Annotated in this window: 214 protein-coding genes (2 of these 214 only partly in view); 120 read left to right on the top strand and 94 right to left on the bottom strand. The window is 50.9% G+C overall.

The genetic code is table 11. The features are described from left to right. Window positions 1-798 carry the 5' portion of a hypothetical protein gene (locus tag ACO0LL_RS03815; protein WP_422949556.1) on the bottom strand. Its footprint begins 309 nt before the window's first position, so 798 of the gene's 1,107 nt are visible here — the first part of the coding sequence; the start codon lies at window positions 796-798; the stop codon falls past the left edge of the window. Window positions 799-1,260: 462 nt separating this feature from the next. On the opposite strand from ACO0LL_RS03815, the gene alr reads away from it, so the two are divergent. From alr to ACO0LL_RS03795, 4 genes are all read left to right on the top strand, one after another. Beyond that, window positions 1,261-2,364: an alanine racemase gene (alr, locus tag ACO0LL_RS03810; RefSeq protein WP_422949555.1), complete on the top strand. Its 1,104-nt coding sequence runs from the start codon at window positions 1,261-1,263 to the stop codon at window positions 2,362-2,364. Between the two features lie 72 nt (window positions 2,365-2,436). Further along, a complete protein-coding gene (locus ACO0LL_RS03805) occupies window positions 2,437-3,729 on the top strand; it encodes a D-amino acid dehydrogenase (RefSeq protein ID WP_422949554.1) in 1,293 nt (430 codons plus the stop codon). Further along, window positions 3,726-4,289, top strand: a complete 564-nt coding sequence (locus ACO0LL_RS03800; RefSeq protein WP_422949553.1) for a hypothetical protein — start codon at window positions 3,726-3,728, stop codon at window positions 4,287-4,289. Before ACO0LL_RS03805 ends, ACO0LL_RS03800 begins: the two co-directional genes overlap by 4 nt. A 29-nt stretch (window positions 4,290-4,318) precedes the next feature. Further along, window positions 4,319-5,875, top strand: a complete 1,557-nt coding sequence (locus tag ACO0LL_RS03795; RefSeq protein WP_422949552.1) for a sigma-54-dependent transcriptional regulator — start codon at window positions 4,319-4,321, stop codon at window positions 5,873-5,875. A 63-nt stretch (window positions 5,876-5,938) separates the two neighbouring features. Here ACO0LL_RS03795 and ACO0LL_RS03790 read toward each other — a convergent pair whose 3' ends face one another. The 7 genes from ACO0LL_RS03790 to ispB form a co-directional block, all read right to left on the bottom strand. Continuing rightward, a complete protein-coding gene (locus ACO0LL_RS03790) occupies window positions 5,939-6,118 on the bottom strand; it encodes a DNA gyrase inhibitor YacG (RefSeq protein WP_162039882.1) in 180 nt (59 codons plus the stop codon). Between the two features lie 2 nt (window positions 6,119-6,120). Continuing rightward, the gene (gene zapD / locus ACO0LL_RS03785) at window positions 6,121-6,876 is read right to left on the bottom strand and encodes a cell division protein ZapD (RefSeq protein WP_422949551.1); all 756 of its coding nucleotides are present in this window, start codon (window positions 6,874-6,876) and stop codon (window positions 6,121-6,123) included. Window positions 6,877-7,050: 174 nt separating this feature from the next. After that, window positions 7,051-7,677, bottom strand: a complete 627-nt coding sequence (gene coaE / locus ACO0LL_RS03780) for a dephospho-CoA kinase (RefSeq protein ID WP_422949550.1) — start codon at window positions 7,675-7,677, stop codon at window positions 7,051-7,053. Window positions 7,678-7,694: 17 nt separating this feature from the next. After that, window positions 7,695-8,519 carry a prepilin peptidase gene (locus ACO0LL_RS03775; protein ID WP_422949549.1) on the bottom strand — a complete coding sequence of 275 codons (825 nt, stop codon included), beginning with the start codon at window positions 8,517-8,519 and terminating at the stop codon, window positions 7,695-7,697. 35 nt (window positions 8,520-8,554) lie between these two features. Further along, window positions 8,555-9,790, bottom strand: a complete 1,236-nt coding sequence (locus tag ACO0LL_RS03770; protein WP_422949548.1) for a type II secretion system F family protein — start codon at window positions 9,788-9,790, stop codon at window positions 8,555-8,557. Between the two features lie 15 nt (window positions 9,791-9,805). Further along, window positions 9,806-11,536 carry a type IV-A pilus assembly ATPase PilB gene (gene pilB / locus ACO0LL_RS03765; RefSeq protein ID WP_422949547.1) on the bottom strand — a complete coding sequence of 577 codons (1,731 nt, stop codon included), beginning with the start codon at window positions 11,534-11,536 and terminating at the stop codon, window positions 9,806-9,808. A gap of 324 nt (window positions 11,537-11,860) precedes the next feature. Next, the gene (gene ispB / locus ACO0LL_RS03760; protein WP_422949685.1) at window positions 11,861-12,790 is read right to left on the bottom strand and encodes an octaprenyl diphosphate synthase; all 930 of its coding nucleotides are present in this window, start codon (window positions 12,788-12,790) and stop codon (window positions 11,861-11,863) included. A gap of 314 nt (window positions 12,791-13,104) precedes the next feature. On the opposite strand from ispB, the gene rplU reads away from it, so the two are divergent. From rplU to proB, 4 genes are all read left to right on the top strand, one after another. Then, the gene (rplU, locus tag ACO0LL_RS03755; protein WP_110255243.1) at window positions 13,105-13,416 is read left to right on the top strand and encodes a 50S ribosomal protein L21; all 312 of its coding nucleotides are present in this window, start codon (window positions 13,105-13,107) and stop codon (window positions 13,414-13,416) included. Window positions 13,417-13,458: 42 nt separating this feature from the next. Next, window positions 13,459-13,725, top strand: a complete 267-nt coding sequence (gene rpmA, locus ACO0LL_RS03750; protein WP_422949546.1) for a 50S ribosomal protein L27 — start codon at window positions 13,459-13,461, stop codon at window positions 13,723-13,725. A gap of 407 nt (window positions 13,726-14,132) precedes the next feature. Next, on the top strand, window positions 14,133-15,245 hold the full coding sequence (obgE, locus tag ACO0LL_RS03745) for a GTPase ObgE (RefSeq protein ID WP_110255241.1): 1,113 nt from the start codon (window positions 14,133-14,135) through the stop codon (window positions 15,243-15,245). A 297-nt stretch (window positions 15,246-15,542) separates the two neighbouring features. Beyond that, entirely contained in the window at window positions 15,543-16,661 is a 1,119-nt protein-coding gene (gene proB / locus ACO0LL_RS03740) for a glutamate 5-kinase (RefSeq protein ID WP_422949545.1), read from the top strand. A gap of 91 nt (window positions 16,662-16,752) precedes the next feature. Here proB and ACO0LL_RS03735 read toward each other — a convergent pair whose 3' ends face one another. Together ACO0LL_RS03735 and ACO0LL_RS03730 are read right to left on the bottom strand one after the other, a co-directional pair. Continuing rightward, the gene (locus ACO0LL_RS03735; protein ID WP_422949544.1) at window positions 16,753-17,268 is read right to left on the bottom strand and encodes a CNP1-like family protein; all 516 of its coding nucleotides are present in this window, start codon (window positions 17,266-17,268) and stop codon (window positions 16,753-16,755) included. A gap of 3 nt (window positions 17,269-17,271) precedes the next feature. Further along, complete coding sequence (locus tag ACO0LL_RS03730; protein WP_422949543.1) at window positions 17,272-17,862, bottom strand: RNA pyrophosphohydrolase; 591 nt, start codon at window positions 17,860-17,862, stop codon at window positions 17,272-17,274. Between the two features lie 224 nt (window positions 17,863-18,086). On the opposite strand from ACO0LL_RS03730, the gene ACO0LL_RS03725 reads away from it, so the two are divergent. From ACO0LL_RS03725 to ACO0LL_RS03710, 4 genes are all read left to right on the top strand, one after another. Beyond that, entirely contained in the window at window positions 18,087-19,835 is a 1,749-nt protein-coding gene (locus ACO0LL_RS03725; protein WP_422949542.1) for a proline--tRNA ligase, read from the top strand. Window positions 19,836-19,843: 8 nt separating this feature from the next. Continuing rightward, entirely contained in the window at window positions 19,844-20,569 is a 726-nt protein-coding gene (locus tag ACO0LL_RS03720; protein WP_422949541.1) for a lytic transglycosylase domain-containing protein, read from the top strand. 152 nt (window positions 20,570-20,721) lie between these two features. Then, a complete protein-coding gene (locus tag ACO0LL_RS03715; protein WP_422949540.1) occupies window positions 20,722-21,426 on the top strand; it encodes a hypothetical protein in 705 nt (234 codons plus the stop codon). 144 nt (window positions 21,427-21,570) lie between these two features. Beyond that, the gene (locus ACO0LL_RS03710) at window positions 21,571-22,110 is read left to right on the top strand and encodes a hypothetical protein (RefSeq protein ID WP_422949539.1); all 540 of its coding nucleotides are present in this window, start codon (window positions 21,571-21,573) and stop codon (window positions 22,108-22,110) included. Between the two features lie 114 nt (window positions 22,111-22,224). On the opposite strand, the gene ACO0LL_RS03705 is transcribed toward ACO0LL_RS03710, so the two are convergent. The 3 genes from ACO0LL_RS03705 to ffh form a co-directional block, all read right to left on the bottom strand. Next, window positions 22,225-23,016, bottom strand: a complete 792-nt coding sequence (locus ACO0LL_RS03705; protein WP_422949538.1) for a PDZ domain-containing protein — start codon at window positions 23,014-23,016, stop codon at window positions 22,225-22,227. A 391-nt stretch (window positions 23,017-23,407) separates the two neighbouring features. Continuing rightward, complete coding sequence (locus tag ACO0LL_RS03700) at window positions 23,408-23,827, bottom strand: SWIB/MDM2 domain-containing protein (RefSeq protein ID WP_422949537.1); 420 nt, start codon at window positions 23,825-23,827, stop codon at window positions 23,408-23,410. Between the two features lie 258 nt (window positions 23,828-24,085). Continuing rightward, entirely contained in the window at window positions 24,086-25,453 is a 1,368-nt protein-coding gene (ffh, locus tag ACO0LL_RS03695) for a signal recognition particle protein (protein ID WP_162057706.1), read from the bottom strand. A 423-nt stretch (window positions 25,454-25,876) separates the two neighbouring features. On the opposite strand from ffh, the gene ACO0LL_RS03690 reads away from it, so the two are divergent. The 11 genes from ACO0LL_RS03690 (at window position 25,877) to ACO0LL_RS03640 (ending at window position 38,027) form a co-directional block, all read left to right on the top strand. After that, a complete protein-coding gene (locus ACO0LL_RS03690) occupies window positions 25,877-27,025 on the top strand; it encodes an ABC transporter substrate-binding protein (protein ID WP_422949536.1) in 1,149 nt (382 codons plus the stop codon). A 183-nt stretch (window positions 27,026-27,208) separates the two neighbouring features. Further along, window positions 27,209-28,180 carry an ABC transporter substrate-binding protein gene (locus tag ACO0LL_RS03685; RefSeq protein WP_422949535.1) on the top strand — a complete coding sequence of 324 codons (972 nt, stop codon included), beginning with the start codon at window positions 27,209-27,211 and terminating at the stop codon, window positions 28,178-28,180. A gap of 91 nt (window positions 28,181-28,271) precedes the next feature. After that, window positions 28,272-29,090 carry an ABC transporter permease gene (locus ACO0LL_RS03680; RefSeq protein WP_422949534.1) on the top strand — a complete coding sequence of 273 codons (819 nt, stop codon included), beginning with the start codon at window positions 28,272-28,274 and terminating at the stop codon, window positions 29,088-29,090. A gap of 1 nt (window position 29,091) precedes the next feature. Beyond that, on the top strand, window positions 29,092-29,889 hold the full coding sequence (locus ACO0LL_RS03675; protein WP_422949533.1) for an ABC transporter ATP-binding protein: 798 nt from the start codon (window positions 29,092-29,094) through the stop codon (window positions 29,887-29,889). Window positions 29,890-29,963: 74 nt separating this feature from the next. Beyond that, window positions 29,964-30,422: a cache domain-containing protein gene (locus tag ACO0LL_RS03670; RefSeq protein WP_162039903.1), complete on the top strand. Its 459-nt coding sequence runs from the start codon at window positions 29,964-29,966 to the stop codon at window positions 30,420-30,422. A 6-nt stretch (window positions 30,423-30,428) separates the two neighbouring features. Further along, window positions 30,429-32,258, top strand: coding sequence for a sensor histidine kinase (locus ACO0LL_RS03665; protein ID WP_422949532.1), 1,830 nt, complete (start codon window positions 30,429-30,431; stop codon window positions 32,256-32,258). A gap of 45 nt (window positions 32,259-32,303) precedes the next feature. Continuing rightward, complete coding sequence (locus tag ACO0LL_RS03660) at window positions 32,304-33,662, top strand: sigma-54-dependent transcriptional regulator (RefSeq protein WP_422949531.1); 1,359 nt, start codon at window positions 32,304-32,306, stop codon at window positions 33,660-33,662. 69 nt (window positions 33,663-33,731) lie between these two features. Then, a complete protein-coding gene (locus ACO0LL_RS03655) occupies window positions 33,732-34,541 on the top strand; it encodes a cytochrome C assembly family protein (protein WP_422949530.1) in 810 nt (269 codons plus the stop codon). Continuing rightward, window positions 34,538-34,789 (top strand): PP0621 family protein, encoded by a 252-nt coding sequence (locus ACO0LL_RS03650; RefSeq protein ID WP_422949529.1) that lies wholly within the window; start codon window positions 34,538-34,540, stop codon window positions 34,787-34,789. Before ACO0LL_RS03655 ends, ACO0LL_RS03650 begins: the two co-directional genes overlap by 4 nt. After that, window positions 34,786-36,576 carry a sensor histidine kinase gene (locus tag ACO0LL_RS03645; RefSeq protein WP_422949528.1) on the top strand — a complete coding sequence of 597 codons (1,791 nt, stop codon included), beginning with the start codon at window positions 34,786-34,788 and terminating at the stop codon, window positions 36,574-36,576. Before ACO0LL_RS03650 ends, ACO0LL_RS03645 begins: the two co-directional genes overlap by 4 nt. Continuing rightward, window positions 36,573-38,027, top strand: a complete 1,455-nt coding sequence (locus ACO0LL_RS03640; protein ID WP_422949527.1) for a sigma-54-dependent transcriptional regulator — start codon at window positions 36,573-36,575, stop codon at window positions 38,025-38,027. Before ACO0LL_RS03645 ends, ACO0LL_RS03640 begins: the two co-directional genes overlap by 4 nt. A 302-nt stretch (window positions 38,028-38,329) precedes the next feature. On the opposite strand, the gene ACO0LL_RS03635 is transcribed toward ACO0LL_RS03640, so the two are convergent. Continuing rightward, window positions 38,330-38,542, bottom strand: coding sequence for a hypothetical protein (locus tag ACO0LL_RS03635; protein WP_422949526.1), 213 nt, complete (start codon window positions 38,540-38,542; stop codon window positions 38,330-38,332). 166 nt (window positions 38,543-38,708) lie between these two features. Here ACO0LL_RS03635 and ACO0LL_RS03630 point away from each other — a divergent pair, with 166 nt between their 5' ends. After that, window positions 38,709-41,564: a ribonucleoside-diphosphate reductase subunit alpha gene (locus ACO0LL_RS03630; RefSeq protein WP_422949684.1), complete on the top strand. Its 2,856-nt coding sequence runs from the start codon at window positions 38,709-38,711 to the stop codon at window positions 41,562-41,564. 91 nt (window positions 41,565-41,655) lie between these two features. Beyond that, complete coding sequence (locus ACO0LL_RS03625) at window positions 41,656-42,825, top strand: ribonucleotide-diphosphate reductase subunit beta (protein ID WP_422949525.1); 1,170 nt, start codon at window positions 41,656-41,658, stop codon at window positions 42,823-42,825. A gap of 533 nt (window positions 42,826-43,358) precedes the next feature. Here the strand turns inward: ACO0LL_RS03625 and ACO0LL_RS03620 are convergent. Continuing rightward, complete coding sequence (locus ACO0LL_RS03620) at window positions 43,359-44,159, bottom strand: hypothetical protein (protein WP_422949524.1); 801 nt, start codon at window positions 44,157-44,159, stop codon at window positions 43,359-43,361. A 273-nt stretch (window positions 44,160-44,432) separates the two neighbouring features. Between ACO0LL_RS03620 and ACO0LL_RS03615 the strand changes: the two genes are divergently transcribed. After that, the gene (locus tag ACO0LL_RS03615; protein WP_422949523.1) at window positions 44,433-44,957 is read left to right on the top strand and encodes a YggT family protein; all 525 of its coding nucleotides are present in this window, start codon (window positions 44,433-44,435) and stop codon (window positions 44,955-44,957) included. 158 nt (window positions 44,958-45,115) lie between these two features. Here the strand turns inward: ACO0LL_RS03615 and ACO0LL_RS03610 are convergent, their stop codons facing one another. Continuing rightward, on the bottom strand, window positions 45,116-46,126 hold the full coding sequence (locus ACO0LL_RS03610; protein WP_422949522.1) for a LacI family DNA-binding transcriptional regulator: 1,011 nt from the start codon (window positions 46,124-46,126) through the stop codon (window positions 45,116-45,118). Window positions 46,127-46,250: 124 nt separating this feature from the next. Between ACO0LL_RS03610 and ACO0LL_RS03605 the strand changes: the two genes are divergently transcribed. Next, the gene (locus ACO0LL_RS03605; protein WP_422949521.1) at window positions 46,251-47,528 is read left to right on the top strand and encodes an amidohydrolase family protein; all 1,278 of its coding nucleotides are present in this window, start codon (window positions 46,251-46,253) and stop codon (window positions 47,526-47,528) included. Window positions 47,529-47,739: 211 nt separating this feature from the next. Here the strand turns inward: ACO0LL_RS03605 and hemL are convergent, their stop codons facing one another. Continuing rightward, a complete protein-coding gene (hemL, locus tag ACO0LL_RS03600) occupies window positions 47,740-49,020 on the bottom strand; it encodes a glutamate-1-semialdehyde 2,1-aminomutase (protein ID WP_422949520.1) in 1,281 nt (426 codons plus the stop codon). Window positions 49,021-49,142: 122 nt separating this feature from the next. After that, a complete protein-coding gene (gene thiD / locus ACO0LL_RS03595; RefSeq protein ID WP_422949519.1) occupies window positions 49,143-49,982 on the bottom strand; it encodes a bifunctional hydroxymethylpyrimidine kinase/phosphomethylpyrimidine kinase in 840 nt (279 codons plus the stop codon). Window positions 49,983-50,150: 168 nt separating this feature from the next. Here thiD and ACO0LL_RS03590 point away from each other — a divergent pair, with 168 nt between their 5' ends. The 6 genes from ACO0LL_RS03590 (at window position 50,151) to ACO0LL_RS03565 (ending at window position 61,456) form a co-directional block, all read left to right on the top strand. Further along, window positions 50,151-50,303: a rubredoxin gene (locus tag ACO0LL_RS03590; RefSeq protein ID WP_110255217.1), complete on the top strand. Its 153-nt coding sequence runs from the start codon at window positions 50,151-50,153 to the stop codon at window positions 50,301-50,303. A gap of 116 nt (window positions 50,304-50,419) precedes the next feature. Continuing rightward, window positions 50,420-50,812, top strand: coding sequence for a response regulator (locus ACO0LL_RS03585; protein ID WP_110255216.1), 393 nt, complete (start codon window positions 50,420-50,422; stop codon window positions 50,810-50,812). A 39-nt stretch (window positions 50,813-50,851) separates the two neighbouring features. Beyond that, complete coding sequence (locus tag ACO0LL_RS03580) at window positions 50,852-51,217, top strand: response regulator transcription factor (RefSeq protein ID WP_162039914.1); 366 nt, start codon at window positions 50,852-50,854, stop codon at window positions 51,215-51,217. A gap of 65 nt (window positions 51,218-51,282) precedes the next feature. Continuing rightward, window positions 51,283-51,867, top strand: a complete 585-nt coding sequence (locus ACO0LL_RS03575) for a chemotaxis protein CheW (RefSeq protein ID WP_422949518.1) — start codon at window positions 51,283-51,285, stop codon at window positions 51,865-51,867. Between the two features lie 58 nt (window positions 51,868-51,925). Next, the gene (locus ACO0LL_RS03570; RefSeq protein WP_422949517.1) at window positions 51,926-54,262 is read left to right on the top strand and encodes a methyl-accepting chemotaxis protein; all 2,337 of its coding nucleotides are present in this window, start codon (window positions 51,926-51,928) and stop codon (window positions 54,260-54,262) included. A 261-nt stretch (window positions 54,263-54,523) separates the two neighbouring features. After that, window positions 54,524-61,456, top strand: a complete 6,933-nt coding sequence (locus ACO0LL_RS03565) for an Hpt domain-containing protein (RefSeq protein ID WP_422949516.1) — start codon at window positions 54,524-54,526, stop codon at window positions 61,454-61,456. A gap of 582 nt (window positions 61,457-62,038) precedes the next feature. Here ACO0LL_RS03565 and ACO0LL_RS03560 read toward each other — a convergent pair. Then, a complete protein-coding gene (locus ACO0LL_RS03560) occupies window positions 62,039-63,538 on the bottom strand; it encodes a cryptochrome/photolyase family protein (RefSeq protein ID WP_422949515.1) in 1,500 nt (499 codons plus the stop codon). Window positions 63,539-63,685: 147 nt separating this feature from the next. Between ACO0LL_RS03560 and ACO0LL_RS03555 the strand changes: the two genes are divergently transcribed. From ACO0LL_RS03555 to ACO0LL_RS03525, 7 genes are all read left to right on the top strand, one after another. Continuing rightward, the gene (locus ACO0LL_RS03555) at window positions 63,686-64,303 is read left to right on the top strand and encodes a YqgE/AlgH family protein (protein WP_422949683.1); all 618 of its coding nucleotides are present in this window, start codon (window positions 63,686-63,688) and stop codon (window positions 64,301-64,303) included. Beyond that, window positions 64,303-64,698: a Holliday junction resolvase RuvX gene (gene ruvX / locus ACO0LL_RS03550; protein ID WP_422949514.1), complete on the top strand. Its 396-nt coding sequence runs from the start codon at window positions 64,303-64,305 to the stop codon at window positions 64,696-64,698. The genes ACO0LL_RS03555 and ruvX overlap by 1 nt, the downstream gene beginning before the upstream one ends. Window positions 64,699-64,703: 5 nt before the next feature. Next, on the top strand, window positions 64,704-65,216 hold the full coding sequence (gene pyrR / locus ACO0LL_RS03545) for a bifunctional pyr operon transcriptional regulator/uracil phosphoribosyltransferase PyrR (protein WP_186953069.1): 513 nt from the start codon (window positions 64,704-64,706) through the stop codon (window positions 65,214-65,216). After that, the gene (locus ACO0LL_RS03540; RefSeq protein WP_422949513.1) at window positions 65,209-66,180 is read left to right on the top strand and encodes an aspartate carbamoyltransferase catalytic subunit; all 972 of its coding nucleotides are present in this window, start codon (window positions 65,209-65,211) and stop codon (window positions 66,178-66,180) included. The genes pyrR and ACO0LL_RS03540 overlap by 8 nt, the downstream gene beginning before the upstream one ends. A 7-nt stretch (window positions 66,181-66,187) precedes the next feature. Next, window positions 66,188-67,474, top strand: coding sequence for a dihydroorotase (locus ACO0LL_RS03535; protein WP_422949512.1), 1,287 nt, complete (start codon window positions 66,188-66,190; stop codon window positions 67,472-67,474). An 8-nt stretch (window positions 67,475-67,482) separates the two neighbouring features. Beyond that, complete coding sequence (locus tag ACO0LL_RS03530; RefSeq protein WP_422949511.1) at window positions 67,483-67,803, top strand: 1-deoxy-D-xylulose-5-phosphate synthase; 321 nt, start codon at window positions 67,483-67,485, stop codon at window positions 67,801-67,803. A 166-nt stretch (window positions 67,804-67,969) separates the two neighbouring features. Continuing rightward, window positions 67,970-68,701 (top strand): lysophospholipid acyltransferase family protein, encoded by a 732-nt coding sequence (locus tag ACO0LL_RS03525; protein WP_422949510.1) that lies wholly within the window; start codon window positions 67,970-67,972, stop codon window positions 68,699-68,701. 88 nt (window positions 68,702-68,789) lie between these two features. Here ACO0LL_RS03525 and ACO0LL_RS03520 read toward each other — a convergent pair whose 3' ends face one another. From ACO0LL_RS03520 to ACO0LL_RS03500, 5 genes are all read right to left on the bottom strand, one after another. Next, the gene (locus ACO0LL_RS03520; protein ID WP_422949509.1) at window positions 68,790-69,008 is read right to left on the bottom strand and encodes a hypothetical protein; all 219 of its coding nucleotides are present in this window, start codon (window positions 69,006-69,008) and stop codon (window positions 68,790-68,792) included. Between the two features lie 296 nt (window positions 69,009-69,304). Then, window positions 69,305-70,129: a symmetrical bis(5'-nucleosyl)-tetraphosphatase gene (locus ACO0LL_RS03515; protein ID WP_422949508.1), complete on the bottom strand. Its 825-nt coding sequence runs from the start codon at window positions 70,127-70,129 to the stop codon at window positions 69,305-69,307. A 7-nt stretch (window positions 70,130-70,136) separates the two neighbouring features. Next, window positions 70,137-71,243 carry a ferrochelatase gene (gene hemH, locus ACO0LL_RS03510; RefSeq protein WP_422949507.1) on the bottom strand — a complete coding sequence of 369 codons (1,107 nt, stop codon included), beginning with the start codon at window positions 71,241-71,243 and terminating at the stop codon, window positions 70,137-70,139. 15 nt (window positions 71,244-71,258) lie between these two features. Continuing rightward, on the bottom strand, window positions 71,259-72,905 hold the full coding sequence (gene recN, locus ACO0LL_RS03505; RefSeq protein WP_422949506.1) for a DNA repair protein RecN: 1,647 nt from the start codon (window positions 72,903-72,905) through the stop codon (window positions 71,259-71,261). A 121-nt stretch (window positions 72,906-73,026) separates the two neighbouring features. Further along, a complete protein-coding gene (locus ACO0LL_RS03500) occupies window positions 73,027-73,920 on the bottom strand; it encodes an NAD kinase (RefSeq protein WP_162039925.1) in 894 nt (297 codons plus the stop codon). A 75-nt stretch (window positions 73,921-73,995) separates the two neighbouring features. Between ACO0LL_RS03500 and ACO0LL_RS03495 the strand changes: the two genes are divergently transcribed. From ACO0LL_RS03495 to ACO0LL_RS03485, 3 genes are all read left to right on the top strand, one after another. Beyond that, the gene (locus tag ACO0LL_RS03495) at window positions 73,996-74,682 is read left to right on the top strand and encodes an HAD family hydrolase (protein ID WP_422949505.1); all 687 of its coding nucleotides are present in this window, start codon (window positions 73,996-73,998) and stop codon (window positions 74,680-74,682) included. A 44-nt stretch (window positions 74,683-74,726) separates the two neighbouring features. Then, window positions 74,727-75,758, top strand: coding sequence for a heat-inducible transcriptional repressor HrcA (hrcA, locus tag ACO0LL_RS03490; protein WP_422949504.1), 1,032 nt, complete (start codon window positions 74,727-74,729; stop codon window positions 75,756-75,758). A 79-nt stretch (window positions 75,759-75,837) separates the two neighbouring features. Then, entirely contained in the window at window positions 75,838-76,221 is a 384-nt protein-coding gene (locus ACO0LL_RS03485) for a response regulator (RefSeq protein ID WP_422949503.1), read from the top strand. A gap of 104 nt (window positions 76,222-76,325) precedes the next feature. On the opposite strand, the gene fur is transcribed toward ACO0LL_RS03485, so the two are convergent. After that, window positions 76,326-76,754, bottom strand: coding sequence for a ferric iron uptake transcriptional regulator (gene fur, locus ACO0LL_RS03480; protein WP_422949502.1), 429 nt, complete (start codon window positions 76,752-76,754; stop codon window positions 76,326-76,328). Window positions 76,755-76,865: 111 nt separating this feature from the next. Here fur and ACO0LL_RS03475 point away from each other — a divergent pair, with 111 nt between their 5' ends. From ACO0LL_RS03475 to ACO0LL_RS03400, 16 genes are all read left to right on the top strand, one after another. Then, window positions 76,866-77,396 (top strand): outer membrane protein assembly factor BamE, encoded by a 531-nt coding sequence (locus ACO0LL_RS03475; RefSeq protein ID WP_422949501.1) that lies wholly within the window; start codon window positions 76,866-76,868, stop codon window positions 77,394-77,396. 22 nt (window positions 77,397-77,418) lie between these two features. Beyond that, complete coding sequence (gene dapB, locus ACO0LL_RS03470) at window positions 77,419-78,225, top strand: 4-hydroxy-tetrahydrodipicolinate reductase (RefSeq protein ID WP_422949500.1); 807 nt, start codon at window positions 77,419-77,421, stop codon at window positions 78,223-78,225. A 177-nt stretch (window positions 78,226-78,402) separates the two neighbouring features. After that, window positions 78,403-79,059 (top strand): MotA/TolQ/ExbB proton channel family protein, encoded by a 657-nt coding sequence (locus tag ACO0LL_RS03465; RefSeq protein ID WP_422949499.1) that lies wholly within the window; start codon window positions 78,403-78,405, stop codon window positions 79,057-79,059. A 36-nt stretch (window positions 79,060-79,095) separates the two neighbouring features. After that, a complete protein-coding gene (locus tag ACO0LL_RS03460; RefSeq protein WP_422949498.1) occupies window positions 79,096-79,539 on the top strand; it encodes an ExbD/TolR family protein in 444 nt (147 codons plus the stop codon). A 148-nt stretch (window positions 79,540-79,687) separates the two neighbouring features. Then, on the top strand, window positions 79,688-82,315 hold the full coding sequence (gene leuS / locus ACO0LL_RS03455) for a leucine--tRNA ligase (protein ID WP_422949497.1): 2,628 nt from the start codon (window positions 79,688-79,690) through the stop codon (window positions 82,313-82,315). A 36-nt stretch (window positions 82,316-82,351) separates the two neighbouring features. Next, complete coding sequence (gene lptE / locus ACO0LL_RS03450; RefSeq protein WP_162039934.1) at window positions 82,352-82,861, top strand: LPS assembly lipoprotein LptE; 510 nt, start codon at window positions 82,352-82,354, stop codon at window positions 82,859-82,861. Between the two features lies 1 nt (window position 82,862). Continuing rightward, window positions 82,863-83,882 (top strand): DNA polymerase III subunit delta, encoded by a 1,020-nt coding sequence (holA, locus tag ACO0LL_RS03445; RefSeq protein ID WP_422949496.1) that lies wholly within the window; start codon window positions 82,863-82,865, stop codon window positions 83,880-83,882. A gap of 116 nt (window positions 83,883-83,998) precedes the next feature. Next, a complete protein-coding gene (locus ACO0LL_RS03440; protein ID WP_422949495.1) occupies window positions 83,999-85,264 on the top strand; it encodes a glutamate-5-semialdehyde dehydrogenase in 1,266 nt (421 codons plus the stop codon). A gap of 40 nt (window positions 85,265-85,304) precedes the next feature. Beyond that, on the top strand, window positions 85,305-85,727 hold the full coding sequence (locus ACO0LL_RS03435; RefSeq protein ID WP_422949494.1) for a CopD family protein: 423 nt from the start codon (window positions 85,305-85,307) through the stop codon (window positions 85,725-85,727). Between the two features lie 106 nt (window positions 85,728-85,833). Then, complete coding sequence (locus ACO0LL_RS03430; protein WP_422949493.1) at window positions 85,834-87,048, top strand: THUMP domain-containing class I SAM-dependent RNA methyltransferase; 1,215 nt, start codon at window positions 85,834-85,836, stop codon at window positions 87,046-87,048. Window positions 87,049-87,159: 111 nt separating this feature from the next. Next, window positions 87,160-88,641, top strand: coding sequence for an NAD-dependent succinate-semialdehyde dehydrogenase (locus tag ACO0LL_RS03425; RefSeq protein WP_422949492.1), 1,482 nt, complete (start codon window positions 87,160-87,162; stop codon window positions 88,639-88,641). A 133-nt stretch (window positions 88,642-88,774) separates the two neighbouring features. Continuing rightward, window positions 88,775-90,010 (top strand): multidrug effflux MFS transporter, encoded by a 1,236-nt coding sequence (locus tag ACO0LL_RS03420; protein ID WP_422949491.1) that lies wholly within the window; start codon window positions 88,775-88,777, stop codon window positions 90,008-90,010. Window positions 90,011-90,432: 422 nt separating this feature from the next. Further along, on the top strand, window positions 90,433-91,509 hold the full coding sequence (locus ACO0LL_RS03415; RefSeq protein WP_422949490.1) for a porin: 1,077 nt from the start codon (window positions 90,433-90,435) through the stop codon (window positions 91,507-91,509). A 219-nt stretch (window positions 91,510-91,728) separates the two neighbouring features. Then, window positions 91,729-92,172, top strand: a complete 444-nt coding sequence (locus ACO0LL_RS03410; RefSeq protein WP_422949489.1) for a hypothetical protein — start codon at window positions 91,729-91,731, stop codon at window positions 92,170-92,172. A 110-nt stretch (window positions 92,173-92,282) separates the two neighbouring features. Continuing rightward, complete coding sequence (locus ACO0LL_RS03405) at window positions 92,283-93,248, top strand: homoserine kinase (RefSeq protein WP_422949488.1); 966 nt, start codon at window positions 92,283-92,285, stop codon at window positions 93,246-93,248. Beyond that, window positions 93,245-94,024 carry a BPSS1780 family membrane protein gene (locus tag ACO0LL_RS03400; protein ID WP_422949487.1) on the top strand — a complete coding sequence of 260 codons (780 nt, stop codon included), beginning with the start codon at window positions 93,245-93,247 and terminating at the stop codon, window positions 94,022-94,024. Before ACO0LL_RS03405 ends, ACO0LL_RS03400 begins: the two co-directional genes overlap by 4 nt. On the opposite strand, the gene ACO0LL_RS03395 is transcribed toward ACO0LL_RS03400, so the two are convergent. Beyond that, window positions 94,009-94,464 (bottom strand): OsmC family protein, encoded by a 456-nt coding sequence (locus ACO0LL_RS03395; protein ID WP_422949486.1) that lies wholly within the window; start codon window positions 94,462-94,464, stop codon window positions 94,009-94,011. The genes ACO0LL_RS03400 and ACO0LL_RS03395 overlap by 16 nt on opposite strands. Window positions 94,465-94,904: 440 nt before the next feature. On the opposite strand from ACO0LL_RS03395, the gene rplM reads away from it, so the two are divergent. The 11 genes from rplM (at window position 94,905) to ACO0LL_RS03340 (ending at window position 103,838) form a co-directional block, all read left to right on the top strand. Continuing rightward, window positions 94,905-95,333, top strand: coding sequence for a 50S ribosomal protein L13 (gene rplM, locus ACO0LL_RS03390; RefSeq protein ID WP_110255178.1), 429 nt, complete (start codon window positions 94,905-94,907; stop codon window positions 95,331-95,333). 9 nt (window positions 95,334-95,342) lie between these two features. Further along, window positions 95,343-95,735, top strand: coding sequence for a 30S ribosomal protein S9 (rpsI, locus tag ACO0LL_RS03385; RefSeq protein ID WP_110255177.1), 393 nt, complete (start codon window positions 95,343-95,345; stop codon window positions 95,733-95,735). 168 nt (window positions 95,736-95,903) lie between these two features. Further along, on the top strand, window positions 95,904-96,941 hold the full coding sequence (gene argC / locus ACO0LL_RS03380) for an N-acetyl-gamma-glutamyl-phosphate reductase (protein WP_422949485.1): 1,038 nt from the start codon (window positions 95,904-95,906) through the stop codon (window positions 96,939-96,941). Between the two features lie 10 nt (window positions 96,942-96,951). After that, window positions 96,952-97,677, top strand: a complete 726-nt coding sequence (locus tag ACO0LL_RS03375) for a DUF6776 family protein (RefSeq protein WP_422949484.1) — start codon at window positions 96,952-96,954, stop codon at window positions 97,675-97,677. 112 nt (window positions 97,678-97,789) lie between these two features. Further along, complete coding sequence (locus tag ACO0LL_RS03370) at window positions 97,790-98,179, top strand: bactofilin family protein (RefSeq protein WP_422949483.1); 390 nt, start codon at window positions 97,790-97,792, stop codon at window positions 98,177-98,179. A 48-nt stretch (window positions 98,180-98,227) separates the two neighbouring features. Continuing rightward, window positions 98,228-98,578, top strand: coding sequence for an iron-sulfur cluster insertion protein ErpA (gene erpA / locus ACO0LL_RS03365; RefSeq protein WP_110255173.1), 351 nt, complete (start codon window positions 98,228-98,230; stop codon window positions 98,576-98,578). Window positions 98,579-98,757: 179 nt separating this feature from the next. Beyond that, a complete protein-coding gene (locus ACO0LL_RS03360; protein WP_422949482.1) occupies window positions 98,758-99,246 on the top strand; it encodes an ankyrin repeat domain-containing protein in 489 nt (162 codons plus the stop codon). 175 nt (window positions 99,247-99,421) lie between these two features. After that, window positions 99,422-100,900 carry an FAD-linked oxidase C-terminal domain-containing protein gene (locus tag ACO0LL_RS03355; protein WP_422949481.1) on the top strand — a complete coding sequence of 493 codons (1,479 nt, stop codon included), beginning with the start codon at window positions 99,422-99,424 and terminating at the stop codon, window positions 100,898-100,900. 31 nt (window positions 100,901-100,931) lie between these two features. Further along, complete coding sequence (gene glcE / locus ACO0LL_RS03350; RefSeq protein WP_422949480.1) at window positions 100,932-101,996, top strand: glycolate oxidase subunit GlcE; 1,065 nt, start codon at window positions 100,932-100,934, stop codon at window positions 101,994-101,996. A 3-nt stretch (window positions 101,997-101,999) separates the two neighbouring features. Continuing rightward, window positions 102,000-103,298, top strand: coding sequence for a glycolate oxidase subunit GlcF (gene glcF / locus ACO0LL_RS03345; RefSeq protein WP_422949479.1), 1,299 nt, complete (start codon window positions 102,000-102,002; stop codon window positions 103,296-103,298). A 3-nt stretch (window positions 103,299-103,301) separates the two neighbouring features. After that, window positions 103,302-103,838: a DUF2867 domain-containing protein gene (locus tag ACO0LL_RS03340; protein ID WP_422949478.1), complete on the top strand. Its 537-nt coding sequence runs from the start codon at window positions 103,302-103,304 to the stop codon at window positions 103,836-103,838. A 163-nt stretch (window positions 103,839-104,001) separates the two neighbouring features. Here ACO0LL_RS03340 and ACO0LL_RS03335 read toward each other — a convergent pair whose 3' ends face one another. The 4 genes from ACO0LL_RS03335 to ACO0LL_RS03320 form a co-directional block, all read right to left on the bottom strand. Continuing rightward, complete coding sequence (locus ACO0LL_RS03335; RefSeq protein ID WP_422949477.1) at window positions 104,002-104,280, bottom strand: hypothetical protein; 279 nt, start codon at window positions 104,278-104,280, stop codon at window positions 104,002-104,004. Between the two features lie 125 nt (window positions 104,281-104,405). Next, the gene (locus ACO0LL_RS03330) at window positions 104,406-104,888 is read right to left on the bottom strand and encodes a glutathione peroxidase (RefSeq protein WP_162039951.1); all 483 of its coding nucleotides are present in this window, start codon (window positions 104,886-104,888) and stop codon (window positions 104,406-104,408) included. Further along, window positions 104,885-106,021, bottom strand: coding sequence for a PilT/PilU family type 4a pilus ATPase (locus ACO0LL_RS03325; protein ID WP_422949476.1), 1,137 nt, complete (start codon window positions 106,019-106,021; stop codon window positions 104,885-104,887). Before ACO0LL_RS03325 ends, ACO0LL_RS03330 begins: the two co-directional genes overlap by 4 nt. A 19-nt stretch (window positions 106,022-106,040) precedes the next feature. Next, window positions 106,041-107,084, bottom strand: coding sequence for a type IV pilus twitching motility protein PilT (locus ACO0LL_RS03320; protein WP_422949475.1), 1,044 nt, complete (start codon window positions 107,082-107,084; stop codon window positions 106,041-106,043). A gap of 133 nt (window positions 107,085-107,217) precedes the next feature. Between ACO0LL_RS03320 and ACO0LL_RS03315 the strand changes: the two genes are divergently transcribed. Together ACO0LL_RS03315 and proC are read left to right on the top strand one after the other, a co-directional pair. Next, entirely contained in the window at window positions 107,218-107,922 is a 705-nt protein-coding gene (locus tag ACO0LL_RS03315) for a YggS family pyridoxal phosphate-dependent enzyme (RefSeq protein WP_422949474.1), read from the top strand. Then, window positions 107,912-108,736 (top strand): pyrroline-5-carboxylate reductase, encoded by an 825-nt coding sequence (gene proC / locus ACO0LL_RS03310; RefSeq protein WP_422949473.1) that lies wholly within the window; start codon window positions 107,912-107,914, stop codon window positions 108,734-108,736. The genes ACO0LL_RS03315 and proC overlap by 11 nt, the downstream gene beginning before the upstream one ends. Window positions 108,737-108,761: 25 nt before the next feature. On the opposite strand, the gene ACO0LL_RS03305 is transcribed toward proC, so the two are convergent. The 4 genes from ACO0LL_RS03305 to ubiA form a co-directional block, all read right to left on the bottom strand. Continuing rightward, the gene (locus ACO0LL_RS03305; RefSeq protein WP_422949472.1) at window positions 108,762-109,094 is read right to left on the bottom strand and encodes a hypothetical protein; all 333 of its coding nucleotides are present in this window, start codon (window positions 109,092-109,094) and stop codon (window positions 108,762-108,764) included. Window positions 109,095-109,097: 3 nt separating this feature from the next. Then, a complete protein-coding gene (locus ACO0LL_RS03300; protein ID WP_422949471.1) occupies window positions 109,098-109,487 on the bottom strand; it encodes a phage holin family protein in 390 nt (129 codons plus the stop codon). A gap of 16 nt (window positions 109,488-109,503) precedes the next feature. Further along, a complete protein-coding gene (locus ACO0LL_RS03295; RefSeq protein ID WP_422949470.1) occupies window positions 109,504-109,815 on the bottom strand; it encodes a DUF883 family protein in 312 nt (103 codons plus the stop codon). A 129-nt stretch (window positions 109,816-109,944) separates the two neighbouring features. Beyond that, window positions 109,945-110,811 (bottom strand): 4-hydroxybenzoate octaprenyltransferase, encoded by an 867-nt coding sequence (gene ubiA / locus ACO0LL_RS03290; protein ID WP_422949469.1) that lies wholly within the window; start codon window positions 110,809-110,811, stop codon window positions 109,945-109,947. Window positions 110,812-111,006: 195 nt separating this feature from the next. Between ubiA and ugpB the strand changes: the two genes are divergently transcribed. The 4 genes from ugpB (at window position 111,007) to ACO0LL_RS03270 (ending at window position 115,306) form a co-directional block, all read left to right on the top strand. Next, window positions 111,007-112,320 carry a sn-glycerol-3-phosphate ABC transporter substrate-binding protein UgpB gene (ugpB, locus tag ACO0LL_RS03285; RefSeq protein WP_422949468.1) on the top strand — a complete coding sequence of 438 codons (1,314 nt, stop codon included), beginning with the start codon at window positions 111,007-111,009 and terminating at the stop codon, window positions 112,318-112,320. Window positions 112,321-112,492: 172 nt separating this feature from the next. Next, window positions 112,493-113,374 carry a sn-glycerol-3-phosphate ABC transporter permease UgpA gene (gene ugpA / locus ACO0LL_RS03280; protein WP_422949467.1) on the top strand — a complete coding sequence of 294 codons (882 nt, stop codon included), beginning with the start codon at window positions 112,493-112,495 and terminating at the stop codon, window positions 113,372-113,374. A gap of 2 nt (window positions 113,375-113,376) precedes the next feature. After that, the gene (gene ugpE, locus ACO0LL_RS03275) at window positions 113,377-114,228 is read left to right on the top strand and encodes a sn-glycerol-3-phosphate ABC transporter permease UgpE (RefSeq protein ID WP_422949466.1); all 852 of its coding nucleotides are present in this window, start codon (window positions 113,377-113,379) and stop codon (window positions 114,226-114,228) included. A 1-nt stretch (window position 114,229) separates the two neighbouring features. Continuing rightward, on the top strand, window positions 114,230-115,306 hold the full coding sequence (locus tag ACO0LL_RS03270; RefSeq protein ID WP_422949465.1) for a sn-glycerol-3-phosphate import ATP-binding protein UgpC: 1,077 nt from the start codon (window positions 114,230-114,232) through the stop codon (window positions 115,304-115,306). A gap of 114 nt (window positions 115,307-115,420) precedes the next feature. Here ACO0LL_RS03270 and ACO0LL_RS03265 read toward each other — a convergent pair whose 3' ends face one another. Further along, window positions 115,421-115,645: a hypothetical protein gene (locus ACO0LL_RS03265; RefSeq protein ID WP_422949464.1), complete on the bottom strand. Its 225-nt coding sequence runs from the start codon at window positions 115,643-115,645 to the stop codon at window positions 115,421-115,423. Between the two features lie 241 nt (window positions 115,646-115,886). On the opposite strand from ACO0LL_RS03265, the gene ACO0LL_RS03260 reads away from it, so the two are divergent. After that, complete coding sequence (locus tag ACO0LL_RS03260; RefSeq protein WP_422949463.1) at window positions 115,887-116,684, top strand: helix-turn-helix domain-containing protein; 798 nt, start codon at window positions 115,887-115,889, stop codon at window positions 116,682-116,684. Here ACO0LL_RS03260 and ACO0LL_RS03255 read toward each other — a convergent pair. From ACO0LL_RS03255 to recG, 6 genes are all read right to left on the bottom strand, one after another. Next, window positions 116,657-118,912 carry a patatin-like phospholipase family protein gene (locus ACO0LL_RS03255; RefSeq protein ID WP_422949462.1) on the bottom strand — a complete coding sequence of 752 codons (2,256 nt, stop codon included), beginning with the start codon at window positions 118,910-118,912 and terminating at the stop codon, window positions 116,657-116,659. The two genes, ACO0LL_RS03260 and ACO0LL_RS03255, sit on opposite strands and share 28 nt — an antisense overlap. Before the next feature lie 179 nt (window positions 118,913-119,091). After that, window positions 119,092-119,637 (bottom strand): ribosomal protein S5-alanine N-acetyltransferase, encoded by a 546-nt coding sequence (gene rimJ / locus ACO0LL_RS03250; protein WP_422949461.1) that lies wholly within the window; start codon window positions 119,635-119,637, stop codon window positions 119,092-119,094. 18 nt (window positions 119,638-119,655) lie between these two features. Continuing rightward, complete coding sequence (locus ACO0LL_RS03245) at window positions 119,656-120,600, bottom strand: hydrogen peroxide-inducible genes activator (RefSeq protein ID WP_422949460.1); 945 nt, start codon at window positions 120,598-120,600, stop codon at window positions 119,656-119,658. Between the two features lie 413 nt (window positions 120,601-121,013). Continuing rightward, complete coding sequence (locus tag ACO0LL_RS03240; protein ID WP_422949459.1) at window positions 121,014-121,925, bottom strand: SDR family NAD(P)-dependent oxidoreductase; 912 nt, start codon at window positions 121,923-121,925, stop codon at window positions 121,014-121,016. 114 nt (window positions 121,926-122,039) lie between these two features. Next, a complete protein-coding gene (locus ACO0LL_RS03235; protein WP_422949457.1) occupies window positions 122,040-122,534 on the bottom strand; it encodes a GNAT family N-acetyltransferase in 495 nt (164 codons plus the stop codon). 6 nt (window positions 122,535-122,540) lie between these two features. Next, on the bottom strand, window positions 122,541-124,697 hold the full coding sequence (recG, locus tag ACO0LL_RS03230; protein WP_422949456.1) for an ATP-dependent DNA helicase RecG: 2,157 nt from the start codon (window positions 124,695-124,697) through the stop codon (window positions 122,541-122,543). Between the two features lie 196 nt (window positions 124,698-124,893). On the opposite strand from recG, the gene queA reads away from it, so the two are divergent. The 9 genes from queA to ACO0LL_RS03185 all read left to right on the top strand — a co-directional run bounded on the left by queA (window position 124,894) and on the right by ACO0LL_RS03185 (window position 138,835). After that, window positions 124,894-125,943: a tRNA preQ1(34) S-adenosylmethionine ribosyltransferase-isomerase QueA gene (gene queA, locus ACO0LL_RS03225; RefSeq protein WP_422949455.1), complete on the top strand. Its 1,050-nt coding sequence runs from the start codon at window positions 124,894-124,896 to the stop codon at window positions 125,941-125,943. After that, window positions 125,936-127,069, top strand: a complete 1,134-nt coding sequence (tgt, locus tag ACO0LL_RS03220) for a tRNA guanosine(34) transglycosylase Tgt (RefSeq protein WP_162039972.1) — start codon at window positions 125,936-125,938, stop codon at window positions 127,067-127,069. The genes queA and tgt overlap by 8 nt, the downstream gene beginning before the upstream one ends. Before the next feature lie 142 nt (window positions 127,070-127,211). Next, the gene (locus ACO0LL_RS03215) at window positions 127,212-128,735 is read left to right on the top strand and encodes a flavin monoamine oxidase family protein (protein ID WP_422949454.1); all 1,524 of its coding nucleotides are present in this window, start codon (window positions 127,212-127,214) and stop codon (window positions 128,733-128,735) included. Window positions 128,736-128,970: 235 nt separating this feature from the next. Continuing rightward, the gene (locus ACO0LL_RS03210; RefSeq protein WP_422949453.1) at window positions 128,971-130,494 is read left to right on the top strand and encodes a YdgA family protein; all 1,524 of its coding nucleotides are present in this window, start codon (window positions 128,971-128,973) and stop codon (window positions 130,492-130,494) included. A 292-nt stretch (window positions 130,495-130,786) separates the two neighbouring features. Further along, complete coding sequence (gene yajC, locus ACO0LL_RS03205; protein WP_422949452.1) at window positions 130,787-131,113, top strand: preprotein translocase subunit YajC; 327 nt, start codon at window positions 130,787-130,789, stop codon at window positions 131,111-131,113. Between the two features lie 79 nt (window positions 131,114-131,192). After that, window positions 131,193-133,082 (top strand): protein translocase subunit SecD, encoded by a 1,890-nt coding sequence (gene secD / locus ACO0LL_RS03200; RefSeq protein WP_422949451.1) that lies wholly within the window; start codon window positions 131,193-131,195, stop codon window positions 133,080-133,082. Between the two features lie 33 nt (window positions 133,083-133,115). Further along, window positions 133,116-134,138, top strand: a complete 1,023-nt coding sequence (gene secF, locus ACO0LL_RS03195) for a protein translocase subunit SecF (protein WP_422949450.1) — start codon at window positions 133,116-133,118, stop codon at window positions 134,136-134,138. 252 nt (window positions 134,139-134,390) lie between these two features. Then, window positions 134,391-135,743: an efflux RND transporter periplasmic adaptor subunit gene (locus tag ACO0LL_RS03190; protein ID WP_422949449.1), complete on the top strand. Its 1,353-nt coding sequence runs from the start codon at window positions 134,391-134,393 to the stop codon at window positions 135,741-135,743. Beyond that, window positions 135,740-138,835, top strand: coding sequence for an efflux RND transporter permease subunit (locus ACO0LL_RS03185; RefSeq protein ID WP_422949448.1), 3,096 nt, complete (start codon window positions 135,740-135,742; stop codon window positions 138,833-138,835). The genes ACO0LL_RS03190 and ACO0LL_RS03185 overlap by 4 nt, the downstream gene beginning before the upstream one ends. A gap of 73 nt (window positions 138,836-138,908) precedes the next feature. Here the strand turns inward: ACO0LL_RS03185 and ACO0LL_RS03180 are convergent, their stop codons facing one another. From ACO0LL_RS03180 to ACO0LL_RS03165, 4 genes are all read right to left on the bottom strand, one after another. Next, window positions 138,909-139,301, bottom strand: coding sequence for a MarR family winged helix-turn-helix transcriptional regulator (locus tag ACO0LL_RS03180; protein WP_422949447.1), 393 nt, complete (start codon window positions 139,299-139,301; stop codon window positions 138,909-138,911). A gap of 120 nt (window positions 139,302-139,421) precedes the next feature. Further along, window positions 139,422-139,988 (bottom strand): YceI family protein, encoded by a 567-nt coding sequence (locus ACO0LL_RS03175; protein ID WP_422949446.1) that lies wholly within the window; start codon window positions 139,986-139,988, stop codon window positions 139,422-139,424. Window positions 139,989-140,045: 57 nt separating this feature from the next. Then, on the bottom strand, window positions 140,046-140,612 hold the full coding sequence (locus tag ACO0LL_RS03170) for a YceI family protein (protein ID WP_422949445.1): 567 nt from the start codon (window positions 140,610-140,612) through the stop codon (window positions 140,046-140,048). Window positions 140,613-140,695: 83 nt separating this feature from the next. Further along, complete coding sequence (locus ACO0LL_RS03165) at window positions 140,696-141,232, bottom strand: cytochrome b (protein ID WP_422949444.1); 537 nt, start codon at window positions 141,230-141,232, stop codon at window positions 140,696-140,698. A gap of 253 nt (window positions 141,233-141,485) precedes the next feature. Between ACO0LL_RS03165 and ACO0LL_RS03160 the strand changes: the two genes are divergently transcribed. Continuing rightward, entirely contained in the window at window positions 141,486-142,691 is a 1,206-nt protein-coding gene (locus ACO0LL_RS03160) for a sterol desaturase family protein (RefSeq protein ID WP_422949443.1), read from the top strand. Window positions 142,692-142,777: 86 nt separating this feature from the next. On the opposite strand, the gene purB is transcribed toward ACO0LL_RS03160, so the two are convergent. Beyond that, window positions 142,778-144,145 carry an adenylosuccinate lyase gene (gene purB, locus ACO0LL_RS03155; protein WP_422949442.1) on the bottom strand — a complete coding sequence of 456 codons (1,368 nt, stop codon included), beginning with the start codon at window positions 144,143-144,145 and terminating at the stop codon, window positions 142,778-142,780. Between the two features lie 264 nt (window positions 144,146-144,409). Between purB and ACO0LL_RS03150 the strand changes: the two genes are divergently transcribed. After that, entirely contained in the window at window positions 144,410-145,018 is a 609-nt protein-coding gene (locus ACO0LL_RS03150; protein WP_422949441.1) for a glutathione S-transferase, read from the top strand. A gap of 89 nt (window positions 145,019-145,107) precedes the next feature. Here ACO0LL_RS03150 and bfr read toward each other — a convergent pair whose 3' ends face one another. Next, window positions 145,108-145,584, bottom strand: a complete 477-nt coding sequence (bfr, locus tag ACO0LL_RS03145) for a bacterioferritin (RefSeq protein ID WP_422949440.1) — start codon at window positions 145,582-145,584, stop codon at window positions 145,108-145,110. 479 nt (window positions 145,585-146,063) lie between these two features. Here bfr and ACO0LL_RS03140 point away from each other — a divergent pair, with 479 nt between their 5' ends. The 5 genes from ACO0LL_RS03140 to ACO0LL_RS03120 all read left to right on the top strand — a co-directional run bounded on the left by ACO0LL_RS03140 (window position 146,064) and on the right by ACO0LL_RS03120 (window position 149,773). Continuing rightward, the gene (locus ACO0LL_RS03140) at window positions 146,064-146,387 is read left to right on the top strand and encodes a hypothetical protein (RefSeq protein WP_422949439.1); all 324 of its coding nucleotides are present in this window, start codon (window positions 146,064-146,066) and stop codon (window positions 146,385-146,387) included. 193 nt (window positions 146,388-146,580) lie between these two features. Next, entirely contained in the window at window positions 146,581-147,306 is a 726-nt protein-coding gene (locus ACO0LL_RS03135; protein ID WP_422949438.1) for a hypothetical protein, read from the top strand. Between the two features lie 13 nt (window positions 147,307-147,319). Continuing rightward, the gene (locus tag ACO0LL_RS03130; RefSeq protein ID WP_422949437.1) at window positions 147,320-148,567 is read left to right on the top strand and encodes a hypothetical protein; all 1,248 of its coding nucleotides are present in this window, start codon (window positions 147,320-147,322) and stop codon (window positions 148,565-148,567) included. Between the two features lie 105 nt (window positions 148,568-148,672). Then, the gene (locus ACO0LL_RS03125) at window positions 148,673-149,398 is read left to right on the top strand and encodes a hypothetical protein (RefSeq protein ID WP_422949436.1); all 726 of its coding nucleotides are present in this window, start codon (window positions 148,673-148,675) and stop codon (window positions 149,396-149,398) included. Between the two features lie 132 nt (window positions 149,399-149,530). Further along, a complete protein-coding gene (locus tag ACO0LL_RS03120) occupies window positions 149,531-149,773 on the top strand; it encodes a hypothetical protein (RefSeq protein WP_422949435.1) in 243 nt (80 codons plus the stop codon). A 10-nt stretch (window positions 149,774-149,783) separates the two neighbouring features. Here the strand turns inward: ACO0LL_RS03120 and ACO0LL_RS03115 are convergent, their stop codons facing one another. From ACO0LL_RS03115 to asd, 7 genes are all read right to left on the bottom strand, one after another. Continuing rightward, a complete protein-coding gene (locus tag ACO0LL_RS03115; protein ID WP_422949434.1) occupies window positions 149,784-150,494 on the bottom strand; it encodes an alpha/beta fold hydrolase in 711 nt (236 codons plus the stop codon). Between the two features lie 205 nt (window positions 150,495-150,699). Further along, window positions 150,700-151,221, bottom strand: a complete 522-nt coding sequence (locus ACO0LL_RS03110) for a hypothetical protein (RefSeq protein ID WP_422949433.1) — start codon at window positions 151,219-151,221, stop codon at window positions 150,700-150,702. A 419-nt stretch (window positions 151,222-151,640) separates the two neighbouring features. Continuing rightward, window positions 151,641-152,318, bottom strand: coding sequence for an energy transducer TonB (locus ACO0LL_RS03105; protein ID WP_422949432.1), 678 nt, complete (start codon window positions 152,316-152,318; stop codon window positions 151,641-151,643). Between the two features lie 8 nt (window positions 152,319-152,326). Beyond that, entirely contained in the window at window positions 152,327-152,566 is a 240-nt protein-coding gene (locus ACO0LL_RS03100; RefSeq protein ID WP_422949431.1) for a (2Fe-2S)-binding protein, read from the bottom strand. 4 nt (window positions 152,567-152,570) lie between these two features. Then, on the bottom strand, window positions 152,571-152,930 hold the full coding sequence (locus ACO0LL_RS03095) for a hypothetical protein (RefSeq protein ID WP_422949430.1): 360 nt from the start codon (window positions 152,928-152,930) through the stop codon (window positions 152,571-152,573). A gap of 27 nt (window positions 152,931-152,957) precedes the next feature. Next, window positions 152,958-153,173 (bottom strand): hemin uptake protein HemP, encoded by a 216-nt coding sequence (gene hemP, locus ACO0LL_RS03090; protein ID WP_422949429.1) that lies wholly within the window; start codon window positions 153,171-153,173, stop codon window positions 152,958-152,960. A gap of 332 nt (window positions 153,174-153,505) precedes the next feature. Continuing rightward, the gene (gene asd, locus ACO0LL_RS03085; protein WP_422949428.1) at window positions 153,506-154,372 is read right to left on the bottom strand and encodes an archaetidylserine decarboxylase; all 867 of its coding nucleotides are present in this window, start codon (window positions 154,370-154,372) and stop codon (window positions 153,506-153,508) included. Between the two features lie 126 nt (window positions 154,373-154,498). On the opposite strand from asd, the gene ACO0LL_RS03080 reads away from it, so the two are divergent. The 4 genes from ACO0LL_RS03080 (at window position 154,499) to ACO0LL_RS03065 (ending at window position 159,130) form a co-directional block, all read left to right on the top strand. After that, window positions 154,499-155,854: an HD-GYP domain-containing protein gene (locus ACO0LL_RS03080; RefSeq protein ID WP_422949427.1), complete on the top strand. Its 1,356-nt coding sequence runs from the start codon at window positions 154,499-154,501 to the stop codon at window positions 155,852-155,854. A gap of 5 nt (window positions 155,855-155,859) precedes the next feature. Continuing rightward, entirely contained in the window at window positions 155,860-157,782 is a 1,923-nt protein-coding gene (locus ACO0LL_RS03075; RefSeq protein ID WP_422949426.1) for a PAS domain-containing sensor histidine kinase, read from the top strand. Window positions 157,783-157,978: 196 nt separating this feature from the next. After that, entirely contained in the window at window positions 157,979-158,527 is a 549-nt protein-coding gene (locus ACO0LL_RS03070; protein WP_422949425.1) for a peroxiredoxin, read from the top strand. Window positions 158,528-158,605: 78 nt separating this feature from the next. After that, a complete protein-coding gene (locus ACO0LL_RS03065; RefSeq protein ID WP_186950911.1) occupies window positions 158,606-159,130 on the top strand; it encodes a carboxymuconolactone decarboxylase family protein in 525 nt (174 codons plus the stop codon). 729 nt (window positions 159,131-159,859) lie between these two features. Here ACO0LL_RS03065 and ACO0LL_RS03060 read toward each other — a convergent pair. From ACO0LL_RS03060 to ACO0LL_RS03035, 6 genes are all read right to left on the bottom strand, one after another. Beyond that, window positions 159,860-160,204 carry a hypothetical protein gene (locus ACO0LL_RS03060; RefSeq protein ID WP_422949424.1) on the bottom strand — a complete coding sequence of 115 codons (345 nt, stop codon included), beginning with the start codon at window positions 160,202-160,204 and terminating at the stop codon, window positions 159,860-159,862. 76 nt (window positions 160,205-160,280) lie between these two features. Beyond that, window positions 160,281-161,072, bottom strand: a complete 792-nt coding sequence (locus ACO0LL_RS03055; protein ID WP_422949423.1) for a prohibitin family protein — start codon at window positions 161,070-161,072, stop codon at window positions 160,281-160,283. Between the two features lie 116 nt (window positions 161,073-161,188). Beyond that, the gene (locus ACO0LL_RS03050; RefSeq protein WP_422949682.1) at window positions 161,189-162,175 is read right to left on the bottom strand and encodes an isoaspartyl peptidase/L-asparaginase family protein; all 987 of its coding nucleotides are present in this window, start codon (window positions 162,173-162,175) and stop codon (window positions 161,189-161,191) included. 1 nt (window position 162,176) lies between these two features. Next, complete coding sequence (locus ACO0LL_RS03045; protein ID WP_162057801.1) at window positions 162,177-163,124, bottom strand: MurR/RpiR family transcriptional regulator; 948 nt, start codon at window positions 163,122-163,124, stop codon at window positions 162,177-162,179. A gap of 347 nt (window positions 163,125-163,471) precedes the next feature. After that, window positions 163,472-164,569, bottom strand: a complete 1,098-nt coding sequence (gene mnmA, locus ACO0LL_RS03040; RefSeq protein WP_422949422.1) for a tRNA 2-thiouridine(34) synthase MnmA — start codon at window positions 164,567-164,569, stop codon at window positions 163,472-163,474. Continuing rightward, a complete protein-coding gene (locus ACO0LL_RS03035; RefSeq protein ID WP_422949421.1) occupies window positions 164,566-165,057 on the bottom strand; it encodes an NUDIX hydrolase in 492 nt (163 codons plus the stop codon). Before ACO0LL_RS03035 ends, mnmA begins: the two co-directional genes overlap by 4 nt. A 453-nt stretch (window positions 165,058-165,510) precedes the next feature. Here ACO0LL_RS03035 and ACO0LL_RS03030 point away from each other — a divergent pair, with 453 nt between their 5' ends. The 4 genes from ACO0LL_RS03030 (at window position 165,511) to ACO0LL_RS03015 (ending at window position 168,891) form a co-directional block, all read left to right on the top strand. After that, window positions 165,511-166,626 carry a Re/Si-specific NAD(P)(+) transhydrogenase subunit alpha gene (locus tag ACO0LL_RS03030; RefSeq protein WP_422949420.1) on the top strand — a complete coding sequence of 372 codons (1,116 nt, stop codon included), beginning with the start codon at window positions 165,511-165,513 and terminating at the stop codon, window positions 166,624-166,626. 59 nt (window positions 166,627-166,685) lie between these two features. Further along, window positions 166,686-167,051, top strand: coding sequence for an aspartate 1-decarboxylase (panD, locus tag ACO0LL_RS03025; protein WP_110255112.1), 366 nt, complete (start codon window positions 166,686-166,688; stop codon window positions 167,049-167,051). An 83-nt stretch (window positions 167,052-167,134) separates the two neighbouring features. Further along, window positions 167,135-167,458: an NAD(P) transhydrogenase subunit alpha gene (locus ACO0LL_RS03020; RefSeq protein ID WP_162040008.1), complete on the top strand. Its 324-nt coding sequence runs from the start codon at window positions 167,135-167,137 to the stop codon at window positions 167,456-167,458. Continuing rightward, window positions 167,458-168,891 carry an NAD(P)(+) transhydrogenase (Re/Si-specific) subunit beta gene (locus ACO0LL_RS03015; RefSeq protein ID WP_422949419.1) on the top strand — a complete coding sequence of 478 codons (1,434 nt, stop codon included), beginning with the start codon at window positions 167,458-167,460 and terminating at the stop codon, window positions 168,889-168,891. Before ACO0LL_RS03020 ends, ACO0LL_RS03015 begins: the two co-directional genes overlap by 1 nt. 77 nt (window positions 168,892-168,968) lie before the next feature. On the opposite strand, the gene ACO0LL_RS03010 is transcribed toward ACO0LL_RS03015, so the two are convergent. The 5 genes from ACO0LL_RS03010 to ACO0LL_RS02990 all read right to left on the bottom strand — a co-directional run bounded on the left by ACO0LL_RS03010 (window position 168,969) and on the right by ACO0LL_RS02990 (window position 177,761). After that, entirely contained in the window at window positions 168,969-172,106 is a 3,138-nt protein-coding gene (locus tag ACO0LL_RS03010; protein WP_422949418.1) for an efflux RND transporter permease subunit, read from the bottom strand. A 20-nt stretch (window positions 172,107-172,126) separates the two neighbouring features. Continuing rightward, window positions 172,127-173,656 carry an efflux RND transporter periplasmic adaptor subunit gene (locus ACO0LL_RS03005; protein ID WP_422949417.1) on the bottom strand — a complete coding sequence of 510 codons (1,530 nt, stop codon included), beginning with the start codon at window positions 173,654-173,656 and terminating at the stop codon, window positions 172,127-172,129. Between the two features lie 8 nt (window positions 173,657-173,664). Continuing rightward, window positions 173,665-174,945 (bottom strand): TolC family protein, encoded by a 1,281-nt coding sequence (locus ACO0LL_RS03000; protein ID WP_422949416.1) that lies wholly within the window; start codon window positions 174,943-174,945, stop codon window positions 173,665-173,667. Between the two features lie 146 nt (window positions 174,946-175,091). Then, a complete protein-coding gene (locus ACO0LL_RS02995) occupies window positions 175,092-175,460 on the bottom strand; it encodes a hypothetical protein (protein ID WP_422949415.1) in 369 nt (122 codons plus the stop codon). Between the two features lie 33 nt (window positions 175,461-175,493). Continuing rightward, the gene (locus ACO0LL_RS02990; RefSeq protein ID WP_422949414.1) at window positions 175,494-177,761 is read right to left on the bottom strand and encodes a heavy metal translocating P-type ATPase; all 2,268 of its coding nucleotides are present in this window, start codon (window positions 177,759-177,761) and stop codon (window positions 175,494-175,496) included. A gap of 90 nt (window positions 177,762-177,851) precedes the next feature. Between ACO0LL_RS02990 and cadR the strand changes: the two genes are divergently transcribed. After that, window positions 177,852-178,298, top strand: coding sequence for a Cd(II)/Pb(II)-responsive transcriptional regulator (gene cadR / locus ACO0LL_RS02985; RefSeq protein WP_422949413.1), 447 nt, complete (start codon window positions 177,852-177,854; stop codon window positions 178,296-178,298). A 36-nt stretch (window positions 178,299-178,334) separates the two neighbouring features. After that, window positions 178,335-179,402, top strand: a complete 1,068-nt coding sequence (locus ACO0LL_RS02980; protein WP_422949412.1) for a DMT family transporter — start codon at window positions 178,335-178,337, stop codon at window positions 179,400-179,402. Window positions 179,403-179,423: 21 nt separating this feature from the next. Here ACO0LL_RS02980 and rocF read toward each other — a convergent pair whose 3' ends face one another. Both rocF and ACO0LL_RS02970 read right to left on the bottom strand, forming a co-directional pair. Further along, window positions 179,424-180,335: an arginase gene (gene rocF, locus ACO0LL_RS02975; RefSeq protein ID WP_422949411.1), complete on the bottom strand. Its 912-nt coding sequence runs from the start codon at window positions 180,333-180,335 to the stop codon at window positions 179,424-179,426. A 34-nt stretch (window positions 180,336-180,369) separates the two neighbouring features. Next, complete coding sequence (locus tag ACO0LL_RS02970; protein WP_422949410.1) at window positions 180,370-181,449, bottom strand: ornithine cyclodeaminase; 1,080 nt, start codon at window positions 181,447-181,449, stop codon at window positions 180,370-180,372. Between the two features lie 369 nt (window positions 181,450-181,818). Here ACO0LL_RS02970 and ACO0LL_RS02965 point away from each other — a divergent pair, with 369 nt between their 5' ends. After that, on the top strand, window positions 181,819-182,274 hold the full coding sequence (locus ACO0LL_RS02965) for an Lrp/AsnC family transcriptional regulator (RefSeq protein WP_422949681.1): 456 nt from the start codon (window positions 181,819-181,821) through the stop codon (window positions 182,272-182,274). A gap of 15 nt (window positions 182,275-182,289) precedes the next feature. Here ACO0LL_RS02965 and ACO0LL_RS02960 read toward each other — a convergent pair whose 3' ends face one another. From ACO0LL_RS02960 to cyoA, 11 genes are all read right to left on the bottom strand, one after another. Next, window positions 182,290-182,991, bottom strand: a complete 702-nt coding sequence (locus ACO0LL_RS02960; protein ID WP_422949409.1) for a response regulator — start codon at window positions 182,989-182,991, stop codon at window positions 182,290-182,292. A 193-nt stretch (window positions 182,992-183,184) separates the two neighbouring features. Next, the gene (locus ACO0LL_RS02955; protein WP_422949408.1) at window positions 183,185-184,324 is read right to left on the bottom strand and encodes an HD-GYP domain-containing protein; all 1,140 of its coding nucleotides are present in this window, start codon (window positions 184,322-184,324) and stop codon (window positions 183,185-183,187) included. 215 nt (window positions 184,325-184,539) lie between these two features. Beyond that, the gene (locus tag ACO0LL_RS02950; RefSeq protein ID WP_422949407.1) at window positions 184,540-185,157 is read right to left on the bottom strand and encodes a LysE family translocator; all 618 of its coding nucleotides are present in this window, start codon (window positions 185,155-185,157) and stop codon (window positions 184,540-184,542) included. 181 nt (window positions 185,158-185,338) lie between these two features. After that, on the bottom strand, window positions 185,339-185,551 hold the full coding sequence (locus ACO0LL_RS02945) for a hypothetical protein (RefSeq protein ID WP_422949406.1): 213 nt from the start codon (window positions 185,549-185,551) through the stop codon (window positions 185,339-185,341). A 91-nt stretch (window positions 185,552-185,642) separates the two neighbouring features. Further along, a complete protein-coding gene (locus tag ACO0LL_RS02940) occupies window positions 185,643-186,179 on the bottom strand; it encodes a response regulator transcription factor (RefSeq protein WP_422949405.1) in 537 nt (178 codons plus the stop codon). 138 nt (window positions 186,180-186,317) lie between these two features. After that, complete coding sequence (locus ACO0LL_RS02935; RefSeq protein ID WP_422949680.1) at window positions 186,318-187,670, bottom strand: ATP-binding protein; 1,353 nt, start codon at window positions 187,668-187,670, stop codon at window positions 186,318-186,320. 83 nt (window positions 187,671-187,753) lie between these two features. Further along, entirely contained in the window at window positions 187,754-188,515 is a 762-nt protein-coding gene (locus ACO0LL_RS02930; protein WP_422949404.1) for an SURF1 family protein, read from the bottom strand. 116 nt (window positions 188,516-188,631) lie between these two features. Next, window positions 188,632-189,138: a cytochrome o ubiquinol oxidase subunit IV gene (cyoD, locus tag ACO0LL_RS02925; protein ID WP_422949403.1), complete on the bottom strand. Its 507-nt coding sequence runs from the start codon at window positions 189,136-189,138 to the stop codon at window positions 188,632-188,634. Continuing rightward, window positions 189,135-189,800: a cytochrome o ubiquinol oxidase subunit III gene (gene cyoC, locus ACO0LL_RS02920; RefSeq protein ID WP_232063239.1), complete on the bottom strand. Its 666-nt coding sequence runs from the start codon at window positions 189,798-189,800 to the stop codon at window positions 189,135-189,137. Before cyoC ends, cyoD begins: the two co-directional genes overlap by 4 nt. After that, window positions 189,793-191,799 (bottom strand): cytochrome o ubiquinol oxidase subunit I, encoded by a 2,007-nt coding sequence (gene cyoB / locus ACO0LL_RS02915; protein WP_422949402.1) that lies wholly within the window; start codon window positions 191,797-191,799, stop codon window positions 189,793-189,795. The genes cyoC and cyoB overlap by 8 nt, the downstream gene beginning before the upstream one ends. Then, window positions 191,799-192,887: a ubiquinol oxidase subunit II gene (gene cyoA, locus ACO0LL_RS02910; protein WP_422949401.1), complete on the bottom strand. Its 1,089-nt coding sequence runs from the start codon at window positions 192,885-192,887 to the stop codon at window positions 191,799-191,801. Before cyoA ends, cyoB begins: the two co-directional genes overlap by 1 nt. Window positions 192,888-193,089: 202 nt before the next feature. Between cyoA and ACO0LL_RS02905 the strand changes: the two genes are divergently transcribed. Beyond that, window positions 193,090-194,403 (top strand): MFS transporter, encoded by a 1,314-nt coding sequence (locus ACO0LL_RS02905; RefSeq protein WP_422949679.1) that lies wholly within the window; start codon window positions 193,090-193,092, stop codon window positions 194,401-194,403. Window positions 194,404-194,746: 343 nt separating this feature from the next. Further along, a complete protein-coding gene (locus tag ACO0LL_RS02900) occupies window positions 194,747-195,331 on the top strand; it encodes an outer membrane beta-barrel protein (RefSeq protein WP_422949400.1) in 585 nt (194 codons plus the stop codon). A 126-nt stretch (window positions 195,332-195,457) separates the two neighbouring features. On the opposite strand, the gene ACO0LL_RS02895 is transcribed toward ACO0LL_RS02900, so the two are convergent. The 3 genes from ACO0LL_RS02895 to ACO0LL_RS02885 are packed head-to-tail and all read right to left on the bottom strand — an operon-like array spanning window position 195,458 to window position 198,130. Continuing rightward, window positions 195,458-196,213: a MipA/OmpV family protein gene (locus tag ACO0LL_RS02895; RefSeq protein WP_422949399.1), complete on the bottom strand. Its 756-nt coding sequence runs from the start codon at window positions 196,211-196,213 to the stop codon at window positions 195,458-195,460. A 4-nt stretch (window positions 196,214-196,217) separates the two neighbouring features. Then, complete coding sequence (locus tag ACO0LL_RS02890; RefSeq protein ID WP_422949398.1) at window positions 196,218-196,856, bottom strand: response regulator; 639 nt, start codon at window positions 196,854-196,856, stop codon at window positions 196,218-196,220. Further along, window positions 196,853-198,130 carry a sensor histidine kinase gene (locus ACO0LL_RS02885; RefSeq protein ID WP_422949397.1) on the bottom strand — a complete coding sequence of 426 codons (1,278 nt, stop codon included), beginning with the start codon at window positions 198,128-198,130 and terminating at the stop codon, window positions 196,853-196,855. The genes ACO0LL_RS02890 and ACO0LL_RS02885 overlap by 4 nt, the downstream gene beginning before the upstream one ends. Before the next feature lie 290 nt (window positions 198,131-198,420). Here ACO0LL_RS02885 and ACO0LL_RS02880 point away from each other — a divergent pair, with 290 nt between their 5' ends. Next, a complete protein-coding gene (locus tag ACO0LL_RS02880) occupies window positions 198,421-199,092 on the top strand; it encodes a hypothetical protein (protein ID WP_422949396.1) in 672 nt (223 codons plus the stop codon). Window positions 199,093-199,102: 10 nt separating this feature from the next. Here the strand turns inward: ACO0LL_RS02880 and ACO0LL_RS02875 are convergent, their stop codons facing one another. Genes ACO0LL_RS02875 through ACO0LL_RS02860 form a run of 4 tightly spaced genes read right to left on the bottom strand, consistent with a single transcriptional unit; the run spans window position 199,103 to window position 203,337 of the window. Continuing rightward, window positions 199,103-200,284 carry an FAD-dependent monooxygenase gene (locus ACO0LL_RS02875; RefSeq protein ID WP_422949395.1) on the bottom strand — a complete coding sequence of 394 codons (1,182 nt, stop codon included), beginning with the start codon at window positions 200,282-200,284 and terminating at the stop codon, window positions 199,103-199,105. Between the two features lie 9 nt (window positions 200,285-200,293). After that, entirely contained in the window at window positions 200,294-201,652 is a 1,359-nt protein-coding gene (gene pepP / locus ACO0LL_RS02870) for a Xaa-Pro aminopeptidase (protein WP_422949394.1), read from the bottom strand. Window positions 201,653-201,654: 2 nt separating this feature from the next. Next, entirely contained in the window at window positions 201,655-202,368 is a 714-nt protein-coding gene (murU, locus tag ACO0LL_RS02865) for an N-acetylmuramate alpha-1-phosphate uridylyltransferase MurU (protein ID WP_422949393.1), read from the bottom strand. Window positions 202,369-202,386: 18 nt separating this feature from the next. Then, window positions 202,387-203,337 (bottom strand): aminoglycoside phosphotransferase family protein, encoded by a 951-nt coding sequence (locus tag ACO0LL_RS02860; protein ID WP_422949678.1) that lies wholly within the window; start codon window positions 203,335-203,337, stop codon window positions 202,387-202,389. A 261-nt stretch (window positions 203,338-203,598) separates the two neighbouring features. On the opposite strand from ACO0LL_RS02860, the gene ACO0LL_RS02855 reads away from it, so the two are divergent. From ACO0LL_RS02855 to rsmA, 4 genes are all read left to right on the top strand, one after another. Continuing rightward, the gene (locus tag ACO0LL_RS02855; protein ID WP_422949392.1) at window positions 203,599-205,929 is read left to right on the top strand and encodes an LPS-assembly protein LptD; all 2,331 of its coding nucleotides are present in this window, start codon (window positions 203,599-203,601) and stop codon (window positions 205,927-205,929) included. A gap of 173 nt (window positions 205,930-206,102) precedes the next feature. After that, a complete protein-coding gene (locus tag ACO0LL_RS02850) occupies window positions 206,103-207,461 on the top strand; it encodes a peptidylprolyl isomerase (RefSeq protein WP_422949391.1) in 1,359 nt (452 codons plus the stop codon). After that, window positions 207,461-208,501 (top strand): 4-hydroxythreonine-4-phosphate dehydrogenase PdxA, encoded by a 1,041-nt coding sequence (gene pdxA, locus ACO0LL_RS02845; RefSeq protein WP_422949390.1) that lies wholly within the window; start codon window positions 207,461-207,463, stop codon window positions 208,499-208,501. The genes ACO0LL_RS02850 and pdxA overlap by 1 nt, the downstream gene beginning before the upstream one ends. Before the next feature lie 35 nt (window positions 208,502-208,536). Then, a complete protein-coding gene (rsmA, locus tag ACO0LL_RS02840) occupies window positions 208,537-209,319 on the top strand; it encodes a 16S rRNA (adenine(1518)-N(6)/adenine(1519)-N(6))-dimethyltransferase RsmA (protein WP_422949389.1) in 783 nt (260 codons plus the stop codon). Between the two features lie 35 nt (window positions 209,320-209,354). Here the strand turns inward: rsmA and ACO0LL_RS02835 are convergent, their stop codons facing one another. Continuing rightward, on the bottom strand, window positions 209,355-209,795 hold the full coding sequence (locus tag ACO0LL_RS02835; protein WP_422949388.1) for a response regulator: 441 nt from the start codon (window positions 209,793-209,795) through the stop codon (window positions 209,355-209,357). Between the two features lie 177 nt (window positions 209,796-209,972). Here ACO0LL_RS02835 and pgi point away from each other — a divergent pair, with 177 nt between their 5' ends. After that, complete coding sequence (gene pgi, locus ACO0LL_RS02830) at window positions 209,973-211,619, top strand: glucose-6-phosphate isomerase (RefSeq protein ID WP_422949387.1); 1,647 nt, start codon at window positions 209,973-209,975, stop codon at window positions 211,617-211,619. Window positions 211,620-211,889: 270 nt separating this feature from the next. Here pgi and ACO0LL_RS02825 read toward each other — a convergent pair whose 3' ends face one another. Both ACO0LL_RS02825 and ACO0LL_RS02820 read right to left on the bottom strand, forming a co-directional pair. Next, window positions 211,890-212,309, bottom strand: coding sequence for a VOC family protein (locus tag ACO0LL_RS02825; protein ID WP_422949386.1), 420 nt, complete (start codon window positions 212,307-212,309; stop codon window positions 211,890-211,892). An 86-nt stretch (window positions 212,310-212,395) separates the two neighbouring features. After that, window positions 212,396-214,768, bottom strand: coding sequence for a GspE/PulE family protein (locus tag ACO0LL_RS02820; protein WP_422949385.1), 2,373 nt, complete (start codon window positions 214,766-214,768; stop codon window positions 212,396-212,398). Between the two features lie 351 nt (window positions 214,769-215,119). On the opposite strand from ACO0LL_RS02820, the gene ACO0LL_RS02815 reads away from it, so the two are divergent. The 3 genes from ACO0LL_RS02815 (at window position 215,120) to ACO0LL_RS02805 (ending at window position 220,016) form a co-directional block, all read left to right on the top strand. Then, complete coding sequence (locus tag ACO0LL_RS02815; RefSeq protein WP_422949384.1) at window positions 215,120-215,884, top strand: 3',5'-cyclic-nucleotide phosphodiesterase; 765 nt, start codon at window positions 215,120-215,122, stop codon at window positions 215,882-215,884. 121 nt (window positions 215,885-216,005) lie between these two features. Then, entirely contained in the window at window positions 216,006-217,646 is a 1,641-nt protein-coding gene (locus ACO0LL_RS02810; RefSeq protein WP_422949383.1) for a GAF and HD-GYP domain-containing protein, read from the top strand. Between the two features lie 102 nt (window positions 217,647-217,748). Beyond that, window positions 217,749-220,016, top strand: coding sequence for a CHASE2 domain-containing protein (locus ACO0LL_RS02805; RefSeq protein WP_422949382.1), 2,268 nt, complete (start codon window positions 217,749-217,751; stop codon window positions 220,014-220,016). Between the two features lie 12 nt (window positions 220,017-220,028). Here ACO0LL_RS02805 and ACO0LL_RS02800 read toward each other — a convergent pair whose 3' ends face one another. Then, window positions 220,029-221,282, bottom strand: a complete 1,254-nt coding sequence (locus tag ACO0LL_RS02800; RefSeq protein ID WP_422949381.1) for a benzoate/H(+) symporter BenE family transporter — start codon at window positions 221,280-221,282, stop codon at window positions 220,029-220,031. A gap of 88 nt (window positions 221,283-221,370) precedes the next feature. Between ACO0LL_RS02800 and ACO0LL_RS02795 the strand changes: the two genes are divergently transcribed. Then, window positions 221,371-222,807 carry a PLP-dependent aminotransferase family protein gene (locus ACO0LL_RS02795; protein ID WP_422949380.1) on the top strand — a complete coding sequence of 479 codons (1,437 nt, stop codon included), beginning with the start codon at window positions 221,371-221,373 and terminating at the stop codon, window positions 222,805-222,807. A 12-nt stretch (window positions 222,808-222,819) separates the two neighbouring features. Here the strand turns inward: ACO0LL_RS02795 and ACO0LL_RS02790 are convergent, their stop codons facing one another. Together ACO0LL_RS02790 and ACO0LL_RS02785 are read right to left on the bottom strand one after the other, a co-directional pair. Beyond that, the gene (locus ACO0LL_RS02790) at window positions 222,820-223,479 is read right to left on the bottom strand and encodes a hypothetical protein (protein WP_422949379.1); all 660 of its coding nucleotides are present in this window, start codon (window positions 223,477-223,479) and stop codon (window positions 222,820-222,822) included. Between the two features lie 9 nt (window positions 223,480-223,488). Further along, window positions 223,489-224,418: a LysR family transcriptional regulator gene (locus ACO0LL_RS02785; RefSeq protein WP_422949378.1), complete on the bottom strand. Its 930-nt coding sequence runs from the start codon at window positions 224,416-224,418 to the stop codon at window positions 223,489-223,491. Window positions 224,419-224,572: 154 nt separating this feature from the next. Between ACO0LL_RS02785 and ACO0LL_RS02780 the strand changes: the two genes are divergently transcribed. The 4 genes from ACO0LL_RS02780 (at window position 224,573) to ACO0LL_RS02765 (ending at window position 228,623) form a co-directional block, all read left to right on the top strand. Continuing rightward, the gene (locus tag ACO0LL_RS02780; protein ID WP_422949377.1) at window positions 224,573-225,412 is read left to right on the top strand and encodes a phytanoyl-CoA dioxygenase family protein; all 840 of its coding nucleotides are present in this window, start codon (window positions 224,573-224,575) and stop codon (window positions 225,410-225,412) included. Between the two features lie 7 nt (window positions 225,413-225,419). Beyond that, a complete protein-coding gene (locus ACO0LL_RS02775) occupies window positions 225,420-226,247 on the top strand; it encodes a sugar phosphate isomerase/epimerase family protein (RefSeq protein WP_422949376.1) in 828 nt (275 codons plus the stop codon). A gap of 83 nt (window positions 226,248-226,330) precedes the next feature. Next, the gene (locus tag ACO0LL_RS02770; protein WP_422949375.1) at window positions 226,331-227,413 is read left to right on the top strand and encodes a hypothetical protein; all 1,083 of its coding nucleotides are present in this window, start codon (window positions 226,331-226,333) and stop codon (window positions 227,411-227,413) included. Window positions 227,414-227,546: 133 nt separating this feature from the next. Beyond that, window positions 227,547-228,623 (top strand): hypothetical protein, encoded by a 1,077-nt coding sequence (locus tag ACO0LL_RS02765; RefSeq protein ID WP_422949374.1) that lies wholly within the window; start codon window positions 227,547-227,549, stop codon window positions 228,621-228,623. 43 nt (window positions 228,624-228,666) lie between these two features. On the opposite strand, the gene ACO0LL_RS02760 is transcribed toward ACO0LL_RS02765, so the two are convergent. From ACO0LL_RS02760 to ACO0LL_RS02750, 3 genes are all read right to left on the bottom strand, one after another. Beyond that, window positions 228,667-229,899: a hypothetical protein gene (locus ACO0LL_RS02760; RefSeq protein WP_422949373.1), complete on the bottom strand. Its 1,233-nt coding sequence runs from the start codon at window positions 229,897-229,899 to the stop codon at window positions 228,667-228,669. Window positions 229,900-229,975: 76 nt separating this feature from the next. After that, complete coding sequence (locus tag ACO0LL_RS02755; RefSeq protein WP_422949372.1) at window positions 229,976-230,548, bottom strand: 2OG-Fe(II) oxygenase; 573 nt, start codon at window positions 230,546-230,548, stop codon at window positions 229,976-229,978. Then, window positions 230,548-230,686, bottom strand: the 3' end of a protein-coding gene (locus tag ACO0LL_RS02750) for a 2OG-Fe(II) oxygenase (RefSeq protein WP_422949371.1). The gene runs 431 nt beyond the window's last position; only the last 139 of its 570 coding nucleotides appear in the window; its start codon lies off the right edge, out of view; the stop codon is at window positions 230,548-230,550. The genes ACO0LL_RS02755 and ACO0LL_RS02750 overlap by 1 nt, the downstream gene beginning before the upstream one ends.

Below are 230,686 nucleotides of genomic sequence, written 5' to 3'. Positions count from 1 at the left end.
GTATTCAAGGAACTGGCTTTCATAAATCATCACCAGTGGCGCCTTTCCCATACCCATGGTGGTGTAATCCTCAAAAGGCCCGGCGCTGCTGGCTTCCTGCAAGCCCTGGCGCAGGAACAGTGAGGATACGAAGGGCAGGACTTTATTGAGCTGTTCATTGTCATCAACGACGTTATTGTCATTGCTGACATAGCTCGCGAGTGACAGGTACATGGCGGCGGAATTGGATTTCCTGACGTCGGTGGAACTGATCAAAATACTTTTGCCGGTGGCATACGCGGTATTGTCCTTGAGTTCGCGCCAGCGTGTGCCTTTCTCGCTGAGACTCAGCAGCTTTTTCATATCGACGATGTAGTAGGCATCATTGATCTTCCTGACTATGCCTTCTGTCTCTAGCGTCGGTATCAACTGTACCCAGGAGGCGATTGCCATCGGTGTGAAGAAGGTGGGGTAAACCTGTTTTGCCTTGGCTTTGTTTTGCAGTGCCAGGGCGGCGGGTGCGCCGGCGGGGAAGGCAAAATCATAGGTAGTGAAGTCACGGGAGATGATTTCGCGCGAACCGGTCTTTTCGACTTTGACGCGCAAGCCTTTGCTGGCGAGAACAGCAATGACCCGGGGGTCAGAAAAATACGATTCCTTTTCTGAACCTATCATGCCCTTGACTTCAACCACCGCTGCGGAAACCTGTCTGGCAGCTTCGAGTGCATGATTTTTCTGGTAAGACGTATATGTTGCAGCACCTATTCCTATTAACAAAACCACCGCAAGGGCGGGACCAAGTATTCGTTTGATTTCCATTAGGCAATATTCCCGGCATGTTAATTCATGACACGAATGATTATGCGCATGCATTTATGACAGTTTCGTGACAGTCGTGTGACGATGATGTGACGTTTATGTGACAGCAGGGAAAAAAGCAATAAGCTTATTTTTGAATTTCAACTGTTTTCTTTTGCGTAGTTTCCACAATTGCCTGCTGATCTGGAGGCGGGAATCATGCGTTTCTATTTCTTAAATGATTTAGTGTATTTAATTCCTTACACTGTATTCAAATCAATACAATGTGTCGTTTTATGTACATTACCGAGGCTGACCTCTACACTGAGTGATAACAGAAATTCATTGCGTATTGAATTCAATACAGTTTTGAATATATTTACCGATTGCCGTTTGTAAGCTATTGAATTTATTCAATAAATTTTTTTGGCACAAGGATTGCTTCTACAAATCACGTTAGCTTACGTGATGGAGTGGTGAAATATGATGCAAGTAGCTGGAAAAGCAGGCGCAGTACTTCGTATTGATCTGAGGGCAGTACGGGATAACTATCGCCTTTTGCAAGGCATGCTGGGCTCTGAGCAATGTGGAGCAGCGGTGAAGGCCGATGCCTATGGTCTGGGTGTGGTACCCGTTGCCAGGGCCTTGCTGCAAGAATCTTGCAGGCATTTCTTTGTGGCACATCTGGAAGAGGCAATTTTCTTGCGGCCCCACCTGCCGGCAGAGGCAGAAATCTATGTCATGCATGGTTCGCCGGTAGGCTATGAAGCAGAATTTCTCGAAAATAATTGCATACCAGTATTAAACAGTATCAGTCAGATAATATCCTGGCAGCAACTTGCGGCGAAAATACAACGTACTCTGCCAGCCATCGTGCAATTTGATACAGGCATGGCACGCATGGGGCTGTCTGAGGCTGAAGCAAATCAATTGTTCGCGCAGCCTGAGTTGCTTGACGGCATACAGGTGCAATATCTGATGAGTCACCTGGCCAGCGCCGAAGACCGGTCGAATTCCGCCAATCAGCAGCAACTGGCTGCTTTCAATGCGCTGCGGGCGCGCATGCCAGGTTGCAAGGCCAGCCTGGCCAATTCTTCAGGCATTTTTTTAGGAAAGGACTTTCATTTTGACCTGGCCCGCCCGGGTGCTGCCTTGTATGGCGTGGCACCTGTTGCCGGTCAGGCTAATCCCCTTAAGCCGGTCGCTTATTTGCAGGGCCGGATTATTCAGACACGTGAAATACCTGCCGGTACTGGTGTTGGTTATGGTGCCACCTGGCGCAGCAAGGAAACCAGCCGTATCGCCACCGTGGCGGTCGGTTATGCCGATGGCTGGTTGCGTAGCCTCAGTAACCGCGGTATTGCCCATATCGCCGGATACGCTGTCCCCATGGTTGGTAATGTGTCCATGGACACCATTACTCTGGATGTGAGTGCTGTACCTGCAGAGCATTTGCAGCCCGGTGCTCTGGTAGATCTTATTTCTGCTCAGAACACAGTAGATCAGGTCGCTGCCAGGGCGGGTTCCATAGGCTATGAGGTGCTGACCAGTCTGGGTGCGCGCTATGAGCGCAGTTACAGCGACTGAAGCAAACCTGAAGCGCAGCGGCACGGACCAACGGAATAAATCGACAATTAAAATATAAGCGGGAGAAACAAAATGAAAGTAGTGATCTTGGGTGCGGGTGTTATCGGTACAGCGTCAGCCTATTATCTGGCCAAAGCAGGCCATGAGGTGACTGTCATAGAGCGCCAGCCAGCAGCAGGTCTGGAAACCAGTTATGCCAATGCAGGCGAAGTTTCTCCAGGTTATTCAGCACCATGGGCAGGCCCTGGCGTGCCGCTGAAAGCGATCAAATGGCTGATGATGCAGCATAGCCCGCTGGCGATACGCCCCAGCTTTGATCCGACCATGTGGCGCTGGGTCACGCAGATGCTGATGAACTGCACCAGCAAACGCTATGAAATCAATAAAGGCCGCATGTTGCGCATGGCTGAATACAGCCGCGATGTCTTGCAACAATTGCGCAGCGATACCGGCATCAGCTACGACGAGCGTACCCAGGGTACACTGCAACTGTTCCGCAACCAGCAACAACTGGACGGTGCAGAGGCCGATATCGCCATCCTCAAACGTTACGATGTGCCCTATGAAAAACTGGACAAGGCCGGTTGCCTGAAAGTGGAACCCGCACTGGTCAATGTGCAGGATAAATTTGTCGGTGCCTTGCGCCTGCCAGGTGATGAAACCGGCGACTGCTTCAAGTTCACCCAGAGCCTGTCCAAATTCGCGCAAGAACTGGGTGTCCAGTTCAAATACGGCGTCAGCATACAAAGACTGGTCAAGAGCGGCGATACGATCACTTCTGTCATCACCTCGGAAGGTGAGATCAAGGCAGACTGTTTCGTATTGGCACTTGGCAGTTATTCCCCGATTCTCTTGAAAGAATTGGGCATTAAGATTCCTGTTTACCCTATCAAGGGCTATTCAATTACCGTCCCGATTACCGACGCACAAAAAGCGCCGGAATCGACGGTCATGGATGAGACCTATAAAGTCGCAATCACCCGCCTGGGCGACCGCATACGTGTCGGTGGTACTGCCGAAATCACCGGCTATAACCTCGACCTGCGTGCAGACCGCCGTGCCACCCTGGAGCATTCAGTGACTGATTTGTTCCCAGGTGGTGGCGACGTCAGCAAAGCTGAATTCTGGACTGGCCTGCGTCCCATGACGCCGGACGGCACCCCTGTCATTGGCCCTACGCCTTACCGCAACCTGTACCTGAACACCGGTCATGGCACGCTGGGCTGGACCATGGCTTGCGGTTCTGGCCAGTTCATTGCTGACGTGGTTTCTGGCAAGCGCCCGGCTATTTCTACTGAAGGTTTATTCATGGACCGTTACGGCAGCGTAAACAGTCCAATTTTTATACACAAGGAGTTGGCATGAATGCAATTGAAGAATTACTGTCATCAACCCAGGTCTTTTCTGATGCCAATCTGAATGCGCGGTTTTTTACCGCCATAGAGTTACTGGCACAAATCATGATGGTCATGCCGCGTACCGCGAATATCACCGCGCTGGCACAGGCAACAGGCAAAACCCCGCGCCTGATACGTTCGATACTCGCCGTGCTGAGCAAGGATGCTCTGGTCAGCCGCGACAGCAAGGAGAAAGATGCCTGGCATTGTCGTGACTGCAATGGCATCATCACCCTGGCAGATGTCTACCGTAGCTTCGTCAATGCAGAAGAACGCGCTGCTGCCAAGGCAATCGAAAAAGCGGTGCAGGAAGAAGAGACAGAAGTACCACAGGAAAGACGCACTACCCGTACTTCCAGCCAGCAAAGTGTCGATCTGCTGATGATGCAAGTTAAAATGACGCTCAATCGTGCAGTCTTGCAGCAACTGGAGCAATTTGACCTGGGCCGTTTGCGTGGCCTGGCATCGAATAGTGCCTTCCGCCGCCAGCATGCCCGCCCACGTGGTTATATCCCTGAGCCATATTAATCATCATCGTTTCATTATATTAGTAACGCATGCGCATCAATATCCAGTTCAAGGACAGAGTAGGTATTGCCCACGAAATACTGGCGGTATTGGCGCGTCGCGGGCTCAATGTGGTGGCGGTTGAAGTCGATCCACCAAACATCTATATCGACAGCCCTGAGCTGTTGGAATTCATGCTGCCCTCATTGCAGGCTGATTGCGAGTCTGTACGTGGGGTAGGTGAAATCAAGGTGCTGGATGTCTTGCCTGGCATACGACGACGCCTCAATCTCGACACCATGATGGCCGTCATGGAAGACCCGGTGCTGGCGATTGATGCCAGCGGCCATATCGTGATTGCCAATGTTGCCGCTGCCACTGCTACCCGCTTGAGTGAGTCCAGCCTGTGCCAGCGCAGCCTGAACCAGGTGCTTGACGATGCCGGCATACAGGAAGAGCTGGTCAATTGCGGTTTCCGCCTGCCCAGCCGTGAAGTCAGCCTGAATGGCGAGCCTTATTTCATGGATGTGACACCGGTATCCGAGCCCCAGGGCCTTGATATTACCCATGGTCGCTCGGTAGGTGCCGTACTCACCTTTCACGCACCTACCCGCATAGGTGGCCGCCTGCATGCCCTGCAGCACTCGGAAGGCAGCGGTTTTCATTTCATCATCGGTGAATCTGAACAGATAAGCAGCCTGAAAACCAAGGCAGCACGGGTAGCCGTGGTTGATGCCCCTTTGCTGATTACGGGCGAGACCGGTACCGGTAAAGAATTGCTGGCCCAGGCTTGCCATGGTGTCAGTGGCCGCAACAATGCGGCTTTTCTGGAATTGAACTGCGCAGCCTTGCCAGAAAGCCTGGCCGAGAGCGAATTATTTGGCTATATGTCTGGTGCCTTCACCGGTGCCCAGCGTGGCGGCAAGCCTGGCTTGTTTGAAATGGCGGACGGTGGTACTGTCTTTCTCGATGAGATAGGCGAGATGTCGTTGTACCTGCAGGCCAAGCTCCTGCGTTTCCTGAATGATGGCAAGTTCCGCCGCATAGGCAGTGATAAAGAGGTCAAGGTGAATGTGCGCATCATCAGCGCGACCCACAGGAACTTGCGCAAGATGGTGCAGGAAGGCAGTTTCCGTGAAGACCTGTTTTACCGCCTGAATGTCTTGCACCTGGAAATGCCAGCCCTGCGCGAGCGCCCTGACGATATTCTGCCGCTGGCCAGGCATTTCATAGAGCGCGCCTGCACCCAGGCGCAAAAACCAGTATGCCGTTTGAATTCATCGGCCTGTGCCGCCTTGGTGTCGAATCACTGGCCAGGCAATGTCAGGCAATTGCAGAATGTAGTGTTCCGCGCGATTACCATGTCAGACCAGCGGGTATTGGAGGCTGCTGACCTCGATTGGGCAGAAGGCAGTATTACGGCTGAAGTGGTGAAGAGCGATGCGACCGAGAGCTGGGAGTTGTCGGTGAATGCTTTTGAGCGCAGCTTGCTGGAAAACCTGTATCCACAATATCCCTCCAGCCGCAAGCTGGCGACACGCCTGGAGACTTCACATTCGATGATCGCCACCAAGCTGCGTAAATATGGCATTCCACAAAAACGCTAGTTTTGGATAACAGGCTTAATAAACGATTGAATAAGCGGCTTAATATGCAGCTCAATAAGCAACTTATTCAGCCAGTTCTTCCGGATCTTCAGGTAAATTGACTGCAGGTATCGTGTATTTCTCTTCAGCCCAGGCACCCAGGTCTATTTGCTTGCAGCGTTCAGAGCAAAAAGGACGCCAGCGGTTCGCTTCTTTCCATTCCACCTTGGTTTTGCAGGTGGGACAATCAACAAAAGTAGCCATGTTCAGAAATTACAGAGAGTCAGGTCAAACGGGATATCGTTTTCGTAGGCCTTGGGCTTCATGTCGCCATCCTGGGACATAAAACGTATCCACAACATATATTTATTCGCAGAGATTTCAGGTATCGCACCCAGTTCCTGCAGGACATTGACGCGCAATAACTGATAAACCTTGCCTTGCAGCATCTGCTGGTAACTGCCAGCCTGGGCAATGACTTTGGAAGTCGAGCCAGATTCGCGCAACAGGCGCAAGACTACATTGATGGCATCAAACAGCGGGGCGATAGGGGCAAACCAGGCGCTGATGTCGGCAAAACGTTTTTCTGCCGAATTTTTTTGCCAGGCATGGTAGCTGGGCAAGTCAAATTCACAGGCACCGCCAGGGATGATGGTGCGGCCGCGTATGCTCATCAGCCATTCATTATCGCGTATGTTCTGGCCGGTCTTGCCTGTGCTGGCAACCAGGGCACTGCTGGCGCGATCGACGTCATCCAATACTTTATCCAGCATTTCTGCCTGCACATTGGGGTTGGATTTGAAACTGATGAGTGTGTGTCTTTGTCTTTCGAGTTCTTGCAAGAGATCAGATTTGAGGTCGGCGCGACCAGCGACTTCCAACATTTCAAAAATGGTGGCAAGGGCAACGTGATGCTGCATGGGATCAGACTGATGCAAGAAAAACGTGAATTTTTCGTGTAAGTCTTCCAGCCGCAATAACGTGCGAATACGCTCGTTAAAAGGGTATTCGTAAACAATCAAAATAGTTTCCCTGTCAAAATTTGGTGCTCATCAAAGCTGCACATGATTCTGAACCATACTGTGTGAAATTACAAACACCGCGTGCAGATTTCCATTATTTTTTTTGTAGGAAAATGTTGCATGTGCTTTCAATATCCTCTCGCTGATACTGGCGTTTGCGTACAGGCTTAGTCTCTAATGCTTGTTTTTTGCCAGTCTTAGATACAGCTCATGCAAGCGCAAAACTTCTTCGCTTATATTTTTAAGGTCGCCATTGTTGACGATGACATCATCAGCGGCAGCCAGCCTGGCTTGCCTGCTGGCCTGGTTGCGCATGATGGCCTCTACCTGTTCACGACTTAACTGGTTGCGTGACATGACGCGTTTGATTTGCGTCTCTTCATCACAATCAACGACCAGGATGCGATCGACGCGCTGTTTCCAGTTACCTGACTCTACCAGCAGCGGTACCACGAAAATACGGTAGTCACCTGTGGCTTCGTTTGCTGCACGTTCTGTTTCTGTACGTATAAGCGGATGCAATATGGCTTCGAGCTTCAGTTTTTGCGCCGTATCAGCAAACACCAGTTGCCGTATGCCTGCCCTGTCCATCGCACCATCTGCGGTAATAAATGCATCACCAAATTGCGCGCGTATGGCAGGGATAGCCAGGCCGCCAGGCGTCGTCAGCTGATGGGCGATCAGGTCGGTATCAATCAGTGCTGCGCCCAACTCGCCCAGCATATTGGCGATAGTGGTTTTTCCGCTGCCTATACCGCCTGTCAGGCCTAGTGAAAAAACAGGCGTGGAATTGTCAGCCATGCCAGCCATCCCAGCCATCACAAAGTGCTCAGATAAAAATCGACAATTTGCCGGCCCCAGATCAGTGCTATCAAACCTGCACCGGTCAGGTAGGGGCCAAACGGTATTTCTGTTTCCCAGCCAAATTTCTTGGAGATAATTTGTCCTATGCCTATGACCGAGCCTACCAGGGTCGATAATAAAACAATAACTGGCAACATGCTCCAGCCCATCCAGGCACCAAAGGCTGCCAGCAGCTTGAGATCGCCATAGCCAAAGCCGGGTCTGCCACGCAGTTTTTCATAAATCCAGTTGATTAACCATAGCGACATATAACCTATGGCGGCTCCCAGTACTGCGTCTTTCAAGGTAGCAAAACCACCGTAGGCATTCAGCAGCAGGCCCAGCCACATCAGGCTCAGGGTCAGGTCATCCAGCAGCAATTTATGGTCTATGTCGATGAAGGTCATGGCGATCAGAAACCAGACAAAGACCACCGCACTCATGCCCACTACGCCGCTGCCAAAATGCCAGATCATGCCTGCAGTGAGCAGGCCCGTCAGGGCTTCTATCAGGGGATAACGTATGGAAATTTTGGTTTTGCAGCCCGTGCATTTGCCACCAATGACGAGGTAGCTGATGATGGGTATATTTTCCAGTTCCGTGATCTTGTGCCCGCAATGCGGGCAGGCGGAGCGAGGCAGCATCAGGTCAAACCTGTCCTGGTGCGGCAATGGCTCCTGCCTTTGCTCTGCGACAAAATTATCCACTTCACGCAGATACATTTTAGGCAGGCGATAAATCACCACGTTCAGGAAACTTCCTATCAGTAGTCCCAATAGCCCGAAGGCTATTGTGGACAATCCATGCTGTGGGCCTGCAAATAAAAACGTCTCAATCATCCTGCGACCGAACCCATTTTGAAGATAGGCAAGTACATGGCAACCACCAGGCCACCAATGACCACACCCAGAATCACCATGATGATAGGTTCCATCAGGCTCGACAGGGCAGCAACGGCCTCATCGACTTCATCTTCATAAAAGTCGGCAACCTTGCCCAGCATTTGATCAAGGGCACCGGACTCCTCACCAATCGCCACCATTTGCGTGACCATGGGAGGGAAGACATTGGCATTCTGCATGGCGACAGTCAGGCTGGTACCAGTACTGACTTCAGTCTGGATCTTGATGGTTGCATCCAGATACACGGCATTACCGGCAGCTCCACCAACGGAATCCAGGGACTCAACCAAAGGCACACCAGCGGCAAACATGGTGGCCAGCGTGCGTGTCCAGCGGGCGATGGTTGCTTTTTTGATCACGTCACCAAAAATCGGTGCCTGCAACAACGCTCTGTCCATGAATTGTTGCATCTTCAATGAGCGACGCCATGTCTGCATGAAGAAGTAAATGCCGCCAAACAAGCCACCAAAGATGATGTACCAGTATTTGACGAAATTGTCCGAGATGTTCATGACGATCAGGGTAGGCGCTGGCAACTCTGCACCAAAGCTGCTGAAGGCCTGCTTAAACGCCGGAACCACCCAGATCATGATAACTGCGGTCACGATAAAAGCGATACCCAGAATGGCGATAGGGTAAGTCAGAGCTGATTTGATCTTGCCCTTGATGGCCATGGTCTTTTCTTTGTACAGCGCCAGGCGTGTCAGCAAGTCTTCCAGAATACCGGCTTGCTCACCTGCACCCACCAGATTGCAAAACAAGGGATCAAAATACAGGGGAAATTTGCGGAAGGCAGCGTTCAGACTGGTCCCGGTTTCTACGTCACCACGGATATCCTGCAATAATTTGGAGACGGAGGGGTTGCTATGGCCTTTGGACACAATATCAAAAGACTGCAACAGCGGTACGCCTGCCTTCATCATCGTTGCCAGCTGGCGGGTAAACAGGGTGATGTCTTTATCAGTAATCGCCTTGCCGGAGGTATAGCTCTTCTTTTTTAACTTGGTAACAAGAATGCCTTGCCTGCGCAGAGTGGCATTCACAATGGCTTCACCGCCAGCGCGCGTTTCACCCCTGACGACCTTGCCAAATTTGTCCTTGCCTTCCCAGGCGTACAACTGCTCCTTGGGTTGCCCTGCTTTTGCTGATTTTGCCAGATTGGTTGCCATATTAATTTTCTCTTATTATTCGTTGGTACATCCGAGGACTTCCTCGAGGCTGGTCAGTCCCTGTCTGACTTTCATCAATCCAGATTGCCGTAAATTTCTGATGCCTTCACGCTGCGCCTGCTCTTCAATATCCAGAGCACCAGCGCTGGCCAGAATCAAGCGTTCTATGGGTTCGGAAATAGGCATCAACTGGTAGATACCGACCCGGCCTTTATAGCCGCCGCCATTACAGCGTTCGCAGCCCACCGGACCATAAGGTTTCCAGGTGCCATCAAGATCATCATCCTTAAAGCCAGCTGCCAGCAAGACTTCGTCGAGAATCTCAACCGGTTTCTTGCAAGTGCAAAGACGACGTGCCAGCCTTTGTGCCGTGATTAGAATGACAGAAGAGGCAATATTGAACGGTGCTACACCCATGTTCATCAGTCGGGTCAGGGTAGCGGGCGCATCATTGGTATGCAGGGTAGAGAACACCATGTGACCCGTTTGCGCAGCCTTGATGGCGATATCAGCGGTTTCCAGGTCACGGATCTCACCCACCATGATGACGTCAGGATCCTGACGCAGGAAAGACTTCAGAGCCACTGCAAAAGTCAGGCCAGCTTTGTCGTTGACATTGACCTGATTTACACCAGGCAAGTTAATCTCGGCCGGATCTTCGGCAGTCGAGATATTGATGCCAGGTTTGTTAATGACGTTAAGGCAGGTATACAGAGAAACGGTTTTACCAGAACCGGTAGGCCCGGTCACCAACACCATGCCATACGGGCGTTGTATCGCCTCCATCAAAATGGCCTTGTGGTCTGGGTCATAACCCAGCGCATCAATACCCATCTGCGCTTGTGAACCGTCCAGGATACGCATTACGATCTTTTCGCCAAACAGGGTGGGCAAGGTGCTCACACGGAAGTCGATCGCCTTGTTGGCATTCAATTGCAATTTCATACGACCATCTTGCGGAACACGCTTTTCCGAGATGTCGAGTTTGGAGATAACCTTGATACGGGAAGACAACTTGTCTTTGATGGCCAGCGGTGGCTGGGCAATTTCCCTGAGCTCACCATCCACCCGGAAGCGTATGCGGTAGAATTTTTCGAAGGGTTCAAAATGCAAATCGGATGCGCCCAGATTAATCGCATCAATCAGCATTTTTTGCAGAAATTTAACGACAGGCGCATCATCAATTTCAGTAGCCTGTGCTTCAGCTGCTGCACCTGCGCCAAGATCATCTTCCTTGAATTCCAGCTCAAATTCATCGCCACCGATTTCATTGAGGCTTTGCTCTGACGACTTGCCCAGCTTATCCAGCAATTTGACCAGGGCATCGTGCTGCACGATGATAATGTCTATACCCAGGCCAGTCTGGAATTTGACTTGGTCCAAGGCAGAGTTATTGGTCGGGTCGGAGATCGCCAGCGATACTTTATTGCCTTTTTTGGCAATTGCAATCAGGCGCTGAGATTGCATGAGTTTTTGATCAACCAGCTTTTCCGGGATCTGTGACTCATTGATCAGTGATAAATCCAGCAAGGGATAGCCAAAGGCATCTGAACAGAAGGTTGCAAGGTCGCGTGCGCTAACCGTGCCGCTCTGCGTCAGAGCATCAATAAAGCCGGTTTTGTCTGTCTGTGCTTTTTTACTGACAGTGTCAACCTGGGCGGCAGTCAATAAATTGGCCTGCGTCAACGCTCTCGCCAAGCCAGAGCTTGGCATCTGGGATGCTGAATTTGGTAAGACTGCGGACATAGGATCTTTTGAGTAAAATTTGCCAATACAATCAGTTGCCTTAGGATAATGCAACTAAGCCTGTTATTTGTAAAGTCGTTCCCCAGCGTACAGGCCGGGGAATGGGCAAAAAATGCAGCACTGTTACAACTGCATCGAGTTTTAAATCTATTTGCTAATGACGGCAAAGATCTACAGCTTCTTTACTCTGTATAGAATGTTTTCCGGTAAATTGCCACGCTGAATTTACCAGTCTTTTGTTTCCGCAGTGCCGCATGGATTTTAAGCAGGGATGCAATCCTGCTTAATTTTGTAACAATCTGTTAAATCCACAAATTTGTCGATTTAATGATTCCTTCCGACGGCGAAGGCGCAAAGCTTGATCATGGCCTGTTTATACTGATTGTCTGGCCAGTTCGAAATGGCTGTTGCGGCGCGCTCAGCAGCTTTCACAGCTTCATTTTGCGTATATGCGAGAGCACCTGATTGCGTAATGGCAGCCAGTATCGCATCAAATTTGGATTCGTCACCATTTTCTATGCAGGCACGTACCAGTTCGCGCTCTTCTGATGTACCGTTTTTCATCAGATAGATCAGGGGCAGGGTAGGTTTGCCTTCGCGCAAGTCATCACCGACATTTTTGCCTATATCCTCAGCATTGCCAGAATAATCAAGAACGTCATCAATCAGTTGGAAGGCGGTTCCCAAAGACCGGCCATATTCGCCTGCGGCTTCGATTTCCGTTTGATTGGCACCCGCAATGAGGGCACCGATTTCTGCTGCTGCCTCAAACAGTTTGGCAGTTTTTGAGCGTATCACCTGCAGGTAGCGTTCTTCAGTCACGTCAGGGTCATGCATATTCAGCAACTGCAGAACTTCGCCCTCGGCGATGACATTCGTCGCGTCTGCCAGGATTTGCATGATTTGCATGCTATTAATGGACACCATCATCTGGAAGGCACGTGAATACAAAAAGTCACCTACCAATACCGAGGCAGCATTGCCAAACAGGGCATTGGCGGTCTTGCGGCCACGGCGCATGGAAGACTCATCCACCACGTCATCATGCAACAGCGTGGCTGTGTGTATGAATTCAACAATAGCGGCAAGTTCATGATGATGCTTGCCTTTATATTGAAAGGCATTCGCTACCAGCAAGACCAGTACTGGGCGTATGCGTTTGCCACCGGCGCTGATGATGTATTCGGCGATCTGGTTGACCAGGGCAACTTCAGAATGCAATTTGTTGCGAATTACCTGATTCACTTCGTCCATATCGACGGCGATCAGTTCAGTGATGGGGTTTTGGTTATTTGTGGCAGACAAGGGAGAACCTGCATAAGAATCCGGGATGACCGCGATTATACGATGCAGTGCTGGTATTTGCTTGAATTGCACCAGTTCTCTTGCGCTTCATCCAGAGATCACCAGTCAATTGCCTGTTTACTATTGGTGTGCTGAAAAAATATGCAAATAGTCTTTGACGCGTTGAGCAGGATTATGTACAATTTGGGGTTTTCCCGACTTCCCGGATGCGTTTTTGTCTGGCGGGGGAGAAAATTCTTAATTTTTATTTGATGAGGTTTCACATGTACGCGGTCATAAAAACCGGTGGCAAACAATATAAAGTTGTCGCTGGTGAAAAACTTAAAGTAGAACAGATACCTGCAGACATTGGCTCCGAAATCACCATTGATCAAGTGCTCGCATTGGGCGCTGGCGAGACCATTAAATTTGGTGCTCCATTGGTCGCAGGTGCTACGGTGCTGGCTAAGGTTATAGATCACGGTCGTCACGACAAAGTGCGCATTTTCAAAATGCGTCGTCGTAAGCACTATCAGAAACGTCAAGGCCATCGCCAAAACTACACTGAATTGCAAATCGTTTCTATCAACGGCTAATCTGTAGATCAGCAATCAATCTGTATAAGGAGCTAATTAAAAATGGCACACAAAAAAGGCGGCGGCACCACGCGCAACGGTCGTGACTCAGAATCAAAACGCCTTGGCGTTAAAGTTTACGGCGGCCAAACCATCAATGCTGGCGGCATCATCATTCGTCAACGCGGCACACGCGTACACGCTGGTGAAAACGTTGGTATGGGCAAAGATCACACTTTGTTCGCTCTGGTTAACGGCAAAGTACAATTCGCAATCAAAGGTGCAGCACGTCACCAGTTCGCAATTGTTGTTGCAGACGCAGCAGCGTAATGCTTTGAAGTAATTCAAAGCAGGGCGCAAGCCAGTATGATAAAAAGGCTCTGCCATCGGTAGGGCCTTTTTAGTTGGATCAGTCTCCGGTCCAGCTCATTGCGGCAATCCTTTACCGCAAGCTCACCTCTCCGTAAGAACCTGTTTGCGATCTGTAGCGAGCGAGCATCAGCGGGAGTCAGAGTAACATAAAGCGCAGCGCAAAAAGCGGAGTGTACTTAAGTACATGAGCATTTTGAGCAGCACATGAGCCCCGATCACGCTCGCGCAGTAAGATCGAAAACAGGTTCTAAGTACACCCTGCACAGGCAGTTTGATGTTAGCCCTTTTAATTTGAAGAAATCCTGTATAAATTTATTGTTCCATCAGGTTACAAAAATTTATACAAGCTTTTTTAGGTGGTAAAAATGAAATTTATTGATGAAGCCCGTATCGAAGTAATCGCCGGCGATGGTGGCAATGGTGTGGCATCCTTTTGCCGTGAAAAATTCCGTCCATTTGGCGGCCCTGACGGCGGTGATGGTGGTCGTGGCGGCAGTATCTGGGCTGTAGCTGACCGTAATATCAACACTCTGGTTGATTATCGCTATTCTAAATTGCACAAAGCCAAAGATGGTGAAAATGGCCGTGGTGCAGACTGTTATGGCAAAGGCGCTGACGATATCCGTCTGCGCATGCCGGTTGGCACGCAAATTTGCGACAGAAATACCGATGAAGTCATCGCTGATCTGACTGAACATGGTCAGGAAGTTGAACTCGTTAAAGGCGGCGAGGGCGGCTGGGGTAATATCCACTTTAAAACTTCCACCAACCGTGCACCGCGTCAGCGCTCTGATGGTAAAGAAGGCGAACGCCGCGAATTGCGCCTGGAATTGAAAGTACTGGCTGACGTAGGTCTGTTGGGTTTGCCAAATGCCGGTAAATCGACTTTCATTACTGCGGTATCGAATGCGCGCCCGAAAATTGCTGATTATCCTTTCACGACCCTGCATCCTAATCTGGGTATGGTTCGTGTCAGCCATGAAAAAAGCTTTGTTATCGCTGATATTCCTGGCCTGATTGAAGGCGCTGCTGATGGTGCAGGTCTGGGCATACAGTTCCTCAAGCATTTGCAACGCACAGGCTTGCTCTTGCACATTGTTGATCTGGCACCGTTTGATGAAGCCGTCGATCCTGTCAAAGAAGCCAAGGCCCTGATCAAGGAATTGCGTAAATACGACGAAAGCCTGTATGAGAAGCCACGCTGGCTGGTACTCAATAAGCTCGACGTGCTGACTGAAGATGAGCGCAAGAAAAAGGTCAAAGACTTTATCAAGCGCTTTGCCTGGAAAGGCCCGGTCTTTGAAATCTCCGCCCTGAATCGCGAAGGTTGTGAAGAGCTGGTGACCGAGATCTATAAATATCTGGAAGAAAAGCGTACGCATGAACAGCGTTCGCAAGAAACCACGATGAAAGAAGAAGCGCAGGGTATCTTGTCCATTGATCCGGATGATCCGCGTTTTAAAGTAATAGAAGACTAAAAGAAAACCTGGTGAAAGCCAGGTTTTTTTACATCTGCCATCAATTACTCATTAATTGATCCTCAATTGCTACTCAACTGCTAATCAAGCGCTACATCCCTTGGTGGATGGAATATGAATAATTATTTGATATTAAAATAATTTCTTTTTAATAATGAAAATCTCATAAAAAGTAGAATATAGCTTTTAAATATGAATTAAATTTAGATTGCAACGACAGTATCCATATAAAGTATAATTTTGATTTGTTTGCCACTTTCATGCGGCAACCTCGCCAAATCATATCCGTACTCATTTATGCAATCTGTCATTCAACAAGCAAAGCGCCTGATCATTAAAGTAGGTTCCTCTCTGGTCACCAATGATGGCAAGGGGCTGGACAAGCAAGCCATCGCCAGGTGGGCTGCCCAGATCGCTGGCCTGCGTGCCATGGGCAAGGAAGTGGTGCTGGTCAGTTCCGGCGCCATTGCCGAAGGGCGGCAACGCCTGGGTTTTGAAAAGCGGCCAACCGCCATCCATGAATTGCAGGCTTGTGCTGCGGTAGGCCAGATGGGTCTGGCACAGATTTACGAAAGCAGTTTTCGTGAACACCAGCTAGGCACCGCACAAATCTTATTGACGCATGCTGACCTGGCCGACCGTGAACGCTACCTGAATGCGCGTTCCACCCTGTTCACCTTGCTGCGTCTGGGTATCGTCCCCATCATCAATGAAAATGACACGGTGGTCACGGATGAAATCAAGTTTGGTGACAATGACACCCTGGGTGCGCTGGTTGCCAATTTGATTGAAGCTGATGCCCTGATCATCCTGACTGACCAGAAAGGCCTATATACCGCTGACCCGCGCAAAGACCCGGATGCCACCTTCGTCCATGAAGCCAGGGCAGGTGACCTGGCGCTGGAAGCCATGGCGGGCGGGGCAGGTTCCAGTCTCGGTAGTGGTGGCATGCTGACCAAGATACTGGCAGCAAAGCGCGGCGCACGTTCTGGTGCACATACCGTCATCGCATGGGGGCGCGAAGACAATGTCTTGCTGCGCCTGGCACAAGGTGAAGCCATAGGTACACAACTGATTTCGCAAATGGCACCAGTGGCAGCGCGCAAACAATGGATGATGGATCATTTGCAGACTCTGGGTCAGGTCGTACTGGATGCCGGTGCAGTGCAAAAACTGACGCGTGAAGGCAAGTCCCTGCTGCCCATAGGGGTGCTGGATGTGCGCGGTGAATTCAGTCGTGGTGCAGTAGTTACTCTTTGCGATGAAGCGGGTACGTCAGTGGCCAGGGGCTTGATTAATTATTCAAGCGCAGATGCACGACGCATTAAACGCCATGCCTCTTCTGAAATTGCATCCATACTTGGTTTTGTCGAGGAGTCCGAGCTGATACACCGTGACAACCTGGTTTTGTTGTAAATCGAATATAAAAGCGTGCAAAAAAAATGGGCGCTGAATCTGAATTGATCCAGCGCCCATGTCATTTGTACACCTTGCTTATCTCTTGCTATTAGTAATACGAGGTTCTCTTGCCACGCAGCTTGTCCAGCAAGACACTGGCTTTACCTGCGATAGTTTTACCTTCGCAAAAATATTCTGAGAACAAAGTGGCGTGCTGTTTGTTGGCACCAGTGTTCGTGATGGTGTCCCATTGATTGCGGCGGGAACGTGACCATGTGCCATCAGGGCGGCCAAACGCATACAGCTTGACTTCATACGTCTGGCAACGCAGGCCTTCATAACTGATGTTTTTTGCGCCGCCAGAACTGGTGGCAACCAGGCTGTAGCGTATGGTGCCATCTGCTGCGACGGTCAGGGATTTGGTATCAATCGCGAAAGACTGGCTCGGGCTCTTGTAAAAATTCAAGAGGTTTTCAGCTTTCGGTGCCTCTGGCAATTGCAGGGCGACTTCGCGCCATTCCTTGTCTTCTTCCTCTTCATCTGCAGCAAAAGCCTGGCTGACAGGCAGCAAAGCCAGACCGATGATGGCAAGATGGGAGAGGTAGCGTAGTTTTTTATTCAACATAAATTATTTGGACTCTTCCGGCTCGGTTTTCTTGCAATCCTGATTTTTTTGCGCTTGCTGCATTGGTTGTGACTGTTGCTGATTGCGCAAATAACGGTTGCGGTTGGAATTGGGGTGGTCGGTACGGTGCACATAGCGTGACAATTCCTGCAGGGCCAGTTGATACACGCCGCGCTTGAATTCAATCACCACATCCAGTGGTACCCAATAGTCATGCCAGCGCCATGCATCAAATTCAGGATGGGTGCTGGCCCGCAGATTGACATCGCAATCGCGGCCTATCATGCGCAACAAAAACCAGATCTGTTTTTGCCCGCGATAATGCCCGCGGATTTCACGCTTGATAAAATGATCCGGCACTTCATAGCGCAGCCAGTCACGGGTACGCCCTATGACTTTGACGTGCTCAGGCAGCAAGCCGGTTTCTTCTTCGAGTTCCCGGTACATCGCCTGCTCCGGGGACTCGCCATATTTAATACCACCCTGGGGGAATTGCCAGGAATGCTCGCGCACCCGTTTTCCCCACCAGACTTCATTGTTGGCGTTTAGCAAAATTATGCCAACGTTAGGGCGAAAGCCTTCACGATCCAGCATGTTCAACCTCAAAACTTTCTGTGGCTAAACGGCTTGCTCCTGCAATAGATAGCGTAGAGAGCGTTTGTTTCGTCGCAAAATACCGTGTTTTTCGACGGACAGCCCCCTGGGAGGCGAACAAATCGCAGTTTCCTTCATCAAATGTGCAAAGAGTGGGCGCATTAGCCAGCTAATCCTTTAAAATTGAGTTGATTATAACCCTCCATTTAAAAAGAATCACTGTCATGCGTGCTACACGATTTTTTATTTCCACACTGAAAGAAGCTCCTGCCGATGCCGAGATCGTCAGCCATAAACTGATGATGCGTGCGGGCATGATTAAACGCCTCGGTTCCGGCATCTATAACTACATGCCCATGGGCTTGCGCATCATTCGCAAAGTAGAGAATATTGTTCGTGAAGAAATGAATCGCGCCGGTGCGATCGAGATGCTGATGCCGGTCGTGCAACCTGCAGAACTTTGGCAAGAAACTGGCCGTTGGGACAAGATGGGGCCGGAACTCATGCGCGTCAAAGACCGCCATGGCCGCGATTACATCATCCAGCCGACTTCTGAAGAAGCGATCACGGACGTCATACGCACAGAAATCCGCTCTTACCGTCAATTGCCTGTGAACTTTTATCACATCCAGACCAAGTTCCGTGATGAACGCCGTCCACGTTTTGGCCTCATGCGTGGCCGTGAATTCACCATGAAAGATGCCTATTCCTTTGACCGCGATGTCGAAGGCATGCAAAAGTCTTATGAAATCATGTACGACGCCTACACCCGTATTTTTCAGCGTTTTGGTCTGGAGTTCCGTGCGGTAGCTGCTGACAATGGTGCAATTGGTGGCTCTGGCTCCCATGAATTCCACGTCATTGCCGACACTGGTGAAGACGCGCTGGTGTATTGCCCTACCTCTGACTACGCCGCCAATATGGAAGCGGCAGAAGCCCTGCCTACACAAACCAGCCGCCCAGCCGCCGCTAATGCGCTGACCAAGACGGCCACGCCTGGTAAAGCCAAGTGTGAAGATGTCGCGCAATTGCTCAATATTCCGCTGGAAGCTACGGTCAAGTCCATCGTGCTTGCAGTTGATGCTGAAGTTGATGCTGAAAAAGACAGTGGTAAGCCAGCACAAATCTGGCTGTTGCTGTTGCGCGGTGACCATGAACTCAATGAAGTCAAGGCTGGCAAGATCGCCGGCATGGCCAACTACCGCTTTGCGACTGAGGCTGAAATTGTCGAATATTTCGGCACCAAGCCAGGTTACCTCGGTCCTATCGGTACCAAAAAACCAGTCAATATTGTCGCTGACAGAACCGTCGCTAATATGGCTGACTTTGTCTGTGGCGCGAATGAAGCTGACTTCCATTTCACCGGTGCCAACTGGGGCCGTGATTTGCCTGAGCCAGCAGTTGCTGATTTGCGCAATGTCGTCGCTGGTGATCCTTCACCAGATGGCAAAGGTATACTCGCCATACAGCGCGGTATCGAAGTAGGCCACGTATTCCAGCTTGGCACCCGCTATTCCGACGATATGAAAGCCACTTTTCTTGATGTGAATGGCAAGCCACAGTTGCTGCAAATGGGTTGTTACGGCATAGGCGTTACCCGCATCCTGGGTGCGGCCATAGAACAGAATTTTGATGACAAGGGCATCATCTGGCCAACGGCGATTGCACCGTTTGAAGTCGTCATCTGCCCTATGGGCATGGACCGCAGTGAAGCCGTCAGGACTGAGGCTGAATCGCTGTATGAGGCTTTGCTGGCAGCGGGCATCGACGTGATACTGGATGACCGTGGCGAGCGCCCTGGTGCCATGTTTGCAGACTGGGAACTGATAGGTGTGCCGCACCGTGTTGTCATTGGTGACCGTGGTCTCAAAGAAGGCAAGCTTGAATATCTGGGTCGTCGCGATACTGAAGCCAGCAATGTGCCTGTGGCCGAGATGCTGGCCTTCATCCAGGCCAAAATGGCAGATAAATAAGCCGCAGGATGAAGTATTTTTTCTTGCGCTTTTGCGTCTGGTGCAAAGGAAGAGTGAGCGGTAGCAGCAAGTTTGATCTGCAAGCCATGCAAGCCACACGGCTTATCACACGGGTTATTTGCGAAGGATGGAAAAAATCCATCCTTCAGACGGCAATATGCCTGTTGGCTTTTTCTGTGTTACCGGCGCAAGCCGGTAATCAAAAAGAAGAAGCCATGGCAGATTCCGTGCGTCTTGCTCTGGCCAAAGCTGTGTCTGATTCCACGCCACCTAAACCCACGTTTGCCAATATCGAAGAACGTATCAAATACCTCAACTGGCAGGGGGAGATGGCCACTCGCCTGAAACGCCGCATCCCCGATTTGCAGACCCGCAAGGAATTGCTGGATGCCATCTGGTATGAATCCAAGCGTGCAGGCCTCGATGTCGCCATGGTCATGGGTTTGATACAGGTAGAATCCGCTTTTCGCAAGTACGCGACTTCGGTCGTTGGTGCGCGTGGCTATATGCAGGTCATGCCTTTCTGGTCGCGCGTGATTGGTGACGGCGATGCAAAAAAACTGTTCCAGATGCAAACCAATCTGCGTTATGGCTGCTCGATTTTGCGCCTGTACATCGATATGGAAAAAGGTGATCTTTATCTGGCATTAGGTCGCTATAACGGCAGCCGTGGCCGTCCTGAATATCCCAAGGCAGTGCTGTCCAACTGGAAAAACTGGGAATTCACCAGCTGATTCATTTGCTGAATAAATTCAGCTTCGCTATTCAGGTAGCAATTAGCGCTACCTCTGGTGTTGTAAAATAGTCCGTTGCATAAATGACGGGTCAAGTATGACCGGGCATTCCAGAATGCCCGATCATATTCAGGATTACACCAAGGCCCGACATGCAGGCACTCTTTTATCATGATTATCATGAAGAATTTGGCAGTACAGACTGGCGCAAGGTATTGCGTTCTCGCTGGCAATTGCTGCTTGCTGTATTGTCGGTTCATCTCTTGTTAATCCTGTTGTGGCCCAGCATCGTCAGGCATAAAAATGAAGTCAGCACGCCACTGGCTTTTGTAGTGCGCATGCTGGAAGCACCCGTACAGCGCAAGCCAGAACAGACTGTGCCTGTGATCAAACCAGCGATATCACCCAGCCAATTGCCGGCTCCAAATAAACCCCGCACTCCGGTGGTGCCAACTATCCCCGTTACGCCGGTTAACAATGATGCAGGCACAGGCATCACTGTCGCACCTGTCCCTGCAGCGAGTACAGAAACCAGCACACCGATAATAACCGGCGATAGCCCCGTCGTGATCCAGCGCGACATCAGCAAAGTCATCAAACAGGTAGAGCGTGAAATGCCAAACCGCATCCTGACCGATATCAAGCCAGAAAAGTCATCGATGGTGCAATTTGGTATTAATGTCGCCGCCGCTGCGCGTCCGCGCGGTACCAGCTATCAGAACATCATCATGTCAGATGGCACCGCCATGACCAAGGTGACGACACCAGGCGGTACGTATTGTGTGATCGGTGCAAAACCGGGAGCAGACTTCACCAGGGCACCTGGCATACGGACTGTCAGTTGCGGTAGTTACTGAGAAGAGGCCAGGTTCATGCTGACAGTCCCTTATCATTCGTCTGTTCAACGCAATGAGTGGCAGATACTGCTTGGCATAATTGTGCTGCACGCATGCTTGTATCTGTTGTGGCCGCAGTTGAACGCACTGTATAAAGATGAGCTAATGCCGGCAAATAGCGGCAGCCTGATTTTTTTGAAGCAGCCTGAGCAAGTGAAACTGCCAGATACTTCACCAGCCAGGCAGGATGGAACAGAGTCATCCCGCCCCAGCAGGGCTATGCCAGCTCCACGGCAAAGTTCTACTATCGATGATCAGGCAAAACCTGTCAGCGACCAGCCGCTGTCGATGCCGCCAGTCGAAAAAGAGTCTGCAAATTCTGAAGCTGACAGGTCTGTTGTTGGCAAGTCGCTTAACCTTGATACGCGGGAGATTATCAATGGTCTCAAAAAAGATTTTCAATACCGTGACCAGGTCAGTGCCAAATCAGCACCTGCGGCGATGGAAAAATTTGGTGCCGCAGTTCAGTCATCTTCCACAGTCATGCGTGAAAGCTATAAGCACGAGGTGCATATACTTGGTGATGGGCGGCCAGTCTCAAAAGTGATCACGCCATTTGGCACCTATTGCATCTTGCACCGCAAACCCGGTGAGATTATTGGCAATGAGCTGGCTACTATACCTGTGACCTGTGGTAATTTGTAAACCAAGGGTTTAGTAGTGGGGAATAGTTTCCTATTCCTCGTGAGATGACATTACCTCAGATGTCTGTGCACATCTGAGGTATGCAGTCAATTTGTGACGTGTGTCCGCAAGAGCCTAGGCTGGAACCAAATTGATGTCAATCAGGCGCTCAGTTCCATTGCGTATGATTTTCAGCGTGAACTTGCCCTGAGGTGGGGACGCTGCCTGCAAAAGTTCATAGGCATGTTTGCTGTTGATGACCGTGGCACCATTGATTTCGATGATGACATCACCAGGTAAAACATTCGCTATAAAAGCCGGCGATTCTTCCCGCACGATGTCAATGATAGCCCCGGTGTTGCGTTCCAGGTTTTTCCTGAGCTCAGGTGTCAAGTCCAGTGCGACCACACCCACACGCGGTTTTCTGGTCGATTTGACGAAATAAACGGCCGCCTGGTTATAGCGTTGCTGTTCTGTCGTCAAAGGGACGACAGTCGTGCCATAGGTAGTGCTGGTACCCGAGTAATTGGCGCTGCCCCCGGTGCCAGTGACAGTTCCCGATGAATAGGTGGTTTTGTTATTGGGCAAGAAAAGCGGTGTCGTAATTGTTCTTGTGCCGGCAAACTTGGACGAGAACAGCACCATGACAGCGCCGTTTTCTTGCGCTTGTTGAATCATGCCGCGCTCAGATTCCTTTTCTCCGTTGAAAGAGGACTCACCAACCACGATATAGCCTTTGGAGCGGGCTATTCTTACGTCTCTTGCCAAATCGTCTGATGCAAAAATTTTTGGTTTATCATTTGGTGCCAGGGTTTGTACATCCGGCAGTGTTTTCGCGTCTGCATAAGGTTTATAGAATTTTTGGTGACCGCTGACACAGCCGGACAGCATAACAGCAAGGGTGAGAATGAGGATGCGACATTGCATAAGGAGCTCCATTATTATTGAGGTCATCTGTCGCTACAACATGCGAGCCGGGTAATGAGCACAGCAGCCTGCAAGACCAGCTCAGGAGCTTGTCTGGTGTTTCAGACCGGGAGCGTTTATCTTTTTTTGTTCGCAAGAAGCACCGCAGAGTAAAAGATTTTATCAATTAATCTTTACGCTGACCATACGGCATCAACGGATATATAGAGGTGAGACTTCAAGGATCAGTCAAGGATCAGATGTAGATGCCACGGATTTTTCAGCCTTTGGCATGCATCAGGAATCTGCAAAAACAAAAATGCCCGCGCTATGCGGGCATTTTTGTTTGGGATGGGACTAACTGCTTCCCTTTAAGTTTCCCAAAGCAACTGCGGAAACCTGTTCCTGAAAATCAGGACAGATGGCCGGAAATGAGTTTAGTCATTTCAAACATGGACACTTGTTTTTTGCCATCGAAAACGGCCTTCAACTTGTCATCCGCGTTGATGTTGCGTTTGTTTGCTTCATCTTGCAGTTTGTGTTTCTTGATGTATTCCCATACTTTTTTAGTGACTTCAGTACGAGGAATTGCTGCTGCACCGATGACTGCTGCCAGAACTGGGGAGATCGTCATAGGTTTCATGAACGCTGCATTTGGCTTGCGTGCTGCTGCTGGCTTGGCGGCTGCGGCTTTTTTAGGAGCTGCTGCTTTTGCTGCAGGTTTCGCTGCTGCTGCCTTTGGAGCTGCTGCCTTTGCTGCCGGTTTGGCTGCTGGTTTAGCCGCTGGTTTGGCTGCCGGTTTTGCTGCTGGTTTTTTTGGTGCTGTTGCCATAAATAGCCTCCTTCACAAATTTCGTGGACGGAGCTTTGATCGTTTTGAAAAGCTCCTGCATTGCGTCACTTCACGCATCGCTAATAGTGGTGCGGTTTTTACAGGGATGCAAGTGTTTTTTGCGGGTTTTTAGTGAAAAAGTGCAGGAATTTGCCTGTCGTTGGATTTACGCATAAAAAAATGCCAGATTAGCGCCATTTTGGCTGCTATCCGGCATTTTTTCATAGAGGGAAATATGAACAGAAATACTGAGAAAATTCAGCGTTTTCCGGGCATCATTCCCTTCATGCCGCGCAACATCTTCATCATGCCGCCACCACGTAATTTCTTCATCATGGACTGCATTTGTTCAAACTGGGCCAGCATGCGGTTGACTTCCTGTATCTGTACACCGGCACCTGCGGCGATACGACGCTTGCGCGAAGCCTTGATCAATTCCGGCTTGGATCTTTCTTGCGGTGTCATGGAATTGATCATGCCTTCCATGCGGCGTACCTGCTTTTCCGCCTGATCCATATTCGCGCCGCTGGCTGCCTGTTGCATTTGCGCTGGCAACTTGTCCATCAGGTTGGCCAGGCCGCCCATGTTCTTCATCTGCGAAATCTGCATCTTGAAGTCGTTCATGTCGAACTTGCCGCCATCCTTGATCTTGTGCGCCAGATCCTGTGCGGCTGCCACGTCCATACCTTTTTGGGCAGATTCCACCAGCGCCAGGATGTCACCCATGCCCAGGATACGATTGGCCATGCGGGTGGCATCGAAAGATTCCAGGCCATCGAGTTTTTCAGCAACACCAACAAACTTGATCGGTTTACCTGTGATATGACGTACTGACAGCGCAGCACCGCCACGTGCGTCACCGTCAAGCTTGGTCAGTACCACACCTGTCAAAGGCAGGGCGTCATTAAAGGCCTTGGCAGTATTAACGGCATCCTGACCCAACATGGCATCGACCACGAACAGGGTCTCTATCGGTTTGACAGCAGCATGGACGGCAGCAATCTCTTGCATCATCGCTTCATCTATACCCAGACGACCGGCAGTATCGATGATCAGCACATCGTGATAATGCTTCTTGGCGTAATCCAGCGCAGCCAGGGCGATATCCACTGGCTTGTCCGTCGGCAGGGATGGAAAAAAGTCTGCGCCAACCTGCGCTGTCACCGTCTGCAACTGGCCTATCGCGGCAGGACGGTACACGTCGGCAGAAACGGTTAATACCTTTTTCTTTTTTTGCTCTTTCAGATATTTGGCCAGCTTACCGACCGTCGTGGTTTTACCCGCACCCTGCAAACCTGCCATCAGGATGATTGCCGGTGGCTGGCAGTTAAAACTCAGTTGAGATGCTTCTTCACCCAGGTCGGCACCCATCAGGGCGGCCAGTTCTTTTTGTACCACGCCAACCAGAGCCTGACCCGGTGTCAGGGAAGAAATGACTTCTTCACCCATGGCTTTTTCTTTGACGCGGGCGATCAGTTCACGTACTGCTGGCAGGGCAACGTCTGCCTCCAGCAAGGCCATGCGCACTTCACGCAACATGTCGGCGGTATTGGATTCGGTCAGACGAGCTTCGCCACGCATGGTCTTGACGACTTTGGCTAGGCGCTGGGTAAGGTTATCGAGCATGTTGGCTTAGGGGGATATTAAGAAAATTTCAATAGGGCGGTGCTCACTGCTGCCTGCAACAAGCTGTAGCAGCAGTTCAGTGGCAACAACAGCAGGCATTTTACCTGAAGCCGTGACAGAGTCTGGCATTTCGCCTGTTTCAAGTTGATGTACAGAGTAGATGTGGTCAAAATTCTGAAAATCCAGAATTATTTCAAATGTATGTGCGGATTTTCAGACGCATGAGGGATACTACTGATATATTTTACTCAAAAAATCAGTTAAAACCGGGGTGCGGGCCTTCATTCGTGCTTGGTATGAAGTCTGCTAATAAGAGTGCTATCCCAGAGCTTGCTACAAAATCAAGATGGCTGCACATTCTGCAATGTCAGCCAGGTTCTGTCGCCAGTTCAAAAATAGACGCTCAATAATCTGGAGACAATCATGAGACGACTTCATCGTGCCTGGCGCCTGCCACGCATACTTACCCTGTGCACCCTGATTGCTACGTCTGGCTACAGCCTGGCAGAGGAAGGTGTCACTGACAATAGCATATTAATAGGACAAACCGTAGGCCTGACCGGGCAGATTGCCGGGCCGGTCAAAGAAATGAACGCCGGTGCTGCCGCTTACTTCAACCAGATCAACAAGAATGGCGGCGTGCATGGCCGCAAGATAGAACTGCACATCGTCGATGACAAGTTTGATCCCGTGATTGCCGCTGCCAATGCCGAGACACTGATCAAAAAAGACCATGTCTTTGCCTTGTTCCAGTCGCGCGGCACGCCGCATACCCAGGCTATCCTGCCAGTACTGGCGTCCAGCAAGGTGCCGCTGGTGGCACCGAGTACTGGTGCGGCAGTGTTTCATAACCCGGTTAACCGCTATGTATTCAATGTCAGGGCCAGGTATCAGGATGAGGTGAAAAAGGCCGTCGAGCAGTTTTCTACGATAGGCCTCAAAGATATCGCCATTCTGCATGTCGATGATACTTTTGGTGGCGATGGGTTGATCGGTTTTACCACGGCGATGGACAGCTTTAAACTCAAGCCTTCTCTGGTCAGCAAGTATGACAGGGCAAAACCTGACGTGCCCAAGGCGGTAGACGAGGTCGTCAAGTCTTCCGCCAAGGCGCTCATCATCGTTGGTTCTGCCACCACCGTGGCAGAACTGATCCGTGGTTTGCGCGCCAAGGGCAGCACCGTACAAATCATGACCTTGTCGAATAATGCTTCACAGTCCTTCATTGATTCCCTCGGGCCAGTGGCAACTGGCGTGATGGTGTCACAGATTATGCCTGCACCGCATCTGGTATCTTCTACTCTGGGGCAAGAATTCAAGACCATCGCCAAGGACAATGGCGTGCCACCATCTTATGCGGCAATGGAAGGCTTCGTTTCTGCCAAATTGCTGGTGGAGGGTTTGAAGCGGGCAGGCAAGGGCCTGACGCGGGAGGGTCTGATACGCGCGCTGGAATCCATGCACAAGGTTGATCTGGGTGGTGTCACCGTGACTTATAGTGATCACGACCACAGCGGCAGTGAGTTTGTTGATCTGACGATGATAGGGCGGGATGGCAAGTTCTTGCGCTAATGTATACCTCAGTGCGAAAACACGGAATGCGTAGTAGTGATAATCCGGGTTTTCGCATCGCGTTTGCAAAAACTCATATGAAAACTTGAATGAAATCAGTTGTTTACTAAAATTCTCGTGCTGGCACAATATCTGCTAATCAGTACGCGTAGGAAAAATCAAATCAAAACCCAGGAGACAAAGATGTTCAAAAAGATTTTGCTTGCCAGCCTTATTACTTCCGGATTGTTTGCCAGTGCTGCCCAGGCTCAGGAGGTTGTCAGGCTGGGTAACCTCAAATTCGCTCATTACGGTGCGGTATCTTATATCAAGGAAATCGCCCCCAAGTGCGGCATTAAGGTAGAAGAGCGCGTATTCGCCAAAGGCCTGGATGCCATGCAGGCCGTCATCGCAGGTGAGCTGGATGTAGGAGCAGTATCTTCGGAAGCCGTGATTTCTGCTCGTGCCAGTGGTACACCTATCTATCTGGTGGCAGGTTTCGCCAAGGGTGGTGCGCGTCTGGTTGGACGTGCAGACCTGGGCATGAAGACTGTCAAGGATTTAAAAGGTAAAAAAGTTGGCGTCACCCGTGGCGGTATCCAGGATATCTTGCTGGCAGCCGAACTGGCACAAAATGGCCTGACGTATTCTGATCAGCCAGGTAAGGATGTACAAATCATTTACCTCGGTTTCCCTGATCTGAACCAGGCTCTGCTGGGTAAAAATATCGACGCTATCATGCAGTCTGAGCCTTATTCTTCCCAGGCTATCAACAAGGGCTTTGGCAATGAAATCATCAAGCCTTACGATACCCCGATAGGCGAACCGGTCCGTACCATGGTCATGACAGAGAAGTTTTATAAAGAACGTCGCCCGGTTGCAGAAAAATTCATGCGCTGCTTTGTTGAAGCGACCAAGACCTTTATCGACAATAAAGAGCTGGCTGAAAAATATGTGCGTGAAAACATGTTCAAGGGCCAGGTGAGCCATGAAGATTTTGTCAATGCCATAGAGAACTCACCTTACTCTTATGATGTGACGGCAGAGCACATACAGATCACCACTGATCTGATGCAAAAATATGGTGTGGGCAAAATGGCCAAACCGCCAGTCGCCAAGGATTGGGTAAAAACCGATCTTCTGGAACAAGCCAAGAAGAGCCTGAACATAAAATAGGCATCAAGTATGTCTTTAGTTTGAGCAAAGGGTGAGCACGTTCTCTTGAGCAGCCAGCTCACCCTGCTCCACAATCCTTGAAGGAAAAATCATGAAATTCAAATGGCGTGAAATTGGCGCGGGGCTGATTGTGCCCGTTATTCTGATTGCGATCTGGCATGTAGTGACCAGCATGGGCTGGGTCAATGCCCAGGTCTTGCCTACGCCGATGGCGGTAGTAAAAAAATGGATAGAGTATGCATCCCCTTATGAAGCCAGAGATGCGGCAACAACGAGCTGGCTGGCCTGGGCTTTTTCGGGTGAGTTGATACGCGACACCATGGGCAGTATGTACCGTGTATTGGTAGGCTTTGTGGTTGGTGCAGGTCTGGCACTGCCGCTAGGCCTGGCGATGGGTTCCAGCCAAAGGATGTATGCATGGATGAATCCCCTGATTCAGGTTTTGCGCCCAATACCACCGATTGCCTATATCCCGTTATCGATACTGTGGTTTGGTCTGGGTAATCCACCAGCCATCTTCCTGATCGCGATCGGCGCATTTTTCCCGGTATTGATGAACACCATCGCTGGTGTGCGTCATGTAGATGGCATCTATATCAGGGCAGCCCGCAATCTGGGTGCCAGCCAGACCACCATGTTTGTGCGCGTCATGTTGCCAGCGGCTGTACCTTATATCTTGTCTGGTGTACGTATCGGTATAGGTACTGCTTTTATCGTGGTCATCGTTTCGGAAATGATTGCCGTGAACAATGGTCTGGGTTTCCGCATACTTGAGGCGCGTGAGTATTTTTGGTCTGACAAGATTATTGCAGGCATGATCAGCATAGGTTTGCTGGGTCTGGCAATTGATCTGGCGATGAATAAATTGAATAACTATTTGCTGCGCTGGCACCGTGGATTGGAGAACTGAGATGAACCTGACTCATATCAAAATTGAAGGCGTAAATAAAATCTTCAAAACGGCTGACAAAGAAGTCGTGGCATTGCGTGATATTAATCTGGAGATATCTGAAGGAGAGTTCGTCTGTCTGCTCGGTCCTTCTGGTTGCGGTAAATCAACTTTGCTTAATGCCGTTGCCGGGTTTGCACTGCCAACTTCAGGCACGATTACCGCCAATAATACCGTTGTCAAAGCGCCTGGTCCTGACCGTGGCATGGTGTTCCAGGAATATGCATTGTTCCCATGGATGACAGTAGAGCAGAACATCGCCTTTGGTCTGGAAATCAAGGGTATGGCCAAGGCAGAAATCCAGCAACGCGTCGCCAGCTTGCTGGCTATGCTGGGCCTGAGTGATTTTAAAGCGCGCTTCCCCAAGGATTTGTCTGGCGGTATGCGTCAGCGCGTTGCAATTGCCCGTGTATTGGCGCTGGATTCGCCTATCATGTTAATGGATGAACCCTTCGGTGCGTTGGATGCGCTGACACGCCGTAACTTGCAGGACGAATTGCTGCGCATCTGGTCAGAACTGAAGAAAACCATCATCTTCGTGACCCATAGTATAGAAGAGGCAATTTACCTGGCTGACCGTATCATCGTCATGACTTACCGGCCAGGTACGGTGAAAAAAGACCTGATCGTCGAACTGCCACGTTCGCGTGATCCTTCTGATCCTGGCTTCAATGCCTTGAAGCGTGAACTCGGTCAGCTGGTCATGGAAGAGCAGCAAAGACATCACAATGATGAATTGAAGATGGCGGCAGTAGATTAAGCAGCAAGCAGTAGGTAGTGGGCAGTAAGAAGTAGAAACGCGGACGCGCCGATAAAAACATAAGGAGAGACATCATGCTGAAATTCGTACGAATGGTAGTAGCGGGATTGGTTTTCTTGTTGGGCGCGTCCAGTCATGCGCAAAATGCCCATGGCACGGCACCTGAGGCAGTCGCCATGGTGCAAAAAGTGATTGCCAGTATCAAGGCGAATGGCAGGGACAAGACTTTTGCTGATGTTAATAATCTGCAGGGGCCTTTCCGTGACCGCGACCTGTATGTCACCATTAATGATATGAATGGCAAGAACCTGGCCCATGGTGCAAATGCCAAAATGCAGGGCAAGGACTTGATGGATTTAAAAGATGCCGATGGCAAGCTGTTTGTGCGTGAACGTATGGAGCTCGCCAAAACCAAGGGTAAGGGTTGGCAGGACTATAAGTTTGTCAATCCTGTCTCTAAACAGATAGAGCAAAAATCCATGTACTTTGAAAAGTATGAAGACATTGTTATCAACTGCGGTATTTATAAGTAAGAGCTTGTGACGGCGCCGCGTACTGACAGTGCCCATAGGCGGCGCCTGATCTTTATTTGTGTGGCGGCGGTAAGTATTGCGCTGGTGGTCGCCAGTTATTTTGTGGCGGCCAGCATTGCCAGGGACAATAGCCGTCAGGCCGGTGACAGGCAGTTGCAGATCATTGCGCTGGATATTGAGTCTGTACTTGAGCGCTACGAAACCCTGCCTTTTGCGATTTCTTATCTGCCGATGACGGCAGAGGCTTTGTTGCACAAGGAAGATGGCAAGCTGACGCAGGCATTGAACCTGAGTTTGCAGGAGCTGGCTGAGCAGGCCAAAGTCGCTGCCATCTACCTCATGGATGTGCAGGGTAATACCATCGCCGCCAGTAACTGGAATACTGAGCAAACCTATCTGGGCCAGAACTTCGCCTTCAGACCCTATTTTTCTGAAGCCTTAAAGCAGGTCAAGCCCGGCCATTTTTATGCGATAGGCAATACCACCAATATCCCTGGCTATTTTATTTCCCAACCCGTTTATCCACCCGGCAGCAAGCGTGGCAGCCAGGCACCGATAGGCGTGATCGCCGTCAAGATTATCCTCAACGAGTTTGAGCAGGCCTGGGGTAGTAGTGAAGAACCCATCGCACTCAGCGACAGGCATGGCGTCGTGTTTTTAAGTAATCGCGCTTCCTGGAAATACCACAGCTTGCAAAACCTGTCGCCTGCTGTGCAGCAGGATTTGAAAGCCACTTTGCAATACGGTGGCAAGCATATAGAAGCCATTGCCCAATTGCCGTTGAAGGACAAGAAAGGTTATGACGAGTATCTGCAAAGACCGATAGGTCGCCTGAACTGGCAGTTAATGTTATTCCCGGAGCAAGGCAAAGTCACGCGCGCGGGTTTGCAATCTGCGCTGGTAGTGGCTTTGATACTGGGCATCGCGCTGGCTTTTGCTGCCGTGTTTGACCAGCGCCGCCGCAGGCTGGAAGAAGGCAGGCTGGCGCAGCGGGCCCTGAAGAAAGCAGCAGATGAACTGGAGTTGCATATCGCTGAGCGCACCCGGCAATTGACACAGGCGAATGCAGAACTTGAAAGCCGCTACCTGACACTCAAGCAGACTGAAAACCTGCTGCGCTCTACCCAGAATGAAATGGTGCAGGCTGGCAAACTGGCCATGCTGGGCCAGATGGCTACCGGCATCACCCATGAATTGAACCAGCCACTGACCGCAATACGCGCCTTTGCCGATAACGCCATCACCTTCATGAACCGTGGCAAGGCTGAGCAGGCTTTGGCCAATCTGGAACATATCAGCCACGCCAGCGAACGCATGGGCAGCATCATTGCCCAGCTCAAGGGTTTTGCCAGGAAGAGCCCGAACGCCATTGCCGAAGTCGATGTGCAGACAGCCATCCAGTCCGCGGTCAGCTTGTTGCGCAGCGAAACTGACAGGCGTGGCGTCAAATTAAGTGTGCATTTAGATGAGCACGCCAAAGTGCTGGGAGACACCGTCAGGATAGAACAAGTCTTGATCAACCTGATACGCAATGCACTGGATGCGGTAGAAAACAGCCCGGTCCGGGAAGTCGATGTCAGACTAAGTAAATGGCAGGGCATGGCAAGAATCACGATCGCCGACACCGGTACTGGCATACCCGAACATGTGGCCGGCCATTTGTTTGAGCCATTTTTTACGACAAAGGAAATTGGCCAGGGACTGGGGCTGGGGCTGGCGATTTCTTCTTCCATCGTGCAGGCCATGAATGGCAGCCTGGTGGCAGATAACCGCCCGGAAGGTGGCGCTGAATTTACAGTCTGCATCCCGCTGGCTGATCAGGCGAGTACAAGTTAGTACAGATTGATCGCGCATGACTGTATATATAGTTAAGGAAACAGTATGACTCAAATGCTCGCTATATTAATAGAGGATGAGCAGGCAGTGCGCCTGGCAACGACCCAGACGCTGGAGCTTGGTGGTTTTGAAGTGCAGGCCTGTGCCAGTGCAGAACTGGCAGATGCTTATATTAAGGACGGCTATGCCGGCATTATCGTCACCGATGTGCGCTTGCCCGGCAAGTCTGGCCTCGACGTGCTGGAAAAAGTGCGTGGCATTGATGCTGAGCTGCCTGTCATTATCATTACTGGTCATGGCGACGTCAGCATGGCGGTAGAATCCATGCGCCATGGTGCTTATGATTTTCTGGAAAAGCCTTTTGCAGCTGAACGCCTGCTCGATGCCTGCCTGCGCGCCCAGGAAAAGCGGCGACTGGTCATGGAAAACCGCAAGCTCAAATTATCCTGGCTCAATCATGCGGACACACCAGACCTGATAGGCCAAAGCCCGCAAATAGAAAAAGTCAGGAAATTCATACAAAGCATAGGCCCGACACAGGTTGATGTATTGATCAACGGTGCCACCGGTTCCGGCAAGGAAGTGGTGGCGCGGCAATTGCATCTGGCCAGTGGCTGTAAAGGCGAGTTTGTTGCCATCAATTGTGGTGCCTTGCCAGAGTCAGTTTTCGAGAGCGAGATCTTTGGACATGAAGCCGGTGCCTTCACCAGTGCCCAAAAACGACGTATAGGCAAGCTGGAGTACGCGCAAGGTGGTACGGTATTTCTTGATGAAATTGAAAGTATGCCGCTGAACCTGCAAATCAAATTGCTCAGGGTTTTGCAAGAGCGCAGTCTCGAAAGACTGGGCGGCAATCAATTGATCGCATTGGATTGCCGCATCATAGCCGCCACCAAAATGGATTTGCTCAAGCTCAGCGCACAAGGACAATTCCGCGAAGACTTGTACTACCGCCTCAGCGTCGTCACCATGCATTTGCCCAGGCTGCATGAAAGGCGCGAAGATATTCCTTTGCTGTTATCGTACTTTGTACAGCGGGCAGCGTTGCGTTATCAAAAACAAGCGCCGCTGTTATCTTCGATTCACATGCAGCAATGGATGCAGGCTGACTGGCAGGGCAATGTACGCGAGTTGCGCAATTTCGCTGATCAACTGGTACTTGGAGTGGCTGAATTTGCGGATCTACCCGCTCAGCAAACCGGACAAGTCCAGACGACGGCTGCTTACAGCCTGCCTGAAAAGCTGGATGTGTATGAAGCCAGCCTGATACAGGCTGCACTGGAAAAGAGCGCCAATAATGTGGCAGCCGCTGCCGAAGCGCTGGGCATACCCAAGAAAACCCTGTACGACAAGATGAAAAAATATCAAAAAACCTTGTCATCAATCAATCCGTTGGCAGGTTAGGGCGCACTTGTGGAAACTGCTGAACATGCATAATCCGACTTTTCATGCGACATGGTGTAAACTTGTCCCATGCAAATCTATCTATCATTCGTTGCTGCTGCCTTATATATATTGAGCATAGTCTTGCCTGGACGCTGGCTGACGCTGTCAAATGCCGTCAGTGCCCTGGCCTGGCTGACACATGGCATGGCTTTGTGGCTGACAATTTTCCCTGATCATGCACTCAGGGCGGGCTTTGCTGTGATGTTATCTGCAGCTCTGTGGGTATCTGTGTTTGTCTGCTGGCTGGAAAACCGCAACTCTTCCCTCGATGGCCTGCGTCTGTTACTGATGCCTAATGCCGCCATGATGGCAGTCTTGCCCAGTTTTTTCCCAGGCAGTCTGATTGCCCTGGCTGGCAAGACTGCCATGTTCCCCTGGCATGTGGTGGTTGCCATGCTGGCCTATAGCACGCTGACGATCGCGGCTTTTCATGCTGTCGTCATGACAGTGCAAGACAAGCATCTGCATCAATTGCGCAGGGTAAAAAAGGTGGAGTGGCTCAATACCCTGATAGACAGGCTGCCTGCCTTGCTGACCATGGAAAAAATTCTGTTCCGTTTTGTCCTGTTTGGTTTTGTTTTATTGACACTGACAGTCTTGTCGGGCGTGATATTTTCAGAGCAGGTGCTGGGTGTTGCTTTTAAATGGGATCACAAAACCTTGCTGTCACTGCTGTCCTGGTTACTGTTCGCGATTTTGCTGACCGGGCGTTACTGGCGTGGCTGGCGCGGTAAAACAGTATTGAGTTTCACTCTTTCCGGATTCGTTACCTTGTTGCTGGCTTATGTAGGCAGCCGTTTTGTGCTGGAAGTCTTGCTGCACAGGAGCCTGTCATGAGGTTACTGTTCTGGCTGGGCTTGGTGATACTGGTTATCCTGGCTTTGAAGAAGAAAGCGCAGCCTCCGGCTACCAGGTCTGGCAATCCAGAGCGCCCGCTGGCCCCGGAAAATGCCGGTTCACAGAATGCCGCATCTGCTGAAAACATGGTCTGCTGCGCACATTGCCAGATTTATTTGCCCGCATCAGAGGCAGTGCAGCGCGCCGGTCAGGTTTACTGCAGTCAAGAACATGCTGACCTTGCATGAGCCTGCCAGCCGACAGGACACCCATGTCTGAAACCTACCAGGAAGTGTCTGAACCGTCACACTCATTCTGGCGCTCACTGCAAACGCTGAATGCCTCGCGTATCGTGGTGGCGGCGAGCTTGCTGATCTTGCTGAGCTTGCGCAGTGGTAAAGACATCTGGACCAGTGAGCATTTGTTTGGACGTGATATTGGCCTGGCTTATTTGTCGGTAGCTATTGGCTTTGTGGTGCTCAAGCAACTTTACCCTCGCCGTTTCATGTGGCAACTGACGACGCAGATACTGCTGGACATCATCATCATCTCCACCATGTATCTGGCGAGTGGTGGTAGCAAGAGCGGCCTGGGTATTTTATTTTTGTTCCCGCTGGCAGGTGCAGCGATACTGAGCCCGCTGCTCTGGTCTTTCTTTTTTACGTCCATCGTCGTCCTGTTTTTATTGGGAGAGAGTGTTTATCATTATCTGCAACAGATAGATGGGGCTCCTTTTTCACAATCAGGTTTGTATGGCGCGGCCTATTTTGCGGTGGTGTCTGTCGTCAACCGGCTGGCACATAATCTGATTAATCAGGAACAGTTGGCAGTACAGCGTGGTAACGCACTCGCCATACAACAGGCCATCAATCAACTGGTGATTGCTGACATGGGCGATGGCATCCTGGTGCTGGACCAGAATGGTTGCATGTTTGAAATCAATCCCGCAGCGGCGCGCATGCTGGGAGGCAATCTCAGCAAAGAAATGATAGGCACAGAATTGGGGAGCATAGCTGCTTTGCGCCCGATTGTTGAAGTATTGAGCAATATGCAGGCGCGTCCCAGTTTGCCTGACCGCCGCAAGGAAGAAGAAATTTCCTTCGTGTCGATACGCTGTTATCTCGACGATCCCAAGCCTGAATTGGGTGAAATGGCAGCCGACACTGCCACCAGAGAACGTAATGAACGTGAACGCCCGCATTTCATCACGCACTTGAAATTGCGTTTTGTTTCTATCAAGGGTGTCAATGCGGGTGGCTTGAAAGAACGCAATGGCAGCTACACCATCGTCTTCATGCAAGATGTGTCGGATATAGAAAACCAGGCGCAGCAACTCAAACTGGCATCCATGGGCCGCCTGACGGCCAGCATTGCCCACGAAGTGCGTAATCCGCTGTCGTCAATTTCTTATGCTGCCTCCTTATTGAATGAGGACATGAGTCAACCTGGCCATGAAAATAAACAGGCACAACGCTTGTTGAAGATTGTTGATGACAATGTGGCACGCCTGAACCAGCTCATAGAAGATATCCTGAAGCTCTCACGTAAGGCACAATCGGATGTGGAACCGTATCTGGTGATGGACCAGATAGAAGAAATGGTCAGGGATTTTATAGAAACACGTAACTTGCCCACTGATTTTATTGCAGTATTGAAAAATGAAAACTTCCTCGTCAACTTTGATCCCAGTCATTTGCGCGAAGTGGTGTTGAATCTTTTGTCGAATGCCATACGCTATGCCAGTGGGCAAAAAGCCAGTATCAAACTATTTGCCTATATTAATAGTAGTGGGCGGCAAGAGTTGCATATACAAGATGATGGACCAGCGATTCCGTATGAAGTCAGGTCGCATTTGTTTGAGCCGTTTTACACTACTTCACGTATGGGCACTGGCCTGGGCTTGTATATGGCAAGGGAGTTGTGTTTGAATAACCATGCCTTGCTTGATTATGAATACAGGGTTGAAGAAACCGAAGAAGGCAAGACCGAGCCCAGCGGGCGTTTTGTAATTAATTTCTCTGGATATAGTGCATGAGTATGATAGAAGCTGCGGCCTGTCCCCGCATCCTGGTAGTGGATGATGAGGCGCATCTGCGCGAACTGCTGGAGATTACCCTCATCAAAATGGGGCTGGATGTCGATAGCGCAGAAACCCTGGCACTGGCCCGCGCCCATCTGAGCAAGCGTAGCTATGCACTGGTACTCACTGATATGCGTCTGCCTGACGGCTCGGGTATGGAGCTGGTGCAGGAAGTCAGTGCACTTTATAAAAATACGCCTATCGCCGTGATCACCGCTTTTGGTAGTGCCGACAATGCTGTGGTTGCCTTGAAGGCTGGTGCCTTCGACTATGTCTCCAAGCCGGTGGCGCTTGACCAGTTGCGCAAACTGGTCAGGTCGGCCCTGCAAACCAATGAAGTTCAAAAAGTACAACTGGCGACTCCGGAAAAACTGAACGTCCCCGCCAGTTCTTTCATGATAGGCCAGTCGCAAGGCATGCAAGAGGTCAGGGCGCAGATCAGCCGTCTGGCACGCAGCATGGCACCGGTTATTATTACCGGCGAATCTGGTAGCGGCAAGGAGTTGGCAGCGCGCGAAATACATACTAGCAGTGCCAGGGCCGACAAGCCTTTTATCGCCGTCAATTGCGGGGCAATTCCCGAGACCTTGATGGAAGCGGAATTCTTTGGTTACAGAAAAGGCGCATTTACCGGCGCTGCTGATGACAGGGAAGGTTTTTTCCAGGCTGCCAACGGCGGCACTCTGATGCTTGATGAAGTAGCCGACCTGCCTTTGCCCATGCAAGTCAAGTTACTGCGTGCCATACAGGAAAGGCGCGTGCGCAAGGTTGGTGCCACAGTTGAAGAGGCAGTCGATGTGCGCATTATCAGTGCGACCCATCAGAACCTGGCAATCTGTGTAGAAGAGGGACGCTTCCGGCAAGACTTGTATTACCGCCTGAATGTCATTGAATTGCACTTGCCACCGCTGCGCGAAAGACTGGAGGATATAGTCGAACTGTCGCGCAATATCCTCAAAAAACTGACTGGCAATGATGTTGATATGTCAGTAGAGGCAATTGATGCCTTGATCAGTTATGACTTTCCCGGCAATGTGCGTGAACTGGAAAACATATTGGAGCGCGCAGTTGCCTTTGCCAATGATGGTTGCATAGAGGTCAGCGACCTGGCCCTGCGCGGAACCAGGAAGTCACCTGAGCTGCCGGTAGTGCAACCGGTACCAACCGCCGTTATCAGTAATCACGGCCAGGCTGTTGTGGATGCCCCACCTGTTATAGTGCAGGATGTATTCGCCGCCCCGGGCTTGCCTTGCTCGCTGCCCGACTATCTTGAAAGCGTAGAGCGCGAAATGATACGCCGTGCCCTGCAGCAGACCCGCAACAACCGTACCCAGGCGGCAGAATTGCTGGGCGTCAGTTTCCGTCAACTGCGTTACCAGATACAAAAACTGAAGATCCAGGAGTAAATTATTTAGTTGGCTCTTTTAGTTGTGTCTTTTAGTTGCATATGTTGATGATGGCGATTCTGGCCGCATGCGTCCGGCCAGTTGCCTGCTTGTAGTGAGATAGCTGCAAGACCACCATCAATCCAACTTTCTTGATTCCATTGCCACACCCATTTTGGGAATCATTAGCCAGGCAATACCAGGCTCCGCTACTAGCATGAAATTAAATGTTAGTGCCCGCTCTCGGCGGCACTGACGCATTTCTGTGCTTTGCGAAAGTCAACACCTCGTACACATATTTACAGAAAAAATAATTCAATTAATTAAATAAAAAGCGGTTGCATATCGCCTGAGGCGGCACTAGAATTAGGGCAAATAAAAATTAGCGCACTAGATGTAGTGGTTTTCAGGATTTGTTTGTTTTCTTGCCTTGCTTCAATTTCCCTCATGTTTTGCAATTGAATTTGTGTCTGATGTAAACAAAATAAACCGGATTTGGCGAATTTCGCCGCATCCGGCTGTATGCCTTGCTGCACCTTACTTGCTTAACCGCCTAGTCGCTTCACTGTTTAACCCCATGTCCGGCAAAGTCGTCGCACTTCAACTTTGCTGGCAAAAAATAACACCGCATCCGGAGGATCAATGCACTCTTCTATTGAAACATCTACTACGTCCAAGCCAGAACTTGGGTCGGTTTTGAATATGGCAGCAACACCTGCCACTAACAATCACAGCAGTTACAGCGAATATCGCATCATTCGCCGTAATGGTTCTGTGGTTGGTTTCGAACCATCCAAAATCGCCATCGCCATGACCAAGGCGTTTCTGGCTGTGAATGGTGGGCATGGTGCAGAATCTGCCCGGGTACGTGAACTGGTAGAACAACTGACCGCCAGCGTAGTCGCAGCCTTGCTGCGCCGCCAGCCTGCCGGTGGTACTTTTCATATAGAAGATGTGCAAGACCAGGTTGAACTGGCGCTGATGCGTTCAGGCGAGCATGACGTTGCCCGCTCTTATGTGTTGTATCGCGCCAAGCGCATGGAAGAACGCCGTCGCGTCAATGATGCGCCTGGCCATGTCGAAGCTGCCGTGCCGCAATTGCACGTCATCGTTGATGGTCAGTCCCGTCCGCTGGATGTCGCAGAAGTGCGCAAGATGATTGCTGCTGCCTGCCTGGGCCTCGACAAGCTGGCTGACCCGGATGCGATTTTGGCCGAAACTTTGAAAAACCTGTACGACGGCGTACCGGTAGAAGAGTTGTACAAATCCGCCATCCTGGCTGCCCGCGCGCTGATGGAAAAAGAACCGGCTTACAGCCAGGTCACGGCACGCTTGCTCTTGCATACAGTCCGTAAAGAAGTGTTTGGTAAAGAAGTGGCGCAACAGGATGCCGCAGCAGAATACCTTGATTATTTCCCTAGATTTATCAAGAAGGGCATAGAAGCCGATTTGCTCGATGCCAAACTGGGTCAGTTCGATTTGAAGAAACTGGCAAATGCCCTGGTTGCTGACCGCGATCTGCAATTTGGTTATATTGGTCTGCAAACTTTGTATGACCGCTACTTCCTGCACGTACGCGGTACCCGTATAGAAATGCCTCAGGCTTTTTACATGCGTGTAGCGATGGGCTTGTCCCTGAATGAAATCGACCGCGAAACCCGCGCCATAGAATTTTACAATCTGCTGTCCAGCTTTGACTTCATGAGCTCGACACCGACCTTGTTCAATTCTGGTACACAACGCTCACAACTGTCTTCCTGCTACCTGACCACAGTTGCCGATGACCTCGATGGTATCTACGAAGCCATCAAGGAAAACGCTCTGCTGGCAAAATACGCCGGTGGCCTGGGTAATGACTGGACACCAGTACGCTCACTCGGCGCGCATATTAAAGGCACCAATGGCAAATCCCAGGGTGTCGTGCCTTTCCTCAAAGTTGTCAATGACACGGCAGTCGCTGTTAACCAGGGTGGTAAACGCAAAGGCGCGGTGTGCGCCTACCTGGAAACCTGGCACATGGACATCGAAGAATTCCTCGACCTGCGTAAAAACACCGGTGATGACCGCCGCCGTACGCATGACATGAATACCTCGAACTGGATTCCTGACCTGTTCATGAAGCGCGTCATGGAAAAAGGCGATTGGACTTTGTTCTCCCCATCCGATGTGCCTGACCTGCATGATAAATTTGGTAAGGCTTTTGAGACGGCTTATGTCGCTTATGAAGCAAAAGCAGCCAAGGGCGAACTGACTCTGTCCAAAAAAATACCGGCGCTGGACTTGTGGCGCAAGATGTTGTCCATGCTGTTTGAAACTGGTCATCCATGGATCACTTTCAAAGATCCTTGCAATATCCGTTCGCCACAACAGCACGTAGGCGTGGTCCACAGCTCCAATTTGTGTACAGAAATCACCCTGAACACCAATGACAGTGAGATCGCGGTATGTAATCTGGGTTCGGTCAACATGCCTGCCCACATGAAAGACGGCAAGCTGGATCACATTAAATTACAAAAAACTGTGCGTACAGCGATGCGTATGCTGGATAACGTCATCGACATCAACTACTATGCAGTGAAGAAGGCGCGCGATTCCAATCTGCGTCACCGTCCTGTCGGTATGGGCATCATGGGTTTCCAGGATTGCCTGCACATGATGCGCATCCCTTATGCATCGATGGATGCCGTACAGTTCGCTGATACTTCCATGGAAGCCGTCTGCTATTACGCTTATTGGGCATCGACAGAACTGGCTGAAGAACGCGGCCGTTACAGTTCTTACCCTGGCTCTTTGTGGGACCGTGGCATCCTGCCGCAAGATTCCCTGAAGATGCTGGCCGAAGAACGCGGCGGTTATCTGGAAGCCGACTTCTCGGAAACCATGGACTGGTACCCACTGCGTGACCGCATCAAGAAATTTGGCATGCGCAATTCGAATTGCGTGGCGATTGCGCCGACTGCAACAATTTCTAACATTATTGGTGTGGCCGCTTGTATAGAACCGACTTACCAGAACCTGTATGTGAAGTCGAATCTGTCCGGTGAATTTACCGAGATCAATGAACACCTGGTGCGCGATCTGAAAGAGCGCGGCATGTGGGACGAAGTCATGATCTCTGACCTGAAATACTTTGACGGCAGCCTGGCCCGTATCGACCGCATCCCGGAAGATCTGCGTGCCCTGTATGCAACAGCATTTGAAATCAGCCCATCCTGGCTGGTTGAGGCAGCTGCGCGTCGTCAAAAATGGATAGATCAGGCGCAGTCCCTGAACATCTATATGGCAGGCGCATCCGGCAAGAAACTGGACGAGACTTACAAGCTGGCCTGGTTGCGTGGTTTGAAAACTACTTACTACCTGCGTACCATAGGTGCAACGCACACTGAAAAATCCACCAGCAAAACCGGTGCATTGAATGCGGTAGGTGTCGATGGTAATGGTGGTACTTATGGCGCAGCACCTGCCGGCATCAGCGCAGCTGCTCAGGAAACTGATGGCCCGGCCTGCATGTTGCGTCCTGGTGATGCCGGTTTCGAAGAATGCGAAGCCTGCCAATAAGTGTCGAAAAGTAAGTGTCAAAAAACTGCGGGAAGAAGCGCTGCTTCTTCCCTCTGAAGAATAAGCTGTTACAAAAGTAAGGAAATAAATAATGTTATCTTGGGATGATGAAGTCAAGCCGGCAGCTCCGGCACCACGTCAGGTCACTGGCCAGGATTTGCAGCCTCGCCTGCAGACTCAGGATGTTGCCCTCAATCCTGCGCTGGTCAGCAAGCCAGTGCCGGTCGCCGCAGAAGATGTGGCCCGCCGCGTGAACGCTGCCGACAAGCGCATCATCAACGGTACTACCGACGTCAATCAACTGGTTCCCTTCAAATACAAATGGGCGTGGGATAAATATCTGGCAGGTTGCGCCAATCACTGGATGCCACAAGAGATCAATATGCAACGTGATATTGAACTCTGGAAAGACCCAAATGGTCTGACAGAAGATGAGCGCCGTTTAGTAAAACGTAATCTTGGTTTCTTTGTGACCGCCGATTCTCTGGCTGCCAACAATATAGTACTCGGCACCTACCGCCATATCACGGCACCAGAATGCCGCCAGTACTTGTTGCGCCAGGCATTTGAAGAAGCTATCCATACACACGCTTATCAATACATCGTTGAATCGCTGGGTCTGGACGAAGCAGAAATCTTCAATGCCTACAATGAAGTTGATTCTATCCGCGACAAAGATCAGTTCCTGATTCCTTTCATTGACGTGTTGACCGATCCTGCATTCAAGACTGGCACGACTGAGGCAGATCAGACTTTGCTGAAGTCCCTGATCGTATTTGCCTGCCTGATGGAAGGCCTGTTTTTCTATGTCGGCTTCACACAAATTCTGGCGCTTGGCCGTCAAAATAAAATGATGGGCGCGGCTGAACAATATCAATACATCTTGCGTGATGAATCGATGCATTGCAATTTCGGGATCGATTTAATCAATACAATTAAGATGGAAAATCCACATTTGTGGACGCCAGCATTTCGCGATGAAATTAAATCGTTGTTTTTGCGTGCTGTGGAGTTGGAATATCGTTACGCAGAGGATACAATGCCGCGTGGAGTGCTCGGTTTGAATGCGCCTATGTTTAAAGGTTATTTACGCTTCATCGCAAATCGCCGCGCACAACAAATCGGTCTTGAAACGCTGTTCCCTCAGGAAGAAAATCCTTTCCCTTGGATGAGTGAAATGATAGACCTGAAAAAAGAGCGCAACTTTTTTGAGACACGTGTAATTGAGTATCAAACTGGCGGAGCCCTCAACTGGGAATAAGCGCTGACAACAGCGAACGCCAAAATCCGGATCAGGGATTTCTGATCAAGTAGTGCGAGCAGGTTGATTGAAGTTTTGAATGTGATGTTGAATTTGGGTATGCATGACCCCAGATAGAAAAGGCAGCCACAAGAATTCATCAAATCAGGAAACGCCGCAAGCTGTCAGTATCCCCCGGGATTGCTCATGATTTGCACAAGATGTAAAACGCGAGAGGCCTCACCAAACTGAATGGACAGTCATAGACAACATTGTTTTGAACTGTTAGTGCCGCAATACCTGGCTACACTGGGTATTGTGGCTATTGGTTTTTGTATTTCGCAAAAGAATACCGGCGTCTGCAATTAATGCAGGCGTTTTTGGGTTTGCCGCCAGGCGAGGAGCCGGCATTAAGCAGCATTAAGCAAACCAGGATGGCTGAAGCGCCCCATCAATAGAGGGGATGGAGCAGTTCGGCCGGTGCAGAATTCATTAGCGCAAACAGCGATCATGTTTGTGCCGATGAATAATCCGCTTGAATGGATCGAGCGGATTTAATTTTTATCTGATTTTTTCCATCTCAATCGAAGGAGAAACAAAATGGCAACAGCACCACAACCGTCCCCGGACGAACCAGCAGCAGCAAAGAAGCCTGCTGCAAAAAAAGCCGCAGCTAAAACAGCAAAACCAGCTGCAAAAAAAGTAGCCGCCAAGCCAGCAGCTAAAGCTGCAGCAAAACCGGCAGCCAAGGCCGCAGCTAAACCAGCAGCAGCTAAAAAAGCAGCAGCCAAACCAGCAGCTAAAGCTACTAAAGCAGCAGCTAAGCCAGCAGCTAAAGCGACTAAGGCAGCAGCCAAGCCAGCAGCTAAAGCGACTAAGGCAGCAGCCAAGCCAGCAGCTAAAGCGACTAAGGCAGCAGCCAAGCCAGCAGCTAAAGCGACTAAGGCAGCAGCCAAGCCAGCAGCTAAAGCTACTAAAGCAGCAGCTAAGCCAGCAGCTAAAGCTACTAAGGCAGCGGCTAAACCAGCAGCGAAAAAAGCAGCAGCTAAGCCAGCAGCAAAAGCCACTAAGCCAGCAGCTAAAGCAACTAAGGCAGCGGCTAAACCAGCAGCGAAAAAAGCAGCAGCTAAGCCAGCAGCAAAAGCCACTAAGCCAGCAGCTAAAGCAACTAAGGCAGCGGCTAAACCAGCAGCGAAAAAAGCAGCAGCTAAGCCAGCAGCAAAAGCGACTAAGGCAGCAGCTAAGCCAGCAGCTAAAGCGACTAAGGCAGCAGCCAAGCCAGCAGCTAAAGCTACCAAGGCAGCAGCTAAGCCAGCCAAGGCAGCGGCTAAACCAGCAGCAAAAGCTGCTGCCAAGCCAGCCAAAGCAGCTAAGCCAGCAGCAGCTAAACCAGCAGCAGCGAAGCCAGCAGCAAAAAAAGCGGCGGCTAAGCCAGCCGCTAAAAAGGCCGCTCCAGCAAAACCAGCGACACCTGATGCAAAAACAGTTGTAAGTCCAAATGCAGCATGGCCTTTCCCAACTGGTAATCGCCCAGCATAATCTTTGATATGCTTGGTGGCCTGGTTTTATTCAGGCACAATACCCACTGTCTGATTCGTCATGCAGTGGGTTTTTTTTAAGGGTGTGCCGTGTTACTGAATAATTTAATTTATGTCATCAAAGCCGTCACGGGGGTATTTGCCGGCTTTTTGTTACTGCGTTTCTGGATGCAGGCACAACGCATACGGCCGCCAGCATCAATGGCGCAAGCCATTTTTAAATTGACTGACTGGCTGGTACATCCTATCCGCCGTGTTATTCCCGGTTTTGCTGGCTATGACTGGGCGACACTGATAGGTGCCTTGCTGGTTGCCCTGGCGACAGCGGGTTTTATCGTCTGGCTGGTGCTACCTGTATTCATGGTTGAGCAGGTTTTCATCATGGCAGGCATCATGATGGCGCAATGGATCATTTACGAGATCATGGCCTTGCTGCTGCTGGAGGTATTGTTTAGCTGGGTCAACCCAAGCGCGCCTTTCGCGCCTTTTGTACGGGCTTTGAACGAGCCCTTTCTGAAGCCAGTGAGGAAACTCATCCCCGCCATCGGCGGCCTGGATTTTTCCCCGATGATTATTTTGATCTTGTTGCAGGTCTTGATTAACTCTATCTCTTAAGCCTGGAAAAATAAATTCCAAGGATGAAGTTCTAAAAAACAGCTGCCAGTAACCAAGTTCCAAAAACCTGGTTTCTGAACCTTGATTTCAGGCACCTTATTTAGACGCCTGATTTCAGACACTTATTTAGATACTTATTGGGATACTTATTTAGATACTCATTCAGCGCTGGATACGTTGGCAGTTGATTGCCGTATCACCAGTTGCGACTTCAGCATTTCCCGCCTCAACGGCGCCTCAGGATCAACAATGCGGTTGACCAGTATCTGTGCCGTCAGATTACCTATGGCCTGTTTGGGCTGGGCTATCGTCGTCAATGGCGGGGTGCTGAACGAGGCCAGGGCAATATCATCGTAACCGATGACGGACAAGGCTTCCGGTATCTTGATGCCAGCCTCATTGGCTGCCCTGATGCCACCTATCGCCATCAAGTCATTACTCGCAAAAATTGCTGTGGGCCGCTGTGGCAGCGCCAGCAATTGCTGGAAAGCGTTAAAGCCACCTTGGCTGGTAAAGTCTGCATGTAGCAAATATGCGCTATTGAATTCCAGCCCTGCTTCTTGCAAGGCACGGCGGTAACCAGTGACGCGGTCACCACTGGGTAGCAAGATGTCAGGTCCGGCAACGCAGGCAATACGCTTGTGACCAAGTCCTATCAGATAACGGGTTGCTTCATAGCCACCCTGTTCATGGTCAGCTTCGATAAAGTCAGCTACCACGCCCGACACTTCGCGATCTACCAGCACCTTGGGTATGCCTTCGTCGGCCAGCAATTGCGTCAGCTCTTCATCTGAACCGGAGGACACCAGGATCAGACCATCAATGCGTTTTTCCATCAGCACGCGGATATAGGCCGCCTGCTTCTTTGGATCATCGTAGGAGTTGCACAGGATAATGTTATAGCCCAGCTTGAATGAAGCGTCTTCTATCCCCTGTATGATTTCGGCAAAATAGGGATTTGAATTATTCGGTATCATCATACCCAGAGTGTGGGTGCGGTCGTTCTTGAGGCTGCGGGCAACCGCGCTGGGGATATAGCGCAATTCCTGTATCACGGCCAGCACACGTTCACGTGCATCTTCACTGACGACACGGGTATTATTGATGACGTGAGAAACCGTGGTCGTTGAAACCCGGGCTTTCTCTGCGACTTGCTTCATTGTTGCCATAAGATTCCTGCCTTTCTGTGCCAAGATTATGACGCAGGATGAGGCTCGTGGCGCATATTTTCTGTAATAACTATGTACTAATCTATTTGCTAATCGATGTACTAATAATAGAGAGAGATTTCTGATGAACGATCTTGTCATACGCAATGCCAGTTTGCCAGATGGTCGCAAGGGTATCGATATCGCTATCCAGGGTGGCCGCATCATCGCGATTGATGTGGCTTTGCCTGTCAGCGCGGCTGAAGAAATCAACGCCAATGGCAATCTGGTGACACCGCCATTCGTCGATGCGCACTTCCACATGGACGCGGTGCTCAGCTACGGTTTGCCACGGGTTAACCAGTCCGGCACTCTACTCGAAGGTATAGCCTTGTGGGGTGAATTGAAGCCCATGCTGACACAAGAAGCGCTGGTCGAGCGGGCCATGCGTTATTGCGACTGGGCGGTGGGGCGGGGTTTGCTGGCAGTGCGTTCGCATGTTGATATCTGCGATGACCGTTTGCTGGCAGTCGAAGCCTTGCTGGAAGTGAAACGTCGCGTTGCCCCTTATCTGGATTTGCAACTGGTGGCCTTTCCGCAAGACGGTATCTTGCGTAGCGCCACCGCCATGGATAATCTCAAGCGTTCCATCGCCATGGGTGTCGATGTGGTCGGTGGCATCCCACATTTTGAACGCACCATGGCTGACGGTGCAGAGTCGGTACGGCTGCTGTGTGAATTCGCCGCCGACAAAGGCCTGCGGGTTGATATGCACTGCGATGAATCGGATGATCCCTTGTCGCGTCATATAGAAACCCTGGCTTATCACACCCACAGGCTGGGCATGCAGGGCAGGGTGGCCGGTTCTCATCTGACCTCCATGCATTCGATGGACAATTACTATGTCAGTAAATTATTACCATTGATACGCGAAGCCGGCGTGGCTGCCATCGCCAATCCCCTGATTAATATCACCTTGCAAGGTCGCCACGATACTTATCCCAAGCGCCGTGGCATGACCCGCGTGCCCGAGATGCTGGCTGCAGGCATAGAAGTCGCCTTCGGCCACGACTGCGTGATGGACCCCTGGTATAGCCTGGGTTCTGGCGATATGCTCGAAGTCGCGCAAATGGGTCTGCATGTGGCGCAGATGACAGGGCAGGATGCGATGCGTCAGTGCTTCCAGGCAGTGACGGCCGCACCTGCACGCATATTGGGCCTGGAAGGATATGGTCTGGAAGTCGGCTGCAATGCCGATCTGGTAATACTCGATGCCAGCGACCCGGTAGAAGCAATACGCTTGCGCGCCACCCGCACCCATGTGCTGCGCCGCGGCAAAGTTATCAGCCAGACGCCGGTGCCGCATGCGAATTTGAATTTGCCAGGACGGCCAGGACAGATAGATTTTAGGTCAAAAAATTGAAAGGCTGTTGCGCAATCAATATAGGCAAGCACTGATATCACAGATCACATTGAAGCAAAATGCGGGTAGGGTGCGCCGTGCGCACCGTCTTTCTTGTCGGACTTCACGCACAGAAACGTATGCGTAGGCCAAAAAAATGGTGCGCATGGCGCACCCTACCAAGCGAGACTTGCGTTAGCAAGCCTCCTTATAGTTGCAGATGATCCCGGGATCAGAGTTGTGCAAAAGCCTTTTCAGCCGCAGCAATCGTATCGGCAATGACAGCATCATCATGTTGCGCAGAAACGAAGCCAGCCTCAAATGCGGATGGTGCCAGATAGACGCCCTGGTCCAGCATCAGGTGGAAGAAGCGGTTGAATCTTTCCTTGTTGCTGGCCATCATGGCGGCATAAGAACCCGGTACTTCATTGGCAAAATACAGGCCAAACATGCCACCGACGGCATCTGCGCAAAAGGTGACGCCAGCAGCCTTGGCAGCAACACTCAGGCCATCCACCAGCTTGCGGGTTTGCGCTGTCAGGTTTTCATAAAAGCCTGCCTGCTGGATAATTTTCAGGGTAGTCATGCCCGCCGCCACTGCAACCGGGTTGCCTGACAAAGTGCCAGCCTGATAGACGCCGCCCAAAGGTGCCATGTGACCCATCAACTCAGCACGGCCACCAAAGGCAGCGACCGGCAAACCACCACCGATGACCTTGCCCAGGCAAGTCAGGTCAGCCTGCACACCATACAATGCCTGCGCACCATGCAGACCTACACGGAAGCCGCACATCACTTCATCTAAAATCAAAACGCTGCCGTGTGCAGTACACAGCTTGCGCATGGTCTCGATGAATTCTTGCGTGGCGCGTATCAGGTTCATGTTGCCAGCAACTGGTTCAACGATCACGCAGGCGATCTGCTCACCGATGGATTTAAATACTTCTTCCAGTTGTTCGCAATTATTATAGTCAAGCACCAGCGTGTGTTTGCTGAAGTCTTCCGGCACGCCGGCAGAAGTCGGGTTGCCAAATGTCAGCAAGCCACTGCCAGCCTTTACCAATAAGGAATCAGCATGGCCGTGGTAGCAGCCTTCAAATTTGATGATCTTGTCGCGCTTGGTGGCGCCGCGTGCCAGGCGCAAGGCACTCATGGTGGCTTCGGTGCCGCTCGATACCAGGCGTACTTGTTCTATGCTGGGCACGAGTTTGCAGATTTCTTCTGCCATCTCGATTTCGCCTTCAGTCGGCGCACCAAAGCTCAGGCCGCGGGCAGCAGCTTCCTGTACTGCGCTGATGACTTCAGGATGGGCGTGGCCAACGATGGCCGGGCCCCATGAACCTATGTAGTCGATATAGCGTTTGTCTTCTGCATCCCAAAAATAAGGGCCGGTTGCGCGGGTGATGAAACGCGGCGTACCACCGACGGAACGAAAAGCACGTACGGGGGAATTCACGCCACCAGGCGTGGTCTTTTGGGCGCGGGCAAACAGGATGTCGTTTTTATCGGTCATGATGGAGCTTCAATAAGTAATGATGCAAAGAGGATGTCTGTAAATAAAGACGTATATAGATGTATATATTAGTGGGTGCAGTATTGGCTGATGAATATTGGTCGATGATCACCAGCTGAAGATCAGCTGTTTTCCCTGGCCCAGAAATAACGGTCTGGTATCAACCTGCCCATGCCCAGTCTTTGCGCGTGACTCAGGGCAGCATGGGTAAATTCCTGGGCTTCCAGTACGGCCTCGGGTATTTCCAGTCCATTCGCCAGCAGGGCGGCAATCGCGGCAGACAAGGTAGAACCTGCGCCTGCATGCGAGCCCGGCAAGCGCTGCCAGGTGTCACGCCTGACGACACCGGATTCATTATATAAAGTGTTAACCACCTCACCAGTTTCACCCGCTGTGCCCGTGACTAATATATACTCGCAGCCGGATTCGATCAGCGTCATGGTGTCGGCTGCCAGGTCTTCGGTTTCTGCCTCAGTGTCGGCCTCGGCCTCGGTGTTTTCTTTCCAGGTTTCTGCCAGGCGCGATAACTCCACGGCAGAGATCATCAGCAGGCTGGCTTGTGGAATTAATAATTCACGGATTGCCAATACCAGGTCTTCTGCTTCCGGCCCTTGTTCTGTCAGGGCAGCATTGAAGGGGTCGAGTACCAGCGGCAGTTCAGGATAGTCAGAAACGATCTCGGCGATGACAGTGACATTCTCGACGCTGCCTGCCTGACCGACTTTAAAAGCCAGTACGGGCATGTCTTCGAGCACGGTACGTGCCTGTTCATCGACTAAATCTCCATCAAGTGGATGTAAATCATCGATTTGCGACGTATCACCAGTTAAAATGGCGGTGATGACTGGCAGTCCATGACAGCCCATGGCTGCAAACGATGCTAAATCAGCATGGATACCGGTGGCGGCAACAGGATCTGAGGCGCCAAAGCTAAGTATTAGTGGAGAAATTTGGTTTTGCACGTTGGGTAGATTAATATAGCTGACTTCGTGAGGACTTATTTACTCGCGCAAATGCCATTAGTAACACATTGCAAACAGAATATTTGCAGCAGTTTCAATATTTTACTTGATTGAAGGGTTTTAGTCGTGACTGATACGGTAACGGAAAAGGTAGTTTTCAAGGCGTGGATGTGCTTGATTTGCGGTTGGGTATATGATGAAGAGCAAGGTTCACCTGAAGACGGAATTCCGGCTGGCACCAAATGGGAAGATGTACCCATGAACTGGACCTGTCCTGAGTGCGGCGCACGTAAAGAAGACTTCGAAATGGTGGCAATCTGATCGATTTGTCGATTTTGATGTTGCTTAATATGTTTATTCAAGGAAAAAAAGCGCAAATGTGCGATTTTTTGTTACAGTGATATGTAACCTTAATACTGCCGGGAAGAGATGATTTTATGTCAACGTTGACAGGCAACGAGAACTTGAAAATCATGGTGATTGACGATAGCAGCACCATACGCCGTTCGGCCGAGATTTTCCTTGGTCAGGCCGGATACAAAATAGTGTTGGCAGAAGATGGTTTTGATGCACTCGCCAAGATTAACGATTCTCATCCAGACCTGATTTTTTGCGATATCCTCATGCCCAGGCTGGATGGATATCAAACTTGCGCTTTGATTAAAAAAAGCGCGAAATTCCGGGATACACCGGTAATCATGTTGTCTTCTAAGGACGGTTTATTTGACCGTGCCCGTGGCGCAATGGTCGGCTCTGATGAGTATCTGACCAAGCCTTTTACAAAGGACAGTCTGCTGAAAACGGTAAAGAATTACACTTCAGCGACATAGATTTATATAGTTAAGTTAGTTAATGTGAGGTAAAACAAGATGGCCATTCAAAAAATTCTGGTAGTAGACGATTCTCCAACAGAACGCTATTTCCTGACCGATGTATTGGTGAAAAATGGTTTTTCAGTATCAACAGCTGAAAACGGCGAAGAAGCCCTGACAAAAATCAAGGCTGACAAACCACAGCTGATCTTGATGGACGTGGTCATGCCTGGGCAAAATGGTTTCCAGATTACCCGTGCGATCGCCAAGGATCCTGATACGCAAGATGTTCCCGTGATTATTTGCACCAGCAAAAATCAGGAAACTGACCGTATCTGGGGCTTGCGTCAAGGTGCCCGTGATTACCTGGTGAAGCCTATCGACCCGGCAGAATTGCTGGCGAAAATTTCAGCCCTCGGTTAATCCGCATAGACAAGTATTAAAGTATTAATTCTTGCATCAACAATAAGATATCTTCGGATTGCCTCATGAATCAGACTGTGCGTGAAACTGCTGCAGCAAATCTGGACGTTGTCAAACCTGAAAAGGGCGTGCGACGTACCCGTTTGCGTGAATTTCAGGCGCAGCTGGTTGAACGCATGCAAGCTGCCCAGCGTGGCGGCTATACGAAACTCAGCCAGCTGGGCATTATGATAGGACAGCGACGTTATCTCCTGGATTTGCGAGAATCCGGAGAGATCGTCACTGCGGGTACCCTGACACGGGTGCCTTTGACACGCGACTGGTATATAGGGCTATCCAATATCCGTGGTAATTTGACTGGCGTCGTCGATTTGCCGCGTTTCCAGGGCATGGATAATACCAAGCTTGATACCCAGTGCCGGATTGTTGCTTTTGCTCCCGGCATGGCATTCAACAGCGGTTTGCTGGTATCCCAGGTTCTGGGTTTGCGTACGGTTTCAGAAATGGAAGAAATCCCTTTTGAAGACAATCAGTTTGAAAGCAAAGCCTGGTTGAGGAAAAAGTACAGGGATAAGGATGGCAACATCTGGTTTGAGCTTAGTCTGGCCACATTGGTACAAGACCAGGATTTTTTGCAAATAGGTATTTAAGTCGGTATGTGCACTGTAGCAATACCGACAGCTTTTCAATCGTTTAGGAGACTTAGTAATGGCATTTAATCTACCGTTCTTGTCCAAAGATAAAGAAAATCCGGAAATTGACGGAGCAGAAGTTGCGGCAAGGTCGTTCGGGAATGCTGATTCGATTGAAGTTGAAGAAGCAAGCAACGTCAAAATGCTGACTCCAGAGCAGGAGGCAGCTGCTGCCACGCCTGCGGTGGCAGAAACCGCTACTAAAGTAGAGTCGTATGGCGACGCCACCTTTATCGGTGACCCTCTGGAAAAAGGCAGCGGCATGCGCCTGCCTATTATTGGCGGCATGTCAGTTCGTCGTCAAACCAACTTCTTGCTCTACACCATGGGATTCTTCCTGTTGGTGGGTGGTATCTCGGTATATCTGAACTCTGAGCAATCAACGCTGCTGTCCACACAGGCGCAGGTCGCCGGTGAGGCGCTGATGCACTCGCAGCGTATTGGTAAAGCGGCACCGAATGCGATTCAGGGTAACGTTGAGGCGTTTAAACAGCTCAAAGACAGCCGTGGTGAATTGAATGCCGATCTGAGTGTTCTGCTGAGTGGTGGTCCATACCAGGGCCGTTCAGTCAAACGCGCTGACTCGTCGCTGGAACCTGTCGTCAAAGAAGCGCAAAAAGCCTGGAACAACTCCAACAAGGCTGCGGAAACGATCTTGAACCGTCAAAAAGAATTGACGGGTTTCGGTCAGACTCTGCAAAAAATGAATGCCCTGTCCCCAATCCTGCTGGAATTGACGGAGCAAATCTCTACCCTGAAAGTACAGGGCGGCGGTTCAGCGCGTGAAATTAATGCTGCCGGTCAGCTGGTCATGTTGACCCAGCGTCTGGGTCGTAGTGCGAATGAATTCCTGACTTCTGAGGGTGTTAATCCTGAAACGGCGTTCTTGCTGGGTAAGGATACCAATACTTTCCGCGATCTGGTCGATGGTTTCCTGAAGGGCAGTGATGTATTGCGCCTGACAGCGACCAAGGATGCTGATACACGCGACAAACTCACTGAACTGCAAAAAACCTTCTCTGAATACCAGGTATGGGTTTCCAGCATTCTGGGCAATCTGCAAAACTTTATCGCTGCAAAACAATCTGAACAGCTGGTGTTTAACGAGAACGAAGATCTCAAAAACAAACTGTCCAAATTGCAGAAAACTTACACGGCTGAGCAGGATGGTACCAGTATCTACTTCTATGCCATGCTGGGCTCTGCCTTCTTCGCGTTGCTGGCTGCGGTAGGCGTGGGTTTCGTTCAGTTGCAGGAAAGCCGTAACCGCGCTAAAGAAGCGAATGATCGTCGTCTTGAAGCTGCGGCACAAATGATGCAAGCGCAGAAACAGGAAGAAGAAGCGAAAGCCGCGAACGATCAGAATCAGGCTGCGATTTTGCGACTGATGAACGAATTGCAAGAGGTTGCGGATGGTGACTTGACTGTGCAAGCGACGGTTTCTGAAGATATCACGGGCGCGATTGCCGACTCGGTTAACTACACGGTGGAAGAATTGCGCGGTCTGGTAGGTCGTGTTACGGCAACAGCTGAACAGGTTACTTCAGCATCAACACAGGCGCAGAATATTTCCAGCGATTTGTTGACAGCGTCTGAACAACAGTCGCGCGAGATTTCTGATGCCGGTCAGGTGGTTCTGACGATGGCGGCTGAGATTACTGACGTTTCCCGCTCTGCGAATGAATCAGCGCTGGTTGCGCGTCAGTCGGTTGCTGCGGCGGAGCAAGGTGCCCATGCGGTGGAAAACGCCATCAAGGGTATGAACGAGATTCGCGAACAAATCCAGGAAACTTCCAAGCGTATTAAACGTCTGGGTGAATCTTCACAAGAGATTGGTGAGATCACTGAACTGATTTCCGACATTACCGAACAAACCAACGTACTGGCGCTGAATGCGGCGATTCAGGCAGCGTCTGCGGGTGAAGCGGGTCGAGGCTTCTCGGTGGTTGCGGAAGAGGTTCAGCGTCTGGCGGAACGTTCAGCTGAAGCGACCAAGCAGATTGGTGCGCTGGTTCGTACGATTCAAACGGATACCCATGACGCGGTTGCTGCGATGGAAAAATCCACTCAGGGTGTGGTTGAGGGAGCAAAACTGTCAGATGCGGCCGGTACGGCGCTGTCTGAAATCCGTAGCGTTTCGAACCGTCTCGCGGAACTGATTCAAGGTATCTCGCTGGCGACGGAACAACAAGCTACCTCAGCTAACGGCGTTGCACAAAATATTCAACACATTTTGACCATCACCGAGCAAACGCAGCATGGTACGCAGCAAACTGCGGTTTCCATTAAAGAATTGTCCATGCTTGCGGAAGAACTCAAGAACTCTGTGTCACGGTTCCGGGTTGCTGCCTGATTTTCACGCCCCGGTTGTGAGAGTGGACCTTAAAAGTGAAAAACGAAGTGTCTGCCAAGTGCGCGCCGACCAGGGTGGCGTTGCACATACTCGCGGTAGCCAGGCTATCGCTGAGTATGCTTGGAAGTCTGGCCTGACCCTGGTTCGCCGGGCACATGTCCTTCACTCGAGTTTTCACTGTTACAGTCCACTAGCTGCAACCCTATCATATTTGCACGGCAATGGACTGCGGTCCATTGCCCTTGAGTTTGCGGAGTACGCATGACATCCGATTTTTCAAAATCGCCAGATCTTCCACAGGAGCAGTTCGACATCGGGCCGCTATCCTGGGTGATGGGAGAAGTGCGGGAAGCAATCACGAATGCTGGCAAGATGCTGACGGAAGCACTTGGCCAGGACACTGAAACCCGCCCTACCTCTTTATTGCATGCAAAAAGCTATCTGCACCAGGCCCATGGTGCCTTGCAGATCGTTGATATCGATGGTGTATCCATCGTTACAGAAACCATAGAAGAATTACTCGAACGCCTGCAAGGCGGCCAGCTTGAGATGACTCAGGCAAATGTGGAAGTCATCGTCGATGCCTTCCATGCGGTCTTGCGCTATCTGGAAGATTTGTTGTCTGGTTCACTGCACCAGCCAGTCCGCCTGTTCCCGTACTACCGCGCCCTGCTCGAACTCAAGGGTGCCGAGAGAATACATCCGGCTGACTTGTTTTTCCCATCCCTGTCCGCCAAAGAACAGATACCTGAACTGGCTGTCAGCAGCAAGGCTGTGGCGATCAGTTATACCGGCTTGCGCCAGCGTTTTGAAAAGCTCTTGCTGACAGTATTGACCAGCAAGGACAAAGAACAGCAACGCGCTGCAACGCAATCCATGCATGACATGATTGCGGAAATCGAAAATGGTCAGACCAACTCACAAGCCAAGGCTTTCTGGGTCGTCATGCGTGCTTTTGTTGAAGCCGTAGGTCATGGTGCTATCGACAACCAGCAATATGTCAAACAGATATTTGGCCGCATTAATCTGCAAATCCGTCGCCTGGTAGAAGGTGTCAGCACCATCCCTGAGCGCCTGTTGCGCGACGCCCTGTTTTTCCTGGCCCAGGTTGAAAACCCTTCTCCTTTTGTCACCCGGGTACGCAAGGCTTACCAGCTTGATGACAAAGTGCCTGTCGATTACGACAAAAAGAATTATGGTCAGATCACGGCAGGTGCACTGACAGCGGCAAAAGAACAATTGTCCGCAGTCAAAAACCTCTGGGGCAGGATAGCCAACGGCGAAACTGGCCTGGCAGAAAAATTCTCCCAAAAAATGACCGACCTCGCCGATACCGGCGCAGGTCTGAATGCGCCAGCACTGGCAAAACTCTTGCGTGAACTGAACGGCATTGCCCGCAGTGTCGCGCATTCGCCAGATGGCAGCAAGCTTGGCATAGAGTTGGCTACCAGCCTGCTGTTTGTTGAACATGCACTGGATCACGTCACACGCCTGCCAGCCAATTTTGCTGAACGCGCTGAAGAAATCACGACCCGTTTGCTGTCCGTAGTTTCTGGTGAAACCCCACAAACCCAGGCCAGCTGGATGGGTGAAATTTCCCGCGAAGCGCAACAACGTCAGACCATGGGTGTGCTGGTTGCTGAAATGCAGTCCAGTCTGCGTCATATAGAAAAAGTGCTGGATGAGTATTTCCGCAATCCTGCTGACAAAGAAACGCTGAAACCTATCGACGGCAATCTGCACCAGATCGGTGGCGCTCTGGCCATGCTTGATCAGGATGACGCCATGGCCGCAGTTGAGCATACACGTCAGATGATCAGCAGCTTCAAAGAAGAAGATGCGATTGATCCGGTTGCGCAGGCTGCCTCTCATGAAAATGTGGCGCAAAACATAGGTGCATTGTCTTTCTTCATCGAGACCTTGCATTCTCAGCCTGATACCGCGAAAAAGAAATTCAGTTTCGACAAAGAAGCTGGCCTGTTCCGTTCCAATTTACTGGAAGCCCAAGCAAGCAAAGAATTGTTGCCTAGCGCAGACATTCATTTGCCTGGCGATGAAGCTCATGGCCAGGAACCTAAAGTCGCCATCTTGCAAACAGCCGAGCAGGAACTGGCTCAGCAGCAACAAGAATCTGCCCGTCTGGCAGCATCTCTGGCCGCTGCGCCAGAAGACGCAGGTCTCCAGGCACAACTGAAAAGTTCGCTGGAGTCCGAGCGTTCCGTGGCGATCTTGCTGGACGATACTGCGGCTTCGGAACGTGCGAAGTCTGCCATTGCCCTGCTGGCCGCAACCGATGCGACAAGTGGCTCTGGTGCCTTCCAGGAAATAGTGACGACACCGCCAGTTGAAACCACCGTCGCTGCCGCACCGGCGCAGGATATTCCTGAAGGTGATGATGCGATTGATGCTGAATTGCTGGAAATCTTCCTTATGGAAGCCGATGAGGTGCTGGAGTATGTCCAGACTACCTTGCCGCTGTCGAGAAAAGATACCAACAACCAGGAATACCTGACCAGCTTGCGCCGTTCCTTCCATACCCTCAAAGGCAGTGGCCGCATGGTTGGCCTGATGGTATTTGGCGAAGCAGCGTGGAGCATAGAGCAGGTCATGAATCTGTGGCTGTCTGACTCACGTAGTGGCGATGATAACCTGTATGCTCTGCTGGACCGCACTGCGCGTGAAATGGTTGAGTGGGTAAGCGAGCTGAAACAAAACGGTGTCTCTGCACGCACTGGCAAAGCTATCATCGCTGCAGCTGAACGTGTCAAGGCAGGCGAGGATTATCAGGATATTCCTGAAGTGGTCGCCGCACCGGCTGTTGAGCCAGAACCAGTCGTTGCTACTCCAGTTGTTGAAGAAATTCAGGCTGCTGTCCTGCCTGAAGTTACCGAAATTGCCGAAGCTGCCGAAGTTGTCGAGGTCGCAGAAACTGAATTAGTGGCAGCACCGGCCGTGGAAGAAGTGACCGCTGCGCCAGCAACCCAGCCTTCAACTTTCGAGCTTGATGCATTTGAATTCACACCGGTAGAACTGGTCGATGCTGAACCGACTGCGGCAGAAGTGTCATCGGTGCCTTCAGTACCAGAGCTAGTACCAGAGATCAATGTAGCAACTGAGCATGTTGAGCATCCAGCCGTTGTCGAGATTAATGCGACAGAGATTCCAGCATTTGCCAGCTTGCCTGAGTTGACGCTCGATACTCCTGCGCAAGCTGCGGAAGCCGGTTTGCCAGAAGATATACTGTCTCTTGATCGTGCACTGGAAGTGGCAGTCGCGGCAGAAGATATGCCGGTTCCTGATGTTGAAGAACTGGTGGCTGAATTGCCACTGGAAGCTGTGCCGGAAGAAATTCTGGTAGCCGAAGTAGCAGAACCGGCTGCGGAACATGTAGTTGAGCACGTGTCAGCGCACGCAACCGAGCAGTTAACGCCAGCAGAAGACACTCATCTCGAATTGTTGTCTGAAACTGTGGCAGATGTGCCTTCACTGGAATTGTCAGAAGTCATAGCAATAGCGGCGAGCGACTTGCCAGTTGCAGCTACACCTGTGCCAGAACCAGAAGTCCTGGAGCTGGCAGATTCCGTCACTGCATCTGCTGAGAGCCTGTTGCCTGAACTGAGCATTGCCAGCGATGAGCCTGAAGCAGAAGCCATCAAAGAACCTGAAGTTGCCCCTGTCGCCCAGGTCGCTGAAATTGCTACGGCAAAAATCATCGACTTCCCTGATCTGTCTGTACCCGCGCCTAGTGTGGACGACAATATCAAGCGCATTGGCGATATAGAAATCAGCCTGCCTTTGTATTCCATCTACATGGCAGAGACAGATGAAATCGTCCGTTTCCTGGTGCAAGACTTTGCTGAATGGAGACATGAGCCGCACCGTCATGTTTCTACACATGCGATCCATGCCAGCCATTCTCTGGCAGGCAGCTCCGCAACTGTCGGCCTCAAACCTTTGCAAGAACTGGCGCATAGCCTGGAGTTTGTCTTGCAAAGACTGGAGCGTCATCCTGTCGTATTGCTGGAATCAGAATACGACGTGCTGGACCGTTCGCTGGACTCTGCCAAACGCATGCTGCAAAAGTTTGCCTTGTCAGAAATGGCAGCATCCGCACCAGAAGAAATACGTCAGCTTGAACATTTGTTGCAAGTCGTCATTGAGCGTTCCAACGCCGGTGCAGATGAAGAATTCATCACTTCCACCAATGAAAAACTCGATCCGATATCCCTGTCAGAAGAGTTGTCATCGGTAGATCTGGCTGCTACAGAATTGTTGACGGCAGAGGTGCCTGATACGCTTGATGCGCTCGATGCGCCTGAAGAAATTACCGCAGACATACCAGTCGTTACCGAAACACTGGCTGAGCCAGAGTTCAATCTGGATCAAGCAGAAGTACTGGAAGCCTTGCCTGTTCTTGATGAAGAATTGCCAGAGGAATTGACTGCAGAAGAGCTGGCTGTTGAAACTCCGCTGGAAGCAGAAATTGTCATCGCCGCGGCCTTGCCAGAGCCAGAAGCACCGGCAGAAACTATTACTGACCGCATCGGTTCCATCATGCTTGACGCCATGGATGATATCCATCCGGTGGAAACGCATGCGGAGCTTGCTCCTGTCGTTGAACCTGCACCTGTAGCAGTGCCTGAGCCTGTTGCCGAGCCAGAAGTAGTCGAAGCAGTGGCCATCCCGGCAGTGTCAGTAGCACCGTCAAGCTTTACGCCGGCTGTTCAGGCTGCGCCTGAATATGTTGCTCCAGCCAGTGACGGCACTGTACAGATCCGTGATGATCTGGATATGGATTTGTTGCCAGTCTTCATAGAAGAAGGTAATGACTTGCTGCCTATGGTTGGTCAGTTGCTGCGCACCTGGCAAGAAAAACCAGACGACATGGCAGCACCACAAGCCATCGCCCGTATCATGCATACCATCAAAGGTAGTGCACGTATGGCCGGTGCCATGGGCCTGGGTCAGCACATCCATGACATGGAATCACGCATCGAAACACTGATGCATGGTGGTAGTGCAGTGCGTGTCTCCCTGCTGGATGATTTGCTGGCACGTCACGACCACAGCATGCATATGTTCGACCGTCTGTTGCATCCGGAGGCACATGCAACACCGGTACAAGCTGATGCACCTCTGACTGCTGCTCAGGAACTGGATCAGTTCCAGGAGCAAATGGCCGCGACCAATACCGATGCGCCGGTTGTCATCAATGAACTGGTCAACCTGACGCCTGTCGTGCCGCTCATGACCCGTGCCATACCGGCCAGGGCAGCAGCCGCACCAGTAGCGGTAGCCGCGAATACGCCAGCGACGCTGGTGCGCGTACGTGCAGATATTCTTGACCGCCTGGTCAACCAGGCTGGTGAAGTTTCCATCTCGCGTTCACGTCTGGAAAATGAAGTCAGCACCTTGCGCTCGTCCCTCAGCGAGTTGACAGAGAACGTCAACCGTCTGCGTGACCAGTTGCGTGAAGTTGAAATCCAGGCAGAAACCCAGATCACTTCACGTATGGCACTCTCGGGAGACCGTGAATTTGATCCGCTCGAGTTTGACCGCTTCACCCGCCTGCAAGAACTGACACGCATGATGGCCGAAAGCGTGAGCGACGTGGCCACCGTACAAACCAACTTGACGCGTACTATCGACGGCGCAACCAATGACTTGCTGGTACAAGCGCGTTTGACACGTGACTTGCAACAGGATTTGATGCGCGTGCGTATGATTCCTTTCGCCAGCATTTCCGAGCGTCTGTATCGCGTGACACGCCAGACTTCTAAAGAAGTCGATAAACGCGTCAACCTGGATATCCGCGGTGCAACGGTAGAGATGGATAGGGGCGTTCTGGAAAAAATGGCCGGTCCTTTCGAACACTTGCTGCGTAATGCGATTGTCCACGGTATTGAAAGCCGTGAAAACAGGCGTAACCATGGCAAAGAAGAAACCGGTGAATTGCTGATCGAGATTCGTCAGGAAGGTAATGAAGTTGTGATCCGCTTCAGCGATGATGGTCAGGGTCTGAACCTGACCCGCATCCGCGAAAAAGCGCTGTCCGTCGGCTTGATTTCCAATGAAGATAATCCTGGCGAGCTGGAAACAGCCAACATGATTTTCGAACCCGGCTTCTCGACTGCGACTGAAATCACTGAACTTGCTGGTCGTGGCGTCGGTATGGACGTGGTCCGCTCCGAAGCTGCATCCTTGGGTGGCCGTGTTGAAGTAACTACCAATGAAGGCAAGGGTGCTGAATTCACTATTCGCCTGCCTTTGACACTGGCAGTGACGCAGGTAGTATTGCTGAGTTCTGGGGGCCGTACCTTCGCCGTACCTTCTGTTCTGGTCGAGCAAGTACAGCAACTGAAATCGAATGCCCTGGCCAATGCCTACAACGAAGGCGCAGTCATGTGGCAAGGTCAGCGTGTGACCTTGTACTATCTGTCCTCCATGCTGGGCCAGGACGATGCCACACCGATGACACAACAATACAGCCCGCTGCTGATCATGAAGAGCGGTGGCGAGCGTGTTGCGATTCACGTCGATGACGTTCTGGGTAACCGCGAGGTGGTTGTTAAAAACATCGGCCCGCAACTGGCACGTATGACAGGTATCGCCGGCGCGACTGTACTCGGTTCTGGTGAAATCGTTCTGATCCTGAACCCTGTGCCGCTGGCACAGCGTATGGAACATGAACATGCTCGTCTGCAGCAACTGGGTGCAGAAGCTACACCTGAAATGGGTGCAGTCGCCAACCTGCATGCAGCAACGGAAGTGGCTGAAACCAAAGCACAGCCAGTACAGGGCTTGCGTACCCAGCATACCGTCATGGTCGTTGATGATTCCTTGACCGTACGCCGCGTGACCCAGCGTTTGCTGACACGTGAGGGTTATCAGGTCATCCTGGCAAAAGACGGTATTGATGCGCTGGAGCAGTTGCAGTCAGTGACACCAGACGTCATGCTGGTTGATATCGAAATGCCACGCATGGACGGTTTCGATCTGACCCGTAACGTCCGCAGTGATTCACGTACCAGCCATATTCCTATCATCATGATTACTTCGCGTACTGCGGATAAGCATCGTAACTATGCGAAAGAACTCGGTGTTAATGAGTACTTTGGTAAGCCGTATCGTGAGGATGATTTGTTGGGGGCGATTATGGGCTTCCTGGGTAAAGATGCGGCGGTGATAGTGTAATTAGGCTGCAGATTTAACGTAGTCAAAAAAGCAGAGAGTGATCTCTGCTTTTTTGTTTTGTTTTTAGCTTTTATGTGACTGCTAATACATATCGATTGAATCACCGTAAACTAAATATCGTCATTCCTGCGCAGGCAGGAATCCAGCGGCGTTCGTAGCAAACTATTACTTGAATTAATTTCGAATTGCTATTTGTTGTGGGCATCTATTTTTTGAATACCAGCACATGTTATTTAAGATCGCCAGCCGGTGGTAGACCGGCGGCTACTTACCTTTTTGCTTCGCCAAAAAGGTAAGCCAAAAAGGCGACCCAGGCGTAGCCGCCCCTGCGGGGTTCCCATTTGTGCAGTACAAAAAATGGGAAAGTCCGAAAACTCGCTACGCTCAAACATCGGCCTTTCTCTTTCCATTTTCTGTACTGCACAAATGGCGTCTACACATGGGAAACCGCAAAAGTCAAAAGCAACTTCAAAATCAACAACAACAGCAAAGTCAAAACCAGCGTCAAAACCAGCGTCAAAACCAGCGTCAAAACCACATCAACACATTGCTAACAGCGTCGGCTCATCAAACCTTTAATCGTCACTCATCCTCATCATGCGTAGCCACCTTCTTCACCACCGCATACCGCGTCAAAGTCTGCTTGCGCGCCACGTCATGTTCAACCAGTGGAAATGGATAATCCTTGCCTATCCTGACCCCAGCCTGCTCCAGCAATAGCAGCGCAGCTTTCCAGGGCGCATGAATGCTGCGTTTGTCCAGTTTCGCCAGTTGCGGCAGGTAGCGTTTGATGAACTTGCCTTCGGCGTCGAATTTTTCTGACTGTGTGATGGGATTGAAGATGCGGAAGTAAGGTTGGGCGTCGCAGCCGGAGGAGGATGCCCATTGCCAGCCGCCGTTGTTGGCGGAGAGGTCGAAGTCGTTCAGGTGTTCGGCGAAATAGGCTTCGCCGCGTCGCCAGTCTATGCCCAGGTCTTTGATGAGGAAGCAGGCAGTGACCATGCGCAGGCGGTTGTGCATGTAGCCGGTCTGGTTCAGTTGCAGCATGGCGGCATCGACCAGGGGGTAGCCGGTGCGGCCTTCGCACCAGGCGGCAAAGTGGGCATCCGCTTGCGGGCCGGTTTCCCACTGTATGGCATCGTAATCTGGTTTGAAGGAGCGGGCTGCCACATGCGGGTGGTGATGCAAGATCATGAAATAAAAGTCGCGCCAGACCAGTTCGGATAACCAGATTTCTGCACCGCGATTGGCCGAGATACGCATTTGCCGTACGGCTTCCTGCACCAGTTGACGTATCGATATCGTACCAAAGCGCAAATGGACTGACAGATACGACGGCCCCTTGACCGCCGGAAAATCACGCGACTGGTCATATAGCTTCATACGGCCCACAAAGTCTTCCAGCAAAGTGCGTGCACCCGACATGCCAGCGGCAACAGGCATGCGGCGTTCAGCGGCCTGCGCAAAGCCCATTTCTGACAACGTTGGTATGGTTTGCGCTGAGATGCTGCTTAGCTTGTGCGCATATTTTTCTATAGGGTAAGAACGCGAATAAAAGTCGCTGCCTTCTGCATGGAATTTTTTCAGCCAGGCATTTTTGTAGGGCGTGAAGACAGAGAAGGGCGCATTCGCCAGCGACAAGACTTCAGCCTTTTCAAAAATAACCTGGTCTTTAAAACTCAGAAATGCACAATTTCGTTTTAATAATTCTTGCCTGACGGACTCATCACGGGTCGCAGCCTGTGGTTCGTAATCATGATTGGTAAATACGGCATCAACGCCAAGCTCGGCCACCAGTTGCGGTATGGCTGTTTCTGCATAGTCATAACGCACCAGCAAGCCACCGCCCATCTGCTGTAATTCTTGATCCAGTTCAAGAATACTTTCATGAATAAAGGCCAGCCGCCTGTCATTTTCTGGCAAATTGTCTAATATTGTTTTATCGAAGATAAAAGCGCAGTAGACCTCATCACTTTGCCGCAGGGCATGGTACAGGGCGGCATGGTCAAAATTACGCAGGTCACGGCGAAACCAGACTAGTGAGCGCGGGTAGTGGGCTTTATGAGCTTTATTTTCTTGCATGATCTGTCGGATAGTGTGGTCAAAACGCAGTGTGGCACCTTAGCACACATCGAAAATACACGCTAAAAATGCTAAAATGTGACCATGGCGAAGCAAACAAAATCACTACATACCAATCTGCACGACGATGCAACACAGTCGGCCCCCATGACTTCCAGACATAAATTTCAGGTGAAAAGCGAAGACGATAACAATTTGGAATTGAATTTAACCAATCATTTCCTGATTGCAATGCCATCCATGATGGACCCCGTCTTTGGCGGCACGGTGATTTATTTGTGCGAGCACAGCCCTCGCGGTGCCATGGGCATGGTCATCAATCGGCCGATAGAGCTCACCGTGGCTGGCTTGTTTGACCGCATAGATTTGAAGCTGGAGATTATTCCTGACTCTCATCCCATAGGCAAGCGGCCCGTTATTTTTGGAGGGCCGGTGCAGGATGACCGTGGCTTTGTCCTGCATACCCCTGTGGGTGAATATTCATCTTCATTAAAAGTGACCGATGAAATCGCCTTCACCACTTCACGCGATGTGCTGGAAGCCGTGGCCGCCGGTGATGGGCCTGAACAAGTCCTGATCAGCGTTGGTTATGCAGGCTGGGGTGCTGGTCAGCTGGAGCAGGAGATACTGGCCAATGGCTGGCTGACAGTTGCTGCTGACGCGCGCATCCTGTTTGATTTGCCGCTGGAAGAACGTTTTGCCGCCGCCATTAAATTGCTAGGGATAGACCCGTTGATGCTGGCAGCCGAAGCGGGGCATGCCTGATGGCTGCAAGCGAAGGTACGGTACTCGCCTTTGATTTTGGTTTAAAGCGCATAGGCGTTGCCGTTGGCAATACCTTTTTACGCCAGGCTGAAGCACTCAGCATCATCCACGCCCCTACCAATGACGGCAAATTTGCCGATATCACCAAGCTCATAGAAAAATGGCAGCCTGTGCTGTGCGTGGTGGGTTTGCCTATGCATCCCGATGGTGCTGATAATGAAATGACACAGCGCTGCAAGCGCTTTGCCAATCAGCTCAATGGCCGCTTCAACCTTCCTGCCGTGCTGGTCGATGAACGCTATTCCTCTGCCGTACTCTCAGGCTCGCGTGGCGAGTTCACTGATGACGACGCGGCGGCCCTCATTCTGCAACAATATTTTGATGAAACGCCATGACTACCATGACCACTAATGCTGCCCAGCTTGATGCAGAAGCGCTGTATCAGCAGCTACTGGAGCAAATCAGGCCACATGCGCTGGCACAAGACAAGCTGGCTATCGTTGGCATTTATTCAGGCGGTGCCTGGATAGCCGAACGTCTGGTGCAAGACCTGGGCTTGCCGAATAAAGCGGGCCGCATCGATGTATCTTTTTATCGCGACGACTATGCCGCCAAGGGCCTGCATGCCGAAGTCAAACCTACGCAAATTCCTTTCGATGTCGATGGTGCACAAATCATCTTGGTAGATGATGTGTTATATACAGGCCGAACCACTCGCGCCGCCATCAATGAATTATTTGATTATGGCCGTCCGGCCCGCATCATGCTGGCTACTCTGGTAGATCGCGGTGGCCGCGAATTGCCGGTGGCTGCTGATTTTGTCGCCCATACCGCCTCATTTGAACCCGCCGTCTCTGTCAATCTGCAACGTGCAGATGACGGCACTTTCAGCATCTCTGTCGATCATGCATAATCCCCAGCTCAATAAACACGGCGAACTCCAGCATTTGCTGACGATAGACGGCTTGCCGAAAGCCATCGTCAACCATATTCTCGATACCGCATCTTCCTTCGTCAGCGTCAGTGACAGGGAAGTCAAAAAAGTGCCGCTGATGCGTGGCAAAAGCGTCTTCAATCTGTTTTTTGAAAACTCTACCCGCACGCGTACGACGTTTGAAATTGCCTCCAAGCGTTTGTCGGCAGATGTCATCAATCTCAATATCGCTGCGTCCAGTACCAGCAAGGGTGAATCCTTGCTCGACACCATCGACAATCTGGCAGCCATGCATGCCGACATGTTCGTCGTGCGTCATGCCACTTCAGGTGCGCCTTTCCTGATCGCCAAGCATCTGAACGACACCAAACAGCATCATGTGCATGTGGTAAATGCCGGTGATGGCCGCCATGCTCACCCAACCCAGGGTTTGCTGGACATGTACACCATACGCCACTACAAAAAAGACTTCACCAATCTGACAGTAGCAATTGTTGGTGATGTCTTGCACAGCCGCGTCGCCCGTTCCGATATCCATGCATTAACCATGCTGGGTGTGCCGGAAGTGCGCGTGATCGGCCCGCGTACCCTGTTGCCCGGTGGCCTTGAGCAAATGGGTGTGCGGGTATTTAACAACATGGATGAAGGCCTCAAAGGCGTCGATGTCATCATCATGCTGCGCTTGCAAAATGAACGCATGAGCGGCGCCTTGCTGCCTTCTGCACAAGAATATTTCAAGAGCTATGGCCTGACACCAGAACGCCTGGCGCTGGCAAAACCAGACGCCATCGTCATGCACCCCGGCCCCATGAACCGTGGTGTGGAAATTGATTCTGCCGTGGCCGATGGCCCGCAGGCAGTGATACTGCCGCAAGTGACTTTTGGTATCGCCGTGCGCATGGCTGTCATGAGCATCGTTGCAGGCAACAGCGGCGGGGTATGAGGAGAATATGAAGATACATATCAAAAATGGCCGCGTGATTGACCCGGCAAGTGCTAGCGATGCAGTGCAGGACGTGTTTATTGCTGCAGGCAAAATCGTTGCCCTGGGCCAGGTTCCCGCCGACTTTGTCGCCAATAAAACGATTGATGCCACAGGCCTGATCGTCACCGCTGGCCTGGTCGACCTCAGCGCCCGCCTGCGCGAACCCGGCTTTGAGTACAAGGCCACGCTGGAATCTGAATTGCAAGCCGCCATGCGCGGCGGCGTCACCAGCCTGGTGTGCCCGCCAGATACTGACCCTGTGCTGGATGAATCAGGCCTGGTAGAAATGCTCAAGCAAAGAGCCCGCATGCAAAATAAGGCCCACGTTTATCCGCTGGGTGCGCTGACCATAGGTTTGAAAGGTGAATCCCTGACCGAGATGGTGGAGCTGACAGCGGCAGGCTGCATAGGTTTCTCTCAGGCCGAAGAAACCATCGCCAATACCAATACCCTGCAAAGGGCGCTGGATTACGCAGCCACCTTTGGTTTCACCGTCTGGCTGCGTCCGCAAGATGCCTACATAGGCAAGGGCGGCGTTGCTCACAGCGGCCCCTTGGCTTCGCGCCTGGGCTTGTCTGGTGTGCCCGTCATGGCCGAGACGATTGCCCTGCATACCCTGTTTGAACTCATGCGCGCCACCGGCGCCAAAGTACATCTGTGCCGCATCTCTTCCGCCGCTGGACTGGATTTGATACGCAAAGCCAAAAAAGAAGGTTTGCCGCTGACCTGCGACGTTGGTGCTCATCATGTGCATCTGACTGATGCTGACATTGGTTACTTCGATTCCAATGCCCGCCTGACACCACCTTTACGCAGTCAGCGTGACCGCGATGCCATTTCTGCGGCACTGAAAGACGGCACCATCGATGCGATATGCTCAGACCATACACCGGTCGATGATGATGAGAAATTGCTGCCCTTTGCTGAGGCCTCACCCGGTGCCACCGGCCTGGAATTATTATTGTCACTGGCACTGAAATGGGCAGAAGACAGCCGTGGTGACGTCAGCCTGATGCTGGCCCTGTCCAAAATCAGCCAGCATGCCGCCAAAGTGGCAGGTGTGCCCGCCGGACAAATCGCCGTAGGCCAGGCAGCGGATATCTGCATCTTTGATCCTGCCACACGCTGGAAGGTAGAAGCCAAAGCCCTCGCCAGCCAGGGCAAGCACACGCCTTTCCTGGGTTATGAATTGCCGGGCGTGGTCAAGGCCACGATAGTGTCAGGGCATATTGCGTTTGATACTTTGCATTAACATCGCAGATGAAAAGTAATCAGATTACCCGTGGTGAACAAAGACGCGTCATGTATGTGGAAAATAAAAACGGCTTGATCGATGGCGTTGCTGCGCGCATAGGCTGGGTTGAGTTTTCCAAAACAGGGCGAACAGTTTACTACCGTGGAAAATCCTTCCAGGCATGTACCGGAGGTGGAATATCCGGTAATTTTTTTGACGCCGATACCCATGAAGAGTATTGGATTTCAGGCGTCAAAAAACTCGGTTCCAATGTGCATTATACAGAGTCAGTGAGTGTCTTGATTGATGAAGATGCCAAAGAGGAAGTGGTAAGACTGCGTGCCTGAAGCAGGCTGAGGTAGTGTCCAAACTGCTCAGTGAGAAATTCGTTTGATTGAGTGGGATGACTGGGATGAGTGGGGGTAAAGGCGAGTATAGCCTTACTCCCGCTTTTGTTTATTCAGCTTGGCTATTTTTAATTGTTACTCTACGTGAGTATTTTTGTGAGTCAGTATGATCGTTTGGCATTTTTTCCGGATATTTCTCCATCTCACGGCAGGTCTGCTGACTTGCGCCCTGATCTTTCCGTTTTCTTCTGATGCCAGGCGTGATGAGCTGGTACGCCGCTGGTCGGTCAAATTGCTCTCCATCTGTACCGTGGATGTGGCTTTCAAGGATAAAAGCGAGGGGGCTGTGAATCCGTCGGCGATGATCGTTTCCAATCATGTGTCATGGCTGGATATTTTTGTCATCAATACCCTGCATCCTTGCCACTTCGTCGCCAAGTCAGACATCCGCAACTGGCCTTTGCTGGGCTGGTTATGTGAAAAGGCCGGTACAATTTTTCTGGTACGCGGCAGGCAACGCGATGTGCGCCGTATCTATGAGGGCCTGGTACATCAGATAGAAGCCGGCAAGCGCATTGCGTTTTTCCCTGAGGGTACTACAGCAGCACAAGGCAATCTGCTGTCCTTTCATGCCAACCTGTTTGAAGCGGCAATAGAAGCACATGTGCCCGTACAGCCCTTTGTTGTGCGCTACCTTGATGCGCAGGGACAGCTCCACCCTGCCGCTGATTTTATTGGCGACATGACTTTTGCAGAAAGCATGCGCATCATTTTGCTGGCACCACGTATGACAGCAGAGCTGGTGCGCCTGCCTGCGATTCCTACCGAAGGTGCGCACCGCAGAGAAGTCGCGCAAATAGCGCATGCGGCGGTGATGAAAGAGCTGGGGATTAGTTGATACTAGTAGTGCGGCCTAAGACATCTAAGGTAAAGCTTTGCGAAAATCGGAAGCATCTTTAGGTTCTCGCAAAGGCTTTATCTGTCTATTATTTCCATTTCGTTTTACGTTGTTTTTTCCAGTTGCGCTGACGGTTGTCTATATGGCTGTTAATGGTTTCATACCCATGTGGAAAACAGCGTGAACAACCGCTTTTCTCTCCAATGATGATGCGTGATATTTTTATTCCCGATATTTTTTTGGGAATCTCAGCTAAACCAACTTCATTTTTGCCGAATGCCTTGATGAGGCTGCATTCTCTTTTCATTTTGCTCTCCTTTAAGTAAATACCTAAAAGAGAGCACCTTTCAACATTTCTACTAGCATTTTCTTAACTCCTTACTCAACATAATGTCATGTGAAGCAGCTGCTTGATACGACGGCATTTGGGGACAAACGTAACATAATCATACGCATTCCGGCTCACTCAAGATGCATAGATAAAAGATAATGTTCGATAGGGCAAAATAAATCAAGAGAAACAAAATAAGCAAAGCGGACGCGTGGGTCTTGGACGTGCTGGTGATATTGTGTATGTACTCGGCATTAAAAATCCGGGAATTATTACCCCGGTTTTTGCTGTTGCGGACAATCTAGCTGCACGACTTGCCGGTCTTCCAGTGCGACGGCAGTCAGCTTGCCGCCCCAGATGCAGCCAGTATCGAGGCTAATCAGGTTGTTGCGCAAGATAAGGCCCAGGGTGGACCAGTGACCAAATACCACGGTGTTTTTTTCACTCGCACGTGACAGGTCAAACCAAGGGGCAAAGCCTTGCGGTGCGCTGTCCAGACCATCCTTGCTGTCAAAATCCATGATCCCATCTGCATTGCAAAAACGCATGCGTGTCAGTGCGTTGATGATGCAGCGTAATCTGTCATAGCCTTCCAGATCATCCTGCCATTGCGCTGGGGTGTTGCCATACATATTGCGTAATAAATCCAGCCAGTCTTTACTGTGTAGCTGTGTTTCGACTTCATGCGCCAGCTTCATGGTTTGCTTTGCTGACCATTGCGGGAAGATGCCTGCATGTATCAATAAGTGCTGGTGCTGTGAAATCGCCATGGGTCTGTGCCGTAGCCAGTCCAGCAATTCTTCACGGTCTGGTGCTTGCAGGATATCGTCCAGGGTATCGCTGCGACTTGCTTTACGTATGCCATTGGCGACAGCTAGCAAATGCAGGTCATGGTTGCCGAGTACGGATTCTGCCCGGCCAGCAACTTGCAAATCACGTATCAGGCGCAGGCTGGCCAGCGATTTGGGGCCGCGATTGACCAGGTCGCCTGCAAACAAATACTGTGCATCTGCTTCGGTCTGCTCTATTTTGTTGAGCAGGCTTTGCAACTGGTCGGCACAGCCTTGTATATCGCCGATAAAATAAGTTTTTGCCATTGCTGCCTCAGGGCTCGCCACCCATGCGTTTGGCTTCTGCGCGGCTGATCAGGGCTTGCTGTTTTTGCTGTTCACGCACGCTGGCGGTGATCATGGTAGGCCAGCCTATCAGATGTTGCTCTGCAATTTCAGCCAGGCCGCGCATCCACGCCGGTGACTCATTCAGGCAGGGAATGTAGTTGAATTCCTTGCCACCCGCTTTCAGAAAATCGGTCTTCACTTCCATGGCAATTTCTTCCAGGGTTTCCAGGCAGTCAGCGATAAAGCCGGGGCAAATCACGTCTATGCGTTTAACGCCCTCTTTGGCCAGCTTTGCCACGGTAGGTGCTGTATAAGGTTGCAACCATTCGGCACGGCCCAGGCGTGACTGGAAGGTGACCACATAATCATCTTTGCCCAAGCCCAGTTTCTCAGCCAGCAAGCGGGCGGTTTTATAACATTCGCAATGATAGGCATCACCGCGCAATAAAAATGCTTTTGGCAAACCATGGAAACTCATGACCAGTTTGTCAGGGCGACCATGGCTTTGCCAGTGATCCATGACCGACACGCGCAAAGCCTGTATATAAGCATCATGGTCATGATAATTCTTGACGAAGCGCAGTTCAGGCATGTTCCTGACTTGCTGGTAATGCTGGGCCACCGCGTCAAAATTGGAGGCTGTCGTCGTGGCAGAATATTGCGGGTAGGCTGGCAATATCAGTATGCGCTCACAACCGTCTACTTTGAGTTTTTGCAAGACCTCGGGTATCGAAGGTGAACCATAACGCATGGCATAGGCAACTTGTACTTCATGCCCACGTTCACCCAGATAGCCTTTCAGCAATGCTGCCTGTTTTTGTGTATGTATTTTCAGTGGCGAACCATCCCTGGTCCAGATCGAAGCATACTTCTTTGCTGACTGGCCAGAACGGAAGGGCAGGATAATCCCGTGCAAGAGCAGCCACCAGACCGGGCGCGGTACTTCAACTACGCGTCTATCCCATAAAAATTGTTTGAGATAACGGCGCACTGCCGATGTCGTCGGTGCATCAGGCGTGCCGAGGTTGATCAGCACCACGGCTGTCTTGGCGATTTTGCCGTGTGAATATTCAGGTTCTTTGAGGAAGCGCATGATGTATTTTTTTTCTTAAGATGCCAATAATTCTCTGGCGTGTTTGCGCGTAGTCGCCGTAATTTCTATGCCGCCCAGCATGCGGGCGATTTCTTCCACTCTTTGTTTATTGTCGAGTGCTTCTATTTGTGAAACGGTTTTGCCATTCTGGTTGGCCTTGCTGACCTGGAAGTGCTGGTTAGCCTGGCTGGCCACTTGCGGCAGATGCGTAACGCACAAGACTTGCCGGTCCTGGCCCAGGCGTTTCAATAAACGACCAACCACTTCAGCCACGCCACCACCTATGCCACTATCAACTTCATCAAATATGAGGGTAGGAGTGGCAGTAGCACAAGAGGTGATGACAGAAATCGCCAACGAGATACGCGCCAGTTCGCCACCAGAGGCTACCTTGGCCAATGGCCTTGCCTGTACACCGGCATGGCCTGCGACCAGAAATTCCACCTGTTCCAGGCCATAGGCGGCTGGTTCTACAGGATTGAGTGCAACCGAGAAGCTGCCGCCGCCCATGCTCAGGTCTTGCATTGCCGTGGTGACTGCTGCGCCCAGGTCTTTGGCAACTTTTTGTCTGATCTTGCTGAGTTTTCCTGCGGTTTGCAGGTAGGCAAGCCTGGCTTTTTCTTCCTGTGCTTTCAGGGCATCCATGTCGGTGGCATTCGACAACTGCGCCAACTGGGCTGACAGCGTGGCAAATTCTTCGTGCAATTTTTCAGGCGCGACGTGAAAGCGCCGTGCCGTCGTGTGTATCACTTCTACGCGGTTTTCCACGACGCGCAGACGGGCAGGGTCGAGTTCTGTGCGGCTCAGGTAAACATTGAGTGCGTAGGTGGTTTCCTGCAAATTGATGCAGGCAGATTCCAGCGCATCGGTGACGGGTTTGAGCGCCGCATCGTAATCGATTAGCTTCAACAGCTTTTGCTGGATGGCAGTCAGTTGCGACAAGACAGGATGCTCGGATTCAGAAATCAATGCGGCTGCCTCTTGTCCGGCTTCCAGCAGACTGGCAGCGTGAGCCAGACGACTGTGCTCCTGGCTGATGCTTTCCCATTCACCGGGCTTGATCTGCAATTTATCGAGTTCGCCGACCTGCCATTCCAGACGCTCGCGCTCTTGCAAGACGCTCTTGGCATTGGTCTCAAATTCTTCACGTTGCTTGCTGATATTGCGCCAGGCGCGGTAACGCAAGCCTACTTCGGTGACTTGCTCTTGCAAGCCGCCTTGCATGTCCAGCAAGTCGCGCTGTGCCTCGGTTTTCAACAAGGATTGGTGTGCATGCTGGCCATGGATATCTACGAGCATGTCGCCTATCTCGCGCAATTGCCCTGCAGTGGCGGTGATGCCATTGATCCAGGCCTTGGAACGGCCTGCATTATCGATGGTACGCCGCAAGATCAGCGGTTGATCCTGGTCAAAGAATTCATGTTCTTTGAGCCAGGTGGCGAGTGTTTCATTGACGGCAAATTCTGCACTGATATCAGTTTTGCTGGCAGATTCTCTTACCATGCTGGCGTCACCCCGGCCACCGAGGGCCAGGGTCAGGGCATCGATCAAAATGGACTTACCCGCACCGGTTTCACCGGTCAGCACACTGAAGCCTGAAGAAAATTCCAACTCCAGCGTATCAACAATGACAAAATCTCGTATGGCAAGCGTGCGCAACATAATGGGCAGACATGAAGGAATTTGTTAAGAAAATGGTGCCGGAAAGTACCAGCCAGCATAGCGAAATCGCTATTTTAGCAACAGCCTGTGACTTCTGTGTTTGTAAGAGTGGGCGAAAAAATTAATTCAGCGCACCCTCTACCGATGGATATTCATTCCAGTGCAGTTTCTCGCGCAAGGTGTTGTAATAATTCCAGCCGGGAGGATGCAGGAAGGTTACCGTATGGGCAGAACGGTTCACGATAATCCTGTCCTGATGCTGCAGGCTGGCAAAATTTTGCATATCAAAATTCAAGCTGATATCGCGTCCGGCCACGATGGTGATGACGATTTCGCTACTGTCTGGCAAGACGATGGGCCGGTTCGACAAGGCATGCGGCGCAATTGGCACCATCGCAATGCCTGACAGGCTGGGGTGCAGCAGCGGGCCGCCAGCAGAAAGGGCATAGGCAGTGGAGCCTGTCGGCGTCGAAACGATGAGACCATCTGAGCGCTGGTTATACATGAAGTGTCCATCTACCTCGACACGTAATTCCACCATCCCTGAGCCTGCACCACGTGAGACCACGATGTCATTGAAAGCCACACCACTGAAAATCTGGTTGCCATCGCGGGTCACGATGGCCTGCAACAAGCTGCGGCGCTCGGACACATATTTGCCATCCAGCATTTCTGTTATGACAGGGATCATGCGGTCAAGTGCAATATCGGTAATGAAACCCAGTCTGCCCTGGTTGATACCAATCAGAGGAATATTGTAGGGTGCCAGTTGCCGTGCTATGCCCAGCATGGTGCCATCGCCGCCAACGACGATGGCGACATCGGCCAGCTTGCCTATCTCAGGCACGGGCATGCTGCTGAATTCGCTCAACTGCAGATATTGCGCGGTTTCTGCCTCGATGACGACGCGGTGTCCGGCGCTCGCGAGAAAATTGGCCAGTTCCTTAATCGAGTCAGCAATGCCTGTCGCATTCGATTTTCCAACAAGTGCAATGGTTTTGGCCTGTACTGTCATAAACAAAGGTAGGGTGACATGATGCCTGAGATTAGAACATAATTAGGGCATCTATGAATGGAATGAGTGCTCTTTATGGCAATTAAAGCAGTTTTGCTGGACCTCGATGATACTTTGTGGCCGGTTGCGCCAGTTATTCGTCATGCTGAATCCGTTTTGCAGCAATGGTTGCATGAACACGCACCTCTTGTGGCGCAAAATTACAATGTGGAAAAATTGCGTGAGCGCAGGAATTTGCTGGTAGCGAGCGACCAGCGTTTTCAATACGATTTATGGGCTCTGCGTCATACCTTGTTGAAACAGGTTTTTGATGAGCATGGCGTGGAAGCCGAAAAAGCCGACCAGGCCATGGCCGTTTTTGCCGATGCCCGTAACAAAGTCGATTTGTACAGCGATGTCAAACCCGCCTTGCAGGCTTTGCAAGAAAAACTGTTGCTAGGCACAGTCTCGAATGGTTTTGCCGATTTGCAGGCGATAGGCCTGGCGCATCACTTCAAGGTGTCTATCGCTGCCTATCGTTTTGGCTGTGCCAAGCCCGACCCTAGGATATTCCTGGCCGCTTGCCAGGAGCTGGGCCTGGAACCTGCAGAAGTATTATATGTTGGCGATGATTTATTGCTCGATGTGCAAGGTGCGCAACAGGCGGGATTAAAAGGCGGCTGGATGAACCGCCAGGGTTTAAAAATTGAAGATGAGCGCCATCTGCATATCAAGCCGGATGCGGAATTTGCCAATCTGCATGACCTGACTCTATGGCTATGAATTTTTCTATGTTCATGTCAGTCATGAACGCATAAAATGAAACCATGCAACTAGATATCCGCGCACAAACTTTATTAAAAGCCCTGGTCGAGCGTTATATCGCCGACGGCCAGCCTGTGGGTTCCCGTGCCTTGTCCAAAATATCTGGCCTGGAATTATCCCCGGCGACGATACGCAACGTCATGGCCGACCTGGAAGAAATGGGCTTCGTAGCAAGCCCGCATACTTCTGCGGGCCGTATCCCCACGCCCAGGGGCTATCGCGTTTTCGTTGATACCTTGCTTACTGTGCAAGATGTGAATGGCGCAGCCATGGATTCGCGCCTGCAGTCCAGCCTGCAATCAAATATGAATGCACAGTCGCCGCAAAAACTGATTGCGAACGCGGCGCAGATATTATCGTCCTTGTCACAATTTGCCGGTGTCGTCATGACGCCGCGTACTGAGTCGATTTTCCAGCAGGTAGAATTCTTGCGCCTGTCAGAAAAACGTATCTTGCTGGTAGTGGTGGCACCTGGTGGCGAAGTGCATAACCGTCTGTTGTTGACCGATGTTGATTACACGCCAACGCAGTTGGTGCAGGCCGCCAATTACCTGAACCAGAACTTTGGTGGCTTGAGCTTTACCGACGCACGCACCCGTATCAACAGTGAGTTGCGGGAATTGCAAAATGATATGACCAGGCTCATGCAGGCGGCGGTAGAGGCGGGCAGCAATGCCATGGATGAGGATAATGACGAGGTCGTTATCTCTGGTGAGCGTAATTTGCTGAATGTGCAAGACCTGTCGTCAAATATGAGTTCCCTGCGCAAGCTGTTTGATATGTTCGAGCAAAAAAACAGCCTCATGCAATTACTTGATGTATCCAGCAAGGCAACTGGTGTGCAGATATTTATCGGCGGCGAATCACAACTGGTACCCATGGAAGAAATGAGTATTGTCACAGCGCCCTATGGGGTGAACGGCAAGATAGTGGGTACCCTGGGTGTCATAGGACCTACCCGCATGGCCTATGAAAGAGTTATCCCCATCGTAGACATCACTTCAAAATTATTATCTAATGCACTTAGTCAGTAATAAAGCATTAAGATACAGTGTGAAATAGCGAAGCAAATAAGCAAAAACAAGCAAACATTGATGCGCATACAGGGTTGCTATGGAAAAGAAAAACGCTAAGATTTTATTGATTGATGATAATGATGTCACCCGCGAGGTGCTCAGGGTCATATTGCGCAGCGAGGGTTATAACGTCGTTGGCGAAGCTACCGATGGTGGCACTGGCCTGGAAATGGCAGTGAAACTCAAACCTGACCTGATCTTGCTCGATATTGTCATGCCCAAGATCAGTGGTACTGAAATCCTGCCCCGCATCCGCGAATTGTTGCCAGACTCAAGGGTTTTGATGGTAACAGCCAATAAAGACCAGGATACGATTACGGAAGTAGTCAAGAATGGCATCCACGGCTATATCCTCAAGCCATTCAATGCGCAAAAGATCATAGGAACTGTCGAGGCTGTCGTAGCCAAGATCAATAAATAGGCTGGAATTAAGCTGGAAAGCGCACACCGGGTTGCTATGGCCGGGTGCGCTTGTCAGGCTAAAGTTGGGGGATTTCTCTTTACTTTAAGCTTTGCGCTTACGATTCAAGCCTTGTGTTCGCAATTAGGCTTGGTGCAATTGCCATAAATTGCCAGTGCATGTTCAGCAATCTTGAAGCCGCGTTCCAGGGCGACTGTTTGCTGGCGTTGTTCGATTTCTTCGTCAAAAAATTCTTCCACACGGCCACAGTCCAGGCAGACCAGATGGTCATGGTGTGAACCCTCGTTCAATTCAAAAATGGCTTTGCCAGTCTCAAAATGATTCCGGTTTAACAGTCCGGCCTGTTCAAACTGGGTCAGGACGCGGTACACAGTTGCCAGACCGACATCCATATTTTCATTGAGCAGGATCTTATATACATCTTCTGCTGTCAGATGACGAACCTTGCTGCTCTGGAAGATTTCCAGGATTTTCAGGCGGGGCAGAGTGGCTTTCAGACCGCTGGCTTTGAGGTTTGGGGAGCTGTTTGTCATGTTTTCGATCAAAAAATTGCTATCTGCTTTATGATATCGGGTTTTAGGGCTTGTTGCTCAATTAAGAGGTTATCTATGCAACTGTTGTTTTCAGGTTTAACGCGGAATAAGATGAGCCGTGTAGCGGGTCTGGTAGTGCTGGCTTCTTTGACAGCATGTTCAACACCTATTCCCCTGCTGTCATCGGCTGACAGAACTTCAGTATATGCAACATCAGGCACACCTAGTGATGCAAATGGCGCGCAAGTGGTTGAGCCGACCGGTTTTGGCAAGGTACTGGCCTTTATTTCGCCTTACCGCGTTCCCATACAGCAAGGTAACTTCGTTTCCCAGGAAATGGTGGCACAGTTAAAAGAAGGTATGACACGTGAGCAGGTGCGTTTTATCCTTGGTACAGCCTTGCTGACCGATATGTTCCATGAAGACCGCTGGGATTATCCTTTCCGCCTGACCAAGCCAAATGGTGAACGTATCACCAGCCGCGTGTCGGTGTTTTTCAAAGATGGTACGGTAGCAAAGTTTGAAGGCGGTAACTTGCCGACTGAAAAAGAATATCTGGCACGTATTACAGAATCCGCTTTGGGCCTGAACCGCGTGCAATCGGTGATAGAGACCGATGCGCCGAAGAAAAAAGAGAAATAAGCTAAGAGAGAAGTAGATATTTATGACTGCACTCAAAATTGCCGTGGCCGGGGCTTCTGGCCGTATGGGGAAAATGCTGGTCGAAGCGATCAGCAATGCCGATGACATGGTCCTGGTTGGTGCGCTGGATGTGCCAGCCTCACCAGCCCTCGGTACCGATGCCGCAGCCAGTCTGGGCAAGCCTTGCGGCGTGAATATTACTGCTGACCTGGCAACTGGCCTGGCCAATGCCGACTACCTGATCGATTTCACCCGCCCTGAGGGCACCCTTAAGCATCTCGAATATTGTGCAGCTCATGGCATCAAGATGATTATCGGCACCACGGGCTTTGATGAAGCAGGCAAGGCAGCGATTGCCGTCGCAGGAGAAAAAACCGCGATCATGTTTGCGCCGAACATGAGTGTAGGCGTAAACGTCACCATGAAGTTGCTGGAAATGGCAGCCAAAAGCTTTGCCGAAGGTTATGACATTGAGATCGTCGAAGCCCATCACCGCTTCAAGGTCGATGCTCCTTCAGGCACAGCCCTGAAAATGGGTGAAGTCATCGCCGATGCACTGGGCCGTGACCTCAATGAAGTGGGCGTGTTTGCCCGTGAAGGTGTGACAGGTGAGCGCGATCCATCTTCCATCGGTTTTGCAACTATCCGTGGCGGCGACATCGTTGGTGATCATACGGTCTTGTTCGCCGGCATAGGTGAACGCGTAGAAATCAGCCACAAGTCTTCCAGCCGTGTGACTTATGCCCATGGCAGCCTGCGTGCTGCACGTTTCTTGCAAGGCAAATCTACAGGCTTGTATGATATGTACGATGTCCTGGGTTTCCGTTAGTGGGACATACGCAAAACCGCCCCAGCTGCGTTGTAGCTCCTAGCCGTACTAAAGTACTGTCTTCGTCGCTACGCCTTGCTGGGACAATTTTGCGTAAGTCCTATTTAGTTTGCTTTGGTTTTCGTTAATAGCGCACATTCGCCTGATATTTGAATAAGTGAAATAAGCGGCACACGCATGAATTCTGCAATCGCACATTATTGGGAACAGGCTGACGCACTGGGTCATCTGGTTGGCTGGTTATTATTGTTGATGTCAGTACTGAGCTGGACACTGATACTGATGAAGGGCTGGAGTTTCTGGCGTATCCGTAAAGCAGCCCCAGGCTTGCGTGCCTTCTGGCGTGCGCCCAGTCTGGCAGATGCATTATCGTCGCTGCGCCAAACTGATCAGTCCAAAATATTCATCACCCTGGCAGATGCTGCGCATGCCGCCAGTGACACTGCCCAACGCAGCGCCACTTTGTCTGCCAATGCAGGTCTGAGCGAGATACTGACGCGTAGCCTGCGCCAGGAATTGCAAGGCCTGACGGTCAAGCTGGAAACCGGTTTGAGCTTTCTCGCCTCAGTCGGCGCAACCGCTCCTTTTGTTGGCTTGCTGGGAACAGTCTGGGGTATTTACCGCGCCTTGACGGCCATTTCATCCAACGGTGTGGTGCAAATCGACCAGCTGGCAGGGCCAGTGGGCGAAGCACTGATCATGACAGCGCTGGGTTTGCTGGTAGCGATACCTGCCGTATTGGCCTATAACGCCTTTAATCGCATCAATCGCATTACCCTGGCTGAGCTGGATGGTTTTGCCTTTGACTTGCATGCTCACATGAACAAGTCTTGAATTAAAAACAAAAAAAACCGTCCCCAAATTTAAAAGATGACATTTGGTCAATTTCATACGCCGCGCGAATCCTCATCCCGTCCGCTGACTTCCATGGCGGACATCAATGTCACGCCCATGGTCGATGTGATGCTGGTTTTGCTGGTCATCTTTATCATCGCTGCCCCTTTCATGACGCATGCGATCAAGCTGGATTTGCCGCAGGCACAATCGGCCCCAGTGGCTGAGCAGGCTGAGTCTGTACGTATTTCCTTTGATGCTGACGGCATCCTCTACTGGGATAAGCAGGTAATGGCCATGGCTGACCTGGAATCCAGGCTGGCGCTGCTGGCGAAAAAGAACAAGCAGATAGAAATCCAGTTGCGGGCCGATAAGGCTACCCGTTATGAAATTATCGCCCAGGTGATGGCGGCAGCCCAGACGCAAGGGCTGGCCAGGATTTCTTTTGTAACCGACAGCAAGCAAGCCAAAAAACCGTAATTGCCACGGTTGAGTCAGTACAAGACTGCGCTGCACCCTGTAAAACGGCTCCGGGAGCCTTTGCCTGTCAGGCTTTCCTCAATAATGTGTCTGAACCAGTTATAATCAAAGGTTCTGAGTCATTTCCGCATCTACTTCTGCTTACGCCATGCAAGAAAAATACACGCCCTCTGACGTCGAACAATCGGCGCAAACCCATTGGAAAAAGATCGATGCCTATACGGCAGTAGAAAACAATCCACGTTTCCCTAAAGGCAAGTATTACGCTTGCTCCATGCTGCCTTACCCTTCCGGCAAGCTGCACATGGGCCACGTGCGCAATTACACGATCAATGACATGCTGGCACGCCAGCTGCGCATGAAGGGCTATAACGTCCTCATGCCCATGGGTTGGGATGCATTTGGTCTGCCGGCAGAAAATGCGGCGATTGCCTACAAAAAATCGCCTGCAGAATGGACTTACGCGAATATCGAAGACATGAAGTCACAAATGCAGCCTCTGGGCCTGGCATTTGACTGGACGCGTGAAGTCGCGACCTGCGACCCGGATTACTATCGCTGGAACCAGTGGCTGTTCCTGAAGATGCTGGAAAAAGGCGTTGCCTACAAAAAAACCCAGGTTGTGAACTGGGACCCAATTGATCAAACCGTGCTGGCGAATGAGCAGGTTATTGATGGCCGTGGCTGGCGCTCTGGCGCCTTGGTAGAGAAGCGCGAAATTCCTGGCTACTACTTTGGCATCACCCAGTACGCAGACGAATTGCTGAATAGCATCGATGATCTTGATGGCTGGCCTGAGCAGGTACGTACCATGCAGCGCAACTGGATAGGCAAGAGTGAAGGCGTGCGCTTCGCGTTCCCGCACCAGATCGCTGACGAAACCGACGCACTAGTACAAGATGGCAAGCTGTATGTGTTTACTACCCGTGCTGATACCATCATGGGCGTGACTTTCTGTGCAGTAGCGGCAGAACACCCCATCGCTACGCTGGCAGCAAAGAATAATGCCGCACTGGCAGCCTTCATCGAAGTCTGCAAAGCTGGTGGCACGACAGAAGCTGAAATGGCGACCAAGGAAAAAGAGGGCATGCCGACTGGCCTGTTCGTTACTCACCCTCTGACTGGCGAGCAGGTCGAAGTCTGGGTAGGTAACTATGTCCTCATGACTTATGGCGATGGCGCTGTCATGGGCGTGCCTGCACATGATGAACGCGATTTTGCTTTTGCGAAAAAATACCATATCGCCATCAAGCAGGTGGTGGCGATCGAAGGTGAAAGCTTCAGCACCGATGCCTGGGCAGAATATTATGGCGACAAGCAACGCGGCATCACCGTCAATTCCGGCAAGTACGATGGCCTGAGCTTCAAAGCCACGGTTGATGCAGTGGCTGGCGACCTAGTAGCCAAAGGTCTGGGCGAAAAGAAAACCACCTGGCGCTTGCGTGACTGGGGTATTTCCCGTCAACGTTACTGGGGCACACCTATCCCTATCATCCACTGCGACAGCTGTGGTGATGTGCCTGTGCCGTATGAAGATTTGCCAGTGGTCCTGCCTACCGACTGTATCCCTGACGGTTCTGGTAATCCATTGAAACACCGTGAAGATTTCCTGAATGTGCCTTGCCCTAAATGCGGCAGCCCGGCACACCGCGAAACTGACACCATGGACACCTTCGTTGATTCCAGCTGGTATTTCATGCGTTATACCTGCCCTGATGCGACAACCATGGTGGATGGCCGCAATGACTACTGGATGGCGATGGACCAGTACATCGGCGGTGTCGAACATGCGGTTCTGCATTTGCTGTACGCACGTTTCTGGACCAAGGCCATGCGTGACCTGGGCCTGGTCAAGATAGACGAACCTTTCAAGAACCTGTTCACCCAGGGCATGTTGCTCAATGAGTCTTACTATCGACCAGATGTCAGCGGCAAGACAATCTGGTTTTATCCGAATGAAATCGAAGTCCAGCATGATGACAAGGGACGTCCGGTTTCTGCCATATTGAAGTCGGATGGTCAGCCTGTGCAAATGGGTGGCATAGAAAAGATGTCCAAGTCCAAGAACAATGTGGTGGAACCCAAAGACATTATCGAACAGTTCGGTGCTGATACAGCACGTCTGTTCACCATGTTTGCCGGTCCTCCAGATCAAAGTGCGGCATGGAGTAATAGCGGTGTAGAAGGTGCATCACGTTATCTGCGTCGTTTGTGGGCTTCTGCCTTAAAATTGTCTGGCACGATTGCTTCTGGTACTGCTGTGCCTGCGGCGTATGCCAATGGTGTCAAGGCCTTGCGTCGCGAAGTACATCTGACGCTGAAGCAGATCGATGCCGATTACGATAGATTGCAATACAACACGGTCGTCTCTGGCGCGATGAAGTTGCTCAACACCATAGAGTCCTTCAAGTCAGAAGCCGAAGGCAGTGCTGCAGCTTTGCGCGAAGCTTTCAGTATCTTGCTGCGTGGCCTGTATCCGGTATGCCCGCATATTACCCACGTACTGTGGCAAGAACTGGGTCTGGCAACAGAACTCGGTGAAATCATTGATGCACCGTGGCCGCTGGTCGATGAAGCTGCATTGGTACAGGATGAAATCGAGCTCATGGTCCAGGTCAACGGCAAACTGCGCGGCAGTATCAAGGTTGCCAAGGATGCCGACAAAGCCACCATAGAAGCGACTGCTCTGGCCAATGAAAGCGTACAGAAGTTCATGGAAGGCGCAGCCAAGAAAATCATCATCGTGCCTGGCAAGCTGGTGAATATCGTCGCCTGATTGTTTAACAGATATACCAGTAACAGGGAAAACCGCATGCAAGCAAACTATGTAAAGCGTCTGCAATGGCTGGCAGCCATCATGTCCATCATGTTGTTGTCGGCCTGCGGTTTCGCCCTGCGCGGCCCGGTTGCCTTGCCGTTTAAAAGTATTTATATCGGCATGCCAGAAAGCTCGGCCCTGGGTGGTGAATTGCGCCGCCATATCCGTGCCAATGGCCAGACCCAGATCATGTCTGAGGCCAAGGATGCGCAAGTGGTACTCGAAGTATTGAGTGAAACCCGCGAAAAACAAATCCTGTCGCTGAACAGCCAGGGGCGCGTGCGTGAATATAATTTGATTTATAACTTCCGTTTCCGTGTCCGCAATAATGTAGGCAAGGAATATCTGGAACCGGTAGATCTGCAGTTGAAGCGCAATATCACCTTTAATGAATCGCAAGTACTGGCGAAAGAGGCAGAAGAAGTCTTGCTGTACCGCGATATGCAAAGTGACCTGGTGCAGCAAATCATGCGCAGGCTGGCTGTTGTAAAGATGGACGACTGATATGCAATTACGCTTCGATGCCCTTGATGGCCATCTGGCGAAAACACTGGCGCCACTATATGTGATCACCAGTGATGAGCATTTGCTGGCGCTGGAAGCGGCAGACAAGATACGTCGCACAGCTAAAGCACAGGGTTTTTACGAGCGCGAGATCCTGACGGTGGAACGCAGTTTCAAATGGGGTGCCTTGCTGGCAGCAAATCAGTCGCAATCCCTGTTTGGTGATAAAAAACTCATCGATTTGCGCATCCCTACTGGCAAGCCCGGCAAGGACGGTGGCCAGGCCTTGCAGGATTATGTGGCGAATCTGTCGCCCGATAACCTGACCCTGATTACTTTGCCCAAGTTGGACTGGGCCACGCAAAAAGCTGCCTGGGTAGGCAGCTTGCAGCAAGCCGCGGTATATATCGACATCCCGCTGGTAGAGCGCAATCAATTGCCGGGCTGGATCAGCATGCGCTTGTCCTTGCAACAACAAAGCGCAGACCGGCAAAGCCTGGATTTCATCGCCGACAGGGTAGAAGGCAACTTGCTGGCAGCTCACCAGGAAATCCAGAAGCTGGCCTTGCTGCACCCGGCAGGCAAACTGAGTTTTGAGCAAATCCATGATGCCGTGCTGAATGTCGCGCGCTATGATGTCTTCAAACTCAATGAAGCCATGTTGGCCGGTGATGTTGCAAGACTGGTACGCATGCTGAATGGTTTGAAAGGCGAGGGCGAAGCACTGCCCCTGGTCTTGTGGGCCATGGCAGAAGAGATACGCACCTTGCTGAAATTAAAGTCTGGCATGGCACAGGGCAGGCCCTTGTCAGCCTTGCTGAAAGAATACCGCATCTGGGGGCCGCGAGAAAAACTCATGGACCCTGCCTTGCGCCGTGTCAGCCTGGCAAATTTGCGGGCTGCACTGCAAGAGGCATCGCAAGTCGATAAGATGGTAAAAGGTTTACGAGCGAAGGCATTTGCAGGTGATCCTTGGGATGCCTTATTGCAATTGGGTTTGAGAGTGGCAAAAGCGGCTTAATCGCAATTGTGCCAGCACCTGATTTAGCGGTTTATCAAACCGGAAATTGAATTCCCTCGCCACCTTGCTGGTGGCTGATCAACGAATATGAGACCAGTAGGTCTCTGAATGACGATATGGATATCAAGCACTACATGAACGACCTCGGCATCCGTGCCCGCGCAGCATCGCGCGCCATGGCCAAAGCCGACACCGCCGCCAAGAACAAGGCCCTGTCCCTGATCGCTGCTGCCATCAGGCGTGAAGCTGCTGCCTTGCGCGCCGCCAATGAACTTGACCTGGCTGCAGCAAAAGCAGCAGGTATGGAAGCCGCCATGCTCGACAGGTTGACCCTGTCTGACAAGGCGATTGCCACCATGGCAGAGGGCCTGGAGCAGATCGTCAGCCTGGCTGACCCTATCGGTGAAATCTCAAACATGAAATACCGCCCCACTGGCATACAGGTAGGGCAGATGCGCGTACCGCTGGGCGTCATCGGTATCATTTACGAAGCACGCCCGAATGTGACGGTGGATGCCGCTGGCCTGTGCATCAAGAGTGGCAATGCCACTATCTTGCGTGGTGGCTCTGAAGCAATCCATTGCAATCAGGCCTTGGCTAAACTGGTCAAGGAAGGCCTGGCTGGTGCTGGTTTGCCTGCCGATGCTGTACAGATCGTTGAGACCACAGATCGCGCTGCCGTTGGCGAACTGATCACCATGCCGCAATATGTCGATGTCATCGTCCCGCGTGGCGGCAAAGGTCTGATTGCGCGTCTGATGCAAGAAGCCACTGTGCCCATGATCAAGCATCTTGATGGCATCTGCCATGTGTATATTGATGACAAGGCTGACCTCAAAAAAGCAGTGGATGTGGCTTTCAATGCCAAGTGCCACCGCTATGGTACCTGCAACACCATGGAAACCTTGCTGGTTGCACAAGGCATAGCGGCGCAAGTCTTGCCAGCACTGGCTGAGTTGTATGCAGGCAAGCAAGTGGAATTGCGTTGCGACGATGCCGCCGCTGCGATACTGGCTGGTTACCCGCATCTGGCTAAAGCGACAGAAGAAGACTGGAGCACTGAATACCTGGCAGCGATACTGGCAGTCAAGGTAGTGGCTGATCTGGATGAAGCCATCACGCATATCAATGATTATTCATCCAAGCATACAGAATCCATCATCACAGAAGACTACAGCCGCGCCCTGCGTTTCTTGCGCGAAGTTGATTCTGCCTCGGTAATGGTGAATGCCTCCACCCGTTTTGCTGACGGTTTTGAATATGGCCTGGGTGCCGAGATAGGTATCTCGAATGACAAGCTGCATGCACGCGGACCGGTAGGGCTGGAAGGGCTGACGTCGATGAAGTATGTGGTTTTTGGTCACGGTGAAGTGCGCCAATAATTTAGAAGCTCATTGTAAAAAATAAGAAAGAAAGTAAGCCATGCTCTGGGTCAAAGTTTTCCACATCCTGTTCGTCATGTCCTGGTTCGCTGGCCTGTTTTATATGCCACGCATCCTCGTCAATCTGGCGATGGATAACCATCCGCCGACGACAGAGCGCCTGCTGCTGATGGCGCGCAAGCTATATCGTTTCATGACGATATTGGCAGTGCTGGCATTGATCTTCGGTCTGTGGTTATGGCAAGGTTATGGCATAGGCAAGGGGTCGGGTAATGGCTGGCTGCATGCCAAGCTGACTTTGGTGATCTTGCTGATAGGTTATCACCACGCCTGTGGCAGCTTGCTGAAAAAGTTTGAGAAGGGCGTTAACAAGCGCAGCCATGTCTGGTTCCGCTGGTTTAATGAAGTGCCGGTGATTTTGTTGCTGGCGATATTGATTTTGGTAGTCGTCAAACCTTTTTAGGTTTGACGAGGTTTCGAAATACGGCTGACTTGGAGTGCAGAACTTCAGGCCAGCAATTGGCGGTGAATATTCACCATTGTTTTTTTAACGGATAAAGGGTACTCCTATGACGCGTTATTCTTATTTTTGCCCATGCCCACGTGGCCTGGAAATAGCCCTGGCTGAAGAGCTCGGTGAAATTGCAGCTCTGGATAAAACCATGACTGTCCACAATCAGGTGCCGGGTGGTGTGCATTGCTCAGGCAGCCTGCATGATGGCTGGCGTATCAATCTGCATTCACGCATAGCCTCGCGCGTGTTGATGCGTATGGCGCATTCTGGCTATACCAATGAAAACGATATTTACGACCTGGTGCTGGCCCAGCCCTGGGAAGACTGGTTTGGCTATCACCACACTATCCGTGTCGATGTCACGGCAGTCAAATCACCTTTGAAGAGCCTGGACTTTGCCACGCTCAAAATCAAGGATGCGATCTGCGACCGTTTCCGCGACCAGTTCACCCAGCGCCCTTCAGTCAATACCAAGAACCCTGACATGCGCATCGTCGGTTTCATGGATGCGCGCAATTTCACGGTGTATCTGGATATCTCTGGCGAGCCTTTGTTCAAGCGCGGCTGGCGTCTGGAAACTGGTGACGCGCCCTTGCGTGAAAACCTGGCAGCAGGCTTGCTGCGCACTGCAGGCTGGAAGCCGGGTACACCTTTGTTTGATCCCATGTGTGGTTCCGGCACTATCCTCATCGAAGCTGCGCAAATCCTGGCAGGCATACCACCAGGCCTGAAGCGTGAATTTGCTTTCGAAAAAATGCATCAGTTTGATGAAGATGCCTGGACACAGATCAAGGCCAGTGCCAAGCCACGTCCTTTGCCTGCAGAGCCAACGATTTTTGGCAGCGATATTTCTGGCGACATGATAGTCATGACACGCAATAACCTGAACAAGGCGGGCATACGTTTTGACGTGCCACTCAAGCAGATAGAAGCGCAGGAAATCAAGGCACCAACGACAGAGCCTGGCATCTTGCTGACCAATCCGCCTTACGGTGAACGTATCGGTGTGCGCGGTGACAGCACGATGGAAGAAGATGATATGGCCAAGGATTTCTTCAGCGCCTTCAGTACCACGCTGAAGCAGCGCTTTGCTGGCTGGAGCGTGTTCCTGTTCACGGCTGATCTGGGTTTGCCCAAGATGTTGCGTTTGAAAGAGTCACGCAAGACCCCATTCTTCAATGGCGCGCTGGAATGCCGTTTGTTCCGCTTTGATATGGTGGCAGGCTTTAACCGCAGGGAAGAAGCCAAACCCAAAGATATAGCTGAATAATTTTCATGCTATGGCAATAAGCTACTGAAAAAGCGGCCAGGTCTCAGCAGACCTGGCCGTTTTGCTTTAGGCTTGAGGCTTCACTTCAAGATTCTGCAAGGAGATGTAGTCATGGCACTGGAATCAACAGCAAAGCAACTGAATTTAAAAGACCCATCCTTATTACGTGAGCAGGCCTACATCAATGGTGAGTGGGTCACAGGTACCGCCAGTTTTGAGGTGAATAATCCTTCCACGCTGGCAATCTTGGGCACAGTACCCAATCTGGATGCCGGTCATACCGAGGCTGCCATCAAGGCTGCGCAAGTGGCCTTCCCGCTGTGGGCCGCAAAAACCGGCAAAGAACGTGCGACGCTCATGCGCAAATGGTTTGACCTGATGATAGAGAATGCCGACGACCTGGCTGCCATCATGACGGCAGAGCAGGGCAAGCCACTGGCTGAGGCCAAGGGTGAAGTCATTTACGGTGCGAGCTTCATAGAATGGTTTGCTGAAGAAGCCAAACGCGTATCTGGCGATGTCATGGCCTCAACCTGGAGCGACAAGCGTATGGTGGTCTTGAAGCAGCCTATTGGCGTCTGCGCTTCCATCACGCCTTGGAATTTCCCTATCGCCATGATTACGCGCAAGGTGGCGCCTGCAGTGGCCGCTGGTTGCTCTATCGTCATCAAACCTGCCGAGCAAACGCCCTTGTCGGCGCTGGCCATGGCAGAACTTGCACACAGGGCTGGCATACCGGCAGGTATCATCAATATCGTCACGGCTGACTCTGAGCAATCCATTGCTGTTGGCAAAGTCTTGTGCGACAGCCCGGTTGTACGGCACTTGTCTTTCACGGGTTCAACGCCGGTAGGCCGCATCCTCATGCGGCAATCGGCCCAGACAGTCAAAAAGCTGGCGCTGGAACTGGGCGGACACGCCCCTTTCATCGTGTTTGAAGATGCTGACCTTGATGCTGCCGTTGAAGGTGCGCTGCAATCGAAATTCCGCAATTCTGGCCAGACCTGTGTCTGTACCAACCGTTTTTATGCGCACGAATCGATTTACGATGCCTTTGTTGAAAAACTATCAGCCGGTGCTAAAAAGATCAAAGTGGGCGATGGCTTTGGTGCTGGCATCAACCAGGGGCCAATGATCGATGCACAAGCGGTAGCCAAGGTAGAAGAACATGTGGCCGATGCCTTGAAACAAGGTGCAAGCTTGCAGGCTGGTGGAAAATTGCTGGAAGCGGGCAAACTTTTTTATGAACCAACGGTGCTGTCGAATGTCACATCTGGCATGCTGATCATGAATGAAGAGACCTTTGGCCCTGTGGCCGCAGTCGTCAAGTTCAAGACTGAAGAAGAAGCAATTGTCGCCGCGAATAACACTGACTTTGGTCTGGCATCCTACTTTTATTCACGCGACATAGGCCGCGTCTGGCGGGTTGCTGAAAAACTGGAATACGGCATGGTGGGCATCAATACCGGCCTGATCTCGAATGAAGTTGCACCGTTTGGCGGCGTCAAGCAATCCGGCCTGGGGCGAGAAGGCTCCAAATACGGTATGGATGAATATCTGGAAATGAAGTACCTTTGTATGGGTGGCATCTGAATTTCATTTTGAACTTCAGCATGAACTGCGGCGTAAATTCCAGCCTGGTATTGGCTGCAGTTTTTTAGCCCCCAATTTGTAGTCCCATGCCTGATAGCTGCCACTGCTATCAGGCGCAACACTGAATTTGCCCATGTCCTCTGCAACCAAGATCAGCAATGCTGGCCTGGCGACCTTACTGGCTGCCCTGGCCATGCTTGGTCCGTTCTCGATTGATACTTATCTCCCTGCCTTCCCCAATATCCAGCAGACCCTGCATGCGAGTGCGCTGGAAGTGCAGCAAACCCTGACGGCCTATATGCTGTCCTTTGCCGTCATGACTTTATGGCATGGTGCATTGTCTGACGCATTTGGCAGGCGTAATGTGATTTTGGTGGCGCTGGCGGTGTTTGCCGTTGCCAGCTTTGGTTGTGCTTCTGTGCATAGCATTCATTACCTGTGGGGCTTCCGTATCCTGCAAGGCGTGTCTGCCGGGGCTGGCATGGTGGTGGGGCGTGCCATTATCCGCGATTTGTATGCTGGCGCACCAGCTGAACGCCTACTGTCTTTGGTCACCATGATCTTCTCTATCGCACCGGCGATTGCACCCATCCTCGGTGGCTGGGTAGTCAGTTTTAGTAGCTGGCGGGCGATTTTTCTGTTGTTGTTTGGCTATACCGTGATCCTGTGGTGGGCTTGCTATAAGCATCTGCCAGAGTCTCTGCCCATGGACAAGCGCCAGCCTTTTAGCGCAGAATTTTTATGGGTCAGTTACAAAAAAGTATTTAAATCACCACTATTCCATTTAAAGGCTGGCACCATTGCCTTTAATTTTGCGGGCCTGTTCCTGTATGTTTCAGCCGCCCCGGCTTTTATTACCCAGCATTTGCATCTGGGGCCAGATCAGTTTGGCTGGCAATTTGTGCCTTCCGTAGGTGGTATCTTTTTAGGTGCCCTGGCGGCCAATCGCCTGGCGGGCAAAATGACAGTCTGGAAACAGGTCAGCATAGGCTTTTGCTTTTTGATAGGCGCATCCCTGTTCAATGTAGTGTTTCATTATTTTTCGCCCCCCATTTTATTGTGGTCAGTAACCCCCTTGTTCTTTTATACCTTTGGCATGTCACTGGTTGCGCCAGGGGCGACCTTGCTGGTATTGGATTTGTTTCCTAATATAAGAGGCATTGTCGCCTCGTGTCAGTCGGCAACCGTCACCATGTTGGGCGCCGTCATCGCCGGTATGGTCGCGCCAGCCCTTGATCATTCTGTGCTGACCCTGGCGCTCGGGCAGTTTGCCTGTGCCGTCATAGGTGCCACCATGTGGTACACCGGACGTGCTTACTGGCGTGCCATGACCGCGCAAAAACAGAATGCCTGGGAAACTGTGGAATAAGTATTTTCACTAATTGTTCTAATGAAATATTTCATTTTGTCAATAAGAAGATATTTCATTTATAATAATACATAAATAAATTTCAAGTCAGTTACTTGAAATGCCAGTTACTGGCCTTATATGATTGGTGCTTTGCAGCAATGAGGCGAAATCGAGTGTCGTCAGCAGGTTTCCTTGATTTTGTGTACTATTCGTTCCGCATATGCAAATAAGATTTCCATCGTGTTCTTTTAAGCTGAACTTTATTAGAGTGTAGCTTTCTAAACACATTGAATTCATCAAGTTGTCACTTTTCGCAGGTATCGTGCCGCTTGTCATTGGATCTCTTACCGATTCAAGGCTGTAAAACACCTGTAATTCTGTTTTTACCGTGCTTGATATAAATTGGTGAAAACTTAACATTCATTTTTGGATACTAGATAATGAAAAAATCATTCCTCGCACTTGCTCTGATGAGTGCTTTCTCCGGTGCAGCGTTTGCTCAATCTTCCGTTACTATCTACGGTATCGTTGACGCTGGCTTCCAAAGTCTGGATAACGGCACACCTGCTGGCCGTTTCAACAAACTCCAGAGTGGTCAGGAAAACGGTTCCCGTCTGGGCTTCAAAGGTACTGAAGACCTCGGTGGTGGCTTGAAAGCCAACTTCGTTCTGGAAATGGGTCTGAACGTTGATGACGGTAGCTCTGCTCAAGGCCGTACATTTGGCCGTCGTTCTACAGTTGGCCTGTCTGGCGATTTCGGTACAGTAGATCTGGGCCGCGACAAGACTCCAACTTTCAAATTCTTCGACAACTTTGATCCGTTTGCATCTGGCTACATCAACAGCGGCAATGGTCTGTCCAATTTGTACTTCATTGGTGGCACAGCGACTGTAGCAGGCGCGAATGCTAACTCCGGTGGCCGTGCAAGTAATGCAATCTACTACTACACACCAGGCAACCTGAACGGTTTCTCTGCTGTTGGTCAATACGGTTTCGGCGAAGCCGCTGGCGATAACTCTGCTGGCCGTACTCTGGGTCTGAACCTGCGTTACAACGCTGATGGCCTGGATGTTGGTTACTCTTTCGTTAAAGATAACGGCCAAGCTGCTGCTAACGGTCCTATCAATGCACGTAAAGGTAACACTCTGGCTGTTGCTTATGATTTCGGCGTAGCTAAACCAGTCTTTATCTATCAAAAAGTGAGCGATGACGCTGTTTTGGCAGTTGATCAAAAGATCTTCTCCCTGGGCGTAACAGTTCCGTTTGATCCAACAAACAAAATTTTGGCTACTTTCACCAAAATCAAAGACTCTACTCCAGTTGCAGCTAACTCCGCTGCTACAGTTGGCGATGCTAAGCAATTCGCAATCGGTTACCAGTACACATTCTCCAAGCGTACTGACCTGTATGCTGCTTTCGCAAGCACAACACAAGATGCCAATTCCCAAAAAGTGGGCGCAGCAGTTAAAGGCGCTGACGTAAAAGAATTGACATTCGGTGTACGTCACCAGTTCTAATACGGTTCTTGTCTGGCTGGCTCAGGCCAGTTTGATTTGAATACGAAAGAGGCGCTATCTTCAAAGATAGCGCCTCTTTTATTTTAGTCTTACAGTAATTGTAATTTAGCAGCAGGCAAACGCTGACAGCAGCTTTGCGCAAGGTCTGACCGTATATTCCTGTCAGACCCGCCTGGGTTTGTTACAATGATTGAACATATATCGTTTCCGGGCTTCAACATGAAAATCACAAACAAATCTGCAATGCTGCTGATGTCGTTTTTGTTGGCATTCACAGCCGCTCAGTCCGCTTCAGCACAAGCACCTTCCAAGGCTGATGTGCCACCTCCGCCAAAAATGGAAAAACTGGAAGAAATCCCCGATCCCAAAGGCGTATCGGTGAGCAAGCCAGAACCCAGGACCAAAGTGACAGAAAAACGCGTCATTGGCGGCAAGGGTACAGAAGTACAAGTGAAGTCTGGCAAAAGCAATTACACAGTCAAAACCGATACCGACGTAGGCAACGCGCCTAAAGGTACGGTGCAGGGCGATGCCAATCGTGCGGCCCAATGGACCATACTTGAATTTGGCGGCAAGAAAGAAGTGAAAGAGGGTAATCCTCCTGATGTTCTGCCACCTGCTTCAAAATCTGCTGCTCCTGCCAGTTCTGCTATCGCAAAGTAAGTGCTTACAAGGTAGTCGCCAGGCATGCACTGAGCAAACCGGGCGGTAGCCAAGCATTGACGGTAAATATTCGCAGTAAGCATTCACTTAGTTCTCATTTTTTTATTGATATGGCAGTTTTTACACCGGTAACCCTGGACGATCTTGGCCCCTGGATGCAGCAATTCCCTTTGGGTAGAGCTTTAAGCATCAAAGGTATTGCTTCAGGCATAGAAAATAGCAATTTTTTCATCAATACCGAAGCAGGTGAATTCGTCCTGACGATTTTTGAAAATCTGAGCTTTGAGCAATTGCCGTTTTACCTGAAGCTCATGCGTCATTTGGCAGATCATGGTGTACTGGTGCCTGCGCCTATTGCCAATGATCAGGGTGAGCTAGTGGTCGCTCTGCATGGCAAGCCTGCCGCGATTGTCAGCAAGCTTGAAGGCAGCTCACAAATGGACCCGCAGTCTGTTCATTGTGCCGAGGTAGGTGCCATGCTGGCACGTATGCATGTGTCAGGTAAGGATTTCAGCATACAGCAACCCAATCTGCGTTCGCTGGACTGGTGGCATGAGACCACGCCAAAGGTACTGCCTTTCCTGTCAGATGAATTGCAGCATCTGTTGCGGGCCGAAGTACATTTCCAGGACGCTTTCGACAGCACGCCAATTTACCGTGCCTTGCCGCGTGGCCCTGTGCATGCCGACCTGTTTCGCAATAATGTGATGTTCGACGGCGAGCGCCTGACCGGTTTCTTTGACTTTTATTTCGCCGGTTGCGATACCTGGATTTTTGATGTGGCCGTAACCGTCAATGACTGGTGTATTGATGTTGCCACTGGCGTACTGGATGAGGCACGCGTGCTAGCCCTGTTGAACGCCTACCATGCAGTGCGCCCTTTCACGGAAGAAGAAGGCATTGCCTGGCAGCCCATGTTGCGCGCAGCGGCTTTGCGTTTCTGGTTGTCGCGTCTGTATGATTTTTACCAACCGAGGGATGCAGAAATGCTGACTCCGCATGATCCTACACATTTTGAGCGTATTTTGCGCCTGCGTGAATCGGGGCGTGTCCCGGCATTGCCTGTCAATACATGAAAACAGTAGATGCAAGGTCAGGCTGGACCTGGGTGACCCGGGGTTTTGCCTTATTCCGTCAACGGCCCGCAGAGTTGATCAGCTTGTTTTTCTTATGGATGATGCTGACTCAATTGCTGAAGTTCATTCCTTTAGCAGGGCAATTCCTGAGCCTGTTTTTGTTCCCGGTATTTTCAGTCGGGCTTATGCAAGCCTGTTTGCTGATCGAAAATGAGCAGAGAATAACGCCCAGCTTGCTTTTTATCGGTTTTAAATCTCAGCACAGGCTTGCTTTGCTGGGATCGGGTGTTTTCCGTATAGCTGCCATATTTGTAACGGGCTTACTTTCTGATGCACTGGCTGACGGAGATATTGAGGCCTTCGTAAAAATTATGCAAACTGCCGGGCCTATGGATGCGAATGCGCTGCAGCAAGCTTTTCCTTTCAAGGGTATTTTCTTTTCGGTCCTGCTGTACATTCCATTTGCAATGGCATTTTGGTACAGCGTTCCGTTGATGGTATGGCAGCGAATGTCGCTGATGAAATCCATGTTCTATAGCTTCTTCGCCGTGCTGCATTCCTGGAAAGCCTTCATTGTCTATATTCTTGGCTTGTATGGTGTGATGATACTGGTCAGCCCGTTTGCACTCATTTTTGCAGGAATAGATATTTATGTTGCAGCACTTATGCTTGCAGCATTGTCATTTCTTATTTTTGTTATCGCTTATTGCTCTTCTTATCCGACTTACACAGATGTTTTTGGTAAGCCGGATCAGGAAAGTCAGCCTGCAGCCTGATGTTCTGAGGGCAAGTCGAGATCTTCGATGATCTCAAAGCTATGCGTCATTTCTGCTGTCTTTTCCAGCATGATTGACGCAGAGCAGTATTTTTCATGTGAGAGCTTAATAGCGCGTTCAACCAGGTTAGGTTTCAACTGACGGCCACGCACAACGAAGTGGAAATTGATCTTGGTGAATACCTTGGGTTCAGTTTCCGCCCGTTCGGCTGTCAGCTTGACGTCACAGCCACGGATATCCTGTTTGCCCTTGCGCAAAATCAGCACCACATCATAGGCCGAGCAGCCGCCCGTTCCCAGCAATACCATCTCCATAGGGCGCGGCGCAAGATTGCGGCCGCCACCATCTGGTGCGCCATCCATTAATACCGCATGACCGGAACCGGTTTCTGCCAGAAAAGACATGCCGGACGACCCAGTCCAGCGTACTGTTGCTTCCATTCTTTACTCCCCAATGAATTAGAAAATACCGTCCTCAGATTGTAGCCTATTGCTCAAAATCGTGAACTTTTGCGAAAAAAACTGTGAATTACCTTGCACTGCACAATTTCTTATCCTATTATTGACTCATCGGTTAGTTAATAGCAAGTCTGTCAACTAACCTCGCAATTGTCTCCTCCACCTACTCCTTTGGTGGATTCAACCCGAAGCCAGTCTTCGGGTTTTTTTTGCCTGTGTTTCTGCAAAATTCCCACATGCTTGCTGCCAAGCCTGCACAAAAATTAAACAGTTCTTGCACTAAGTCTTTGAAAATACTATAATTTCCGACTCCCTGATCGCCCAAGGGAGAAGTGATAAGGACGAGTCTGCTGAAATTAATGGCAGAACCACCAAAAACACAGAATATTTGAGGGCGTTTTTAACTTTTATTAGGATTCAACATGAAAACCTTTTCCGCTAAGGGCCATGAGGTTCAGCGCGACTGGTTCGTGATTGACGCGACAGATAAAGTACTCGGACGTGTTGCCAGCGAAGTGGCACTCCGTTTACGCGGCAAACATAAACCAGAATTTACACCACACGTTGATACAGGCGATTTTATCGTTGTTGTTAACGCAGGCAAACTGCGCGTGACTGGTACTAAAGCTCTCAACAAAACATACTACCGTCACACTGGTTATCCAGGCGGTATCTATGAAACAAATTTCCAGAAAATGCAAGAGCGTTTTCCAGGTCGTGCACTCGAGAAAGCTGTTAAAGGCATGTTGCCTAAAGGCCCACTCGGCTATGCAATGATCAAGAAGCTGAAAGTCTATGCAGATGCAACACATCCGCACGCAGCTCAGCAACCACAAGTACTCGACATCTAAGGATTAGCCATGATCGGTAATTACAACTACGGAACTGGCCGTCGCAAGAGCGCAGTTGCTCGCGTATTCCTGAAATCCGGCAGCGGCAAGATCGTTGTCAACGGCAAACCAGCAAACGAGTATTTCTCTCGTGAAACTGGCCTGATGGTCATCCGTCAACCTCTGGAACTGACTAATAATCTCGAAACATTCGACATTATGGTTAACGTTCACGGCGGCGGCGAATCCGGCCAATCCGGTGCTGTTCGTCACGGTATCACTCGTGCACTGATCGACTACGATGCAGCTTTGAAACCTGAATTGTCCAAAGCTGGCTTCGTTACTCGTGATGCTCGCGAAGTTGAACGTAAAAAAGTTGGTCTGCGCAAAGCACGTCGCGCAAAACAATTCTCCAAGCGTTAATTTTTTATCGCTGGAAGCAAGTACTACAATTGCTGCAATTGTTACAAGAGAAAGCCGCCTGCAAGGGCGGCTTTTTTGCTTTGGAGCATGTAACGAGTTTTTTCAGTCGCAGCGACATGGACTCTTATGCTGCTAGAATAGCGTCAAAATTTCTTGCAAGGAAAGCATATGATCAAAATTGGCATCGTAGGTGGCACTGGATATACCGGGGTAGAATTATTGCGCATATTGGCCACCCATCCTCAGGCGCACATCACGGCAATTACTTCCCGTAAGGAAGATGGTTTGCCGGTTTCTGACATGTATCCTTCCCTGCGTGGCCGCGTCGATATCGCTTTTTCTGCGCCTGACAAAGCCAACCTCAAAGAATGCGACGTCGTCTTCTTTGCTACCCCGCATGGCGTCGCCATGGCACAGGCACCTGAACTGCTGGCTGCTGGCGTCAAGGTCATCGACCTGGCAGCCGACTTCCGCATGAAGAATGTGGCTGAATTTGAAAAATGGTATGCCATCCCGCACACCTGTACTGACGTACTGGAAGAAGCCGTGTATGGCCTGCCAGAGCTGAACCGTGCCGCCATCAAGACCGCCAGAGTAGTTGGCAACCCAGGTTGCTATCCAACCACCATGCAACTGGGCTTTGCACCGCTGCTGAAGGCGGGCATCATTGATGCAGGCAACCTCATCGCTGATTGTAAATCCGGTGTATCCGGTGCTGGCCGCAAGGCCGAGCTGGGCCTGTTGTTCTCTGAGACCAGTGACAGCTTCAAAGCCTATGCTGTATCCGGCCACAGGCATACTCCTGAGACGGTAGAGCAATTGCAGCGCATCAGCAAAGACCAGATTGGCCTGCTGTTCACGCCGCATCTGGTACCGATGATACGTGGCATGCATTCCACCCTGTATGCGCGCCTGAATACAGAAATCAGCAACGAAGATCTGCAAGCCCTGTTTGAAAACGCCTACAAGGATGAAGCTTTTGTTGATGTCTTGCCATTTGGCTCGCATCCAGAGACACGTTCCACCCGCGCTTCCAACATGTTACGCCTGGCTTTGCACAGGCCAAATAATGGCAATACGGTCGTCATACTGGTCGTGCAGGATAATCTGGTCAAAGGCGCATCCGGTCAGGCAGTGCAATGTATGAATCTGATGTTTGGCCTGGAAGAAACGACCGGGTTGATGCACGTGCCAGTGCTGCCGTAATCGCGCGGTCATGGCAAAGTCACGTCTGACTCCCAAGCGCTTTCTGGCGCCAAAAATGACGATTACGCATGAACGTCCATGGTCATCAAAAATGGCCATGGCTGGCATCGTCATTGCTGTTGCTGCCGGCATCGCTTGGTGGACTTATGATCTGGGCAAGAATTTTGCGTTTGGATCCAGGATCAGTGCTGACCAGGTCGAAGAACTCAAAGAAAAAATCAAGGAATTGACTGCCGAGCGTGACAAGTTGTCACTGGCAGCCAATACCATAGAGAGCACGGTCAATATCGACAAATCTACCCAAAAGCAGTTGACCGACCAGGTCAAGGCTTTGACGACAGAAAACCTCAAGCTCAAAGATGATCTGGCCTTTTTTGAAAGCCTGACGCCTTCTGCAGTCGGTGCCGAAGGTATCTCGCTACAGAATTTCAAGGTGGAAATACTCAGCCCAGGCCAGTTGCGCTATAGGGCGCTGGTGATGCAAGGCGGTAAAAGCGGCCGTGATTTCACCGGGGAAATGCAATTCAGCCTGAACTTGGTACAAGCGGGTAAACCTGCTACGATGCTGTTTCCCGATCCTAAATCGGGCGATGCCGGTAAGCTGAAGTTGTCATTCCGGCATTATCAAAGACTGGAAGGTACTATTACCTTGCCAGAAGGAGCTACGGTTAAAGGTGTGCAGGCCAAGGTATTATCGAATGGCCAGATCCGGGCTCAGCAAATGGTCAATTTATAGTGGTCAATCTAAGCGGTCAACTCATAAACCAGGCAAAGAAACGCTGCGCTTGCTAAAATAGCATTTCTGATATGCTGCGGCTTCTGGCTTATTTCCTCAAGAAGGAACACCAATGTTTAATCGAAAAACCAAAAACACCATAGACAGCCTGATCGGTGCAACCACCGTCATCCAGGGCGATTTGCATTTTAAAGGCGGTTTGCGCATTGATGGCCATATCCGCGGCAATGTTGTCGCTGATCTTGAAGCCTCCAGCATGCTGGTGATCTCTGAGCAAGCCAAAATTGATGGTGAAGTCCGCGCCGCCCATATCGTGGTCAATGGCGTCATCAATGGCCCGGTATTTTCATCAGAATTGCTTGAATTACAGCCAAAAGCACAAATATCTGGTGATGTGCACTACAAAACACTGGAAATGCTGAGCGGTGCCGTGGTATCTGGCAAGCTTAGCCATGATCAGGCACAAGAACCTGTCTTGAAACTCGCAGCGAACAATGCATAGATTTCTGTGCGGGTCTATAATGATGGTAAATAGTCTGAAGGAGTAATTATGAACGCTGTTGCCGAAATGCCCGCACCCATTGTTTTCACTGAAAGCGCCGCTGCCAAAGTAGCCCAGCTGATTGAAGAAGAGGGTAACCCTGACCTGAAACTGCGCGTCTTCGTACAAGGCGGTGGTTGCTCAGGTTTCCAGTATGGTTTCACATTTGATGAAATCACTAATGAAGATGATACGACCATGACCAAGAATGGCGTCCATTTGCTGATCGATTCCATGAGCTACCAATACCTGGTTGGTGCAGAAATCGATTACAAGGATGACCTCGAAGGCGCACAGTTCGTCATCAAGAACCCAAATGCAACAACCACTTGTGGTTGCGGTTCTTCATTCTCAGCATAATCCTCGTCGATTTGCCTGAAAAAGGACGCTTAGGCGTCCTTTTGTTTTTGCGTGCCTGATTGGAGCTAAAGCTAGAACTAATTGTTACAGTTTATAGATTCTTAATAAACTGCTTATTAAATGATTTCATGTAAGATTCCGCCCTCTGGCATTTAATCAATTTAGCAAGGTGGTTCGACATGAAAAATAAACTGGCATTGGTCCTGATATCCATCTCACTCACGATGACGATGGCCGTACATGCAGGCGAAGGCGAGTTGAGCAAATCAGAACGCCGCCAGTACAATGCCATGCTCAAGGCGATTGATGGTAATGACGCCGCTGCCGTAGAAAAGCTCATCAAGGACAAGATCAAGCTGGACTTGCAGGAGGACAGCCGTGCAGCCCCCACTTTCATGACGCAGGCAGCATTGAAGGGTAACAATGACATCATCCTGGCTTTGCTCAAGGCTGGTGCCAGCATAGAATCTACCAATGGCGACGGGCATACCCCTGTATTCTGCGCCGTGATGTCAGACAAGCTGGAAACAGTTCAGCTTTTGATCAGCAAAAAAGCTGACGTGAATGCCACTGCACCTAATGGTGATACGCCTTTGTCATGGGCGAAGGGCGTAGCCAAGCCGAACAAGAAAATGATAGATGTTCTGGTCAAGGCTGGCGCTAAGTAAATTTTTTTACGGATAGAGCTGGTAATTTCTCGCTCTGTAAAGCTGTCTCCTTGGCAGGCTGTTGCATACAACACTTCTACAAGAAGCAATGAAAAGTATTTGCGGCAATTTCTGAGAACAATTCATCACAAGACATGGAAAGCTGATTACACTCCTTGAATCAACAGGAGCCAGCATGGAAGCATCACTCGCCATATCTTCACGCCAGCAAGACCTTGTGCGCGCACTGCGGCAGCAATTGCCTGCGCATTGCATTTTGTATGATGAAGAAGATACCCGCCCCTATGAATGTGATGGCCTGGCAGCCTACCGCCAGTTACCGATGGTGGTGACCCTGCCCGAGAATGAAAGCCAGGTCATCAGCATCATCAATATCTGCCGCGAAAAGCAAATTGCCATCGTGCCGCGTGGCGCTGGCACCGGTTTGTCTGGCGGAGCCATGCCGATTGCTGACGGCCTGGTGCTGTCAACCGCCAAGCTCAATAAAATCATCAAAGTCGATGCCTATGCCCGCACTGCGGTCGTGCAACCTGGCGTACGTAATCTGGCGATTTCTGAAGCGGCAGCTACCCACGGCTTGTATTATGCGCCCGACCCGTCTTCACAAATCGCCTGCACCATAGGCGGCAATGTTGCAGAAAATTCTGGTGGTGTGCATTGCCTTAAATATGGCCTGACCGTTCACAATGTCATGGCGGTACGCGCCATCACCATGGAAGGCGAAGTCATCGAGCTGGGTGGCGGTGCGCTGGATGCGCCTGGCCTGGATTTGCTGGCCGTGTTCATAGGTTCTGAAGGCATGCTCGGTGTCGTCACTGAAGTGACCGTCAAACTGATACCCAAGCCGCAAACAGCACGCGTCATCATGGCGTCGTTTGATGATGTAGTAAAAGGTGGCAATGCGGTTGCCAGCGTGATTGCGGCAGGCATCATCCCCGCTGGGCTGGAGATGATGGACAAGACATCTTCACGCATGGTTGAACCCTTTGTGCAGGCAGGGTATGACACCGATGCCGAAGCCATTTTGCTCTGTGAATCAGACGGTACCATAGAAGAAGTCGAAGAAGAAATCGCCCGCATGAGTGCCGTACTGGAGCAGGCTGGTGCCACCGCACTGGCCGTGTCCACTACCGAAGCAGAACGCCTGCGTTTCTGGTCTGGCCGCAAGAATGCCTTTCCCGCTGCGGGTCGTATCTCCCCCGATTATTACTGCATGGATGGCACGATACCGCGCAAGCATCTGGCGCAAGTCCTGATCGGCATCACCGCCATGGAAAAAAAATATGGCCTGCGTTGCGCCAATGTTTTTCATGCTGGCGATGGCAATCTCCATCCGCTGATTTTATTTGATGCAAACAAAGAAGGTGAGTTTCACCGGGCCGAGGAATTTGGTGCCGAGATACTGGAGTTATGCGTCAAGGTCGGTGGCACGATCACTGGCGAGCATGGCGTAGGCATAGAAAAAATCAATTCCATGTGTATACAGTTTTCCAGTGAAGAGATTACCGCCTTCCTCGCCTTGAAACGAGCTTTCGATCCAGATGCCTTGCTTAACCCTGACAAAGCCATACCTACCTTGCATCGCTGTGCTGAATACGGCCGCATGCATGTGAAAAGAGGCAGTTTGAAGTTCCCTGATTTGCCGCGTTTTTAAAGACAGAGGCTAGACTTAATTGGACGATGGCATGCAAACGACGCTAGACAATTTTCGTGATCGCATATTGGCAGCAAGCGCCAGCGGCACAGCGCTGCAGATACAGGGCGGTGGCAGCAAGCACTGGTATGGGCAGGAACCGCAGGGTGAGGTGCTGGATACCCGCTCCTACAGCGGCATCCTGGCGTATGACCCGACTGAGCTGGTACTGACAGCCCGCAGCGGTACGCCGCTGCCAGAAATAGAAGCCGCCCTGGCAGCACAAAACCAGATGCTGGCATTTGAGCCGCCGCACTTTGGTGCTACCGCCACTATAGGCGGTGTCGTGGCTGCGGGCTTGTCTGGCCCGCGACGGCCGGCCGTTGGTGCCGTGCGTGATTTTGTGCTCGGTGCCAGCCTCATGAATGGGCAGGGGCAAATACTGGAATTTGGTGGTCAGGTCATGAAGAATGTCGCTGGCTATGATGTCTCGCGCTTGCTCACTGGTTCCATGGGCTGCCTGGGTTTGCTACTGGATATTTCCGTCAAGGTTTTGCCACGTCCCTTTGCTGAAACCACCCTGGTTTTTGCCTTGTCAGAAGCAGATGCCTTGACGCGTTTGAATCTATGGGCAGGTCAGGCCCTGCCTATCTCTGCCAGTTGCTGGCATGTAGGTCGTTTGATGCTGCGCCTGTCCGGTGCCGATGCCGCAGTGCGTGCCGCCAAGGCCAGCCTGGGTGGTGAAGAAATGCACGATGCCACTGCTTTCTGGACAGCTTTGCGTGAACAGACCCTGGATTTTTTCCAGCAGGAAGAAGAGCACGGTCTGTGGCGTTTGTCGCTACCATCTACCAGCCCGGCCCTGAAGCTGACTGGCAAATCCATGATCGAATGGGGCGGGGCGCAGCGCTGGCTCTACAGCACAGAAAAACCAGAACTGATACGCCTGACGGCACTGGCTGCCGGTGGTCATGCGACTTTATTCCGTGGTGGTGACAAGAGCATAGGCGTGTTCGCCCCCTTGTCTGCACCCTTGGAAAAGATACACAGACGCCTGAAGAATACTTTTGATCCTGCCGGTATATTCAATATCGGTCGCATGTATAAAGGCTGGTAAACAATGCAAACCAATCTCGCTGATTTCATCAAAGACACACGCGAAGGCAAAGAAGCTGAAGATATCTTGCGCAAGTGTGTGCATTGCGGATTTTGTACAGCCACTTGCCCGACTTATCAATTACTCGGTGATGAGCTTGATGGCCCGCGTGGCCGCATCTATCTCATCAAGCAGGTCCTGGAAGGCAAACCAGCTACGGCTAAAACCCAGCAACATCTGGACCGCTGCCTGACATGCCGCAATTGCGAAACCACCTGCCCATCCGGCGTGCAATATGGCCGCCTGGTGGATATAGGCCGTCAAGTCGTAGAAAAACAGGTAGGCCGCCCACTGTTCCAAAAACTCAATCGCGCTGCGCTCAAGGCCGTGCTGCCACGCAAATGGATATTCAATCCCGCGATGAAGCTGGGGCAAAGCCTGCGCGCAGTCTTGCCCAGGTCCTTGCAAAATAAAGTGCCGCTGGCGCAAGATGCAGGACTATGGCCGCAAACTGAGCACGCCCGCAAAATGCTCTTGCTCGACGGTTGCGTGCAACCTGCGATGTCGCCAAATATCAATGCTGCCGCTGCCAGGGTGCTTGATGCCATGGGCGTGCAATTGCAGATTGCGCAAAAGGCTGGCTGTTGCGGGGCCATACGCTATCACTTGAATGAGCATGAAGATGGCCTCAATGATATGCGCCAGAATATCGATGCATGGTGGCCATACGTAGAAGCCGGTGCAGAAGCCATCGTCATGACCGCCTCTGGCTGCGGTGCTACGGTAAAAGAGTATGGTCATCTGCTGGCGCATGATGCCGCATATGCAGGCAAGGCTGGAAAGATATCCATGCTGACCCGTGACCTTAGTGAAATTTTGCCAGAATTCCAGTCGCAACTGGTACAGCGTTTGCAAGGCAATATCAACACACTCAGCAAGCGCATTGCATGGCACCCACCGTGCACCCTGCAACACGGCCAGCAAATACGCGGCAAGGTCGAAGGCCTGTTGAAGGCCATAGGTGTCGATGTGAAGCTGTGTGCCGACAGCCATCTATGCTGTGGTTCAGCCGGTACTTATTCTGTCCTGCAACCCAAGCTCTCGTATCAATTGCGCGATAATAAATTACGCAATCTGGAAGCGACAGATGCAGAGATGATCTTGTCGGCGAATATAGGATGCCTCACGCATTTGCAATCAGGTACAGAACTGCCGGTACAACACTGGATAGAACTAATAGACCGGGCCTTGCAGGACTCTGTGATAAGCCAGGATTTGCCTGAAGCGGACAGTGCATCATCCGCTGTCAATAAACCCGAGTGACACATGCCTGGCCAGCGCACACTCCTCAGCGAATGCGGGCACCCAGAGCAAAGTGTGCTGATGCCCGAGCTGGTGCATGCAGCCTATTATCGCGATTCGTACAGGGTTGAGTTTGGTCGTAGCGAACTGACAGTCAGCGATGCATTTCACGCGGTTTTCATGCACCGGCCAACATGGATGAAGCTCATCATGCTCAGCCGTAATTACCTGGCGTCCCTATTTGGCATTGCCGTGCCAGACAAGGCAAAAATCATGCATCCACGCATGAGATCCGATTATAAAGTCGGTGAAAAGATAGGCGCATGGCCTATTTTTTATTTGAGTTCAGAAGAACTGGTTGCCGGACGCGACAATAGCCATCTGGATTTCCGGCTTTCGATTGTGCGGGTAGAAGAAGAGCAGACCGTTGCTATTGTAATCTCAACGGCCTGTTTGACGCACAACTGGTTTGGGCGAGTCTATATACGACTGATACGCCCTTTTCATCGATGGGGACTGAAGTACCTGATACGGCAAGCAATGTTGGCGGGGCGCTTGTGATCTGAGATGTTATCCCGTGATATCAATCATCACTCAGCCAACAACTTTTCTATATCATCCAGCAAATCCTTCGGTGCAGTCTCGCTTGAAGACAGTGCGATCTTTCTTGATCAGTTGATTAATCAAAGGTTTTGAGGGGTGAGCTAACAGGCATTAGCCTGCGTCAATTTGCGGTAAGGAACAATACTGAAAACATCAGAGGAATAGTCACTAGTGGAATGGCCATTGCAATTTTATGGCGCCTTATTATCGCAAACAGATAGCTCAGAATTACCACTGTGACGAATATACCTATCCAGGCAGGAACCAAAATGGAATTGAAGTAATTACCTTGATTATTGTTTCCGGCACCTGCGCCAGCGAAAACTCCTAAAAGATATCCGAAGAAACCATTGACAAAAAGACGAATGCTCACCTTGAGAAGAGATTTATAACGTTGCATCAATTTGACGAGTTGGATGGCGCAAGCGTTCAAAATAAAGCCTGCACAAGCCTATAGTTGAGTTCAGTACAGTACGCACGAATGCCATCACATATGTTCTTATAAAACCATGTGATGGTTTTATATTATTCCGCCAGCAGCTTTTCTATATCATCCAGCAAGTCTTTAGGTGCAGTCTGTGGCGCATAGCGTTTGAATACTGTGCCATCTTTCTTGACCAGGAATTTGGTGAAGTTCCATTTGATGGACTGGCTGCCCAGTAAACCCGGAGCCTGGCTTTTCAGATGCTGGAACAGTGGGTGAGCCTTGTCGCCATTGACATCGATTTTGTCGAACAGCGGGAAGGTCACACCATAATTCTTTTCGCAGAATGAGCCAATTTCACCAGCCGACCCTGGTTCCTGATGGCCAAACTGGTTACAGGGGAAGCCCAGTACTTCAACACCCTTGTCCTTGAATTGCTGGTAGATCGCTTCCAGTCCCTTGTACTGTGGCGTGAAACCGCAATTGCTGGCGGTATTCACGATCAGCAATACCTTGCCTGCATATTGCTTCAGATCGACGGGCGTGCCTTGCAGGCTATTAGCTTGAAAATCGAGCGTACTCATACTATGCCCAGATGTTTGGTGCCTGCACTGAGGTCACGGTCTTTGGCGTCTTTACCTCTCAGCATGATGGCCAGGCGCAGCTCATTGACAGAATCGGCATTGCGCAGGGCATCTTCATAGGTGATCTCGTCTGCTTCATGCAAATCAAACAAAGATTGATCGAAGGTTTGCATGCCCAGTTCACGGGATTTCTTCATGATCTCTTTTATCTCATGTACTGCGCCTTTAAAGATCAAATCAGACACCAGGGGGGTATTGAGCATGATCTCTACGGCAGCAGCACGACCCTTGCGCCCTTTAAGTGGTATCAGGCGCTGAGAAATAACGGCTTTCAAGTTCAGTGACAAATCCATCAGCAATTGCTGGCGACGTTCTTCCGGGAAGAAGTTGATGATACGGTCCAGCGCCTGGTTAGAGCTATTCGCATGCAGGGTGGCCAGGCAAAGATGGCCGGTTTCCGCAAAGGCAACAGCAAAGTCCATGGTTTCGCGGTCACGGATCTCACCAATCTGGATAACATCTGGTGCTTGACGCAGAGAGTTTTTCAGCGCTGCACCCCAATCTTCAGTATCAATGCCGATTTCACGCTGGGTAATGATGCAATTCATGTGCGGGTGCACATATTCTATCGGGTCTTCAATCGTAATGATGTGACCGTAGCTATTTGCATTTCTGTAACCCAGCATGGCCGCCAGCGAGGTGGATTTGCCTGAACCGGTAGCTCCCACCATGATGACCAGGCCGCGCTTGGTCATGGCGATTTCTTTGAGATTTTCCGGCAAGCCCAGGTCTTCGAGTTTAGGAATGGCTGTGGTAATCGTCCGCAATACCAGACCTACGCGGCCTTGTTGCATGAAGGCCGAGACGCGGAAACGCCCCAGTCCCGACGGGCTGATCGCGAAATTACATTCCTTGGTCGATTCAAATTCTGATGACTGCTTGTCGTTCATGATAGAACGGGCCAGATCGACAGTGTGTGCTGGGGACAGCGGCTGATTCGATACGGGCGTTACCCGCCCGTCTATCTTGAAGGCTGGCGGGAAGTCTGCAGTAATAAACAAGTCTGAACCGTTTTTGCTGAGCATGAGTCTCAGCAAATCATTCATGAATTTGGTGGCCTGATCGCGTTCCATGTTCTTATCCTTTGATCTCTTAGCCTGGGAAGTTGTCTGGTGTTTTGGCTGCACCACGTGCAGTCGCCACCGAGATGACATTACGGCGCACCAGATCGGTCAGATTTTGATCCAGCGTCTGCATGCCCAGGTTACTACCGGTTTGTATCGATGAATACATCTGTGCAATCTTGGCTTCGCGGATCAGGTTGCGTATCGCTGGTGTACCGAGCATGATTTCATGCGCCGCCACACGGCCAGAACCATCCTTGGTTTTCAGCAGGGTTTGCGAGATAACCGCTTGCAGGGATTCTGACAACATCGAACGCACCATCTCTTTTTCTTCCGCCGGGAATACGTCAACAATACGATCGATAGTCTTGGCAGCAGATGAAGTATGCAGGGTACCGAACACCAAGTGACCGGTTTCAGCAGCAGTCAGTGCCAGGCGTATGGTTTCCAGATCACGCAACTCACCGACCAGGATGGCATCAGGATCTTCACGCAGGGCAGAGCGCAGCGCGTTGTTGAACGACATCGTATGCGGGCCGACTTCACGCTGGTTGATCAGGCATTTTTTGGATTCATGCACAAATTCTATCGGGTCTTCAACCGTCAGGATGTGACCATATTCATGCTCATTCAGGTGATTCACCATGGCAGCCAGGGTGGTTGATTTACCCGAACCTGTAGGCCCGGTCACCAGTACCAGGCCACGCGGTTTCAAGGCCAGTTCAGCGAAAATCTTAGGCGTATTCAACTGTTCCAGCGACAAAATCTTGGATGGAATGGTACGCATAACCGCAGCCGCGCCGCGTTCCTGGTTAAAGGCATTCACACGGAAACGGGCCAGACCAGGGATGGAAAAGGAAAAATCGCACTCCAGCGTGTCTTCATAGGCTTTGCGTTGCGAGTCATTCATGATGTCATAGATCAACTCATGGACGTCTTTATGCTCCAGTGGAGGCAAATTAATGCGCCTGACGTCACCATGTACCCGTATCATGGGCGGCAAGCCGGAGGATAGGTGTAAATCGGAGGCATTGTTCTTGACGGAGAACGCCAGCAGTTCTGAAATGTCCATTTATAATTCCGGTAATGAAATCGTTGCTGATTGTGGGTAAGCTGCTCTAAAGCAAGATATCGCAATATTAAGCTGTGGATGGGAGTTTTACCAGAAGTCCACAACGAATTAGATAGATTTTTGGTTACTGATTATGTCCTCAATTTCTGACAACTTGCAAGCCGTAAGTGCTGATATTCGCGCTGCTGCGCTTGCCAGCGGGCGCGATCCGCAACAACTACGTCTGTTGGCCGTGTCCAAGACCTTTCCTGCTGATGCGGTCATAGACGCCGCCGAGGCTGGCCAGCACTGTTTTGGTGAAAATTATCTGCAAGAAGCTTTGGAGAAAATGCAAGAAGTACAGGCAAAAAAGCCGCAACTTCAGCTTGAATGGCATTTTATCGGCCCTATACAAAGCAATAAGACACGTCCCATTGCCGAGCATTTTGCCTGGGTGCATTCAGTCGACAGGGAAAAAATCGCCCAGCGGCTGTCCGAGCAAAGGCCGGCAGGCATGCCAGCCCTGAATATTTGCCTGCAAGTTAATATTAGCGGCGAAGCAAGCAAGAGCGGTGCTTTGCCTGAAGAAGCTGTGGCACTGGCGCAAAAAATTGCCGTGTTGCCGGGCTTGCAATTACGTGGCCTGATGGGCGTGCCTGAAGCCAGTGATGACGAGCAAGTGCAAAGACAGGCATTTCGCCAGTTGAAGCAATTAAGCGATAGCATACAAGCCGCAGGTATTGCCCTGGACACCCTGTCCATGGGCATGAGTAGCGATATGCACGCAGCAATCGCAGAAGGTAGCACCATGCTCAGAATAGGAACAGCTATTTTTGGAAACCGGAATTATGCAAAATAAGATGAAAATCGCCTTCATAGGCGGCGGCAACATGGCAAACGCCCTGATAGGCGGCTTGCTCAAGAATTTGACGACGGCTGAACATATTCATGTCATAGACCTCAATCAGTCTTCTCTCGATAAATTGAGCAGCGATTTTGGTGTCAGCACAGCACTGGCTGCTGATGCCAGGCTGGCACAGATGGATGCAATTATCCTGGCTGTCAAACCGCAGCAATTGCGGGAAGTCGTGCAGGGCCTGGCCCCTTACCTGGGGCAGCAACTGCTTATCTCAATTGCCGCCGGCATACGTGCGACAGATATGGCGCGCTGGCTGGGTGGCTATGAAAAAATTGTGCGTACCATGCCCAATACCCCGGCACTCATAGGTCAGGGCATGACAGGTCTGTTTGCATTGGCTGCTGTCAGTGCAGAGCAAAAACAAATCGCCGAGCACATCATGCAGGCAGTTGGCGCAACTACCTGGCTGGACGATGAAAGTTTGCTGGATGCTGTTACCGCAGTATCCGGCAGTGGCCCGGCGTATGTGTTTTATTTTATTGAAGCCATGCAGCAGGCCGCAACGGAGCTGGGCCTGAGTGCTGAGCAGGGCCTGCAACTAGCAATGACGACTTTTACCGGCGCGGCGCAACTTGCCTTGCAAGCGACAGAACCAGTCTGTGTTTTACGTGAACGTGTTACATCCAAAGGCGGCACCACTTACGCCGCTTTGACCAGTATGGAAAACGCCGGTGTCAAACAGGCTATCGTCAATGCCGTCAAGGCAGCAGCAGCCCGAGGGAAAGAATTGGGAGATGAGTTCGGGTTAGTGTAGAGGCGAAGAGAAGTAGGACTCGCTGCTATGATTTGCCCGAATGACTGACATCTGAGCGTACGCGTTGCAGTATATTCGCAACGCTGCGCCAGGTTTCCCAGCCAAGTATCGCTGACCTGGCAAAAGAAAATATACGTCTGGGTTTGAGTATAAAAATAGCAGCAACAGCTATGCCACCCAGCAACGGACGATGGCGGACGATTTCGCCCGCCTTGCCGAGCAAACCCGTGGCGACGCCTGTCATTCCCACGGATTCTTTTAATTCCTGGCAATGTATGCTCATCAAACCACGTTCTGCCTGTATCTTCAACAACAATGCCTGACGCCGTAGGGCCAGTCTTTCCTGACGGTTACCCATAGTCTAGCCCTGTTCCTTTTGATTCACATCACTGCGATTGAAGACAGAAGCGTCTTTTTTCAATTCAGCCAGGCTATGGAATAACAAACCGGGTTTATTGCGGAATTGATTGCGCACCCTTAAACCTATACCTGCTGCCAGCACACCAAATACGGCGATTAAAACCAGCAATACCGTATAACGGTATTGTGTATCCCAAAATACTGCTACCACAGTCAGTATTATCAGCAGAATGGTAAGGCAGGCAAAAAACAGCGCCAGCAATGACCAAATCAGGCTGGAAGAAAAATGTGCAAATTCTTCTTCCAGCTCAACAGCAGCCAGTTCCAGGCGGGTGCGCACCATACTGCTCAGTGTCGCAGCAAGTTGTCCCAATGAATCGCTGATAGCCATTGATTACTTACTGCGCTTATCGGCTACGGCCAATCAGTAGGCCCACCAGCAGGCCGACACCAGCGGAAATACCGGCAGACTGCCATGGATTTTCTTTGACATAAACGTCGGTGGCTTTGGCAGCCTCTTTTGTGCGTGTCACGACGATATCTTCGATACGCTCAACTTCTGCCTTGGCATTTCTCAGTGTTTTTTCAAATTTGGCCTTGGCAGATTTGAAGCCTTCGCTGCCTTGTTGCTCGGTATTCTTCAACAGTTCTTCTGCATCGCGGATAACCAGATGCAAGTCATTCATCAATTGTTCTTTATGTTCATCTACTGTGCTCATGATTCATCCCTTCTGGTTGGTCAAATAATTTACAGCTTATAGTAATGATGTATGGCTACTTTGCGTTAATGCAAGATGTAGCAAGATGTAATTTAATACCGCGAATTAAGAAATTGGCAATCTGTCAGCTTACTTTACTGCATAGTCAATGGCAATACCAGCAAAGATTGCTGCGCCCAGCCAGTTGTTATTGATAAAAGCCGCAAAGCAGGCCATGCGTTCACGCTCACGTATCAGGGTGTAGTGGTAGAGCGAAAATCCAACGGCCACCCCCATGCCCGCCAGGAACCAGGTACGCAGGCCAAATTGCCAGCCGACCAGTGCGATCAGCATAAAGCTGATTGCATAGCACAGCATGACGGCAAACACATCGTAGCTGCCAAAGGTAATGGCAGAGGTCTTGATGCCTATCTTCAAGTCATCATCCCTGTCTACCATCGCATACTCGGTGTCATAGGCAACCGCCCAGAATACATTCGCCAGTAACAAAATCCAGGCTGCCACAGGCACGGTATTTTGCACGGCAGCAAAGGCCATGGGGATGCCAAAGCCAAAGGCGATACCCAGGTAGGCCTGGGGAATGGCAAAGAAACGCTTGAAATAAGGGTAGCTGCCTGCCACGACGACCGCAACTACAGACAATTGTTTGGTCAGTGTATTCAGGGGCAGGATCAGGCAAAAAGAAATCAGCGCCAGTACTACGGCAACACCGACGGCTTCTTTGCCGGATATCTTGCCACTGGTCAGTGGCCGGTCTGCCGTGCGTTTGACATGGCGGTCAAAGTCACGGTCTGCATAATCATTGATGGCGCAACCGGCAGAGCGCATCAGCGCAGTGCCCAGACTGAAAATCAATACCAGATGCCAGTCCGGTTGGCCATTCGAGGCTATCCACAGCGCTGCCAGCGTAGGCCAGAGTAATAAGAGTATGCCTATGGGCTTGTGCAGCCTGACCAGTTTGATGTACCAGCCCAGGCGAGTCAGCAAGAAATTCATGATTCAGCTTTGTTGTTGCGCATGGCAGAATTATAAGTGTTATCTATACACGGAGTGGTGCAGAGTGATATCTTAACGATTTGCCACATTCAGAGCTTGCCTGAAAGCCTGAGTACATCATGTCATTTGCACGTCATGATATTGCAGCAAATTTACATAATTACTATAAATTATTATAGGTTTTCCGGGACTAATATGAAACTGCAAACCAAGCTGGCCTGGGCCAGTGCTGCTGTATTGATGAGCCTGGCTGGCTCTGCCCATGCAGTGACGGAAATAAGCTGGTGGCACTCGATGACCGGCGCCCTGGGCGACCGCGTTACCGCGCTGGCAGAGCAATTCAATAAAAGCCAGAATGAATACAGGGTCACGGCTGTCTATAAAGGCAGTTATGACGAAGCGCTGGCTGCGGGTATTGCGGCCTTCCGCGCTGGGAATGCCCCACACATACTGCAAGTGTTTGAAGTCGGCACTGCAACCATGATGTATGCCAAGGGTGCAGTCAAGCCGGTATCTGAAGTCATGAAGGTCGCGGGTGAAAAATTCGATGCCTCTGGCTATGTGCCGGCAGTGGCCGGTTATTACACTTCACCCAAGGGAGAAATGCTGTCCTTCCCCTTCAATAGCTCAACCACCGTGTTTTACTATAACAAGGACATGTTCGCCAAAGCAGGCATGGATCCCAACAAGGCACCATCAACCTGGCAAGAAGTTGTTGCTGCCGCTGCCCGTCTCAAAGCCAGCGGCGAAAAATGTGCCTACACCACAGGCTGGCAAACCTGGGTGCATCTGGAAAGTTTTTCAGCCTGGCACAATGTAGAGTTTGCTTCCAAGGGCAATGGCTTTGGTGGTCTCGATGCGCGCCTGACCTTCAATAGCCCGCTGCATGTACGCCATATAGAGAACCTGGAAAACTGGGCCAAGCAAGGTTACTTTACCTATGCAGGTCGCAAGAATGAGCCGGAAGCGAAATTCTATTCCGGTGAATGCGGCATGCTGACGTCATCAAGCTCTGCTTATGGCAATGTCGCCAAGAATGCCAAGTTCAAATTTGCTGTTGCCCCTTTGCCTTACTATTCCGACGTCAAAGGCGCACCGCAAAACACCATTATCGGTGGTGCTTCGCTGTGGAGCATGAATGGCAAGAAGACAGAAGAATACAAGGGCGTCGCCAAGTTTTACAAGTTCCTCTCTCAGCCTGAAGTGCAAGCCAAATGGCATCAGGAAACCGGCTATCTACCGATCACCAATGCCGCGTATGAGATGACCAAAAAGTCTGGCTTTTATGAAAAAACACCAGGCCCTGGTGTCGCCGTACAGCAAATGATCGTCAAGACCACAGACAAATCCCGCGGCATACGCCTGGGCAGTTTTGTCCAGATACGTACCATCATGGATGAAGAACTGGAATCCGTCTGGAGCGGTAAAAAATCAGCCAAGGCCGCACTGGACAATGCTGTTTTGCGTGGCAATGAATTGCTGGATCGTTTCGAAAAAGCGAATAAGTAAAAATCTTAAGACCCCTCACCACAGAGACACCGAGACACAGAGAAACCCAAGAGAAAAACAAAAAGAACAAAGGCCAAAGATTGAGTTTGATGCCTTTGTTTTTTCTCTGTGCGACCTCTGTGTCTCGGTGTCTCTGTGGTGAGCTTTCAGGTCCTATTCATTAGAGGTTTTTTTGGAAAAGCGTGCACGGTTTCGTTCGGCCTGGTTGCCTTATCTGTTGCTCTTGCCGCAGCTATTGGTGACAGTGCTGTTTTTTTTCTGGCCTGCAGTGCAGGCCCTGTATCAATCCGTCTTGTTGCAGGATGCCTTTGGCATGTCCACGCAGTTTGTCTGGTTTGATAATTTCAAGTCCCTGTTTGCTGATGAGACTTATCTGGCGGCCTTCAAGACCACGGCACTGTTTTCCAGCCTGGTGGCGGTGTTAGGCCTGAGCCTGTCTTTGCTGATGGCAGTTTTTGCAGACAGGGTAGTCAGGGGTAGTTCCATCTACAAGACCATGCTGATCTGGCCGTATGCCGTGTCGCCGGTTGTGGTGGGTGTGTTGTGGATGTTTTTGCTCAATCCTACGCTGGGCATCGTTGCTCATGGTTTGCGCCATGTTGGCATTGAGTGGAATAATCTCTTGAATGGCCGTCACGCCATGATATTGATCGTCCTGGCGGCGGTGTGGAAGCAGATCAGCTATAACTTCTTATTTTTTCTCGCGGGTTTGCAATCGATACCCAAGTCGCTGATAGAGGCTGCAGCGATAGATGGTGCCGGGCCGTGGAAGCGTTTCTTTACCATCGTCTTTCCGTTGCTGACGCCAACCACTTTCTTCTTGCTGGTCGTGAATATCGTCTATGCGTTTTTTGATACCTTTGCGATTGTTGAAGCGACCACCCAGGGTGGCCCTGGCAAGGATACCGAGATCCTGGTGTTCAAAGTTTTCAATGATGGTTTCAAGGGTGGCGATCTTGGCAGTGCTGCTGCACAGTCCGTCATATTGATGAGCATCGTCATCGTCCTGACCGTGCTGCAGTTCAAATACATAGAAAAGAAAGTGCAGTATTAAGCATGATAGAACGCCGGCCTTTTCTGGGCATGTTCAGCCACTTTATCCTGATACTTGGTGTCAGCCTGGTGGCTTTCCCCATCTATGTCGCTTTTGTCGCCGCTACCCAGACGGCTGAACAATCTGCCCTGGCACCGATGTCCCTGATACCGGGTGACCAGCTCTGGGTCAATTTGCAGGCAGTGTTGGGCACAGGTACGTCAGGTAATGTCGCTAGCAGCCCGGTAGGCCGCATGATGTGGGTCAGCCTGGTGTCTGCACTGATGATTGCGATTGGCAAGATTTCGATTTCCATGTTGTCTGCTTTTGCGCTGGTGTATTTTCGCTTCCCTGGCCGCACGCTGTTTTTCTGGATGATTTTTGTGACCCTGATGCTACCTGTCGAAGTGCGTATCAGCCCGACTTATAAAGTGGTGTCTGACCTGTCAATGCTGAACAGCTATGCGGGTTTGACAGTGCCGCTGATCGCCTCGGCGACAGCGACCTTCTTGTTCCGGCAATTCTTTTTAACTGTGCCTGACGAACTGGCAGAAGCCGCGCGCATAGATGGTGCAGGCCCCTTACGCTTCTTCAAGGACATACTGTGGCCGCTGTCGCGCACCAATGTGATTGCCCTGTTCGTCATTATGTTCATCTATGGCTGGAACCAATACTTGTGGCCCTTGCTGGTATCGACAGAACAGAATATGTACCCGATAGGTGTAGGCATCAAGCGCATGATTGCTGGTGGTGATGCTGCAGTTGAGTGGAATATGGTGATGGCGACTCTGCTGCTGGCGATGTTGCCGCCTGGCTTGGTGGTCGTCATCATGCAAAAATGGTTTGTTAAGGGTTTGGTAGATTCCGAAAAATAGCATGGCACAACTACATTTTAAAAACGTCACCAAAACTTACGGCAAGGGCGATAAGGCCGTTGCCGTCATCCATGGCATTTCCATGGATATCAATCATGGTGAATTCATCGTCATGGTTGGCCCTTCTGGCTGCGGTAAATCGACTTTGCTGCGCATGGTAGCGGGGCTGGAAGAAATTACTTCTGGCGATATCATCATAGGCGACAGGGTTGTCAATAATCTGGAACCCAAGGACAGGGATATCGCCATGGTGTTCCAGAACTATGCGCTGTACCCGCACATGAGTGTCTATCAGAACATGGCTTATGGTTTGAAGATACGCGGTTTTTCCAAAGCTGATATTGAAACCAGAGTACAAAAAGCGGCGCAGATACTGGAACTGGGGGCGCTGCTTGACAGAACCCCGCGCCAACTCTCTGGCGGTCAGCGCCAGCGCGTTGCCATGGGGCGTGCCATTGTCAGGGAACCGGCAGTATTTTTGTTTGATGAACCACTGTCAAACCTGGATGCCAAATTGCGGGTACAAATGCGTCTGGAAATCCAGCGCCTGCACAAGGCACTGGGCACCACCAGCCTGTATGTCACCCATGATCAGGTCGAGGCCATGACACTGGGCCAGCGCATGATAGTCATGAATGGTGGCTTGGCGAAACAAATAGGCACACCGGCAGAAGTATATGCAACGCCGGCCACTACCTTCGTCGCCAGCTTTATCGGTTCACCACCGATGAATCTTTTGCGTGGCAAGCTGGCTGAGAATGGCAGACAGATGCAGATAGGCCAGGCACTGGTGTCACTGCCGCTGGTGCAACGCGAAGCAGAGCGAGTCGCCAACCGTGAACTGATATTGGGTGTACGTCCAGAACATTTGTTCATAGGCATGCCAGGTCTGCCACTGGATGTACAACTGGTAGAGTCGCTGGGGGCAGATTTGCTGGTGCATGGTCTATGTGGTGGTGAACCCATGGTGATACGCACGCCTGCAGGCACGGCAGTAGAAGCAGGTCAGCGCACCACCGCAGGCTTTGCTGCGGATGTCGTGCATTGGTTTGACCCTGTTACCACTAAACGTATCTGAGCAAGTGAGCCTTTAAGCATCTCAGCATCTGGAGATTTGATACGGTTCAGCAAACCAATTTCAGTTGCAGCCTATCGATCAATGAATCGATCAAAGAACCGATCAAACAAGCGCTCAAACAATCAGGGCAGCTTTGCGCTTTTGATTTTGCTGCTGCTTTAAAAAATCCGAGCGTACACTGGCGCGGCTGGGTGTGCCATTGAAGCCATTGGCTTTGCTGATGGCGGGCGTTTGCTGCTCGCTTTTTTGCCCGCAAATATAACCCAGCCCAAACACTGCGAACGTCAGCAGCGCGGCTATTGCATATCTGCGTACAGTTTCACGTCTGCTGCTGTTCATACTGGCATCACTTCCTGTTTGCATTCCTGACCCCTTTGGACTGAAGCTTGAATATTTGCATGGGCAGCGAGTTTCCATCTTGAGACGCTTGCTATTGAACTTCATGCCGCTTTTGCAGGTCGAAGTGTCGCAATAATTAAAAAAACGTACCAGAAAATTGCTGAAAGAATAGTTAATTAATCTGTTTGGTACTGAATTGCGGTACTATTTGCGAAATTTTACATTTAGCCAGGAAGCCTTCATGAGTTCTCCCGAATTGGTCTTGAAAGTCTTGCGCTCAGAATTGCGAGCAGCAGGCGTGACTTACAAAATGCTGGCAGACCGTATAGGCATGAGTGAGTCCAGCATGAAGCGCATGTTTGGGCAAAAGGACATGAGCCTGTCGCGCCTGGCAGAAATCTGCAAGGCCTCAGGCATCGCCATGGAAGATGTCTTGCGCCAGGCCGCCGATGTCACGCCGCATGCCGATACCCTGAGCCTAGCGCAAGAACAATCGCTGATGGCCGACCCCAAATTATTGCTGGTAGCAATTTGCTGCCTCGGGCATTGGACGCTGGAACAAATCATAGAAACCTATCATTTGTCAGAAGCAGAATGTGTCTTGCACCTGATCGCGCTCGATAAACTTGAAGTCATAGAATTGCGGCCCCTTAACCGCTATCGCCTGAAAGTGTCGCCAGCTTTCCACTGGCGTCCTGACGGGCCAGTGCAACAGTATTTTCGCGATGTTGTCGTTGGTGATTACTTCGACGGCAGCTTTGCCGGACAGGGTGAGACTTTGCTCTTCGTGCCAGCCCGGGTGTCATCGCACAGCGCGATGGAGATGGTGCAAAAGATACAGCAACTGGCTGCCGAACTCGCACGTCTGCATCAGGATGACCGCCGCCTGAGGCCAGAAGAGCGCGATGGTTTTACATTGCTGGTGGGCTTCCGTTCCTGGGAGTTTTCAGCCTTTACGGCACTGCGCCGTCCTGAGGCTGCAGTGCCGGTCAAAAGTCTGACCCATCAAATTCACCAGATAGGCCCGAGGAAAAGGTAAAGCGAAGAGCCATTGCCACGGGTTGCCCCGGCACCAAAAAACAGCGGGCCAAAACGCGTTTCTACCGAAACAAAGGCGCTGCCTGCCTGTTTAAGCGAGCCCAGTCGCAAGGCTTGACCATTGCCGTAAGAATTGCCCACTTCCAGCGAGAAACCAGTCCGTATCGCGCCGCCTATCGTGGTTGGCAATGCGCCGATTTTGCGCGCTATGACAAAGCGGCCAAAAGCGGTGGCGTCACCTTCCAGCGAGTTGTTGGCAGTGCCTGACAGGCGCAAGAAGCCGCCCAGCGGGTTAGGTGCACCACCACGCTCTGAACGGCTCCATTCTCCATATAAATGCCCTGCCCAGTCACCAAGCCGGAAGGCTGACAAAGCATCGATCTGCGATTGTGCCTGTGAGCGCTCACCCGGATTCTGTGACGGTGTCTGTTCCCAGGAGGAAGTAACCAGATAACCGCGGCTAGGGTTGGCCAGCGAATCGAGGGTATCCAGACGGAAGCGCAAAAAACGCGTGGTACTGTAATAGCGCAGGCTATCTTGATTCGCAACGGCGGGCAATAAAATATCGACTTTGCCAAAACCACGGCTGACCCCCGCTTCTATGGTGCCCCAGTTATCCAGTTGCCGTCCAAAAGCCAGGGTGGCCTGGGTGCCGCGCACCCCTACGCGCAAGGCCCTGCGGCCCTCTTGGTACAAATCCAGGCTGCTGCCATTGTATTCAAGCGAAGGGGCGATATACCATGGTGAGCCAGAAGCCAGCGGTTGCCAGAACTGTGAGCCCAACTGGCGTTGGCTGCCTATGCGGGCAAAGGTGCGCAATTCTGCGCCATAACTATTGAGCGAGGATGCAATATGCAAGACGCTCAGGCCAAAGCGGTTTTCATCGGCAAAATCACTAGTCAGCTCCAGACCTACCCGCAAGCGGTTGCGGCTGGAATTGGATTCTGATGGCCTGATCAGTACATTGCGCTTGCCATCTTCATCGCTGATGACAGTTTCTATATTATCGATATCACCGCGCCCATACAGCTTGCCCGAGGCTTGCCTGATTTGTTCTTGCGACAAGACCTGGCCCTCCTTCAAACCCGTTTGCGCGATCAGGGCCTGGGGGTTGATATAGCGCGGCCCCTCGACCTCTATCTTTGCAAGTGGCAGTTTGTCGGCGGTATTTCTGCCAGCTTGCCCCGCGTTCGAGCGCTGGTATTCAAAGACCGCATATTGCTCATCCGGCACGCGCAAGGCACTCAGTTGCGCCGCCATTTTATTCGTGGCGATTTCACCTGCCTTGATGGTCTGTTGATACAGTCCAAAATCAAGAAAGCTGGTGCCTGACAATTCCGGTGCGATCAGCACATCGGATTTGCGCAAATCCTTGATAGAGCGCTGCACGTTTTGCTCAGTGAGGATTTGCAGCATCTGCTTGGTTACATCAATCGCACTATTGAGTTCATGTTCCTTGGCCAATGGCGTGCCCACATTCACCGCAATGATGATATCGGCCCCCATGGCGCGGGCCAGTTCTACTGGCAAATTACTGACCAGGCCACCATCAACCACCAGTTTTTGTTTGATACGCACAGGCGCGAACACACCTGGCAGGGCCAGTGAGGCGCGCATCGTCATCAACAGGGGAGTGTCATTCAATTCCACCATCTCGCCAGTCAGCAAGTCAGAGGCGACAGAGAGGAAGGGAAGGGCCAACTGATTGACCGGCTGGTCGCGCATGCCTTCTGGCATCAGGCGGGTCAAGGCGTTTTCCAGGGCAGCATTGCCGGCAGCTGCCGGAGGCAAAAATACGCCAGACTTGGTCACCGCAAACTCTATGCGGGAAGGCAGCATCAGGTCTTCTTCCTTGCGGCGGAAGTCCAGATCATAGCGGGCAGGGCGGTCAGCCAGAACGCTGTCCCAGTCAGTTTCCTTGACGATTTGCTCCAGCTCATCGGCTGAGCGCCCTGCAGCATAGGCGCCACCAACGACCGCACCTATGCTGGTGCCAACCACCATATCTACAGGCACACGCATTTTGCGTAAGGCACGCAAGACACCGATATGGGCAAAGCCGCGCGCACCGCCACCGGATAGTACCAGGGCGACTTTGGGACGCGTCGTTTGTATATTGGCCGCAGGGCTGGAGTTTGGCGCATCACCAGTGGCTTGCGCCTGGCTGTCAAAGGTAAACAAGCTGGCTGCCAGACAGGCAATGGCCAACAGGACTCGGGACAATGACATGAACTGAAGCTTTCTGTAGAAATGTGGTGTGCGGGTCTGCTGTTACAGACCGCAATCACCAGCGTGTTTCGCAAAAGACCGCAGTATATACGTATCGCCTTGCCCGATGATGGACAGCTTGCTAATTCAGAGTTTCCGGTTTGATTGTTTGGCTTAATTGCCCAGCTTGGTTGTCTGGATCAGTTATCCTCATTAACCAGTGCGGTCAGGATATGGTCACGCCAGACGCCATTGATCTTCAGATAAGACTTGGCATAGCCTTCTTTTTCAAAGCCCAGACGCTCCAGCAAAGCACCGCTGCGCTGGTTTTCTGGCACATAGTTGGCCATAATACGATGCAGTCCATGTTCATGAAACATGTGGGCAATACCAGCCTGCACCGCTTCTTGCATAAGCCCCTGGCCTTGCTGCTGTTCGGCAATGGCATAACCCATGTGGCAAGCCTGGAATGCACCGCGGACGATATTGCTGAAATTGCAAATGCCTATCATGGTCTGGTCCTGGCACACTGCAAAATGCATGGCCAGGCCAGCTTCTATCAGACGAAAACTAGCCAGCAATCTCTCTTCGCATTTTTCCAGCGAGAAAAATTCTTCATCACGGGCAGGTTCCCACGGTGCGAGGTGGTTACGGTTGAGCAGCAGGTATTGCTGCATCATGGGGGCATGTTCGGGCATCAATACCCGCAATTGCAGGCGCGTGGTCGAGATCGCTTCTTTGTTCATCGTGCTGGGGAAATAAGATTATTGAGTGCTCGCCGCTTCATCAAGCATGGTGACGCCGGGCAAATCACAAGCCATCACAGCCTTGCATATCGCTTCAATTGCCGCCTGGCGGGTAAAACTCTTGCGCCAGGCAATCACGACGCGGCGGTCGGGTGCTGGTGCAGTGAAAGGCAGGTAACGCAGCATGCCATCCTTGGCATCCATGTCAGGTACCGACGCCATCGGCAATACCGTAATACCTATACCGGACGCCACCATGTGACGTATGGTTTCCAGTGAAGAACCTTCAAAGGTCCTGGCAATGCCGTCCCCCGTTGTCGAGAAACGCGACATTTCAGGGCAAACTTCCAGCACCTGATCGCGGAAGCAATGGCCATTACCCAGCAAGAGCATGGTTTCTGACTTCAGTTCTTCTGCTGAGACTTCCTTGCGCTCTGCCCATGCATGGGTACGCGGCATGGCGACGACAAAGGGCTCGTCATACAGCGGCTGTATCATCATGCCCTGGTCTGGAAGGGGCAGGGCCATGATGGCGGCATCGAGCTCACCCTGGCGCAATAACTCCATCAGTTTCACGGTGAAATTCTCTTGCAACACCAAAGGCATTTGCGGCACCTGCTGTATCATGGTTTTCACCAGCGTAGGCAGCAGGTAGGGGCCTATCGTATAAATGACGCCAAGGCGGAAAGGTCCAGCCAGCGGGTCTTTGTTTTGTTTGGCGATTTCCTTGATGGCAGCGGTCTGTTCCAGCACGCGTTCAGCCTGGGCAACAATCTGTGCACCCAGCGGGGTGGTGGATACCTCGGTGCCGCCACGTTCAAAAATAGTGACGCCCAGTTCATCTTCGAGTTTTTTGATGGCGACAGACAGCGTAGGCTGAGCGACAAAACAGGCTTCTGCCGCATGGCCAAAATGTTTTTGCCGGGCTACGGCAACAATGTATTTTAATTCTGTGAGTGTCATGCCGTTAGTTTGGCACAGACTGAGAGCAGCGTCAGCAAGTGCTTTGTACAGGGAGCAAATTTTTTCCTGAATTTAACAATGACAGGGGGAGTATTTTTTAACAATCATACCGTATATACGATATCCGCCTGTTTTGGTACATACTCTGCCAGAAACTAAATTGTAGATGCGATGCTGGTTGTTTGCGGGATTGTTGATCTGGCGCAGTGTCTTGGGCCGGGTTTAATGGTAGGCGGTAGATGACCAGGGAAGTACGTACGGATAAGCACAGCCCCGTAGGAGCGGCTGCAGCCGCGAATGCCTGATACAAGCAAAATGCCCGATACGGTCAAGCGTTCGCGACTAAAGTCGCTCCCACAGAATGATTGAAGCGCTCACTTACATTTGAGCGGAGTTTCTGCAGAAATTCAGCATCAGCCTTTAGACTGGCTCATCGCCTTGGTCAACTCCAGATGCCCTTGCGCTGCACCGCTTTCAGGCACAGCCTCACTATCACGCTGGCGCACTTCCGCCAGACGTGCAGCCAGTTGCTCAGGTGCATCTTCACCGCGACCTACCCAGACACCTTGTGTCAGCGTGATATTTGCAGCTTCAAAGCTGCCTGCACCTGCGCACAGGATGGCGCGGCTAGGTGCCTGCTCAGACGCCAGTACCAGCATCGCAGGTACCACGTCAGATGGCTGCAGTGCTGCCAAAAATTCTGCCGGGAACAGGCTCTCAGTCATGCGGGTTGCCGCAGTCGGCGCCAGGCTATTCACACGAATATCATACTTGGCACCTTCCAGCGCCAGCGTCTGCATCAAACCAACCAGGGCCAGCTTGGCCGCGCCATAATTTGACTGGCCAAAATTGCCATACAAACCTGAGGAGGAAGTCGTCATGACGATACGGCCATATTTTTGTTCTGTCATGATGGCCCATACAGCCTTGCAACAATGCACCGCCCCCATCAGATGCACATCCAGCACCAGTTTAAAGTCGGCAATATCCATCTTGGCAAAACTCTTGTCGCGCAAGATACCAGCGTTGTTGACCAGGATATCAATCCGCCCCCATTGCGCCATGGTCTCTGCCACCATCGCCTGCACCGCTTCAAAATCAGTGACCGAGGCACCATTGGCAATCGCTTCACCACCAGCCGTACGTATTTCTTCAACCACGGCCAGTGCCGCGGCAGATGAACCGCCGGAACCATCACGCGCACCACCCAGATCATTGACCACCACTTTGGCGCCGCGCGCAGCCAGCGCCAGCGCATGTTCACGTCCCAAACCACCACCAGCACCTGTTACGATGGCAACACGGCCTTTGAAGTCTATTGTCATTTTTTCTCCTGTTGTAATTTGAAATCGTGGGCAGACTCAGCCCTGAGATGACGAGTGTATGCTATTTTTTTGGCGATGTAGCAGCAGGCAGCTCAGTTTTTTAGACGCTGGCGACTAAACAGCTTTTGCACCGATTTTCTTTTGCATGATGATCGCACCACCAAATTCCGGGTTCAGCTCATACGGCGCGAAGCCCTCTGCGCGATACAGATTCTGTGCACGGGTATTGCCCTCCAATACTTCCAGCGTCATCTTGCAATAACCTAGTTGTTCAGAGAGGACAGTCAGGTGCTGCATCATTTTATTGCCTATGCCCTGGCCACGAAAATCAGGGTGTACGGCAAAGTCATGGATATTCAATAAAGACTTGCAGGCAAAGGTGGAGAAGCCTTCTATGCAAATCGCAAAACCGGCAACCTGATCATTCACATAGGCGAGTATGGCGCGCACAGTATTGCGTTTTTTGAGTTCAGTGATGAGATTGGCTTGCGCATAATCTGACAGTGCTTCGCCGCCGCCCATGGGGTCCAGCGCGTACATATTGAGCATGCTGACCAGGTCTTTGGCATGCTGTGGATTATTGACATCAACATCGACGATATTCAGCATAGGTTTTTATACTCTCAAAAATTCTTCTTTATATCCCAGCCAGCGTTGCAGATGGGCAGCAACGGTGACGGGGTCATTTTTTAATAATTCATCGGCCAGATTGCGCGCTTTATCCACCAGCCATTGATCAGTTTCCAGGTTGGCAAAGCGTAACATGGCTTCGCCGGATTGGCGTGCACCGAGGAATTCACCGGGCCCGCGTAATTCCAGGTCCTTGCGCGCAATTTCAAAACCATCATTACTCTCGCGCATGGTGGCCAGCCTTTGCTTGGCAGTGCCGCCCAGCGGGCCTTGATACAGCAACAGGCAGACGCTGGCTGCGGCACCACGGCCTACGCGGCCACGTAACTGGTGCAATTGCGACAGGCCAAAACGCTCTGCATGTTCTATCACCATCAGGCTGGCATTCGGCACATCGACGCCAACTTCAATCACCGTGGTAGCCACCAATACCTGGCTGTCATTGCGGATGAATGCTTCCATCGTCGCCTGTTTTTCTGCCGGTTTCAGGCGGCCATGGACCAGGCCCACCTTCAGTTCTGGCAGGGCTTCAGCAAGCATGGTGTGCGTGTCAGTTGCTGTTTGCAGTTGCAGGGTTTCTGATTCTTCTATCAGTGGGCAAACCCAGTAGACTTGCTTGCCTTCCTGTCCGGCTGCCTGTACGCGGGCGATGACTTCATCACGGCGGTTCTGGTCGATGACGCGGGTGACGATAGGTGTGCGGCCTGGCGGCAATTCATCAATGATGGATACTTCCAGGTCAGCGTAATAAGTCATCGCCAGTGTGCGCGGGATAGGCGTGGCCGACATCATCAGTTGATGTGGCACCTTGCCCGCCTCAGTCTTGTTGGCCAGATTCAGGCGCTGGCTGACACCAAAGCGGTGTTGTTCGTCGACGATGACCAGGCCCAGCTTTTTGAATTGCACGGTGTCCTGTATTAATGCGTGGGTGCCTATCACCAGTTGCGCTTCACCAGACGTGATGAGTGCATTGGCAGCGTCTTTTTCTTTTTTCTTCAGGCTGCCAGTCAGCCAGGCAGTTTTTACTCCCAAGGGTTCCAGCCATGCGGCGATTTTCCTGAAATGCTGTTCCGCCAGAATTTCTGTTGGCGCCATCAGCGCTGCCTGAAAACCATTATCTATCGCTTGCGCTGCGGCCAGGGCCGCTACGATGGTTTTGCCGCTGCCTACATCGCCTTGCAACAGGCGTTGCATGGGGAAGGCTTCACGCAGATCATCGCGTATCTCTGCCAGTACTTTTTCTTGCGCCCTGGTCAGGGAAAACGGCAGGTTCAACAGGAAAGCATTGCTGAGTTCACCGACCAGTGGCAGGGCATTTGTACCTTTGCTACGGCGGGTCATTTGTGCGCGCTTCAGTGATAATTGCTGGGCCAGCAGTTCGTCGAATTTCATGCGTTCCCAGGCCGGGTGTTCGCGCTCGATAAGGCTATGCTGATCGACATCCGGCGGCGGATTGTGCAGGGTGCGTATGCTGCTTTCAAAATCCTGCAAATGCAGGTCAGCCAAGCGCGCAGGGGACAGGGTGTCACGCCAGTTGACGCGTGTCATGGCATTCGCAATGGCCTTGCGCAATAAAGCTTGTGGCACACCTTCGCCAGATGGATAAACAGGCGTCAATGCGGTCGGCAAAGGTGCGCCTTCATTGACGATCTTGTAATGAGGATGCACCATCTCTGCGCCAAAGAAACCATGGCGTAATTCACCACGTGCGCGCACCCGCACACCTACTGCCATTTGCTTGGTCTGGTTGCCATAAAAATTCAGGAAACGCAGTACCACTTGCCCACTATCGTCAGCAATAGTCACCACCAACTGGCGGCGTGGGCGGTACTGGATATCGCATTCTGTGACCAGACCCTCAACCTGCACAATGCTGCCGCCACGGAAAGAAGCATCGCGCATGCTGACGATTTCAGTTTCGTCTTCATAACGCATGGGCAGGTGCAAGACAAAATCCATGTCCTTGCGTAAGCCCAGTTTGGCAAGCTTTTCACTGGCTTTGGCTGCCGGGCTGGCAGTTGCCTTGGTTTTTTTTGTGGTTTTTTTGGGACTGGAGTCAGGCAAGGCAGTGATGCCAGCGATAGCTGCATCAGCTTGTGTATTTTTTAACTCTGCACTTGCACTTTGGTCTTCAGCGGCCATGGGGTGTAAAATGGTGGGTTTTGCTGTTAGCTTACTTTTTTCAGGAAATTCACAAAACCTTGGGTTTCAGGCTGTTTGTCTGTGATCTTACCCGGGTTTGCTACGATAGTGTGCATTCTACTGGTATTTTATACAGTGTAAAGTAGCTTTATGTCTGTTTTTCCTGTTTTACTCCCGATTTTTGTAGAATTTTTGCATGTCTTACTCCCTTAGTGATTTTGATTTTGAACTGCCTGAAGCCCTGATCGCGCAAACACCTTTGCCCGACCGTACCGCTTCACGCCTCCTGCATGTCGATGGCGATAGCCTGGTCGATAGGCATTTTGCTGACATCATCAACCAACTCAATGCTGGTGATTTGCTGGTCTTTAATGATACCCGCGTACTCAAGGCGCGCTTCTTTGGCGTCAAGGAAAGTGGCGGCAAGATACAGATGCTGGTCGAGCGTGTACTGTCGAATAATGACAAGGAACGCAGCGTGCTGGCGCAGATGCGTGCGTCCAAGTCGCCACTGCCGGGTAGTAAAATCCGCCTGGCGGACAGTTTTGATGTGGTTGTCGGTGAGCGCGTCGGTGAGTTTTTTACCCTGTACTTCCCTTCTGATATTTTCACGCTGCTGGAAACCTATGGTCGCCTGCCTTTGCCGCCGTATATAGAACATGATGCCGACGACTTTGACGAGCAGCGTTACCAGACTGTGTATAACCGTGTGCCCGGTGCGGTTGCAGCACCAACGGCTGGGCTGCATTTTGACGAGGCGCTGTTGCAGCGTTGCCAGGATAAAGGCATTGAACTCGCCTATGTAACCCTGCATGTGGGCGCGGGCACTTTCCAGCCTGTGCGTACCGAAAACCTGGCAGATCACCAGATGCACAGCGAATGGTATACCGTGCCGGATGAGACCGTGGCAGCCGTGCAGGCCACCAAAGCCGCGGGCGGCAAAGTGGTGGCTGTCGGCACGACCAGCATGCGTGCGCTCGAATCGGCTTCACAAACAGGCAGCTTGCAGGCAGGCAGCGATGACACCCGTCTGTTCATCACGCCAGGCTATGTATTCAAAACCGTGGACAGGCTTATCACCAATTTCCACTTACCAAAATCCACTTTGATGATGCTGGTATCGGCATTTGCCGGGTATGATCGCGTCCGCGCTGCTTATGCTCATGCTATCGCTCAACAATATCGTTTTTTCAGCTATGGCGATGCCATGCTGCTGACCAATTCCTCCGGGGAAGACCATGCTTGAATTTACACTCATTAAAAAAGATAAAACTACTGCCGCACGTCGTGGCCGTGTCAAAGTCAACCATGGTGAAATCGAAACGCCTATCTTCATGCCGGTGGGTACTTATGGCTCGGTCAAGGCCATGTCGCCGCTGGAGTTGAAAGAGATAGATGCCCACATCATCCTCGGCAATACCTTCCACCTGTGGCTGCGTCCTGGCACGGAAGTACTGAATAAATTTGGTGGCCTGCATGGTTTCATGGGCTGGGATAAACCTATCCTGACTGACTCAGGCGGCTTCCAGGTATTTTCGCTGGGTGCAATGCGCAAGATTACTGAAGAAGGCGTCAAGTTTTCTTCACCTATCAGTGGTGAGCGCCTGTTCCTGTCGCCAGAAATCTCCATGCAAATCCAGCGTTCGCTGAACTCTGACATCGTCATGCAGTTCGATGAATGCACACCGTACGAAATCGACGGCAGGCCAGCGACGACAGAAGAAGCAGGCAAATCCATGCGCATGTCTCTGCGCTGGGCCAAGCGTTCTATTGATGAATTCAATCAGGGTGAAAACCCGAATGCCTTGTTCGGCATTGTCCAGGGTGGCATGTTTGAACACCTGCGCGATGAATCCCTGGCTGGCTTGAATGAACTGAATTTCCACGGTATCGCCATCGGCGGCCTGTCGGTAGGTGAGCCTAAAGAAGACATGATGCGCGTACTCGCGCACGTTGGACCCAAGCTGCCAGAAAACAAACCGCATTACCTCATGGGCGTAGGCACACCAGAAGACCTGGTGGCTGGTGTTGCCAATGGCATAGACATGTTCGATTGCGTCATGCCTACCCGCAATGCGCGCAATGGCTGGATATTCACTCGCTTTGGCGATATCAAGATCAAGAACGCCCGTTACAAGGAAGAAAAAGAACCACTGGATGCGACTTGCGAATGCTATGCCTGCAAGAACTTCTCACGCGCTTATCTGCATCATTTGCATCGGACCGGTGAAATTCTGGGCGCACGTTTGAATACCATCCACAATCTGCATTACTACCTGGATTTGATGAAAAACATCCGTAAAGCACTCGACGATGAGCGCTTCCCTGAGTTTGTCCAGCAGTTCCACGCAGATCGCGCGCGCGGCGTTTGAATCAGTGTTTGAGTCAGCGTTCGTGTCTTATTTAATACGGTAAATAATGACGGACTGATCAGTAATACGAATTATATTCAGGCTGCTTGCAGGCAAAATGACGCTCTCGTCCGAGTGGACAAATGAATACTAGAGGTCTGATATGAATTATCATCCCGTCATTATTGCCGGCGGCGGCATTTCTGGTCTGTATTGCGCCTGGCGTCTGGCCTTGTCGGGGCAAAAAGTCGTGGTGCTGGAAGCCTCATCTGACCGCTGGGGTGGCCGCATAGAGACTGAAGATCTTGATGGCTTCATCGCCGAATGGGGGCCTATGCGTTTCGAGCCCACCCTGCAACCGCGCTTCGATAAATTGTGCCGTGACCTGGGGGTCAAGCTGACCGAGTTCAGCGGCCCTGAAGGTGAAGAAGTCAACGCACCTACCTATGACTTGCCTGCCGAGGAAATGGGTCTCAACTCTCTGCAACTCCTCAAGCGCGGCATCATGCTGATCTTGGGGCAAGACCCGCAAGACCAGGCCTGGATAGATGCGCAGACCGAAGCTGATTACCAGCGCATGCGCAAACATGCACAACTCAATGGCCAGCCCTTGTGGAGCATGGGTTTCTGGAACGCCATGTCTGCCGAAGGTGCGCTCAGCCATCTGGCACTGACCAAGCTGCGGGACACTGGCACTTTCTACCACATGATCCCGGAAAACCTGAATGCAATAGAGTGGATCATCTGGTGGCTACGCGCCCTGAAAACCGTAGGCCAGCAACTGGCCAGCGTGGATGGTGGCACGGCAAAACTGACTGAGAGCCTGATGGCCAAATTGCGCGGCCTTAGCAATGTCACCCTGGCCGGTGGCCATATGCTGACCAGTTTCAAGCAAATCGCCATGGGCCAGCCTAGGCTGGAACTGGATGTACATACCAAGAACGGCAATATACAGTTGCAGACCGACAGGCTGATCCTGGCTTTGCCCAGAATGCCGCTGGTGAAACTGGCATCCTGCCTGCCTGAACATGTCTCTTCCCAGCTTGATGCGGTGAATGGCTTTCCGATGCTGAAACTGTTCTTCGTGACGGATTCGCCTTGGTGGGATTACTCACAGCGCCCGCAACAATATGCGAGCTGCCTGCCTACCCGCGAGATCCATTATTTCCGCCGCCCGCAAGGACAGGACAAGGATGGCCATGGCATGGTCTTGCTGTACATGGACCGCCCATCGACAGAATTCTGGAAACACTATGTCATGGAAACCGACAAGCATGACCGCGCCGAGATAGACCAGAACGTCAAGATCGTCGATGCGTTCTCGCTATTTGTCGCGCGTGATGTGAAACGCCTCGTCGATATCAAGCGCTCAGGCCTGAAACTGACTGACCAGGCCCAGCACATGTTTGAAGAGAAATCACTGGAAGATACCCGCGACTTTATCAAGAATTCCATCGTCACCTATGGCATACGCGACTGGGCCAGGGCTCCCTATGGCGCGGCCAATCATGGCTGGCAACCAGGTGTGCGTTCATGGAAAGTCATGGATGTGTTCAAGGCATTTGACTTTGGCAGTGGTGCCAAGAATATCCATATCGTTGGCGAGGCATATTCAGATTACCAGGGCTTTGTTGAAGGTGCCTTGAATACCTCGGAACTGGCGTTGGCGACGATACGCTCCAGTTAATGGAGAAGTACTGAAGAAGAGTATTTGATAAGAGTATTAGTAGCGGCAAGGGAGTAAGCGTGAGCTTGCTCCCTTTTTTATGCGATATTCCAGTTCAAACCGAGGACTTCTCATATACAAAAGTATTGACCGTCAAATGCAAGAATGACAATCCAGAAGAAGCTTGTTAAACTCTTTGCAGGTCCTCATGACCAAAGCCAAAATGGCAAGCATGCAGCTTAAATGGAGATAGCTTGTGAGTAAAAGTACAAAACTGATCGCGGTAGTAGTGGTCCTGGCAATCGCCTATCCTGCAGCGGCCTGGTACACAGGAAAAAATGTAGAAGCCAAACTGACAGAGAGCAGCCTGAATCAGGCTAAATCCTCTCCCTATGTCAAAGTCATCAAGCAAGACTATCAACGCGGCGTGTTCTCTTCCACTCAGGACACGACACTGGAGCTGACTTTCCCTGGTATTAAAAAACCGGATTTCCCTCTGCCTGGTGCCAGTGCCGAAGCTGGTACTGACGCCAATACTGCAGGACAGCCGGCTACTGACAATTCTGCCCCAGCGGCACCAGTCGGTACAGCAGCCGTGCCGGCAGTCCCAGCGGCACAAACTCCACCAGCAGATCCGGCATTGGCAGAAAAAGCGTCGAAACCGCTGCAAATACATTTTATTAACCACATCCAGCATGGCCCCTTGCCTGGGTTCCGTGGTTACGGTGCCGCCCTGATCAAGACTGAACTGGTGCTCGATGCAGAAAGCAAGGCACAGCTTGCCAAGCTGTTTGGTACTGCCAACCCGATAGATATCACCTCGCGCCTGAATTATGGCGGCAGTGGCCGTGTCAGTATTTCCAGCCCTGCATTCAATACCATCATGGAAAAAGACAAGGAAAAAGTTAACTGGCAAGGCTTGAGTCTGGAAGTAGGCTTTGAAAAAGATTACAAGGCATTCAACGTTTTCATGAGTGCTCCTGGTTTGACTGTTGATGGGCTGGAAGGTCAGTCATTCAAACTGGGTGCAGTCAGCCTCAAAGGTGAGGTGACGCAAGCTTATCCAGGTACCCAACTTTATTTAGGCAAGACTGAAACCACTGTTGCCAATATCAGCTATACCGATAAAGTCGAAGCCAAGAAAAGCTTTACTCTGGATCAGTTCAAGCTCGGCACTGAAGCCACTATGAAAGATGAACTGATGGACTTTGTCGCCAGGATAGGCGCTGCCAAACTCAGCTTTGATAATCAAGAGTTTACTGATTTCCATTACGACTATGGTGTAAAGCGCATTCATGGCCCATCCCTGGCAAAAATTTCTGTTGCCTATACCGATGTGATGAGCGCGCCTGGTGACCCAGAAAAAAGAGCTGCCCTGAAAGCCATATGGGATGAAGTCGCCACGATCGTTTTGCAAAAAGAGCCAGAGCTGGTGCTGGAGCGCCTGAGCGTCATGACGGTGGATGGTGAGGCAAAACTCGGAGGTTCTGCCAAATTGGTAGGTGCAACAGCGGCAGATACAGCCAACCCTATGTTGCTGCTGCCAAAATTGCAAAGCAACCTGGATGTGACTTTGACAGAAGCGCTGGTCGCCAAACTTGGCGGGGCCAGCCAAAAAGATCCAGAAGCCCAAAAAGCTGCCCAGGCTGCCATGGCCCAACAAATTCAGGCTTTCGAGGGCCAGGGCTTTATCACCCGCAATGGCAAGCTCCTGAGTTCCAAAATCGAATGGAAGCAAGGCGCTTTAACTATCAACGGCAAACCGTTTAGCAAACAATAATTATTGCATTTATAGCAATTATATTAAGTTAGTCAGATGCAGGCAATCATCCGGGTGTACCGATGATTGCCTGCATTTTATTTTGACGATATAGCTTTCTTTGCAGATATCCTGACAATTTCAAGCAATTCGCATCGGCGATGCTAAAATACGGAGCTTTGCCGATTGAAAAACAGGCATTTGGTGCTATATAGCAGCAACTGAGTTGGAACTGAGCAAGAATTGCGGCAATTTCTATCCAGTTTTAGCCGAGAAATTAGTATTTCATTATTAAAATGACAGGAGTCTGAACGTGTTTATTTCCAATGCTTACGCACAAGCAGCCGCTGGCGGCGATCTCCAGAGCAATCTGCTGACTATGTGGCCTTTGCTCCTGATGGTAGCAGTAATGTATTTCCTGATGATACGCCCTCAGATGAAGCGTCAGAAAGAGCAAAGGGCAATGATGGATGCCCTGGCAAAGAATGATGAAGTGGTCACAGCAGGCGGTATCCTGGGTAAAGTGACCAAGGTAACTGATGCTTACATCACGATAGAAATTGCCAATGGCACAGAAGTCGTCGTGCAAAAGATGTCCATCACCATGATGCTGCCCAAGGGCACGATTAAAGCGATTTAATCAGAAAAACACGGCAACGCAGTCCAAAAATAAACTGGGCTGCGTTGTGCTTTTTTAGCTTCCAATTATTTTCCCCATTATGAATCGCTATCCACTCTGGAAGTACATACTGATTCTGATCACCCTGTTGTTTGGTGCTTTGTATACTGCGCCAAATTTCTTTGGTGAATCACCTGCAGTGCAAGTCAGTAGCGGTAAAGCCACTGTCAAGCTTGAGGCTGACATGACTGGCCGCGTAGAAAAAGCGCTGGAACAGGCTGGCCTGAAAAGCAAGGATATCTCCTACGAATTTAACGGTACGCAAGGCTCAGTCCGCGCCCGTTTTGACGATACGGATACCCAGTTCAAAGCCAAGGCAGCGCTTGAGAAAGCCTTGAATGCGGATCCTGCAGACCCTACATATACGCTGGCTTTTAATCTTTTGCCAAATACACCGAAGTGGATGCAAAACCTGCGCGCCATGCCCATGTTTTTGGGACTGGATTTGCGCGGTGGCGTGCATTTCCTCATGCAAGTCGATACCAAGGCTGTCATGAACAAGCGGATGCAGAGCCTGACCTCCAGTGTGCGTAGCTATTTGCGAGAAAAAGATGTGCGCCATGCGGGTCTCGACCGTGAAGGCGACCTGATCAAGCTCAAGTTCCGTGATGCGGATGAACGCACCAAGGCCAAGAATGTCTTGCTGTCTCGGATGACAGACGTCGATTTGCTCGACACCGCCGGTAGTGATGGCGCTGACTTTGGTTTGCAGGTAAGCCTGAAGGCAAAAGCACTCAAGGATGTTGTCTCTGAAGGTATCAAACAGAATATTACTGCCTTGTCCAAGCGTGTAAATGAACTCGGTGTTGCTGAGCCCATCATCCAACAGCAGGGGCCTGACCGTATCGTCGTGCAATTGCCAGGTGTACAGGACGTTGTGCGCGCCAAAACCACGATTAATCGCCTGGCGACACTGGAAGTGCGTTTGCTTGACGAGTCTGTAGTTACCAGAGCTGATTGTTCAGTTGATCCCAATACTCCTGTACCTTATGGCTCGGAAATGTTTGCGTCCAAGCAGGGAAGCCTGATTTTGGTTAAAGAGCCTGTGATCACGGGTGATGACATCACCAGCGCTATGGGTACTACCGACCAGCGCAGTTCGCAGCCTGCTGTGAGTGTTGATCTGAATGGCGACGGTGGCCGCAAGATGGCTAACGCGACCAGTTCCAGGATTGGCAAGTGTATGGCTATCGTGTTGTTTGAAAAAGGCAAGGGCGAAGTACTGACAGCTCCAAGAATCAATGACGAGCTGCGCAATAGTTTCATTATTACCGGCATGGGAACTCCTAATGCAGCTGCCGACCTGGCCCTGTTGTTGCGCGCTGGCTCTCTGGCTGCTCCTATGGAAATCATAGAAGAACGCACGATAGGCCCGCAACTTGGTGTGGAAAACATCAAGCAGGGTCGTAATTCGACACTGTATGGTTTTATCGCAATCTCTGTTTTCATGATTGCTTATTACCTGATGTTTGGCTTCTTCAGTGTGCTGGCACTGTCTTTCAACGTCTTGTTGCTGGTGGCGATCCTGTCACTGATGCAGGCTACGCTGACCTTGCCAGGTATTGCTGCGATTGCATTGGCGCTGGGTATGGCGATTGACGCCAACGTGCTTATCAATGAACGCATACGCGAAGAACTGCGTGCAGGCAAGACACCGCAAAAAGCCATAGAAGAAGGTTTTGATCATGCGTGGGCAACCATTCTTGACTCCAATGTGACGACTCTCATCGTTGGTTTGTCATTGCTGGTATTTGGCTCCGGTGCGGTTCGCGGTTTTGCTGTGGTTCACTGTCTGGGTATCCTGACTTCGATATTCTCGTCCGTATTCGTCTCACGCGGCGTTGTGAACTTCTGGTATGGAAGAAAGAAAAAACTGGCGTCCATTTCTATTGGAACGATCTGGAAACCAACAGACAACGCTGGCAAGTAAGCGGCCAGACTATCAAGAACACAGGAATTCATCATGGAATTATTCCGTATTAAAAAAGACATTCCTTTCATGCGCCATGCGCTGATATTCAATGTCATCTCTGCCCTGACCTTTGTCGCGGCCGTGTTTTTTCTGCTGCACAAAGGCCTGCAATTCTCGGTTGAGTTTACCGGTGGTACGGTCATGGAAGTGACCTACCCCAAGGCTGCCAATGTCGATGCCATACGCCACAAGGTAGAGGAGCTGGGTTTCAAGGATTCACCAGTACAAACTTTTGGTAAGGCGCAAGACGTGGTGATACGTTTGCCGGAAACAAAAAAGGATGCCAAGGTCAGTGTTGCTGATACTGTATTTGAGGCACTTTGCAAAGTTGAAAGCGGTAGCCTCATCAAGGTTCCAGCCAGTGCAAAGGATGGTACGACCACAGAAAAACTCGCTTGCCAGGATGCTGCTAAAAACGAACTGGTCAAGCTGCAAAGGGTGGAGCTGGTCGGCGCACAGGTAGGTGATGAACTGGCACACGATGGCCTCAAGGCACTGTTATCTGTGGTTCTGGGCGTCATGCTGTATCTGGCAATACGCTTTGAATGGAAGTTTGCGGTAGCAGCGATTGTCGCCAACTTGCATGACGTCATTATCATTCTCGGTTTCTTTGCCTTCTTTGAATGGGAGTTCAACTTGTCGGTACTGGCAGCAGTTCTGGCGGTGCTTGGTTACTCGGTGAATGAGTCCGTGGTTATTTTTGACCGTATCCGTGAAAATTTCCGCAAACAGCGCAAGATGTCTGTGACCGAAGTTATCGACAATGCTATTACCAGCACGATCTCACGTACCATCATCACTCACGGTTGTACGCAGATGATGGTGTTGTCGATGTTGCTGATCGGCGGTCCGACTTTACATTATTTTGCAGTTGCTCTGACGATAGGTATTTGCTTTGGTATTTACTCTTCCGTATTCGTGGCAGCGGCGATTGCGATGTGGCTGGGTGTCAAGCGTGAAGATCTGCTCAAGCCAGTCAAAGAAAAAGACGATACCGACGGTGCAGTGGTATAAAGGTGCTAAGTGTGGTGTTTGAACAGATCGTTTAAAACCTAGCAATTGTGTCTCTTCCATGTAACGGAAGGTATCTAAAATGAAAGCCAGCCTGTGTGCTGGCTTTTTCTTTGTTAGCATTTCGGTTCTGAACTTTTTAGGGGCGGTTTGTGTCTGAGGAGAAATTGCAAATTGACGTAAGAAGTCAACACTTCATCAAGAAACGCGTGGAAAAGCTTATTGATAGCGATTCCTGCACTGGATAAAAATAATATGAGCAAATTCAAAACCCTGATCATCGTCGCAGCTCTGGCAGTCGCCTCGGGCGCGGCTTACACTTATTACAAGTCATCTGACAAGGCTGCGGGTGAGGGTGCTTCTGCAAAAGCGGGGGGTAGTGGCCCTGCCGGAGCCGGTGCAGCGCAAAACCGTCCAGTCACTGTCTCCACCATCATTGCACAAAAGCGTGACTATGATGTCAGGATTACTGCCAATGGCGTGGTCACCGCATTAAACACTGTTGATATCCGCCCGCAAGTCAGCAGCACTATCGCCAAGGTACATATCAAGGAAGGGCAGTTCGTCAAAGCCGGTGATGTCTTGTTCACTCTGGATAGCCGTGTCGATGAAGTCAACCTGGCAAAAGCTCAGGCGCAACTCGACAAGGACCTGGCGTCGCTGGCCGACTATCAGCGCCAGCTCGTGCGCAACAAGGATCTGGTCAGCAAGAAATTTGTTGCCCAAAGTGTTGCTGACACCAGCCAGACCCAGGTCGATGCCCAACAAGCCGTGATTGCTTCCGACAAGGCAGCGGTGAATGCCGCCCGCGTTGCGCTCAGCTATAACCGCATAGTGGCACCTTCGGCTGGCCGGACTGGCATCATCAGCGTGTTCCCAGGTTCGCTGGTACAGCCTGCGACTGCAACGCCGCTGGTCAGCATTACCCAGATGGACCCGGTGGCGATTGCTTTCCCGCTGCCACAACGCAATCTGCCAGATGCGCTGGAAAGCATGAAACGTAGCGATAGTTATGTCATGGCCAATTTGCCGGACACGACGGTCAAATACAAAGGCAAACTACAGTTCGTCGATAATGCCGTGGATGCTGCATCTGGCACGATCAAGGTCAAGGCCGTATTTGACAACAAGGAACTGAAACTCTGGCCTGGTGCCTATGCCAATCTCGAACTCAGCGTACAGACTCTTAAAGATGTCGTCGTGGTGCCGCAGGATGCTGTGATCGTTGGTCCCCGTGGCAGCTCTGTATATATCGTTGATGCCGAAGGCAAGGCCATCATGAAGCCAGTGGTCGTGACCAACAGTTTTGGTAATGATGCGGTTGTTACTGGCATAGAGGCAGGTTCCAAAGTCGTGTTGGATGGCAAACAAAACCTGCGTCCGGGCGCCAGCATCAAGGAACGTAATGGCGATGGTAAAGAAGGCAAGGGCGACAAAGCAGACAAGGGTGCCAGGGGTGCAGGCAAGGGCGAGTCTTCTGCCGGTGCTTCCGCTGGTGCTTCCGTTAGTGCTTCTTCCTCCAGCGCTTCATCTGCAACGGCTGCATATACAAACACTGCGCCTGCTGCATCCACAGCACCAGCAGCCTCAGCCGCGAGCGCATCATGAATTTGTCTGAATTATTCATACGCCGTCCGGTCATGACGGTATTGCTGAACCTGTCCATCGTCGTGGCAGGTGTACTGGCTTACCGTTATATCCCTATCGCGGCTTTACCGAGCTATAACACGCCGGTCATCAGCGTGAATGCCAACTTGCCTGGTGCCAGTCCTGAGACCATGGCAACCTCAGTGGCTTTGCCTCTGGAAAAGCAGTTTGCCACCATACCTGGCCTGTCCATCATCAGTTCCAGCAATACTCTCGGCTCTACCTCGCTGACACTGGAATTTGACCAGAACCGTAATGTTGATGCAGCCGCTGTGGATGTGCAGGCGGCACTGCTGCGTGCGCAGCGCTCTTTGCCAGTTGATATGACATCGCCACCGTCGTATCGCAAGGTCAATCCTGCTGATGCGCCTGTGCTGTTTATTGCCCTGACATCGCCATCGCTGAGTCTTGCTGAACTGACGAGTTATGCCGAGCATTTGATCTCCCCCAGTCTGTCGACGCTGGAAGGTGTGGCCCAGGTAAATATTTTTGGTATCAAGCGTTATGCCGTGCGCATACGCGTCATGCCAGATGCCTTGCAGGCACGCAATCTGACGCTCGATGAATTGTCAGCGTCCATCCGTACCTCGAATGCAAACACGCCAGTCGGTACGCTGGATGGCGACAAGCAGACACTGACGCTGCTGGCCAACAAGCAAATGCAAAGCGCAGCAGAATTTGCCAATCTCGTGGTCAGTAACAAAGGTGGGCAAGTCGTGCGCCTGCGTGAAGTTGCCACGGTTGAAGACAGCTACGAGCAAGTCAAAACCAATGCCAATTTTAATGGCGAAAGTTCGATTACCCTGGCAATACAAAGGCAGACTGATGCCAACACCGTCAAGGTGGTCGATTCCATCAAGGCGGCCTTGCCTGGCTTCAAAGCGCAATTGCCAGCTTCAGTCAAAATGAATCTGGTGAATGACAGGTCCATCTCCATCCGTGATGCTTTGCATGACGTGAACCTGACCTTATTGCTGACGATATTCCTGGTGGTGATAGTCATTTTCCTGTTCTTGCGCCGTATGGTCGCAACCATCATTCCCACTCTGTCTTTGCCTGTGTCCCTGGTTGGTTCTATTGCTCTTTTATGGGGCTTTGGCTATACGCTGGACAATGTCTCGCTGCTGGGGCTGACACTGGCTGTGGGCCTGGTGGTCGATGATGCCATCGTCATGCTGGAAAATATCATGCGCCACGTTGAGAATGGCGAGCCGCCTTTCAAGGCCGCGTTGCAGGGTTCGCGTGAAGTGGGCTTCACCATCATTTCGATTTCCACTTCGCTGGTGGCGGTGTTTATTCCCATCTTTTTCATGCCCGGCGTTATCGGTCAGCTATTCCATGAGTTTGCCGTCATCGTCACTCTGGCCATCGTTGCTTCTGCCTTTGTTTCGCTGACGCTGGTGCCGATGCTGGCCAGCCGCTTTTTGAAGAGCGAGCATGAACTGAAAGAGCCGCCAAAAGCAGTGGGCGCCATGTTGCACTTATTTGAAAATAGTTTCAATGCGTCTTTGCGTGGCTATACTCGTGGGCTGGACATGGCATTGCGCCACCGCAAACTAGTGCTGCTGATCGCCCTGGCAACCTTTGCTGCCACGGCTTATCTGTTCAATGTCATCCCCAAGGGTTTCTTTCCGCAAGAAGATATAGGCCAGATCAATGTCTCGACCGAGGCAGCAGAAGAAACTTCTTTCCCAGCCATGGTGAGCTTGCAGGACAGGGTCGCCAAGATCATACGCGATGATCCTAATGTGGCTACTGCAACTTCTTTCAATGGTGGCAGTGGTTCGCAAAATACAGGTCGCATGTTCGTCAACCTGAAGCCACGTGGTGAACGCAAACCCATGAAGGATGTGGTCGAAGGTTTGCGCAAGAAACTCAATGAGGTTCCTGGTATTGCTGTTTTCCTGCGTCCTACCCAGAACTTGCAACTCGGTGGCCGCCCCAGCAAGAGCCAGTACCAATACATTTTGCAAAGTGTGGAAGCCGGCTCATTGAGCGAATGGGCCATCAAGCTGCAAGAAAAACTGCGTACTGACCCCGGTTTCAAGGATGTCACCACAGACTCGCAATTGAAGGGTTTGCAGGCCAGTATCAATATTGACCGTGACCGCGCGAATGCATTGGGCGTGTCCATGGACAGTATACGCTCGGCACTGTACAGCGCTTTTGGCGAACGTCAGATATCGACAATGTACACCAATGTTGATAGCTACCAGGTCATCATGGAAGTGGCACCAGATGCGAAGAAAGATGAAAGTGCCATCAATGGCATTTATGTACGCGGTAATACCGGTACTTTGGTACCGCTGTCCAGTATTGCTACCGTCAAACGCACGGTAGGGCCGACCGCGATCAATCACGTAGGGCAATTGCAGGCGGTGACGGTATCTTTCAACCTGGCACCCGGCACAGCCCTGGGCGAGGCGACTAACCGCATAGAAAAATACCGCGATGAAATCAAATTGCCATCGTCAATCATCACTACCTATGGTGGTGATGCAGCGGTGTTCAAGGATTCACAATCCGGCCAGGTGATCCTCATCGTTGCCGCCTTGCTGGTGATCTATGTGTTGCTGGGTGTATTGTATGAAAGTTATATACACCCTATCACCATCCTCGCTGGCTTGCCTTCTGCCGCTGTCGGTGCTTTGCTGACCCTGCAGATGTTTGGCGAAGACCTGACCCTGATTGCCACTATCGGTATCTTGCTGCTGATCGGTATCGTCAAAAAGAATGCGATCATGATGATCGACTTTGCGCTCGATGCGCAAAGGCACCACAATATGACGCCGCCAGAAGCAATACGTGAAGCCTGCATACAACGCTTCCGTCCCATCATGATGACCACACTGGCTGCACTGGTTGGGGCTTTGCCGATTGCCCTGGGCCTGGGTGCGGGTGCTGAATTGCGCCAGCCTCTCGGGCTTGCAGTGGTGGGTGGTTTGATTTTTTCACAGGCAATTACCCTGTTCATTACACCCGTGATTTATCTGGCACTGGACCGTTTCAGCGGTAGCGGGCCCATCGTTGGTGATGCCTTGCCGGTGAAATAAATGCTGGATTCTGTCCGCAGGCAATCAGCTTGTGGATAGGCAGGGGTACTCGAACTGATTTTCTGGCGATTGCTTAACTGCAATCGTCTTCCTGCAAATGCTGCCTGAGTTTGAGCAGGCTGTTTTCCAGATTCAGGTAGTCATCTTCGGTATAAGTTTTGAAGCGCTGCTTGCCGGATTGAACTACTTTGGGAAACACATCATCAAAAGTGGCTTCACCCACAGGTGTCAGTTTAACGAACAACTGGCGGCGGTCATCATTGCCGCGCTCACGTTGTACCAGGCCCTTTTGTTCCAGCCTGTCGAGCACACCTGTCAGTGTGCCCTTGGTGATCAGGGTTTTTTCGCCGAGTTCTTTGCAGGTCATGCCTGGCGTATTGCCCAGGGTGGCGATGATATCGAATTGCGAATGCGTAAAACCAAGCTTGCGCACATTCCTGGCAGAAGCCTGTTCAAATAATTGCATGCACTCCGACAGTAATCGTATGCTGCGCAGGTAACGTTCGCCCATGAAGTAAATTGTGAGGTTGTTGGTTTGGCCCCCCGCAGCTAGAGCTAGCAGGGGGCCAAACCAGGAACTACAAAATTAGTCAGCCTTGACTGCTTCTACCTGGATAGCCAGTTTTACTTCTGGTGCAAAACGTGGTGTACCAAAGGACAGACCAAAATCAGTGCGTTTGAATTCTGCAGTGGCATCTGCACCGCAAGCTTCTTTCTTAAACATAGGATGGTCGATGCACTTGAATTTGTTGATCGTCAAAGTGACTGGCTTGGTTACGCCCAGCAAAGTCAATTCACCGATAACAGCAACTGGTGTGTCGCCATTAAATTTGATGGACGTACCTTTATAAGTCGCTGTCGGGAATTGCGCTACATTGAACATGTCTTTGCCTTTGGCATGATCATTCATTTTTTCATGGCCAAAGTCGATGGAGCTGGCATCAATAACGATATCAACAGTCCCCGTTTTTGCAGCGCGGTCCAGCACGATCTTACCGCTAGTTTTTGTAAACTTGCCGCGCCAGACGGACAGGCCCATATGATCAGCTTCAAAGCTAGGATAAGTATGGTTAGGTTCGATGTTATATGTCTGGGCAAATGCAGGTGCAGTGCTGATCAACAGTGCGGCGGCGATAAGTTTAGCAATTTTCATGGTTGACTCCTGAATGGCGAAAATTTGTTTGATTAAAAAGGTTTAGGGGACTAGGTATTACGGGTTTGTTACTACGTGAAACTTGATCTGTATTTCATCGGCGACCATGCCGGTATCTTTCCATTCACCTTCACCAATATTGAAGGTGAGACGTTTGATAGGCAGGCTGCCGTCAAACACCTGGCTGTTGCCTTCTTTCTTGACGCTTAAAGGGAAGCTGACATCGACGGTCTTGCCCTTGATGCTGAGCTTGCCAGTGACATCCAGCTTGCCTGCGGCACCAGCTTTCATGGATGTAGATACAAAGCTGGCTTTAGGAAAAGCAGCAGCGTTGAACCATTCCTTCTTCAAGACTTCTTTATTGTATTCAGCATCACCGAGGTCAAAGCTGGCAACGTCAATATCTACTGTTGCCTTGGATGCTTCAGGTTTTGCGCTGTCATAATCAATGTTGGCCGCAATTTTTTTGAATTTGGCATCAACAGGTACATTCATTTGCTTGAACACAATGTTGACGGTGCTTTTTGCCGCATCAACCTTAAGTGCGGCGGCAATGGCCGGGCTGGCGATCAGCAAGGCGACAGCAGCAGATATGGCGATTTTTTTTGTGGAATATGTAGTCATACTTATACCTGTTTAAGATGGATTAATTTAGATTAACCAAGAAATATTAAAAAAATATTAATTAAAAATATTAAAAAGAGAAATTAAAAACGAGGGCGCATGCGATTCAGGAGCCCGTCTTTATCGTAGAAATGGTGCTTGAGCGCCGCAGCGACATGCAGTAAGACTAGAACGAACATGACTTTGTTTAAAATTTCATGCAATTCTTTCAAAGTCCCCTTGATTTCCGGGTTGGGAGCTATTAATACTGGTAATTCGAATAAGCCCAGATAGACTACCGGATAGCCCGCTGCCAGGGTGTAAAAATAACCAGACAAGGGCACAGTGAACATCAGTACATACAGCAGGATATGGGTAGCATTCGCCAGCTGGGTCTGGACCTTGCCCATATTCTCAGGGTAAGGCGGTGCCTTGCTCATCAGGCGTGAGATGAGACGTATGGCAACAAAAGCAAGTACCGTCACCCCCAGCCATTTATGGTAGGAGAAATATTGCAACTTTGTTGGACTGATACGCATATCAACCATGATATTGCCCAGAATAAAGGCGGCGATGATGAGTACAGCAATCAGCCAGTGCAAGGCTATACTGACATTGGAATATCTTTGAGTGGCTGCCATGCTGGCTCCTCTGATGAAAGAGATAATTAGTTCGAAGTAGAACTAATATAGCGCAAAAAAAGAAAGTCTGCTGAGAGCCGCCCAATTTTTAAGCGAATATTATGTAAGCAGCTGCTACATTTTGTTTTTGAAACTGAGTCTTCCGGCTATACTTTGCCCGGAATCTCCGCGCAATTTGCCATAAAAAGGTTTTTCCCCTGCCATTAAGGCATTCATTTATCATTGGCTTACTTGCCAATTCATCATATCAATAATGAAACCAGAAATTCCAGAAAAATCCCTAGGTAAACTATTAGTCGATCCTGCCAAAACCGTACTTGGCAACGTAGCAGGTGCCGTCACTGAAACCACAGGCTTGCTGGACCAGAGCGGGCCATTGAAACCGGGCACTGGCCTTGCCAGTGGCGTGCTGGCATTAACGCTGGCTTTCCTGTGTTTGCTGGGCGTGATAGCTTTCCACTTCCCACAGTATCTGACCACGCCTGAATTGCGTAAAAACTATTCCCCGGACGTCATACGTCATATTCTATTTGCTGCGCTGGTACTCTCTGGTGTGATCAGTTTATTGAATATACTGTTTAATCGCCGCCGTGGCTTGAATGCGGTGGCAGCAGCTCTGGTTATTGGTGCCGTGGCTTTTGGCGGATCACATGTGCCTGTTGCTGATTTTCCTGATCACACGCCATATATAGGTCTGGACTGGTTCATTCTCGATTTGCTGGGCTCGACGATCATTTTCGTCGTTATCGAAAAAATCTTCCCGCTGTACAAAGGGCAGTTGATTTTCCGTCGCGAATGGCAAACCGACATGGTGCATTTTGCCGTCAATCACTTTATCGTCGGGCTGGCATTGTTGACTGTCAATTTCGCGATACACCGCCTGTTTGGCTGGATGGCACATGACAGCGTGCGCGACTTTGTGCAGTCCATCTGGTTCTTCCCGCAGTTACTGCTGTGTATCCTGGCTGCTGACATGGTGCAGTACTGGACGCATCGCGCTTATCATGAGATTCCATTCTTGTGGCGCTTCCATGCAGTCCATCATTCAGCAAAAACCATGGACTGGCTGGCCGGTTCGCGTCAGCATATCCTGGAGTTGATTTGCACCCGCGTTGGTGTACTGGGTGCCCTGTATGTGCTGGGTTTTGACAAGACTGTCATGGATGTCTATATCATCGTGGTTGGCTTCCAGGCCGTATTCAACCATGCGAATGTGCATCTGCCATGGGGACCTGTGAAGTATGTGATCGTCACACCTGACTTTCATCACTGGCACCATTCATCAGATGATGTGGCGATAGACAGAAATTATGCGGCACACTATGCCTTCCTTGATCATCTATTTGGTACAGCAATCAAGGGGCAAAAAGGATTCCCTGAGAAATATGGCGTGCAGGGTGACTACATGCCGGACGGTTTCGTGAAACAGCTGATGTTCCCGTTCCGTTCGCAGAAATAGAGAGTAACAATAAAAACAAAACAGGCAGATCATTTGATCTGCCTGTTTTGTTTGGTGCTGCTAAAACCCAGTTTTTAAAACTTAGTTTAAATCGCTTTCGCCAGTTTCGCCGCAATACCAGTGTAGTTCGCCGGTGTCATTGCCAGCAGCAAATCCTTGGCATCGCGCGGGATCGCCAGGCCTTCAACAAACTCTTGCAAGGCGGCTTTGGTGATGCCTTTGCCGCGAGTCAGTTCTTTCAATTGTTCGTAAGCGTTCTCAACTGCATAACGGCGCATCACGGTTTGCACTGGTTCTGCCAATACTTCCCAGGTTGCATCAAGGTCTGCTGCCAGGCGCTCTGGATTGGTTTCCAGCTTGTTCAAGCCGCGCAGGCAACTGTCGTAGGCCAGCAAGGTGTAGCCAAAAGCTACACCTATATTGCGCAAGACGGTAGAGTCAGTCAGGTCACGCTGCCAGCGGGAAACTGGCAATTTTTCAGACAGATGACGCAACAGCGAATTAGCCAGACCCAGGTTGCCTTCAGAATTTTCAAAGTCGATAGGATTGACTTTATGCGGCATGGTGGATGAACCGATTTCGCCTGCCTTGGTTTTTTGCTTGAAATAGCCGACAGAAATATAACCCCAGATGTCACGGTTCAGATCCAGCAGAATGGTGTTGGCGCGTGCGAAGGCATCAAACATCTCGGCCATATAATCATGCGGCTCGATCTGTATCGTGTATGGGTTATAGGTCAGGCCCAGACGCTGCTCCACGACGTTTTTGGAAAAACTTTCCCAGTCATGCTGCGGGTAGGCAGACAGGTGGGCATTGTAGTTGCCCACTGCGCCATTCATCTTGCCCAGAATTTCTACCTGTTCTATACGCTTGATGGCGCGCTGCAGACGTGCAACGACGTTGGCCATTTCCTTGCCCAGGGTAGTTGGGCTGGCTGTCTGACCATGGGTGCGGGAAAGCATAGGCACTTCAGCATTTGCATGTGCGATTTCTGTAAGCTTGCTGATCAGCTTTTGCAGCGATGGCAGCATCACCTCATTACGCGCTGTCTTCAGCATCATGCCGTGAGAAGTGTTATTGATATCTTCAGAAGTGCAGGCAAAGTGAATGAATTCACTGGCAGCAACCAGTTCAGGCACATCCTTGACTTGCTCTTTGAGCCAATATTCAACCGCCTTGACGTCATGGTTGGTGACGGCTTCGATTTCCTTGATGCGTTGCGCATCTGCTTCAGAAAACCCGGCAACGAGTTTATCGAGCAAGGCATTTGCCTCCGGGGAAAAAGCCTTGATCTCATCAAAACCGGCTTGTGACAAAGCTTGCAGCCAGGACACTTCAACTTTAACGCGGTGATGCATGAAGCCAGCTTCAGACAAGGTGGCGCGCAAGGCATCCACTTTGCTTGCATAACGACCGTCGAGTGGAGAGAGAGCAGAGAGTGAGGATAGGGACATGATGGACTATAGAGATGGAATGACAGAAAGCCTTGCGCAAAAAACAACAAAAGTGTAGATTTTGCAAATCACCATGATTTGGCAAAAATTTACAATTGTTGTGCAAATACAGTTTTTTTTGCACCGTATACGCGATTTTACCATTTGAATGCGTTCAAATTATAGAATCGTAGTGATGTTGCTGCTCCGCACGTCAGCCCCCGCAAGCATGGGTTTACAGGCAGGCGATGCTATAATCCGCGCTAAACCTACTACCAGATTCCTATGAAACTTATTGGCTCCATCACTAGTCCTTTTGTCAGAAAAGTCCGCGTTGTCATGGCGGAGAAAAAACTTGATTACGTTTTTGTGCAAGAAAATGTGTGGGCAGCAGACTCCACAATACAGCAATCAAATCCCCTCGGGAAAGTACCCTGTCTCTTGATGGAAGACGGTGGTGCCATGTTTGATTCGCGCGTCATTGTCGAATATATCGACACCCTGACGCCAGTCGGCAAGCTCATTCCTTCGCAAGGCCGTGAACGTGTGGAAGTTAAATGCTGGGAAGCCCTGGCAGATGGCATCATGGATGCCGCCATTCTGGTACGTCTGGAAAAAACCTTGCGCCCTGCTGAACAGCAAAGCCAGGAATGGATAGACAGGCAAATGAGCAAGGTGCATGCGGGTTTGAAATCCATGTCTAGTGGCCTTGGTGATACCGCGTTCTGTACCGGCAATCACCTGACCCTCGCTGATATCAGCGTGGCCTGCGCACTGGGCTGGCTGGGCTTCCGCTTCCCGGAAATAGACTGGCGTGGTGACTATCCAAATCTCGCAAAACTGTTCGATAAATTATCGGAACGTGCTTCTTTCAAAGACACTTTGCCACAATAAATACAAAAAGCCGGACTGAAAACTAAAAGGGATGTAGCGCAAGCTCCATCCCTTTCTTGTTTTTAGCGAAGCAAAAAAATTGCTGTGACTTATTCTTCTGTAGACATTTGTGATTGCAAATAATTCTGGATACCGATTTTCTCTATCAATTCCAGCTGCGTCTCCAGCCAGTCTATATGCTCTTCAGTATCTTCCAAAATGACCTGGAACAAATCGCGTGACACATAATCGCCGACTGCTTCACAGGTGGCGACGCCTTCCTTGACTGTCTTTTGCGCAGCAACTTCCAGCTTCAAATCACATCCCAGCATTTCTACCGTTTCTTCACCTATCATCAGCTTGTGCAGGGCTTGCAGATTTGGCAGACCACCCAGCATGAGGATGCGGTCGATGAGTTTGTCAGCATGCTTCATTTCGCCTATGGATTCTTCGTATTCCTTCTTGGCTATTTTTTCAAAGCCCCAATGCTTGTACATGCGTGCATGCAAAAAATACTGATTGATCGCACTCAATTCATTGGTGAGTTGTGCATTAAGCAGTTTGATGACTTTCGCGTCGCCTTTCATGGCTTTCCTTCCTGTGGCTATGGATATTGATGGTGAGGTGTTTGCTGACGAGCTTTATGCTTGCAGGCTTTTATCACATGATAGATCATTCGGCAGCAGTTGCAAAATGAAGATGACCTGCATCACTGAATTTAATGAATTAAATGCTTGAGTGAGACAATATTCTTGATGCTGATTGAGGAGGTGAAGAGCAATTATTCTCATTTAGTTTTCTATAACTCTGAAAAGAGAAAAAGCCTTTCAGTGCTTAGCCTTAGTTTGCGCTAAATTTATCACTAGACATTTGCATCTGGTTCTGGCTCGCTGTTCGCTTGATTGTTGAATTGAATAATTTGCAGACCTTAAATTTCAGCTCTTTCAAGCTGAGCTTTTTTTAAGCTGTTTTGGTTTCATATTGCCCGGACAAAAATCCGATTTATTTATCGCTAATGTAGTAGTGAAAAATTTGACTAAAGCTTTTATGTTCTTTGAAAGCAGATATGGATGAGTTTCGAAATAAATATCATCTACTGATTGGTGCGTATGTGGATGCCCGAAAACTGTTATGCGCTTCGATACGGGATGAATCCTCGATTAACGAATTACTTGCTTATGGAGAAGACGTTATGGCGTCTGAACCGGGGATTGCCTTGCGATTTTTCGGAAGAGTGTTGGAGCTAGATTCCAAGAATATCAGTGCACTAGTTTATTCAGCGCTTTGTTATTGGTCCGCTGGTGATGATGTAGGCTTCCAAAAATTACTTGACCGAGCATTGAAGCTTGCACCTGAGGATCCAAAAGTGCTGGAATTGGTCGATCTCTGAGCCAGTTTTTTCTCATTCGTATGATCTCTTCACTTCGCAGAGCTGAGTCTGTTGACGGTGACGGCAAGGGTGGTATACTGCGATTGCTAAGTTGGCAATATTTAAAGTACTTTGAGTCGGCCTGAAAATATTGTGCGATTTGATTTGTAGGTCAGGAACTCTTCGCTTGTTAATAATCCGAAAGGATCTAATAGTGCAATTCAGTACCATTGCTTCATCATCGCCCTCAACTTCAAATGCAGAGCCGGCAAAACATAGGCGTATGAACGCCATTCGCCTGGTCTTTGCTTCGGCCTTACTTGTCATGCTGACGACTTCATGCGCGCAAAGCCGTGATGCACCGGCACAGGGAAATAATTCTTCGGGTACTGCCTCTTCCTCAACTTCTATCGCCAACAAGAAATCTATGGAAACCTCTGATCAAAATGCATCTCCAGAAGTACCGCAAATGACTGCCGAGGAAATCAGCAAGCGCATGCTGGACCTGATGGGCAAGATTAAAACGGCTGAGGATATTTCTGCCAAAAATCTGGAAATTGCGACTGGCCTCAAGGTCTACGTTAACGCTGATAATCCCGGTAAATATGCGACTGGAGCAAAAATTACCGATACCTGGTTCTTTAACATTAAAGTGATATCCGGTAGCAAAGACGGCGAAGCCAGTCGGCTGATATTTTCGTTTGACGACCAAACCCATAGCGGTGCCGATATGACATCGATCTGCAAAGTCGATTTTGAGGCCTATAAGAAACGCCTGACTGAATTCGGTTTTCAATCAGAGCCTTACTATGGCGAACACAATCGACTCATTTATTGGAATTTCTCGCGCGGTAAAGTCGAATTACAAATTTCCATTCGTGGAGAAAGTGACGAAAATGTGAAACACGATTGTGTCTCCATGATAGTCATTGACGTCTAGAGGGAAAAGTCACATGAACGGACCGAATCCCAAACCCAATGCGGCGCCACCGACTGCTGAGCAAAAGCTTGATAAGATCATCAAGGACTTTGGTGATGCCAACAAGACCGCGAACAATAATCCCGGCGATGACTTGGCCAAGCTTCTTGAGGTTTCTCCTGATCTGAAGAAGCGCATTCTTGACTCAGTCGATAAAGGGTATTTAACTAAATTTCAGGCGCTTCCTGCCAATTCTGGCACAGGCGGTTCGTATGACCCGAGTGCAAAAGCCATCAATGTCCCGATGAATGTACTCCAGAAAGCCAGTACGAACGAACGCGATAAGGGTGAGTTGATTTTTGTGATGGGTCACGAAATCCAGCATTCATTCAATGCTGCCGCAACCAAAAAGATAACCCAGGATTTCCTTGCTGGGACTAAGGTGCTGGCAACGAGCAAGGCATCGCCGCACGACTATACCAAGGTGACTGAAGACTTTATCCAGGCTTCTCGTAAAGACGAGGCCTCTGCACATATCGGCGGCTTCAATGCGATTGTCTCGCAAGCCAGGAAAGCCAACCCCAAAGCAACGCTTGAAGACATTTACGATACTGCTCCGGGGCGCATGCAGGATTTCATTACCGTGAGCGGCACGCCAGGAAATTATAACTACGCGATGAAGCCAGGCCTGACCGTCGATGCTGACATGAGCATGCCCTATTCAAAGGATAATGTCGCAGCCATGGGCAAGTATTACTTTGATAAATCCGCAAAGGAGTCCAGGCTTGGGTCAAATCACAATCTCGATTACACCAACTTCTACGGTAGCTGGGCAGTCAATGTTGCGGGTAACAATGAGAAAGCGTATCAGGATTTTTATCACAAAACTGACAAGAAATACGCGACGCCTGAAGTGCAGTTCGACATGAAGCGCCTGGGCTTGCAACAAGACCTGATCAATCAGAATGTAAAGTTTTCCGACAACAAAGCCTTTTCTTATGTCGATACCAGCGATGGCAAGAAACAGCCTGCAACTTTCGATCCGAACGCGCATCCTAACCCTGCTCCTCCGGTAAGTCCTGTCACGAGCCATGCATTGGCGAGGGATACCAAACGTGATCTGCCTGACGGAACAGCCGTCCCGCTGAACTCGTCAAAGGCTGTGCCCATGTCGCCCGCCAAGAACAGTGCAGACCTGCTCATGGGCGACGATACGCCATCCAGCCGTTTGCTCAGGAGCGTGCCCGAATCACTTAAAGCCGCTCAACCCAAGCCAGGGTGAGCGCGAGAATTTACATAAAAATGTAACCAGGAATAGGGACGCTTGCAACTGCCCTGAGTTTTATATATGTATACGCAGGTGTTGATAATTTGAAAGGACCTGGTTATGCGATCCAGAGCTTTTGTTTCGTCGTCTCTCTCATCTTCAAATGCAGAGTTGGCAAAGCATCTCCGCATTAGCACCAGTCGTTTGGTCTTCGCTTTAGTGCTAATTACCATGCTTTCGACATTTTGTGCGCAAAGCCGTGGCGCATTGGCAGAAGGAAATAATTCTTCTGGTACCTACTCTTCCTCAACTTCTATCGCAAACAAGAAATTTATGGATATCTCTCATCAAAGCGTATCGCCGGAAGTTCCGCAAATGACTGCTGAGGAAATCAACAAGCGTATGCTGGACTTGATAGGCAAGATTAAAACGGCTGAGGATATTTCTGCCAAAAATCTGGAAATCGCGACTGGTCTCAAGGTTTACTTTGATCCTGCAAATTCCAGGGAATATGGAACCGGAGCGAAAATTACTGATACCTGGTTCTTTAATATTACCGTGATCTCCGGTAGCAAAGATGGCGAGCGCAGCCGTTTGCTATTTTCCTTCGACGATCAAACTCATAGCCACGCCGATATGACCACGATCTGCAAAATCGATTTTGAAGCCTATGCAAAACGATTGAACGAACTCGGCTTTCAACAGAAGCCTGTTTATGGCGAACACGGTCGCCGCGTTACCTGGATTTTCTCACGTGATGAAATTGTGATTCATATGGACATTCGTGGAGAAAGCAAAGAAAAGCCTGATCACGATTGCGTCTCCATGATCACCATTAGCGCTTAAAATCGATGTCATATGACCGGACCAAATCACAACCCGAATGTGGCACCGCCGATTGCTTAGCAAAAGCTTCATCAGATTCTCAAGGACTTCGGTAATGCCAACAAGACTGCGAATAATAATCCGGGTGATGATTTGGCCAAGGTCCTCGACGCCTCTCCCGATTTGAAGAAACGTATCCTCGACTCTGTCGATAAAGGCTACTTAAGCAAATTTCAGGCACTGCCCCCCAGCTCTGGTACTGGCGGCTCGTATGACCCAAGTGCAAAAGCCATCAATGTACCGATGGATGCACTCAAAGGTGCCGACACCAATCCACGCGACAAGGCCGAGTTGATTTTTGTGATGGGTCATGAAATTATGCAACAGGGAATATAGCAGCTTGCAACTAAGCTGGAGTTTCCAGGGGATCAGCGATCCACTTGATCAAGGCACTGTTAACGGCGAGAGGTTGTTCGAGTGTAGACGCATGGCCGCATTGAGGGATGACCGTCAATCGCGCGGCGGGAATAGCTGCTGCGATTTCTGCAGCTAATTCTGGTGGGGTGAGAATATCTGAATCTCCTACGAGAACAAGCGTCGGTACTGAAATAAATGATAAGCAGGGGCGACTATCTACACGCGAGATAATTGCATCAGTCTGCCGTTCAAAAGCATCGATGCCAACTGCCATCGCCATTCGGATATTTATCTCGCACAAGTTGGCGTCACCCTTATGCGATGGATGGACAATGGAATTTAAAGCTTCTGATGCGAGCGTAGTAAAGTCACCTTCGCGGAAGTTTGCAACCATGGCTCGACGTTGTTTGATCTGCTCAGCACTATCCGGGCGCGCCGATGTATCTAGAAGCGCAAGCTTGAGTACGCGCTCTGGTGCCTGTCGCATGATCTCAAGGCAAATATAACCACCCATTGAAATGCCGGCGAGTGCAAATTGAGAGGGTGCTGTGGCCAGGATTGTGGACGCCATCTCGGCTATTGATTTCCCCTCCAGCGTCGATGCAATAGTCACGGGCCCAAACTGCCACAAAGCAGGTATTTGGAAGGCGAAAGCTTCTGCTGAACAAAGCAATCCGGGTACTAGGACAATAGGCTGCATTTACGTATCCAGAAGGATCCAGTTAAATTATTGTTGGATGTAAATTCCGATGTTTGACGCTAATGCTGTGTCAGGAATGAATTTCTCGGGTCGATCATGGTGAAAATTTTCAATGCCTGCACAGATGCTCCATGAAGCCAGGGCACAGTTTGTCATGCCGCTGATGAGATTGATAACGCAGATAAGGCTAAGTAAGTCCAGCCCGTCATTTATCCGGATAGCCATTGTAAAATTCACTGGCTATTTTCCACTGCTGGTTGATTTTGATAAGCTGAATCACTTTCCATCCCTTTCCCTGATAGTCCTGGTCCCTGCCGGCGCTTTCATAGTCTAGCGAAATTTGGGCTAAACTTCCAAGTTGCTCGATTTTGATGTTGGAAAATCTTTGCTTCAATTTGCTACCACTTTCAAATACTGACTTTCTGAAATCGGCGTATTTTTGTATGCTTTGCAAACCATATTTTTTGTTTCCGTTGATGTTGTCAGGGATGTACGAAAACGGAATATTCAGGTCCAGAAGCTGTGATTCAAATAAAACCCGGTCACCGTTTGAGAATGCCTGGACATAATTTGCCAAAATTTGTCGTAACTGTTGATCATCCTGTTTGGCAGGTACATTCCAACCCGGCATTTCTGTATTGGCTGCTGTAACGGCACTAAGGTTCGTGATATTGCCAAGCACGAGGAAGATCAGGGCAATCAAAGTTTTATTAGACGACAGCTTCATGGTTACTCCTGGTTGGTTGTTTATATTCGTCAGGGTAATGCACGTCCGTTGCTGGAGCTATCGAATTTTGTTGATGCCAGGTATTAAGCTTACTAATGGCTCACTAATGGCTCACTGAGGTTGGATTAAAGGCTGATGAATTCCAATTGATAAATTCTATAAGTGGTCGCCGATATTTTCACCTGATTGCATTTTTTGAAACTCTCCAAGTGTGTCGATCATTCAGGAGGCGAGTTCCATACACTTCGAAAGGGCTTATCTTGAGGTTGTGCAAACACTGCTTAAGCGAATCCATGTCCTTACCAATACCGAGCCGGCCATTATCAAAGAAAATAAGGAAAAGCTGAATGTGCCACAGAAATAAAAAAAGCCAGATCGCGCAATTGCCGCAATCTGGCTTGTCCCGGGGAGGGGATTTTTTAGCTGCTCAGCGAGAAGCTGATCGTTGCCGTGGCAATCACTGTCAGGGCTTTGCCATCTTCAAAATAAGGTTTAAAAATAGCGCGCAATATGGCAACTTTGGCGGCTTCGTCAAGGCGGTTCGAGCCGGATGATTTTTGTACATCGACTTTTTCTGCCTGGCCTTTTTCATTGACCAATATACGCAGGGTCACTTTGCCTTCTTCGCCCATGCGTCTGGACATGGCTGGATAATCTGCCTGCGGCGCGCGCACATATTCAACCGCACTGATCTGTTTTGGCTGTGCCGGAGCGGCTGGTGCCGGGGCGGTTTCCACTTTTGCTGCAACAGGTGCCGGTTGTGGTGCAGGAGGGGCTGCCTGTGTCGTAATCTGATGTACATCCGCCGGTATTTCTACCACTGGAACGATATGCGGGACCACCGGGACGGGTACTTGTACTGTCGTCAGTTTTTTCAGGGGGACTGGCTTGGGTGGTGGTTCTGATTTTACTGCGGGTGGCTCGACAAAGGTCATGACGACTTCTTTGGGCAATATTTGTACCGCGTGTGTCAGCAAACCATGCTGCAAAGCGTAAAACAGGGCCAGGTGCGCTGCAACGATGGCACCAAGCGACAGGATGCGGGATTTGGGGGCAGTAAAGTCTTGTGGGGCTTGTTGTAGAGTGAGTGTGGACATGGTAAACCTCACGCAGTGACGGCGTTGGGCTGGAAGTGTAGTTGTTGAATGAAGTTCTGGAAGCCGGATGCATTATTGCTTTTCTCATCGAGGCACTGGCGCATGACTTTGCGTGCGCAACCGGCACATTTGCCGCAGCAAGTGCCTACATCAAGTTGCTCGCGCAGTTCGGCCATCGTGCTGACACCCATGGCGACAGCCTGATGAATTTTCTTTTCCGATACATTATTGCAAACGCATACAATCATGAAGCTACTCCATTAATGCAGATTTTTTACCGGTGAAGGCCAGCAACCAGCCCAATTTGCGCAATCTGGTTTTTTGCGCTGCCTTCTTTTCTACCAGGCTGGCCCATTGCTCGGATAATTGCTGGCAAGTGGCTTTGAGCACAGGTGCCAGATCCGGCAAATTCGCCAGCGCATTCAAATGTCTTTCTATGACTGATGCCAGCCTGGTGCTGGCTTGCTCAGCCTCTTCCTGGGTCGTACTATTCGTGCTGTTGACTGTGTAATGCGACATCAGGTGCAATACTGCAGAAACCAGCAGTTCAGGCTGCTTGGATGTGGCAGTCAAACCCGATAATTCTTCGTTCGTCAGCGTTCCACCTGGCATGTCCAGTCTCCAAGTATGATCAGCGTTTTACGCCGTCAATATGAGCTTGTTCAGTTGCGTAATGCGCAGCCGGTAAATACGACCCGCATGATCAATTTCCAGTTCACGCTTTTGCTGCATCAGATCACCGCTCTTGATACGCGGGATTTCTTTTGGAGCTTGCGCTGCTGCTGTTTTTACGGCTGTTGTCGCTGCTGTAATAGCTAGATCAGCGTGCTGGTGTAGAGCGTTATATGTAGTCATATTTACCTTGCAAATCTAAACGATAACAATTCTTATTTAGATTATTGAATATTCGAACATGTTTGGCAAGTGTTTTTTGTTGATATTCATCAGTTCAAGGTTTACTTTTGCCTTGCTCATTAAAGTGGCAAACTAAATACGCCGGAAAAATGGCCGCAAGGCAATGCTTCTGGCAAATGCTTGCTGCTTTGGTATGGAAATACTGAAGAGACTATGGGGGCTTGGCTGGATACTTACCCAGGCATCCTGTATGGGTTGCCTGGGCCGTGAATGTGAGGTGCGGTCTTACAGCGGTCTTGACGGGTACAACTTCTGTGAGCAGCCTATATGATTTAGCTGGATGTTAGATGGTCTGAGGGGTGCTCGCCCATGGCCTCACCCATGCAAATGGCTTTGGCCGGCGTCCAGGCCGGGTTGAACTCCACCGTGCCTTTGGGGAATAGCATGACGACAGTTGAGCCCAGCAGGAACCTGCCCATTTCATCCCCCTTTTTCAAGATGATTTGCTGGTCATCGTAACGCCATTCGCGCACGGTGGCTGTGCGGGGCGGGTTGACGATGCCATGCCAGGTAGTGGCCATGCTGCCAACGATGGTAGCACCGACCAGTGTCAGCACAAAAGGACCAAAGGCGGATTCAAATACGCATACCACGCGTTCATTGCGGGCAAACAGGCCAGGCACACCGCGCGCGGTGGTTGGATTAACCGAGAATAATGCACCTGGCACATAGATCATGCGCGTCAGGCGGCCATCGCAAGGCATATGTATGCGGTGGTAGTCGCGCGGGCTCAGGTACAGCGTGGCAAAGCTGCCATCTTCAAATAGTGAGGCCAACTGGCTGTCGCCACCGACCAGGGCGGTAGTGCTATAGCTATGCCCCTTGGCCTGAAAAATCTGGTCTTTTTGTATAGGGCCGAACTGGCTGATGCCCCCATCTACCGGGCTCAGCAAGTCGCTGCTGGCGAACGGGCGTGCATCCGCACGTAGCGGGCGGGTAAAAAATTCATTGAAGCTGGCGTAGCTGCTGATGTCCGGATTGGCAGCCTCCTGCATATTCACATTGTATTTGCCGACAAACCAGCGTATCAGGCTGGTGGTGAGCTTGCCTGCCTTGGCATTGGCAACTTTGCCGGCGAATACAGTCAGAGCCTGTTTAGGCATTAAATATTGGGGCAGGACGGCAAGGCGATCGGACACGGCGACTCACTTTTCAAAATGTACAGGAAGTGGATTATAACGTTGAGCGGGCAAAAGCCTGCTGTTTCTGCGCTAATCGCAGACGCATCGTGATAAATTGTTTCTCCTGAGCTAAGGTTTTTGCAAATGAGGGGGGCGTATGCTATCGTCAATAGAAATACTTATTATTGCGTCCCCATGTCTGATGATAGCCAGCTAATTGTGATTGATCAGATCCGGATCGGAATGTTCATCAAACTCGACCTGAGTTGGTTCCAGCATTCTTTTCCGATGAACTCGTTCAAGATCACCAGTCAACATCAGATTGACGACCTGATCGCGCTCAAGCTCAAGCATGTACGCTATATCCCGTCCAAATCCGATCCTGTCGCTGCGAAGCCGCCCACTACTCCTCAGGCTGTGCCAGCTCAGGTAGCCGATACCGCGCCCAAAAAAGTGTATGCCAGCATCATGGATGCCAAGCGCGCACGTTTTGAAAAACTGCAGAAGCAACGTGACGAAATTGCCCGCTGCGAAGAAAAATTCGTGCAGGCTGCCAGCGTGGTCAAAAATATCAACCGCCTGATTTTTTCCAGACCAAAGGAAACCATAGTCGAAGCAGGCAAGCTGGTCGATAGCATGTCAGAAGTGCTACTCAGCGGCAACGACACCGTCATGCACCTGATACAACAGACAGCTGGCAATGAGGAATTGTATTTTCATACATTGAATGTCTCGGTGCTGGCGATGATGCTGGCCAATGAAATGAAATGCAGCGATGAGATGATCAAGGAAATAGGCATTGCCGCGCTGTTCCATGATCTGGGTAAGGTCAATGTGCCCGAGCATATCGTTCACAAGACTGAGCCACTGACCAGGCCTGAGCAAAATTTCTTTGAGCTGCATCCGGTATACGGGCTTGAAGTAGGTAAAAAAGCAGGCTTGTCGCCAGTGGTGCTTGATGTCATTGCCCAGCATCATGAATTCATGGACGGTACCGGCTATCCACACCAACTGAAAGGTGACGCGATCACCATGCATACGCGTATTGTGACGATTGCCAATGTGTACGATAATTTGTGTAACCACAATGACCCCAAACAGTCATTGACCCCGCATGAGGCTTTATCGACCATGTATGCCCACAGGCGTGCGCAGTTTGATACTGCCATCATGGCTACCCTGGTCAAGAGCCTGGGTGTGTATCCACCAGGTACCCTGGTCAGATTATCGAACGAGGCCGTTGGCCTGGTCATGAATGTGAATGTAGGCAAGCCCTTGCGGCCACGCGTGCTGGTGTATGACGCCGAGATTCCCAAGGAAGATGCCATCATTCTGGATCTCGCAGAAGAGAACAAGGAATTGTCCATCAATGCCAGCATCAGGCCAGGCTTGTTGCCCAGGGCAATTTTTAATTACCTGAACCCGCGTAAAAGGGTCAATTATTATTTTGACTCGCAATCGCAGAAAACACAGGGCGGCCCTTTACCAGGCCAGAATTAGCAGAAATGACCGACGCCGGCATGTCACAGTCAGTATCCGTTTTGAACCATGGATTACTGCGCCATATCATCAACCATAGTCGTGAAGCGATTCTGGTGGTGGATATGCAGCATATGGTATTGGTCGATGCCAACCAGCTTGCCTGCCTGATGCTGGCCTATACCCGAGATGAATTACTGGGTTCACCACTGGCAAATATAGAGTGTTCCTTGCAGGATGTCTTCTTTTGGGAAGCCTTGCGGGCAGATGCGCAGGCTGAGGGCAGGGCTGTTGCGGAAAGCGAATGGATCAACCTCCATGGTGTTTCTTTTCCGGTAGAAAAACGCGTTTCGACTTTTGCTGATAGTGGCAAAGAGTTTTTTATCATCCATGCCGAAGACATTACCCACAGGCGCGAACTGGTCGATGGGCATGTGCATCTGGTAGCACAATTGCAAAGCTCGCTCGATGCCACTGCTGAGGGCATCCTGTCGATAGACTTGAATGGCAATGTGGTGAACATCAACCAGCGCTTTTCTTCCATGTGGCAATTGAAAGATGAATTGCTGGCGTCGCGTGATGAAGTGCAGATGTTTGCCCATCTCAAGCATGCCTTGCAAGACGCCGACGGTTTTTTTGCCAGCCTCGAAAAAATCAAGGATGACCCCAACCTTGAAACAGAAGATTTGATGACCCTGAAAGACGGGCGTTATTTTATCTGTGTGTCCAAGCCAGAATTCATGCGTGACAGGCGGGTAGGGCGGGTTTTCAGCGTGCGCGATATTACCCAGATGAAAGAAGCTGAGTGCAGTCTGGTGGCAGCCAGGGATGCAGCTGAGCGCGCCAGCAAGGAAAAATCGCGCATGCTGGAAGCGCTGCTGATCAGTGAATCACGCCTGCGCCGCCTCGTCAATTCCAGCCTCATTGGCATCATGCAGGGTAACCTCAGTGGCCGGCTTACCGAAGCCAATGATGTCTTGCTGCAACTGGCTGGTGTGCAAAGGCGGGAGTTTGTCGAGTCTGGCATGAGCTGGCTGGAAAGAACCACAGAAGAAAGTCACACCCTGCACCAGAATGCCATGGCAGAAATACGTCAGCATGGTCAGGCCAGGCCCTATGAAGGTGAGTTGATACGCAAGGATGGGCAGCGTATTCCCGTCATGGTAGGTCTGGCGCAACTCGAAGGTTCGCTCGAAGAGTGGGTGGGCTTTGTGCTGGACCTGACTGAACAACGCAAGGCTGACCGCATCAAGTCTGAATTCATTTCCGTTGTCAGCCATGAATTGCGTACCCCACTGACGTCAATACGCGGTGCACTGGGTTTACTGGAGAGTGGCGTCGCCGGTGAGCTCACCGCCAAGACCATGCAACTCATCAAGGTCGCGCACAGGAATTGCCAGCGCCTGGGTGTGCTGGTCAATGACATCCTGGACATGGAAAAGCTGGCCTCCGGCAAAATGGTCATCAATATCGAGCGCTTCGACCTGGTTGCCGTGACCAGGCAGGCGATAGAAGCCAATGCCGGTTATGCCCAGGCCCTGAATGTGCGTTACTGCTTCGCTGGTCACCCGGAAAACGCCTGGGCTATGGGAGACAATGTGCGCGTCATGCAGGTATTTGCCAATTTACTGTCGAATGCTGCCAAGTTTTCCCCGAATGGGGCTGAAGTGCAAATCCGCATTACCGACAATGCCGGCATTTATAAGGTCGAGGTTGAAGATCATGGGCAAGGCATACCCGAGGCCTTCAAGGATCAGGTGTTCAAGAAATTTGCCCAGGCAGACGGCACCAATACCCGGCAACAGGGCGGTACCGGCCTGGGTTTGAATATCACCAAGACCTTCGTCGAAAAAATGGGTGGTGAAATCGGCTTTGAAACGGAAGAGGGCAAGGGCAGCATATTCTGGTTTACGCTACTGGCCTCCGCTCATCGCCGCCACGACAGATAGTAGCCAGACTTGATATTCTGGTATTACACCTTATCTCCTCATTGCATACACGCAGCCTGCTCATTGGTATATTCAGGACAAGGTTTTAGCTAATTGCATAGTAGTTAAAATCTATTGGATATTTAAAATTCATAGTGATATGCTTCTTTCCGTTGTGGACATATTGTTCACCTTGTTACGTCATCAGGAGAATTTAATGAAAACTGTAGGTCAAAAACTCGACGCATTCAAAGTTCCAGCAGCCAAGCCAGGCTTCAATCATCATGAAGAAAATGGCGTCTCCGCATTTGAAGACATCACTGAAGCTTCTTTCCCAGGCAAATGGAAAATCATTTATTTCTACCCAAAAGATTTTACTTTCGTTTGCCCAACTGAAATCGTTGAATTTGCCAAACTGACTAGCGACTTCGCAGACCGCGATGCTATTTTGTTGGGTGGTTCTACCGATAACGAATTCTGCAAACTGGCATGGCGCCGTGAACACAAAGACCTGGACAAACTGAACCACTATGCGTTCGGCGATGCAACAGGCTCTTTGGTTGATATGCTGGGTGTACGTGATGTTAACGCCGGCGTTGCACTGCGCGCGACTTTCATCGTTGATCCTGACAATGTCATTCAGCACGTTTCTGTCAACAACCTTAATGTTGGCCGTAACCCGACAGAAATCCTGCGTATTCTGGATGGTCTGCAAACAGACGAACTGTGCCCATGCAACCGTACAGTAGGCGGCGCAACTCTGTAATTTAGAGAGTGCATGCTGTAGATGTAAAATAAACCCGCTACGGCGGGTTTTAAAACCACTTTTTGATAGGTAAATACTATGGAATTCTTGAATTTAATTAAAAGTCGTATCCCTGATTACGCCAAGGATATCCGTCTGAACATCGATGGCACGATCGCCCGCTCCAGCCTGGAAGGCAATGACGCGGTAGGCGTGGCACTGGCAGCAGCCTTCGCAGCGAAAAGCACAGTGATCATTGAAGCCATCAAATCCAGTGGCGCAATCACGCCAGAAGAAATCAATGCAGCGCTGACAGCAGCGGCTTTGATGGGCATGAATAATGTCTGGTACCCGTATGTAGAAATGGCAGACGATGCAGACCTGAAAACCCAGGCCGCCCAGTTGCGCATGAATGCCTATGCAACCAATGGCGGTGTTGATAAACGCCGTTTCGAGATGTATGCCTTGTCGGCTTCCATCATCGGTAAATGCCATTTCTGCGTGAAATCGCATTTTGAGTTGTTGAAGAAGGAAGGTATGTCGGCAACGCAGTTACGGGATGTCGGTCGTATTGCTGCTGTTGTGAATGCGGCGGCGCAGGTTATTTCTGCTGAGACTGTGTAATTAGTTTTAAGTGGCTTGCGGTTGGTGGCTCTTGTGTTTTGGCCGCTTCTCCTTCAAGGAGATTTGCGGGAATTCGCAAAGCGCAGCTTTGTGCCACGAATCGCTAAGTTGCTTGCAAGCGGTGCGGTGGAGAAGCTTGGGATGAGGATGGGGTTCTGTCGATCAGCAGCAATAATAATTCAAAGTGCAATCTCAGATTCGTCGCTCCTGCGCAGGTAGGAGGCTACCGGGCTGGCGCTCCAGCGGCGTTCGTTGCATTGCCGTATTTCATGTAGGTTGGGCCGGGCCTCGCTAGGCTACGCTTTATCAGCCCAACACTGGGCTTATCATGCACGTATTCGTCACTATAAAAGCTGGAGGCCACCGAACCAGCGCTCCCGTGTTTTTCGTTGCATTGCCGTACTATGATTAAAGCGATTGCCCTCCGTAGAACCAGGCCGGGTCTCGGCCCGGCGGCCGAAATACTTTCTTTGCGTCGCCAAAGAACGTATTCAAAGAAAGGCGACCCAGGCGTCGTCGCCCCTGCGGGGTTCCCGATTGTGCAGTACAAAAAATGGGAAGATCCGAAACTCGCCTGCGGCTCAGACAGCGGCTCTTCTATTTCCATTTTCTGTACTGCACAATCGGCGTCGACACATGGGAACTGCGGAAAATCAAAAGCAGCGTCAAAAGCTGCGTCAAACCCAATAACAACCCAGTTTCCCCGCACTTCAAATTACTACAATCTCCCTACCGCGACTTCCTCTTAAAAATCCCGAGCACCACAACCAGCAATAAAACCGGCAATAAAAACGGCGAAAATATCATCAAAAACAAGCCACCTATCAGCACCGCAAAACCCACCAGCAAGAACGATACCCCCGCAATCACCAGCCCTGCCATGATCATGGCAAAGACGATGGCGACCAGTGCAACAGCGATGCCGCCGATTGAAAAGCCATTGTCAGAAAAAATATCAAAATCATCCGGACTCCAGTCCAGGTTTAAATCGATGGGACTGTCCATGACATACCAGATGACCAGCAAGAGTATGCAAAACGCGGTGAAGCGGGCGGATGATTTTTGGTCTGACATGGCTGGCTTGTTCCTCGCTTATTTCTAAATATTTACCGACTTATTTAACGACTTATTTTGCAACTTATTTGCCAGCTCATTTTCCAACATTAATGAATGGGATTGCTCCACCTGTGGTGGTTGGCAAATGGCCATCCCATTTTTCTATGGCCTTGGCCTGGTTCTCGGTTTCACGCAGGCGTAGCAGTTCTGGTGTGACTTGCTGTCTTTGCAGGGAAAGTGCTTCTGCTTCAGCCCGGGCGCGGGATATTTTTTGTTTGGCTTCGACTTCTATCCTTTGCAGGTCACGCTCGGCTTTCATCTTCAATTGATCGGCGGTGGTCTTGGCTTCAATCGCTTCATTGAAGGTGCGGCTGAAGTTGAAGTTGACGATGGAAAACTCATCGACCACCAGGCCATGTCTTGCCATGCGTTCTTTCAGGGCCAGGATGATTTCATCACGCACTTGTGAGCGGCGTGAGATCAGTTCTTCTGCTGTGAAACGGGCAGTTACTGCCTTGACTGCTTCCTGCACACTGGGGATGATGATACGTTCACCAGGTTCATTACCAAGATCGCGGAAAACCGAGACCACTGCATCTGGCCTGACGTGATAGTTGATCGCAATCTTGGTGTGAACGGTTTGCAAATCCTTGGAAGCAGCATCGCCATCACCTTCGCCTTTCTGTATGGCGACAGAGACTTTTTGCATTTTTTGGGCAATAGGCCATACCCAATGTATGCCTTCACTGTAAACCTCATCCGAAGGTTTGCCAAATGTTGTCAGCACACCGCGATGACCAGCGGGGATAGTAGCGAAGGGATTGAGGATGAACAGGACCAGCAAGGTGATCAGGCCGACCGCAAACTTGGGAAGAAAATTACGCATGATTTTTTGAACTCAAGGAATGAAAACACCCGCAGTATAGGTGTTTTTTACATAAGTATTCCCGGTAATCGGAGGGCAAAACTACCGCTTATTTTACGTCCTGTTTTTACGTACTGTTAGTTTGTATAAATTGCCGCAAACGCTGCTTCGCCCACGCGTTGATAAGCGCGGTACATGCCTTCGGTATTGAAGGGCAGGACGATATTGCCAAGTTTGTCTATGCCTATGATGCCACCCTGGCCTTCATACAGGGGCAGTTTGTCCATGACGACATTATTGGCAGCCTGTTCCAGGCTCAGCCCAAGGTATTGCATTTGCGCAGCAATATCATGCAATGCCAGGCTGCGCATGAAGGCTTCCCCCGTGCCCGTTGCAGACAGGGCAGCGGTCTGGTTGTCGGCATAACAGCCGGCACCCAGCATGGGCGTATCACCGACGCGGCCAGGCAGTTTGTTGGTCATGCCACCTGTCGAAGTGGCTGCAGCCAGGTTGCCGTGTACATCCAGCGCAACGGCACCTACCGTGCCAAATTTTTTATCGGGATCAAGTGGCGCGGGTTCTGAAGCCGATTTGGATGACGTACTCAGCAAATTTGCTGCATCGTGATCCAGCAGCACACCAGATTCTTGCCGGGCGCGTTGCAATTGCGCGTAGCGTTCTTCGGTATAAAAGTAAGCATGATCTTCGAATTGCAGGCCATGCTGGCGCAAGAATTCTTCTGCGCCTTTGCCTACCATCAAGACATGCGGGCTGTGCTCCATGACGGCTCTGGCAGCGCGAACGGGATTGCGCACATGCTGTATGCAAGCCACGGCACCTGCACGGCGGGTTTTGCCATCCATGATGGCGGCGTCCATTTCCATGGTGCCGGCATTGGTAAATACTACGCCTTTGCCTGCGTTGAAAAGCGGACAATCTTCCAGCAGGCTGACAGCCAGGCTCACAGCATCCAGCGCGCTGCCACCTTGTGCCAATACCTCATTACCCGCAGTGACGACAGAGCGTAATGCATCCAGATAGCGCGCTTCCTGTTCTGCAGTCAGGCTGCTGCGCAGAATCGTGCCAGCACCACCGTGTATGGCGATAGCAGCAGGTGCGGCCATCTTATGCTGGCCTGTCCATGTCGATGATTTTGCTGGCCGCCGCCGCATGCTGCTTGCGGGTCGTGGCATTCGGTTCCTGATACAACCATGGCAGCATGAACTTGGTCATTTCAGATGCAGCATGTACCGGGGCTTTGGCCTGGTGGGCGACGGCACTGCAAATCGCTTCTATCAGGCACAGCGCTGCGCCCTCGGAATTGGGAGAGAAGTTGCGGCGGGTTTGCGCATACAGGGTGATGTTCGCCAGTGAGGCCAATGGTGAACTTGGTGCATCCGTCAATGCCAGGATGGGCACGCCTTTCTCGCGCAACTGCTGCAGGATAGTGACCACATCTTCTGCATAGCGCGGGAAAGAAATGCCGATGACGAGATCGCGCTCTGTGTATTTGAACAACTGCCGCGCGACATTCGATGGCCCGCCCGAGCCCAGAGTTGATTGCACGGTATTACAGAACGGGTCCAGGCTATGCGCCATCAGGCCAGCCAGGAAGGCGCTCGCCCCATAGCCGACGATGTAAATTCTTTCGGCATTCAGGATCTGGCGCACGGCATGGTTGCACAAATCAGGAGCCAGGCCGCGGCGGGTAGCTTCCAGATTCGCCATGTCTTCATTGAGTGAGCTGGAGATAATTTCTGTGCTGGTGGCAGGGCGCTGGATTTCGCTGCGCAGATTATCGATAGGTGCCAGCATGGCTTCAAAGCCATATACCAGTTCAGCACGGAATTGCGGATAACCTTCAAAGCCCAGCGCCCTGGCAAAGCGATTTGCCGTGGCCACCGAGATGCCGACGGCATTTGCCAACTCATCGATAGACATGGTGGCTGATCGAAATACATTCGACAGCACATAATCGGCTGCTTTTCTGTGCGCTTTTGACAAGTTCATATAGACCTTGCCTATGCGCGCATTAACAGTACCACCCAGGGATTGCGTATCAGGACGATTCATATCGACTGGCTTTTCCGGTGAAATAGAAATGTAAATATAATTTCATCGATTTAAATTGTAAAGAAATGAATCGTGTCAAATCGATGAATGTCTCTCTCCGTACATATTTTGGATAATTTGGTCTATTTAGGAGATTTGTCAGGATAAACAAAATACATCAAATTTTGTTCTGAATTTACCTGAATTTACGCAAGCTAATGGTGGTGTAATTGAAAAGATTGCAGTCACTTCATAACATGAATTGAAACTATTCAGTTATTTACCAAACGGTAAAAAATGCCCACAGGCATGTGGGCATTCAGTCTTTTGGCGATCGCAAAGTAGCGATTGCTTAATAGCAAAATGGCTTAGCGGCTGGCAAGATCAATGATTCCGCCACCCAGGCAAACATCGCCATCATACAAAACTGCAGACTGCCCAGGCGTGACTGCCCATTGTGCTTGAGGGAAGTCCAGTTGAAAACGCTCACTGTCACCGCTGAAATGGCAAGCCACATCAGGCTGGCGGTAACGGGTCTTGGCAGACAGCTCACCGGCTTGCGGTGCTTCGCCCGCCACCCAGCTGACTTGCCCGGCTTCCAGACCAGCAGACAATAGCCACGGATGATCATGGCCCTGCACTGCGTACAGGGTATTGGCTTCCACATCTTTTTTCGCCACATACCATGCATCACTGCTGCCATCGGCGTTCTGATGCGATTTGATGCCGCCTATGCCTATGCCTTTGCGCTGACCCAGAGTATAAAAACTCAGGCCCACATGCTGACCTATGATTTCACCTTCAGGTGTCTGGATATTGCCTGGTTTATACGACAGGTAGCGGTTCAGGAATTCGCGGAAAGGGCGTTCACCGATAAAGCAGATGCCAGTCGAGTCTTTTTTCTTCGCATTCGGTAATTGCAATTGCTCAGCGATCTTGCGCACTTCAGTCTTCTGGATTTCACCAAGTGGGAACAGGGTATTTGCCAGTTGCTTCTGGTTCAGCCTGTGCAGGAAGTAGCTCTGGTCCTTGCTGGCATCCATGGCTTTCATCAACTGGAACTGGCCATTCATTTCACGCACGCGGGCATAGTGGCCAGTGGCGATGTAATCGGCACCCAGCTTCATGGCATGGTCAAGAAAGGCCTTGAACTTGATTTCGGCATTGCACAGCACATCCGGGTTCGGTGTGCGGCCAGCCTGGTATTCACGCAGGAACTCGGCAAAGACACGGTCCTTGTATTCGCTGGCAAAATTGACGGCTTCAATATCAACGCCAACGACGTCGGCAACGCTGACGGCATCTATCCAGTCTTCACGGGTAGAGCAGTATTCTGAATCGTCGTCATCTTCCCAGTTTTTCATGTACAGGCCGATGACTTCATAGCCTTGCTCTTTCAGCAGCCATGCCGAGACGGAAGAATCCACTCCACCAGACATGCCTATCACTACTTTTTTCTTGCTCATTTTTGCGGTTCCAAGTTTCCAAGTACGCTTGGATGGGTAAACAACAGGGACAGCGGCGCGCGCCTGCCCTGCAAATAATCATCTATGCATTGCATCACCAGAGGGCTGCGATGCCTGTCCTGCGCCGCCACGATCTCCTCGTAACTCATCCACACGGTGCGCAAGATGCCGTCGTCGAGGGCGCGGTCATGTACTTGACCCAGTTCGCCGGTAAACGCAAAGCGCAGATAAGTGACTTCTTCACCAGTCTTGGGTGAAATGAAGCGCGACAGGTAAGTACCTGTCAATGCGGTCGGTGTGAAGTCGTGCGCAGTTTCTTCCAGGGTTTCGCGGATGACGGCCTGGATCAGGCTTTCATCAGGGTCCAGATGCCCGGCGGGCTGGTTGATGCGTACACCATCAGGTGTTTCTTCTTCAATCAAGAAAAACTGTTGGTCGCGCTCAATAATTGCGGCTACAGTGACGGATGGTTTCCAAATGGCAGACATGGCTTCTCTCAGTAAGTCCGACATTTTACTTTGCCGTCAAATTTTGTGTGGCAAACCAGCAAATTTGAAAGCGAATTAGCTAATGCGTAATTTATCTATGCCTGCTTATTTTTAGGCTTTCAACGTATTTTGATTTTGCACCAAACTTGTACAGTTTTTGATTTTAGTGTCAAGTGACTGTTTTTAAAGGAAATAATTTAGTTTTATAGATGTCCGTAAGGCTTCATCAGCATGATTCTTTAAAGAAATTTGCAGAAAACACAAAAAAGTGAACGGTTGTGCTAAAAAACATTTTGCGTGTAATATCGTTGTCGAATATCAAATGTAAGATTCGGGTAAGAAAACTAGTGACCCGCATCAGCAAAAAAATAATGGAACGGTCAGAGCTTGCCCTTGGCCTTTTCAGCACGAAATTGATACACCAATATTCACACTAAAAAAGGGAGCAAATCTATGAAAATCGGCATACCCGCCGAGTCACGGCCGGGGGAGACGCGTGTAGCGGCAACCCCAGAAACCATCAAGAAATATGTCGCCGCCAAACACCAGGTGATCGTGCAGTCTGGTGCAGGCGTAGCGTCCAGTATTACTGACGAGGCCTACCAGGCTACCGGTGCGGAAATTGCTACTGCTGCCGATGCACTGGGCGCTGAACTGGTCTTGAAAGTACGTGCCCCCAATGCAGAAGAACGTGCCCTGATGAAGTCAGGCACGGTGCTGGTTGGCATGCTCAATCCTTTTGACGCAGACAATATTGCGGCCATGGCCACACACGGCCTGTCCGCATTTGCACTCGAAGCTGCACCGCGCATTACCCGTGCGCAGTCGCTCGACGTCTTGTCTTCACAAGCCAATATCGCCGGTTACAAGGCTGTCATGCTGGCCGCCAATACCTACCAGCGCTTCATGCCCATGCTGATGACGGCGGCGGGCACGGTCAAGGCCGCACGCGTGTTGATCATGGGCGTAGGTGTAGCCGGTCTGCAAGCGATTGCCACAGCCAAGCGTCTTGGTGCAGTGATTGAAGCGTCGGATGTACGCCCGCCCGTCAAGGAACAGGTTGAATCCCTGGGCGCAAAGTTTATCGACGTGCCCTATGAAACAGATGAAGAACGCGAGATCGCCAAAGGCGTAGGCGGCTATGCCCGCCCCATGCCAGCAGCGTGGATGGAAAGACAGGCCGCTCTCGTGCATGAACGTGCCAAGCAGGCCGACATCATCATCACCACGGCCCTGATCCCTGGCCGCAAGGCACCTATCCTGATTTCGGAAGAGACAGTAAAAGCCATGAAGCCGGGCTCAGTCATCGTCGATATGGCGGTGGAGCAGGGCGGCAATTGCCCCTTGTCTGAACTCAACAAGACCGTCACCAAATACGGCGTACACATCATCGGCGAGCCTAACCTGGCAACCCTGGTGGCGGCTGATGCCTCGGCCCTGTATGCACGTAATGTGCTGGACTTTTTGAAGCTCATCATCGACAAGGATGCTGCGCTGGCGATTAACCGTGAAGATGAAATCGTCGCTGCCACCCTGGTTTGCTCAGGTGGTGAAGTCCTGAAGAAATAGAATAAAAAGTTTTAAGGTTTTAAAGTTTTTAGCAATCAGTATCAGAAAGTAGAAAGACCATGCAAAGAAATATGCTCCGCGCCAAAATTCATCGCGCAACTGTAACCCAGTGTGACCTGCACTACGAAGGATCGTGCGGTATAGATGAAGATCTGCTCGACGCTGCCAACATCATCGAAAACGAACAGATAGAGCTGTATAACGTCAACAACGGTGAACGCTTTTCCACCTATGCCATCAAGGGCAAACGTGGTAGCGGTGAAATTTCACTCAATGGCGCTGCAGCCCGCCGCGTACAACTGGGCGATTTGATGATTATCTGTACCTATGCGCCGATGACAGAAGAAGAAGCAAAAGCGTATAAACCGAATGTCGTTTTCGTGAATGGCAAGAATCAGATCACCAGTATCAAAGAGTATAAATAACCCAGGCAGGGCAGGCAGTTTGTAAAGCTCTGCTTGCTCATGTCTCGATTTGCATGTCTCAATCCAATTAAAGAGAGGACATCATGGAAGTTAGTCATACCCTTACCAATCTCATCATCTTCGTGCTGGCAATTTATGTCGGTTACCATGTGGTGTGGACAGTAACACCAGCCCTGCACACGCCTTTGATGGCGGTGACCAATGCCATTTCTGCCATCATCATCGTCGGTGCCATGCTGGCCGCCGGTCTGACCGAAGGTCTGCTGGCCCAGGTCATGGGCACAGCAGCCGTGGCACTGGCGGCAGTGAATGTTTTCGGTGGTTTTCTGGTTACCCAGAGGATGCTGGAAATGTTCAAGAAAAAAGAGCCCAAGGCCATTGCCCATGCTGACAAGGAGGGCAAATAATGAGCATGAATCTGGTAACGATGCTGTATCTGATCGCATCCGTTTGCTTTATCCAGGCCCTCAAAGGTTTGTCCCATCCTTCCACTGCCCGTCGTGGTAACAGCTTTGGCATGATAGGTATGGCAATCGCAGTCGCGACCACCATCGCCCTCATCGTAAAGCTGAAAAACGAAAGCGCCGGTGCAGGTCTGGGCTATGGCCTGGTTGCCATTGGCGTTATCGTTGGTGGCGGCATAGGTGCAACGCTGGCCAAACGCGTAGAGATGACCAAGATGCCGGAACTGGTCGCAGCGATGCACTCATTGATCGGCCTGGCAGCGGTGTGTATCGCCGTGGCAGTTGTGTCTGAACCATGGGTATTCAATATCGTCGCAAGAGACCAGCCTATACCTTTCGGTAACCGTCTGGAGTTGTTTATCGGTACTTTTGTCGGTGCGATTACTTTCTCTGGTTCTGTCATCGCCTTTGGTAAATTGTCGGGCAAGTACAAGTTCCGTCTGTTCCAGGGCGCGCCCGTCAGCTTCAGCGGCCAGCACCAGTTGAACCTGGTATTGGCAATTGCCATGTTCGGTTGCGGTATTGCCTTCTGCGTCACGCAAAGCTGGATACCTTTCATCATCATGACGGCTTTGGCCTTCGTGCTGGGTGTACTCATCATCATCCCTATCGGTGGTGCTGACATGCCGGTGGTGGTGTCTATGCTGAACAGCTATTCTGGCTGGGCTGCTGCAGGTATCGGCTTTTCGCTGAATAACTCCATGCTCATCATTGCCGGTTCGCTGGTGGGTTCTTCTGGTGCCATCCTGTCTTACATCATGTGCAAGGCGATGAATCGCTCTTTCTTCAACGTGCTTTTGGGTGGTTTTGGTGGCGAAGCGGTTACTGCTGCTACAGGCGGCCAGGCACAACGTAACGTCAAGTCAGGTTCTGCTGATGACGTGGCTTTCCTGCTCGGTAATGCAGAAACTGTCATTATCGTTCCTGGTTATGGCCTGGCAGTTGCCCGTGCCCAGCATGCCCTGAAAGAACTGACAGAAAAACTGACGCACAAGGGTATTACGGTCAAGTACGCAATTCACCCTGTGGCAGGGCGCATGCCGGGTCACATGAATGTCTTGCTGGCAGAAGCTGAAGTGCCTTATGACCAGGTGTTCGAGATGGAAGACATCAACAACGAATTTGCTCAGGCAGATGTGGTGCTGGTATTGGGTGCAAATGACGTGGTTAATCCTGCGGCAAAAGATCCTAAATCTCCTATCGCTGGCATGCCTATCCTGGAAGCCTACAAAGCCAAGACCGTTATCGTCAACAAGCGCTCCATGGCTTCTGGCTATGCAGGTCTGGACAATGAACTGTTCTACATGGATAAAACCATGATGGTGTTTGGCGATGCCAAGAAAGTCATTGAAGATATGGTGAAGGCTGTTGAGTAATTAGCTGAACCAAGCTGAGTTGTATAAAAAATGCCCGGGAGCGATATTCGCTTCCGGGCATTTTGTTTTAACCTGGATTACGGTTTATCTGTCTTGCGATGGCTCAGTTGATACAGCAAAGGCAGCACCAGCAAGGTCAGCAGGGTTGATGAGAGTATGCCGCCTATCACCACCGTCGCCAGTGGCCGCTGCACTTCAGCTCCTGTACCTGTCGCCAGCGCCATCGGGATAAAGCCCAGCGAGGCTACCAGTGCCGTCATCAACACCGGGCGCAGGCGTGTCAATGCACCTTGCTGGATGGCCTTGTCCAATGCCATGCCTTCTTCACGCAGGCTGCGTATATAGGCAATCATCACCAGGCCGTTCAGTACCGCAACGCCAGACAGGGCGATAAAGCCTACGCCGGCTGAAATCGATAGCGGTATATCACGCAACCACAGGGCGACGATGCCGCCTGTCAGGGCAAATGGCACGCCTGTAAATACCAGCAGGCCATCCCGGATATTGCCAAACATGGCAAACAACAACATGAACACCATTAGCAAGGCAGCAGGTACAACAATTTGCAGGCGTTGTGATGCCGACTGCAATTGCTCGAACGTGCCGCCCCAGGTAGTCCAGTAAGCCGTTGGGACTTTGACTTTCTGTGCCAGCTGTTCCTGCGCTTCCTTCACAAAAGAACCGATGTCGCGGCCACGTACATTGGCGGTGACGACGACGCGGCGCTTGCCATCTTCACGGCTGATCTGGTTTGGGCCGGGTGCCATGTCTATGCTTGCCAGGTCCGCCAGGGTAATGAAACTGGCTGCTCCATTTTGTGCATTTGATACATTCGGCAAACGTATAGGCAGACGCTTGATGGCGTCGATATCGCTGCGCACATTTTCTGGCAAACGCACGACGATATCGAAACGGCGGTCACCCTGGAACAGGGTGCCAGATTCCTTGCCACCTATCGCTGAGGAAATCACGTCCTGCACATCGCTGATATTCAAGCCCAGCCTGGCCGCTTTTTCACGGTTGATGTTGATGCTCAACATCGGCAGGCCGGTGGTTTGCTCTAGCTTGACATCGGCAGCACCGGGGATTTTTTCCAGCACTCTGGCAATCTGCTCGCCGGTGCGGTTCATGATATCCATGTCGTCACCAAACACCTTGATCGCGACGTCGCTGCGCACACCTGAGATCAGTTCATTGAAGCGCATTTGTATGGGCTGGGTAAATTCATAATTATTACCTGGCACTTTTTCGACTGCTTCCTGTATGGCCGCTACCAGATCATCCTTGCTGCGCTTGGGGTCTGGCCATTGCGCTTGTGGCTTGAGCATGATGAAGGTGTCAGCCACATTTGGCGGCATGGGGTCTGTCGCTATTTCTGCCGTACCCAGCTTGCCAAAGACTTTATCGACTTCAGGGAAAGTGCGTATCACATGCTCCAGTTCTATCTGCATTTGCAAAGCCTGGCTCAGGCTGGTGCCGGGTATACGCATGGCATGCAGGGCGATATCGCCTTCATTCAGGCTGGGGACAAATTCACTGCCCATGCGGCTGGCCAGCAAGCCACTCAAGGCTAGTACCACCACAACGATGCTCAAGACCAGCGCCTTGCTTTGCAGGGCAAAGTCCAGCATGGGTTGATAGAGTTGTTTGGCCCACAGCATCAAACGGTTTTCTTTTTCGCTAACGTGTTCACCGATGAACAGGGCAACAGCCGCAGGGATGAAAGTCATCGACAAGACCATTGCTGCAATCAAGGCAGCAACCACGGTAAATGCCATGGGGTGGAACATCTTGCCTTCGACGCCGGTCAGCGCAAAGATAGGCAGGTAAACCACCATGATGATCAACTGGCCAAACAGCAAGGGGCGGCGGGCTTCTCTGGCAGCAGCGAAAACTTCCTGCAGGCGTTCACTGCGGTTCAGCGTGCGTCCGGCAGCCGCTTGTGCATGAGCCAGCCTGCGCACGCAATTCTCGACGATGACCACTGCACCATCGATGATGATGCCAAAATCCAGCGCACCCAGGCTCATGAGATTGGCACTGACCTTATTGCCGACCATGCCGGTAAACGTGAACAGCATCGCCAGCGGTATCACCATGGCGGTGATGATGGCTGCACGTATATTCCCCAAAAACAAAAAGAGGATGGCAATCACCAGTACTGCACCTTCCAGCAGGTTTTTCTTTACCGTATTGATGGCCTTATCGACCAGCACGGTGCGGTCATATACCGTGCTGGCAACAATGCCGGGCGGCAGGCTGCGGTTAATTTCAGCCAGTTTTTTTGCCACATCCTGCGATACCTTGCGGCTGTTTTCACCGATTAGCATGAACACCGTTCCGAGCACGACTTCACGGCCATTTTCTGTCGCAGCACCAGTACGCAATTCACGGCCTATGCTGACTTCGGCGATATCGCTGATACGCACAGGAATATTTTTTTGGGTATTTACGACGACATTGCGTATGTCATCCATGGACGCCAGTTGCCCCGGTGCTCTGACGAGGTATTGTTCGCCACGTCTTTCTATGTAGCCAGCGCCGACATTGCCGTTATTTTTTTCCAGTGCGGTGACGACATCTTGCCAGCTCAGGCCATGTGCCACCAGTTTTTCTGGCGATGGTGCAACCAGGAATTCCTTGGCATAACCACCTATGGTATTGATCTCAGTCACGCCTGCAACATTGCGCAGTTGTGGTTTGACTATCCAGTCCTGTATTTCACGCAGGTCGGTGGCCGTGTAGGGCTGGCCGTCAGCCTTGAGTGCACCTTCCTTGCTCTCGACTGTCCACATGACGATCTCGCCCAGGCCGGTGGAGATAGGCCCCATGCCGGGTTCTATGCCTGCTGGCAGCTTGCCCTTGGCTTCCTGTATGCGTTCATTGACGAGTTGGCGGGCAAAGTAAATATCGGTGCCATCCTTGAATATGATAGTCACTTGCGACAAACCATAGCGTGACAGTGAACGCGTCTGTTGCAGGTTAGGCAGGCCTGCCATCACGGTTTCTATGGGAAAGCTGATGCGTTGCTCAGCCTCCAGTGGTGAGTAGCCAGGGGCCGTGGTATTGACCTGTACCTGGACATTGGTGATGTCCGGTACGGCATCAATCGGCAGGCGCTGGTAACTGAAAATGCCCAGTGCTGCCAGCGCCAGCGTTGCCATGATGACCAGCCAGCGCTGCGCTATCGAAAATTGTATGATTTTTTCAAACATGATGTATTTTCCTCATGCTCTCAGTGTTCATGACTGGCGGCAGCTTTGCCCAACTCAGCCTTGATCAGGAAACTGTTCTTCGCGACATAGGCTGTCCCTGCCTGCAAGCCCTTGCGTATTTCTGTGTACTTGCCATCACTGCGGCCCAGTTCCACCGGCCTGGCTTCCAGTTGATCGCCATAGCTGGCAAACACCGTGGCTTGTTCATCAATGATTTGTATGGCTTCATTGACTATCGCAACCGGTACTTCCACTTCGGCCGACAACAGGGCCACATTCACGGTCAGGCCTGGATACCATGCACCTTTGGTATTGGGCAGCAGCAAGCGTGCTTTGGCCGTGCGGGTTTGTTCGCCCATGACGGCACCTACGTAGCTGAGCTTGCCTTCTGCCGTTGCGTCAAAAGCGTTGGCGCTGACTTTGGCGCTCTGGCCTGTCCTGACATTGTTGAGATCCTTGGCAGGTATCGCGATTTCTACCCAGACACTGCTGAGGTCCGCTACCGTAAAGATGGCAGCATCATCCTTGAGTGACTGGCCTATGCTGATATGCTTTTCGGTCACTGTGCCTGCGATAGGTGAACGGATTTCATAGTGGTTCAGATTACCCTTTGTAGCCATACCTGCACCCAGGGACGCCAGTTTTTGCTGCGCATTTTGCAGGGTGATGTCGGCTTCCTGCATGGCATTGCGGGCATGCAGATAATCCTGTTCGGCTGAGATTTTTTCTTCCCAGAGTTTTTTCTCGCGCTCAAAATTACTGCGTGCCAGTGCATGGCGTTTTTGTGTTGCCAGCACTTCGGTGCGCAAATCGACCAGGGCCTGGCTGGATATCACTGCCAGTAGCTGACCCTTGCTGACCTTGTCACCGGCATTCACTGCCACGCTTTCCACCACACCTGCGAGGCGCGGCACGATTTGCAGCATGCGGTCTTCGTTCAATCGTACTTCACCCAGTAAATTCAGATTGCTTTGCAGTTTCACTGCGCCTGCTATTTCTGTCTCCACGCCATTTTGCTTGCGCTTCAAGGCATTCATGCTGACGCGGCCCTCTATCTGTTCATAATTGAACTGATAGCTCTTGCCCGCATGCTGCGCTGTGATACTGGCTTTGAAGGAATGCGGTTCTTCGACAATGGCATCGCTTTTCAGATAATTTTTCTCTGTGCTGAACTTAAAGTTTTGTACTGCCCCGCCCAGACGTTCAAGATTGATGGTGACCGTAGTGGTGGCAGGCGGCAGCTGCTTGCCATCCTGGTAGGCATACAGGCGAAATTTCGGCGCCGTGTTTTGTTCGAAAATAGTCACTTCCAACCCATAGCCATCCTTGCTGAACAGCTTGCCGCCATGCGGGCCTTTGGCGGCAGCCTCGGCTTCACTGGCTTCGTCGTGATGTTCCTTGTCGGCATGCTCAGCCTGCTCTGCATGGCTGCCATGTTCATCAGTTTTTTTCGATTTTCCTGTGCTCAATATCAGTGCAGCCAATATTGCGCCGATGAGGATGACGATGATGACTGGCACGGCAGTTTTTTTATTGATATTCAGTTTCATACAAAATCCTAAAATGTAGAGGTGGCGGTGAACAGGCTGAACTCACTTTCACCTATGTAAGCCTCGATATCCGCCGCGGCGCGCTGGGCTTCTGACAGGCTGCGCAAGTATTGCGCCCTGGCTTGCAGTAATGAACGCTGGGCATCCAGCACATCCATGAAATTGAACTTGCCGTATTCAAAGCCCTTGATGGCGAGTTCATAAGCCTGCTGCGCACCGGGCAGCATGTCTTTCTTCAGCATCTCGGCTTCTTCCCTGGCCAGGCTCAGGCGTTGATGGGCTTGCAGTATCTCGCCATGCAGGCGGTTTTCTGTGGCTGTCAATTCATCCCTGGCCTTGTCTGCGCGGCTCAGTGCTTCCTGCAAATTGCCCTGGTTACGGTCAAACAGACTCAATGGGATGCTGATGCCGACTATGGCCTGGTTGCGACCAGTTTGCTGTTCACGCTTGTTGCCTATGCTTAAAGTCAGGTCAGGGACTTGCCTGCTTTTTTCCAGCGCAGATATGGCGAGGCGTTTGTCCACTTCCAGTTGTGCGCGTTGCATCAATGGTGATCGTGCCAGGGCTTGCGTCAGTTTTTGCAAGTCGGGCAAGGCGGGCAGGGTATGGAATTCTGCCTGCAATTGCAGATCAGTAGCCAGCTTGCTGCCCATGGCTGTTGCCAGACCTTGCTTGGCTATCAGCAATTCACTATTGGCTTGTGCAAGCTCTACACGCACGCCAGATTCGGCAATGCCTGCCCGGGTGGCTTCCAGTGGCGGGATTTTGCCGAGACTGACCTGACGGCCGGCAGCATGGCTGGCACGTTGTGCCAGTTCCAGCGACACTGTCGCCAAACGCTGGCGTTCTTGCGCTATCAGTACGGCAAAAAACTGCGTGGTGACTGCTGCCCTGATCTCGGCTGATTTGATCGCCAGTTCATTCAATGCAAGACTACGGCTACGCTCGGCGACACTGATGCGCGCACCGCGTTTGCCGCCCAGTTCCAGAGGCTGATTGATTTGTATGGTGGTGCTGCGGCTGTCTTGCCTGACATCTTCCATGAGGACTGACAGTTCTGGATTTGGCATAACACCAGCCTGGCGCAAAGCGCCGTCACTGGCTTGCACTTCATGCCTGACTGCAGCGATGTCAGGGTTATTGGCAAGCGCCTGCGCTATTGCTGTAGGCAGGGTGATCACGCCAGCATTGGCAGAGGACGATGGGTTTTGTGTCTGTGCTGATGCTGGAAACAGCATGGAACACAGTAGTACAGCCACTAAAGCGAGTGGCAAGAATAATTTTTGCATGGCATTCTCCTGAAAAAACGAAAAGGAAGAATCCAGCAAGTAGCTGTCAAGTTTCTAGCTTTGGAAATGCCTTATACGGCACGCAAGAAAATACGTGACGAAACACAAAAACAAAGAAATGAATATAGACAGATGCCTCGCCGGACTTAGGCGAAAGCCATCCATTTGGGACGTTCAGGTTGCGCCAGAAAAGGCGCTGGAGTTTGCAGTGATGCTGCAGTGAGTTGATAGGTGATCAGCGTCGATTCTGTCAGCGGCAGATTGGATGAATACGCACCCAGTGGGCTATGCGCGCACGACGCGCAATCTGGGTGGGACGCTGCTTTTTTTGCCGTTGACTTGTCTGCAGATTTATCTGTATGCGTTTCGCCATATTGCGCTTCATGCTCATGCGGGTGATGACCAAAGTGTTGCGAAGTCTTGTCCGTCTCATGCATGCAATACGCACTCGCCACCGACCAGCTTAGCTGGAGAGTGAAAGCGACGATGATCATGAGGATGAACTTTTTAAGCATGGTGCGAATTATAAACCCTAAAGTACATTGTCATTATTTCAGGCGACGGACTAATCGCAAACCGTTAAAAATCACCAGCAGGCTTGCACCCATATCAGCAAATACCGCCATCCACAGCGTTGCTACACCCATGACTGCCATGACCAGGAAGGCCAGCTTGATACCCAGTGCCAGCGCAATATTCTGTTTCAGTATGGCCGCAGTGCGCTGGCTCAAGCGGATGAATTGCGGGATCTTGCGCAAGTCGTCATCCATCAGGGCGACGTCTGCAGTTTCCAGGGCTGTATCGGTACCTGCTGCACCCATGGCAAAGCCTATGCTGGATTTGGCCAGTGCGGGTGCATCATTGATACCATCGCCGACCATGCCGACTGTGCCGTGATTCGCAAGTTCGTCCTTGATGGCGGCGAGTTTGTCTTCCGGCAGCAGATTGCCACGTGCATCATCAATGCCCACATTTTTTGCGATGGCTTTTGCAGTCATTTCATTATCACCGGTCAGCATGACAGTGCGTATGCCCAGCGCATGTAATTCTGCAATTGCCTGACGGCTGCTTTCACGCACAGTATCTGCCACGGCGATTACCGCCAAGGCCTTTTCTTCATCGGCAATGATGACGACTGTCTTGCCTTCCGCTTCCAGCGCAAACAGCGCAGCTTCGGTAGCCGGGCTGCAAATCTTGAGTTCTTCTATCAGACGATGATTGCCGAGGTAATACCATTTACCCGCTATCTGGCCTTTGACGCCACGGCCTGCAATCGCCTCAAAGTTAAGGACTTCCAATGAGGTGCTGCCTTGAATTGTCGAATAGGCAGTCACCGCGCCTGACACCGGATGATCAGATCGACCCGCCAGGCTGGCTGCCAGTTGCAATGCCATGGCCTGGTCACCGTTGAGCAGTTTGACATCAGTGACAACAGGTTTTCCCTGGGTGATGGTGCCGGTTTTATCCAGCGCCAGCGACTTCAGCTTGCGTCCTTCTTCCAGATACACGCCACCTTTGATGAGTATACCTGCCTTGGCCGCTGCCGCCAGCCCGCTGACTACAGTCACCGGGGTAGAGACAACCAGCGCACATGGGCAGGCAATCACCAGCAAGACCAATGCCTTGTACACCCACACCATCCATGGCAGCCCCAGCAGCAGCGGAGGGATGAACATGACGCCCAACGCCAGTACAAACACGATGGGTGTATATACCTTGGCAAAGCTGTCAACAAAACGTTGTGTAGGTGCGCGGCTGCCTTGCGCTTCTTCAACAGCATGGATAATGCGTGACAGGGTGGAGTCAGTTTGTGCAGCAGTGACACGGTATTCAAAAGAACCGGTTTCATTGATGGTGCCGGCAAACAGCTTGTCACCGATTGTCTTGGCAACCGGTATGCTCTCGCCCGTGATGGGAGCCTGGTTGACTGAGGATTGGCCCTTGCTGAGTTCACCATCGAGCGGGATGCGTTCACCCGGAGCAACCCTTACCGTAGCGCCTATGGCGATAGTTTTGGCCGCAACATCCTGCCAGCTACCATCTGTTTGCAAGACGCTGGCCGTTTCTGGCGTCATGGCCATCAGGCCGCGTATGGCATTGCGGGCGCGGTCCAGCGACATTGCTTCTATGGCTTCTGACAGACTGAACAAGACCATGACCATGGCAGCCTCTGGCCATTGACCTATGATCAGCGCACCAGTGACGGCAATCGTCATCAGGGCATTAATGTTGAGGTTCAGGTTCTTCAGTGCTATCCAGCCTTTTTTATAGGTGCTGGTGCCGCTCAGCAGTATCGCCATCGCAGACAAGAGCATCACGGGCCAGGCTTTTTCTGCGCCGCTGATGTAGGCATAGGTTTCGGCGAATATTGCAGCCAGCCCGGCAACTCCCAGCAACCACCACTTTTGTGCAGGGTTTGCTGGCGGGGTTGCGACGGCATCCTCATTGTCTTTGCCATCTTCGCTTAACAGCACGGCCTGCATGCCTATGGAAGTCAGCACGGACTGTATCTTTGCCTGGTCTTCCAGTGTATGGCTGACCGTCAGTTTGCGTTGCATGAGATTGAAATCAAGCTGGGCTATGCCGGGCATGGGGCTTAGCTTATTTCGTATTAAGCCTTCTTCTGTCGGGCAATCCATGTTTTCTATGGAATACACTACGGTCGATGTACCGGCAGGTGCGGCTATAGGCTTTTCATTCTCCGGCGCTACTTTGACGTCACCGTGATCACAACAACTGTGGGCATGCTTGTGCGCTGGCTCATGGCTGTGTCCATGGTCGTGCCCTGAATGATCGTGTTGATGTTGATGCGCCATGCTGACTCCGGAAAAGAGGTATAGTGAGCATTAGACACCCTGTAGCAGGTATAGAGTCAAGCACTAGATTTAAATGATAGAGGCATACAAATGGAATTGAAAATTGGCGAATTGGCAAAACGCTCCGGTTGCCTGGTAGAAACCATACGCTACTATGAAAAAGAGGGCTTGTTGCCGCAGGCCAGCCGTTCACAGGGCAATTTTCGTCTGTATGGCGAAATGCATGCAGAGCGCCTGCAATTCATACGACATTGCCGTTCTCTGGATATGACGCTGGATGAAATACGTCAGCTATTGCAGTTCCGCGATGCGCCTGAGGATAATTGTTCAGAAGTAAATGCCTTGCTCGACAAGCATATCGAGCATGTTGCACACCGCATCAGGGAATTGAAGGGACTAGAGTCTCAGTTAAAGTCCCTGCGCAAGTTATGCACCAGTGCGCAGGCAACAAAGGATTGCGGTATTTTGCAGAACCTGGGTACGGTAGAAGAACATCCGGTGCGTAATCTGGGTAGCCACGGTAGCGGCTGTCATTGATAGCGATTTTGATATTTGCCAGATTAAAAAAATTGTATGAAAAGCCATTTGATACACAAAGGTGTTGTTTACGCATTGCTGGCAGCTGCCCTGTTTGGCATCAGCACGCCATTCGCCAAAACCATGGTGACGGATATTGCCCCAGTCATGCTGGCGGGTATCTTGTATCTGGGTAGTGGCCTGGGTTTGCTGTTGATTTTTATTTTACGCGCCGCCATTTTTCATCACAGGCAGGATCAATTTGTGCCACTCACCCGGCCAGATTTACCCTGGCTTGCTGCTGCCATTCTTACCGGCGGTATAGCAGGGCCAGTATTGCTGATGGTGGGCTTGACGCTGACTCCAGCTTCCACGACGTCGCTGTTGCTGAATATGGAAGGCGTGTTGACAGCAATGCTGGCCTGGTTTGTTTTCAAAGAAAATTTTGACCGGCGCATCTTTCTGGGCATGCTGTTGATCGTGGTGGCAGGTCTACTTTTATCCTGGGAACAAGCGCCTGTACTGGGCGTGCCCTGGGGCGCTCTGGCGATCATGGCGGCCTGCCTGTGCTGGGCCATTGACAATAATCTGACCCGCAAGGTGGCGGCCAGCGATGCCTTGCAAATTGCCGGTATCAAGGGTTTGGTTGCCGGTACTGTCAATCTCAGCATTGCCTTGTTATACGGGTACAAACTGCCGCACGGTTATACCTTGTTGTCGGTTGGCATGATCGGGTTTTCTGGTTATGGTCTTAGCCTGGTGATGTTTGTATTGGCGCTGCGGCATTTGGGGGCGGCACGCACCGGGGCGTATTTTTCGTCGGCACCCTTTGTCGGCACAGCCATGTCTTTACTCTTGTTGAGCGAACAGCCCGGCAGCATGTTCTGGCTGGCAGCTGTTTTGATGGGGGCGGGTATCTGGCTGCATCTGAGCGAAAACCATGAACACGAACATGATCACGAAGCTTTGCAGCATACGCATGAGCATACGCATGACCTGCACCACCAGCATGAACATGATACTGGCTGGGATGGCACCGAACCGCATGTACATCAGCACCAGCACCATCCAATAAGGCACAAACATCCGCATTATCCGGATATGCATCATCAGCACGTACACTAATGATGCATATTCTTTTCGGTCTTACATCCTGACCAGCGTTGATTTGCCAAACAGGCTTTCGATCAAATCAACTGCCAGCACCGCAGTCTGGTTGCGTACATCGAGGGCAGGGTTCAGTTCTACTACATCCAGCGATGCCATTAAGCCAGTGTCGGCAATCATTTCCATGCACAGCTGTGCTTCACGGTAGCTGGGGCCGCCTAGCACTGCCGTACCTACGCCAGGGGCGATGCCGGGGTCCAGGCAGTCCAGGTCAAAGCTCACATGCAGATGGGTATTGCTGTCCAGATTCGCCAGCACGGAAGACATGACATTGCGCATGCCATATTCATCGATGTAACGCATGTCGAAAACCTGCATGCCCATTTCATGAATGAACTTGCGCTCACCATCATCGACGCTGCGTATGCCTATCAGGCGTATGTCAGTCGGTTGTATGGCTGGCGTCTGGCCGCTATAGTTGATCAATTCCTTTGGACCATGACCCATGAGGCAGGCGACAGGCATGCCATGGATATTGCCAGTAGGGCTGATGGTCGACAGATTGCTGTCGGCATGCGCATCAAACCACAGGACGCGCAGTTTCTTGCCAACGCGGCGGCAGTGAGCTGCCACCGCGCTGATGGAACCTATCGCGAGACAATGATCACCACCGAGCATCATGGGCATGTGGCCATCCTGCAAGGCCTTATCGACGGCGTCATACACGGCCTGGTTCCAGTCTATCGCCTCTTTCAGGTGGCGCAGGCCATTTACTGGTTGTTCCCAGGGATTGGCCGGACCATGCAAATTGCCATGGTCGATAACTTTCAAGCCGCGTGCCGTCAAAGCCTCGTTCAGGCCCGCCACACGTAATGCGTCGGGCCCCATGCCCGCGCCTCTGACGCTTGCGCCTACATCGGTAGGCGCTCCAATTAAGGAAATGGTTTTCATTCGTTTCTAGTGTAATGCCCTGTCAGGATAGACTTCAGGCGTTTATTGGTACTGCACAATCTGTATTGCTACGGGCAGGGCTGGCAACATTGCTGCTTGTTGCTGCCATTCCCATACCAAACAGGTCTTTCGGGTTCATCATTTCAGGGATCAGATCCAGCACCGGTGAATTGGCTTGCATGACATATTTTTCAAGATAACGCATGGCAGAAAAATCTTCCAGCGCAAAACCGACAGAATCAAATACTGTGACTTGCTCAGCATGGCTGCGGCCTGTGGCATTACCTGCCAGGATAGTCCACAGCTCAGTCACTTTGAAGTCTGCCGGCATTTGCTGCAATTCACCTTCTATGCGGGATTGCGGTTCATATTCCACCACCACATGGGCATTATTCAAAATATCTGCATGCAATTCTGTCTTGCCTGGGCAATCGCCACCTACGCCATTGATGTGCATGCCGGGTTCTATCATGTCCGGCGTCAGTATGATGGCATTGGTTTTGTCTGCTGTCACCGTGGTTACGATGTCCGCGCCCTTGACTGCCTCGGCAGTGGAACTGGCACGTATGACACGTAATTCTGGATACATACGCAAATTATGAATTAATTTGTCGGTTGCTGCAGGGTCTATGTCATATACGCGCAACTCTTTGATGCCCAGCATGGCATGAAAAGCCACTGCCTGGAATTCACTTTGCGCACCATTGCCTATCAGGGCCATGACGCGGCTGTCTGGCCTGGCCATGTAAGTCGCTGCCAGAGCAGAGGTGGCAGCAGTGCGTATGGCAGTTGTCAGTGTCAGTTCTGACAGCAGGCGAGGGTAACCAGTATTTACGTCTGCCAGTACACCAAAGGCAGTTACCGTCAGTAAACCAGCCTGGGTGTTTTTTGGGTGGCCATTGACGTATTTGAATGAGTATTGGCTACCATCAGAAATAGGCATCAGCTCTATGACACCCACGTCTGAGTGATTGGCTACCCTTGCAGACTTGTCGAATGACTGCCAGCGCAAATAATCCTCCTTGATCATGCCAGCCAGACGCGCAATGGCATCTTCGAGCCTGGTCTTCTTCAAGTGGTTTTGCAATTCTTTTGTGCCGATGAAGGTCACCATGATGTTCTCCGTGTTTACCGTATTTACAGTATTTATATATAGGGACTTGCGGGAACACATTTCAGAGGCTATTGCGAAATCACCCTGGTTTTCCTGATGTTGCGAGACTTCCATTCACTCTTTCAAAGAAGAGTGATGTCCTGAAAATCCACCAGACCCATTTCGCATCAGGCTCTTGCGCACCTGTTGTGCTATGTATTCTGGTTACCATTGTAGCCAGCCGGGAAAAGAAATAGATTGCTAAATAAGATGTAAATTTCATGTAAATAGAAATTAAGTTTCATATATTAATAATTAGTGTGTTTTAATTTCTCATTTAATGAAGATGACAAAATATCCTGAAAATCAGGGTAAAGCCGGGGGATGAATATGGACGTGTATGACCGCAGTATCTTGCGACATTTGCAACAAGATGGACGCATGAGTAATTTAAGCCTGGCTGAGCGCATACATTTGTCGGCGCCACAGACCCTGCGCAGGGTCAGGACTCTCGAAGAAAAAGGGGTGATACGTTCCTATGTCGCGCAGGTTGCCCCTGAGGCGCTGGGTCTCGGTGTGATGGCATTTGTGAACCTGTCGCTGGACCGTGAACAATTTCGCAATGTGCGTGAGGTAGAGCGGCAATTGAAGGCTTTTCCTGAAATCATAGAATGCCACACCATTTCCGGTGACTTTGATTACATCCTCAAAGTGGTGGCCAGCGATTTGAAAAGCCTGTCTCAATTCCTGACCGACACCCTGATGCAGGTGCCTGGTGTTGCCTCCTTGCGTTCCATGATTTGCATGGAAGAAATCAAACCGGTCAGCGGGTTGCCGATAGATTGATGAATTTGAACTTGCTCACCTTTGCTTGCGCAGATTGCGATAACGTTCTGCCCTGCTGGCGATAGTTGAAATCAGTTTTTCCGGGTCTATGGGTTTACCGAGAAAATCGTCTGCCCCGGTTTCTATGGCGGTCATTTCCTTTTGTATTTCTGTCGATAGAAAGACGATGGGGATGTCAATGTAGCGATTGTTTTGCCGGATGATCTGCGCCATTTCCAGGCCATTGCAGACGGGCATGTTCAAGTCCGTCAGCACCAGTTCAGGCTTGAATTTTTTCAGTGACTCCAGAATTTCACTGGGATCATTGATGGCTTTCACATGCATGCCAGCGCTGCTGAGTATGGCATCGTAATAACTGGCCAGCAATTCATCGTCATCTACGACGAGTATGCGATAAGCCAGCACTTCATTCCTGGCGATTTTTTCATCTATCTTGGCGCTTAATGCCTCCACGTCGAGAGGCTTGAGAAAGTAGCCCGCCGCGCCTTCTCTGACAGCCGCCAGGCGTTGTGTAAAATCGTCCATCTCTGAAATATAAATGATGGGGAAGTTGCTGATGACGCGGTTGGCAATTTTCTTGCGGGTCGCCATTCCGGCAGGGCTATCCACATCCACGACCAGGGCCTGCGGCATCCTGACCATGATGGCGGATTGTAATTCATTGGCCTCATCAAAGCAGACGACTTCATGATGATACAGTTCCAGCGTAGCGGCCAATTGCTGGCCTGCATCAACATCTGAAAAGTACAGATATACCAGACTGCGATAGTCTGCTTGATTAAGCTCTTCAAAGCTATCTTCTTCATTGATTTTTTCAGACTAAGGGAGGTCATTATTCATGATATTGGCGACTTAAATTCCGGTGAATGAAGCAATCGTTATTTGGCTGGCACGAGCATGATGGGGATATTCATAAGCGGGCAATATCGCCCCACAAATGACGCATGGTAAATTTGACTGATACCTGGTCGCGGTGCAAAACTTCGCGTATTGCCATCAGAGGTTTTGCCGTATCACGGCGCAATGGGATCGACAATGGTGTGCCACGCGGCCCCAGCAATGCATGCACATAAGGTGTCGTCGTGGTCTCGCCTTTACCTGTCACCACGGCAGTTTCACCACTTTCCAGCCTGACGAAAGTGCCTATCGGGTAGGTACCCAGCTCCTTGATGAACACAGTGACCAGCATCGGGTCTATCTTGGATTTGCCTTCCACCAGGATGTCGCGCAATGCCGCATTTGGCAGCATGGACTTGCGATAGCTGCGTGCACAGACGCGGGCGCAGTAGCGGTCAGCAAGTGAAATAATCTTGGCGTTTTGCGGGATATCTGCCCCGGTTTTACCGGCAGGGTAACCTGTGCCATCCTCACTCTCATGATGATGCAAGACCCAGGACAGCCAGTCTTCATTATTTACCCCGGCGGCACGCAGCATGGCGACCCCGGCTTCAGGGTGCTGTGAAATTAATTCCTGTTCTGATGCATTCAGGGTTTCGCTTTTTTCTTGCAGCTTTTCCTGCTGCCTCAGCATGGCCACATTCATGGTCAGCGCAGCGGCTGCCAGCAAGAGCATTTCATCGGCAGATTTTTTGAGCGTACGAGCAATCAGCAGTGATACCACGGCAGTATCGACAGAATGCCTGGGCCCATAGTTCTCATCCGGATTCAGCAAAATACAACCCAGCGCTACATCAGGTGCCATGAAGACGGCTGCGCCCATTTTTTTGGTCAGGGAGATAAGCTGGGCTTGTACATCGGCTTCGGTATTGAGGTTATAAACCAGCCTGCGCAATTCTGTGCGCACTGCGTTGATGGTGCGCACAACAGAAGGGGCTTCACTGGCTTTCTCTGCCGCTTTGCCATCGCGCATGCCACCCTCGGATTTGCCGGTATCGGCGAACAGGCCGCGTTCCACCAGAGCCGATACCTGTCCGGCATGGGTGACTATAAAGCCCTTGCGCAACAGCAGGCTGCCATCATTACCATATACATCCCATGGCAAGGCCTGGCCTATGACGATGTCAGACATCCCTATGCGTCTGGTTGACATGCACACCTCGGACGGTGAATGATGCGGGGAAATGAAGCTTGCCGGAGTACCCTGAACACGCATTTATCCTAGCAGAATTCTTTGTCCGTACTTGTTATCAAATGTCAAGAATGGATGAATCCGTTGCTGCTTTGCAGCGCGGTACTTGTGCTTGTGCAGTGCACAGCAATCTTGTGACGCTTGGGAAGAACGCCGTGCTCTTGAGGGGGGCTTACTTATACCGTGCGTTTCGCACCCGCCAGGGCACAACCAAAAAATACGAAGGTGGCAGCACCTATTTTATTCATATAGGAACCGCCTTTTTCTGATGTCAGCCAGGTCTTGGCGCGTCCGGCAAAAATTGCATAGCTGCTATGGATGATGACGATCAGGCCACTATAAGTCATGACCAGTACGGCAAACTGCAGGCCATAGCTCATGGCCGGGTCTATGAATTGCGGGAATACCGACAGGAAAAAGAATATCGCCTTGGGGTTGGTCATCTGCAAAGACAGGCCTTCCATGAAACGCTTCTTGAAGCTGGCTTCATGGGCATTACCTTCCGTGAAACGGAAAGCCGGAGCGCGCCAGAGCTTGATACCCAGGAAAATTAGATAAGCCGCACCCAATAGCTTGAGTACGGTAAATGCGGTAGCCGATACAGCCAGCACGACACCCACGCTGGTCGCAGAAATTGCAGCGACAATCAGCGCACCAAAAGCGATGCCCAGGATGCCGCCAAAAGTGCCACGCATGCCATAGCGCAAGGCATTCGTCAGCGTCATGACCACGCCAGGGCCGGGGCTCAATACGGTGGCTGCTGCCATCAGCAGGAATAAGGGATACAGTTTCATGGAGAGAACTCTGTGTGTGCCAGGAGAAGAAATTGTACGGTTAAAACGTACAGCGGCAGGGATACAGATTTTTGCGTAACAGGCAAAGAAGGGGGATAGTGCAGGAGCAGCTAAAGCCGCGAACTGGCCTTATTGCGCGGGCTGTTCGCGGCCAAAGCCGCTCCTGCAGAGACTGCAAAGATTAATGTGCCTTGGCAAAACGCAGGGCAAATTTCTTGAAATGACGGTAGCTGGCGCCCAGGTCTTGCAAAGAGTCTATAGACTCGGTGATGGATGCGCCTTGCTCGCTGAAATTGCTTTTGAATTCTTCAAATGCAGCTTCAAGCACAGCAGCCAGTTGGTGATTGTACAAGCGTCCAAAATTCAGATGGCGTCTTTTGATGCGCATTTTCATGGTGTTTCCTTTCAGTTGAAGGGCGGATTATAGAGTAAACACGGTGAGGCAGGTATTTACTGTGTTTGCTCAAAAATAACAGATCAGTAATTTACTTGATTCTTTGTTTTTCAAGCTTACGCGCCAGCGTACGTCTGTGCATGCCCAGCCTTCGGGCTGTTTCAGAAATATTAAAGTCAGTCTCAGCCAGTACTTCGTGAATTCTTTCCCACTCCAGATTCTTGATGGACGTAGAGCGATTGGTAATTTCTACCTCTGCCGTGCCAGCGATATGTCCAAAGGCTGCTTCGATATCATCGGTGTTGGACGGTTTGGACAAGTATTGGCATGCGCCCAGTTTGACTGCCTCCACGGCAGTCGCAATGCTGGCAAAACCTGTCAGCACGACGATCAGCATATCGGGATTGTGCTGATGCAAAAGCTGTACGCAGGCCAGGCCCGATGAATGGCCATTGAGCTTCAGGTCAACCACGGCGTAAGCAGGGCTATGGTTTGATAATAGTTTTTCAGCATCTTCCTTGCTGCTTGCGTGCAGCACGGTATAGCCGCGCCGCTCAAACGAGCGGCCCAGTGTGCGGGCAAAAGCAGTATCGTCTTCGATAATGAGTAACAGACGACTTTCTGGCATAGTGAAACAATTCCTGAAGTTAACGCTGTATTTCGTTGAGGTGGAGCAGAGCGGCCATCCAAACTATTCCAGCTCTTGTGACATTGTAAAGTTTTTATTGATTTTCTTACCGGAACAAATCTGCTTAATCTGAGGTTCCTAAAGCATGATCGACGAAAGCGGCAGACTCAATTGTACGATGGCACCGCCATCTTCGCGGTTGGATGCGGTGAAATGACCACCCAGTTTGCGCGCCACATTGACGACGAAAAATAACCCCAGCCCGCTGCCTGGACGGCCCTTGGTCGATTGATACGGCTCTCCTATGCGTGACAGGATGGCCGGGTCGAAACCAGGCCCACGATCGACAACCGTAAATATCAGTGCATCGCCTTCGCGCCTGGCTTCCATGCTCAGCCAGTCAGGCGAAGCTTCCAATGCATTATCGAGCACATTACAGACCATTTGCTTCAAGGCAGTATCAAAGACGATGGGGATATCTTCCTGAATCTGATTGTCGAAACCAAATGAGACGATATAGCGGGTCAAGATAAATTCCTTGGTCAGATCATTCAGGAAGGTGTTGATCGTGGTTTTGAGTGCAGATTCACCGCGTGCTTCCCCGGCAGATAGCAGGATGCCGCTGACGATGCTTTTACAGCGCTGCAACTGCGTTTCCATTTCGCTGATTTCTTCGAGCAACTCAGGGTTTTTCTTGAACTCCGGCATGCGTCGCCAGTCACCCAGGATGACAGACAGCGTTGCCAGCGGTGTCCCCAGTTCATGTGCTGCGCCAGAGGCCAGCAGGCCCATACGCACGATGTGGTCTTCTTCCACAGCACGCTGGTGCAGGTCGGCCAGTTGAACATCCCGCGCATGCAGGTTGCGGCCTATGCGGGTGATAAAGAAAACCAGCAGGGCAGCATTGAGCATGAAGCAAATAATGAAGCCAGCGATATACAAGCGCGATAAGCCGCCAGTTTCACTGGATGGCAAAGGCAAGGGTTCAGAAAAGAGCGATAGTCCGGCCAGGCAGGCACTGGTGATGATGACGATGATCCAGGTGGACCAGGCTTCCAGCAAGACCGCACTTAAAATCACTTGCAGCAGATACAGAAAAGCAAATGGATTCGACGTGCCGCCGCCGAAATACAACTGTGCCGTCAGGCTGAATACGTCGATCAACAAGGCAAAAACCAGTTCGCCATTGGTCACATACACGCGTTCGTGCCAGCGTAAATGGCTGGCAATATTAAAACCTATCAGACAGATCAGCACGGCCAGCATTTTGACCAGAGGCAACTGTATGCCAAAGCCAAACATGACGATCAATATGGTTGATAACTGACCAAACACGGCAAGCCATCGCAGCTGTATAAGCTGCAACATGTTCTTGTGACCTGCCGAGTTTTCGTACTCTATCGCAATAGCAGACTGTTTTTCTGGGATTTTTGTTGCGGTTTTTGCCACTATGCCTTGCCCGATGCTATGAGGAAGTATTTTTCTTATCATGCTTGCCATGTCCCGTTATTGTGCTTTTTAGTGCATGCTAACAGATCATGGGCTCTATATTAAATTTGCAACTCCAGCCTGGTTTATGCGGTATTCCCTGCCTTGACGGCCTTGGTATTTTTTTTATCCCGCATGACCCGCATGACATATGCCCAGGCTGCTGCCGTCATGGCTGCCAGCGAGAACCAGACTACGGCATAAATTAAATGGTTGTTGTGAAAATGAATCACGGTCAAGCCGGCGACAGGGGCGTTGGCGGACACTTCCTTTTGCTGGGCGCCGGGCTTGTTGCTGGCCGGGCTTGCATCGGCGTCGATAAAGAAAGGGGCAGGCCTGGTCAAGCCAGTTGCAACAGCAATGGCGTTCACATCGCGTGAATACCAGCGATTGCCAGTGGGATCATTTTTCCTTAAAAAACCTCCAGCTGGTTCTGTCATGCGCAACAGACCGGTGACCTGCATGATGCTGGCGTCAGATGTGGACAGGCGATCTTTTTCTGAAGATATCCGGTAAGACGCAGCCATTTTTTCCGGGATAAAACCACGGTTGATCAGTATCGTAGTGCCATCTGCAGTCGCCAGCGGCGTCATGACCCAAAAGCCGCCGCCCAATTCTGTCGTGGCTTGCGCCAGTATGGTTTTCTCATACAGGAAAACGCCACTGACCTGCACATGGCGGTACTCATCCGCACTGGCATTGATGTGTGGCCATAGTGAAAAACCGGGAATGGGGACTGGTTCTGCGTGTACACGCTGTTCAACCCGCTCTATCAAATCGAGCTTCCATTGAAGGCGTAGTACCTGCCATGTAGCAAGTGAAATGAAGCCCGCAAAAATAACTGCCATGCAGGCCGTGAAGCTTATTCTGAATAAACTGGAGTGCCGGGCAAGATGCCTGCTGGGCTGATCTGACTTTGACGCCAGATCAGCTCCTTTACCTGTCATTCCTGGTTCAGGTTCGTTCATTGCATGGATGGCATAGGCTTCGCATTGTCCGCTGCTGGACTGGATGCCGCTGCAGGTATTGATTGTGCTTCAGGTTTTGACATGGGCATAAGCTCGCCTTTTATCGATTCCGGCTTTGTTTCTGCTTCATGCATCATGCCAGGCATCATATTGTGATTCAGGTGATACATGACCCATAGCGATCCGCTCATCATGATAAATACCAGCATGCCGGTGAACAGCAGGGCCAGCATGGTCCAGCCGCCCTCTGATTTGCTATTCATGTGCAGGAAATACACCATGTGCACGACGATCTGTATCGCCGCAAATACCAGCAGGACTATGCCTGTGGTGCTCGACTTGTTCATGACTTTGCCCATGACCAGCCAGAAGGGTATCGCAGTCAAAATCACCGCCAGGATAAATCCGGTGGCATATTCCTTCAGGCTGCCATGGTTGGCGTGGGTATGTCCATGGTGATCATCATGATGATCATGCGCCGTATGTTCTTGGTGTGCGCTCATGGCAAGACTCCCATCAAATAAACAAAGGTAAATACACCAATCCAGATCACGTCCAGGAAATGCCAGAACATCGACAGGCACATCAGCCTCCTGCCATTTTCTGGCGTCAGGCCATGGCGACCTATCTGGAACATCAGGGTAATCAGCCAGATAATGCCAAAAGTCACGTGCAGGCCGTGCGTACCAACCAAGGCAAAGAAAGAGGTCAGAAAGCCACTGCGTTGTGGGCCCGCACCTTCGTGTATCAGGTGGGCAAACTCATACAGTTCCAGACTGATAAAACCTGCACCCAGCAAACCAGTAATAGCCAGCCAGATCAAGGTGGCTTTCACACGCTTGCGCTGCATTTCCAGCATGGCAAAGCCATACGTGATCGACGATAACAGCAGCAGGGAGGTATTGACTGCAACCAGCGGCAAGTCAAACAATTCTGCACCGGTAGGACCACCTGCATAGTTGCGGCCCAATACCGCATAGGTCGCAAACAGACAGGCGAAGATCAGGCAATCGCTCATCAGGTAAAGCCAGAAGCCTAGCAGGGTGCCGTTTTCCGGATGGTGTTCCTTGACATAGAAATCGCTGCTGGCAAAAGTGCGAGCCTGCGAAGTTGCACTGGTATTCAAGTTCGTGCCCTCGTTAGGGATAGTTGCAGTATTAGACATGGGCGGCACCTGCCAGACGGCTGCGTTCTTCTTCTGTGCGGATAACATCAGCAACAGGGATGTAGTAATCACGCTTGTAATTAAAGGTGTGAACGATGATGGCAGCCATCATGGCGACAAAGCCCAGCACTGCTGGCAACCACATCTGCCAGATGAGGGCGAAGCCACAGGCTGCGCTCAGCAAGGCGATGATGAAGCCGGCCCCAGTATTTTTAGGCATATGGATAGGTACGAAACCATCTGTAGGCCTTTGGTATTGCTTGCTCTTCATATCAGCCCAGGCGTCGTTGTCATACACTTTGGGTGTAAACGCAAAGTTGTAGTCTGCAGGTGGCGAAGAGGTAGACCATTCCAGCGTACGGCCACCCCATGGGTCACCAGTAAAGTCACGCAGCGATGCACGATTCTTGAAGCTGACATACAACTGTATGATGAAGGATGCAATACCCAGTGCAATCAGGACGGCACCGAAAGCAGCGATCTGGAACCAGATCTGCAGGGATGGATCTTCAAAATGGCTCAGGCGACGGGTCACACCCATCAGGCCCAGCACATACAAAGGCATGAAAGCGAAATAGAAACCGATAGTCCAGAACCAGAAGCAGCATTTGCCCCAGAAATCATCGAGCTTATAACCAAAAGCCTTGGGGAACCAGTAGTTGATACCCGCAAACATGCCAAACAATACACCACCGATAATCACGTTGTGGAAGTGGGCAATCAGGAACAGACTGTTGTGCAGGACAAAGTCAGCAGGCGGTACCGCCAGCAAGACACCTGTCATGCCGCCGATAACGAAAGTGATCATGAAACCCATGGTCCACAGCATCGGCAATTCAAAACGGATACGGCCACGGTACATCGTGAACAACCAGTTGAATATCTTCGCCCCGGTAGGGATAGAGATAATCATGGTCGTGATACCGAAGAAGGAATTGACACTCGCGCCAGACCCCATCGTAAAGAAGTGATGCAGCCATACCAGGTAAGACAAGATGGTGATAACCACGGTCGCATACACCATCGAGGTATAACCAAACAAACGCTTGCTACAGAAGGTAGAGACGATTTCAGAGAACACACCAAATGCAGGCAAGACCAGGATATAAACCTCAGGGTGACCCCAGATCCAGATCAGGTTCACATACATCATGGAGTTGCCACCCAGATCATTGGTGAAGAAATTGGTGCCAAACATGCGGTCGAGTGACAACATGCCCAATACCGCAGTCAGTACAGGGAAGGCAGCAACGATCAAAATGTTGGTGCACAGTGCAGTCCAGGTAAACACCGGCATCTTCATCATCGTCATGCCAGGCGCGCGCATCTTGATGATGGTGGCGATCAGGTTGATACCTGAGAGCAGGGTGCCGACACCGGCAATCTGCAGTGACCAGATGTAGTAATCAACACCCACGTCCGGGCTGGACATGATGCCGGACAGCGGCGGGTAAGCGAGCCAGCCGGTGCGGGCAAATTCACCAACAAACAGCGATACCATGACCAGGCCACCACCGAATGCTGTCATCCAGAAACTGAAATTGTTCAGGAAAGGGAAGGCAACGTCGCGTGCACCGATTTGCAGTGGTACCACATAGTTCATCAAACCGGTAACCAAAGGCATGGCCACGAAGAAAATCATGATCACGCCATGCGCGGTAAAGATCTGGTCGTAGTGATGCGGTGGCAGGAAACCTGCTGTATCACCAAAGGCGATTGCCTGTTGCAAGCGCATCATGAGGGCGTCAGCAAAGCCGCGCAGCAGCATGACAATAGCAAAAATCACATACATGATGCCTATCTTTTTATGGTCGATACTGGTAAACCAGTCGCGCCACAAATTGCCCCATACGCGGAAATACGTCAGTGCGCCAAGAAGGCCTATGCCACCAAGAGCGACAGCGATAAAGGTCGCCAGCAGGATGGGTTCATGAAAGGGAATCACGTCCCATGAAAGACGGCCGAAGATGAGCTTGGTCAAATTGAGTTGGTCTTGCATCATTTATTTCCGGTGATAATGGAGGACACTGCAGGGGACGCTACGGGAGATGCTTTGCAAATGTCAGCGCCCAGATAAGCCAGCAAGCGTGCTGTGCGTGCGGCGTTATCTTTTTCCAGGCTTTGCGTGAACAAATTGCTGAAATCCATTTTTGCTTCAGATGCAGCATAGGCTCTGGCATTTGCCTTTGCATCACTCATCATCATCTTGTCCATGCAGACTTCACCTGTGGCAACGCAGCGATTCAAAATGGCATGATACAAATCTGCATCGACACTGGCGTAATGGCGCACCGGCTCGCGCTCACTCGGTTTTTCCAGTTTCAGATAAGTCGCACGGTCCAGCGTTTGCGTCTTGGCTCTGGTCGCTTGCACCCATTGTTCAAAATTCTGCGCGCTCATGCCGTGGAATTTGAAGCGCATGTCAGAGAAACCTGCGCCACTGTAATTGGCGGAAAAGCCATCAAATTCACCCGGCTTATTGATCACTGCATTGAGCGTAGTCTGCATGCCCGGCATCGCATAGATCTGGCCAGCCAGTGCAGGGATGAAGAAAGAATTCATGACATTTGATGCGGTAATCTTGAAGCGCACAGGCACATCTACTGGTGCCGCCAACTCATTGACGGTGGCAATGCCAAGGTCCGGGTAAATGAACAGCCATTTCCAGTCCAGCGCCACAACTTCAACGTTGAGGACTTTTGTGTCAGCAGGAATAGGGCGGTTTTCATCGAGGCGTGACAGCTTGCGATAAGGGTCCAGCGTATGCGTGCTGATCCAGGTGATCAGGCCCAGGGCGATGATGATCAGCAGCGGTGCACCCCAGATCACGAGCTCAAGCTGGGTAGAATGGTCCCAGTCTGGCTCATACTTTGCTGAAGTGTTATTTTTACGGTAACGCCAGGCAAATAAAATGGTTAGAAAGATAACTGGTACAATGATCAGCAACATCAACAGCGTAGATACCCATATCAAATGGCTTTGTTGAGCGGCGATATCGCCTGACGGATTCATTACAACCGTGTTGCAACCCGCCAACAAAATTGCAGAAAAAACAGCAAATCCGCGTCGTGCAAATAAGGGAATCATATTGAGATAGGTCAATGATTATAGAAATTTGTGCTAATGTAACTCTACAAAAAGGCCTTGGCGATTGGACGTTTTGTCCTAGTTTTCAAATAAGCATCAGAAACGAAGATCGCACAGGAGCCAGACTATAATTTTTGAGACAATTTGAGGGACCATCATGGCAAGCATCAGCACCAATGAAAATGAACTGCCCTCCAGCGCTATGGCAGCTACTGAAAGCGGGAATGTCAGAAATACCAGAAACACTAAATCTGACCATTCCTCAATCGCGCCCGGCGAAATCGCCATAGGCGTCGTTATCGGGCGCGCCTCTGAATATTTTGATTTCTTTGTCTATGCACTGGCCTCAGTGCTGGTTTTCCCCCAGGTTTTCTTTCCATTTGAACAAAGACTGGAGGGTACATTGTATGCCTTCGTGATCTTTGCATTTGCATTTTTGGCACGTCCATTTGGCACCGTAGCTTTTATGGAAATCCAGAAGAGGCTGGGACGTGAAGCCAAGCTCACTATTGCCTTGTTCTTGCTCGGTGTATCTACTGCAGGCATTGCATTTCTGCCAACTTATTCGCATCTGGGCGCAACTTCCATCGTCTTGCTGTCCTTGTTACGCATAGGCCAGGGCTTTGCACTGGGCGGCTCATGGGATGGTTTGCCTTCTTTGCTGGCCCTGAACGCGCCTGAAAACAAGCGCGGCTGGTATGCCATGCTGGGGCAACTGGGCGCGCCAGTCGGCTTCATGATTGCAGCAGGCCTGTTTGCCTACATGCTTGCCAATTTATCGACTGAAGACTTTTTGGAATGGGGCTGGCGTTATCCGTTCTATGTCGCATTCGCAATCAATGTGGTAGCCCTGTTTGCCCGCTTGCGCCTGGTCTCAACCAATGAATACAAGCATTTGCTGGACGAGCGCGAACTCGAGCCTACCAATATCATCGAAATGACCCGCTCACAAGGCCGTAACCTGCTCATCGGGGCACTGGCAGCTTTGGCCAGCTACGCATTGTTTCATCTTGTTACCGTGTTCCCCTTGTCGTGGATCACGATTTACTCCAAACGGTCGCTCAGCGAGTTTTTGGAAATTCAGATGGTAGGTGCAGTATTGATGATACTGGGTATCGTTATTTCTGGCCTGATTGCCGACCGTATTGGCCGCCGCAAAATGTTATTTGCGCTGGCATTGATGATAGCAGTGCTGAGTGGCTTCGTCCCCGCCCTGATGGATGGTGGTGAGCTTGGCCAGGATATTTTTATTTTGCTGGGCTTTGGCGTACTGGGATTGTCGTATGGGCAGGCATCAGGTGCTGTGACCTCTAATTTTTCTCCCAAATACCGCTATACCGGCGCAGCCCTGACATCTGACCTGGCATGGCTGGTGGGTGCAGGTTTCGCTCCACTGGTGGCGCTGGGGCTGTCATCCCATTTTGGGCTGGAATATGTCAGTCTCTACCTGTTGTCAGGCGCGGCATGTTCGGTAGCCGCATTGAGCTTGAATCGCGCTCTGGAAATTAGAAACTAATCGACAGCTAATTTTTGTAAGTCAATAAAGTCATTTTCGTAAGAGCGGCTTCAGCCGCGATAGTTTTGCCGTATCGGTTATTTCGGTCGTGCAAGACGTTCGCGGCTGAAGCCGCTCCTACATGACGTATCTGATGTTTTACGTCTTTTCCCCCATATCTCTTCGCATACAAAAAATCCCGGTAAGTCAATATTTCAAATTTCACGGCAATCAGTCCAACCATGACTTCTGGCACTGTTGATAACAGAGCCCATCCCCTAAGCTAGCCTGGTTTTTGCAATCTGGCGAGAAAGATTTTCGCCAGCGAGGCAAAAATCTTTCTTTCATCTTAGAGGATTCAACAATGAAACGCATTTTCTGCTTATCCCTAGTTTTTGCAGCTACCTTGAGCAATGCCAGTCATGCTCAGGATGTTTATGTCGGTGCCGCCGTCGGCAGAAGCTACTCCAGCAGTCTTAATTTTAATGACGCTGGCACGCAAAATGATTTCAGCAGCAAAGACAAGGCCATGCCCCTGAAGATTTTTGTTGGCTATGAGGCTAACCAGAATCTGGGAGTCGAGCTGGGTTATAAGAATTTTGGCAGCGCCACGATAGATCCTGTGCCTGGATCAGGCTCTACAGTGACCACCCGTGCCAATGCCTGGTATGTTGCAGCCAAGGGCAGCATGTCCCTGGCCGAGGATTTGTCCTTGTTTGGCAAGCTGGGTGCTACCCACATGAATACTCACTTTACTGGTGCGGGCGAGTTGCGTGCACTGAGTGCATCCACTGACAAGGCGGGTTTGTATGCCGCGGTAGGAACTGCTTATCAGCTCACCAAAAATCTTGCCCTGACGCTGGAACTGGAAAGTTTTGGCATCGCGAAGGAAAAAAACATGAAGTTCAATATGAATGGATTGTCCGCTGGTATCCGTTACCAGTTTTAATCGCTAAAGATAGCGCCAGAATTTCGTTGCAGGCAGAACCAGGTCTTGCAACGAAATAGTCGCGAAGAAATAAGCACAAAGAAACAAGCACGAAGAAACAAGCACGAAGAAACAAGCATCCACAGCTCAATAGTGATAAGTCAGTGAGGTCAACAAGCTGACAGTATTCGTTTTCGTTGTCAGTGGGCTGTTGGCGGCACTACCCCATAATCGATTGATACCGATACGTGTGGAGAAATCATATTTTGGACTCAATTCCACATTCCAGCCCACTTGCAAAGAGGTGTTCTTGATGCCTGCTTTGGCAGTGTATGCCGGCAAGCCGCTGTACAGCGCTTGTTCAGGGCTGATGCCAAAATACGATTGCATATAATGCTTATTCGCCAGAGTCAGGCCTACTTCTGCTAACAGGCTCTGGTGCGGTGCCAGGGGCATGCTGAACCAGCTTGCCATATACAGACGTATGCCCTGATGCTGTGTGCCAGCGCCATAATCCAGGCGTGAACGAAAACCTAAGCGATGGTCTACGCGATAATTAAAGTAAGCACCCGGTGTAAATACCAGTGATGAAGATGCATTGCGGTCTGCGCTCTTTGTCTGCAATTCATAACTCAGCAAAGGACCATATTGCAGATGCTGCGGTGAGGGCAGGCGCAGGCCAATTTCTCCAGGCGCGAGAAAAACACCATTACTCCACACGACCGAAGCAAAGGGCAGCAGGTAAAATTTTTGCTTGTCGCTTCCTTCATAGCTGGGTGCGATGAGTGCCGCTATTCCCAGGTTAATGTCGGTAGAGCCCTCTGGCATCATGTCAGGCTTTTGCGCTTGCACCATGTGGCAAAAAGCGCTGCAAACCAGCAGTAAGTATTTTTTCTTGAGCATGAGGTCAAATACAGCCCAGTTCTATGCCGCGCAAGGCGGCGCGCATGCGGTCGCGTACAGCTAATTTAGACAAGATACTGGACACATGATTTTTGATGGTTCCCTCTCCCAGGCCCATTGCCGTTGCAATTTCATGATTATTCAATCCTGCCGCCATCAGGGCCAGGGTTTCGATTTCACGTTCTGTCAGACTGTCACGTAGGCGTTTGTCTTCACTGGCTTTGGTAGTGCCTGGGGTTTCGTATGATGCGCGATTACGCTCTGTCAATGCAGGGCGAAACAAGGTGGCTCCCGTCGCGACACGACGTATGCCTTCGGCCAGTCTTTCCGGGGAAATATCCTTGAGCAAAAATCCCCTGGCACCTGCGCGCATGCCAGCAAACAGTACATCATCGTCATCGAAAGTCGTCAGCAGTATGGTCGGAGGCAAGTTACTATGGGTTTGCAGTAATTCTATGCCGGTACATACAGGCATGCGTACATCGAGCAAGAGCACATCAGCCTGGGTTTGCCGGATGACGGCAATCGCTTCCTCGCCATTGGCAGCTTCAGCAACGACACGGATATCGTCGGTCAGATTCAGCAAGCCACGTATGCCACTACGCACCAGCATCTGGTCATCGACCAGGATCACTTTGATCATGCCAGCGTCCTTTCATTGGGTATATTGATCTTCAGCATGAAGCCAGCTTCGGGATGATTCGTAGCGAGCAGACTGCCGCCAAGTTCTGCAATTCTTTCGCGCATGCCTTGCAAGCCATTGCCTTCTTTTAATTGCTGGCAGCCCTGGCCATTGTCATGTACCAGGACTTGTATGACTTTCCCACTTTCATTCGACGTCAGGTCTATGCGCATGTCAGTGGCCAGCGAATGACGCATGGTATTGCTGATGGCTTCTTGTATGCAGCAAAACAAGGTATGGGCGCCGGCAGGTGTGTGCAGCTTGAGTGCTCCGGTAAAACTCAGTTGTATCTTTGGTTGAGGAATACCGGCGCACAAGCTCTCCAGTGCATGGCGCAAATCAATATCTTGTTCGCGCCTTTCCTTGCTAACGATATCCCTGACCTCTGCCAGCAAACTGCCCGCTAGTTCTGAAGACAGGTTCAGGGACTCCAGCCTCGCTTCATCTGTTTGTCGCAAGGCCAGGTTCAGATGCAGGTTCAGGGCTGTCAGGTGATGGCCGACGATGTCGTGCAAGTCTCGCGCAATGCGCATACGTTCAGAGACGCGCACGGTTTCTGTCAGCAAGGATTGCGTTGCCAGCAATTCTGCATTGGCTTTTGCCAGTTGCAAACGACCGCGCCGTTCCAGTACGCTGACATGACATGCTGCAAACACCATGATTTGCAAGACCAGTTCACCACCCTGATACAGCAGGAAGATACGCATATTCGCATCTGTGTCTATGACCGCAGCGGCAGACCAGATGGCAATGCCTGCATGCAGAAAAATTTGTGTCAGCAACCACGGCAAGCTTTTCCTTAGTGGGTAGAGAAAAGCCAGTTCGGCGGCAACTATATATAAAAAAGCAGAATTAACGCCCAGCCCTATAGTCAGCTGCAATGACAGCAGTATCGTATCTGCGACCCTGGCAGGCCTGTCCGCTGCCAGAAGGTGGACATGGCGGGTGCGCAGCCACAGCAATACCGCGAATGCCAGGCTGAATAGCGTATAGCTGTAGAAAAATAAAGAATGAATCAGCTCACTTCTGTCTGATCCCGCCCTGGTCAGGCTGGGGGCTGGGCTAAATTGTGCGGCTGTCCAGATTGCGGCCTGGCCAAGCAGGCTGTGCATGTCATCCGCCTGTGCACCACGTAGCCACAATAGCAGGCTTTCCAGTCCTGCAATGAAAAGGCTCAGCGCTATCCCGGCTATGACGGCGCGATGGCGAGCAAACCTGAGTATGACTTTCTTCAATGAGGGCCTTGTGATCAAGAGCGACTGAAACTGCGACTGAATTAGCTTGCCAGGGCATGTGGGTGAGCGGCGCAATTTTACGCTAAGCGATACCTCATGGGGAGTGCCAGAAGTCATGGTTTGAAAATTCCCTTTCGGGCCGGGCTTAATTGAATCGGGATGCTCTAGAATGCATGCTTTGGCCCCAGTGCTGCTCTGCCTGCTCTTTGATGAAGTGCTACTTGTCGTTATTCCTTGCGTTACTCCTTGCCGCAATCCCCGGCCAGATCATTGCTGAGGAAGTTCAGCAAGTGGAAATTGCAGCTTTGCGTAATGCCGAGTGGGGCAGTTATCGCCATGCCTACAAGGCCTATAATTTCTTTGCGACTTATACCAGTGACCGGCCCTTGATACAGGCGCATATGCAATTGCGTCCCTCAGCAAATGCCAGGGATGCATCGCTGGCTGGTTTGCGGCTGCAACTGAGTGGAGAAAAAACCAGGCTGGATATTGCTGTCGATGCCATGGGCCGCGTCAGCTTGCCGATGTTAAAACAGGCTTATGATGAAGATGCAGTCTTGCGTCTGAATCGTCCGCAAGGGCAGTTTTACTTCAGCGGTCGTTATTCCATCAAGGAGCGCGAAGATGGTATTTATGATGTTGCAGAACTGCGCAGTGCTTGCGAACAGTTGATCAGCGCCCAGCGCGAATCGGGTTATCGCATACGCTTGATAGGCAAGAAGTGTGCTGGCATCAAGTTCATCTATGCACTCAATGACAACAAAAATGATAGCAAGATTGCCATCAGTTTCAGGGATGCTGTACAGCTACCACGTGATTTGCCTGTGAGCGAGACCACGCCATTTGAAGATGACTCCATGGGCAAGTACAGAGTGGCGCTCTACAAGTTTTCTGACTGGCCAGCGACAGGGAAAATCATCGCGACCAGCAAGCCACTGGCCATAGGGACCTTGTACGATTAGTCCTATGGATTCAGCGCCAGCCAAACATCATCTGTTCTGCCAGCATACGCTTTGCTGGCTTCACCATATCCAGCGCACCCAGACCCAGGCCAAGCAAGGTCTGGCTGAATGAACCATCAGGGCTGTTGGCAAATACACGGGCCATGCTGTCGGTGATGCGTATGGTCAGCTTCCTGTCGGCCTGGCGTTCTGCCAGATAGGCTTGCAAGGCCGCTGCGGGATCGCTGCTGGCCGTGTCATGCAAATGGCGTGTCAGTGATCGTGCCAATACCACGCTGTCACGCAAGCCCAGGTTCAAGCCTTGTCCGGCAACCGGGTGCAGAGTTTGTGCGGCATTTCCAATGGCAACTGTGCGGGCCGTGGCATGCGCCTGGGCGTTCAGGCCCAGCGGGTAGGACAAACGTGCTGATGTTTTGATGAAGTTGCCAAGGCGATGGCCAAAGGCAGTTTGCAGGGCTTGTTTGAAACCCTGCTCATCCAGTGCCAGCAAATTCGCTGCCTGCTCAGGTGGTACACACCAGACCAGAGCATAGCCATCTTCTTGCGGCAACAAGGCCAGCGGGCCTTGTTCGGTGAAGCGTTCAAAGGCGCGCCCTGCTATTTGGGCATCGGTATTGACATGAGCGATGATGGCGGTTTGCTGGTAGTCGTGACGCTGGCTACGCTGTTCCTGATCACCAAAAGTACCGCCTTCTGCCTGTATGACAATGCTGGCACTGACATGGCTGCTTTCTCCAGTGTCTGCATGGCTTAGTGTCAGGCGCACATGGTCTGCAGCTTCTTCGATATTGCTGACACTTACTGGCCGCTGTATGCGTATGCCCTTATTGTTGATCGCTGCTTGCAGTGGCCGTATGATGTCGCCATAGCGGGCTACATAACCCAGGTCTGGTACTGCATAGTCAGCCGCCCGCATGAGGCTGCGGCCAAAATGGCCGCGGCGTGAAACATGAATTTCCTGTATCGCTGTGGCTTTGACCGGCCATGCACCAGCGGCTTGCAGGATTTGTCTGCTGCCATACGAAATAGCGATAGAGCGCGCATCCTGTTCTGCCTGCTCAGCGGTTTTGGCGTCGTATAGCGCAATGCGCTCAGCCGCATAACCCTGCTGTTGCAGCAATAAAGCCAGTGCCTGACCGACAGGGCCAGCGCCACAAATCGCAATATCAACATCATTGATGGTATGAGTCATTTGTGAACCTTAAGCTTTCGCCATTTCTGCTTCTATCTCTGCTACGGTTTTTGGTGTGTCGCGGCTGAGGTTGATATGACCACCTGGCGTGATCAGGACATCATCTTCTATGCGTATGCCTATGTTCCAGTATTCCTGCGGCACGCCTTCGGCAGGGCGTACATAAATACCGGGTTCTATGGTGATGACCATGCCGGGTTGTAACTGGCGGTAAGCCCTTGTATCCCCGGTTTTTCCGGCAGCTCTGTAGTCACCAACATCATGTACATCCAGACCCAGCCAGTGACCTGTGCCATGCATGTAAAACTGGCGGAAGGCGGCGCTGGCTATCGCATCATCAAGACTGCCGACCTTGTTTTTATCCAGCAAGCCAGTATCCAGCATGCCCTGGGTCAGTACGCGTACTGCTGCGTTGTGGCCATCCATATACACAGAACCTGGTCGTGCACATTCCAGTGCTGCCTGCTGTGACGCCAGCACGATTTCATACAGACGTTTTTGCGCAGGGCTGAACTTGCCATTGGCAGGGAAGGTACGGGTGATGTCGGATGCATAGCTATCGAATTCACAACCAGCATCGATCAATACCAGATCACCATCCTTGATTTGTGCCTGGTTACTTTGGTAATGCAGGATGCAGGCATTCGCACCTGTCGCGACAATGGAACCGTAAGCCGGTGCCTGCGCACCATTACGGCGGAATTCATACAACAGTTCCGCTTCCAGTTCATATTCAAATTTGCCTGGTTTGGTGCTGCGCATGGCACGCGCATGTGCAGCAGCAGAAATGCTGGCGGCACGCTGCATCAGGGCGATTTCTTCCGCATCCTTGAACAGGCGCATTTCATCGATGAGTTCGCGCACGTCCACTGTAATGGACGGGGTCTTGATACCGCTACGGCTCTTGTCGCGCACGGCTTGCAGGCTTTGTTGTACCTGGCTGTCGATATTCGGTTCTTGTGCTGCGCTGAAAAACACAGCATGTGCATCACTGAGTAATTCTGGCAATTTTTCTGCCAGGCTGGCGATGGGGTAGGCAGCATCGAAGCCAAATTCTTTGGCTGCTGGCTCTGGCCCAAATCGAAAACCATCCCAGATTTCACGCTCTGGATTTTTTTCGCGGCAAAACAAAATCGATTGCTGTTTGTCCGTAGTAGCGACCAGCACGACGACCGCTTCCGGTTCAGTAAAACCAGACAAATAATAAAAATAACTGTCGTGGCGGAAGGGAAAATGATTATCGCTATTGCGTATCCATTCACGTGCCGTTGGTATCACAGCCACACCACCACCTTGCGCCTGCATTTGCGACATCAGTTGTTGGCGACGTGCAGCATATGCAGAATAATTGGTGGTGTTGATGCTCATGCTTATCCTTTGAAATTCAATGGCGCGTTCAGCGCTTCAAGTTGATCTGGTGTGCCCAGATTATGCCAATCACCGCGGTACAGCTCACCGCCTATACGGCCTGCATCTATGTATTCGCGCAGCAGGGGGCCTAGCTTGGCATGGTCACCCGGGCGTATCGAGGCAAACATTTCCGGGCGATACACGCCGATATTGCCAAAGGTGTGGCGCGGCGTGCCTTCATTCGACAAGCCCATCAGTGTCAGCGCAAAATCGCCAGTCGGGTGGAAGCTGGGGTTTTTCACCATATACAACCAGGCAATATCGCGTTTGTCTGCAGGATGTGGATTACCCCAGGGGTCATTTTCTTCCAGGGTATTCAGGCATTCTGCAAAATTGAAGTGGGGGATATAGATGTCACCAGACACCACAATGAACGGGTCGTCACCCAGCAAGTGCAAAGCCTTGGCAATGCCGCCTGCAGTTTCCAGCGCCTGTTCTTCGGCTGAGTATTGTATCTTTGCACCAAAGCGCGAACCGTCGCCAATCGCATCTTCTATCATATGGCCGAGATGGGCATGATTGATGACCATCTCGGTGATGCCGGCTTTGACCAGGTTCAGGATATGCCAGACGATCAGCGGCCTGCCGCGCACCTTCAGCAAGGGTTTGGGGCAGGCATCAGTCAATGGGCGCATACGTTCGCCGCGCCCGGCGGCAAGTAACATGGCTTTCATGATTTTTATTGCTCCGCCTTAGAAGGTGTAGCCAACTTGCGGCGCATTGTCTTCCAGTTCATCCAGCAGGCGCAACAGCGGGATCAGTTCCTTGTAGCGATGCGAAGTCTTACGCACATATTCCATGACAGTCGGAATATCAGCGATGTAATGATGCTTGCCATCACGGTGTGACAGGCGGGCGAAAATGCCGAGGATTTTGAGGTGGCGCTGCAAGCCCATCCATTCAAAATCACGATAGAAGCTGTCGATGTCCGGTGCTACTGGCAAACCTGCGCGTCTGGCTTTTTCCCAGTAACGTATGGCCCAGTCGAGCACGATTTCTTCATCCCACTGTACATAGGCGTCGCGCAATAGCGACACCAGATCGTAGGTGATGGGGCCATATACGGCATCCTGGAAATCGATGATGCCGGGGTTACCCTTGTCCATCCACATCAGGTTGCGGGAATGGTAGTCACGGTGCACATACACTTGTGGCTGCGCCAGTGCGCTGGCCAGCAAGTGATCAAATACCTTGTCCAGCGTCGCAGTTTGCGCATCTGTCAGAGTGACGCCCAGATGCTTGCCTACATACCATTCCTTGAAAATATTCAATTCACGCAGCAGGAAAGGGCGGTCATATTCAGGCAAGACATCGGCCTGGCTTTGCGCCTGGAACAGGATCAGGCTGTCTATCGCATCCAGATACAGCTTGTGGGCATTATCGCTGTTCAATATCTGGCCATAGGTATGCATACCCATATCGGTCACCAGCATGAAGCCCTGCTCCAGATCGTGTGCCAGTACTTCAGGCACCGTCAGGTTGATACTTTTCAAGAGATTCGCCATCTTGATAAAGGCTGCGGTATTCTCGGTCGCGGGCGGTGCATCAACGGCGATCAGGCTGCTACCATCTTCAGTGTCAATTCTATAATATTGACGGAAGCTGGCATCGGCAGATGCTGCACGCATGCTGGCCAGCTTCATCGCATGTCCATTTACGCTGGCAAGCCAGGTTTGCAATGCTTGCTTGCGTTGTTCTTTTTCGGGGGAGATCGCTGCAGATGCTGCAGAATTCCCTGGGATTGCTGTAGAAGACATGTATAAATAGTAATGGAAGTTAGTTTGTCTGCATACTTCAAGTGGTTTTGCCAGCATTTAACCTATAATAGGCGACTGATTTCTGGCATATTGTCTGTATGACATCGTCCAGCATTGTTGGCAAAACGCTTATTGACCACTGAATTCATGCGCAGGAAACCCGTATTATCTCACTCACCGCTGTTGTTTCCTACTATCCCGGCAATTCTGGTGTCGGTTTTGGTGCCCGCCTACTTTTCTCAGGCGATGGCTCAGAACGTCATCACATCCAAGCCGGATGAAGTTCAGGCTCCAACTCAGCTGGCAACCCCTATACAGTCACCATTGCAAACTCAGTCCGACGACAAGTCGTCCAAAGAGTCTTTGCCCAGCCAGAAGCAATTGGAAAAGCTGAGCGAAAAGCAAAAGCAGGATGACAAAAACGCCCCCGTGACTGTCCGTGCCGGTAATTTCTCCGGGATGCCAGAGCGCTATATCAAGTTTGAACATGATGTCGAAGTCGTCAAGGGCGGCACCCGCATCAATGCAGATGAGGCGATGTATCGCAATCTCGAAGACGAAGTCGAAGCCAGCGGTAAAGTACGCATGACACGCTACGGAGACTGCTATAAAGGCGATGCCCTGCGCATGCAGCTTGATGCCAGTTCCGGCTATGTCGCCAATCCCATCTATAAACTCTTGCGCAATAATGCCCAAGGGCATGCTGCTCGCATTGATTTTCAGGATGAAGAACGTTCCCTGATCACGCGCGGCACCTACAGTACTTGCGAAGGCCTGGACCCTGATTGGTATCTGCAATCAGATACCTTAAGTCTTGATACCGGCCTCGACAAAGGTGTGGCTGGCAAGTCGGTGTTGTATTTCAAGGGTGTGCCCATTCTGGCAACACCGTCATTGACCTTCCCGCTGTCAGGTGCACGTCACTCTGGTTTGCTGCCGCCGATACTTGGGGCGTCATCCAAGGGCGGCCCTGAAGTCACGCTGCCCTATTATTTTAATATTGCACCTAACCGTGATTTGACGCTCTACCCAAAAATGATCGCCAGGCGCGGCCTGCAACTCGGAGTAGAAGGGCGTTATCTGGGTGAAACCTATGCCGGTGAAACCAGTGTCGAAGGTTTGCTCAATGACCGCGTAACAGGCACTAACCGTTATGCGGTGGCATCTATACATCAACAAAAATTATTGCCGCAACTGGAATTGTCCTGGAATATCAATTCAGCCTCGGATGATGATTATCCTACCGACTTTTCACGTACGATTACCAAGACAGCGCAGCGCCTGTTATTGCGCGAAGCCAATCTGACCTATTACGGTTCTTTCTGGAATCTGTCACTCAGGACCTCGAATTACCAGGTTTTGCAAGATCTGGCAGCGCCGATAGCGCGCCCGTATGACAGGCTGCCGCAATTGCAATTGCATGCCGAGCAGCATGATGTCGCAGGGCTGGACTGGTCCATGGACAGCATATTGACACGCTTCTGGCACCCAACCATGGTGCGTGGTGACAGGGCGGTGTTCAACCCCCAGATTTCTCTGCCTCTGGTGCAGGCTGGTGGTTTTGTTATCCCGAAAATCTCTTTCCATGCGACCAACTACCATCTGGTAAACCCTGAACCAGGCAAGGAATCTGATTTCCATCGCGTGGTACCAACGTTCTCTGTAGATAGTGGCCTGGTGTTTGAGCGCAAGACCGAGATGTTTGGCAAGGCACTGACACAGACGCTGGAACCGCGCCTGTTCTATGTCAATACGCCTTACCGCGATCAGTCGCGCATGCCTAACTTTGACAGTGCGGTTGCCGACTTTAATTTCGCCCAGATTTTTAGTGAAAACCGTTTTACCGGCCAGGACAGGATAGGTGACTCCAACCAGATTACTGCTGCCCTGATTTCACGTTTCATCGAAGGTGATGGGGATGAAAGCCTGAAACTGGCGATAGGTCAGCGTTTCTATTTCAATACGCAAAAAGTCACGCTTGATAATACTGTCAGCCCCAGCCGTTCAGATTTGCTGCTGGCGGCAACTGGCAAACTGTCATCGACACTAAGCGGTGAAATGGCCTTGCAACTGAGCCAGACCGACAGGCAGTCAGTACGTGCCAACTACGGCGTGCACTGGCAGCCTTCACCGAAAAAAGTACTGAACCTCGAATACCGTTATCAGCGTAACAGTCTGGAACAGGTCGATGTCTCAGCCCAATGGCCAGTGGCAGACCGCTGGTACATGGTAGGCAGGAGCAATTACTCCATGATGGACAAGAAGATGGTGGATGGCTTGCTGGGCTTTGAATACAAGGCTGACTGCTGGTCATTGCGCTTCCTGGCACAAAGGTTTGCCACTAATAGTGTTAACAACACCTCTGGCTTTTCCATACAACTGGAGTTGAATGGCCTGGCCAGGCTGGGTTTTGGTGCCAACCCGATTGATGCCTTGAAAAAGAATATTTCAGGCTACCAGTCTGGCAGTGAGCGCTAGTTTGTTGCTGTAGATAAATAATTTGCTGTATTAATAATATACATGCTGTATATGCTCTGCTCGGCAGTTTATGAAACCGGAGCGAACGTGTATATTGCAACTTTTGCCCGCTTTGATGCTCTCACGGGAATGGCTTAACAGGATTTTGGACCGATATGCGACCTTTATTGCAAATGAAACAAAGTAACTTATTCACAGTACTGGCAGTGTCTGCTGGCTTGCTCATCAGCTCGACAGCCTGGTCGCAAGTCAAACTCAGCCCTATTGCGGTTCCCAAGACGCAAAACAGCAAGGCGCAAAAGGTTAACAGCATCGTTGTTGTGGTCAATGATGAAGTGATTACCCGGCAGGAACTGGATGCCCGCCTGCTGGAAATAGAGATGCAGCTCAAAAAGCAGGGCACACCTTTGCCAGACCGTGCCGTTCTGCAAAAGCAATTGCTGGAACGCATGATCACTGACCGCGCCCAAATGCAACTGGCCAAAGAAAACGGCATGCGGGTAGATGATGTCATGCTCGACCGCACCATGTTGCGTCTGGCTGAGCAAAACAAGATGACTTTGCCTGAGTTCCGTAACCAGATCGAGCGTGAAGGTACTTCGTATGCGAAGTTCCGTGAACAGATTCGCGACGATATCCTCATGCAGCGCATACGTGAACGTGAAGTGGATAGCAAGATACAAGTATCTGAAACCGAGATCGATAACTACCTGGCAGCAGAAGCCAACAACAAGGCGGCCGCCAAGCAGGAATTGAATCTGGCCCACATCCTGATCAGCATCCCTGAAAAAGCCTCTGCCGAACAAATCGCCGCACGTCGCGCCCGCGCTGACGAAGTCTTGAAAAAATTGCGTGAAGGCGCAGATTTTGGCAAGACCGCCGTCACTTACTCAGACAGCTCAGAAGCCTTGAAAGGCGGCGACATAGGCTGGCGCGAGCAAGACCGTTTGCCGCAATTGTTTGTCGATGCCATCAGCAAGGTCAAAGTTGGCGAATTCTCTGATATCGTGCGCAGCCCGAATGGTTTTCATATCGTCAAAGTTAATGGCAAGCGTGCCATGAATGACACCAAGGCTGCCGCTGCCGAGCAGCAAAGCCATGTGCGCCACATCCTCATCAAGGTCAGCCAGATCGTGACTGCTGATGAAGCGCGCAAGAAACTGCTGGAATTCAAGCGCAAGATAGAAGCCAAAGAAGCCACTTTTGAAGACCTGGCCAAGACCCACTCTGCAGATGGCTCGGCCTCCAAAGGTGGCGACCTGGGGTGGCTGTACCCTGGTTCTACTTTGCCCGAGTTTGAGCAAGCCATGGACAAACTGGCGCTCAATGAGATCAGTGAACCTGTTACTACACAATTTGGTGTGCACCTGATCCAGGTGACAGAGCGCAAGGCCGATGAATTATCGAAAGACAGGCAACGTATCGCCGCCCGTCAGGCTGTGCGCGAGCGCAAGTCAGATGAAGCGCTGCAAGACTGGCTGCGTGAAATCCGTGACCGTGCCTATGTTGATTTCCGCCTGGAAGAAAAATAATGCCACAGCCCAGTTTGCCGGTCATCGCGGTAACCGTAGGCGAACCGGCTGGCATAGGGCCTGAAATTGCGATACGGGCTGCCTGGCAGTTAAGGCATGAAGTCAGGTCAGTATTGATAGGCGACGCTGCCTATCTGTCCATGCTGGCAGCCGAGCTTGATCCCGCCATCAGCATGATGGGTGTATCCCTGCAAGCCTTGCGGCATCAGGGCTTGCCTGCTTCTGGCAATGAGCGCCTGACCATTATCGATTGTCCTCTGAGTGCGTTTGTGATTGCCGGCCAGCTGGACCCGCGCAATGGCCGTGCTGTCTTGCATACTCTGGATGTGTCTATCGAAAGCGTGCAACGCAAATGGTGTGAAGCTGTAGTCACCGCCCCTTTGCAAAAAAGCACGATCAATGATGCCGGTGTTGCTTTTAGCGGTCATACCGAATATTTCGCTGAGAAAACCTATACTGGCCGCGTTGTCATGATGCTGGCCAGTGAAGCCAATGATCATCTGCCGCAAGCCCTGCGGGTGGCGCTGGCAACTACACATTTGCCACTTCGTAAAGTTGCTGATGCCATACAGTTTGATGACCTGTGGAAGACCCTGGAAATTATTCATGCCGACTTGCGCAGCAAATTTGGCATAGAAAATCCACGCATTCTGGTGGCTGGCCTGAACCCGCATGCGGGTGAAAACGGTTACCTGGGCATGGAAGAAATTGAAGTCATCACGCCCGTCATCAAAAAAGCGCAAGCAGCTGGCATGCAGGTCAGCGGCCCTTATCCAGCCGATACCCTGTTCCAGCAAAAATACCTGGAGCAGGCTGACTGCATACTGGCGATGTACCATGACCAGGGTTTGCCAGTACTCAAGCATGCGAGTTTTGGACTGGGGGTGAATATCACCCTGGGCCTGCCGCTGATACGCACCTCGGTTGATCATGGCACCGCCCTCGATCTGGCGGCCAAGGGCACGGGTCACGCCGATGTCAGCAGCATGCTGGTGGCGATACGTGTTGCGGCCAGCATGGTCAACAAGCAAGAAAAGTAAAATAAGTAAGCAGAAAACAAGCAAGCAAGAAAAATATGAAACATATTCCTCGTAAACGTTTTGGCCAGAATTTCCTGACCGATGAACTGGTCTTGAGCAATATCACGCGTGTCATCAACCCGCGTCCTGGACAAACCATGGTCGAGATAGGCCCGGGCCTGGCTGCCATGACACGCCAGTTGCTTGATGGCCTGACGCAATTGCATGTGGTTGAGCTGGATCGTGATCTGGTCGCCCGCCTGAAAAAGAATTTTTCGCCAGAAAAACTCATCATTCACGAGGGCGATGCCCTGCAATTTGATTTCGCCTCCATCCCTGTGCCTGAAGGTCAGAAGCTGCGCGTAGTGGGCAACCTGCCTTACAACATCTCCAGCCCCTTGCTGTTTCACCTGGCCGAGATAGCACCGCTGGTAGAAGACCAGCATTTCATGCTGCAAAAAGAAGTGGTTGAGCGCATGGTTGCTGAACCAGGCAGCAAGACTTATGGCCGCCTGTCGGTCATGCTGCAGGTACGCTACCACATGGAATTGATGTTCATCGTGCCGCCTGAGGCATTTGACCCGCCACCACGGGTAGAATCTGCCATCGTGCGCATGATACCCAAGCCGGGCGCTCTGCCTTGCGATATCAAAAAACTGGAAGAAGTCGTTACCAAGGCATTTTCGCAAAGGCGCAAGGTGGTTCGCAATTGCGTCGCCGGTTTATTGTCGGAAGCAGATTTGATTGCTTGTGGCGTCGACCCGCAACTGCGTCCAGAGACCATTGCGCTGGAAGCTTATGTTGCCATGGCGAATTTGCTGAGTGCACGCCAAGCATAATCCTGCTTGAGGTGTGGTGTAGCGGGGGTGGAGACTTATAGAAGCCCGCTTTTACGCCAGGCTTTTCTGCGGTCTATCAGGATTTTCAATTGCTTTTGGGATTTGCCGACTGAATAATGCATGGACTGTAGTAGCGTTGCGGGATTGAATGGTTTGACAATAAAGCCATTTGCCCCCGCCTTGATCGCCTTGACCACAGTCTCTTTATTATTACTGCCGGTGACCATCAGCACGACGGTGTCAGGCGAGATTTTCTTGATATGTTCGAGAATTTCCAGGCCGCTGATGTCCGGCATCATGACGTCCAGACAGACTACTTCAGGTATGGTTTTCTCCAGCCAGTCCAGCGCAGCTACACCACTGGACGCCTCACCAATGACATTGAAAGCCTCGCTAATGAGGATATGGCGAAGCATGGAACGACTGATGTCATTGTCATCCACGATAAAGATGCCTATGTCTTGTCTGTCTAACATGTTCATCCGTTTCCTCTGCAAATTCACATTGCATTAATTTTTGTTTACGATAAATCCAGTTTTGGATTTTGTCTGCAAAAATTTAAATGAGTGCTAATTTTAGCAATAATAAGCTTGCAGCATGCATAATTGTCTGGCCTATAATCTGAGGCAAGAGACTTATCTATCAGGAATAACATGAACATTACCCACACTCCGGAATGGCAAGCCCTGCTGGCACACCAACAAAGACTGGAACAACAACATCTGCGTGAATTGTTTGCAGCCGACAGTGACAGGTTCCGGCACTTTTCGGTAGAGCTTGATGGCTTGCTGGTGGATTATTCCAAGCAGCGCATAGATCAGGCAACTTTGGATAGCCTGATGGCCCTGGCGCGCCTGTCCAAGGTGGAAAGCTGGCGTGACCGCATGTTTGCCGGTGAAAAAATCAATATCAGTGAAGACCGCGCGGTCTTGCATACTGCCTTGCGGCATACAGATTTCACGCCCTTCCCGAATGAGACTGACGATGTCATGCCCAAGGTCAGGGCAGTGCGCAAGCAAATGCGCGACATCGTTGAGCGAGTACGCAGCGGCTTGTGGCGCGGCTTCAAGGGTGATGCGATACAGACTATCGTCAATATAGGCATAGGCGGCTCTGACCTTGGTCCCAAGCTGGCGACGCGCGCCTTGTCTGCCTACCAGCATCCCGGCCTGACGTTTTACTATGTCTCAAATCTCGACAGTGCCCACCTCGCACCCTTGCTGGAAAAGCTGGACCCGCGCACGACTTTGTTCATCGTCGCTTCCAAGACTTTCACGACGCAGGAAACCAGCATCAATGCCCAGACTGCACGTACCTGGTTGATGGCAGCCGCAATGGAAGAGTGGGCTGTCAGCAAGCACTTCATTGCCGTTACTTCCAGCCCCGGCAAGGCGCATGAGTTTGGCATACCGGATGCAAATATTCTGGAAATCTGGGACTGGGTAGGCGGGCGTTATTCGCTGTGGTCTGCTGTCGGCCTGTCTGTTGCGCTGGCGATAGGCATGAATGGTTTTGAGCGCCTGCTGGCCGGGGCTGAGACCATGGACAAGCATTTCTGTAATGCGCCACTGGAAAAGAATCTGCCAGTCTTGCTGGCCCTGATCTCGATCTGGAATACCAACTTCCTGGGTGCCGAGACCACGGCTATCCTGCCATATAACGAATCAATACGCCATTTGCCAGCCTTTTTGCAGCAACTGGAGATGGAGTCGAATGGCAAGGCGGTAGGCCGTGATGGTGAGGCCCTGTCTTGCCGTGCCAACCCCATCGTCTGGGGCGAGATAGGCGTGAATGGTCAACATGCCTTCTTCCAGCTGTTGCACCAGGGTGGCTGGTTGATACCCTGTGATTTTGTGGTGGCGGCATCCAGTGATTATCCTTTGCCAGGACACCAGGCCCCTTTGCTCGCCAACTGTTTGGCGCAGAGCGCTGCCCTGGCCTTTGGCAAGACTGAGGCGCAGGCGCGTGAAGAGTTGTCACAGGCTGGCCTCAGCGATGCCAATATAGCGAGGTTGCTGCCACATAAGGTATTTGCCGGTAACCAGCCATCGACCACCATACTCATGCCCAGCCTTGATCCTTTCCAGCTCGGCATGTTGCTGGCCCTTTATGAACATAAGGTTTTTGTCCAGGGCGTGATCTGGGGCATCAATTCCTTTGATCAATGGGGCGTGGAGCTGGGCAAGCAACTCGCTAATCGCCTGTTGCCAGCGATTTTGGGTAATCAGGAATACGACGCTCAATTGGATACTTCTACCAGTGGCCTGATTGCTTACTTCCGCAGGCACGGTCACGTTTGATGATGTGAAGCGATTGAAAGAAATAGTTAAAATTTCTCGAAAGCATGTTGGCAAAGTTGACGCAAAGAATCTTGCTTGATATAAAGTAAGTTCTTAAATCAATTCAGGATGCGTCTATGTGGACAGGAATTTTTGGCGTTGTCTCGGTCGTCATCGTCGTCAGCATGGTTATATTGATACGTGCCATGAATAAGGAAGCGCGCCGCGCTGATCACCAGAATTGAAATAAAAAACGCAGACCAGGGTCTGCGTTTTTTATGGCTAGCCTGATTACCAACTGCCTGTATTTGGCATCGAAGCCCAGGGTTCAGCCGGCGCCAGTGGTTCGCCCTGTTGCAGCAATTCTATTGAGATATTGTCAGGCGAGCGCACAAAGGCCATATGGCCATCACGAGGCGGACGGTTGATGGTGACACCGTGATCAGCGAGGCGCTGGCAAAGTTCATAGATGTTCTCTACACGATAAGCCAGGTGGCCAAAATTGCGGCCGCCGGTATATTCTTCCGGGTCCCAGTTATAGGTCAGTTCTACCTGGGCATCATGGTCGCCAGGTGCTGCCAGATACACCAGGGTGAAGCGGCCTTTGGGATATTCTTTCTGATGAACCAGTTCCAGCCCCAATGCATCACGGTAAAAACGCAGGGAAGCCTCAAGATCGGTGACGCGCACCATGGTGTGCAGATATTTCATGTTTGCTTTCGAAAAAATCCTGCCTGAGCATATCGGCTCAAAGCAGTGCAGAAGATAGGCAGGATTTTAGCTGATTTTGCAAAAAACTATTTTATGCAGACGATGCGAACTTGCTTCATGTCTGTTAATCCGGAAAGAACTTTTTCTATACCATCCATTTTCAGGGTCAGCATGCCATCTGCCAATGCAGCAGTCAGCAATTCAGAGACGCGGGCATGGTCTTGTATGAGTTTTTTGACCATGTCATTTGCCACCATCAGTTCATGCAAACCTAGCCTGCCTTTATAACCTTTTGAGCAATGCTCACATCCCACCGCCTTGTATAAAGTGAATTTACCGGCCTTATCGGCATACTGGCTCTGCCAGGTGGTAAACACCTTTTTCTTGGCTTCTATGGGGTTTTTGACGAAGTTCTCGGTATTTAGCAATTCCTGGCAATACTCGTCCAGCAGCTCCATCATTTCTTCTTTGGCTGGGTGATAGACTTCCTTGCACTTGCCACACAGGCGCTTGGTCAGGCGCTGCGCCAATATACCTAGCAAGGCATCGGCAAAATTGAATGGGTCCATACCCATGTCCAGCAAACGGACGATGGATTCAGGCGCGCTATTGGTGTGCAGGGTAGCGAATACCAGATGGCCCGTTAGTGAAGCTTCCAGCCCGATGGAAACGGTTTCCTTGTCGCGCATCTCGCCGACCATGATGATGTCAGGATCAGCCCGCAAAAAAGCCCGCATGACGGTCGCAAAGTCCATGCCCGCCTTGCGGTTGACCTGTACCTGGCGCAAACCTTTCTGGGTGATTTCCACCGGATCTTCGGCGGTCCAGATCTTGGTTTCTGGCGTATTCAGATGGCTCAGTACTGAGTGCAGGGTGGTCGTCTTGCCTGAACCGGTAGGGCCGCAAACAAAGAACAGGCCATAGGGTTTGCTGACGACATTCTTCAGACGTTCAAGGTTGTAAGGCAATACCCCCAGCTTATCGATAGGGATAGGCTCGCCGGCAGCCAGGATACGCATGACCACGTCTTCCATGCCGCCGGAAGACGGGATGGTGGCGACGCGTAATTCTATGTCGTACGGGCCATATTTCTTGAACTTGATCTTGCCATCCTGCGGCTTGCGGCGCTCAGAAATATCCAGGTCACACATGATCTTGATACGTGCCAGCAGGGCACTGCGGTAGCTGGCCGGTATTTCAATATACGGTGACAGCGAACCATCCTTGCGAAAGCGTATCAGGGTTTTTTCCTTGCCTGGCCGTGGCTCTATATGAATGTCTGAAGCGCCTTGCTGATAAGCGTCGATGATGATCTTGTTGATCAGTTTGACGAGCTCATTCTCCACTGCGGCTGATACTTCAACAGCAGCCTGCCCGCCGTTTTCTTCGTCATCATCGTCGAGGCCGGACAGCAATTCATCAACTGAGCTGCCATCAGACACGCTACCAAAGAACTGGTCTATGGTTTGCAGGAATTCTTTCCTGGTCGTGACCCGGTAATTGATCTTGGAAGTCGCAAACACATGGTTGACGACATGGGTGGTATTGGTATGTTCAGGATCTATCGCCAGCACGGTAAGGCCATTCTGGTCTTCCATGATGGGCAGCCAGGAATTCTGTTCTACATACTGGCGCTTGAGTTTTTTGACCAGATCGACAGGGATGATGCGCTCAGCCTTGTACGGTTCATAAGCAACGCGGAAGTATTTGGATAGCGCCTGCCCCAGGCTGGCTGTAGGGATTTTAAAATCTTCAGCCAATACCTCTTCAAGATCCAGCAGGCTGCGCCTGGCTGCCCTGACAGCAAGTTCCATCTCTTGCGCTGACAATATCGCTTCCGACACCAGGAAATCAAACTTGGTGCGCGGCGTATTGGTTGGCAGTACCTTGCTTTTTTGGGTAAAGGCCACAGCCAGGGTTTCACACAAGGCCTGCACACCCTCGGCGGCAATGGCATTGAAAGCATCGCCCAGTTTGTGATTAATGAATTGCACCACACCCAGTAATTCGTGGCTTTGTGCTTCGACGATGGGGGCCACCAGCATTTGCTTGGTACGGTAACCGGTGCGTTGATCGACCGCGCTCTGGAACTTCAGGGTAGGGGAGTGCGAGCGCAATTCATTTTCATCATACACGTCGCGCAGGCTGATCATGGTCTTGGTCAGTGCAACGTGGCCGGCGATACTCTGGTCAGAAATGGACAGGCGCAAGTCTTTGAAAGAATTCAGGCCAGTCTTGATTTTGGAAATCAGGGTGACCTTGTCCTGCGCCACGACATAAATGGTCAGGCGGTCACATTCAAACAGATTGCAGATGTCAGGCGAGACATCCAGCATGATCTGGTCCAAAGCATCTGCCCCATGTATCTTGTTGGTCAGGGCTTGCAGGCGTTTAAAGAATTGCAGCCTGTGGTCCAGACCTTCCTTGGAAGCATTTGCGGCTTGAGCAGTTACAACCATTCGTTTTCCTTTGTTACACGTTCTGCAGCATGAAACACCACGTAAAGCCAGAAGCTAATTATCAGCTTTAAATCAGCTTTAATATGATGCGCATTGCAAGATACTGCAAATTATTATTCTCTTAAGTCAATTTTTACAAAAATGTATCACGGAAGTCGAATGTCTGACCACAAAGTCAACTCTTTATAGCGTAATCCGACAAATTAGCCTATCTTCAGGAAAGGAATGACGCAGAAGATATTCTTGTCTTCAAAGAAAGTGTTAAGCTTGCTCAGAGGTCGGAATGTGTACGGCGTTGACCTTGAGATAACAAAGCCCCTGGATAGACAGAGGCACACTATTTTTGTATTTATGAACTTACAAATTCTTGGCTGTGCGGGTGGCATCGGTGGCAGTGAGCCCTACACAACCAGCTTATTAATTGACGATGATATCTTGCTGGATGCCGGCACAGGCTTGTCACGGCTCAGTGTAGAGCAGTTGGTGGCGATAGACCATGTGTTTATCAGCCATAGTCATCTCGATCATGTGGCTGGCCTGACCTGGCTTATGGATGCCGTATTTGGTAAAAGAGACAAGCCAGTCACGGTGCATGCGACGGCAGAGGTCTTACACGCCCTGAAAACCCATATATTCAACTGGATCATCTGGCCAGATTTCAGCACTTTGCCAGATACAGACAAACCATCCATGCAATATCAGGAAATACTGCCTGGCAGCACGCTGACGCTGGGAGACAGATTGATTACTTCGCATGTGGTCGATCACGTCCCGGGTTCGGTGGCTTATTGGGTGCGCTCTGAGGGTAAAGGTTTTTTGTTTACCGGTGATATGGCAAGTACGCCAGCATTGTGGGAAAACCTGACGGGACAAAAGGCGCTGAGCATGGTGATCGTTGACTGTTCTTTCCCAAATGCAGAAGCAGAGCTGGCGCTGATTTCAAAACATTTTTGCCCTGCCGCGCTGATCAGTGATATTGCCGCTGTTTCTACCGAAATCGACTTCCATATCTATCACCTGAAACCGGGGCAAGAAGCACAAATAATGGCGGAACTAGGGCAAAATAAGGACAGGAATTTTAAAGCCTTGAAAATGGGTGAGCAATTCAGTTTTTGATGTGAAATTGAAAAGTGATATGCAGGCACGCACTGTTTATAGTGGATAGTGGACACAATGAAGTAGCAGGATCAGCGATGACGATTTGGAAAAAATGCTAGACGATCTGGAGAAAGTGATTATGACTGCACTGAGCAGTAGCGAAATTGCACAACGGCTGGAAAAACTGACGGAATTAAGCCTGGAGCTGAGCAATAATCACGACACACCATTATTGCTGGAAAATATACTGCGCTCGGCCAAGAGTATTACCTATGCCGACGGTGGCACCCTATACCGTACCAGTAAAGACAAGCAAAGCCTGTGCTTTAATATTTCCCTCAATGACACCCTGAACATGTATCAGGGTGGCGTAAAAGGGCATACGGTAGATATACCCGACATCCCCTTGGTTGATGCAAATGGAAGCAGGAACCTGAATGCCGTGGCCGCCTATGCTGCCAACTACAAACTGTCGGTCAATATCCAGGACGTTTATACCGTTGGCGTCTTCAATTTTTCTGGCACCCGCAATTTTGACCAGCAGTTCAACTACAAGACCAAATCCCTGCTGACTGTGCCCATGCATGATCATGAGGGTGAATTGATCGGCGTGCTGCAACTCATCAATGCCACCAATCCTGAAACACGCGAACCTTGCCCATTTACCGAAACCGACCAGCGGTTTATAGAAGCCCTGGCATCTCAGGCGGCCATAGCGCTGACCAACCAGCAATTGATCTCGCAACTGGAAAATCTGTTCGTCTCGCTGGTACACCTTATCAATATCGGTATTGATGAAAAATCTCCCCACACAGGCAGGCATTGCCAGCATGTGCCGGAATTGACGATGTTGCTGGCCAACGCCGTGCATGAAACGCGCGAAGGGCCGCTGGCACATTTTTCGATGACCGACAAAGACCGCAAGGAATTGTGGATGGCCGGCATCCTGCATGATTGCGGCAAGATTTCTACCCCTGTGCATGTAGTAGAAAAATCCACGAAGCTGGAGACCATATTTGACCGCATACAATTACTGGACACCCGTTTTGAAGTCTTGAAACGCGATGCAGAAATCAAGGTGTTGAAAAGTAAATGTGCCTTGTACCAGGCCAGTGTCAATAATGAAGGCCTGATCGCTGAGCTGGAGCAAGGCTTGCAGGCTGAGCTGGCCAAAATCGATGACGCCAGGAATTTTTTACGCAAATTGAATATAGGCTCAGAGAGAACCAGCCCCGAAGACTTGCAGCGTGTGACCGATATCGCAGCATGGCAATTTGCCGATGCTAACGGTGCGCAACAGCCCTTCCTGAATGCGGATGAAGTTGAAAACCTGTCCGTGCGCGCAGGCACCCTGAATGCCCAGGAGCGCGCCATCATCAATAACCATATTTCTACCACCATCAAGATGCTGGAAGCCTTGCCCTGGCCCAAGCATTTGCAGAATGTGCCTGAATATGCCGGTGGCCACCACGAACGCATGGATGGCAAAGGTTACCCGCGTGGTTTGCGTGGCGAACAAATGTCAGTACAGGCCAAGATCATGGCAATAGCCGATATTTTTGAAGCCCTGACCGCCAAAGACCGCCCCTACAAAGATGGCAAGACCCTGACAGAGTCACTGCACATCCTCGGCAGCTTTGCCCTGAATGGCCATATTGACCCAGACTTGTTCAATATCTTCGTCAAGAAAAAAGTCTATCTGACTTATGCTGAACGCTTCATGGACAAGAGTCAGATTGATGATGTTGATTTGAGCAAGGTGCCTGGTTACCGTACTTGAGTTTCATATCCAGACTTCCTGTGGCCCATGTTGAAAGACATCGGGTAACAGGAAGATTTCCCGGCATAAGCAATACCTGAAACTGAGTTTGTGGAGGAAAGCTTGCAGAAGCACATCAACAAACTGACACGCTGGGGCATCTGCGTGCTGCTGATCATCATGGCTGCCTTGCAGGCAAATGGTAATTTGCCGACCACCCTCATAGAAAAAGTCGATTACTTTATCTATGACCTGCGCATGAGGTGGGAACCTACGAGCTTCAATCCCGACATTGTCATCGTCAATATCGATGAAAAGAGTTTGCAGGAGGTAGGACAGTGGCCCTGGAACAGGGGCGTTGTCGCTGATCTGATAGAAAGACTGACAGACGATTACCATGTCAAGGCAGTAGGGCTGGATATCGTATTTTCAGAACCGGACAGCAGCACCGGTATACAGGTGCTCGAAGGCCTGGCGCAAAAAGAGTTAAAGGAAAATGCTGGCTTTGTAGCGAAAATGCCCGCACTCAGAAAAGAACTCGATTTTGACGACAAACTCGCCAGGACTCTAGCGGGGCGCCCTGTGGTTTTGGGTTATGTGTTTTCCAATACCCCCAACGATAGTTCAAAAGGCTTGCTGCCAACGCCGGCCTTTGTCGATGCCGACCTCGGCGAACGCAGTTTTGAGTCTGCCATCTACACCAAGTACACCGCCAATTTGCCAGAGCTGCAAAAAGCCGCGATTGCCGGTGGATTTTTTAATCCCTCGCCAGATGCCGATGGGGTGATACGGGGCATTCCCTTGCTGGCAAAACATGGTGCTGGCTACTATGAAGCACTGTCACTGGCAACAGCACGTATAGCCCTGAATGCCAGTAAAGTCAAACCAGTATTTCTGCAAGCTGATGGTATCAATTCTCAAAGCTTTTTGAATAATTATGGTTCGATAGAAGCGATCAAGCTTAACTCCACTCCTAACAAGCGCATCCCTGTAGAGCCATTGTTAACTGCGCTGATCCACTATAAAAGCAAGGGTGGGCCAAATGGTGGCGGGTTTGCCTATGTATCAGCTTCGGATGTGCTCAAAAAGCGTCTGGCAGTTGATAAGCTCAAAGAGAAAATCATCTTGATAGGGACAACGGCAGCGGGCCTCAAGGACTTGCGTACGGCGCCGCTTGGACTGGATTACCCAGGTGTGGAAATGCACGCGAATGTGATTGCCTCGATACTGGATGGCGATGTCAAGCAGCGTTCTGACAGCACGCGTGGCTTTGAAGTCATACAGGTTTGCGTGATCGGCTTATTGCTCAGCTTTGCCTTGTCGCGTTTCAAGGCGCTGGCGGCCGTGCTGTGCACCACGGCAATGCTGGTACTGGTGATTGCCTTCAATTACTGGATGTATCAGTCCTTCAACCTCGTCCAGCCGCTGGCAACAGTGCTGTTATTGATTGCTGCACTGTTCGTATTCAACATCACCTGGGGCTATCTGGTCGAATCCAGAAAATTGCGCGGCGTTGTCAGGCGCTTTGGAGAATATGTAGCACCGGAACTGGTTGCGGTCATGGCAGAAGAACCTGACAGCTACACCATGGAAGGCGAAATTCGTGAGCTGACTGTCATGTTTTCTGATGTGCGCGGTTTCACGACTATTTCCGAAAGCCTGAGTGCAGCAGACTTGCGAGAATATATCAACATCTACCTGACCGCGATGTCAGAAGAAATACGCGGTAATCGCGGCACGCTCGATAAATACATCGGTGACTGCGTCATGGCTTTCTGGGGCGCACCCGTGCGCCTGGAAGATCATGCCAGGCTGGCCGTTGCCAGTGCGCTGAAAATGCAATCCATCGCGCAAGGCCTGAGTGTCGATTTTGTCAAACGTGGCTGGCCTGCACTGAAGATAGGAGTCGGTTTGAATACAGGCGAAGTACGCGTAGGTGACATGGGTTCCAAGATTCGGCTCGCCTATACCGTCATGGGCGACGCGGTGAACCTGTCTTCACGCCTGGAAGGTATTACCAAGGTATATGGTGTCGGTGTCGTGGTTGGTGAAGCGACAAAAACTGCCGTAGCAGAATTCGCTTACCGGGAACTCGACAGGGTCAGAGTCAAAGGCAAGACCCGGCCCATCTCGATCTTTGAACCTATTGCCATTGCAACGAGCATAGACGATGCCCAGTCTGCCTTGCTGGAACTCTGGCATCAGGCACTCGATGATTTCCGCGCGCAGCAATGGGATCTTGCCGAAAAATCTTTCCGATCATATCTGGAAGTGCGTGCAGAAGACCTGGCTGCCCAGGTCTTTCTGGAGCGTATCGCCCACTACCGGCAAAATCCATTGCCTGCCGACTGGGACGGTGTTGCGACCTTTGTCAGCAAGTTCAGCGAATAAAACTGACAAGTGTCATTTGGCTTTTACCCGCAGCAGGTAATAGCTGATCACGCCAAGAACGATGCCCCAGCAGGCAGAACCCAGGCCCAGCAAGCTGATATTCGATGCAGTAACGATAAAGGTGATCAGCGCAGCTTCACGTTCTGTCGTTTCTTGCATGGCATTTACCAGACCATTCTGTATTGCGCCAAGCAGTGCCAGGCCAGCTACCGTGGTCACCAGCGCATGTGGCAGGTGCAGGAACAAGGCAGTCAGGGAGCCTGCAAAGCTGCCTATCAATAAATAAAATCCACCGCAGGCTACGCCAGCGACCCAGCGTTTTTCGGGCTGCTGGTGCGCTTCTGGGCCGGTGCAGATCGCTGCAGTGATCGCCGCCAGGTTGACGCCGTGTGAACCAAAGGGCGCGAGCAAGATACTAACAAAACCGGTAGCACTGACCAGTTTGCTGGTCGGTGCCTGTTCATAACCAGCGGCACGCATGACAGCCACGCCCGGCACTTGCTGGCCAGTCAGGCATAGCAGCGCCAATGGCAAGCCCAGACTGATGATAGCGCTCAAAGAAAATTCAGGCGCAGTCCACACGGGCATCGTCAAACCCAGTTGTATAGCAATAGACTGACCCTGGTTGGAGTCACCCCAACCTAAAGCACTCCAGAGGATGATGCCACTGAGTAAAGTCAAGACGATGGCATAGCGTGCGCTGCGGCGTTTGAATATCAGGTAAGCCACAAACATGGCAGTCACCAGCCAGGGCGCGCCAGCAACCTCACTGCGGGCATTGGCAAATACATCAACACCAAAGCGAAACAGGATGCCCGCCAGCATGGCCGCACACAGGCTTTTGGGTATTTTTGCCATGAGCTTTTCAAAGATACCGGTAATGCCTATCAGCCATATCGCTGCTGCCGCAACCAGGTAGGCACCTATCGCCTGATGATAAGGCACCGTTGCCAGACCCGTTACCAGCAAGGCTGCACCCGGCGTATTCCAGGCACAAATCACCGGTATCTTGTGCCGCCAGCTCATCCATACACCCACCAGGCCAGACCCGATGGAAATCGCCCATATCCACGAACTGGTCTGCGCTGTTGTCAGTTTTGCGCTTTGTGCTGCCTGCAAGATCAGCAACATGGGGCCAGCGTACGAGATCAGGACGGCAATCAGGCCAGCCAGCACCGCAGGAAAAAAATCTGCCGCCGTAGCGGCAAAACCCGGCTTGATGGCATTTGCCGGGGCAAGGAGAGGGGTAGAGTGTGGTGTATTCATGCACCTAGTCTAGTTCAGCGCAGGCTAATATTTACTTACAGTGCTGATCTGTCTTATGCTACACAGATTCACATTCAAGGTATCTGTTATGCAGCACAGTTACAGGCAACTGGCGGACGCCATCGGTGCAGATATCCGGGCCAGCCGCTATCAGGTAGGTGAGCGCCTGCCATCGGTGCGCCTGATTGCAGAGACGCAGCAGGTCAGTGTTTCTACTGCGATACGCTGTTACCGTTACCTTGAAAGCCAGGGCCTGGTCGAGGCACGCAATAAGTCTGGCATCTATGTCGCTGACTGGAAATCCAGGCAAACGACAAGCACAGTGACGCAGAAAAAAAACAGTCCGCCGGCACCGGCAGTTGAGTACGAAAAACTGATGTCTCTGCAGCACAGGATGACGGAGCTATATTCTCTGACTGCGCAACCCCTGCATCTGGGGCTACATCTGGCCAGCGCTGCGCCAGAATGGTATCCCTGTGAAGCCCTGGCCAAAATCGCCCAGCGCCTGCTGCGGCAAGACCCCATGCTGATAGGTGTGTATCCCGGCGGTACGGGTTTGCCAGCACTGAAAACCAGCCTCATACACTGGCTGAAAAACGCAGGCATGGATTTGCAGACCAGCGATTTGCTCATCACTAATGGCAGCACAGAAGCTCTGAGCGTGGCTTTGCGTGCAGTTGCTCAGCCGGGTGATGCCGTCATTGTTGAGTCGCCTGTGTATTTTGGTTTGCTGCAAATGCTGGAAAATCTGGGCATCAAGGCCATAGAAATTCCTTGCGTGCCAGGCCAGGGTATCAGCTTGGAAGCGCTGGAATATGCACTCGAACACCAGGGCACGGTACGTGCCATTGTCGCCATGCCGAATTTCCAGAATCCCCTGGGTTGCGCTATGCCGGATAAAAACAAGAAGCGTCTGCTGCGCCTGGTTGAGCAATACGACCTGGCCTTGATAGAAGACGATGTCTTTGGCGACCTTTCGCATCAGCAGGAAAGACCGCAAGCCATCAAGGCCTGGGACAAACAGGGCAGGGTGATTTATTGCGGCTCTTGCAGTAAGAGCCTGGCACCAGCATTTCGTATAGGCTGGATAGCGGGAGGGCGTTATCAGGCCAGGATCAATTCATTGAAGCTCAGCGCATCCCTGATCACGCCCTTGTTTGAGCAGGCGGTACTGGCTGAGTTTATACAATCGGGTGCCTTGCCATCCCACTTGCGTAAGTTGCGCGAGCGTCTGGCCGCCAATATCCCGCTGGCGACCGCTGCCATAGCGCGCTACTTCCCCTTGGGCACCCAAGTCATCAGCCCTGCAGGTGGCTGGTGGTTATGGCTGGAATTGCCTGAGCATGTAGACAGCCTGGCTTTGCTGCGTCAGGCAGTAGCAAAGGGCATAGCGTTTACGCCAGGCAGCCTGTTCTCCGGTTCGGGCAAATACGCCAATTATCTGCGCATGAATATAGGGCGGCCATGGGGACGCGAGATGGAACAGGGTATCAAGACCCTGGGCAGGCTGGTTTCAGAAATGTAGATGAAATACGGCTTACTTTTTAAGCCGGTCAAATAAATCTTTGGCTATCTTGTCTGCATTTTGCTCTTCTGTTTGCTTTTCAGTTTTATTTTCAGATGGTTGCTGACGTTTGGCAAATCTGGACAAGGTACCCACTTTCCTCGTACGGAATTTCAGTAAAACGAAAGGGATGATCCGCCATGCGATGACACCATCCAAAGGCTTCACCGGGATTAAATTGAAGGCGATGATAATCAGATTGGTTTTGGTCAGCACATCGAACACCGGGGACAATTGATACATCCACATAGGTGAGAAATAGAACAACAGATATTGCGCTACAACAGCCAGTACCAGGAGCAACAACTGCCCAAACACGCCGCCCCAGGCAATTAAAATATCCTCTGATTCGTAATACGGCGTCTCATGCGTGCATTCACCATGCATCAGGAATAACTTGATGGCATAAACTTTGGTGTCCGTATATCTTGCAGCAATCGCATGACCAAATTCATGGAAGAGCAGTATCGTGACGAATGCCAGGAAGCCAGGGAGTAGCCAGACCAGCTTCATTCCCTGTATCAAAACCCAGGGAAACCAAAGCAGGATAGTCCAATGTGCGTAAACTGGTATCTTTTTCCATTGCACGAGCTTCCAGTAGCCTGATTCCATATAGCGAATTTTTTTGATCAATACTCTATTTTACAAGAGCCCGGCAGCCAGCAAGGCCTTATCCCATTCCGGCACAGGTTGATACTCTTCCACCAGAAAATCAATCAGTGCCCGCACCTTGGGGCTGACTTTGCGGGTAGCGGGATAAAGCGCGGTGAAGTCATTCAAAGGCAAGGCCCACCCTGGCAAAACTGTGACCAGATTACCTTCGATCAAATCACGCCATGCAAGAAAAGTCGTGTCATAGACTATCCCCAGCCCGCGCAGGGCGGCCTGGTGCAAGACCTTGCCATTGTTGGAGGCAAAGCCGGGTGTGATATCGACCGCCAGGGTTTCACCATCACGTTCAAAATGCCAGGTATTGCCCTGAGTAAGATGGCTGAAGTGCAGGCAGCGGTGCCGGTTCAATTCTGTAGGGTGTGCTGGCATGCCATGCTCTGCCAGATAAGCCGGGCTGGCACACAGCAGGCCGCGACAGGGCGCCAGCTTGCGCGCATGCAAGCCGGGGCTGTCGGGTATGCCACCAACCCGTATGCTGAGGTCAAAGCCATGCTTGAACGGGTCCAGCAGATTGTCATCGACATGCAAGGTCGGCTGCAGCATGGGATGCAGCAGGGTAAAACGGGCGAGGGCATCTGCCAGCCAATCGCTGCCAAAGCTATTCGGTGCCTGTATGCGTATGCCACCGGCCAGCTCATTGCCCGCCTGACTGACCATCAGCCGCGCCTGCCTTGCATGTTCTACACTGGCGCTGCAAGGTTCCATGTAGGCCTGTCCCAACTCGGTCAGGCTGACTTCACGGGTCGATCTGTGTAGCAGCCGTGCGCCCAGTTCAGCTTCAAGTTGCATGATGTGCTTGCTGACCACGGCGCGGCTGATACCCAGGTGGCGTCCGGCCGCGCTAAAACTGCGCTGCCTTGCCACTTCGACAAAGATTTCCATTGCTTTTAGTTGGTCCATGAAAGCCATTGTCTATAGATTGAATACAATCTGTCAATCATTGTGGGTATTGTGCGCAACAAATGAAATTCGCTACACTTGATGCAGATCAAGCAAAAGCGTCAAGATAGGTGATTGTCTTTTGCTTCCCACGCATTCACAGCCAGGAGTCAGCATGCTCAACGCACAACAAATCCAGCAATTTCAGCAAGATGGTTACGTCGTCGTCCCCAATTTCAAGAATGCCAATGAAATCGCTGCCCTGCGTGAGCGTGCAGCCAAAATCGTTGATGAGTTTGACCCGGCTTCTTCCAAATCCATCTTCACGACCAAGGAGCAGGAAAAGAAGGTCGATCATTACTTCCTCAATTCTGCCAATAACATCAGTTGTTTTTTTGAAGAAGAAGCCTTCGATGAACAAGGTAATCTGCGTCAGGCCAAGTCACTGTCCATCAACAAGATAGGTCATGCGATACATGATCTTGATCCTGTCTTCAGCGCATTTTCGCGCGGTACTGCTTTGGCAAAAGTAGCTGAGCAATTAGGTCTGCAACTGCCACAGATTTACCAGTCCATGTACATCTTCAAGCAGCCTGGCATAGGTGGTGAAGTGCGCTGGCATCAGGATGCAACGTATTTTGAAACTGATCCGGTTAGCGTGACCACCTTCTGGTTTGCACTCGAAGATGCGACACTGGAAAATGGCTGCATGTGGGCAGAACCGGGCGGTCACCGCACACCCATGCGCGAACGCTTCGTGCGTGAAGGCGATCAGGTACGAGTAGAAAAGCTCGACAGCATGCCATGGCCAGATGACAGCACGGCCATCCCGCTGGAAGTCAAGGCAGGCAGCCTGGTGTGCTTCCACGGCTTGCTGCCGCATTACAGCGCACCGAATCGCTCGGCAGTTTCACGCCATGCCTACACCCTGCATGTGACCAATGGAACGACCAATTATTCGCCACAAAACTGGATACAGCGCGATGCCAGTTTCCCTGTCCGTGGTTTTGTCTGAGTAGCTCATGATGAATTCTGAAGTATTGATTTTCGCCCCGCACTGGGGCAGCGCGCACCTAAGCCGTGAAGTGTTTATTTGTAAGGTGCTTGAAGCTGGTTTTGATGGCATAGAAATGTCTTTGCCCATGGATGTGGCTGAACGCGATGCGTGGACAAGTGCAATTGCCAACGCAGGCCTGAAACTCATCGCCCAACAATGGGAAACTGTTTTTCACAGCGATTTTGCCGCGCACAAGCAAGCGCTGAATGACTTGCTACGCAATGCCTGCGACGCAAAACCCTTATTCGTGAACACCCATACCGGCAAAGACTTTTACACCCAGGCGCAAAACAATGAATTGCTGAATCTGGCTGACGAGATAGCTGCCGAAACCGGTATCGCCATCGTCCACGAAATCCATCGCAGCCGCTTCAGTGGCCATCCCATGTTGCTCTTACCCTATTTGGAGCAGCGCCCACAATTGCAACTCAATGCAGACCTCTCACACTGGTGTTGTGCCTGTGAATCCCTGCTCGAAGACCAGGCGCATATACTGGAAAAAGTATTCCCGCATGTGCGCCACATCCATGCCCGCGTCGGCCATAGCCAGGGGCCGCAAGTCAATGACTTCCGCGCACCTGAACATGCAGCGGCCTTGCAGCAGCATTTGTCCTGGTGGGACGCTATCATCAGCCAACAACGCGCGTCAGGCAAACAGCAGATCACATTGACGCCAGAGTTTGGGCCATCGCCCTACACACAGAGCCTGCCTTATACAAACCAGGTCGTATCAGATGCCTGGGAATTGAATATGGCGATGCTGCAGTTATTGCGTTCGCGATATCAAAAATGAATTGAAGTTGTGGCAAGTATCTATCTGTGACATCATGCGTGCCTGAAGCTAATTTTGCATGCCGAATCCTGCCTCTGGATATGATGAAAACTGTGCCCGAAACTTATGTGTTCACCTGGAAGAAAAGTCAATATTCCTGGATATTATTGCTGTTGCTATCCACGCTTACATTGAGCCTGTTCGCTGGGCTTTTTGGGCTCAAATATTGGGATCTGGTAAAGCTCGGAGATTACAAGAAGATAGCTGCACAATCACTAATTTCTTTAGTGGCCATTCCCTTAGGTTTTGTCTTCCATTTTGCTATACAGAATTTTTTTCGTACCGCCAGATTAATTGTGGATAGTTCTGGTGTGCGACTGGAGCAACTGCCTGGTCACGGTTCGGCAATAATGAAATTCCTTGAAAGAAAAATTCTCTGGGCTGACGTGAAAAGTGTCACCTATCTGGCAAGTTTCGAGCTCATTCATTTGCGCTCAACACCGACAAAGCAACCCATGAGTATCAGAGTAAAAGAATGGCAGTTACAACAGCCGGATACCACGCCCCACATCAGGAATGCTGAACCTGATTTGATCAGGCTGTTTCGTGAGTTGGAAGTCTTTGAATCTTTTACCAAAGATAACAGTTTTGATGCAGCCACCTTTGATTTGATGAAACACCCTGCAACAAAAAAATTGTTACTGCTGATGGGCGGCCTGGTGATATACAGCTTCCTGGATAGCATGCTGCAACACGAAGGCTATGCTTTTTTCAAGCCCGGCCCACATGAATTGGCAGCCATGTCTGCTGCGGCGATTGTGGCTGGTTTGTTACTCAAGGCCAGGGTGCGGGATTATATTCCCCCGGGTATTGTCGCTGCGCTGGCGATGATGGCCGCGATAACATTTGGTATCGCCAGTTATGTTGGAGGTGTACGCATTAATCAACTTGCAGGTGGCCCCTTGCTGGAAGCCAAATACCATCGAGATGAAAAATGTCTGAAATTACTGCCGGAAGATAAAAGTCTTCCAGTGGTTGAATATACCGAAATGACCACGGATTATTGGTGCAGCAGGGGCATTGATGAAGTCCAGACCGTCAGGGTGCGCAAAGGTTTGTTTAACTCTTATCAATTTGATTTACGAGAGCAGACAAAGGCAATTCGTGACTACAAACAAAAATCCTGATGCTGGCTGCCATTGGTTGTGCAGCAAATGCCTGCTCTTGAAATCTGTACTACTGAGGCCAGTGTCTGTGCCATCATAGACGGAAAGAACTGATTCGAATGTAAATCTTCAACGATAGAACAATATATCAACCATGCCTGCTAGTTATGTATTCGTCCAGAAGCAAGATAAACATACCTGGGTCAAGCGTTTGTTATTTGGCACACTGTTATTGTTTCCTTTTATCGCATTTTTTATTTGGATGTTGTATCAGAATTTGCTAAAACCGGAGATGCTCATTCGTATTCTGGCAGATGTGTCATTTCCTCCGACTGCTGTCCTTGTTCTTATAGCAGTGATCGCCTTTGATGATGTTGCAAAATTTTTTTATCGCTCCGCCAGTTTGTACATAGACGATGCGGGTGTGCGTTTAAAACTTCCGCCAAAGAGTAAATGGGCAATCCTTGGCTTTCTTGAAAAAGATATAGCTTGGACAGAACTCAAAGATGCAACTTATGTTGAGCGTTTTCAGCTTATTCAGTTACGCCCCCAATCTGGCGCAAGTTTCCTGAATATCAGGCTTAAAGATTGGCATTTGCAAAATACAGGCAGTAATGTGAATAGTGGGAACGCAGTCCCAGACTTGTTGGCAGTTTTTCGTGAATTAAAAATTCTGGAAAAATACCCGGCCAATAGTCAGCTTGTAGAAGCAAATTTCGATTTGACGAAACATCCTGCAACAAAAAAATTATTGTTTGGGATTGCAATTTTGATCGCCTACAGCTTCGTCGATACGATGCTGCAATATGAAGAATATGCCTTCTTTAACTTCCATTACTTTTTGCCACATATTGTTTTTGGCGCGACTTTTGCGGTCGTGCTGTTAGGCTTAATGTTCAAGGCAAGCAAGCACGAATTCATACCGCTTAGCAATGTCATTGGTCTGGCTATCCTGAGCGGGCTGGTGTTTGGCGTTACCAGCTATGTAGGAGGTATTCGCATTAATCAAATGGTGGGCGGCCCTTTGCTGGAAGCCAGATACCACCGTGATGCAAGTTGCCTCAATTTGCTGCCTGAAGACAAGAATCTTCCTGTGGTTGAATATCCTTACCATGCCAGAAAATACTGGTGCAGCAAGAATATCGATGAAGCCTTGACCGTGAAAGTTCGCCAAGGCTTGTTTGGTCTGTATCAGTTTGATCTCAGGGGGACAGGACCTGGCAATCCGTAACTATAAGAAAAAATCTTGATGCAGCTTGTCATCCTGAGCCCATTTAATCTTCAAAAGCAAACCGGAACTCGCCCGGTGGCAGCATCAATTTAGGCGGCGTTTTACCTGCTTGCACCATCACTACATCAGCTGGCATGCCATCTGCTGGCTCTTGCTTGTGAAAGGCATAGATCAGGCGCTGTCCTGTAGTGGGTAGTAATTCTTTTGGAATATCCCTGGGTGTAAAACCCGCCAGTGTAGTCAGCCAGCTGGCTCTGCCAGTGACGGGGCTGGTGGAATATGCAGGGTAAATGATTTGCATATCGACGAGCTTGTTATTGATGCCCAGTTTCAGATATTGCTGCTCGCCAGATTTGAGGACAAAAGGCTTCTCCTGCGCCATCCTGGCAAGTGCAGCTTTGTATAAATTGCTTTGTCGTTTTGAATCAACATGCTCATACATGGCCGTCTGGTCTATCGTCAATGGATTGATACCCGTCAGCCTTTTTAATTGCGCTGCCATTTTGGATTTGTCATCATCAGTCTCTGCTACCGGAAATTCATAGGCGTGACTATAGCCTACATAGATGAAGACTTTTGCCTTGGGGTCTTGCCTGAAGATTTTTTGTACCAGGTTCTTCGCCATGCCTGATTCACGTGGCCCATTAACTGACTCGTAGCTGACAAACTTCCATTGATCGTGCATGGCATCTCGCAAGAAATTAGCATATGTGGCTTCTTTAGTTAAAATACCCGCCTTTTCGCTGACGTATTGTTTTTGCAAAGGGAAGTCGTCGTACATATAGAAGGCTTCACAGGCCAGGTAGGTGTAACCTGCTTTCTTTAATTCCCGTGCCAGTTTCATCGCAAATGCCCTGTGCATGGGGACATGATGCGCTTCATTCAAAATGACTACTTGTGTCTTTCTGGCTTCTCGGACTATGGCAGCAATAGCGTCTTCGGCTTTGGCATTGCTGATGCTATCGAATTCTTCTTTGGTGGCAGGTATGTCGTCCACTGGCATCTGATTGAATGCTGCGACCGCGCCATCGAGATCGCCAGCCAGGGAGCGATGCAATCCCAGCGACATATATTTCGAATTAAGCACCAGTCGTTTTGCCTTGTCGTCGCGATAAGTCTTGGTGGCAGCCTCTTGCAGCGCTAGCTCTGCTACTTTCAATTGTTTCAGTCTGCTGGTATTTGCTTTTGCCACGTCGTCGCTGCCTGCTTGCGCGCATAAGTGGGTAAAGACAAGTAACAAGGCTAGAAAACCTGGTTTGAATTGACTGACGATCATGCCTGGCAAACTCCTGGTATAAAACGGTAGATATCCACGGAGGTTTTATCCGACGCAACCTATTGCGCCTATCCTCTTAATGGCATTCTGCCATCTTCTTGTACATGACATCGGTACGCAAGACATATTTAATGCCCGCATCGATAGCAGTGCCCTGATGCGGTATCAAGTGAGGGAAAAGCAGCGCCATGCCAGGTTCAGGTTTGATGTCGGCAAAGCGGAATGCAGTATGGCCGCCTGCATAATCGGCATTCAGGTAAATCAGCAAGGTAAAGAAGCTGCTTTCGGTTTCTGATCTTTTGAAATTGAGATCATGATGCCATTTGAAATACTGGCCAGCTTGATAGCGATAAAAACGGAAGCGCTCATTCAGACCTGACAAAGTCCATTCCTTTAATTGCGCTGGCAACACCATGCGGGCGCGTTCAAAAATCGACGCTGCAAGCGTGGCGTCGTCGAAAATGATGCGGTCATTATTGCGTACCTGATCTTTCCCGCTTATCCAAGTTTTGACCTGTATAGCAGCTTTTTCATACTGCATTTGCTCGCTGCAAGCTATCATGCGCCTGCATTCTTCTTCAGTCAAAAAGCCTTTGATGCTATGCACGCCCGAGCCATGGTCATGCACTTCCATGAGACTGACCACCATTATGCTGCAGGTACATTTGTAGCCGCACCCTTGCGGTACATGACATCCGTGCGCAAGACATATTTGACGCCGCTTTCGACAGGGGCACCCTGGTGCAACATCATATGCGGGAAAACCAGTGCCATGCCTTTTTCTGGC

Source organism: Undibacterium sp. TC4M20W, from assembly GCF_049340245.1.
Lineage (GTDB): Bacteria > Pseudomonadota > Gammaproteobacteria > Burkholderiales > Burkholderiaceae_D > Undibacterium.
This window is presented reverse-complemented; position numbering and strand designations above follow the sequence as displayed.

What these genes read in the sequence shown, in the direction of transcription:
- ACO0LL_RS03095 (WP_422949430.1), bottom strand. Translation starts at nt 152,930, where the DNA reads ATGCCAGGTGGAACGCTGACGAACGAAGAATTATCGGGTTTGACTGCC.
- ACO0LL_RS03440 (WP_422949495.1), top strand. Translation starts at nt 83,999, where the DNA reads ATGGATATCAAGCACTACATGAACGACCTCGGCATCCGTGCCCGCGCA.
- ACO0LL_RS03315 (WP_422949474.1), top strand. Translation starts at nt 107,218, where the DNA reads ATGTCCTCAATTTCTGACAACTTGCAAGCCGTAAGTGCTGATATTCGC.
- ACO0LL_RS02995 (WP_422949415.1), bottom strand. Translation starts at nt 175,460, where the DNA reads ATGCTTAAAAAGTTCATCCTCATGATCATCGTCGCTTTCACTCTCCAG.
- cyoD (WP_422949403.1), bottom strand. Translation starts at nt 189,138, where the DNA reads ATGAGCGCACACCAAGAACATACGGCGCATGATCATCATGATGATCAC.
- ACO0LL_RS03305 (WP_422949472.1), bottom strand. Translation starts at nt 109,094, where the DNA reads ATGGGTAACCGTCAGGAAAGACTGGCCCTACGGCGTCAGGCATTGTTG.
- ACO0LL_RS03330 (WP_162039951.1), bottom strand. Translation starts at nt 104,888, where the DNA reads ATGAGTACGCTCGATTTTCAAGCTAATAGCCTGCAAGGCACGCCCGTC.
- ACO0LL_RS03485 (WP_422949503.1), top strand. Translation starts at nt 75,838, where the DNA reads ATGGAAAAGAAAAACGCTAAGATTTTATTGATTGATGATAATGATGTC.
- proC (WP_422949473.1), top strand. Translation starts at nt 107,912, where the DNA reads ATGCAAAATAAGATGAAAATCGCCTTCATAGGCGGCGGCAACATGGCA.
- ACO0LL_RS03265 (WP_422949464.1), bottom strand. Translation starts at nt 115,645, where the DNA reads ATGAACAGCAGCAGACGTGAAACTGTACGCAGATATGCAATAGCCGCG.
- proB (WP_422949545.1), top strand. Translation starts at nt 15,543, where the DNA reads ATGCAATCTGTCATTCAACAAGCAAAGCGCCTGATCATTAAAGTAGGT.
- ACO0LL_RS02895 (WP_422949399.1), bottom strand. Translation starts at nt 196,213, where the DNA reads ATGCTCAAGAAAAAATACTTACTGCTGGTTTGCAGCGCTTTTTGCCAC.
- cadR (WP_422949413.1), top strand. Translation starts at nt 177,852, where the DNA reads ATGGAATTGAAAATTGGCGAATTGGCAAAACGCTCCGGTTGCCTGGTA.
- ACO0LL_RS03400 (WP_422949487.1), top strand. Translation starts at nt 93,245, where the DNA reads ATGAAAACAGTAGATGCAAGGTCAGGCTGGACCTGGGTGACCCGGGGT.
- ACO0LL_RS03295 (WP_422949470.1), bottom strand. Translation starts at nt 109,815, where the DNA reads ATGAGCACAGTAGATGAACATAAAGAACAATTGATGAATGACTTGCAT.
- ACO0LL_RS03790 (WP_162039882.1), bottom strand. Translation starts at nt 6,118, where the DNA reads ATGGCTACTTTTGTTGATTGTCCCACCTGCAAAACCAAGGTGGAATGG.
- ACO0LL_RS02950 (WP_422949407.1), bottom strand. Translation starts at nt 185,157, where the DNA reads ATGAAACTGTATCCCTTATTCCTGCTGATGGCAGCAGCCACCGTATTG.
- ACO0LL_RS03130 (WP_422949437.1), top strand. Translation starts at nt 147,320, where the DNA reads ATGAACGGACCGAATCCCAAACCCAATGCGGCGCCACCGACTGCTGAG.
- ispB (WP_422949685.1), bottom strand. Translation starts at nt 12,790, where the DNA reads ATGGACGAAGTGAATCAGGTAATTCGCAACAAATTGCATTCTGAAGTT.
- hemP (WP_422949429.1), bottom strand. Translation starts at nt 153,173, where the DNA reads ATGACTACATATAACGCTCTACACCAGCACGCTGATCTAGCTATTACA.
- ACO0LL_RS03705 (WP_422949538.1), bottom strand. Translation starts at nt 23,016, where the DNA reads ATGCAATGTCGCATCCTCATTCTCACCCTTGCTGTTATGCTGTCCGGC.
- ACO0LL_RS03495 (WP_422949505.1), top strand. Translation starts at nt 73,996, where the DNA reads ATGGCAATTAAAGCAGTTTTGCTGGACCTCGATGATACTTTGTGGCCG.
- ACO0LL_RS03215 (WP_422949454.1), top strand. Translation starts at nt 127,212, where the DNA reads ATGAATTATCATCCCGTCATTATTGCCGGCGGCGGCATTTCTGGTCTG.
- ACO0LL_RS02760 (WP_422949373.1), bottom strand. Translation starts at nt 229,899, where the DNA reads ATGATCGTCAGTCAATTCAAACCAGGTTTTCTAGCCTTGTTACTTGTC.
- ACO0LL_RS03555 (WP_422949683.1), top strand. Translation starts at nt 63,686, where the DNA reads ATGACTTCCAGACATAAATTTCAGGTGAAAAGCGAAGACGATAACAAT.
- ACO0LL_RS03710 (WP_422949539.1), top strand. Translation starts at nt 21,571, where the DNA reads ATGCCGGCAAATAGCGGCAGCCTGATTTTTTTGAAGCAGCCTGAGCAA.
- ACO0LL_RS03010 (WP_422949418.1), bottom strand. Translation starts at nt 172,106, where the DNA reads ATGTTTGAAAAAATCATACAATTTTCGATAGCGCAGCGCTGGCTGGTC.
- ACO0LL_RS03355 (WP_422949481.1), top strand. Translation starts at nt 99,422, where the DNA reads ATGGAAGCATCACTCGCCATATCTTCACGCCAGCAAGACCTTGTGCGC.
- glcE (WP_422949480.1), top strand. Translation starts at nt 100,932, where the DNA reads ATGCAAACGACGCTAGACAATTTTCGTGATCGCATATTGGCAGCAAGC.
- ACO0LL_RS03515 (WP_422949508.1), bottom strand. Translation starts at nt 70,129, where the DNA reads ATGGCAAAAACTTATTTTATCGGCGATATACAAGGCTGTGCCGACCAG.
- ACO0LL_RS03650 (WP_422949529.1), top strand. Translation starts at nt 34,538, where the DNA reads ATGAGGTTACTGTTCTGGCTGGGCTTGGTGATACTGGTTATCCTGGCT.
- ACO0LL_RS03185 (WP_422949448.1), top strand. Translation starts at nt 135,740, where the DNA reads ATGAATTTGTCTGAATTATTCATACGCCGTCCGGTCATGACGGTATTG.
- ACO0LL_RS03405 (WP_422949488.1), top strand. Translation starts at nt 92,283, where the DNA reads ATGGCAGTTTTTACACCGGTAACCCTGGACGATCTTGGCCCCTGGATG.
- ACO0LL_RS03270 (WP_422949465.1), top strand. Translation starts at nt 114,230, where the DNA reads ATGGCACAACTACATTTTAAAAACGTCACCAAAACTTACGGCAAGGGC.
- ACO0LL_RS02855 (WP_422949392.1), top strand. Translation starts at nt 203,599, where the DNA reads ATGCGCAGGAAACCCGTATTATCTCACTCACCGCTGTTGTTTCCTACT.
- ACO0LL_RS03585 (WP_110255216.1), top strand. Translation starts at nt 50,420, where the DNA reads ATGTCAACGTTGACAGGCAACGAGAACTTGAAAATCATGGTGATTGAC.
- ACO0LL_RS02970 (WP_422949410.1), bottom strand. Translation starts at nt 181,449, where the DNA reads ATGGTGACCTTCATCGGCACAAAAGAATTGCAAAACCACTTGAAGAAG.
- ACO0LL_RS03580 (WP_162039914.1), top strand. Translation starts at nt 50,852, where the DNA reads ATGGCCATTCAAAAAATTCTGGTAGTAGACGATTCTCCAACAGAACGC.
- ACO0LL_RS02815 (WP_422949384.1), top strand. Translation starts at nt 215,120, where the DNA reads ATGAACTTACAAATTCTTGGCTGTGCGGGTGGCATCGGTGGCAGTGAG.
- ACO0LL_RS03190 (WP_422949449.1), top strand. Translation starts at nt 134,391, where the DNA reads ATGAGCAAATTCAAAACCCTGATCATCGTCGCAGCTCTGGCAGTCGCC.
- ACO0LL_RS03560 (WP_422949515.1), bottom strand. Translation starts at nt 63,538, where the DNA reads ATGCAAGAAAATAAAGCTCATAAAGCCCACTACCCGCGCTCACTAGTC.
- ACO0LL_RS03465 (WP_422949499.1), top strand. Translation starts at nt 78,403, where the DNA reads ATGAATTCTGCAATCGCACATTATTGGGAACAGGCTGACGCACTGGGT.
- glcF (WP_422949479.1), top strand. Translation starts at nt 102,000, where the DNA reads ATGCAAACCAATCTCGCTGATTTCATCAAAGACACACGCGAAGGCAAA.
- ACO0LL_RS03680 (WP_422949534.1), top strand. Translation starts at nt 28,272, where the DNA reads ATGAAATTCAAATGGCGTGAAATTGGCGCGGGGCTGATTGTGCCCGTT.
- ACO0LL_RS02780 (WP_422949377.1), top strand. Translation starts at nt 224,573, where the DNA reads ATGCTCAACGCACAACAAATCCAGCAATTTCAGCAAGATGGTTACGTC.
- ACO0LL_RS02785 (WP_422949378.1), bottom strand. Translation starts at nt 224,418, where the DNA reads ATGGACCAACTAAAAGCAATGGAAATCTTTGTCGAAGTGGCAAGGCAG.
- lptE (WP_162039934.1), top strand. Translation starts at nt 82,352, where the DNA reads ATGCAAGCAAACTATGTAAAGCGTCTGCAATGGCTGGCAGCCATCATG.
- cyoA (WP_422949401.1), bottom strand. Translation starts at nt 192,887, where the DNA reads ATGATTCCCTTATTTGCACGACGCGGATTTGCTGTTTTTTCTGCAATT.
- ACO0LL_RS03255 (WP_422949462.1), bottom strand. Translation starts at nt 118,912, where the DNA reads ATGTCATTGTCCCGAGTCCTGTTGGCCATTGCCTGTCTGGCAGCCAGC.
- ACO0LL_RS03795 (WP_422949552.1), top strand. Translation starts at nt 4,319, where the DNA reads ATGCGCATCAATATCCAGTTCAAGGACAGAGTAGGTATTGCCCACGAA.
- ACO0LL_RS03715 (WP_422949540.1), top strand. Translation starts at nt 20,722, where the DNA reads ATGCAGGCACTCTTTTATCATGATTATCATGAAGAATTTGGCAGTACA.
- ffh (WP_162057706.1), bottom strand. Translation starts at nt 25,453, where the DNA reads ATGCTCGATAACCTTACCCAGCGCCTAGCCAAAGTCGTCAAGACCATG.
- ACO0LL_RS03075 (WP_422949426.1), top strand. Translation starts at nt 155,860, where the DNA reads ATGACCGACGCCGGCATGTCACAGTCAGTATCCGTTTTGAACCATGGA.
- ACO0LL_RS03575 (WP_422949518.1), top strand. Translation starts at nt 51,283, where the DNA reads ATGAATCAGACTGTGCGTGAAACTGCTGCAGCAAATCTGGACGTTGTC.
- ACO0LL_RS02875 (WP_422949395.1), bottom strand. Translation starts at nt 200,284, where the DNA reads ATGACTCATACCATCAATGATGTTGATATTGCGATTTGTGGCGCTGGC.
- ACO0LL_RS02755 (WP_422949372.1), bottom strand. Translation starts at nt 230,548, where the DNA reads ATGGTGGTCAGTCTCATGGAAGTGCATGACCATGGCTCGGGCGTGCAT.
- ACO0LL_RS02800 (WP_422949381.1), bottom strand. Translation starts at nt 221,282, where the DNA reads ATGAATACACCACACTCTACCCCTCTCCTTGCCCCGGCAAATGCCATC.
- ACO0LL_RS03175 (WP_422949446.1), bottom strand. Translation starts at nt 139,988, where the DNA reads ATGAAAATTGCTAAACTTATCGCCGCCGCACTGTTGATCAGCACTGCA.
- ACO0LL_RS02825 (WP_422949386.1), bottom strand. Translation starts at nt 212,309, where the DNA reads ATGAAATATCTGCACACCATGGTGCGCGTCACCGATCTTGAGGCTTCC.
- ACO0LL_RS03520 (WP_422949509.1), bottom strand. Translation starts at nt 69,008, where the DNA reads ATGAAAAGAGAATGCAGCCTCATCAAGGCATTCGGCAAAAATGAAGTT.
- ACO0LL_RS02850 (WP_422949391.1), top strand. Translation starts at nt 206,103, where the DNA reads ATGAAACAAAGTAACTTATTCACAGTACTGGCAGTGTCTGCTGGCTTG.
- ACO0LL_RS03165 (WP_422949444.1), bottom strand. Translation starts at nt 141,232, where the DNA reads ATGGCAGCCACTCAAAGATATTCCAATGTCAGTATAGCCTTGCACTGG.
- ACO0LL_RS03035 (WP_422949421.1), bottom strand. Translation starts at nt 165,057, where the DNA reads ATGTCTGCCATTTGGAAACCATCCGTCACTGTAGCCGCAATTATTGAG.
- ACO0LL_RS03000 (WP_422949416.1), bottom strand. Translation starts at nt 174,945, where the DNA reads ATGCAAAAATTATTCTTGCCACTCGCTTTAGTGGCTGTACTACTGTGT.
- ACO0LL_RS03425 (WP_422949492.1), top strand. Translation starts at nt 87,160, where the DNA reads ATGGCACTGGAATCAACAGCAAAGCAACTGAATTTAAAAGACCCATCC.
- cyoB (WP_422949402.1), bottom strand. Translation starts at nt 191,799, where the DNA reads ATGCAAGACCAACTCAATTTGACCAAGCTCATCTTCGGCCGTCTTTCA.
- pdxA (WP_422949390.1), top strand. Translation starts at nt 207,461, where the DNA reads ATGCCACAGCCCAGTTTGCCGGTCATCGCGGTAACCGTAGGCGAACCG.
- ACO0LL_RS03160 (WP_422949443.1), top strand. Translation starts at nt 141,486, where the DNA reads ATGAAACCAGAAATTCCAGAAAAATCCCTAGGTAAACTATTAGTCGAT.
- ACO0LL_RS03800 (WP_422949553.1), top strand. Translation starts at nt 3,726, where the DNA reads ATGAATGCAATTGAAGAATTACTGTCATCAACCCAGGTCTTTTCTGAT.
- pepP (WP_422949394.1), bottom strand. Translation starts at nt 201,652, where the DNA reads ATGAGCATCAACACCACCAATTATTCTGCATATGCTGCACGTCGCCAA.
- ACO0LL_RS03080 (WP_422949427.1), top strand. Translation starts at nt 154,499, where the DNA reads ATGAGGGGGGCGTATGCTATCGTCAATAGAAATACTTATTATTGCGTC.
- mnmA (WP_422949422.1), bottom strand. Translation starts at nt 164,569, where the DNA reads ATGAGCAAGAAAAAAGTAGTGATAGGCATGTCTGGTGGAGTGGATTCT.
- ACO0LL_RS03235 (WP_422949457.1), bottom strand. Translation starts at nt 122,534, where the DNA reads ATGCTGAATATCGTCGATGTTGATGTCAATAATCCACAGCATGCCAAA.
- queA (WP_422949455.1), top strand. Translation starts at nt 124,894, where the DNA reads ATGTCTTACTCCCTTAGTGATTTTGATTTTGAACTGCCTGAAGCCCTG.
- ACO0LL_RS03460 (WP_422949498.1), top strand. Translation starts at nt 79,096, where the DNA reads ATGACATTTGGTCAATTTCATACGCCGCGCGAATCCTCATCCCGTCCG.
- panD (WP_110255112.1), top strand. Translation starts at nt 166,686, where the DNA reads ATGCAAAGAAATATGCTCCGCGCCAAAATTCATCGCGCAACTGTAACC.
- ACO0LL_RS03150 (WP_422949441.1), top strand. Translation starts at nt 144,410, where the DNA reads ATGAAACTTATTGGCTCCATCACTAGTCCTTTTGTCAGAAAAGTCCGC.
- ACO0LL_RS03370 (WP_422949483.1), top strand. Translation starts at nt 97,790, where the DNA reads ATGTTTAATCGAAAAACCAAAAACACCATAGACAGCCTGATCGGTGCA.
- ACO0LL_RS03805 (WP_422949554.1), top strand. Translation starts at nt 2,437, where the DNA reads ATGAAAGTAGTGATCTTGGGTGCGGGTGTTATCGGTACAGCGTCAGCC.
- ruvX (WP_422949514.1), top strand. Translation starts at nt 64,303, where the DNA reads ATGGCTGCAAGCGAAGGTACGGTACTCGCCTTTGATTTTGGTTTAAAG.
- ACO0LL_RS03180 (WP_422949447.1), bottom strand. Translation starts at nt 139,301, where the DNA reads ATGCAATTATTTGAACAGGCTTCTGCCAGGAATGTGCGCAAGCTTGGT.
- ACO0LL_RS03335 (WP_422949477.1), bottom strand. Translation starts at nt 104,280, where the DNA reads ATGCAACGTTATAAATCTCTTCTCAAGGTGAGCATTCGTCTTTTTGTC.
- ACO0LL_RS03110 (WP_422949433.1), bottom strand. Translation starts at nt 151,221, where the DNA reads ATGAAGCTGTCGTCTAATAAAACTTTGATTGCCCTGATCTTCCTCGTG.
- ACO0LL_RS03720 (WP_422949541.1), top strand. Translation starts at nt 19,844, where the DNA reads ATGAAGTATTTTTTCTTGCGCTTTTGCGTCTGGTGCAAAGGAAGAGTG.
- ACO0LL_RS03435 (WP_422949494.1), top strand. Translation starts at nt 85,305, where the DNA reads ATGCTCTGGGTCAAAGTTTTCCACATCCTGTTCGTCATGTCCTGGTTC.
- ACO0LL_RS03540 (WP_422949513.1), top strand. Translation starts at nt 65,209, where the DNA reads ATGCATAATCCCCAGCTCAATAAACACGGCGAACTCCAGCATTTGCTG.
- ACO0LL_RS03660 (WP_422949531.1), top strand. Translation starts at nt 32,304, where the DNA reads ATGACTCAAATGCTCGCTATATTAATAGAGGATGAGCAGGCAGTGCGC.
- ACO0LL_RS03630 (WP_422949684.1), top strand. Translation starts at nt 38,709, where the DNA reads ATGGCAGCAACACCTGCCACTAACAATCACAGCAGTTACAGCGAATAT.
- rpsI (WP_110255177.1), top strand. Translation starts at nt 95,343, where the DNA reads ATGATCGGTAATTACAACTACGGAACTGGCCGTCGCAAGAGCGCAGTT.
- ACO0LL_RS02905 (WP_422949679.1), top strand. Translation starts at nt 193,090, where the DNA reads ATGGCAGCTACTGAAAGCGGGAATGTCAGAAATACCAGAAACACTAAA.
- erpA (WP_110255173.1), top strand. Translation starts at nt 98,228, where the DNA reads ATGAACGCTGTTGCCGAAATGCCCGCACCCATTGTTTTCACTGAAAGC.
- rimJ (WP_422949461.1), bottom strand. Translation starts at nt 119,637, where the DNA reads ATGAACAAAGAAGCGATCTCGACCACGCGCCTGCAATTGCGGGTATTG.
- dapB (WP_422949500.1), top strand. Translation starts at nt 77,419, where the DNA reads ATGACTGCACTCAAAATTGCCGTGGCCGGGGCTTCTGGCCGTATGGGG.
- ACO0LL_RS03170 (WP_422949445.1), bottom strand. Translation starts at nt 140,612, where the DNA reads ATGACTACATATTCCACAAAAAAAATCGCCATATCTGCTGCTGTCGCC.
- rplU (WP_110255243.1), top strand. Translation starts at nt 13,105, where the DNA reads ATGTACGCGGTCATAAAAACCGGTGGCAAACAATATAAAGTTGTCGCT.
- ACO0LL_RS03045 (WP_162057801.1), bottom strand. Translation starts at nt 163,124, where the DNA reads ATGAATCGTCCTGATACGCAATCCCTGGGTGGTACTGTTAATGCGCGC.
- ACO0LL_RS02965 (WP_422949681.1), top strand. Translation starts at nt 181,819, where the DNA reads ATGGACGTGTATGACCGCAGTATCTTGCGACATTTGCAACAAGATGGA.
- ACO0LL_RS03605 (WP_422949521.1), top strand. Translation starts at nt 46,251, where the DNA reads ATGAACGATCTTGTCATACGCAATGCCAGTTTGCCAGATGGTCGCAAG.
- ACO0LL_RS02835 (WP_422949388.1), bottom strand. Translation starts at nt 209,795, where the DNA reads ATGTTAGACAGACAAGACATAGGCATCTTTATCGTGGATGACAATGAC.
- ACO0LL_RS02955 (WP_422949408.1), bottom strand. Translation starts at nt 184,324, where the DNA reads ATGTCAACCAGACGCATAGGGATGTCTGACATCGTCATAGGCCAGGCC.
- ubiA (WP_422949469.1), bottom strand. Translation starts at nt 110,811, where the DNA reads ATGAATTTCTTGCTGACTCGCCTGGGCTGGTACATCAAACTGGTCAGG.
- ACO0LL_RS03675 (WP_422949533.1), top strand. Translation starts at nt 29,092, where the DNA reads ATGAACCTGACTCATATCAAAATTGAAGGCGTAAATAAAATCTTCAAA.
- fur (WP_422949502.1), bottom strand. Translation starts at nt 76,754, where the DNA reads ATGACAAACAGCTCCCCAAACCTCAAAGCCAGCGGTCTGAAAGCCACT.
- ACO0LL_RS02940 (WP_422949405.1), bottom strand. Translation starts at nt 186,179, where the DNA reads ATGCCAGAAAGTCGTCTGTTACTCATTATCGAAGACGATACTGCTTTT.
- ACO0LL_RS02795 (WP_422949380.1), top strand. Translation starts at nt 221,371, where the DNA reads ATGCAGCACAGTTACAGGCAACTGGCGGACGCCATCGGTGCAGATATC.
- ACO0LL_RS03065 (WP_186950911.1), top strand. Translation starts at nt 158,606, where the DNA reads ATGGAATTCTTGAATTTAATTAAAAGTCGTATCCCTGATTACGCCAAG.
- ACO0LL_RS03725 (WP_422949542.1), top strand. Translation starts at nt 18,087, where the DNA reads ATGCGTGCTACACGATTTTTTATTTCCACACTGAAAGAAGCTCCTGCC.
- ACO0LL_RS02930 (WP_422949404.1), bottom strand. Translation starts at nt 188,515, where the DNA reads ATGGCAGTTATTTTTGCGGGCTTCATTTCACTTGCTACATGGCAGGTA.
- ACO0LL_RS03395 (WP_422949486.1), bottom strand. Translation starts at nt 94,464, where the DNA reads ATGGAAGCAACAGTACGCTGGACTGGGTCGTCCGGCATGTCTTTTCTG.
- murU (WP_422949393.1), bottom strand. Translation starts at nt 202,368, where the DNA reads ATGAAAGCCATGTTACTTGCCGCCGGGCGCGGCGAACGTATGCGCCCA.
- ACO0LL_RS03340 (WP_422949478.1), top strand. Translation starts at nt 103,302, where the DNA reads ATGCCTGGCCAGCGCACACTCCTCAGCGAATGCGGGCACCCAGAGCAA.
- ACO0LL_RS03015 (WP_422949419.1), top strand. Translation starts at nt 167,458, where the DNA reads ATGAGCATGAATCTGGTAACGATGCTGTATCTGATCGCATCCGTTTGC.
- rocF (WP_422949411.1), bottom strand. Translation starts at nt 180,335, where the DNA reads ATGAAAACCATTTCCTTAATTGGAGCGCCTACCGATGTAGGCGCAAGC.
- ACO0LL_RS02820 (WP_422949385.1), bottom strand. Translation starts at nt 214,768, where the DNA reads ATGGTTGTAACTGCTCAAGCCGCAAATGCTTCCAAGGAAGGTCTGGAC.
- ACO0LL_RS03655 (WP_422949530.1), top strand. Translation starts at nt 33,732, where the DNA reads ATGCAAATCTATCTATCATTCGTTGCTGCTGCCTTATATATATTGAGC.
- secD (WP_422949451.1), top strand. Translation starts at nt 131,193, where the DNA reads ATGAATCGCTATCCACTCTGGAAGTACATACTGATTCTGATCACCCTG.
- argC (WP_422949485.1), top strand. Translation starts at nt 95,904, where the DNA reads ATGATCAAAATTGGCATCGTAGGTGGCACTGGATATACCGGGGTAGAA.
- ACO0LL_RS02775 (WP_422949376.1), top strand. Translation starts at nt 225,420, where the DNA reads ATGATGAATTCTGAAGTATTGATTTTCGCCCCGCACTGGGGCAGCGCG.
- ACO0LL_RS02765 (WP_422949374.1), top strand. Translation starts at nt 227,547, where the DNA reads ATGCCTGCTAGTTATGTATTCGTCCAGAAGCAAGATAAACATACCTGG.
- recN (WP_422949506.1), bottom strand. Translation starts at nt 72,905, where the DNA reads ATGTTGCGCACGCTTGCCATACGAGATTTTGTCATTGTTGATACGCTG.
- hemH (WP_422949507.1), bottom strand. Translation starts at nt 71,243, where the DNA reads ATGCGCTTCCTCAAAGAACCTGAATATTCACACGGCAAAATCGCCAAG.
- ACO0LL_RS02990 (WP_422949414.1), bottom strand. Translation starts at nt 177,761, where the DNA reads ATGGCGCATCAACATCAACACGATCATTCAGGGCACGACCATGGACAC.
- ACO0LL_RS03300 (WP_422949471.1), bottom strand. Translation starts at nt 109,487, where the DNA reads ATGGCTATCAGCGATTCATTGGGACAACTTGCTGCGACACTGAGCAGT.
- pilB (WP_422949547.1), bottom strand. Translation starts at nt 11,536, where the DNA reads ATGTCCGCAGTCTTACCAAATTCAGCATCCCAGATGCCAAGCTCTGGC.
- ACO0LL_RS03525 (WP_422949510.1), top strand. Translation starts at nt 67,970, where the DNA reads ATGATCGTTTGGCATTTTTTCCGGATATTTCTCCATCTCACGGCAGGT.
- ACO0LL_RS03375 (WP_422949484.1), top strand. Translation starts at nt 96,952, where the DNA reads ATGGCAAAGTCACGTCTGACTCCCAAGCGCTTTCTGGCGCCAAAAATG.
- alr (WP_422949555.1), top strand. Translation starts at nt 1,261, where the DNA reads ATGATGCAAGTAGCTGGAAAAGCAGGCGCAGTACTTCGTATTGATCTG.
- secF (WP_422949450.1), top strand. Translation starts at nt 133,116, where the DNA reads ATGGAATTATTCCGTATTAAAAAAGACATTCCTTTCATGCGCCATGCG.
- ACO0LL_RS03690 (WP_422949536.1), top strand. Translation starts at nt 25,877, where the DNA reads ATGAGACGACTTCATCGTGCCTGGCGCCTGCCACGCATACTTACCCTG.
- ACO0LL_RS03360 (WP_422949482.1), top strand. Translation starts at nt 98,758, where the DNA reads ATGAAAAATAAACTGGCATTGGTCCTGATATCCATCTCACTCACGATG.
- ACO0LL_RS03625 (WP_422949525.1), top strand. Translation starts at nt 41,656, where the DNA reads ATGTTATCTTGGGATGATGAAGTCAAGCCGGCAGCTCCGGCACCACGT.
- ACO0LL_RS02860 (WP_422949678.1), bottom strand. Translation starts at nt 203,337, where the DNA reads ATGAAGCTGGCCAGCATGCGTGCAGCATCTGCCGATGCCAGCTTCCGT.
- ACO0LL_RS03420 (WP_422949491.1), top strand. Translation starts at nt 88,775, where the DNA reads ATGTCCTCTGCAACCAAGATCAGCAATGCTGGCCTGGCGACCTTACTG.
- ACO0LL_RS03020 (WP_162040008.1), top strand. Translation starts at nt 167,135, where the DNA reads ATGGAAGTTAGTCATACCCTTACCAATCTCATCATCTTCGTGCTGGCA.
- ACO0LL_RS03140 (WP_422949439.1), top strand. Translation starts at nt 146,064, where the DNA reads ATGGATGAGTTTCGAAATAAATATCATCTACTGATTGGTGCGTATGTG.
- cyoC (WP_232063239.1), bottom strand. Translation starts at nt 189,800, where the DNA reads ATGTCTAATACTGCAACTATCCCTAACGAGGGCACGAACTTGAATACC.
- ACO0LL_RS03050 (WP_422949682.1), bottom strand. Translation starts at nt 162,175, where the DNA reads ATGGCCGCACCTGCTGCTATCGCCATACACGGTGGTGCTGGCACGATT.
- recG (WP_422949456.1), bottom strand. Translation starts at nt 124,697, where the DNA reads ATGGCCGCTGAAGACCAAAGTGCAAGTGCAGAGTTAAAAAATACACAA.
- ugpE (WP_422949466.1), top strand. Translation starts at nt 113,377, where the DNA reads ATGATAGAACGCCGGCCTTTTCTGGGCATGTTCAGCCACTTTATCCTG.
- ACO0LL_RS02935 (WP_422949680.1), bottom strand. Translation starts at nt 187,670, where the DNA reads ATGATAAGAAAAATACTTCCTCATAGCATCGGGCAAGGCATAGTGGCA.
- ACO0LL_RS03005 (WP_422949417.1), bottom strand. Translation starts at nt 173,656, where the DNA reads ATGAAACTGAATATCAATAAAAAAACTGCCGTGCCAGTCATCATCGTC.
- ACO0LL_RS02770 (WP_422949375.1), top strand. Translation starts at nt 226,331, where the DNA reads ATGAAAACTGTGCCCGAAACTTATGTGTTCACCTGGAAGAAAAGTCAA.
- ACO0LL_RS03030 (WP_422949420.1), top strand. Translation starts at nt 165,511, where the DNA reads ATGAAAATCGGCATACCCGCCGAGTCACGGCCGGGGGAGACGCGTGTA.
- ACO0LL_RS03730 (WP_422949543.1), bottom strand. Translation starts at nt 17,862, where the DNA reads ATGCTGGATCGTGAAGGCTTTCGCCCTAACGTTGGCATAATTTTGCTA.
- ACO0LL_RS03590 (WP_110255217.1), top strand. Translation starts at nt 50,151, where the DNA reads ATGTGCTTGATTTGCGGTTGGGTATATGATGAAGAGCAAGGTTCACCT.
- ACO0LL_RS03530 (WP_422949511.1), top strand. Translation starts at nt 67,483, where the DNA reads ATGAAAAGTAATCAGATTACCCGTGGTGAACAAAGACGCGTCATGTAT.
- ACO0LL_RS03735 (WP_422949544.1), bottom strand. Translation starts at nt 17,268, where the DNA reads ATGTTGAATAAAAAACTACGCTACCTCTCCCATCTTGCCATCATCGGT.
- rplM (WP_110255178.1), top strand. Translation starts at nt 94,905, where the DNA reads ATGAAAACCTTTTCCGCTAAGGGCCATGAGGTTCAGCGCGACTGGTTC.
- ACO0LL_RS03475 (WP_422949501.1), top strand. Translation starts at nt 76,866, where the DNA reads ATGAGCCGTGTAGCGGGTCTGGTAGTGCTGGCTTCTTTGACAGCATGT.
- ACO0LL_RS03055 (WP_422949423.1), bottom strand. Translation starts at nt 161,072, where the DNA reads ATGCGTAATTTTCTTCCCAAGTTTGCGGTCGGCCTGATCACCTTGCTG.
- ACO0LL_RS02810 (WP_422949383.1), top strand. Translation starts at nt 216,006, where the DNA reads ATGACTGCACTGAGCAGTAGCGAAATTGCACAACGGCTGGAAAAACTG.
- ACO0LL_RS03500 (WP_162039925.1), bottom strand. Translation starts at nt 73,920, where the DNA reads ATGACAGTACAGGCCAAAACCATTGCACTTGTTGGAAAATCGAATGCG.
- ACO0LL_RS03245 (WP_422949460.1), bottom strand. Translation starts at nt 120,600, where the DNA reads ATGACACTCACAGAATTAAAATACATTGTTGCCGTAGCCCGGCAAAAA.
- ACO0LL_RS03685 (WP_422949535.1), top strand. Translation starts at nt 27,209, where the DNA reads ATGTTCAAAAAGATTTTGCTTGCCAGCCTTATTACTTCCGGATTGTTT.
- ACO0LL_RS02980 (WP_422949412.1), top strand. Translation starts at nt 178,335, where the DNA reads ATGAAAAGCCATTTGATACACAAAGGTGTTGTTTACGCATTGCTGGCA.
- ACO0LL_RS03070 (WP_422949425.1), top strand. Translation starts at nt 157,979, where the DNA reads ATGAAAACTGTAGGTCAAAAACTCGACGCATTCAAAGTTCCAGCAGCC.
- ACO0LL_RS03700 (WP_422949537.1), bottom strand. Translation starts at nt 23,827, where the DNA reads ATGGCAACAGCACCAAAAAAACCAGCAGCAAAACCGGCAGCCAAACCA.
- ACO0LL_RS03100 (WP_422949431.1), bottom strand. Translation starts at nt 152,566, where the DNA reads ATGATTGTATGCGTTTGCAATAATGTATCGGAAAAGAAAATTCATCAG.
- ACO0LL_RS03640 (WP_422949527.1), top strand. Translation starts at nt 36,573, where the DNA reads ATGAGTATGATAGAAGCTGCGGCCTGTCCCCGCATCCTGGTAGTGGAT.
- ACO0LL_RS03125 (WP_422949436.1), top strand. Translation starts at nt 148,673, where the DNA reads ATGCGATCCAGAGCTTTTGTTTCGTCGTCTCTCTCATCTTCAAATGCA.
- ACO0LL_RS03325 (WP_422949476.1), bottom strand. Translation starts at nt 106,021, where the DNA reads ATGGAACGCGATCAGGCCACCAAATTCATGAATGATTTGCTGAGACTC.
- pgi (WP_422949387.1), top strand. Translation starts at nt 209,973, where the DNA reads ATGAACATTACCCACACTCCGGAATGGCAAGCCCTGCTGGCACACCAA.
- hemL (WP_422949520.1), bottom strand. Translation starts at nt 49,020, where the DNA reads ATGACCGATAAAAACGACATCCTGTTTGCCCGCGCCCAAAAGACCACG.
- ACO0LL_RS03415 (WP_422949490.1), top strand. Translation starts at nt 90,433, where the DNA reads ATGAAAAAATCATTCCTCGCACTTGCTCTGATGAGTGCTTTCTCCGGT.
- ACO0LL_RS03260 (WP_422949463.1), top strand. Translation starts at nt 115,887, where the DNA reads ATGAGTTCTCCCGAATTGGTCTTGAAAGTCTTGCGCTCAGAATTGCGA.
- rsmA (WP_422949389.1), top strand. Translation starts at nt 208,537, where the DNA reads ATGAAACATATTCCTCGTAAACGTTTTGGCCAGAATTTCCTGACCGAT.
- coaE (WP_422949550.1), bottom strand. Translation starts at nt 7,677, where the DNA reads ATGGCTGACAATTCCACGCCTGTTTTTTCACTAGGCCTGACAGGCGGT.
- rpmA (WP_422949546.1), top strand. Translation starts at nt 13,459, where the DNA reads ATGGCACACAAAAAAGGCGGCGGCACCACGCGCAACGGTCGTGACTCA.
- ACO0LL_RS03115 (WP_422949434.1), bottom strand. Translation starts at nt 150,494, where the DNA reads ATGCAGCCTATTGTCCTAGTACCCGGATTGCTTTGTTCAGCAGAAGCT.
- ACO0LL_RS03670 (WP_162039903.1), top strand. Translation starts at nt 29,964, where the DNA reads ATGCTGAAATTCGTACGAATGGTAGTAGCGGGATTGGTTTTCTTGTTG.
- leuS (WP_422949497.1), top strand. Translation starts at nt 79,688, where the DNA reads ATGCAAGAAAAATACACGCCCTCTGACGTCGAACAATCGGCGCAAACC.
- ugpB (WP_422949468.1), top strand. Translation starts at nt 111,007, where the DNA reads ATGAAACTGCAAACCAAGCTGGCCTGGGCCAGTGCTGCTGTATTGATG.
- ACO0LL_RS03645 (WP_422949528.1), top strand. Translation starts at nt 34,786, where the DNA reads ATGAGCCTGCCAGCCGACAGGACACCCATGTCTGAAACCTACCAGGAA.
- ACO0LL_RS03770 (WP_422949548.1), bottom strand. Translation starts at nt 9,790, where the DNA reads ATGGCAACCAATCTGGCAAAATCAGCAAAAGCAGGGCAACCCAAGGAG.
- ACO0LL_RS03105 (WP_422949432.1), bottom strand. Translation starts at nt 152,318, where the DNA reads ATGTCCACACTCACTCTACAACAAGCCCCACAAGACTTTACTGCCCCC.
- ACO0LL_RS03410 (WP_422949489.1), top strand. Translation starts at nt 91,729, where the DNA reads ATGAAAATCACAAACAAATCTGCAATGCTGCTGATGTCGTTTTTGTTG.
- ACO0LL_RS03430 (WP_422949493.1), top strand. Translation starts at nt 85,834, where the DNA reads ATGACGCGTTATTCTTATTTTTGCCCATGCCCACGTGGCCTGGAAATA.
- ACO0LL_RS03535 (WP_422949512.1), top strand. Translation starts at nt 66,188, where the DNA reads ATGAAGATACATATCAAAAATGGCCGCGTGATTGACCCGGCAAGTGCT.
- holA (WP_422949496.1), top strand. Translation starts at nt 82,863, where the DNA reads ATGCAATTACGCTTCGATGCCCTTGATGGCCATCTGGCGAAAACACTG.
- ACO0LL_RS03320 (WP_422949475.1), bottom strand. Translation starts at nt 107,084, where the DNA reads ATGGACATTTCAGAACTGCTGGCGTTCTCCGTCAAGAACAATGCCTCC.
- ACO0LL_RS03240 (WP_422949459.1), bottom strand. Translation starts at nt 121,925, where the DNA reads ATGACAATAGACTTCAAAGGCCGTGTTGCCATCGTAACAGGTGCTGGT.
- ACO0LL_RS02945 (WP_422949406.1), bottom strand. Translation starts at nt 185,551, where the DNA reads ATGAAAATGCGCATCAAAAGACGCCATCTGAATTTTGGACGCTTGTAC.
- ACO0LL_RS02900 (WP_422949400.1), top strand. Translation starts at nt 194,747, where the DNA reads ATGAAACGCATTTTCTGCTTATCCCTAGTTTTTGCAGCTACCTTGAGC.
- pyrR (WP_186953069.1), top strand. Translation starts at nt 64,704, where the DNA reads ATGACCACTAATGCTGCCCAGCTTGATGCAGAAGCGCTGTATCAGCAG.
- ACO0LL_RS03610 (WP_422949522.1), bottom strand. Translation starts at nt 46,126, where the DNA reads ATGGCAACAATGAAGCAAGTCGCAGAGAAAGCCCGGGTTTCAACGACC.
- ACO0LL_RS03060 (WP_422949424.1), bottom strand. Translation starts at nt 160,204, where the DNA reads ATGTCAGACCAAAAATCATCCGCCCGCTTCACCGCGTTTTGCATACTC.
- hrcA (WP_422949504.1), top strand. Translation starts at nt 74,727, where the DNA reads ATGCAACTAGATATCCGCGCACAAACTTTATTAAAAGCCCTGGTCGAG.
- purB (WP_422949442.1), bottom strand. Translation starts at nt 144,145, where the DNA reads ATGTCCCTATCCTCACTCTCTGCTCTCTCTCCACTCGACGGTCGTTAT.
- tgt (WP_162039972.1), top strand. Translation starts at nt 125,936, where the DNA reads ATGCTTGAATTTACACTCATTAAAAAAGATAAAACTACTGCCGCACGT.
- bfr (WP_422949440.1), bottom strand. Translation starts at nt 145,584, where the DNA reads ATGAAAGGCGACGCGAAAGTCATCAAACTGCTTAATGCACAACTCACC.
- obgE (WP_110255241.1), top strand. Translation starts at nt 14,133, where the DNA reads ATGAAATTTATTGATGAAGCCCGTATCGAAGTAATCGCCGGCGATGGT.
- ACO0LL_RS03570 (WP_422949517.1), top strand. Translation starts at nt 51,926, where the DNA reads ATGGCATTTAATCTACCGTTCTTGTCCAAAGATAAAGAAAATCCGGAA.
- ACO0LL_RS02890 (WP_422949398.1), bottom strand. Translation starts at nt 196,856, where the DNA reads ATGATCAAAGTGATCCTGGTCGATGACCAGATGCTGGTGCGTAGTGGC.
- ACO0LL_RS03565 (WP_422949516.1), top strand. Translation starts at nt 54,524, where the DNA reads ATGACATCCGATTTTTCAAAATCGCCAGATCTTCCACAGGAGCAGTTC.